General features: G+C 68.2%; 212 protein-coding genes and 7 pseudogenes (1 of these 219 running past the window's edge). 95 read left to right on the plus strand and 124 right to left on the minus strand.

The annotated features are described in order from the left end of the window. Window positions 1-104: 104 nt before the first annotated feature. Entirely contained in the window at window positions 105-1,166 is a 1,062-nt protein-coding gene (locus E6C70_RS07755; protein WP_136423984.1) for a hypothetical protein, read from the minus strand. Between E6C70_RS07755 and E6C70_RS07760 the strand changes: the two genes are divergently transcribed. The 3 genes from E6C70_RS07760 (at window position 1,152) to E6C70_RS07770 (ending at window position 4,463) form a co-directional block, all read left to right on the plus strand. Next, on the plus strand, window positions 1,152-2,126 hold the full coding sequence (locus E6C70_RS07760) for a hypothetical protein (protein ID WP_136423985.1): 975 nt from the start codon (window positions 1,152-1,154) through the stop codon (window positions 2,124-2,126). The genes E6C70_RS07755 and E6C70_RS07760 overlap by 15 nt on opposite strands. Then, on the plus strand, window positions 2,110-3,114 hold the full coding sequence (locus E6C70_RS07765; RefSeq protein WP_136423986.1) for an HAD-IIA family hydrolase: 1,005 nt from the start codon (window positions 2,110-2,112) through the stop codon (window positions 3,112-3,114). Before E6C70_RS07760 ends, E6C70_RS07765 begins: the two co-directional genes overlap by 17 nt. Window positions 3,115-3,179: 65 nt before the next feature. After that, entirely contained in the window at window positions 3,180-4,463 is a 1,284-nt protein-coding gene (locus tag E6C70_RS07770) for a mechanosensitive ion channel family protein (protein ID WP_235833342.1), read from the plus strand. 39 nt (window positions 4,464-4,502) lie between these two features. Here the strand turns inward: E6C70_RS07770 and E6C70_RS07775 are convergent, their stop codons facing one another. The 3 genes from E6C70_RS07775 to purS all read right to left on the minus strand — a co-directional run bounded on the left by E6C70_RS07775 (window position 4,503) and on the right by purS (window position 7,162). After that, complete coding sequence (locus E6C70_RS07775) at window positions 4,503-6,083, minus strand: AMP-binding protein (RefSeq protein ID WP_136423987.1); 1,581 nt, start codon at window positions 6,081-6,083, stop codon at window positions 4,503-4,505. A gap of 120 nt (window positions 6,084-6,203) precedes the next feature. After that, on the minus strand, window positions 6,204-6,908 hold the full coding sequence (gene purQ, locus E6C70_RS07780; protein ID WP_136423988.1) for a phosphoribosylformylglycinamidine synthase subunit PurQ: 705 nt from the start codon (window positions 6,906-6,908) through the stop codon (window positions 6,204-6,206). Next, a complete protein-coding gene (purS, locus tag E6C70_RS07785) occupies window positions 6,905-7,162 on the minus strand; it encodes a phosphoribosylformylglycinamidine synthase subunit PurS (protein ID WP_136423989.1) in 258 nt (85 codons plus the stop codon). The genes purQ and purS overlap by 4 nt, the downstream gene beginning before the upstream one ends. Window positions 7,163-7,308: 146 nt before the next feature. Here purS and E6C70_RS07790 point away from each other — a divergent pair, with 146 nt between their 5' ends. The 8 genes from E6C70_RS07790 to E6C70_RS07820 all read left to right on the plus strand — a co-directional run bounded on the left by E6C70_RS07790 (window position 7,309) and on the right by E6C70_RS07820 (window position 12,555). After that, window positions 7,309-7,713: a hypothetical protein gene (locus E6C70_RS07790; protein ID WP_136423990.1), complete on the plus strand. Its 405-nt coding sequence runs from the start codon at window positions 7,309-7,311 to the stop codon at window positions 7,711-7,713. A 13-nt stretch (window positions 7,714-7,726) separates the two neighbouring features. Next, entirely contained in the window at window positions 7,727-8,044 is a 318-nt protein-coding gene (locus tag E6C70_RS07795; protein WP_136423991.1) for an SHOCT domain-containing protein, read from the plus strand. 362 nt (window positions 8,045-8,406) lie between these two features. Beyond that, window positions 8,407-8,529, plus strand: coding sequence for a hypothetical protein (locus tag E6C70_RS17150; RefSeq protein ID WP_268895950.1), 123 nt, complete (start codon window positions 8,407-8,409; stop codon window positions 8,527-8,529). A 37-nt stretch (window positions 8,530-8,566) separates the two neighbouring features. Next, the gene (locus tag E6C70_RS07800; RefSeq protein ID WP_136423992.1) at window positions 8,567-9,160 is read left to right on the plus strand and encodes a PadR family transcriptional regulator; all 594 of its coding nucleotides are present in this window, start codon (window positions 8,567-8,569) and stop codon (window positions 9,158-9,160) included. Beyond that, window positions 9,160-10,824 carry a DHA2 family efflux MFS transporter permease subunit gene (locus E6C70_RS07805; protein WP_136423993.1) on the plus strand — a complete coding sequence of 555 codons (1,665 nt, stop codon included), beginning with the start codon at window positions 9,160-9,162 and terminating at the stop codon, window positions 10,822-10,824. Before E6C70_RS07800 ends, E6C70_RS07805 begins: the two co-directional genes overlap by 1 nt. A gap of 73 nt (window positions 10,825-10,897) precedes the next feature. Next, the gene (locus E6C70_RS07810) at window positions 10,898-11,389 is read left to right on the plus strand and encodes a GNAT family N-acetyltransferase (RefSeq protein WP_136423994.1); all 492 of its coding nucleotides are present in this window, start codon (window positions 10,898-10,900) and stop codon (window positions 11,387-11,389) included. Between the two features lie 37 nt (window positions 11,390-11,426). Then, the gene (locus E6C70_RS07815) at window positions 11,427-12,176 is read left to right on the plus strand and encodes an SDR family oxidoreductase (protein WP_136423995.1); all 750 of its coding nucleotides are present in this window, start codon (window positions 11,427-11,429) and stop codon (window positions 12,174-12,176) included. A gap of 34 nt (window positions 12,177-12,210) precedes the next feature. Further along, on the plus strand, window positions 12,211-12,555 hold the full coding sequence (locus tag E6C70_RS07820; protein WP_136423996.1) for a hypothetical protein: 345 nt from the start codon (window positions 12,211-12,213) through the stop codon (window positions 12,553-12,555). A gap of 7 nt (window positions 12,556-12,562) precedes the next feature. Here E6C70_RS07820 and E6C70_RS07825 read toward each other — a convergent pair whose 3' ends face one another. From E6C70_RS07825 to kynA, 3 genes are read right to left on the minus strand one after another with little or no spacing between them, the layout of a single operon-like run. Continuing rightward, window positions 12,563-13,828 carry a kynureninase gene (locus tag E6C70_RS07825; RefSeq protein ID WP_136423997.1) on the minus strand — a complete coding sequence of 422 codons (1,266 nt, stop codon included), beginning with the start codon at window positions 13,826-13,828 and terminating at the stop codon, window positions 12,563-12,565. Continuing rightward, window positions 13,825-14,886 (minus strand): amidohydrolase family protein, encoded by a 1,062-nt coding sequence (locus tag E6C70_RS07830; protein ID WP_136423998.1) that lies wholly within the window; start codon window positions 14,884-14,886, stop codon window positions 13,825-13,827. Before E6C70_RS07830 ends, E6C70_RS07825 begins: the two co-directional genes overlap by 4 nt. 18 nt (window positions 14,887-14,904) lie before the next feature. After that, on the minus strand, window positions 14,905-15,759 hold the full coding sequence (gene kynA, locus E6C70_RS07835) for a tryptophan 2,3-dioxygenase (protein WP_136423999.1): 855 nt from the start codon (window positions 15,757-15,759) through the stop codon (window positions 14,905-14,907). A gap of 90 nt (window positions 15,760-15,849) precedes the next feature. Between kynA and E6C70_RS07840 the strand changes: the two genes are divergently transcribed. Continuing rightward, on the plus strand, window positions 15,850-16,272 hold the full coding sequence (locus E6C70_RS07840) for an organic hydroperoxide resistance protein (RefSeq protein ID WP_136424000.1): 423 nt from the start codon (window positions 15,850-15,852) through the stop codon (window positions 16,270-16,272). A gap of 18 nt (window positions 16,273-16,290) precedes the next feature. On the opposite strand, the gene E6C70_RS07845 is transcribed toward E6C70_RS07840, so the two are convergent. From E6C70_RS07845 to purD, 5 genes are all read right to left on the minus strand, one after another. Then, the gene (locus tag E6C70_RS07845) at window positions 16,291-16,707 is read right to left on the minus strand and encodes a nitroreductase/quinone reductase family protein (protein WP_136424001.1); all 417 of its coding nucleotides are present in this window, start codon (window positions 16,705-16,707) and stop codon (window positions 16,291-16,293) included. A gap of 28 nt (window positions 16,708-16,735) precedes the next feature. Beyond that, window positions 16,736-17,566 (minus strand): VOC family protein, encoded by an 831-nt coding sequence (locus tag E6C70_RS07850; protein WP_136424374.1) that lies wholly within the window; start codon window positions 17,564-17,566, stop codon window positions 16,736-16,738. A gap of 97 nt (window positions 17,567-17,663) precedes the next feature. Next, entirely contained in the window at window positions 17,664-18,041 is a 378-nt protein-coding gene (locus E6C70_RS07855) for a VOC family protein (RefSeq protein WP_136424002.1), read from the minus strand. 81 nt (window positions 18,042-18,122) lie between these two features. Continuing rightward, window positions 18,123-19,049, minus strand: coding sequence for a phosphoribosylaminoimidazolesuccinocarboxamide synthase (locus tag E6C70_RS07860; protein WP_407921025.1), 927 nt, complete (start codon window positions 19,047-19,049; stop codon window positions 18,123-18,125). Window positions 19,050-19,080: 31 nt separating this feature from the next. Beyond that, the gene (gene purD, locus E6C70_RS07865; protein ID WP_136424004.1) at window positions 19,081-20,349 is read right to left on the minus strand and encodes a phosphoribosylamine--glycine ligase; all 1,269 of its coding nucleotides are present in this window, start codon (window positions 20,347-20,349) and stop codon (window positions 19,081-19,083) included. A 96-nt stretch (window positions 20,350-20,445) separates the two neighbouring features. On the opposite strand from purD, the gene E6C70_RS07870 reads away from it, so the two are divergent. Both E6C70_RS07870 and E6C70_RS07875 read left to right on the plus strand, forming a co-directional pair. After that, window positions 20,446-20,811 (plus strand): sterol carrier family protein, encoded by a 366-nt coding sequence (locus E6C70_RS07870; RefSeq protein ID WP_136424005.1) that lies wholly within the window; start codon window positions 20,446-20,448, stop codon window positions 20,809-20,811. Window positions 20,812-20,889: 78 nt separating this feature from the next. Further along, complete coding sequence (locus E6C70_RS07875; RefSeq protein WP_136424006.1) at window positions 20,890-21,270, plus strand: hypothetical protein; 381 nt, start codon at window positions 20,890-20,892, stop codon at window positions 21,268-21,270. Window positions 21,271-21,280: 10 nt separating this feature from the next. On the opposite strand, the gene purF is transcribed toward E6C70_RS07875, so the two are convergent. Continuing rightward, window positions 21,281-22,738 (minus strand): amidophosphoribosyltransferase, encoded by a 1,458-nt coding sequence (gene purF / locus E6C70_RS07880; RefSeq protein ID WP_136424007.1) that lies wholly within the window; start codon window positions 22,736-22,738, stop codon window positions 21,281-21,283. A gap of 105 nt (window positions 22,739-22,843) precedes the next feature. Further along, a complete protein-coding gene (locus tag E6C70_RS07885; protein WP_136424008.1) occupies window positions 22,844-23,335 on the minus strand; it encodes a carboxymuconolactone decarboxylase family protein in 492 nt (163 codons plus the stop codon). 47 nt (window positions 23,336-23,382) lie between these two features. Here E6C70_RS07885 and pdxR point away from each other — a divergent pair, with 47 nt between their 5' ends. Beyond that, window positions 23,383-24,801 carry a MocR-like pyridoxine biosynthesis transcription factor PdxR gene (gene pdxR, locus E6C70_RS07890; RefSeq protein ID WP_136424009.1) on the plus strand — a complete coding sequence of 473 codons (1,419 nt, stop codon included), beginning with the start codon at window positions 23,383-23,385 and terminating at the stop codon, window positions 24,799-24,801. Between the two features lie 36 nt (window positions 24,802-24,837). Here the strand turns inward: pdxR and E6C70_RS07895 are convergent, their stop codons facing one another. Next, entirely contained in the window at window positions 24,838-25,452 is a 615-nt protein-coding gene (locus tag E6C70_RS07895; RefSeq protein ID WP_136424010.1) for a zinc-binding alcohol dehydrogenase, read from the minus strand. Between the two features lie 312 nt (window positions 25,453-25,764). Between E6C70_RS07895 and purM the strand changes: the two genes are divergently transcribed. Then, the gene (gene purM, locus E6C70_RS07900) at window positions 25,765-26,871 is read left to right on the plus strand and encodes a phosphoribosylformylglycinamidine cyclo-ligase (protein ID WP_136424011.1); all 1,107 of its coding nucleotides are present in this window, start codon (window positions 25,765-25,767) and stop codon (window positions 26,869-26,871) included. Window positions 26,872-27,160: 289 nt separating this feature from the next. After that, a complete protein-coding gene (locus E6C70_RS07905) occupies window positions 27,161-29,248 on the plus strand; it encodes a potassium transporter Kup (RefSeq protein ID WP_235833343.1) in 2,088 nt (695 codons plus the stop codon). Window positions 29,249-29,266: 18 nt separating this feature from the next. On the opposite strand, the gene E6C70_RS07910 is transcribed toward E6C70_RS07905, so the two are convergent. Next, a complete protein-coding gene (locus tag E6C70_RS07910; protein ID WP_136424012.1) occupies window positions 29,267-29,485 on the minus strand; it encodes a DUF3073 domain-containing protein in 219 nt (72 codons plus the stop codon). A 146-nt stretch (window positions 29,486-29,631) separates the two neighbouring features. Between E6C70_RS07910 and E6C70_RS07915 the strand changes: the two genes are divergently transcribed. Further along, a complete protein-coding gene (locus E6C70_RS07915; protein ID WP_136424013.1) occupies window positions 29,632-30,699 on the plus strand; it encodes an NAD(P)-binding domain-containing protein in 1,068 nt (355 codons plus the stop codon). A 15-nt stretch (window positions 30,700-30,714) separates the two neighbouring features. On the opposite strand, the gene crcB is transcribed toward E6C70_RS07915, so the two are convergent. The 6 genes from crcB to E6C70_RS07945 all read right to left on the minus strand — a co-directional run bounded on the left by crcB (window position 30,715) and on the right by E6C70_RS07945 (window position 36,029). Continuing rightward, window positions 30,715-31,083: a fluoride efflux transporter CrcB gene (gene crcB / locus E6C70_RS07920; RefSeq protein WP_136424014.1), complete on the minus strand. Its 369-nt coding sequence runs from the start codon at window positions 31,081-31,083 to the stop codon at window positions 30,715-30,717. Then, entirely contained in the window at window positions 31,080-31,541 is a 462-nt protein-coding gene (locus E6C70_RS07925; protein WP_136424015.1) for a fluoride efflux transporter FluC, read from the minus strand. The genes crcB and E6C70_RS07925 overlap by 4 nt, the downstream gene beginning before the upstream one ends. Before the next feature lie 17 nt (window positions 31,542-31,558). After that, window positions 31,559-33,619, minus strand: a complete 2,061-nt coding sequence (locus E6C70_RS07930) for an APC family permease (RefSeq protein ID WP_407921028.1) — start codon at window positions 33,617-33,619, stop codon at window positions 31,559-31,561. Window positions 33,620-33,812: 193 nt separating this feature from the next. After that, on the minus strand, window positions 33,813-34,310 hold the full coding sequence (locus tag E6C70_RS07935; protein ID WP_136424017.1) for a GNAT family N-acetyltransferase: 498 nt from the start codon (window positions 34,308-34,310) through the stop codon (window positions 33,813-33,815). Window positions 34,311-34,374: 64 nt separating this feature from the next. Continuing rightward, on the minus strand, window positions 34,375-34,989 hold the full coding sequence (locus E6C70_RS07940) for a PadR family transcriptional regulator (protein ID WP_136424018.1): 615 nt from the start codon (window positions 34,987-34,989) through the stop codon (window positions 34,375-34,377). Beyond that, the gene (locus E6C70_RS07945) at window positions 34,986-36,029 is read right to left on the minus strand and encodes a hypothetical protein (RefSeq protein ID WP_235833345.1); all 1,044 of its coding nucleotides are present in this window, start codon (window positions 36,027-36,029) and stop codon (window positions 34,986-34,988) included. The genes E6C70_RS07940 and E6C70_RS07945 overlap by 4 nt, the downstream gene beginning before the upstream one ends. A gap of 190 nt (window positions 36,030-36,219) precedes the next feature. Between E6C70_RS07945 and E6C70_RS07950 the strand changes: the two genes are divergently transcribed. After that, a complete protein-coding gene (locus E6C70_RS07950; protein WP_136424019.1) occupies window positions 36,220-36,978 on the plus strand; it encodes a MerR family transcriptional regulator in 759 nt (252 codons plus the stop codon). A 54-nt stretch (window positions 36,979-37,032) separates the two neighbouring features. Here the strand turns inward: E6C70_RS07950 and yczE are convergent, their stop codons facing one another. Then, the gene (gene yczE, locus E6C70_RS07955; protein ID WP_136424020.1) at window positions 37,033-37,740 is read right to left on the minus strand and encodes a membrane protein YczE; all 708 of its coding nucleotides are present in this window, start codon (window positions 37,738-37,740) and stop codon (window positions 37,033-37,035) included. A gap of 61 nt (window positions 37,741-37,801) precedes the next feature. Between yczE and yczR the strand changes: the two genes are divergently transcribed. After that, a complete protein-coding gene (gene yczR / locus E6C70_RS07960) occupies window positions 37,802-39,226 on the plus strand; it encodes a MocR-like transcription factor YczR (RefSeq protein WP_136424021.1) in 1,425 nt (474 codons plus the stop codon). Window positions 39,227-39,239: 13 nt separating this feature from the next. Here the strand turns inward: yczR and E6C70_RS07965 are convergent, their stop codons facing one another. Continuing rightward, window positions 39,240-39,806, minus strand: a complete 567-nt coding sequence (locus E6C70_RS07965; RefSeq protein ID WP_136424022.1) for an HhH-GPD-type base excision DNA repair protein — start codon at window positions 39,804-39,806, stop codon at window positions 39,240-39,242. 162 nt (window positions 39,807-39,968) lie between these two features. Between E6C70_RS07965 and E6C70_RS07970 the strand changes: the two genes are divergently transcribed. Both E6C70_RS07970 and E6C70_RS07975 read left to right on the plus strand, forming a co-directional pair. Then, window positions 39,969-43,349, plus strand: a complete 3,381-nt coding sequence (locus E6C70_RS07970; RefSeq protein WP_136424023.1) for an efflux RND transporter permease subunit — start codon at window positions 39,969-39,971, stop codon at window positions 43,347-43,349. A gap of 27 nt (window positions 43,350-43,376) precedes the next feature. Then, window positions 43,377-43,847 carry an NUDIX hydrolase gene (locus E6C70_RS07975; protein WP_136424024.1) on the plus strand — a complete coding sequence of 157 codons (471 nt, stop codon included), beginning with the start codon at window positions 43,377-43,379 and terminating at the stop codon, window positions 43,845-43,847. A gap of 112 nt (window positions 43,848-43,959) precedes the next feature. On the opposite strand, the gene E6C70_RS07980 is transcribed toward E6C70_RS07975, so the two are convergent. Beyond that, window positions 43,960-45,843: an MGH1-like glycoside hydrolase domain-containing protein gene (locus tag E6C70_RS07980; protein WP_136424025.1), complete on the minus strand. Its 1,884-nt coding sequence runs from the start codon at window positions 45,841-45,843 to the stop codon at window positions 43,960-43,962. Between the two features lie 168 nt (window positions 45,844-46,011). On the opposite strand from E6C70_RS07980, the gene E6C70_RS07985 reads away from it, so the two are divergent. The 6 genes from E6C70_RS07985 to E6C70_RS08010 all read left to right on the plus strand — a co-directional run bounded on the left by E6C70_RS07985 (window position 46,012) and on the right by E6C70_RS08010 (window position 52,381). Continuing rightward, complete coding sequence (locus E6C70_RS07985; RefSeq protein ID WP_136424026.1) at window positions 46,012-47,106, plus strand: LacI family DNA-binding transcriptional regulator; 1,095 nt, start codon at window positions 46,012-46,014, stop codon at window positions 47,104-47,106. A gap of 2 nt (window positions 47,107-47,108) precedes the next feature. Then, entirely contained in the window at window positions 47,109-48,341 is a 1,233-nt protein-coding gene (locus E6C70_RS07990; RefSeq protein WP_235833346.1) for a sugar ABC transporter substrate-binding protein, read from the plus strand. Between the two features lie 96 nt (window positions 48,342-48,437). Next, window positions 48,438-49,565 (plus strand): carbohydrate ABC transporter permease, encoded by a 1,128-nt coding sequence (locus E6C70_RS07995; RefSeq protein WP_136424028.1) that lies wholly within the window; start codon window positions 48,438-48,440, stop codon window positions 49,563-49,565. Continuing rightward, window positions 49,562-50,470, plus strand: a complete 909-nt coding sequence (locus tag E6C70_RS08000; protein WP_136424029.1) for a carbohydrate ABC transporter permease — start codon at window positions 49,562-49,564, stop codon at window positions 50,468-50,470. Before E6C70_RS07995 ends, E6C70_RS08000 begins: the two co-directional genes overlap by 4 nt. A gap of 118 nt (window positions 50,471-50,588) precedes the next feature. After that, window positions 50,589-51,533 (plus strand): arginase family protein, encoded by a 945-nt coding sequence (locus E6C70_RS08005; protein ID WP_136424030.1) that lies wholly within the window; start codon window positions 50,589-50,591, stop codon window positions 51,531-51,533. A gap of 80 nt (window positions 51,534-51,613) precedes the next feature. Beyond that, window positions 51,614-52,381 carry a VOC family protein gene (locus E6C70_RS08010; protein WP_136424031.1) on the plus strand — a complete coding sequence of 256 codons (768 nt, stop codon included), beginning with the start codon at window positions 51,614-51,616 and terminating at the stop codon, window positions 52,379-52,381. Window positions 52,382-52,511: 130 nt separating this feature from the next. Here the strand turns inward: E6C70_RS08010 and E6C70_RS08015 are convergent, their stop codons facing one another. Then, complete coding sequence (locus E6C70_RS08015) at window positions 52,512-54,455, minus strand: fibronectin type III domain-containing protein (protein WP_136424032.1); 1,944 nt, start codon at window positions 54,453-54,455, stop codon at window positions 52,512-52,514. Between the two features lie 291 nt (window positions 54,456-54,746). After that, window positions 54,747-55,553, minus strand: a complete 807-nt coding sequence (locus E6C70_RS08020; protein ID WP_136424033.1) for a dienelactone hydrolase family protein — start codon at window positions 55,551-55,553, stop codon at window positions 54,747-54,749. Window positions 55,554-55,730: 177 nt separating this feature from the next. Between E6C70_RS08020 and E6C70_RS08025 the strand changes: the two genes are divergently transcribed. Beyond that, window positions 55,731-56,213, plus strand: a complete 483-nt coding sequence (locus tag E6C70_RS08025) for a SixA phosphatase family protein (RefSeq protein ID WP_136424034.1) — start codon at window positions 55,731-55,733, stop codon at window positions 56,211-56,213. Between the two features lie 207 nt (window positions 56,214-56,420). Here E6C70_RS08025 and hutI read toward each other — a convergent pair whose 3' ends face one another. The 4 genes from hutI to hutH form a co-directional block, all read right to left on the minus strand. Further along, the gene (gene hutI, locus E6C70_RS08030; RefSeq protein WP_235833347.1) at window positions 56,421-57,698 is read right to left on the minus strand and encodes an imidazolonepropionase; all 1,278 of its coding nucleotides are present in this window, start codon (window positions 57,696-57,698) and stop codon (window positions 56,421-56,423) included. Window positions 57,699-57,883: 185 nt separating this feature from the next. Then, a complete protein-coding gene (hutU, locus tag E6C70_RS08035) occupies window positions 57,884-59,575 on the minus strand; it encodes a urocanate hydratase (protein ID WP_136424036.1) in 1,692 nt (563 codons plus the stop codon). Between the two features lie 251 nt (window positions 59,576-59,826). Next, window positions 59,827-61,314, minus strand: a complete 1,488-nt coding sequence (locus tag E6C70_RS08040) for a M23 family metallopeptidase (RefSeq protein ID WP_136424037.1) — start codon at window positions 61,312-61,314, stop codon at window positions 59,827-59,829. Window positions 61,315-61,435: 121 nt separating this feature from the next. Continuing rightward, window positions 61,436-62,974, minus strand: a complete 1,539-nt coding sequence (gene hutH / locus E6C70_RS08045; RefSeq protein ID WP_136424038.1) for a histidine ammonia-lyase — start codon at window positions 62,972-62,974, stop codon at window positions 61,436-61,438. A gap of 220 nt (window positions 62,975-63,194) precedes the next feature. Between hutH and E6C70_RS08050 the strand changes: the two genes are divergently transcribed. Then, window positions 63,195-63,971 carry an IclR family transcriptional regulator gene (locus E6C70_RS08050; RefSeq protein ID WP_136424039.1) on the plus strand — a complete coding sequence of 259 codons (777 nt, stop codon included), beginning with the start codon at window positions 63,195-63,197 and terminating at the stop codon, window positions 63,969-63,971. A 23-nt stretch (window positions 63,972-63,994) separates the two neighbouring features. Here the strand turns inward: E6C70_RS08050 and E6C70_RS08055 are convergent, their stop codons facing one another. Then, complete coding sequence (locus E6C70_RS08055; RefSeq protein ID WP_168770882.1) at window positions 63,995-65,044, minus strand: alpha/beta hydrolase; 1,050 nt, start codon at window positions 65,042-65,044, stop codon at window positions 63,995-63,997. A 151-nt stretch (window positions 65,045-65,195) separates the two neighbouring features. On the opposite strand from E6C70_RS08055, the gene E6C70_RS08060 reads away from it, so the two are divergent. Further along, on the plus strand, window positions 65,196-65,393 hold the full coding sequence (locus tag E6C70_RS08060) for a hypothetical protein (protein ID WP_136424041.1): 198 nt from the start codon (window positions 65,196-65,198) through the stop codon (window positions 65,391-65,393). Between the two features lie 7 nt (window positions 65,394-65,400). On the opposite strand, the pseudogene E6C70_RS17015 reads toward E6C70_RS08060, so the two are convergent. Next, a pseudogene (locus E6C70_RS17015) lies at window positions 65,401-65,712 on the minus strand (GNAT family N-acetyltransferase); the annotation flags it as partial. Window positions 65,713-66,165: 453 nt separating this feature from the next. Here E6C70_RS17015 and E6C70_RS08070 point away from each other — a divergent pair. From E6C70_RS08070 to E6C70_RS08085, 4 genes and pseudogenes are all read left to right on the plus strand, one after another. After that, on the plus strand, window positions 66,166-68,394 hold the full coding sequence (locus E6C70_RS08070; RefSeq protein ID WP_136424042.1) for a DEAD/DEAH box helicase: 2,229 nt from the start codon (window positions 66,166-66,168) through the stop codon (window positions 68,392-68,394). Between the two features lie 152 nt (window positions 68,395-68,546). Then, a complete protein-coding gene (locus tag E6C70_RS08075; RefSeq protein WP_136424043.1) occupies window positions 68,547-71,894 on the plus strand; it encodes a DUF7507 domain-containing protein in 3,348 nt (1,115 codons plus the stop codon). Window positions 71,895-71,909: 15 nt separating this feature from the next. Beyond that, a pseudogene (locus E6C70_RS17295) lies at window positions 71,910-73,103 on the plus strand (DUF11 domain-containing protein); the annotation flags it as partial. Between the two features lie 86 nt (window positions 73,104-73,189). Continuing rightward, complete coding sequence (locus E6C70_RS08085) at window positions 73,190-73,831, plus strand: DUF4232 domain-containing protein (protein WP_136424045.1); 642 nt, start codon at window positions 73,190-73,192, stop codon at window positions 73,829-73,831. Between the two features lie 21 nt (window positions 73,832-73,852). On the opposite strand, the gene E6C70_RS08090 is transcribed toward E6C70_RS08085, so the two are convergent. Further along, window positions 73,853-74,941, minus strand: a complete 1,089-nt coding sequence (locus tag E6C70_RS08090) for an LLM class flavin-dependent oxidoreductase (protein WP_136424046.1) — start codon at window positions 74,939-74,941, stop codon at window positions 73,853-73,855. 111 nt (window positions 74,942-75,052) lie between these two features. On the opposite strand from E6C70_RS08090, the gene E6C70_RS08095 reads away from it, so the two are divergent. Then, entirely contained in the window at window positions 75,053-75,490 is a 438-nt protein-coding gene (locus E6C70_RS08095; protein WP_136424047.1) for a YdeI/OmpD-associated family protein, read from the plus strand. 26 nt (window positions 75,491-75,516) lie between these two features. Here the strand turns inward: E6C70_RS08095 and E6C70_RS08100 are convergent, their stop codons facing one another. Both E6C70_RS08100 and E6C70_RS08105 read right to left on the minus strand, forming a co-directional pair. Next, window positions 75,517-75,777: a glutaredoxin family protein gene (locus E6C70_RS08100; protein ID WP_136424048.1), complete on the minus strand. Its 261-nt coding sequence runs from the start codon at window positions 75,775-75,777 to the stop codon at window positions 75,517-75,519. Window positions 75,778-75,918: 141 nt separating this feature from the next. Beyond that, a complete protein-coding gene (locus E6C70_RS08105) occupies window positions 75,919-79,431 on the minus strand; it encodes a TM0106 family RecB-like putative nuclease (RefSeq protein WP_136424376.1) in 3,513 nt (1,170 codons plus the stop codon). Between the two features lie 113 nt (window positions 79,432-79,544). On the opposite strand from E6C70_RS08105, the gene E6C70_RS08110 reads away from it, so the two are divergent. Continuing rightward, complete coding sequence (locus tag E6C70_RS08110; RefSeq protein ID WP_136424049.1) at window positions 79,545-80,165, plus strand: asparagine synthase; 621 nt, start codon at window positions 79,545-79,547, stop codon at window positions 80,163-80,165. Between the two features lie 51 nt (window positions 80,166-80,216). Here E6C70_RS08110 and E6C70_RS08115 read toward each other — a convergent pair whose 3' ends face one another. Both E6C70_RS08115 and E6C70_RS08120 read right to left on the minus strand, forming a co-directional pair. Then, entirely contained in the window at window positions 80,217-81,668 is a 1,452-nt protein-coding gene (locus E6C70_RS08115; protein WP_136424050.1) for an MFS transporter, read from the minus strand. A gap of 49 nt (window positions 81,669-81,717) precedes the next feature. Further along, entirely contained in the window at window positions 81,718-83,061 is a 1,344-nt protein-coding gene (locus E6C70_RS08120; RefSeq protein ID WP_136424051.1) for a M20/M25/M40 family metallo-hydrolase, read from the minus strand. Between the two features lie 102 nt (window positions 83,062-83,163). Between E6C70_RS08120 and E6C70_RS08125 the strand changes: the two genes are divergently transcribed. After that, a complete protein-coding gene (locus tag E6C70_RS08125) occupies window positions 83,164-83,397 on the plus strand; it encodes a hypothetical protein (protein WP_136424052.1) in 234 nt (77 codons plus the stop codon). Between the two features lie 31 nt (window positions 83,398-83,428). Here E6C70_RS08125 and E6C70_RS08130 read toward each other — a convergent pair whose 3' ends face one another. Next, entirely contained in the window at window positions 83,429-84,253 is an 825-nt protein-coding gene (locus E6C70_RS08130) for a TspO-related membrane protein (RefSeq protein ID WP_136424053.1), read from the minus strand. A 120-nt stretch (window positions 84,254-84,373) separates the two neighbouring features. On the opposite strand from E6C70_RS08130, the gene E6C70_RS08135 reads away from it, so the two are divergent. Next, window positions 84,374-85,858, plus strand: a complete 1,485-nt coding sequence (locus E6C70_RS08135) for an MFS transporter (protein ID WP_136424054.1) — start codon at window positions 84,374-84,376, stop codon at window positions 85,856-85,858. A gap of 39 nt (window positions 85,859-85,897) precedes the next feature. On the opposite strand, the gene E6C70_RS08140 is transcribed toward E6C70_RS08135, so the two are convergent. Continuing rightward, window positions 85,898-86,518 (minus strand): TetR family transcriptional regulator C-terminal domain-containing protein, encoded by a 621-nt coding sequence (locus E6C70_RS08140; protein WP_136424055.1) that lies wholly within the window; start codon window positions 86,516-86,518, stop codon window positions 85,898-85,900. A 73-nt stretch (window positions 86,519-86,591) separates the two neighbouring features. Here E6C70_RS08140 and E6C70_RS08145 point away from each other — a divergent pair, with 73 nt between their 5' ends. The 3 genes and pseudogenes from E6C70_RS08145 to E6C70_RS08155 form a co-directional block, all read left to right on the plus strand. Then, window positions 86,592-88,112 carry a purine-cytosine permease family protein gene (locus E6C70_RS08145; RefSeq protein WP_136424056.1) on the plus strand — a complete coding sequence of 507 codons (1,521 nt, stop codon included), beginning with the start codon at window positions 86,592-86,594 and terminating at the stop codon, window positions 88,110-88,112. After that, on the plus strand, window positions 88,109-89,185 hold the full coding sequence (locus tag E6C70_RS16840) for an agmatine deiminase family protein (protein ID WP_136424057.1): 1,077 nt from the start codon (window positions 88,109-88,111) through the stop codon (window positions 89,183-89,185). The genes E6C70_RS08145 and E6C70_RS16840 overlap by 4 nt, the downstream gene beginning before the upstream one ends. Window positions 89,186-89,220: 35 nt before the next feature. Beyond that, window positions 89,221-90,867, plus strand: a pseudogene (locus E6C70_RS08155) (amidase); the annotation flags it as partial. Between the two features lie 381 nt (window positions 90,868-91,248). On the opposite strand, the gene E6C70_RS08160 reads toward E6C70_RS08155, so the two are convergent. Continuing rightward, window positions 91,249-91,989, minus strand: a complete 741-nt coding sequence (locus E6C70_RS08160; protein ID WP_136424059.1) for a GAF and ANTAR domain-containing protein — start codon at window positions 91,987-91,989, stop codon at window positions 91,249-91,251. Between the two features lie 122 nt (window positions 91,990-92,111). Between E6C70_RS08160 and E6C70_RS08165 the strand changes: the two genes are divergently transcribed. Then, on the plus strand, window positions 92,112-92,429 hold the full coding sequence (locus tag E6C70_RS08165) for a DUF7882 family protein (protein ID WP_136424060.1): 318 nt from the start codon (window positions 92,112-92,114) through the stop codon (window positions 92,427-92,429). Window positions 92,430-92,458: 29 nt separating this feature from the next. Here the strand turns inward: E6C70_RS08165 and E6C70_RS08170 are convergent, their stop codons facing one another. Continuing rightward, the gene (locus tag E6C70_RS08170) at window positions 92,459-92,734 is read right to left on the minus strand and encodes a hypothetical protein (protein WP_136424061.1); all 276 of its coding nucleotides are present in this window, start codon (window positions 92,732-92,734) and stop codon (window positions 92,459-92,461) included. A 145-nt stretch (window positions 92,735-92,879) separates the two neighbouring features. Between E6C70_RS08170 and E6C70_RS08175 the strand changes: the two genes are divergently transcribed. From E6C70_RS08175 to E6C70_RS08205, 7 genes are all read left to right on the plus strand, one after another. Next, entirely contained in the window at window positions 92,880-93,338 is a 459-nt protein-coding gene (locus E6C70_RS08175) for a MarR family winged helix-turn-helix transcriptional regulator (protein WP_168770885.1), read from the plus strand. 53 nt (window positions 93,339-93,391) lie between these two features. Then, window positions 93,392-93,952 carry an isochorismatase family protein gene (locus E6C70_RS08180; RefSeq protein WP_136424063.1) on the plus strand — a complete coding sequence of 187 codons (561 nt, stop codon included), beginning with the start codon at window positions 93,392-93,394 and terminating at the stop codon, window positions 93,950-93,952. A gap of 17 nt (window positions 93,953-93,969) precedes the next feature. Beyond that, window positions 93,970-95,370 carry an MFS transporter gene (locus E6C70_RS08185; RefSeq protein WP_207670065.1) on the plus strand — a complete coding sequence of 467 codons (1,401 nt, stop codon included), beginning with the start codon at window positions 93,970-93,972 and terminating at the stop codon, window positions 95,368-95,370. Window positions 95,371-95,474: 104 nt separating this feature from the next. Beyond that, complete coding sequence (locus E6C70_RS08190; protein WP_136424064.1) at window positions 95,475-96,014, plus strand: GNAT family N-acetyltransferase; 540 nt, start codon at window positions 95,475-95,477, stop codon at window positions 96,012-96,014. Window positions 96,015-96,083: 69 nt separating this feature from the next. Next, entirely contained in the window at window positions 96,084-97,895 is a 1,812-nt protein-coding gene (locus E6C70_RS08195; RefSeq protein ID WP_136424065.1) for a DUF2207 domain-containing protein, read from the plus strand. Between the two features lie 137 nt (window positions 97,896-98,032). Further along, on the plus strand, window positions 98,033-99,154 hold the full coding sequence (locus E6C70_RS08200) for a fatty acid desaturase family protein (protein WP_136424066.1): 1,122 nt from the start codon (window positions 98,033-98,035) through the stop codon (window positions 99,152-99,154). A 107-nt stretch (window positions 99,155-99,261) separates the two neighbouring features. Continuing rightward, window positions 99,262-99,468, plus strand: coding sequence for a cold-shock protein (locus E6C70_RS08205; RefSeq protein WP_136424067.1), 207 nt, complete (start codon window positions 99,262-99,264; stop codon window positions 99,466-99,468). A gap of 177 nt (window positions 99,469-99,645) precedes the next feature. On the opposite strand, the gene E6C70_RS08210 is transcribed toward E6C70_RS08205, so the two are convergent. The 6 genes from E6C70_RS08210 to E6C70_RS08235 all read right to left on the minus strand — a co-directional run bounded on the left by E6C70_RS08210 (window position 99,646) and on the right by E6C70_RS08235 (window position 110,176). Then, the gene (locus E6C70_RS08210) at window positions 99,646-101,529 is read right to left on the minus strand and encodes a S9 family peptidase (RefSeq protein WP_235833349.1); all 1,884 of its coding nucleotides are present in this window, start codon (window positions 101,527-101,529) and stop codon (window positions 99,646-99,648) included. Further along, a complete protein-coding gene (locus tag E6C70_RS08215; protein ID WP_136424068.1) occupies window positions 101,526-103,310 on the minus strand; it encodes an N-acetylglutaminylglutamine amidotransferase in 1,785 nt (594 codons plus the stop codon). Before E6C70_RS08215 ends, E6C70_RS08210 begins: the two co-directional genes overlap by 4 nt. Beyond that, on the minus strand, window positions 103,310-105,838 hold the full coding sequence (locus E6C70_RS08220; RefSeq protein ID WP_136424069.1) for a carboxylate--amine ligase/circularly permuted type 2 ATP-grasp protein: 2,529 nt from the start codon (window positions 105,836-105,838) through the stop codon (window positions 103,310-103,312). The genes E6C70_RS08215 and E6C70_RS08220 overlap by 1 nt, the downstream gene beginning before the upstream one ends. 101 nt (window positions 105,839-105,939) lie before the next feature. After that, complete coding sequence (locus E6C70_RS08225; protein WP_136424070.1) at window positions 105,940-108,033, minus strand: ABC transporter ATP-binding protein; 2,094 nt, start codon at window positions 108,031-108,033, stop codon at window positions 105,940-105,942. Continuing rightward, window positions 108,033-109,760: an ABC transporter ATP-binding protein gene (locus E6C70_RS08230; protein WP_136424071.1), complete on the minus strand. Its 1,728-nt coding sequence runs from the start codon at window positions 109,758-109,760 to the stop codon at window positions 108,033-108,035. Before E6C70_RS08230 ends, E6C70_RS08225 begins: the two co-directional genes overlap by 1 nt. Window positions 109,761-109,984: 224 nt before the next feature. Next, complete coding sequence (locus tag E6C70_RS08235) at window positions 109,985-110,176, minus strand: hypothetical protein (protein ID WP_136424072.1); 192 nt, start codon at window positions 110,174-110,176, stop codon at window positions 109,985-109,987. Between the two features lie 173 nt (window positions 110,177-110,349). Between E6C70_RS08235 and metH the strand changes: the two genes are divergently transcribed. Next, complete coding sequence (metH, locus tag E6C70_RS08240; RefSeq protein WP_136424379.1) at window positions 110,350-113,997, plus strand: methionine synthase; 3,648 nt, start codon at window positions 110,350-110,352, stop codon at window positions 113,995-113,997. A 95-nt stretch (window positions 113,998-114,092) separates the two neighbouring features. Here the strand turns inward: metH and E6C70_RS08245 are convergent, their stop codons facing one another. The 4 genes from E6C70_RS08245 to E6C70_RS08260 form a co-directional block, all read right to left on the minus strand. Then, window positions 114,093-115,055, minus strand: coding sequence for an ECF transporter S component (locus E6C70_RS08245; protein WP_235833350.1), 963 nt, complete (start codon window positions 115,053-115,055; stop codon window positions 114,093-114,095). After that, entirely contained in the window at window positions 115,052-117,427 is a 2,376-nt protein-coding gene (locus E6C70_RS08250) for an ATP-binding cassette domain-containing protein (protein ID WP_168770886.1), read from the minus strand. The genes E6C70_RS08245 and E6C70_RS08250 overlap by 4 nt, the downstream gene beginning before the upstream one ends. Beyond that, window positions 117,427-117,975, minus strand: a complete 549-nt coding sequence (locus E6C70_RS08255; protein ID WP_136424074.1) for a hypothetical protein — start codon at window positions 117,973-117,975, stop codon at window positions 117,427-117,429. The genes E6C70_RS08250 and E6C70_RS08255 overlap by 1 nt, the downstream gene beginning before the upstream one ends. A 389-nt stretch (window positions 117,976-118,364) precedes the next feature. Further along, window positions 118,365-119,219 carry an SDR family oxidoreductase gene (locus E6C70_RS08260; protein ID WP_136424075.1) on the minus strand — a complete coding sequence of 285 codons (855 nt, stop codon included), beginning with the start codon at window positions 119,217-119,219 and terminating at the stop codon, window positions 118,365-118,367. A 133-nt stretch (window positions 119,220-119,352) separates the two neighbouring features. On the opposite strand from E6C70_RS08260, the gene E6C70_RS08265 reads away from it, so the two are divergent. Further along, window positions 119,353-119,859 (plus strand): methylated-DNA--[protein]-cysteine S-methyltransferase, encoded by a 507-nt coding sequence (locus E6C70_RS08265; RefSeq protein ID WP_136424076.1) that lies wholly within the window; start codon window positions 119,353-119,355, stop codon window positions 119,857-119,859. A 13-nt stretch (window positions 119,860-119,872) separates the two neighbouring features. Here E6C70_RS08265 and E6C70_RS08270 read toward each other — a convergent pair whose 3' ends face one another. Together E6C70_RS08270 and E6C70_RS08275 are read right to left on the minus strand one after the other, a co-directional pair. Further along, on the minus strand, window positions 119,873-120,076 hold the full coding sequence (locus E6C70_RS08270) for a hypothetical protein (RefSeq protein ID WP_136424077.1): 204 nt from the start codon (window positions 120,074-120,076) through the stop codon (window positions 119,873-119,875). 159 nt (window positions 120,077-120,235) lie between these two features. After that, window positions 120,236-121,081 carry an alpha/beta fold hydrolase gene (locus E6C70_RS08275; RefSeq protein WP_136424078.1) on the minus strand — a complete coding sequence of 282 codons (846 nt, stop codon included), beginning with the start codon at window positions 121,079-121,081 and terminating at the stop codon, window positions 120,236-120,238. 97 nt (window positions 121,082-121,178) lie between these two features. Here E6C70_RS08275 and E6C70_RS08280 point away from each other — a divergent pair, with 97 nt between their 5' ends. Beyond that, a complete protein-coding gene (locus E6C70_RS08280; RefSeq protein ID WP_136424079.1) occupies window positions 121,179-121,754 on the plus strand; it encodes a TetR/AcrR family transcriptional regulator in 576 nt (191 codons plus the stop codon). Between the two features lie 48 nt (window positions 121,755-121,802). Here E6C70_RS08280 and E6C70_RS08285 read toward each other — a convergent pair whose 3' ends face one another. From E6C70_RS08285 to E6C70_RS08315, 7 genes are all read right to left on the minus strand, one after another. After that, window positions 121,803-122,747: an NADP-dependent oxidoreductase gene (locus E6C70_RS08285; RefSeq protein WP_136424080.1), complete on the minus strand. Its 945-nt coding sequence runs from the start codon at window positions 122,745-122,747 to the stop codon at window positions 121,803-121,805. 90 nt (window positions 122,748-122,837) lie between these two features. Beyond that, window positions 122,838-124,145 (minus strand): MFS transporter, encoded by a 1,308-nt coding sequence (locus tag E6C70_RS08290; protein WP_235833351.1) that lies wholly within the window; start codon window positions 124,143-124,145, stop codon window positions 122,838-122,840. 37 nt (window positions 124,146-124,182) lie between these two features. Next, window positions 124,183-124,503, minus strand: a complete 321-nt coding sequence (locus E6C70_RS08295) for a TetR-like C-terminal domain-containing protein (protein WP_136424082.1) — start codon at window positions 124,501-124,503, stop codon at window positions 124,183-124,185. 274 nt (window positions 124,504-124,777) lie between these two features. Continuing rightward, the gene (locus tag E6C70_RS08300) at window positions 124,778-126,301 is read right to left on the minus strand and encodes a GntT/GntP/DsdX family permease (RefSeq protein WP_136424083.1); all 1,524 of its coding nucleotides are present in this window, start codon (window positions 126,299-126,301) and stop codon (window positions 124,778-124,780) included. 36 nt (window positions 126,302-126,337) lie between these two features. Next, the gene (locus E6C70_RS08305) at window positions 126,338-127,066 is read right to left on the minus strand and encodes a gluconokinase (protein ID WP_328590823.1); all 729 of its coding nucleotides are present in this window, start codon (window positions 127,064-127,066) and stop codon (window positions 126,338-126,340) included. Window positions 127,067-127,403: 337 nt separating this feature from the next. Next, complete coding sequence (locus E6C70_RS08310; protein ID WP_136424084.1) at window positions 127,404-128,849, minus strand: HNH endonuclease signature motif containing protein; 1,446 nt, start codon at window positions 128,847-128,849, stop codon at window positions 127,404-127,406. A 371-nt stretch (window positions 128,850-129,220) separates the two neighbouring features. Then, window positions 129,221-129,799, minus strand: a complete 579-nt coding sequence (locus tag E6C70_RS08315) for a dihydrofolate reductase family protein (RefSeq protein ID WP_136424085.1) — start codon at window positions 129,797-129,799, stop codon at window positions 129,221-129,223. A gap of 110 nt (window positions 129,800-129,909) precedes the next feature. Between E6C70_RS08315 and E6C70_RS08320 the strand changes: the two are divergent. From E6C70_RS08320 to E6C70_RS08335, 4 genes and pseudogenes are all read left to right on the plus strand, one after another. Then, window positions 129,910-130,296, plus strand: a pseudogene (locus E6C70_RS08320) (ChaB family protein); the annotation flags it as partial. 90 nt (window positions 130,297-130,386) lie between these two features. Beyond that, the gene (locus tag E6C70_RS08325; protein ID WP_136424087.1) at window positions 130,387-131,136 is read left to right on the plus strand and encodes a nucleoside/nucleotide kinase family protein; all 750 of its coding nucleotides are present in this window, start codon (window positions 130,387-130,389) and stop codon (window positions 131,134-131,136) included. Window positions 131,137-131,241: 105 nt separating this feature from the next. Continuing rightward, entirely contained in the window at window positions 131,242-131,544 is a 303-nt protein-coding gene (locus E6C70_RS08330) for a DUF427 domain-containing protein (protein WP_136424088.1), read from the plus strand. 184 nt (window positions 131,545-131,728) lie between these two features. Beyond that, entirely contained in the window at window positions 131,729-131,911 is a 183-nt protein-coding gene (locus tag E6C70_RS08335; RefSeq protein ID WP_136424089.1) for an antitoxin, read from the plus strand. Between the two features lie 44 nt (window positions 131,912-131,955). Here E6C70_RS08335 and E6C70_RS08340 read toward each other — a convergent pair whose 3' ends face one another. The 7 genes from E6C70_RS08340 to E6C70_RS08370 form a co-directional block, all read right to left on the minus strand. Next, entirely contained in the window at window positions 131,956-132,273 is a 318-nt protein-coding gene (locus tag E6C70_RS08340; RefSeq protein ID WP_136424090.1) for an NAD-dependent epimerase/dehydratase family protein, read from the minus strand. Window positions 132,274-132,404: 131 nt separating this feature from the next. Then, window positions 132,405-133,286 carry an aldo/keto reductase gene (locus tag E6C70_RS08345; RefSeq protein ID WP_136424091.1) on the minus strand — a complete coding sequence of 294 codons (882 nt, stop codon included), beginning with the start codon at window positions 133,284-133,286 and terminating at the stop codon, window positions 132,405-132,407. Between the two features lie 116 nt (window positions 133,287-133,402). After that, window positions 133,403-134,761, minus strand: coding sequence for a flavin monoamine oxidase family protein (locus tag E6C70_RS08350; RefSeq protein ID WP_136424092.1), 1,359 nt, complete (start codon window positions 134,759-134,761; stop codon window positions 133,403-133,405). Continuing rightward, window positions 134,758-135,642: a glycerophosphodiester phosphodiesterase gene (locus E6C70_RS08355; protein ID WP_136424093.1), complete on the minus strand. Its 885-nt coding sequence runs from the start codon at window positions 135,640-135,642 to the stop codon at window positions 134,758-134,760. The genes E6C70_RS08350 and E6C70_RS08355 overlap by 4 nt, the downstream gene beginning before the upstream one ends. Continuing rightward, on the minus strand, window positions 135,639-137,546 hold the full coding sequence (locus E6C70_RS08360; RefSeq protein ID WP_136424094.1) for a glycoside hydrolase family 125 protein: 1,908 nt from the start codon (window positions 137,544-137,546) through the stop codon (window positions 135,639-135,641). Before E6C70_RS08360 ends, E6C70_RS08355 begins: the two co-directional genes overlap by 4 nt. Further along, entirely contained in the window at window positions 137,543-138,511 is a 969-nt protein-coding gene (locus E6C70_RS08365; RefSeq protein WP_168770887.1) for an amidohydrolase family protein, read from the minus strand. Before E6C70_RS08365 ends, E6C70_RS08360 begins: the two co-directional genes overlap by 4 nt. Next, a complete protein-coding gene (locus E6C70_RS08370; RefSeq protein ID WP_136424096.1) occupies window positions 138,508-139,989 on the minus strand; it encodes a hypothetical protein in 1,482 nt (493 codons plus the stop codon). Before E6C70_RS08370 ends, E6C70_RS08365 begins: the two co-directional genes overlap by 4 nt. A gap of 141 nt (window positions 139,990-140,130) precedes the next feature. Between E6C70_RS08370 and E6C70_RS08375 the strand changes: the two genes are divergently transcribed. Together E6C70_RS08375 and E6C70_RS08380 are read left to right on the plus strand one after the other, a co-directional pair. Then, window positions 140,131-141,540, plus strand: a complete 1,410-nt coding sequence (locus E6C70_RS08375) for an MFS transporter (protein ID WP_136424097.1) — start codon at window positions 140,131-140,133, stop codon at window positions 141,538-141,540. 5 nt (window positions 141,541-141,545) lie between these two features. Further along, the gene (locus E6C70_RS08380) at window positions 141,546-142,697 is read left to right on the plus strand and encodes an ROK family transcriptional regulator (protein WP_136424098.1); all 1,152 of its coding nucleotides are present in this window, start codon (window positions 141,546-141,548) and stop codon (window positions 142,695-142,697) included. A gap of 15 nt (window positions 142,698-142,712) precedes the next feature. Here the strand turns inward: E6C70_RS08380 and E6C70_RS08385 are convergent, their stop codons facing one another. The 4 genes from E6C70_RS08385 to E6C70_RS08400 form a co-directional block, all read right to left on the minus strand. Then, a complete protein-coding gene (locus tag E6C70_RS08385) occupies window positions 142,713-143,426 on the minus strand; it encodes an SGNH/GDSL hydrolase family protein (RefSeq protein ID WP_168770888.1) in 714 nt (237 codons plus the stop codon). Window positions 143,427-143,502: 76 nt separating this feature from the next. Continuing rightward, a complete protein-coding gene (locus E6C70_RS08390; RefSeq protein WP_207670066.1) occupies window positions 143,503-144,564 on the minus strand; it encodes a zinc-dependent alcohol dehydrogenase in 1,062 nt (353 codons plus the stop codon). Then, complete coding sequence (locus tag E6C70_RS08395; RefSeq protein WP_136424100.1) at window positions 144,561-146,381, minus strand: glycoside hydrolase family 3 protein; 1,821 nt, start codon at window positions 146,379-146,381, stop codon at window positions 144,561-144,563. Before E6C70_RS08395 ends, E6C70_RS08390 begins: the two co-directional genes overlap by 4 nt. Before the next feature lie 64 nt (window positions 146,382-146,445). Then, the gene (locus E6C70_RS08400) at window positions 146,446-147,804 is read right to left on the minus strand and encodes an MFS transporter (RefSeq protein ID WP_235833352.1); all 1,359 of its coding nucleotides are present in this window, start codon (window positions 147,802-147,804) and stop codon (window positions 146,446-146,448) included. 165 nt (window positions 147,805-147,969) lie between these two features. Here E6C70_RS08400 and E6C70_RS08405 point away from each other — a divergent pair, with 165 nt between their 5' ends. Further along, window positions 147,970-148,599 carry a TetR/AcrR family transcriptional regulator gene (locus E6C70_RS08405; RefSeq protein WP_136424101.1) on the plus strand — a complete coding sequence of 210 codons (630 nt, stop codon included), beginning with the start codon at window positions 147,970-147,972 and terminating at the stop codon, window positions 148,597-148,599. Between the two features lie 133 nt (window positions 148,600-148,732). Here the strand turns inward: E6C70_RS08405 and E6C70_RS17300 are convergent, their stop codons facing one another. Together E6C70_RS17300 and E6C70_RS08410 are read right to left on the minus strand one after the other, a co-directional pair. Next, on the minus strand, window positions 148,733-148,900 hold the full coding sequence (locus E6C70_RS17300; RefSeq protein WP_407921029.1) for an alpha/beta fold hydrolase: 168 nt from the start codon (window positions 148,898-148,900) through the stop codon (window positions 148,733-148,735). After that, a pseudogene (locus tag E6C70_RS08410) lies at window positions 148,891-149,508 on the minus strand (alpha/beta fold hydrolase); the annotation flags it as partial. The pseudogene E6C70_RS08410 and the gene E6C70_RS17300, both read right to left, overlap by 10 nt. A 61-nt stretch (window positions 149,509-149,569) precedes the next feature. On the opposite strand from E6C70_RS08410, the gene E6C70_RS08415 reads away from it, so the two are divergent. Further along, window positions 149,570-149,980 (plus strand): MarR family winged helix-turn-helix transcriptional regulator, encoded by a 411-nt coding sequence (locus tag E6C70_RS08415; protein WP_136424102.1) that lies wholly within the window; start codon window positions 149,570-149,572, stop codon window positions 149,978-149,980. Between the two features lie 24 nt (window positions 149,981-150,004). On the opposite strand, the gene E6C70_RS08420 is transcribed toward E6C70_RS08415, so the two are convergent. Continuing rightward, window positions 150,005-151,690, minus strand: coding sequence for a CocE/NonD family hydrolase (locus E6C70_RS08420; RefSeq protein WP_207670068.1), 1,686 nt, complete (start codon window positions 151,688-151,690; stop codon window positions 150,005-150,007). Between the two features lie 83 nt (window positions 151,691-151,773). On the opposite strand from E6C70_RS08420, the gene E6C70_RS08425 reads away from it, so the two are divergent. Continuing rightward, on the plus strand, window positions 151,774-152,415 hold the full coding sequence (locus E6C70_RS08425; RefSeq protein ID WP_136424103.1) for a TetR/AcrR family transcriptional regulator: 642 nt from the start codon (window positions 151,774-151,776) through the stop codon (window positions 152,413-152,415). A 153-nt stretch (window positions 152,416-152,568) separates the two neighbouring features. Here E6C70_RS08425 and E6C70_RS08430 read toward each other — a convergent pair whose 3' ends face one another. Continuing rightward, window positions 152,569-152,946, minus strand: a complete 378-nt coding sequence (locus E6C70_RS08430; protein ID WP_136424104.1) for a hypothetical protein — start codon at window positions 152,944-152,946, stop codon at window positions 152,569-152,571. Between the two features lie 35 nt (window positions 152,947-152,981). Between E6C70_RS08430 and E6C70_RS08435 the strand changes: the two genes are divergently transcribed. After that, window positions 152,982-153,644, plus strand: a complete 663-nt coding sequence (locus tag E6C70_RS08435) for a TMEM175 family protein (protein WP_136424105.1) — start codon at window positions 152,982-152,984, stop codon at window positions 153,642-153,644. Between the two features lie 16 nt (window positions 153,645-153,660). Here E6C70_RS08435 and E6C70_RS08440 read toward each other — a convergent pair whose 3' ends face one another. Together E6C70_RS08440 and E6C70_RS08445 are read right to left on the minus strand one after the other, a co-directional pair. Beyond that, window positions 153,661-153,858: a hypothetical protein gene (locus tag E6C70_RS08440; RefSeq protein ID WP_136424106.1), complete on the minus strand. Its 198-nt coding sequence runs from the start codon at window positions 153,856-153,858 to the stop codon at window positions 153,661-153,663. Window positions 153,859-153,888: 30 nt separating this feature from the next. Then, a complete protein-coding gene (locus E6C70_RS08445; RefSeq protein WP_136424107.1) occupies window positions 153,889-154,752 on the minus strand; it encodes a helix-turn-helix domain-containing protein in 864 nt (287 codons plus the stop codon). A 133-nt stretch (window positions 154,753-154,885) separates the two neighbouring features. Here E6C70_RS08445 and E6C70_RS08450 point away from each other — a divergent pair, with 133 nt between their 5' ends. The 3 genes from E6C70_RS08450 (at window position 154,886) to E6C70_RS08460 (ending at window position 157,971) form a co-directional block, all read left to right on the plus strand. After that, a complete protein-coding gene (locus E6C70_RS08450; protein WP_136424108.1) occupies window positions 154,886-155,914 on the plus strand; it encodes an NAD-dependent epimerase/dehydratase family protein in 1,029 nt (342 codons plus the stop codon). 283 nt (window positions 155,915-156,197) lie between these two features. Further along, a complete protein-coding gene (locus E6C70_RS08455) occupies window positions 156,198-156,893 on the plus strand; it encodes a response regulator transcription factor (protein WP_136424109.1) in 696 nt (231 codons plus the stop codon). Then, complete coding sequence (locus tag E6C70_RS08460) at window positions 156,886-157,971, plus strand: sensor histidine kinase (protein WP_136424110.1); 1,086 nt, start codon at window positions 156,886-156,888, stop codon at window positions 157,969-157,971. The genes E6C70_RS08455 and E6C70_RS08460 overlap by 8 nt, the downstream gene beginning before the upstream one ends. Here the strand turns inward: E6C70_RS08460 and vanX are convergent. The 12 genes from vanX to E6C70_RS08520 all read right to left on the minus strand — a co-directional run bounded on the left by vanX (window position 157,964) and on the right by E6C70_RS08520 (window position 169,114). Then, window positions 157,964-158,572, minus strand: a complete 609-nt coding sequence (vanX, locus tag E6C70_RS08465) for a D-Ala-D-Ala dipeptidase VanX (protein ID WP_136424111.1) — start codon at window positions 158,570-158,572, stop codon at window positions 157,964-157,966. The genes E6C70_RS08460 and vanX overlap by 8 nt on opposite strands. Continuing rightward, window positions 158,569-159,603 (minus strand): D-alanine--(R)-lactate ligase, encoded by a 1,035-nt coding sequence (vanA, locus tag E6C70_RS08470; RefSeq protein WP_136424112.1) that lies wholly within the window; start codon window positions 159,601-159,603, stop codon window positions 158,569-158,571. Before vanA ends, vanX begins: the two co-directional genes overlap by 4 nt. After that, complete coding sequence (locus E6C70_RS08475) at window positions 159,596-160,510, minus strand: NAD(P)-dependent oxidoreductase (RefSeq protein WP_235833382.1); 915 nt, start codon at window positions 160,508-160,510, stop codon at window positions 159,596-159,598. The genes vanA and E6C70_RS08475 overlap by 8 nt, the downstream gene beginning before the upstream one ends. A gap of 608 nt (window positions 160,511-161,118) precedes the next feature. Beyond that, complete coding sequence (locus E6C70_RS08480) at window positions 161,119-162,117, minus strand: amidohydrolase family protein (protein WP_136424114.1); 999 nt, start codon at window positions 162,115-162,117, stop codon at window positions 161,119-161,121. Between the two features lie 141 nt (window positions 162,118-162,258). Further along, window positions 162,259-162,567, minus strand: coding sequence for a PIN domain-containing protein (locus E6C70_RS08485; RefSeq protein WP_207670069.1), 309 nt, complete (start codon window positions 162,565-162,567; stop codon window positions 162,259-162,261). A 401-nt stretch (window positions 162,568-162,968) separates the two neighbouring features. Beyond that, the gene (locus tag E6C70_RS08490; protein WP_136424115.1) at window positions 162,969-163,859 is read right to left on the minus strand and encodes a hypothetical protein; all 891 of its coding nucleotides are present in this window, start codon (window positions 163,857-163,859) and stop codon (window positions 162,969-162,971) included. A gap of 267 nt (window positions 163,860-164,126) precedes the next feature. Beyond that, window positions 164,127-164,498, minus strand: coding sequence for a MarR family winged helix-turn-helix transcriptional regulator (locus E6C70_RS08495; protein ID WP_136424116.1), 372 nt, complete (start codon window positions 164,496-164,498; stop codon window positions 164,127-164,129). Further along, a complete protein-coding gene (locus tag E6C70_RS08500; protein ID WP_136424117.1) occupies window positions 164,468-164,863 on the minus strand; it encodes a ribonuclease HepT family protein in 396 nt (131 codons plus the stop codon). The genes E6C70_RS08495 and E6C70_RS08500 overlap by 31 nt, the downstream gene beginning before the upstream one ends. Window positions 164,864-164,890: 27 nt before the next feature. Beyond that, complete coding sequence (locus E6C70_RS17165; RefSeq protein WP_136424118.1) at window positions 164,891-165,388, minus strand: helix-turn-helix domain-containing protein; 498 nt, start codon at window positions 165,386-165,388, stop codon at window positions 164,891-164,893. A gap of 58 nt (window positions 165,389-165,446) precedes the next feature. Then, on the minus strand, window positions 165,447-166,190 hold the full coding sequence (locus E6C70_RS08510; protein ID WP_235833354.1) for a response regulator: 744 nt from the start codon (window positions 166,188-166,190) through the stop codon (window positions 165,447-165,449). Beyond that, window positions 166,177-167,463 (minus strand): sensor histidine kinase, encoded by a 1,287-nt coding sequence (locus tag E6C70_RS17030; RefSeq protein ID WP_136424119.1) that lies wholly within the window; start codon window positions 167,461-167,463, stop codon window positions 166,177-166,179. Before E6C70_RS17030 ends, E6C70_RS08510 begins: the two co-directional genes overlap by 14 nt. Before the next feature lie 1,273 nt (window positions 167,464-168,736). Then, window positions 168,737-169,114, minus strand: a complete 378-nt coding sequence (locus E6C70_RS08520; protein ID WP_136424120.1) for a RidA family protein — start codon at window positions 169,112-169,114, stop codon at window positions 168,737-168,739. A 10-nt stretch (window positions 169,115-169,124) separates the two neighbouring features. Here E6C70_RS08520 and E6C70_RS08525 point away from each other — a divergent pair, with 10 nt between their 5' ends. Next, window positions 169,125-169,862 carry an AAA family ATPase gene (locus tag E6C70_RS08525; protein WP_168770889.1) on the plus strand — a complete coding sequence of 246 codons (738 nt, stop codon included), beginning with the start codon at window positions 169,125-169,127 and terminating at the stop codon, window positions 169,860-169,862. Here the strand turns inward: E6C70_RS08525 and E6C70_RS08530 are convergent. The 5 genes from E6C70_RS08530 to E6C70_RS08545 form a co-directional block, all read right to left on the minus strand. After that, on the minus strand, window positions 169,855-170,397 hold the full coding sequence (locus tag E6C70_RS08530; protein WP_136424122.1) for a hypothetical protein: 543 nt from the start codon (window positions 170,395-170,397) through the stop codon (window positions 169,855-169,857). The genes E6C70_RS08525 and E6C70_RS08530 overlap by 8 nt on opposite strands. A gap of 43 nt (window positions 170,398-170,440) precedes the next feature. Beyond that, window positions 170,441-170,596 (minus strand): hypothetical protein, encoded by a 156-nt coding sequence (locus E6C70_RS16645; protein ID WP_168770890.1) that lies wholly within the window; start codon window positions 170,594-170,596, stop codon window positions 170,441-170,443. 132 nt (window positions 170,597-170,728) lie between these two features. Further along, window positions 170,729-171,100, minus strand: coding sequence for a type II toxin-antitoxin system VapC family toxin (locus tag E6C70_RS08535; protein ID WP_136424123.1), 372 nt, complete (start codon window positions 171,098-171,100; stop codon window positions 170,729-170,731). Further along, window positions 171,097-171,333: a type II toxin-antitoxin system Phd/YefM family antitoxin gene (locus E6C70_RS08540; RefSeq protein ID WP_136424124.1), complete on the minus strand. Its 237-nt coding sequence runs from the start codon at window positions 171,331-171,333 to the stop codon at window positions 171,097-171,099. Before E6C70_RS08540 ends, E6C70_RS08535 begins: the two co-directional genes overlap by 4 nt. Window positions 171,334-171,351: 18 nt before the next feature. Beyond that, window positions 171,352-171,900 (minus strand): hypothetical protein, encoded by a 549-nt coding sequence (locus E6C70_RS08545; RefSeq protein ID WP_136424125.1) that lies wholly within the window; start codon window positions 171,898-171,900, stop codon window positions 171,352-171,354. A gap of 215 nt (window positions 171,901-172,115) precedes the next feature. Between E6C70_RS08545 and E6C70_RS16845 the strand changes: the two genes are divergently transcribed. Then, complete coding sequence (locus E6C70_RS16845) at window positions 172,116-172,322, plus strand: hypothetical protein (RefSeq protein WP_207670070.1); 207 nt, start codon at window positions 172,116-172,118, stop codon at window positions 172,320-172,322. 181 nt (window positions 172,323-172,503) lie between these two features. Then, window positions 172,504-172,722 carry a type II toxin-antitoxin system RelE/ParE family toxin gene (locus E6C70_RS08550; RefSeq protein WP_407921026.1) on the plus strand — a complete coding sequence of 73 codons (219 nt, stop codon included), beginning with the start codon at window positions 172,504-172,506 and terminating at the stop codon, window positions 172,720-172,722. Here E6C70_RS08550 and E6C70_RS08555 read toward each other — a convergent pair. Beyond that, the gene (locus tag E6C70_RS08555) at window positions 172,676-173,200 is read right to left on the minus strand and encodes a hypothetical protein (protein WP_136424126.1); all 525 of its coding nucleotides are present in this window, start codon (window positions 173,198-173,200) and stop codon (window positions 172,676-172,678) included. The two genes, E6C70_RS08550 and E6C70_RS08555, sit on opposite strands and share 47 nt — an antisense overlap. 120 nt (window positions 173,201-173,320) lie before the next feature. On the opposite strand from E6C70_RS08555, the gene E6C70_RS08560 reads away from it, so the two are divergent. Beyond that, the gene (locus tag E6C70_RS08560) at window positions 173,321-173,665 is read left to right on the plus strand and encodes a hypothetical protein (RefSeq protein ID WP_136424127.1); all 345 of its coding nucleotides are present in this window, start codon (window positions 173,321-173,323) and stop codon (window positions 173,663-173,665) included. A gap of 976 nt (window positions 173,666-174,641) precedes the next feature. Here the strand turns inward: E6C70_RS08560 and E6C70_RS08570 are convergent. Together E6C70_RS08570 and E6C70_RS08575 are read right to left on the minus strand one after the other, a co-directional pair. Further along, on the minus strand, window positions 174,642-174,953 hold the full coding sequence (locus tag E6C70_RS08570) for a HepT-like ribonuclease domain-containing protein (RefSeq protein ID WP_235833355.1): 312 nt from the start codon (window positions 174,951-174,953) through the stop codon (window positions 174,642-174,644). 20 nt (window positions 174,954-174,973) lie between these two features. Further along, window positions 174,974-175,468 (minus strand): helix-turn-helix domain-containing protein, encoded by a 495-nt coding sequence (locus E6C70_RS08575; RefSeq protein WP_207670071.1) that lies wholly within the window; start codon window positions 175,466-175,468, stop codon window positions 174,974-174,976. Window positions 175,469-175,700: 232 nt separating this feature from the next. On the opposite strand from E6C70_RS08575, the gene E6C70_RS17035 reads away from it, so the two are divergent. After that, window positions 175,701-175,802: a Wadjet anti-phage system protein JetD domain-containing protein gene (locus tag E6C70_RS17035; RefSeq protein ID WP_235833356.1), complete on the plus strand. Its 102-nt coding sequence runs from the start codon at window positions 175,701-175,703 to the stop codon at window positions 175,800-175,802. 103 nt (window positions 175,803-175,905) lie between these two features. Here the strand turns inward: E6C70_RS17035 and E6C70_RS08585 are convergent, their stop codons facing one another. Continuing rightward, a complete protein-coding gene (locus E6C70_RS08585) occupies window positions 175,906-176,304 on the minus strand; it encodes a hypothetical protein (protein ID WP_136424129.1) in 399 nt (132 codons plus the stop codon). A gap of 17 nt (window positions 176,305-176,321) precedes the next feature. Continuing rightward, window positions 176,322-176,945 (minus strand): nucleotidyltransferase domain-containing protein, encoded by a 624-nt coding sequence (locus E6C70_RS08590; RefSeq protein WP_136424130.1) that lies wholly within the window; start codon window positions 176,943-176,945, stop codon window positions 176,322-176,324. 520 nt (window positions 176,946-177,465) lie between these two features. Here E6C70_RS08590 and E6C70_RS08595 point away from each other — a divergent pair. From E6C70_RS08595 to E6C70_RS08605, 3 genes are all read left to right on the plus strand, one after another. Then, window positions 177,466-178,536 carry a DUF1996 domain-containing protein gene (locus tag E6C70_RS08595; protein WP_136424131.1) on the plus strand — a complete coding sequence of 357 codons (1,071 nt, stop codon included), beginning with the start codon at window positions 177,466-177,468 and terminating at the stop codon, window positions 178,534-178,536. A 134-nt stretch (window positions 178,537-178,670) separates the two neighbouring features. Then, complete coding sequence (locus E6C70_RS08600) at window positions 178,671-179,138, plus strand: hypothetical protein (RefSeq protein ID WP_136424132.1); 468 nt, start codon at window positions 178,671-178,673, stop codon at window positions 179,136-179,138. A 442-nt stretch (window positions 179,139-179,580) separates the two neighbouring features. Next, window positions 179,581-180,045, plus strand: a complete 465-nt coding sequence (locus tag E6C70_RS08605; RefSeq protein ID WP_136424133.1) for a hypothetical protein — start codon at window positions 179,581-179,583, stop codon at window positions 180,043-180,045. Between the two features lie 302 nt (window positions 180,046-180,347). On the opposite strand, the gene E6C70_RS08610 is transcribed toward E6C70_RS08605, so the two are convergent. The 7 genes from E6C70_RS08610 to dcm form a co-directional block, all read right to left on the minus strand. Further along, complete coding sequence (locus tag E6C70_RS08610) at window positions 180,348-180,659, minus strand: HepT-like ribonuclease domain-containing protein (protein ID WP_235833357.1); 312 nt, start codon at window positions 180,657-180,659, stop codon at window positions 180,348-180,350. 20 nt (window positions 180,660-180,679) lie between these two features. Next, the gene (locus E6C70_RS08615; protein WP_136424135.1) at window positions 180,680-181,174 is read right to left on the minus strand and encodes a helix-turn-helix domain-containing protein; all 495 of its coding nucleotides are present in this window, start codon (window positions 181,172-181,174) and stop codon (window positions 180,680-180,682) included. Between the two features lie 272 nt (window positions 181,175-181,446). Continuing rightward, the gene (locus E6C70_RS08620) at window positions 181,447-182,268 is read right to left on the minus strand and encodes an HNH endonuclease (protein ID WP_136424136.1); all 822 of its coding nucleotides are present in this window, start codon (window positions 182,266-182,268) and stop codon (window positions 181,447-181,449) included. Window positions 182,269-182,271: 3 nt separating this feature from the next. Beyond that, complete coding sequence (locus E6C70_RS08625) at window positions 182,272-183,864, minus strand: ATP-binding protein (protein ID WP_136424137.1); 1,593 nt, start codon at window positions 183,862-183,864, stop codon at window positions 182,272-182,274. Continuing rightward, window positions 183,861-184,322, minus strand: coding sequence for an EcoRII N-terminal effector-binding domain-containing protein (locus E6C70_RS08630; protein ID WP_136424138.1), 462 nt, complete (start codon window positions 184,320-184,322; stop codon window positions 183,861-183,863). The genes E6C70_RS08625 and E6C70_RS08630 overlap by 4 nt, the downstream gene beginning before the upstream one ends. Further along, on the minus strand, window positions 184,322-186,097 hold the full coding sequence (locus E6C70_RS08635; RefSeq protein WP_136424139.1) for a DEAD/DEAH box helicase: 1,776 nt from the start codon (window positions 186,095-186,097) through the stop codon (window positions 184,322-184,324). Before E6C70_RS08635 ends, E6C70_RS08630 begins: the two co-directional genes overlap by 1 nt. A gap of 99 nt (window positions 186,098-186,196) precedes the next feature. Further along, the gene (gene dcm / locus E6C70_RS08640) at window positions 186,197-187,426 is read right to left on the minus strand and encodes a DNA (cytosine-5-)-methyltransferase (protein WP_328590825.1); all 1,230 of its coding nucleotides are present in this window, start codon (window positions 187,424-187,426) and stop codon (window positions 186,197-186,199) included. Window positions 187,427-187,511: 85 nt separating this feature from the next. Here dcm and E6C70_RS08645 point away from each other — a divergent pair, with 85 nt between their 5' ends. The 5 genes and pseudogenes from E6C70_RS08645 (at window position 187,512) to E6C70_RS08665 (ending at window position 194,067) form a co-directional block, all read left to right on the plus strand. Continuing rightward, window positions 187,512-189,695 carry a sigma factor-like helix-turn-helix DNA-binding protein gene (locus E6C70_RS08645; protein ID WP_168770891.1) on the plus strand — a complete coding sequence of 728 codons (2,184 nt, stop codon included), beginning with the start codon at window positions 187,512-187,514 and terminating at the stop codon, window positions 189,693-189,695. A gap of 3 nt (window positions 189,696-189,698) precedes the next feature. Then, window positions 189,699-190,154 carry a very short patch repair endonuclease gene (locus E6C70_RS08650; protein ID WP_136424141.1) on the plus strand — a complete coding sequence of 152 codons (456 nt, stop codon included), beginning with the start codon at window positions 189,699-189,701 and terminating at the stop codon, window positions 190,152-190,154. A gap of 559 nt (window positions 190,155-190,713) precedes the next feature. Further along, window positions 190,714-191,214: pseudogene (locus E6C70_RS08655) on the plus strand (alpha/beta fold hydrolase); the annotation flags it as partial. A gap of 539 nt (window positions 191,215-191,753) precedes the next feature. Continuing rightward, window positions 191,754-192,146 (plus strand): hypothetical protein, encoded by a 393-nt coding sequence (locus tag E6C70_RS08660; RefSeq protein WP_136424143.1) that lies wholly within the window; start codon window positions 191,754-191,756, stop codon window positions 192,144-192,146. Window positions 192,147-192,345: 199 nt separating this feature from the next. Further along, the gene (locus E6C70_RS08665) at window positions 192,346-194,067 is read left to right on the plus strand and encodes an HNH endonuclease signature motif containing protein (protein WP_136424144.1); all 1,722 of its coding nucleotides are present in this window, start codon (window positions 192,346-192,348) and stop codon (window positions 194,065-194,067) included. Between the two features lie 144 nt (window positions 194,068-194,211). Here E6C70_RS08665 and E6C70_RS16650 read toward each other — a convergent pair whose 3' ends face one another. Next, window positions 194,212-194,577 carry a type II toxin-antitoxin system death-on-curing family toxin gene (locus E6C70_RS16650; RefSeq protein ID WP_168770892.1) on the minus strand — a complete coding sequence of 122 codons (366 nt, stop codon included), beginning with the start codon at window positions 194,575-194,577 and terminating at the stop codon, window positions 194,212-194,214. Next, on the minus strand, window positions 194,574-194,777 hold the full coding sequence (locus E6C70_RS08670; protein WP_136424145.1) for a ribbon-helix-helix protein, CopG family: 204 nt from the start codon (window positions 194,775-194,777) through the stop codon (window positions 194,574-194,576). Before E6C70_RS08670 ends, E6C70_RS16650 begins: the two co-directional genes overlap by 4 nt. Before the next feature lie 128 nt (window positions 194,778-194,905). Here E6C70_RS08670 and E6C70_RS08675 point away from each other — a divergent pair, with 128 nt between their 5' ends. After that, window positions 194,906-195,166, plus strand: a complete 261-nt coding sequence (locus E6C70_RS08675; RefSeq protein WP_235833358.1) for an anaerobic C4-dicarboxylate transporter family protein — start codon at window positions 194,906-194,908, stop codon at window positions 195,164-195,166. A gap of 147 nt (window positions 195,167-195,313) precedes the next feature. Here the strand turns inward: E6C70_RS08675 and E6C70_RS08680 are convergent, their stop codons facing one another. The 3 genes from E6C70_RS08680 to E6C70_RS17225 all read right to left on the minus strand — a co-directional run bounded on the left by E6C70_RS08680 (window position 195,314) and on the right by E6C70_RS17225 (window position 197,178). Further along, window positions 195,314-196,240, minus strand: a complete 927-nt coding sequence (locus tag E6C70_RS08680) for an NAD-dependent epimerase/dehydratase family protein (RefSeq protein ID WP_136424146.1) — start codon at window positions 196,238-196,240, stop codon at window positions 195,314-195,316. Continuing rightward, complete coding sequence (locus E6C70_RS08685) at window positions 196,237-196,830, minus strand: TetR/AcrR family transcriptional regulator (protein WP_136424388.1); 594 nt, start codon at window positions 196,828-196,830, stop codon at window positions 196,237-196,239. The genes E6C70_RS08680 and E6C70_RS08685 overlap by 4 nt, the downstream gene beginning before the upstream one ends. Window positions 196,831-197,046: 216 nt before the next feature. Beyond that, window positions 197,047-197,178 carry an ATP-binding cassette domain-containing protein gene (locus E6C70_RS17225; protein WP_207670073.1) on the minus strand — a complete coding sequence of 44 codons (132 nt, stop codon included), beginning with the start codon at window positions 197,176-197,178 and terminating at the stop codon, window positions 197,047-197,049. Window positions 197,179-197,260: 82 nt separating this feature from the next. On the opposite strand from E6C70_RS17225, the gene E6C70_RS16655 reads away from it, so the two are divergent. Continuing rightward, window positions 197,261-197,758: an NINE protein gene (locus tag E6C70_RS16655; RefSeq protein ID WP_168770893.1), complete on the plus strand. Its 498-nt coding sequence runs from the start codon at window positions 197,261-197,263 to the stop codon at window positions 197,756-197,758. 107 nt (window positions 197,759-197,865) lie between these two features. Here E6C70_RS16655 and E6C70_RS17305 read toward each other — a convergent pair whose 3' ends face one another. From E6C70_RS17305 to E6C70_RS08720, 5 genes are all read right to left on the minus strand, one after another. Further along, entirely contained in the window at window positions 197,866-197,964 is a 99-nt protein-coding gene (locus tag E6C70_RS17305; protein WP_207670074.1) for a PfkB family carbohydrate kinase, read from the minus strand. A gap of 15 nt (window positions 197,965-197,979) precedes the next feature. Next, a complete protein-coding gene (locus E6C70_RS08705; protein WP_136424147.1) occupies window positions 197,980-198,381 on the minus strand; it encodes a carboxymuconolactone decarboxylase family protein in 402 nt (133 codons plus the stop codon). Beyond that, window positions 198,378-198,905, minus strand: a complete 528-nt coding sequence (locus tag E6C70_RS08710; RefSeq protein WP_207670075.1) for a MarR family winged helix-turn-helix transcriptional regulator — start codon at window positions 198,903-198,905, stop codon at window positions 198,378-198,380. The genes E6C70_RS08705 and E6C70_RS08710 overlap by 4 nt, the downstream gene beginning before the upstream one ends. Further along, entirely contained in the window at window positions 198,902-199,762 is an 861-nt protein-coding gene (locus tag E6C70_RS08715; protein ID WP_136424148.1) for an MBL fold metallo-hydrolase, read from the minus strand. The genes E6C70_RS08710 and E6C70_RS08715 overlap by 4 nt, the downstream gene beginning before the upstream one ends. Before the next feature lie 67 nt (window positions 199,763-199,829). Further along, window positions 199,830-200,417: a TetR/AcrR family transcriptional regulator gene (locus E6C70_RS08720; protein WP_207670076.1), complete on the minus strand. Its 588-nt coding sequence runs from the start codon at window positions 200,415-200,417 to the stop codon at window positions 199,830-199,832. Between the two features lie 49 nt (window positions 200,418-200,466). Here E6C70_RS08720 and E6C70_RS08725 point away from each other — a divergent pair, with 49 nt between their 5' ends. After that, on the plus strand, window positions 200,467-201,342 hold the full coding sequence (locus E6C70_RS08725) for an SDR family oxidoreductase (protein WP_136424149.1): 876 nt from the start codon (window positions 200,467-200,469) through the stop codon (window positions 201,340-201,342). A gap of 160 nt (window positions 201,343-201,502) precedes the next feature. On the opposite strand, the gene E6C70_RS08730 is transcribed toward E6C70_RS08725, so the two are convergent. Next, entirely contained in the window at window positions 201,503-207,364 is a 5,862-nt protein-coding gene (locus E6C70_RS08730; protein WP_136424150.1) for a GH92 family glycosyl hydrolase, read from the minus strand. Window positions 207,365-207,595: 231 nt separating this feature from the next. Between E6C70_RS08730 and E6C70_RS08735 the strand changes: the two genes are divergently transcribed. After that, on the plus strand, window positions 207,596-208,633 hold the full coding sequence (locus E6C70_RS08735) for a LacI family DNA-binding transcriptional regulator (protein ID WP_207670077.1): 1,038 nt from the start codon (window positions 207,596-207,598) through the stop codon (window positions 208,631-208,633). 458 nt (window positions 208,634-209,091) lie between these two features. Here E6C70_RS08735 and E6C70_RS08740 read toward each other — a convergent pair whose 3' ends face one another. Both E6C70_RS08740 and E6C70_RS08745 read right to left on the minus strand, forming a co-directional pair. Beyond that, complete coding sequence (locus tag E6C70_RS08740) at window positions 209,092-209,955, minus strand: MBL fold metallo-hydrolase (RefSeq protein ID WP_136424151.1); 864 nt, start codon at window positions 209,953-209,955, stop codon at window positions 209,092-209,094. Window positions 209,956-210,030: 75 nt separating this feature from the next. Beyond that, window positions 210,031-210,585: a peroxiredoxin-like family protein gene (locus E6C70_RS08745; RefSeq protein WP_168770894.1), complete on the minus strand. Its 555-nt coding sequence runs from the start codon at window positions 210,583-210,585 to the stop codon at window positions 210,031-210,033. A 163-nt stretch (window positions 210,586-210,748) separates the two neighbouring features. On the opposite strand from E6C70_RS08745, the gene E6C70_RS08750 reads away from it, so the two are divergent. From E6C70_RS08750 to E6C70_RS17235, 4 genes are all read left to right on the plus strand, one after another. Further along, a complete protein-coding gene (locus E6C70_RS08750; protein WP_207670078.1) occupies window positions 210,749-211,159 on the plus strand; it encodes an SgcJ/EcaC family oxidoreductase in 411 nt (136 codons plus the stop codon). Window positions 211,160-211,248: 89 nt separating this feature from the next. Further along, window positions 211,249-211,587 (plus strand): YciI family protein, encoded by a 339-nt coding sequence (locus E6C70_RS08755; RefSeq protein ID WP_136424153.1) that lies wholly within the window; start codon window positions 211,249-211,251, stop codon window positions 211,585-211,587. Continuing rightward, on the plus strand, window positions 211,587-212,309 hold the full coding sequence (locus tag E6C70_RS17230; RefSeq protein WP_328590828.1) for an RNA polymerase sigma factor: 723 nt from the start codon (window positions 211,587-211,589) through the stop codon (window positions 212,307-212,309). The genes E6C70_RS08755 and E6C70_RS17230 overlap by 1 nt, the downstream gene beginning before the upstream one ends. Continuing rightward, complete coding sequence (locus tag E6C70_RS17235; protein ID WP_328590829.1) at window positions 212,261-212,848, plus strand: DUF6596 domain-containing protein; 588 nt, start codon at window positions 212,261-212,263, stop codon at window positions 212,846-212,848. Before E6C70_RS17230 ends, E6C70_RS17235 begins: the two co-directional genes overlap by 49 nt. Window positions 212,849-212,902: 54 nt before the next feature. Here E6C70_RS17235 and E6C70_RS17170 read toward each other — a convergent pair whose 3' ends face one another. Next, window positions 212,903-213,367 carry a MarR family winged helix-turn-helix transcriptional regulator gene (locus E6C70_RS17170; RefSeq protein WP_136424154.1) on the minus strand — a complete coding sequence of 155 codons (465 nt, stop codon included), beginning with the start codon at window positions 213,365-213,367 and terminating at the stop codon, window positions 212,903-212,905. Between the two features lie 59 nt (window positions 213,368-213,426). On the opposite strand from E6C70_RS17170, the gene E6C70_RS08770 reads away from it, so the two are divergent. Continuing rightward, window positions 213,427-214,617, plus strand: coding sequence for an FAD-dependent monooxygenase (locus E6C70_RS08770; protein WP_136424155.1), 1,191 nt, complete (start codon window positions 213,427-213,429; stop codon window positions 214,615-214,617). 43 nt (window positions 214,618-214,660) lie between these two features. On the opposite strand, the gene E6C70_RS08775 is transcribed toward E6C70_RS08770, so the two are convergent. Continuing rightward, window positions 214,661-215,017 carry a nuclear transport factor 2 family protein gene (locus E6C70_RS08775; RefSeq protein ID WP_136424156.1) on the minus strand — a complete coding sequence of 119 codons (357 nt, stop codon included), beginning with the start codon at window positions 215,015-215,017 and terminating at the stop codon, window positions 214,661-214,663. A 180-nt stretch (window positions 215,018-215,197) separates the two neighbouring features. On the opposite strand from E6C70_RS08775, the gene E6C70_RS08780 reads away from it, so the two are divergent. From E6C70_RS08780 to E6C70_RS08805, 5 genes are all read left to right on the plus strand, one after another. Next, on the plus strand, window positions 215,198-215,800 hold the full coding sequence (locus E6C70_RS08780; protein WP_136424157.1) for a hypothetical protein: 603 nt from the start codon (window positions 215,198-215,200) through the stop codon (window positions 215,798-215,800). Between the two features lie 274 nt (window positions 215,801-216,074). After that, window positions 216,075-219,446, plus strand: a complete 3,372-nt coding sequence (locus tag E6C70_RS08790) for an ABC transporter permease (protein WP_168770895.1) — start codon at window positions 216,075-216,077, stop codon at window positions 219,444-219,446. Window positions 219,447-219,457: 11 nt separating this feature from the next. Next, entirely contained in the window at window positions 219,458-222,214 is a 2,757-nt protein-coding gene (locus tag E6C70_RS08795) for an FtsX-like permease family protein (RefSeq protein WP_136424160.1), read from the plus strand. Next, window positions 222,211-223,173, plus strand: a complete 963-nt coding sequence (locus E6C70_RS08800) for an ATP-binding cassette domain-containing protein (RefSeq protein ID WP_136424161.1) — start codon at window positions 222,211-222,213, stop codon at window positions 223,171-223,173. Before E6C70_RS08795 ends, E6C70_RS08800 begins: the two co-directional genes overlap by 4 nt. After that, on the plus strand, window positions 223,170-223,883 hold the full coding sequence (locus E6C70_RS08805; protein ID WP_136424162.1) for an ABC transporter ATP-binding protein: 714 nt from the start codon (window positions 223,170-223,172) through the stop codon (window positions 223,881-223,883). The genes E6C70_RS08800 and E6C70_RS08805 overlap by 4 nt, the downstream gene beginning before the upstream one ends. 7 nt (window positions 223,884-223,890) lie before the next feature. On the opposite strand, the pseudogene E6C70_RS08810 reads toward E6C70_RS08805, so the two are convergent. Then, window positions 223,891-224,959 (minus strand): annotated as a pseudogene (locus tag E6C70_RS08810) (magnesium and cobalt transport protein CorA). Next, window positions 224,956-225,918: a TetR/AcrR family transcriptional regulator gene (locus tag E6C70_RS08815; RefSeq protein ID WP_136424163.1), complete on the minus strand. Its 963-nt coding sequence runs from the start codon at window positions 225,916-225,918 to the stop codon at window positions 224,956-224,958. Before E6C70_RS08815 ends, E6C70_RS08810 begins: the two are co-directional and overlap by 4 nt. Before the next feature lie 106 nt (window positions 225,919-226,024). On the opposite strand from E6C70_RS08815, the gene E6C70_RS08820 reads away from it, so the two are divergent. Together E6C70_RS08820 and E6C70_RS08825 are read left to right on the plus strand one after the other, a co-directional pair. Further along, window positions 226,025-226,387: a cupin domain-containing protein gene (locus tag E6C70_RS08820; protein ID WP_136424164.1), complete on the plus strand. Its 363-nt coding sequence runs from the start codon at window positions 226,025-226,027 to the stop codon at window positions 226,385-226,387. Window positions 226,388-226,531: 144 nt separating this feature from the next. Next, on the plus strand, window positions 226,532-227,645 hold the 5' portion of the coding sequence (locus E6C70_RS08825) for a DUF222 domain-containing protein (RefSeq protein WP_136424165.1). Its footprint extends 464 nt past the window's final position; the window shows 1,114 of its 1,578 coding nt (coding positions 1-1,114); it begins with the start codon at window positions 226,532-226,534; its stop codon lies beyond the right edge, outside the window.

A 227,645-nucleotide genomic window follows, 5' to 3' on the forward strand; every position in this document is an offset into this window, starting at 1 on the left:
TGACAGCGCCGATGGTACTGCAGGGGAGACCCTGTGGGAGAGTAGGACACCGCCGAACACAACCATACGAAATGGCCACCCGACACCGGGTGGCCATTTCGCATTTAACGCATCTGCGTTCCAGACAACACAACAGCGCTTCCCCCAGCAGGGAGATAATGACGGGTGGCGACCGCCGAGACGAGAAGGTGCACACCGTGAGCGATTTCTCCGCGACAGGTCCCCGAGAGGGCGACGACCGAAAGCCCTGGGAGAAGCGAACCGACGCCGGCCGGTCGAGCGAACCGCGCGGGCAGCGGCCCGAGCGCAAGCCCTACGAGAAGCGCGACTCCGGTTCTCCTCGCAGCGGCGGCGCGCCGCGTCGCGATGGTGAGCGGAAGCCGTGGGAGAAGCGCGATGGGGCGTCCTCTGGTGCGCCGCGCCGCGATGGCGACCGCAAGCCCTACGAACGTCGTGATGGTGGTGGGCCTCGTCCCGATGGTGAGCGGAAGCCATGGGAGAAGCGGGATGGTGCCGCCTCGTCGGGTGCGCCGCGCCGTGACGGTGACCGTAAGCCGTATGAGCGTCGGGATGGCGCCGCACCCCGTCGTGATGGTGGGGAGCGGAAGCCGTGGGAGAAGCGTGATGGTGCCGCTTCGTCGGGTGCGCCTCGTCGTGATGGCGACCGTAAGCCTTATGAGCGTCGTGATGGGGCTGCGCCCCGTCGGGACGGTGGCGAGCGGAAGCCGTGGGAGAAGCGCGATGGCGCCTCCTCTGGTGCGCCCCGTCGTGATGGTGGTGAGCGGAAGCCGTGGGAGAAGCGCGATGGCGCGTCCTCGAGTGCGCCGCGCCGTGATGGCGACCGTAAGCCGTACGAGCGTCGGGATGGCGCGGCTCCTCGTCGGGATGGTGAGCGGAAGCCGTGGGAGAAGCGTGATGGCGCGTCCTCTGGTGCGCCGCGCCGTGATGGTGACCGGAAGCCGTATGAGCGTCGTGATGGGGCTGCGCCTCGCCGGGATGGTGGCGAGCGGAAGCCGTGGGAGAAGCGCGACGATCGTGGTGGAGAAAGGCTGTGGACGCGCGCTGGCGCCCCGGCGCGCGGCGATCGTGACGCCCACTACGAGGAGCAGGAACTCACCGAGGAGCAGCGTCGTCAGCACGAGTTGCGTTCGGTGCGTCCGCGCCACGACGACCCCGACCTGCCGTTCGACGTCCAGGCCGATGAGCTCGACCGCGTCGCCCGCAATGAGTTGAAGACCCTCACCAAGGACAACGCCGAGTGGGTGGCCAAGCACCTCGTCATGGCCGTTCGACTCATCGACGAGGATCCCGAGCTCGCGCACCGGCACGTGCTCTCGGCGGCGCGTCGAGCCGGACGCATCGCTATCGTGCGCGAGACCCTCGCGATCACGGCCTACGCAACGGGCGACTTCGCCCTGGCCCTCCGCGAGCTGCGCACCTTCCGCCGCATCTCGGGCAAGGACGACCAACTTCCACTCATGGTCGACAGCGAGCGCGGCGTCGGTCGCCCTGATCGTGCGCTCGAGCTCGGCCGATCCGTCGACCGCTCGACCCTCGCCCCCGGAGTCCAGGTGGCCCTGGCCATCGCGATGTCGGGTGCGCGCCTCGATCTCGGGCAGACGGATGCCGCGCTCGGCGAGCTCGAGATCGCCCAGCTCGACCCGAACACGGCGTTCTCCTACAGCCCCGAGTTGTTCGACGCCTACGGAGACGTGCTCGAAGATCTCGGCCGCGACGAGGATGCTGCGCTCTGGCACGGCCGAGCAGAACGAGCCGCCGAGGCCATCGCCCGCCGGGACGGCGAGGACGACGAGATGATCGAGGTCATCGAGGAGGACCTCGGCGACGACGAGACGCTGGGCCAGGAGCAGGGCATACCGCTCGAAACGACGTCGGACGAACACGCCGAAGACGTCGAGGACGACGCCGAGCACGACGTTGACGCGGCGCCCCTTGACGAGGCCGACGACATCGAGCCGGTCGAGATCGATTCGGCCGACGCCGATTCGGACGACGCAGATTCAGTCGACACTGCCGAGGACGACGAGTCCCCCTCGGCCGTCGCCGACGAAACCGACGCCGACGCCGACCGAGACGACACCGAGCGCGATGCGCCGCAGGGCTGACGCGGCGACGCCGCTCGACGGCGTGGATGTGGTCCTGGCCGATCTCGACGGAGTCGTCTACGCCGGTGCGCACGCCATCCCGCACGCGGTCGAGTCGCTGAACGCGGCAGCGGCATCCGTTCGGGTCGGCTACATCACCAACAACGCCTCTCGCACCGATGCCATGGTCGCCGAGCACCTCCGGGAGCTCGGTCTGCGTGCCCAGCCGACGGACGTCGTGACGTCACCGCAGGCCGCCATGACCGTCCTCAACGGGCTGGTGCCGCCGGGTTCGACGGTCCTCGTCGTCGGCGGCGACGGTCTGGTCGACGAGCTGCAGAAGGCCGGGTTCGCCGTCACGCGGTCGGCCGACGACGCGCCGGCGGCCGTCATCCAAGGGTTCGCGCCCGAGGTGGGCTGGGCCCAGTTGGCCGAGGCCTCCTACGCCCTCGCAGACAACGCGCTGCCGTGGGTGGCGACCAACACCGACTGGACCATTCCCCAGGCCCGCGGGATCGCCCCGGGCAACGGGACGCTGGTCTCGGCGGTGCACACCGCGGTCGGGCGGCTGCCGGTCGTCGCGGGAAAGCCCGAGGTGCCCATCTTCACCGAGGCGGTGACACGCTTCGGCGCGCGGCATCCGCTGTTCATCGGCGATCGACTCGACACGGACATCCTCGGCTCGACCCGGGCCGGCATCGCGTCCGTGCTCGTGCTTACGGGCATCGACCGGGCGAAGCAACTGCTCGCCGCCGTGACCGACCAGCGTCCGACGTTCATCCTCGACGACCTCCGCGGGCTGAGCGCTCCCTACCCGCCGACGGAGCTGACGGATGACGGCCGCTCCGCGACCGTGGGCCGCGCCCGCGTCGTGCTCGACGGCGACGACGTCGTCATCCGACGCGGCGGCGACGGTGGCATCGACCTGCTGCGCGCGGCGTGCGCCGTGATCTGGAACTCGGGTCGGGCGATCTACGGCCTGAACGTGCCGGAGTCCCTCTACCGCTGAGGCGACTCCCAGACTGAGCGCGAGCCTCGCCGTAGGGTGGATGATTCATCGAAACGGGAGGTGGGATGAACATGGATGTCGCGTGGAATGCGTGGTGGGGATTGGCCGTGGGCGTGGTGGCCGCGATCGTGGCGGCCTTCGTGGTCGTCGCGATCGCTCGGCAGATCGCCCGGGCGGCCGGACGCCGCAAGGAGTGGCCGGGCATCCTGGTGCGCCGGGCGCGGTGGCCGTTCCGGTTGCTCCTCGTCGTGGTGGGCGTCTGGATAGCCATCGTCGTGACGATGCCCGCGACCCCGATGCGCGGCAGCATCGAGCACGTGTTCCTCATCGCGACCATCGCGATCGGATCGTGGTTCGCCTGCGAGCTCGTCCTGTTCGCGATGGATCTCAGCACGTCGCGCTATCGCATCGACGTGGCAGACAACCGCGTGGCCCGGCGCATCCGCACGCAGATCGCGATCCTGCGCCGACTGGTCGTCGTCATCACGGTGATCGTGGCCACCGGCGGCATCCTCCTCAGCTTCCCCGAGGTGCGCGTCGTGGGGGCGAGCGTGCTGGCATCCGCTGGGCTGGTCTCCGTGGTCGCCGGCCTCGCCGCGCAGTCCACGCTCGCCAACCTGTTCGCGGGCATCCAGTTGGCCTTCAGTGAGGCGATCCGCGTCGACGACGTGGTCGTGGTCGAGGGTGAGTGGGGCCGCATCGGCGAGATCACCCTCAGCTACGTCGTGGTCAACCTGTGGGACGAGCGCACCCTCGTGCTGCCGTGCACCTACTTCACCACCAAGCCGTTCCAGAACTGGACCAGGCAGGGCAGCGCGCTCATGGGCGCCGTCGAGATGGACCTCGACTGGCGCATTGCGCCGCAGCGGATGCGCGAGCACCTGGCCGATGTGCTCGCGCGCACCGATCTGTGGGACAAGCGGGCGTCGGTGCTGCAGGTGACGGATGCGATCGGCGGCTATGTGCGCGTGCGCATCCTCGTGACCGCCGTGGACGCGCCCACCCTGTTCGACCTGCGCTGCCAGGTGCGCGAGGAGATGGTCGACTGGATCCGCGAGCAGACCCCCTCCGCGATTCCTCATCAACGCGTGCGCGTGGAGGGCGTCGACGAGAGGGACCCCGAGGCTCCCGTGCGCGTCGCGCCTCAGCGTCGCAGCGCCTCGGTCTTCGAGCAGTTCCCCGTGCGGCAGGAACCGGCGACGGTCACGGGTGAGCAGGCCCGGCTGTTCTCGGGCTCGCCGGAAGCCGAGGAGCGCGCGAGCCTCTTCACGTCGGCGATGCCGGTCGTCGACCAGGCGAAGCTCGAGGAATCGGAGGCGGCCCGCGACGGGCGCGCCGCCTCCGATTGATGCCGGCTCGAGACCGGCGCACTCCCGACTGATGCCGGCTCAGTTGGCCCGCGCGCGCAGGTCCTTGCGGAGGATCTTGCCCGCCGTCGACTTCGGCACGAGGTCGATGAACTCGACGGCCCGCACCTTCTCGTAGGGAGCGACTCGCTCGGCGACGTAAGCCTTGACGGCCTCCTCGTCGAGGTCGGCATCGGGCTGCACGACCACGAACGCCTTCGGGATCTCCTGCCCGTCCGCGTCGAGCACGCCGACGACCGCGGCATCCGCGATCTGAGGGTGCGTGAGGAGCACTGCTTCCAGCACGGCGGGTGCGACCTGGTAGCCCTTGTACTTGATGAGCTCCTTCAGCCGGTCGACGATGTAGAACGAGCCGTTGGCCGTCACGGTGGCGATGTCGCCCGTGTGCAGCCAGCCATCGGTATCGAGCGTGCGCCCGGTCGCCTCGTCGTTGCCGAGGTAGCCCTGCATCACCTGCGGTCCGCGCACCCACAGCTCGCCCGCCGGGCTCTGTCCCTCATCGGGGATCTCGACATCCGCTCCGCTCTCGACGTCGACGATGCGGCCCTCTGTGCCGGGGAGCAGGATGCCGATGCTCGAGCGATCGATATCCGTGCGGTCGACGGGGATCGAGTGCGACACGGGGCTGAGCTCGGTCATGCCGTAGCCCTGGCACACGATGCAGTCCAGCCGGTCGGCGACGGCCTTCGCGAGGGCACCGTCGAGCGGGGCCGCTCCCGAGAAGATCACCTTGACGCTGGAGAGGTCGAACTCGGCGACCAGCGGGTGCTTGGCGAGTGCCACCGCGATGGGAGGGGCGATGAAGATCCAGGTGCAGCGCGTGTCCCGCACGATGCGCAGGAACTCCGGCAGGTCGAACTTGGGCATCGTCACGAGGGCCGCGCGCTGCTTGATCGCGAAGTTCAGCAGCACCGTCATCCCGTAGATGTGGAAGAACGGGAGCACCGCGAGCACGCGATCGCCCTCGACGAGGCCGATCGACGAGCTGGACTGGCAGACGTTGGCGATGAGGTTTCGGTGACTGAGGCGCACACCCTTCGGGTGGCCGGTGGTGCCCGACGAGTACGGGAGAACGGCCGTGTGGGTCGCCGGGTCGAATGACACCTCGGGCGCCGGACGGCCCTCGCCGAGGAGGTCACGGAGGGACGGATGTCCGTCGGCGCCGTCGAGCACGATCACGTGGTCATCCGGGATGCCCCGGGCGGCCGCCGCCTGCGCGGCGCCGGGCAGGAGCGGCGACACGGTGAACAGCCAGTGCGCGTCGGCGTCCGTGAGCTGGCGGCCGATCTCCTCGGGCGTGTAGAGGGAGTTGATGGTGGTGGCGGTGGCACCGGACCGGAGGATGCCGTGGAAGACCGTGGCGAACGCCGGGACGTTGGGGCACAGCAGGGCGACGACGTCGCCCACGCCGATTCCGCGAGCCGCGAGGGCGCCGGCGAGCAGGTTGATCTGTCCGACGAGCGAGCGATAGGTGGTCTCAGCCCCCGAGGGCCCGTCGATGAGGGCGATGGAGTCGAGCTCGTGCTCGGTCAGGTCACCGAACAGGTACTCGTAGATCGAGACCGCGGGGATCTCGACGTCGGGAAGAGGGCTGTGCACCATGGGATCTCCTTTGATCGTGTGGTTCCATCATCACCCGGATCGCCGGTCGATGCATACGCACGGAGCGTCGAGACCCCCACCTGTTCGGGGGTGTCCTTCGCGTCGCAGGGCGAACGCGGGTCAGGCGGAGGCGAGGGTGCGCTGGATCGCGCTGGTGAAGAACGCCAGACCGTCGACGCCCGATCGCATGGCGAGAGCCGTGTCGGGTCCGAAGCCCGGCTCGGTCGCGTGCTCGGGGTGCGGCATGAGTCCAACGACGTTGCCGCGCTCGTTGCAGATGCCGGCGATGTCGCGGAGGGATCCGTTGGGATTCACGTCGACGTAGCGGAACACCACGCGCCCCTCCCCCTCCAGGCGGTCGAGCACGTCGTCGCTCGCGACGAACCCGCCTTCTCCGTTCTTGAGCGGGATGGTGATCTCCTGCTCCCCGGTGAAGTCGGTGGTCCAGGCGGTGTCGGTGTTCTCGACCCGGAGCACCTGGTCACGGCAGATGAACGAGCCGTGGTCATTGCGGATCAGGCCGCCCTCGAGCAGGTGGGCCTCGGTGAGCATCTGGAAGCCGTTGCAGATGCCGAGCACGGGCATGCCCGCGTTCGCCGCGTCGATGACCTCGGTCATGATGGGCGACAGGCTCGCGATGGCTCCGCAGCGTAGGTAGTCGCCGTAGCTGAAGCCGCCGGGCAGGACGAGGGCGTCGACGCCCTCGAGGTCGTGGGAGCCGTGCCAGAGCGCGACGGGCTCGGCGCCGGCGAGGCGGACGGCGCGCTGCGCATCCCGATCGTCCAGCGAGCCGGGAAACGTGATGACGCCGATGCGGGTGCTCATCCGCGGTCCTCGACCACGTGGATGCCGACGACGTCCTCGATGACGCCGTTCGAGAGGATGTCCTCCGCGACCTGCCGTACCTCGGCGAGGGTGGCTTCATCCGCCGCGCCGTCGACCGTGATCTCGAAGCGCTTGCCGATACGGACGCCCGTGAAGGTGCTCCGCCCGAGTCGAGCGAGTGCCCCGGCCACCGCCTTCCCCTGCGGATCGAGCAGTTCGGCCTTGGGCATGACGTCGACGACGATCGTGGGCACCGGGTATCTCCGTCCGGAGTCGAGAAGGGGGTACGTCGATTCTACCGGTCGGCCTCGTGGCCGCGGACGGTGCTGCGAGCCGACTCTGGCGGGTCTCCGTCGCGGACGGTAATGTCGCCAGCAACCAGCCAGATGAAGGAGTCGCCATGCCGATCGGACCCGTGGAAGTGATGGTCCTCACGTTCACCGACGCCGCGGGACCCGCTCAGATCGCCGGTGAACTCGAGAAACTCGTCGACGGCGGCAAGATCGCCGTCATCGACGCCGTCATCGTGACCCGGGGCGCCGACGGCACCGTCGAGGCCCACGACCTCGAAGAGGACGAGGTGCCCGGTTTCGAGCGCATCGCCCCCGACCCGCGGGACCTGCTCAGCGACTCGGACGCCGAGATCGTCGGCGAGGCGCTGGAGCCCGGATCGGTGGCCCTCGTGCTGGCCATCGAGCATCGCTGGGCGTTCGGCTTCTACGAGAAGCTGCGCGAAGCGGGCGGCGAGATCGCGTTGCACGTGCAGATCGATCACGAGGACGCCGTCGCGGCGCTCGTGGACTAGGGAGGGACGAGACATGCTCATCGGACGCCGCTTCGGCCGCCCAGGACTCATCGGCACCGTCGCTCGGACGGCGGTGATCACGGGAACCGCCGCCATGACCGCTGGCGCCATCTCCCACCACCAGCAGCAGAAGTACGCGACGCAGCAGGAGGCCGCCGCCTACGAGCAGGCCGAAGCGGCTCAGCCGGCCGCGGCACCCGCTCCGTCGGCGCCCGCCGCATCCGGAGACCCGCTGATGGACAAGCTCACCCAGCTGGCGTCCCTGCACGCGAGCGGCGTGCTGACAGATGCCGAGTTCAGCGAGGCGAAGGCGAAGCTGCTGGCGAGCTGATCGCTCTCGTCTGACGCGCTCGGCTACGCGGCCCTGGGCGCCGGTCGTCGTGGCCAGGTGGCGGCCCGCGTCGCGTCGTCGCAGCGCGCCCAGTGGCCCGAGCGGATGCGCGTTATTGCACGGCGGCGTGTCGGGATGCGCGTTATCGCACCGAACTGGCTCAGCGCTGTTTCACGCAGTCGGTCGCTTCTCAACGGATGCGTTATTGCACGGCGGTGCGTCGGGATGCGCGTTATTGCACCGAACTGTCCGAGCGCTGTTCACGCCAGTCGGTCGCTTCTCAACGGATGCGCGTTATTGCACGGCGGTGCGTCGGGATGCGCGTTATCGCACTGAATTGCGCCCGCAGGAGTCCGCGTCGGATGCCCGCAGCGCGAGCGGATGCGCGTTATGGCACGGTGGCGCGAGCGGATGCGCGTTATGGCACCGCGGCCGCGCCACGATCGGCCTACGTCGTCTTGACAACGACCGAGTTCCGCGCGTAATATTCCAGCTGGAATAATCGACGCGGAAGACATCACCATGGCCGAACTCACCCCTCTGGGGCTTGCAGCGCTTGCGCTGCTCGCTGAGCGACCCATGCATCCGTACGAGATGTACCAGACCCTCGTGCATCGGCGTGAGGACCGCAACGTCAAGGTGCGCCCCGGCTCGCTCTATCACGCCGTCGATCGACTCTCCCGGACCGGGCTCGTCGATGCGGTCGGGGTCGACCGCGGGGGCAACCGTCCCGAGCGCACCAGCTACGCCATCACGGATGCGGGGCGCGCCGCGCTTCACGCTCGTGTCGCGTTCATGCTCGCGACCCCGGCCGAGGAGTTCCCCGAGTTCCGGCACGCCATCGCCGAGGCCCACAACCTCCCGATCGACGAGGTCGCGGCTCTCATCCGCTCGCGGCTGTCCGTGATGCACGACCACCTGCACGACCTCGAGGTCGCCCGCAGCGTCGTCGCAAGCAAGGGCATCCCCCACCGTTTCTGGCTCGACCTGAGCTACCAGATCTCCCTCCTGCACGCAGACATCGCGTGGCTCGAGGAGCACATCACCCGAATCGAAGCCGGCGACATCTCGTGGACCGACTCGATTCCCGAACACCTCACAGAAAAGAATCACTGATGGAGAACATCACCAAGCCATGGCCGGCCCTCTGGGCCCTCGTCATCGGCTTCTTCATGATCCTGGTCGACTCGACCATCGTGTCGATCGCCAACCCCACCATCCTGCGCGAGCTGCACACCGACATCACGGCCGTGCTGTGGGTCACCAGTGCCTACCTGCTCGCCTACGCGGTTCCGCTGCTCATCACCGGTCGCCTCGGCGATCGCTTCGGCCCGAAGCGCATCTACCTCATCGGCCTCGTGATCTTCACGCTCGCCTCGCTGTGGTGCGGGCTTTCGGGTGACATCGGAACGCTCATCGCCGCTCGTGTCGTTCAGGGCCTCGGCGCCGCGCTCATGACGCCTCAGACGATGGCCGTCATCACCCGCATCTTCCCGCCCGCCAAGCGCGGAGCCGCGATGGGTCTGTGGGGTGCCGTCGCCGGTATCGCAACCCTCGTCGGCCCGATCCTCGGCGGCGTGCTCGTCGACTCGCTCGGCTGGGAGTGGATCTTCTTCGTGAACGTCCCCGTCGGCGTCATCGCGTTCATCCTGGCCTGGCGCCTGGTGCCGAACCTCACGACGCACGCTCACAGCTTCGACTGGCTGGGCGTCGCGCTCAGCGCCGTCGGCATGTTCCTCGTCATCTTCGGCATCCAGGAGGGCGAGACCTACGACTGGGGCACCATCACCGGCCCGATCACCGTCTGGGGACTGATCATCGTCGGCGTCGTCGTGCTCGTGGCCTTCGTGGTCTGGCAGCGCTTCAACAAGAAGGAGCCGCTGCTTCCGCTCGATCTCTTCAAGGACCGCAACTTCGCGCTGTCCAACGCGGCGATCACCGTGGTCGGCCTCGCGATCGTCGCCATGCCGCTCCCGTTGGCGTTCTACTACCAGGTGGCCCGCGGACTCGAGCCCACCCAGGCCGCCCTCATGCTGGTGCCGATGGCCGTCGTCTCCGGCGTCATGGCCCCCTTCATCGGCCGCCTCACCGACAAGGTCAACCCCAAGTGGATCGCCTTCGCTGGCTTCGTCATCGTCGCGCTGGCGCTGTCCTGGTACGCGCTCATCATCACGCCCGACATCGAGCTGTGGATCCTGCTCATCCCCTCCGCCGTCCTCGGGCTCGGCATGTCGGGCATCTGGGCACCGCTCGCCTCGACCGCGACCCGCAACCTGCCTCCACGCCAGGCTGGAGCGGGCTCCGGCGTCTACAACATGACTCGCCAGGTGGGCTCCGTGTTCGGAAGCGCGGCGATCGCAGCGCTGCTGAACGCTCGTCTCGCGGCGAACCTCCCCGGCTTCAGCACGGGCGGGGCCGAGCAGGCGGGCGGCAGCGGCAAGGCTCTCCCCGCTCAGATCGCCGGCGGATTCACGGATGCGATGAGCCAGTCGATGTGGCTGCCGGTCATCGGGTTCGCGGTCGGCGCCGTCCTCGTGCTCTTCTTCGCCAAGCCCAAGCAGACCGTGGCATGGGGCAAGCCCGCGACGGGCGCCGTTCCCGCGCAGGATGCGCCGGTCGTCGATCCGGCCGAGGCTCCGGTCGGAGCGCACGCTGCGGCATCCGTCGCCCCTGACGCTCCTGCCTCGGGACACGTTGCCGGGCACCACGGGGCGCATGCCGCCCCGGTTGCCGCGGCCGGCGAGCACCGCGGCGCGCACGTCGCTGCCCCGGTCGAGTAACCGGTCGACACCCGCGAGAGCCCGTCCCGATGATTCGGGCGGGCTCTCGCTCGTTCGCGGGTAGCCTCGGCGCATGGACTACACGGTTCGCACGACAACGGAGGACGACTGGGCGGCGTACCGCGCCACCCGGCTCGAGATGCTCGCGGACTCGCCGAGCGCCTTCGGAACCACGCTGGCCGAGGCCCTGGTACAGGATGAGGCGTTCTGGCGCCGACGCGCGAGTGGGGCCACCTCCTTCACGGTCGTCGCCATCGCGGAGGACGGACGCTGGCTCGGCTCCATGTCCGGCGTCGTCGACCTCGAGCGGGCGACGCCGGTCCCGCTTCTCGTGGCGGTCTACGTGACTCCGGATGTGCGCGGCTCGGGTGTCGCCGACGACCTGCTCGAGGCCGTCGAAGCGTGGGCTGCCGAGCGCGGCGAGGCTCTGTTCCTCGATGTGCACGACGCCAACGCGCGGGCGATGCGCTTCTACGCGCGCCACGGCTACGAGCGCACCGGCCACGCGTATCCGCATCCGCGGGATCCCGGCCTGGAGGTCGAGATGAGACGGATGCTGGTGTAGCGCCGTCCGCTCGATGAGCGCATGGCAGAGTGGGCGGATGAGCTCGCGTACCGTCTGCATCACGGGGGTCGGCCGTCGTAACGGAATCGCACGGGGCATCGCCCTTCGCCTCGCGGCGGACGGGTGGGATGTCGCGTTCAACTACTGGGGCGCCTACGACTCCCGGATGGCGCTCGGCGGTGATCCCGAAGACCCCGACGACATCGCGGACGAGCTGCAAGCGCTCGGTCGGCGGGTCGTCGCGGTCGAGGCCGACCTGGCCGATCCGGCGGCACCGGACGCGTTCATCGCCGAGGCGGAGCGCCTTCTCGGCCCCGTCTCCGCCCTGGTGATGGCGCACTCGGAGTCGGTCGACTCCGGCATTCTCGACACGTCGGTCGAGGCGTTCGATCGGCATTTCGCCGTCAACACCCGGGCGGCGTGGCTCCTGATCGCCGCGTTCGCGCGCCGGATCCCGACGGATGGCGGGTCGATCGTCGCGCTGACGAGCGACCACACCGTCTTCAACCTCCCCTACGGAGCGAGCAAGGGCGCGCTCGACCGCATCGTCATCGCCGCCGGGCGTGAGCTCGGACACCTCGGCATCTCGTCCAACGCGCTGAACCCGGGCCCGATCGACACCGGGTGGATGTCGGACGAGATTCGGGCCTCCGCCCTCGCCCGCCAGCCGACGGGCCGTCTCGGGACGCCCGACGACATCGCGAACACGGTGGCGTTCCTCGTCTCGCCCGAGGGGCGGTGGGTGACGGGCCAGCTCCTGAAGAGCGACGGCGGCTTCTCGATCTGAGGTGTCGCCCAACGCAGACCGTATCGTGTCTCTCGTGAGCGATCCGTTCGGTCTCGGCAAGATGCTTCCGCGTGCGGCGGGACGCGTGGTCGTCAATGTCCCCGTCTCAGCCGTTCCCGAGTTCGTCGACCACGCGGTTCACACCATCCCCCATCTCGTGGTGACCGAACTGGACGATGACGCAGCCGCAGTGGTTCGTCGAACGACCCTGGCGATGCGCGCACTGAGGATCGAGTTGACGTTCACCGACCTGGGCGACGGGATGACCGCTGTCGACGCCCTCGCGAACTGGTCGAGCTCATTCGATCCGCTGGCAGCTCCGGATGCGACGGTGCGGGCCATCCTCGCCGCGATCACAGTCGCGGCATCCGCCCGGTGATCCGTCGTCAGCCGAGGCCGACCTCTTCGCGCAGCACCGCGAGCAGCACGTCCCGGGTCGCGGCCATCCCGTCGTAGGTCTCCTCGAAGCTCGTCGACAGCGGAGAGAGGCCGATGCGCAGGCCGCCCGGATCGCGGTAATCGGGAATGACGTCCTGCTCCCAGAGCGCGGCGGTGACCCGGCGCATCGCGGGGTGCGACAGGGTGACGTGGCCACCCCGTCGAGCGGCATCGCGTGGTGAGGCCACGCTCACGCCGAGCGGCGCCAGCCATTCGTCCGCCAGCGTGATGGCGAACTCGGTGAGCGCCACCGACTTCTCACGCACCGCGGCGATGCCGCATCCGGCGATCATGTCGATGGTGTCGCGCATCGCGATCATCGCGAGCACAGGCGGTGTGCCGCTGAGGAACCGACGCAGGCCGCTCGACGGCAGGTATTCGGGCCCCATCGAGAACACGTCCGCGGCTCCCATCCACCCTTGGATCGGCTGGCTGAGGACGGCCTGCAGGTCGGCGCGCACATAGCTGAATGCGGGCGACCCCGGGCCGCCGTTGAGGTACTTGTACGTGCAGCCCACGGCCAGGTCGACCCCCCAGGTGTCGAGCTCGATGGGGACCGATCCGGCGGAGTGGCACAGGTCCCACAAAACGAGCGCGCCGGCGTCGTGTGCGACGCGCGTGATGCCGCCGACGTCGGCCAGGAACCCCGAGCGGTACGCCACCTGACTCACCACCACGAGTGCGGTCTGTGGTCCGACCACGGATGCCACCTGCTCGACCGACACCCCGCCGGTGGGGTCGGAGACGATCCACCGCAGCGTCATGCCCCGCTCGGCAGCGATGCCCTCGAGCACGTAGCGGTCGGTCGGGAAGTTGTCGGTGTCGAGGACGATCTCAGTGCGGGCGCCGTCTCCGGCGAGGCGGGCGTCCGACGCAGCACGTGCCAGCTTGTACAGCAGCACGGTCGTCGAGTCGCCGATGAAGGTCTGGCCGGGCGCTGCCCCCAGACACGCGAACGCGAGGGCGTCACCGGTGTTGAACGGCAGCTCCATCCACGATTCGTCCCAGCCGCGGATGAGGCGTCCGCCCCACTGGTCGGCGATGAAAGCCTGAATGCTCTCCGCGCTCCCGACGGTCGGTCGCCCGAGAGAGTTGCCGTCGAGGTAGGCGACGAGCCCGTCGCTCGCGATGAAGTTGCGACGCAGGTGCGCGAGCGGGTCGGCGCGATCCATGCGCCGGGCGAACGCGAGGCGCTCGTCGTGGCCTTCCGTCATGGCAGGGTCTCCTCGAGGTAGTCGATGGTCGTGCCGCGGGCGCCGGCCAGCCAGGAGGCGGTCTCCTCGGCCGTTTCGGGTGGGACTCCGGGGATCCACGCCAGCCGTGGGCCGATCGCCGGCGGATTCCACACGCCCGCGATGCTCGCGACGAGGGCATCCCGGTCGATGCCGGCTGCCGCCATCGCAGCCAACTCCCGGGTGTTGACGCCGATGGGCAGCGCTCCGTTTCCGAGGTCTGTCCCGTAGCGGATTCGGGCCCCGGCGGCAGCGACGCGGCGCAGGTTGTCCTGAGCGGTCTCGAAGGCGGAATCGGGCTCCCCCCAGCCGTGGATGTCGAGGGTCGAGATGACGGCGGTGCCCGCGCGGGACATCCGTTCGATGACGTCGTCGTCGAGTCGTTCCGTGAACGGGGTGTGGGCGAAGACGTTCACCCCCGCGTCCAGGGCCAGGCGAGCCGTCCCCGCTCCCTGCGTGTGCGCAGCCACCGGCACGCCGTGTGCCCGCGCCGCCGAGACGATCGCGGCGAGCAACTCGGCACTCGGCACGGGGCCGGCGTCGCTGTTGACGGTGACCTTGATGACGGATGCGCCCAGCCCGATCTGCGCGCGAACCGCCGCCTCCGCGTCGGCAGGGGATGCGAGCTGGACGGTTGCACCGGGCGGAGCCCATTCGCTGCGGGACGGGTAGCCGCCGACGCACGTGAGCAGGGCGCCCGCTATGCGGATCTCGGGCAGCGTCGACCCGGGGAAGCTGCTCTCGGTGTGCCAGGTCGACGCTGCCTGCGGCTCCCAGCCGAGGTCGACGACGCTGGTGATGCCCGCCGGCAGCAGTGCATCGGCGTCGATCAGGCCGAGGTGCACGTGGTGATCGCTGAGTCGCGGGAAGAGGGTGCCGGGCACCTCGATGTCGGCGGGCTCCTCGCTGCCGAGCGGGTGCAGCAGGCCGTCGTGCAGTCGGAACGAGCAGCGGCCCCGCCATCCGCCCGCCCAGTACTGCCGAGCGCCGATCACGGAGCCCTCGACGATCATCGAGGCGGGCCCATCCGGAGTCGGCACGTCACTGAGGCCGCCCGGTCACTGGCCGATCGCGGTGCGCACCGCGTACAGCTCCGGGAAGAAGGTCAGCTCGAGGGCCTTCTGCAGGAAGCTCGCTCCCGTCGATCCGCCCGTTCCGGTCTTCATGCCGATGGTGCGTTCGACGGTCTTCAGGTGTCGGAAGCGCCAGAGCTGGAAGTTGTCCTCCAGGTCGACGAACTCCTCGCAGGCCTCGTAGGCGGCCCAGTTCTCGCGTGCATCCTCGTAGATGCCGGTGAACACGGGCACGAGCTCGGGGTGGAAGACCCAGGCCTCCGTGACGTCGCGATCGAGCACGGCCTGCGGGATGTCGTAGCCCGCGCGCGCGAGGTATCGCAGGAACTCGTCGTAGATGCTCGGCTCGTCCAACAGGCGCGCGAGCAGCTCGTGGGCTGCGGCATCCGACTCGAAGACGCTCAGCATGCGGCGGTTCTTGTTGCCGAGGACGAACTCCACGGCGCGGTACTGCCACGACTGGAATCCGCTCGAGTTGCCGAGGAAGCCGCGGAACTCGCCGTACTCCGTCGGCGTGAGCGTCGCCAGCACCGACCACTGCTCGGTCAGCGTGCGCTGGATGTGCTTGACACGCGCGATGCGCTTGAGCGCCTGAGGCAGCTCGTCGGCGCGCAGCAGGTCGCGGGCGCTCGCGAGCTCGTGCAGGACGAGCTTGAGCCAGAGTTCGGTGGTCTGATGCTGCACGATGAACAGCAGCTCGTCGTGGTGCTCGGGCTCGCTGACCGGATGCTGTGCGGCGAGCAGCGTGTCGAGGTCGAGGTAGCCGCCGTAGCTCATGCGGTCGCGGAAGTCGGTGACGATGCCCGCGTCGAACTCGCGGGTGTTCCTGTCGACGGCCACGGATGCCTCCTCAAGCTCCCGCATCAGCCTACGCGTGCCCGATCGGACCCGGCGTGGAATGCGCGCGATCGACTCCGGGTTGCTCCCACCATGGACACTCTCTACACAGCTGAAGCACTCTCCACCGGCGAAGGACGCAATGGTCACGTTCGCTCGACCGACGGGCGGGTCGACCTCGACATGGCGGTCCCCCGCGAGATGGGCGGATCGGGTGAGGGTGCCAACCCCGAGCTGCTGTTCGCCGCCGGCTATGCGGCCTGTTTCCACTCCGCGTTGAATGCCGTCGCGCGGTCGAAGAAGGTGTCGATCCAGGAGTCGACCGTCGGCGGCCGCGTCGAGATCGGGCCCAATGGTGAGGGTGGCTTCCAGCTCGCCGTTCTGCTGGAGGTGTCGATCCCCTCGCTCGATCACGCTCAGGCTCAGGAGCTGGCGGATGCCGCGCACCAGGTCTGCCCGTACTCGAACGCCACACGCGGCAACATCGACGTCACGATCGTCGTCACCGACGACTGAGCGCGGCTGCGGGAGCTCTCAGGCCGAGCGGCGGGTCAGCTTCACCACGGGGATGACCCGGGTGGTCTTCTCCTGATACGCCGCGAAGCCGGGGTTGACGCTGAACTGCTCCCAGGCGGCGTCCCGGTCGCCGCCGGTCAGCACGTCGGCGGTGACCGGAACGGTGGTCACGCCTCCGGACGACCCCGCCTCGATCTCGACCTGCGGGTTCGCCCTCAAGTTGGCCAGCCACGCCGGATTCGTGTCGGCGCCCTGCTTGGACGCTGCGACGTGCCACGAGCCGTCGGGCTGCCCGATGGCCATCACCGGATTCAGCCGCAGCTCGCCCGAGCGTGCGCCGACGGTGTGCAGGATCACCAGCGAGTCGCCGAACCGCTGGGTAGTGCCGCCGTTGCGGCGGAACTCGTCGATGATCTGTGCGTTCCAGTCGGACATGCGTGCCTGCTTTCGTCGGGCTTCGGGGTCAGTCCGCGGTGCGGACGTGGATGAGGTTGTCCCACGGGTCGTCGAACGCGAGGGATCGGCCGTCGTCGCGGGTCTGGAGTCCGTGGTGCCGCATCCGCTCGCCGAGAGCCCCGAGATCGTCGAGGCGCGGAACGATGATGTCGACCCGGCCGAGGCCGAGCGCCGGGCCACGCCTGCCGGCGCCGCGGCTGTTCCACGTGTTCATCGCCATGTGGTGGTGGTAGCCGCCGGCCGAGACGAAGAGCGCCTGGTCGCCCATGCTCGCGGTGGTCTCGAAGCCCAGGCGGTCCACGTAGAACTCGCGGGCGCTCGGGATGTCGCCGACGGAGAGGTGGACGTGCCCGACGACGGCTGCTCCGATGCGCGGGTCGGCGATGGTCTCGTCGGTGAGGTGTGCTCGCAGGTACTCGTTCGGATCCAGGAACAGCGTGCCCATCTCGATACTGCCGTGCGCCCAGCTCCATCCGCTGCGGTCGCGGTCCCAGTAGAGTTCGACGCCGTTGCCCTCGGGGTCGGTGAAGTAGAAGGCCTCGCTGACGAGGTGGTCGGCACTGCCCGCGAAGGTGCCCGGATGGAGCGTCGCTACGGAGTACACGGCGGCGGCGAGGGCGGCCTGAGAATCGAACACGATAGCGGTGTGGAACAGGCCGGCACTGCGCGGCTCTGCGGAACGGAGCTCGGGTGCGTGCTCGAGGATGACGACCGGTGTCGTGCCTCGCCCGAGGACAGCTGTGGAGCCGTCATTCGCGAGAAGATCGAGGGTGACGGCGTCGCGGTAGTAGGCGATCATCCCGTCGAGGTCGCCGACGCGCAGGGTCACGGCGCCCATCCCGGTGTCGGGGGCGAGGAGGTCGGTGGTCGATCGGGTCACGGCTCGTACAACGGATGCCGCCGCGCCGCTATTCCGGCGAGGTCCGAGCGCGTCGTCAGTCCTGGTGCAGCTGCACGAGGTTGCCGCATCCGTCGTCGAAGATCGCCGACGTGCCCCATTCGGTGTTGACGGGTTCGCCGCGGAACACGATGCCCTCCGCCACGAGTCGCTCGTGCTCGGCGAACACGTCGGGCACCCCGAACACGATCGCGGGGATCTCCGCCGCGTGGAGTCCCTCGCGGTAGGCGCGTGCGATGGGGTTGTCGCTGGGTTCGAGCAGCAGGCCTACCCCGTCGACGTCGCCCGGCGCGCGCACGATGTAGAGGTGATGATCGGGCATCGCGAGGAGCTCCTCGAAGCCGAGAGTCTCGGTGTAGACCGAGAAGGCCGCCGCGGGATCGAGCACGTGGATGCTGCACATCTTCACTCGCATGACGCCACGGTAACCCGTTCGGGGGGCGACGAGCCGGGGCGCGCCGATCTCAGCCGAGCGCGGCCACGGGATGCTCGGAGGTCAGCCGACCGCGTCGCCCGTGAGGCGTTCGAGCAGCTCGCGATACCGCGCCGCAGTGCGTTCGACGATCTCGCCGGGCAGGGTGGGCGGCGGCGTCACGCCATCGTCCTCCCAGTTGGCGGCGAGCCAGTCGCGCACGATCTGCTTGTCGAAGCTCGCCATCCGCTGCTCGGGAGTCTGGCCGGACTCCCACGCGAAGGCGTCCCAGTAGCGGCTCGAGTCGCTGGTCAGCACCTCGTCGCCGAGTGTCGTCGCGCCGGTATCAGGGTCGCGGCCGAACTCGAACTTGGTGTCCGCGAGGATCACGCCACGGGCCTCCGCCACGGCGGACGCCTCGGCGAAGATCGCGAGCGAGAGGTCGCGCAGCTCGGCGGCGATCTGGGGTCCGACCAACTCCACGGTGCGATCGAAGTCGATGTTCTCGTCGTGCTCGCCGAGCGGCGCCTTGTACGCCGGGGTGTAGATCGGCTCGGGCAGGCGATCGCCGTTCTCGAGGCCGTCGGGCAGGCGGATGCCGCAGACGGTCTGAGTCGCCTGGTACTCCTTCCAGCCGGAACCGGTGAGGTAGCCGCGCACGACGCACTCGATCGGATACATGTCGAGCTTCTTCACGAGCATCGAACGCCCGGCCACCTCGGCGGGGATGACACTGCTGCCGTCGAGCCGATGGTCGGGCACCAGGTGATTGGGAACGGCGAGCCGGTCGAACCACCAGAGGCTGAGGGTCGTGAGCAGTTCGCCCTTGCCCGGGAAGCCGGGCTCGAGCACGTGGTCGAACGCGCTCACCCGGTCGCTGGCGACGACGAGGAGAAGGTCATCGTCCGGGTCGCCGGCGGAGCTCTCGGTTGTGGCCGGGGTGTAGAGATCGCGCACCTTGCCGGAGTAGATGCGGGTGAATCCGGGCAGGTCGTCGGAGGGCGCGTTCACGCGTGACAGTCTACGGAGGCGACCGGCCCGCTCACTCGATGCCTGCGGCGATGTCGGTGCGGTACTGACCGCCCTCGAGGTCGATGCGACCCAGCGCGTCGTAGGCCCGGGCGCGGGCGTCGGCGAAGTCCGCGCCGACAGCGACGACGCTCAGCACCCGCCCTCCCGATGCCAGCGGTGTGCCGTCCCCGCCATCCGTCGTCGCGGCGTGTGCCACGTGCACGCCGTTGACTCCTGCTGCGTCCTGGAGGCCGTGGATCGGCCTGCCCGTCACCGGGGTCTCGGGGTAGTTCTCGCTCGCGAGCACGACAGCGACGGCCACCTGGCGAGAGAACAGCGGCCGCTCGCGGTCGCCGAGCGCACCGGTCGCCGCGTCGTACAGCAGGTCGCTCAGCGGCGTCTCGAGTCGGGGGAGCACCACCTGCGTCTCCGGGTCGCCGAACCGGGCGTTGAACTCGATGACGCGGATGCCGCGATTCGTGAGGATCAGCCCGCAGTAGAGCAGGCCGACGAAGGGCGTGCCCTCGTCGGCGAGGTGGCGGATGGTCGGCAGCGCGATGGTCTCGATCACCTCGTCGACGAAGCGGCGTTCGCTGCCGAACTCGTCGGCCAGCCACGGCAGGGGGGAGTAGGAGCCCATGCCGCCGGTGTTGGGGCCTGCGTCGCCGTCGCCGAGCCGCTTGAAGTCCTGGGCGGGCGAAAGGGGCAGAACGTGCTCGCCGTCACTCAGCAGGAAGAGCGAGACCTCCTGGCCGTCGAGGAACTCCTCGACCAGCACGCCGCCCCGCGGAGCCCACTCGCGCGCGTGACCGATCGCCGCATCACGGTCGTCGGTGACGAGCACCCCCTTGCCCGCGGCAAGTCCGTCGGCCTTGATCACGTATGGCGCACCGACATCGTCGATCGCCGCGATGGCCTCGTCAACCGTCACCGCGCGCACGGCGCGCCCGGTGGGCACCCGGGCGGCATCCATTACGCGCTTGGCGTAGGCCTTGGACCCCTCGAGCTGCGCGGCGGCCTGACTCGGCCCGAAGACGGGGATGCCGGCCGCGCGTACGGCGTCGGCGACTCCCGCGACTAACGGAGCCTCCGGTCCAATGACGACGAGGTCGAACGCGCCATCCAGCGCCAGCGTCGCAACGGCGAGCGGGTCGTTCGCGTCGATGGGGACCGTCGGGACGTCCGCTGCGATGCCGGCGTTTCCGGGCGCTGAGACGATCTCGTGGCCGGCGTTCTCGGCGAGGAGGGCGAGGATGATGGCGTGCTCGCGCGCGCCCGGGCCGAGGACGAGGATCTTCACGGGCTCAAGGGTATCCGCTGGGCGGGCGGGCGCAGATGCGCGTCAGCACCGCGGCTCTGCGGCGCCCGCCCTTCTCGCACGCGACAGAATGGACGTATGGCACGGGCACGCATCGGTGACGCGGAGGGGGCGGCGGCTGTCCGCGCCTGGCGCGCCGATCCCGATGCGGCCTCCCGCGACATCCGGGCGCTCGCGGTGCGTTATTCGCTGCAAGCCCTCGCCGACAAGGTGCCGGGCAACACCGTCGAGGTGCGCGTGCCGCCGTTCGGCGCCGTCCAATGCATCGAGGGGCCTCGGCACACCCGGGGCACGCCTCCGAACGTCATCGAGACGGATGCCGCAACCTGGCTGGCCCTCGCCACCGGCGGCCAGACGTGGGCACAGGCTCTCGCCTCGGGTCGGGTGCACGCCTCGGGTCAGCGAGCCCAGCTCGACGGCCTGCTGCCGCTCGGCTTCGGCTGAACGCTCGATCAGCGCCGACGCGCGGGTCGGCGTCGCCGGATGGCAAGTGCGGGTCGGCGCGGGTGGGAGAATTGCCGGGTGAGCACCGAGCAACCGACCCCGCGTCCTGAGGACGACGAAGCGACGCGCGACGGGGAGTTCGTGGTGCACGGCGACGTCTCCGACGATGGTCCGATCGAGGTCGATCGCGAGGACGCCGTGCTGCGGCGCGCCCCGAAGTACCCGCGCTTCATGATCGCCGGGGCGATCGCCGGAGTGCTCGTGGCCCTCATCCTCACCGTGGCTTTCCCGGCGAACGCGCAATTCAGCCCCGCCCAGGTGTTCGGATTCCTGCTGCTGTTCTTCGCCGTGATCGGCGCGGCGGTGGGCGCGGTGGTCGCGATCCTCGTCGACCGGTCGATGCTGAAGCGGTCGCAGAAGGCGGTCGTCGAGCGTCGATCGACGCATCCGCCCGCCTAGTCGCGCTCGCTCAGCTGAGCTGCGTACGCTCGACCCAGTCGAGGTACTCGGGCGTGACCGTTCCGGTGACGTACTCGCCGGTGAAGCACGACAGGTCGAGTTCGGTGACGCCGCTGCCCTGCATGATCGCCGAGCTGAGGTCGGCGACCTCCTGGTAGATCATGCTGTCGGCTCCGAGCTCCGCCGAGATCTCGGGGATCTTGCGTCCGTGCGCGATGAGTTCCGTCCGCGAGGGCATGTTGATGCCGTACACGTGCGGAAAGCGTACGGGCGGCGCCGCAGACGTGAACGTGACCTTGTTGGCGCCAGCCGCCCGCGCCATCTCGACGATCTCCTTGGACGTCGTGCCGCGCACGATGGAGTCGTCGACGATGAGCACGTTCTTGCCCTTGAACTCAGTTCCCATGGCGTTGAGCTTCTGGCGCACGCTCTTCTTGCGCTGCGCCTGCCCCGGCATGATGAACGTGCGGCCGATGTAGCGGTTCTTGTAGAAGCCCTCGCGGTACTCGATGCCGAGCTTCTGCGCGACCTGCATCGCCGCGGGGCGTGACGAGTCCGGAATGGGCATGACGACATCGATGTCGCCCTTGTCCATGTGGGTCTCCACCGTGTCGGCGAGCCGGTCGCCCATGCGCAGGCGGGCCTCGTAGACGGAGATGCCGTTCATGATCGAGTCGGGCCTGGCCAGGTAGACGTACTCGAACGAGCACGGGATGAGCCGCGGGTTCCTGGCGCACTGGCGCGAGTAGAGCTCACCGTCGATGGTGATGAAGACCGCCTCGCCGGGGGCGACGTCGCGCACGATCTCGTAGTCGCCGTTCTCCAGCACGAGGGACTCGGACGCGACGATCCACTCTTCCTTGCCTGCATCCGTCACGCGTCGTCCGAGAATGAGGGGACGGATGCCGAACGGGTCACGGAAGGCGAGCAGCCCATAGCCGGCGATGACCGAGATGACCGCGTACGAGCCCTCGACACGCTCGTGCACCTGGCTGACGGCCTGGAAGATCTGGTCGGGGTCGAGCTCGAGGCCCTTGATCTGCCCTTGGAGCTCGGTCGCGAGCACGTTGAGGAGCATCTCGGTGTCGCTCGCGCTGTTGACGTGCCTGCGGTCGATGCGGAACAGGTCGTCGCTGAGCTCGCGCGTGTTCGTGAGGTTGCCGTTGTGGACGAGGATGATGCCGTACGGCGCGTTCACGTAGAACGGCTGGGCCTCCTCCTCGCGCTCGGCAGCACCCTTGGTGGCGTAGCGCACGTGGCCGAGCCCCATGTTGCCGAGCAGTGAGCGCATGTCACGCGTGCGGAACGCCTCGCGCACCTGCCCCTTGGCCTTGACCATGTGCAGCGTGGGGCCATCCGCCGTGGCGATGCCCGTCGAATCCTGCCCGCGGTGCTGCAGCAGGAGGAGGCTGTCGTAGATCTGCTGGTTGGCCGCCTGCTGGGAGACGAGGCCGACGATGCCGCACATGCGTGAGCGTGGCTCCTGGGTTGGGTTCTCGGCCCGAGTCGGGCCGCGCCCAGTCTCCCACAATCGCGCCTGCACATTCGCTGGGCGATCGACGATATGGAGCTGTCAGGAGCGGCTGCGGCGAGGTCTCCAACACCGGGTGGTGACTCCGATCGTGTTCCACGTGTTGATGGTCACGATCGCCACGACGATCGCTGCCAGCTCGTCGTCGCTGAACACCGCGCGGGCGTCGTCGAACACGGCGTCGGGGACGTGGGTCTCGGACAGGCGCGTCATCGATTCGGCGAGTGCGAGAGCCGCCCGCTCCTGGGCGGTGAAGAACGAGGACTCGCGCCAGATGGCTACAGCGTGCAGGCGCTGTTCGGTCTCGCCGGCTGCGCGGGCCGCGTTGCTGTGCAGGTCGACGCAGTAGGCGCAGCCGTTCAGCTGCGAGGCGCGGAGGCGGATGATCTCCCGCAGTCGGGAGTCGATGCCCGCACGGTCGAGCTCGGCGGTGGCCGCGTCGTCGAGCGCGGTGACCGCACGCGAGTACTCGGGGACGATGGCGTCGAAGTCGAGGCGAACGGGAATGCGGATGGGGTCTTCCGTGATGGTCATGTCGCTCACGGTACGCCCGTATTGGAACCCGAGTAGAGTCCACTTCCGTGACGGAAACACGGGCCAATAGTGGACTCGACCTGCACCTCGAGGTCTCGCGGACGCGTCCGGCCGCTTCGCTCGAGTCGGCGCTGCGCTCGGCCATCCGTTCCGGTCGTCTGGCTCCCGGGCAGCGGCTGCCCGCCTCGAGGTCCCTCGCCCTCGACCTCGGTGTCGCTCGCAACAGCGTCGCCGAGGCGTACGGACGGCTCGTCGCCGAGGGGTGGCTCGAGGCACGCGTCGGCGCCGGCACCTGGGTGGGCGATCGCGAACACGCCCCCGAGCAGCAGCCGGCGGTGCGGCCTGACTCCGCCGCCCTGCTCGACCTGAGGGGCGGCATCCCCGACGCGACGACGTTCCCGCGATCGGCTTGGGCGGCGGCCGCGCGACAAGCGCTGACGCGAGCGCCGTCCGAGGCGTTCGGCTACGGCGCGGGTCAGGGCGCCCCAAGCCTGCGCAGCACGATCGCCGACTACGTCTCGCGCGCCCGCGGCGTGTTCGCCGAACCCGACGACGTCATCGTCACGCACGGGTTCGGCGAGCTGCTCGCCCTCACGGCGCGAGCTCTGGTCGGTCGTGGCGCGCGCCGCATCGCCGTTGAGGAGTACGGCCACGAGTCGCACCGTGCCATCCTCCGCGCGAGTGGACTGCGGCTCATCGGCATCCCGGTCGACCGCGACGGCGCCGCCATCGACGCGCTCGAGACCAGCGGTGCGGATGCGGTGCTGCTCACTCCGGCGCACCAGTTCCCCACCGGCGTGCCGCTCTCGCCGGCGAGGCGGGTGGACGTGGTGCGCTGGGCCGAGCGGACGGGCGGGCTGATCGTGGAGGACGACTACGACGGCGAGTTCCGCTACGACCGGCGCAGCATCGGGGCGCTCCAGGCGCTCGCTCCGCAGCACGTGCTCTACGCGGGGACGGCGAGCAAGGGCCTCGCACCCGCGGTGGGCCTCGCGTGGGGCGTCGTGCCCCACACGCTGCTGCCGGCGGTCCTCGATCAACAAGCGCTCGCCGGGGGTGCCCCCGCGACACTCACGCAGCTCACGTTGGCCGAGTTCATCGACCGTCATCGCTACGACCGCCACCTGCGCTCGCTCCGTGCGCGTTATCGGGCGCGGAGGGAGGAGCTCGAGCTGGCCGTGGGCGCCGGGCTCCCGGAGGCTCGCGTGTCGGGTATGGCCGCCGGCCTGCACTGCCTGGTCGAGCTCCCGCCGGGAACGGATGAGGCGGCCGTCACCCGGCGAGCGCTCTCCCTCGGCCTGCAGCTCGACGGTCTGAGCACATTCCACGTCGGCGGGCAGTCGCCTGGTCGAGGGCCGGCCATGGTGCTCGGCATCGGCGGGCCGGCCGACCACGTCTACTCCGAGGCGGTGGCCGCTGCCCTCGAGGCGATGCAGGTCGCGATGCACGACGCCGCCGAGGCATGACCCTGCGGACCCATGACACCCGAGGAGCGCGGAGCCTCAGGCGATCTCGGCGATGATCGGGTGGATGGCCCGATCGAACGCGGCCGGGTCGCTGCGGAGGGCATCCGTCACCGCGATGGTGAGCGACCCGATCCACCACACCCCGCGCTCGGCGAGCGGCAGCACCTCGACGTTCAGCTCGAACGAGTGAGCACGGCGCCCGACCTCTCGTTCATGCTCGGCGATGGTGCCGGCGTAAGCGCGATAGGAGTCGGCGGGCCGGGCGGTCGATGCGGACTCATAGGTGTTGCGCGCCCAGTCGGTCCACGCCATCGCGCTCTGCCGCAGGGGTCGGATGGCGGCGGCCAGCTCGTCCGCACCTGTCACGGGCAGCGCGACCCAGAGGCCGTACTCGTCGATCAACTGCAAAGGGACGAGAGAGGGATGCGCCTCCGGCTCCACGGTCATCGCCCACCAGTCGCGCCATTGGCGCTCGAGGAGGTCGTGTCCGTCGACGTCCCGGACGGCTTCGCTCGGACCCGGAACCCCACGCAGGCGCGGCAGTTCGGTGGGAGAGGCGATGCCGAGCGTCTGGCGCAGCCACAGAGCGAGGAGCACGGGGACGCGGGCGTCCTCGCGAATCATCCAGGATGGCACTCCGCCCGCGGGCATACCTGATTCTATGGCCGAGCGACTCGTCGACCGTCCTTCTACGGATGGCTTCGTCCAGCGTGATTTCCCGTCGGGCGCCTCGTCGAGTTGACGAGAACTGTCGGTTTGCACGCCGCTGAGCGACAGTTTTCGTCAACTCGGAGGAGGTGGGGGCCGATTGAAGTGGGCAGAGTCAGGATGGGGGCTGTGGAGAGGGCGGGATGGGGGCTGTGGAGAGGGCGGGATGGGGGCTGCAGGGAAGCCGAGATGGGGCGGGATGGGCCGGGATGAGAGCGGAGAGGCCCGGATGCCGGCTGCCGGTACTCTTGACGGGTGAGCGCGAACACCTCCTATGCCGCCGCGGGCGTCGACACGGCAGCCGGCGATCGGGCCGTCGAACTGATGAAGGCGGCCGTCGCAGCGACGCACGGACCCAACGTCTTGGGGGGCGTCGGCGGCTTCGCCGGCCTGTTCGACGTGTCATTCCTCACCTCGTACAAGCAGCCCTTGCTGGCCACGTCCACGGACGGCGTCGGCACCAAAGTGGCTATCGCGCAGGCCATCGACAAGCACGACACCATCGGCCAGGACCTCGTGGGCATGGTCGTCGACGACATCATCGTCGTCGGTGCGACTCCCCTGTTCATGACGGACTACATCGCCTGCGGGCGGGTCGTGCCCGAGCGCATCGCCGCCATCGTCGGGGGCATCGCCCGGGCGTGCTCCGCGACGGGCACTGCACTCGTCGGCGGGGAGACGGCCGAGCACCCCGGGCTCATGGGTCCCGACGATTACGACGTTGCCGGCGCAGCCGTCGGTGTCGTCGAGGCGGATGCCGCCCTCGGCGCCGACCGCGTGCAGGACGGCGACGTGGTCGTGGCGATGGCGTCATCGGGCCTGCACTCCAACGGCTTCTCCCTCGTGCGGCACATCCTGTCTCAGCGTGGCATCGGCTATCGGGACGCCCTGCCCGAGTTCGGCGGCGGGGTGGGCGAGGCGCTTCTCGAGCCGACACGGCTCTACACCGGTCCGCTCGTTCGCGTCCTGGGCGACCCGGGACTCGCCGGTGCCGTGCACGCTCTCAGTCACGTCACCGGCGGCGGAATCGCCGCGAACCTCGCTCGCGTGCTGCCCGTGGGTTTCTGGGTGGAGCTCGATCGCTCGAGCTGGTCGCCCCCATCGGTCTTCCGCGTGCTGAGCGAGATGGCCGGCAGCTCGCTCGAGAGCTCGGAAGGCACGTGGAACCTCGGCATCGGCATGTTCGCGGTGGTGGCGGGGGATGCCTCATCCGGCGTCATCTCAGCGCTCGAGGCGGAGGGCATCCCGTCGTGGGTGGCCGGTCGCGTCTCGACGAAGCCTCACGACGTGAGCGGATTCGTCCAGGGTGAGAAGGGCGTCAACGGAGGAGCAGTGCGACTCGTCGGCTCGTACTCGGACTGATGGGCCGCTGCTCGGACGGCCGCAGCAGCACGGTCGAGATTCGGGATGACTTCGCTGATGTCGGCCCGCATGGCTTCCGTTCGCCTGAGCTGGCCTGGAGCGCTGATGCTCGTGCGCGGAGGGGTAGTGTTGCCGCAATGCGAGGTAGATCGTTGCTCAGCCCGCGGGTGCGCCGGTATCCATGACCGAGCCCGCACCCTCTCGGCCGGGTGACCCGGGCGCCGAGCCTGACGGCGCGCATCCCCGCGTGGACGACTCGCATTCCCGAGGGGACGATACGGCATCCCGCGTGGACGCCACGACTGTCTCGCCCGATGCCGTACCTGTCTCGCCGGAGCCGGAGCCAGAGCCAGAGCCAGAGCCAGAGCCGGGGCAGGCCCCGCAAGCCGGCGACGACGCACTCCCACCGGCCGGTACGGAGCCCGACGGGGAGGCGACACCCAACGCGCGGCGCGGCGCACCTCGGGATGGCGGGCACGGCGCAGGGCGCGGCACGCGGGCGATCGTGCTGGGAGCCGTAGCCGCGCTGGGTGTCGTCTTCGGTGACATCGGAACGAGTCCGCTGTACGCGCTGAAGACCGTGTTCCTCCTCGACGGCGGCGCCGTGCGAGCGAACGAGGAGGACGTCTTCGGTGTCGTCTCGCTGATGTTCTGGAGCATCACCATCATCGTCTCGATCAAGTACCTCGGCATCCTCATGCGCGCCGACAACGACGGCGAAGGCGGGGTGATGGCGTTGGCGGCCCTCGCTCAGCGCCTGTATGCGAAGCGTGCGCGCCGAGCGGGCGTGCTCCTGATCATCGGCATCGTCGGCGTCGCGTTGTTCTACGGCGACTCCATCATCACGCCGGCCATCAGCGTGCTCTCGGCGGTGGAGGGCCTGCACGTCACGGTGCCGGCCATCTCGCACCTCGTCATTCCGATCGCCGCCGTCATCCTGATCGGCCTCTTCGCCGTGCAGCGCTTCGGGACCACGCGTGTCGGGGTGCTGTTCGGGCCGGTCATGGTGCTGTGGTTCGTGGTGCTGGCCGTGGCAGGGCTCGCCATGGTCATCCGCTACCCGGCCGTGCTTCTCGGTCTCTCACCGACCTACGCGGTCGCCTTCATCGTCGCGCATCCCGCGATCTCGTTCATCGCCCTCGGCGCGGTGGTGCTGGTGATCACCGGCGCGGAGGCCCTCTACGCCGACATGGGACACTTCGGACGCGCGCCGATCCGGCGCGCGTGGTTCTTCCTGGTCTTCCCGGCGCTCACGATCAACTACCTGGGTCAAGCGGCGCTCATCCTGAACCATCCCGCGGCGAAGGCCAATCCGTTCTTCCTGCTGATTCCGGACTGGGGACGACTGCCCGTCGTGATCCTCGCGACCGCGGCCACCGTGATCGCGAGTCAGGCCGTCATCTCGGGAACGTTCTCGCTCTCGCGGCAGGCCGTGCAGCTCGGCGTTCTTCCACCGCTCACCATTCGGCAGACGTCCAAACGAGAGGGCGGCCAGATCTACCTGCCCGCCCTCAACGCCCTGCTGTTCATCGGCGTGATGGCCGTCATGCTCGCGTTCGGCTCGTCGGACCGACTGTCGACCGCGTACGGAATTTCCGTCACCGGCGCGCTCGTCGTCGACACCCTCCTCCTGCTGCTCGTGGCGGTGCCCCTGTGGCACTGGGCTCCGTGGAAGATCGCCATCGCTGCGGTGGCGTTCGGCGGGCTGGAACTCGCATTCCTCGCCGGCAATCTCTCCAAGATCGTCAACGGCGGGTGGGTCCCCCTGCTCATCGCCGCGGCGATCATCACCGTCATGACGACATGGAAGAGGGGACGGCAGCTCGTTCAGATCGACCGGAGGAAGAAGGAGGGCTCTCTCGCCGAGTTCATCGAGGACGTTCGCGTTCAGCAGCTGCCGCGCGTTCCCGGCATCGCCGTCTTCCCGCACCCCAATAAAGACAGCACCCCGCTCGCGCTGAAGGCGAACGTCAAGCACAATCGCGTCCTCCACGAGCATGTCATCATCGTGTCGGTCAGCACGGCTCAGGTGCCGCACGTGCCGACGTCGGATGCGTTCGAGTACGACGATCTCGGCTACACCGACGACGGCATCGAGCACCTGTCGATCCGCTTCGGGTTCTCCGACGAGCAGGACATCCCGCTCGCGCTTCGAACCGCGGCGTCCACCGGGATCCTCTCGGTCGACGCCGACGAGTTTCGACGGGCGTCCTACTTCATCTCCCGCGGGGCGATTCGAACCACGCGGGCGACGGATATGGTGCGCTGGCGGCGATCGCTGTTCATCGCGCTCGCCCACAATGCGGCCGATCCCGCGGCCCGCTTCGGCCTACCCGCCCTGCGCACAGTCACAATGGGCAGCGACGTCGAGATCTGACCCCGACAGGCCGCCCGCTCAGGCGCGCTTCTGCTCGTCTTCCGTCGCGTAGTGGTCGACGTATTCGTCATCGGCCTCGGGGGCGTCGTACTCGGGCCACTTGGCGAGGTCCTCGTCGAGTTGGCTGTCGTGGTGGCCCAACTCACGCTCCAGGGCACCGTAATTGGTGTCCGGGCTGAAATACTTGAGCTCGCGAGCCACTTTCGTGTGCTTCGCCTTCTGACGGCCGCGCCCCATGCGAGACCCCCTCACGATGCCTGGCCGGTGGCGTACTCGCCCCCCGGCGTGTGAACCGGTAATGAAAACTTCGGGCTAGTTTAGCATGTGCGATCGGGGCAGACCGGGGCCATGCTCACAGCGCGACATGGTGAAGTGGGAGTGTTATGGCAATCGAGCGGACCAAGGTCGTCGTCATCGGCGCCGGTCAAGCCGGTCTGTCGGTGGCCTACTTCCTGCGGCGCTTCGACCTGCAGCCCGGCGAGGACTTCATCGTGTACGACCGCGGGCCCGGACCGGGCGGTGCATGGCAGCATCGGTGGGAGGCGCTCAAGCTCGGCACCGCCCATCGCGTGAACGACCTCCCCGGCATGGCCGAGATGGGGTTGAGCTTCGACACCGCCGATCGCGCATGGCCGGCACGCGAGATCGTGGGCGCGTACTACGGCAGCTACGAGCAGTACTACGGATTCAAGGTGCAGCGCCCGGTCAGCGTGTCGGGTGTCGAGAATCGCGGGGCCGACCTGATGGTGCGGCACTCGCGCGGGAGCACGGCGACGCAGTTCCTGGTCAACGCCACGGGCACGTGGGGCTCCCCCTTCGTCCCCTACTACCCGGGTGTGAGGGAGTTCGAGGGGCGACACGTGCACACGGCCGACTACGTCTCGGCAGAGGAGTTCCGCGGCCAGAACGTGGTGGTCGTGGGCGGTGGGACATCCGCCATCGGCTTCCTGCTCGAGCTCGAAGGCATCGCGGCCAGCACGACGTGGGTGTCACGGCGGCCCATCGACTGGCTCGAGGGCGAGGGGCTGGACCTCGAGGGAGCATCGGCGGCGGTCGCCATGCAGGACGAGGCAGCGCGCTCGGGCCGTGCGCTGCCGAGCATCGTCAGCGGCACCGGCGTGCACAAGTCGCGCCGCATCGCAGCGGGCATCGAGCGCGGCCTACTGGATGCGCGTCCGCTGTTCGACCGGGTCGATGCCCATTCGGTCAGCTGGAACGACGGGACCTCGGTGCCGGCCGACGCCATCATCTGGGCGACGGGCTTCCGCCCCGAATTGCGCCACCTCGCGCCGCTGAAGCTCCGCGAGAAGGCCGGAGGCGTCAGCGTGCAGGCGGGAGCGTCTTGGACCGATCCCCGTATCTTCCTCGCCGGCTACGGGCCGCAGGCCTCCACGATCGGAGCGCAGCGGGCCGGTCGCATGATCGCCCGTCAGATCATCGCGATGCTCTGACGGGCCAGGGAACGGTCAGCGGCAGAGCAGATAGGCGCCCAGAGCCACCCCGAAACCGAGCACGAGCGAGACCAGCACGTTGAGCACGGCCGCGCGCCAGCGGCCGCCGTCGACGAGCTCGATGGTCTCCACCGTCCATGTGCTGAAGGTCGTGAGCCCGCCGCACACGCCGCTCACCACGATGTACTGCCACTCGGAGGAGACGGCGGTGCGTTCCACGAGCCCGAGCAGTGCGCCGCCGATCGCCGAGCCCAGCACGTTGACGATCAGCACTCCGCGCGGCAGATGGCCCCGCACGACCGGCAGGCGATGCGAGACGAGGAATCGGATGACGGCGCCCGCCGAGCCTCCGACGATCGCCGCCGCGACGACCAGTGCGCTCACAGCGTCTCGCCCTGATCGGAGATTCCGCGCGGCATCCGTCGGTGAGCCTCGAGGGTGCCGAGCCTCAACCCCAGCGTGGCGGCGCCGAGGCCGAGGACGACCGAGAGCAGCAGGTAGACCAGGGTCTCGCCGATCACGCCCGACGTGCTCATGCCGACGAGCGACACCATCACCGCCGAGAACGTCGTGAACGAGCCGAGCACGCCCGCACCGACGCCGGCGCGCACCCAGCGCGGCATGCCGGGCACCTTCCACAGGCCGCCCACCAGCCATCCCAGAACCAGCGCGCCCAGGAGATTGATGAGGAAGGTCGACCACGGGAATGCGTGGCCCGCATGCGGCAGGGCGGCATCGATGGCCAGGCGGCATCCGGTGCCGATGAGTCCACCGATGGCGACGGCGAGCACCTCCCGCTTGGCGGGCCCGCGGTAGACGGGCTTCGCGGGTGTTGGCGGCATGCCCGCCATCGTAAGCGCTACTTACGCTTGCGACGTCGTGCGGCGGAGGGCCTCGACACGCCGCGCATGGCGGCGGGCGGCGTGATCGTCGTCGTGGTGATGGCTCCGGCGGGCGGCATCGGCTTGCGCGGGACGGGCCGCACGGGTTCGCCGCGTCGATCCTGACCGGGCAACGGACGCGAGCGCCGGCCGTACAGCATGTCGGAGGAGTCCAGTAACCACGGCACCAGGGCGATCGTCACGCCGTGCACCAGCATGAGCTTCTGCCGGATGCGCCGGGCCTTGTGGTTGTGCAGCAGGTTCTCCCACCAGTGCCCCACGATGTACTGCGGCATGTAGATGGTGGTCACCTCCGAGCCGTGCTCGGCCCGGCGCTCCTTGATGTGCAGGATGACGGGGTAGGTGAGGTCGCGATAGGGGGACTGGATGACGTGCAGCGGCATCTGGATGTTCATGCGCATCCAGTCCTTCTTCAGCTGCTTCGTCGAGTCGTCGTCGATCGAGACGTGGATCGCCTCGATGCTCTCGTGGCGTGCGGCGATCGCGTAGTCGAGCGCCTTGAGGACCGGCTTCTGCATCCGCCCGACGAGGACGATCGCGTGGTCTCCAGTGGCACCGAAGGTCGTGGTCGGGTCGACCTCCACCTCCTTGGCCACGTCGCGGTAGTAGCGGTTCACGCCCAGCATGAGGATGAACAGGATGGGCATCATCACGAACACGATCCACGCGCCGTGAGTGAACTTGGTGATCGTCACGACGACGAGAACGACGAACGTCATGACGGCGCCGAGCCCGTTGATGGAGAGGCTCTTGATGATGGAGCCGCGCGCCGCACCCGGCCGCTTCAGCTCCCTCACCCAGTGCCGCACCATGCCTGTCTGACCCAGGGTGAACGAGACGAACACTCCGATGATGTAGAGCTGGATGAGCACCGTCAGGTTGGCTTGGAAGACCATCAGGATGAGGACCGCGAACAGAGCCAGGAGCAGGACGCCGTTGGAGTAGATCAGGCGATCGCCGCGGGTTGAGAGCGACTTCGGTGCGTAGCCGTCCTTGGCCAGCACCGAGCCGAGCAGGGGGAACCCGTTGAACGCCGTATTGGCGGCGAGCAACAGGACGAGGGCGGTGGTGGCCTGAACCACGAAGAACAGGAAGGTGTTGTTGCCGAACACGGCGGCCGCCACCTGGGCCATCAGCGACCGTTGCGGCTCGGATGCGCACTGCGTCCAGCCGATGAGATGGCAGGGCTCCTCGGCGTAGTGCACCTGCGACAGCAGCGCGACCGTCGTCAGGCCGGCGAACAGAAGGATGGCGGTTCCGCCCATGAGCAGCAGGGTGCGTTGCGCGTTCTTGACCTTGGGCTTGCGGAAGGCGGGCACGCCGTTCGCGATGGCCTCGACGCCGGTGAGGGCCGAGCATCCGCTGGCGAAGGATCGCAGCAGCAGCAGGATGACGGCCCCCTGCGCCAGCTGCTCGCCCTGCACGCCGTAACCCGCCGACTCCGCCACCGGCACGTCTCCGAAGATGGCGCGCACGAGGCCGGTGACGATCATGATGGCGACCGACCCGATGAACAGGTACGTCGGGATGGCGAAGGCTTTGCTCGACTCGCTCACTCCGCGCAGGTTCACGGCGGCGAGGAGGATGACGAAGACGACCGCGAGTTCGACCCGGAAAGGCGCGAGCCCGGGTAGCGCCGAGATGATGTTGTCGACACCCGACGCGACCGAGACGACGACGGTCATGACGTAGTCGACCAGAAGGGCTGATGCGACGACGAGGCCGGCCTTCTCGCCGAGGTTCTTGTGCGCGACCTCGTAGTCGCCGCCACCCGACGGGTAGGCCTTGACGAGCTGGCGGTAGCTCATGACCACCGTGATGAGCAGGACGACGACCGCCGCGGCCACCCAGGGCGCGAAGGCGAGGAACGAGAGCCCGCCCACGAGCAGGATCATCATGAGCTCCTGCGGCGCGTACGCGACCGACGAGAGCGGGTCGCTCGCGAAGATCGGGAGCGCGAGGTGCTTGGGGAGGAGCTGGCCTTCGAGGTGCTCGTTGGGGAGCGGGTCGCCGATGATCCAGTTCTTCGGCGATTTCAGCTCGGGAGGGGGAACGGGTGCCCCGTCATTCGTCACGGGTGACCAACCTACTCGACGCGCGAACACTGTCAAATCGGGTTCTATTCCCGCCTCGTGCATTCACCTCTACATTGTGCGCGCAGCTCGCCGCATCATCGGGAAGGACGCGAGATATTCTCGGGGTCGCGAGCGCTCACAGCTCGAAGACCCAGTCGTGGCAACGGATGGGGTTGCCCGGCGGGTACTCGTACCCGATCTCACCGCGATTGGTGAACCCGGCCTTGCGGCAGATGGCGTTGGAGGCGAGGTTGTCGGTGCGCGGATAGGCGTGCAGTTCGCGCCGACCGCGCACGACGCGCGCGTGCTCGATGATCTCGAGGAGGGCGGCGGTCGCGATGCCCTGTCCTTGATAGGCGGACTCGACGCTCCATCCCGTCTCGTACGAGGGGACGCCGTCGTGGTCGTGGAACCAGTATCCGATGACGCCAACCCCCTCCGGGTGCTCCGCGGTCACGATGCGGAACATATGGGCGGTCCCCTCGCGGTTGAGCCGGAGGTAACGGTCGTTCCGCTCGACGAGCTTGTCGTCGGTCTCCGGACCGCCGAGGTAGGTCATCATCTCGGGAGCATTGCTGCGCCTGAGGGTCTCGAGGTCGTCAGCGCCCCAACGCTGCAGTTGCACGGTCGGCATGACCCCAGTCAAGCAGTGACCGCCGACGGTGAGGCGTCGGCGGTCACGTCCTGAGGGGCTGCGGTCACTTTCCGCCGAGGGAGGCGAGGATGTCCTCGCGCACCTGTGCGAGCCGTTGCCGCAGCAGGTCGACGCTCTCGGGCGCGATGAGGCCTCGCGCTGCCCTGAGGCGCAGGTCGGTGCGCAGCTGCTGCCGGAACTGGTTGATCACCAGGTCGGCATCGTGCAGTGCCCGGACCGAGCCCTGGTGCTCGTTGATGTTCGCACTCGTCGTGGTCGTCGCCGTGTTGCGAGCCTCGCGTTTGGCGCTGGCCAGTTCGGCGCGGAGGCTCTTCATGGCCTCGTTCACTCCGGAACGGACTTCGTCGGCCAAGCGCCGCACCGAGTCGGTGAGCTCATCCTCGATGGCGTCGAGCTCCGGCTGGCGGTCGGCGAGTTCGGCCCGGCCGGCATCCGTGATCTCGTAGACGGTCTTGCGACCGTCGGAGGTCTTGGTGACCAGGCCCTCCTCCTCGAGCTTGGCCAGGCGCGGGTAGATGGTTCCGGCGCTCGGGCTGTAGGTTCCGCCGAAGCGGTCGGAGAGCGCGGTGATGAGTTCGTAGCCGTGCCGCGGCTGCTCGGCGAGCAGGCTCAGCAGGTAGAGGCGCAGGTTGCCATGCGCGAAGACGGGGGGAGTCATTCCCGACCCTCCGTTCCGGTGTCGGTCGCCGCGTCGACGGGAGAGTCGGATGCGGGAGCGTCGGTGGGTGCGGAGGAGTCGGATGCGGGAGCGTCGGTGGGTGCGGAGGAGTCGGATGCGGGAGCGTCGGTGGGTGCGGAGTCGGATGCGGGGGCGTCGCTGGATGCGGGTGCATCCGTCGGCGTGGGTGCGTCGGCGGACGCTGATCCGTCGCCCGAGACCGGCTGCTCGCCCTCGGTGCGGCGTGCCACCACGGCGATGTCGCCCGAGACCGAGTTGGCCTGCAGATCGAGCCAGGTGCCGTCGAGCGTGCCGACGTGGCGTTCGAAGCCCTTGCCGAGGGTGCCCTTGACCGTCACGTCGTCGAGCTGGATGGCTCCCGAGACGGTGTTGATGCGGTACTTCGCCCCGTTGCCCATGAGCACGCGGGCCGTCAGGTTGCCGGTGACGGTGTTCGTGACGATCTCGTAGGGCGTGGTGGTCGAATCGACGACCATGCTGCCCGAGACGCCGTCGGCACGGAACTTGGTGATGGATCCGCTCGCGGTGATGGCGCCCGAGACGGTGTTGGCCGTGATGCGACCGGTGTGGTTTCCCGCGCTCAGCTCGCCGCTGACGGTGTTGAGGTCGAGGTCGCCCGTAACGCCATCGACGATGATGTCGCCCGACACCGCGTTCAACCGTGCGTCGCTGGTGAACCCCGAGACCAGCGCGTCGGCGCTGACGACGCCGAGCTTGATCGCGACATCCCGCGGGGCGAGGATGCTGACCTCGGCCTTCGCGCTGCCGCGGAAGCCGGAGAACATGTCGATCCAGTTGTCCCAGCGGATCTGCGGGTGGTCGACGATGAGCTTGTCGCCGTCGATCTCGATCTTGAGGTCCTTGCCGGTGACGGAGGTCACCTCCACACGGGCACCGGGTTCGTCGTGGGCGATCACGTTGACGCGGCCGCCGATGAGGCCGATCTTGAGCGACCGCACGAGCTCGAGGTCGATGACCTTGGTCTGTCCGGGGGTGATGAGCCACTTCTCGATGGCCATGGGTACTCCTTGCTCGGGCATCCGGGTGGATACGAAATCATAAACGCGATATATCGCGTCGCGGATGATTCACGATATATCGCGACAGGCGGATGCGCAACCCGTCGGCGGGAAATGGTGTGAGACGCGGCTTGACCTTGACGCAACGTCAACTTGTACAGTCGAATCATCGACGCGAGGAGGTGGACAGATGGACTGGTCGATTCAGGAGATCGCCCGGCTGACCGGCACGACGAGTCGCACCCTGCGCCACTACGGCGACGTGGGGCTGCTGGAGCCGAGCCGTATCGGCTCGAACGGCTACCGGTACTACGACGAGGCGTCGCTCGTGCGGTTGCAGCGGGTGCTGCTGCTGCGCGACCTCGGACTCGGGTTGCCCGCCATCGGCGAGGTTCTCTCGGGGGAGATGGATGCGCCCGCGGCGTTGGGCGCGCACCTCGAGTGGCTGCGTCGGGAACAGAGCAGGCTGTCGCGGCAGATCGCGTCGGTCGAGAACACCGTGAGAAGCATGAAGGGAGGTGAACAACTGATGGCAGAGAACATGTTCGACGGCTTCGACCACACCGAGTACAAGGAGGAGGTCGAGAGCCGCTGGGGAGCCGACGCATATGCGAGCAGCGACGCCTGGTGGCGCGCCATGTCGGCCGACGAGAAGCAGCAGTGGCGGCAGCGCCAGGAGGCTCTCGCGGGCGACTGGCGGGATGCGGCCGCACGTGGCGTCACGGCGGACGGCGACGAGGCTCAGGCTTTGGCCGCTCGTCAGGTGGAGTGGCTGGGGTCGATCCCCGGTACTCCCCGTGGCGGCGACGGGCGGCTCGCGAAGGCCTACGTCATCGGCCTCGGCGAGGTGCACGTGGCGGATGATCGCTTCGCCGCCCACTACGGCGGAGCGGATGGCGCGGCCTTCGTGCGCGATGCGCTGACGGTCTACGCCGACCGCGAGCTGTGACTCGCACCCGTTCGCCCGCGTCCCGGAACCTTGGGGGCGCGGGCGAACGGCGCATCAGCCGGCGGGAGAGTCGATGGTCGGCTCCGACGGATCGACCGACCCCTCCAGCTCGGGACCGACGGGGGTGCCGGCATCCGTCCCCTCCGTGGCTCGAGGCGGCATCCGCACCGACAATCGCGGAATGAAGAACTGGCAGCGCGGACCGATCGCGAGTGCGAAGACCAGCGTGCCCAAGCCCACGTTGCCGCCGAGGAGCCAGCCGGCGATGACGACGACGACCTCGATGGCCGTGCGGGCGATCCAGATGCGCACGCCGAAGCGACGGTGGATGCCCGTCATCAGACCGTCGCGCGGACCGGGCCCCAGGTGGCCGCCGATGTACAGCCCGGTAGCGACCGCCAGCAGGACGAGGCCGGCGACGAACAGCCCGATCCGGGCCGCGAGCGGGAGGTCGGCGGGGATGAGCGTGAGACCGAGGTCCGCCGAGGGGCCGACGAGCAGGGCGTTGAGCACGGTTCCCACGCCGGGCCACTGCTTCAGGGGAATCCAGAGCAACAGCACGACGCCGCTCGTGATGACGGTGATGAGTCCGAAGGACAGTCCGGTGTGCAGCGCGATGCCCTGCGTGAGGACGTCCCACGGCGCCGCGCCGATGCCGCCTCGAACGATGAGGGCGATGGCGATGCCGTAGAGGAACAGGCCCACGAGCAGCTGAAGGCTGCGGCGGATGAGTCGGCGATCGACCGGACGGTTCTGGGGCATGGCTCCATCCAATCTCGCAATTGGCCTGTTCGAAAAGAGCCAATCTTTCTAGACTGGCCTGATGGTTGCGTCATCTCTCTCAGCGAGGGCACTCGGCGGACTGCTGGGCGAGTGGCGCGATGCATCCGTTCCCGCCTACCAGGCGCTCGCGGATCGGGTGCGACTGCTGATCCTCGACGGTCGCATCCCGCTCGATCGCCGTCTGCCCGCCGAACGAGAGACCGCCGACCGACTCGGCCTCAGCCGCACCACCGTGACAGCGGCGTACCGGCGCCTGCGCGAGCTCGGCTTCGCGTCGAGTCGGCAGGGGTCCGGTACCGTCGCCTGCCTTCCGGGCAGCGGGATGGCGAACCTGCAGATCATCGGCGACGGACTGCTCGACTTCAGCAAGGCCGCCCTGCCACCCACGCCTCAGCTCGCCGACGCCGCGCGCTCGGCGGCGGAGCAGCTCCCGAACTGGTTCGGCCACAGCGGGTTCGATCCGATCGGAATCCCGCCCCTCCGCGAGGCGATCGCCGACTGGTACCGATCGCGGGGGCTGCCGACCGACCCCGAGCAGGTGATGGTGACGATCGGGGCGCAGCACGCCATCGCGCTGCTCGCCCGCGTGCTCGTCGATCGCGGCGACCGGGTGTTGATGGAGGCCCCCAGCTATCCCCACGCCTACGAGGCGATGCTGCAGGCCGGCGCGCGCATCGTTCCGGTCAGCGTGAGCAATGAGGAGGGATGGGATGACGCCCAGCTACAGCAGGCCGTGCGTGCCAGCAACCCGGCGCTGGCCTATCTCATGCCCGACTTCCACAACCCGACGGGGCGCACGATGCCGCCCGAGCAACGCGAGCGGTTTCTCGTCGCGGCGCAGCGGCAGGGAACCGTGGTGGTCGCGGACGAAACCACCGCCGAGCTCGACATCGACCGGCCCGAGACCCCGCTGCCGTTGGCCGCGTACGGACCGGCCGTGCTGGTCGGGTCGGTCGGGAAGACGGTGTGGGGCGGCGTGCGGGTCGGGTGGATCCGCGCCGAGCGGCCGCTCATCCGCAAGCTCGTGGCTGCACGGGCGTCGGGCGACCTCGGCACGCCGATTCTCGAGCAACTCATCGTCGCTGAGTTGCTGCGCGAGAAGTGGAAAGCTGTGATCGACGGTCAGACGGCCGTGCTGCGGGCTGGGCGCCGACACCTCGAGAAGGCCCTGGCGCAGCGGATGCCGGACTGGACTGTTCCGCACGTCGATGGCGGACTCTCGGTGTGGGTGGGCTTGGGGGCTCCGCTCAGCTCGCAGCTGACTCTCGCGGCCAGAACTCAGGGTCTGCTGGTGGCCGCGGGTCCGCGGTTCGGTGTGGACGGGGCGTTCGAGCGCTTCCTCCGTGTGCCCATCGGCTACACCGCCGATGAGACCGATCGCGCCGTCGACGCTCTCGCGCGAGCCTGGTCCGGCCTCTCGCGGGCGCCCATGCCGGAAACGGGATACCTCGCTGCCGTCGTGTGAGGCCGATCCGCCGCTACTTCTTCGCGGCGGCCTTCGCGGCACGTTTGGTCTCGCGCACCTTCGTGAGCGACTCGGCGTCGACGATGTCGGCCACGGAGCGGAACGCGCCCTCCTCGCCGTAGGCGCCAGCGGCGTCGCGCCATCCGTCGCCCGCGAAGCCGTACTGCTTGCCCAGCAGCGCGACGAAGATCTTCGCCTTCTGCTCCCCGAAGCCCGGCAGCGCCTCGAGGCGCTTGCGCACCTCTGAACCGTCCGGCTCACCACGCGTCCAGATGGCGGATGCGTCGCCGTCCCAGTCGTCGACGATCGCGGCGCACAATGCCTGCACGCGTCCGGCCATGGACCCGGGGAACCGGTGGACGGCCGGCGTCTGCTTGAACACCGCCAGCAGGTCGTCCTCGGGCATGGCGGCCAGCCGGGCCGCATCGAGCGAACCCACCCGCGACCGGATCTTCTCCGGTCCGGCGAACGCCGTCTCCATGGGCACCTGCTGGTCGAGCAGCATGCCGACGAGCAGGGCCAGTGGGTCCTCGCTCAGCAGGCGGTCGGCGTCGTCGTCTCCGGTGATGTGCAGGCTCATGCGTCCATCGTGGCACGCAAGGCCGGCCCGAGGGACGGCGGTTCCCAGCCTTCTGTCGACAATGTGCAGTCACTGCAATGCGATACTGGGAGCACCGCCGTCGACGTCGGCCCGTGCGCCGCGACCGCGGTGGGCGGTCGACTCCTTCCGTAGGGATCCCCTGTGCATTTCCTCGCCGTTCTGAGCATGAAGAACCGTGCCCTCATCGCGTTGATCACCATCGTCGCGGCCGTCTTCGGATTCATCGCCCTGAACTCCCTCAAGCAGGAGCTTGCGCCATCCATCCAGTTCCCGCAGCTGGCGATCGTGTCGAGTTACCCGGGGGCGTCGCCCGAGGTCGTGAACAACGATGTGTCCACCCCGGTGGAGACCGCCATCCAGGGCGTGCCGGGCCTCGACAGCACATCGGCGGTGAGCAATACCAACCAGTCCGTCATCACGGCCAAGTTCACCTACGGCACCAACCTCGCGACCGCCGAGCAGAAGCTCGACCAGGCGATCAACCGCATCGCGTCGACGCTGCCCGACGGCGTCGAGCCGCAGGTGCTCAGCGGGAGCTTCGACGACCTGCCGGTCGTGCAGCTCGCAGTGACGAGCGATGAGGACCAGAAGACCCTCGCGGCCGACATCACCAAGCTCGCGATCCCCGACGTCAAGGACCTGCAGGGCGTCAATGACGCGGCGCTCGTCGGCGCGACCGGCCAGCGCATCACCATCACGCCCGACGTCACGAAGCTCGCAGCGGCCGGACTCACACGGCAGTCGATCACCGATGCGCTGCAGCAGAACGGCGTACTGATTCCGGGCGGCTCCGTCACCGAGGGCGACAAGACCCTCAGCGTGCAGTCGGGCGCGCAGCTCGGATCGGTCGATGACATCTCCGCCCTCCCGCTCGTGCCCAAGAGCGCTCAGGGCTTCGCGGGCGGCGTCAAGACCATCGGAGATGTCGCATCCGTCGCCGAGGGGGACGACCCGGCGAGCTCGATCTCACGGGTGGACGGCAAGCCGGCGCTCACGATCGCCGTGACCAAGCTGCCGTCCGCCAACACGGTCGACGTCTCGAAGTCGGTGAACGCCCAGATCCCCGACATCGAGGACAAGCTCGGGTCGGGTGCCAAGGTCACGGTCGTCTTCGACCAGGCTCCTTTCATCCAGCAGTCGATCTCGTCGCTGGCCGAGGAGGGCGGCCTCGGCCTCGTCTTCGCGGTGCTCGTGATCCTGGTGTTCCTGCTCTCGATCCGCTCGACCCTCGTGACCGTCATCTCCATCCCGACGAGCGTGCTCATCACCTTCATCGGCATGCAGGCCAGCGGCTACACCCTCAACATCATCACGCTCGGCGCCCTGACGATCGCGATCGGACGCGTCGTCGACGACTCCATCGTGGTCATCGAGAACATCAAGCGGCAACTGGTCGCCGGGGTCGATCGCGCCGAGACGATCGTCCGCGCCGTTCGCGAGGTGGCCGGCGCCATCACGGCTTCCACCATCACCACCGTCGCGGTGTTCCTGCCGATCGCCTTCGTCGGCGACGTGACCGGCGAGCTGTTCCGTCCGTTCGCGCTGACGGTGACCATCGCTCTGCTCTCCTCGCTCCTCGTCGCGCTGACGATCGTGCCCGTGCTGGCGTACTGGTTCCTGCGGCCCCCGAAGGCCAAGAAGCACGAGGCCGGGGCGACGGATGCCGCCGACGCGGCCGCGCACGAGCCGGTCGACGCCACCGAGCCCGGTGCGCCCGACGCGCCTGTTGCCGACGAGCTCGAGCATCCGTCCCGCCTGCAGAAGGGCTACCTGCCGATCATCCACTGGACGCTCCGGCACTCGGTCGCGACGATCATGATCGCCGTGCTCGTGCTCATCGGCACCGTCTTCCTGTTCCCCTTGATGAAGACGAACTTCCTCGGATCGACGGGGCAGAACACGTTGACCGTGTCGCAGAAGCTCGACCCGGGCACGAGCCTGCAGGCCAAGGACGACGCCTCCAAGCCGGTCGAGAAGAAGCTGCTCGACACCGACGGCGTCAAGACGGTGCAGCTCTCCATCGGCTCGACCGGCAGCGCCCTGCGCGACGCCTTCAGCGGAGGAGGCGGCGCGACGACGTTCTCGGTCACGACCGATCCGAACGCCGATCAGGATGCGCTCAAGGCGACGATCGAGAAGGAGATGAAGGCCATCGACGGCGCGGGGACGATCACCCTGTCGCAGTCGAGCGGGTTCGGCGCATCGAGCGACATCGAGCTCGACGTCACCGCATCCACCGACGCCGACCTGCAGAAGGCCACCGACTCGCTCGTGAGCGCGTTGCAGAAGACCGACTCGTTCACGCAGGTCACCAGCAACCTCGCCGCATCGCTCCCCTACGTCGCCGTGACCGTCGACCGTTCGAAGGCCGCAGCTGTCGGATTGAGTGAGGTCGCCGTCGGCGGTCTCGTGTCGCAGGCCGTGCAGCCGACGGCGGCGGGCAGTGTCGCGCTCGACAACAAGACGCTCAAGATCTATATCGCCACCGACAACCCCCCGACGTCGATCGACACGCTGTCGGCGCTCGAGGTGCCGACCCCCGCCGGACCGGTGCGACTCGACTCGATCGCCACCGTCGCGCAGACGGACGGCCCCGTCACGGTCACCACGGTCAAGGGACTGCGCTCGGCGACGATCACGGCGACGCCGGGCGGCGACAACCTCGCCACGGCCAACGCCTCGGTCAGCACCGCTCTCGCCGACACGAAGCTCCCGCAAGGGGCGTCGGCGAAGATCGGCGGCGTGACCGCGAGCCAGGGTGACGCGTTCAGCCAGTTGGGTCTGGCGCTGCTCGCCGCCATCCTCATCGTCTACATCGTGATGGTCGCGACGTTCCGCTCGCTCCGGCAACCGCTGCTGCTGCTCGTGTCGGTGCCGTTCGCGGCGACGGGCGCGATCATCCTGCAGGTGGTCACCGGCATCCCGCTGGGCGTCGCATCGCTCATCGGTGTGCTGATGCTCATCGGCATCGTGGTGACGAACGCCATCGTGCTCGTCGACCTCGTCAACCAGTACCGCAGGAGAGGACTCTCCGTCGACGAGGCCGTCGTGCACGGTGCATCGCGTCGTCTGCGTCCGATCCTCATGACGGCGCTCGCCACGATCTTCGCGCTGCTGCCGCTCGCGATCGGGCTGACCGGGCACGGCGGGTTCATCTCGCAGCCGCTCGCGATCGTCGTGATCGGCGGCTTGGTGTCGTCGACGGTGCTCACGCTGGTCGTGCTGCCGACGCTCTACAACCTCGTGGAGGGGTTCAAGGAACGCAGGCCCCAGCGTGAGGCGAAGCGTGACGCGCGCGCCGGGAGGAGGGCGACCAAGAAGGCGCGGCGGTCGGGCATTACGCCCGATCCGTCGACGCGCGTCGATGACGTTCCGACGCCGGCCGCTGTCGAGGTCGCCGGCCGTTCGTCCGACCCGTCACCCGCGGCCTCCGACGCCGCGGACCGCTCGTCCGATGCGTCGGGGCACTCGTCCCCGGACGACGACGGTCCGTCCCACCGCGCCGATCCGGCCACGTCGTAGCCGCCTTCCACCGGATAGCCTCGGGGAATGCCCACTCCCGACTTCATCATCGACCTCCGCGCCGCGATCGGTACGGCGCCGCTCTGGCTCTCGGGCGTCACGGCTGTCGTGCTGCGCGGTGAGGAGGTGCTGCTCATCCGGCGCTCGGACAACGGCATGCTCGCGCCGGTGTCCGGCATCCTGGAGCCCAGCGAGGAGCCGGCCGTGGGAGCCATCCGCGAGGTGTACGAGGAGGCGGGCATCGTGGCGGAGGTCGAGAGTCTCGCCTGGGTGCACGTCATGGATCCGGTGGTATACGGAAACGGGGATCGCGCCCAGTACCTCGACCTGGTGTTCCGCTGCCGTTACGTGTCGGGCGAGCCGCAGCCACTCGACGGCGAGGCGACCGAGGTCATGTGGCGCCGGCTCGACGACCTGGACGACCTCGAGAGCGACGACCACCGCGAGCGCATCCGCGTCGCCGCCCTGCGCGAGCCGGCGACACGCTTCGAGCGGTGAGGTCGGCCCACAAATGCAGGATCAGACCGCCGATGGCTGCGATATGCGCTCATGACGGTTGTGGTCCTGCGTTCTTCGGGCACCTTGCCGGAAGCAGTGCGACGAGGGTGACTCAGCTGCGGAGTGCGTGCAGGACGACGATGGCGGCTGCGGCCGACCAGGCCTGGGGCCGGCACGCGGCGGGATAAGGCGCCGGCGCGCTGGTGTCCGCCGCGGGGTCGCCGCTGTGCAACTCGGGCATGCGAAAGTCGAACACGACTGCGGCCGTCAGAAGACCTTCCGCGAGCTGAGCGGCCTCGGCGGGGAAGCCCTCTTTGACCAACCCCATGATGGCGATGGCGGTGTCGTGCGCCCATACCGCACCGCCGTGGTAACTCAGCGGCCAGTACCCGGCGGCGTCGGTCGAGAGCGTGCGCAGCCCGAAGCCCGATGAGAGTTCCGGCGAGACCAGACGGTCGGCGATCAGGCGTGCCTGTTCGGGTGAGAGGAGGCCGCTCCCGAGCAGGTGCCCGATGTTGCTCGTGAGGGAGTCGACGGGGCGCTTGGCATTGTCGAGGGCGATCGCCGGGTAGGCACCGCGTCCGTCGTCGACCCAGAACCGCTCATGGAACGCCGCACGCAGCCGCTCGGCCCACTGCCGCCATTCACGCCCGTCCCGGCCGAAGGCGTCGAGGACATCGGCGCCGTGCACGGCCGCCTCGTAGGCGTACCCCTGCACCTCGCACAGCGCGATGGGTCCTTCTGCGAGACGGCCGTCGCGCCACTGCACCGAGTCGCCGCTGTCCTTCCAGCCTTGGTTGGACAGGCCGCGCCCGCTCTCGTCGACGTACTCCAGCAGACCGTCACCGTCGCTGTCGCCGAAGTCGCGCATCCATTCGAGGGCTTCCACGAGGTTCGGCAGGAGGGTGCGAACAGCGTCGTCGGAGAGTCCGGCGCGCCAGGCGTCGTGCAGGAGGCAGATCCACAGGGGGGTCGCGTCGACGGTCCCGTAGTAGAGCGGAGGGAGCTCGATGTGCTCGCTCGGAATGTGGAGAGGCGCGCGCCGCAACTCGTGCATGATCTTTCCCGGCTGCTCGGCCGTGTCGACGTCGACACGGCGGCCCTGCAGTTCGGCCAGCACTCGCAGAGTGCCCTCGGCGATCCGCGTTCCCGTCGGAAGGAGGAAGCGCGCTGCCCAGATCGAGTCGCGCCCGAACAGGGTGAGGAACCACGGCGCGCCGGCCGCGAGGAACGGGGCGTCGGGGATGGCGGGAAGGACGAGCCGGAGGCAGGCGAGATCATCGAGGGCGCGTTCCACCCACGCGCGGAGCCGATGGTCCACGCCGCTCAGATCGGGAGCGACCCACGGCGGCTCGTCGTCTGCTGCCAGCACGACGGCATCGGCGATTGCGGCCTCGATGCTCCACGACACGCCGATTTCTCCCTCAGCGGGGATGACGAGCGACCAGACGACCTCGAGCGTCGAGCCGTTGACGGAAGCCCGCGCCTCGGCGAACTCTGCACGGACACTCACCGCCTCGGCCTCCCAACCTGCTCGGTCGCCGGCGAGTGCGACGTCCAGCTGCATCGGATGCGCGAGGCCGGATTTCAGCACGTCCATCGGCGTGGCATCCGCCCGGAGGGCCACGCGCACCTCGGCCGGCCGATCGACCGTGAGACGTGATCGGAAGCCGAGACGGTAGGTCGCCCCGGAGTCGGTGGCCTGGGCATGCAGGGTCGCGCGCACGTCGGGGTCGGGATCGGGGCCGTCCAGTTGGCGCGCCAGCGCCGTGAAGCGCACCCGCGATGCCGTCGGCGTGACCGTGTTGAGGTGCTCGAGCGGGCGATCGTCCACGGCGATCTGCATTTCGTCCACGACTCGCACGTCGGATACGTAGACGCCGTCGACGGGACTGCCTCCGATGGAGCCATCGGGTGAACACCAGATCTGGGTGGGCGCCTCGAGTACGACCAGACGCTCGTGAAGGAGGGGCTGCAGAGCGGGCGTCTGCGACATGATCCGGCCCCCTCGCGGCATTCGATTCACCGTGGCGATTGACACGGCTAAGCGCAGGGGTAACATAACACTCACCGGTTTGATCGATCAAATAACGAGACGTCTCCTGCCGGTTCGATCGTTCAAACGGTCGCGTGGCGAACAGACGACGATGTCGAGGAGGACCGGATGGCGCAGCTGCCGACGGTCTCCGACGTCGCCCGCCTCGCCGGCGTCTCCCGGCAAACCGTATCCAACGTGCTCAACTCGCCCGCCATCGTCCTTCCCGACACGCGAGGACGAGTCGAGGCTGCCATCGACGAGCTCGGCTACCGTCCGCACGCCTCCGCCCGCCGGCTGCGCACGCGCACCAGTTCGACCATCGGCATCCGCCTCGACCCCGAGACCAATGGCATCTCGGGGACGGTGCTCGACCGCTACCTGCACGCCCTCACCGAGAAGGCGGCGGAGCGCGGACTGCGCATGATGCTCTTCACCGCCCGTGACCACCACGACGAGGTCGACCAGTTCCGGGCGCTCCGCGACGGAGCGGACGTCGACGCCGTCATCCTCACCGCCACCTCGTTCCGCGACGACCGCATCGACTGGCTCGTCGAGCACGACATGCCCTTCGTCACCTTCGGACGCCCGTGGGGCTCCGACTTCAACGATCCCGCCGTTCCGTGGGTGGACGTCGACGGATTCGCGGGGACGAGTCAGGCCACCCGCCACCTGCTCGGTCGGGGACACCGACGCATCGGCTACCTCGGCTGGCCCGATGACTGGGGCATCGGCAAGGAGCGGCGCGACGGTTGGGCGACGGCGATGGCAGAGGCGGGCATCGCCGGCGACGAACTCGCCGACCTGAGCTGGCGAACCGACGACGGGGTCCCGAACGCCCGGCAGATCATCGAGCGGCTGCTGGCCGATGAGGCAGGCGTGGAGGCACTCGTCTGCGTGAGCGACTCGCTCGCCCTCGGCGCGATGATGGCCGTGCGCGAGGCGGGGCATCCGCATTTCCCGGTGATCGGCTTCGACAACAGCGCCGTCGCCCGTGCCGTCGGCCTCTCCAGCGTCGACCAGCGCCTCGATCAGGTGGCCGCGGCGAGCCTGCAGATCCTGTTCGGAGACGGCTCGCGCGTCGTCCCCATCGACGAGGCGGATGCCGCGACGCGGCACAGCCTCATCGAACCCCGTCTTGTCGTTCGCCGGTCGAGTCACCTGGCGCCCGTCGAGGAAGAGGCCGGCAGCACCAGGACCGGCAATCACAATCGAAAGGAATGACCATGAAGACCACGAAGTGGTTGCTGGCGGGAGTGGCGGCCACCGCGGCCATCGCACTCGCCGGCTGTTCCCCGGCATCGGGCGGGGGCGGCTCGACCTCCGGCAGCGGGAAGCTGACGATGCTTATCGGCTCCAGCGGCGACGCTGAGACCAAGGCGGTGCAGGATGCGGCGAGCGCCTGGGGCAAGAAGAACAGCACGACGGTGGACGTCGTCGCGGCCAGTGACCTGAACCAGCAGCTCAGTCAGGGTTTCGCGGGCGATGACGCTCCCGACCTGTTCTACATGGGCTGGGATCAGTTCGACACGTACGCCGCCAACGGCTACCTGCAGCCCTACGCGAAGGATCTCGCGAACAAGGGTGACTTCATCGACACGTTGACGAAGACGTTCACCTACGACAAGACCTTCACGTGCGCGCCCAAGGACTTCTCGACGCTCGGCCTCATCATCAACACCGGCATGTGGCAGGCGGCCGGGTTGACGGATGCCGACGTGCCGAAGGACTGGGACGGTCTCGAGGCGGTGGCGAAGAAGCTCACCACGGGCGGTGCGGTCGGACTGTCCTTCGGGCTCGAGTACGCGCGTGTCGGTGTGTTCATGAACCAGGCCGGGGGCACGATCGTCGACGGCGACAAGGTCAAGGCCGACTCCAAGGAGAACCTCGCCGGACTCGACTACGTCAAGAAGCTCCACGACGAGGGCGTACTGAAGTTCCCCAGCGAGATCGACTCGGGTTGGTCGGGAGAGGCGCTCGGAAAGGGTAAGGCCGCGATGGTCATCGAGGGCCCGTGGATCAAGGGCATCCAGGGTGACTACCCCGACACCAAGTACGCGGCCTACGAACTGCCGAAGGGACCGGACAAGTCCTCGACGTTCTCGTTCACGAACTGCTGGGGGATCCCCAAGGGAGGCGACAACGCCGCGAAGGCGCAGTCGCTCGTCGAGTTCCTCACGAGCGACGATCAGCAGATGGCGTTCGCTGACGCCTTCGGCGTGATCCCGTCGACGACGGCCGCGTCGAAGACCTACGCAGACAAGTACCCCGAGAACGCGTCGTTCGTCGCCTCGGCCGACTACGCCGTCTCGCCGGTCAAGTTCGACGGAGCTGCCACGGTCATCACCGACTTCAACTCGCAACTCGAGGGTCTCGCCACCGGCGCCGATCCTGAGGCGATGCTCAAGTCATTCCAGACCGAGCTGCAGTCGGCGCTCGACGAGGCCAACGGCAAGTAGCTTCTGCGATCGGTGCCCTGTCGCGCATCCGGCGTCTTCGGATGCGCGACGTGGCACCGTCGGCGCGGCGGCGTGTGCGAGAAGCGAGGAGCGATCATGGCGCGAGGTATCCGCGGGCCCGAGGCCCGGTACGGCTGGACGTTCATGGCGCCCGCCGTCATCATCATCGGCGTGTTCGTCGTTCTGCCGATCGCGCTGGCATTGTTCGTCAGCTTCAGCGACTGGAACGGCCTGGGCTCCCCGCTGGGCAACTCCGGTTTCGTCGGCGGTGAGAACTACTCCAAGGTGCTGGTCGAGTCGGGTCTCGCCCAGCGCGACTTCGGCACGGCCATCCGCAACAACCTCTACTACGTGCTTCTCGTGGTGCCGCTGCAGACCGCGCTGGCCATGTTCCTCGCCGTGCAGGTCAATCGGCGGATCCTCCGCGGGAAGGGCTTCTTCCGGACGTCGTTCTACTTTCCCTCGGTCACGAGTTCCATCGCCATTACCACGATCTTCTTGTTCCTGTTCACCTCGTCGGGAGCCGTCAACGCCGTTCTCGGCTGGTTCGGCGTCAACGGCCCGAACTGGTTCTCCGACCCGCGCGGCATCCTGCACCTGATCTTCGGTGCGGCTGGAGTGGACGGAACACCCGATGCATTAGCGGGCACCGGCCCGCTCGGTGTCACCTGGTGGAACTGGCTCAGTGGACCATCCGTCGCCATGTGCGTGCTCATCATCCTGGCGATCTTCACCACGTCCGGCACCTTCATGCTGCTCTTCCTCGCGGCGCTCCAGAATGTGGGAAGCGAGATCGAGGAGGCGGCAACGATGGATGGTGCCGGCGGCATCCGCTCGTTCTTCTCCATCACGCTCCCCCTGCTCAAGCCCACGGTGTTCACCGTCCTCACGCTCGGGCTCATCGGTACGTGGCAGGTGTTCGACCAGATCTATCTCACGGGTGGGGGCGCGCCCGGCAAGACCTTGCTGACGCCCGCCTATCTCGCCTACCAGACATCGTTCGAGGATCTCAAGTGGGGCAGGGGTGCGGCCATCTCGTTCATCCTGTTCGGCATCATCGTGTTCTTCACGCTGCTCCAGCGGTTTGTGTTGCGCGACCGTGACGATGCGCGCGAGAGGCGCGAGCTTCGTCGCCGGCGCCGAGGAGGGCCACCGGCCGACGGTCCGACCGAGGCCCCCGCCGACGTGAAACTCTCCACCGCTGGAAAAGGGGTGACGTCATGACCGCGACGATCGACACCTCCACCGGCCCGTCGACGGATGGCGCAGCCCGGCCGCTACCCCGCCGCCGCCGCATTCCGACGCGCGTCATCACCGGAATCGCCGTCACCTACCTGGTGCTGGTCATCTTGGCGCTCATCTACATCTACCCGTTCCTCATCTCCATCTCGGGCAGCTTCAAGACGGATGCCGACGCCACCCAGAATCCCCTCTCACTTCTGCCGCAGACCTGGTCATTCACCGCGTACCAGCGCCTGTTCACGGAGGTCCCGCTGCCGCTCTGGACGTTCAATTCGGCCTTCGTGACGGTGTGCGTCACCGCGGGCCGGGTGTTCTTCGACTCGCTGGCCGGGTACGCACTGGCTCGGTTGCGCTTTCGCGGTCGGGCCTTCGTGTTCGCATCGCTGATCGCTGTCATGGCGGTGCCCAACGTCGTGCTCCTCATCCCGCGGTTCCTCGTGCTGAAGCAGCTCGGGCTCTACGACAGCTACGCCGGCATGATCATCCCGCTGATCATCGACGCGGCGGGCATCTTCATCATGAAGCAGTTCTTCGAGTCGATCCCCGTGAGCGTAGAGGAGGCAGCGCGCATCGACGGGGCAGGGGTGTTCCGCACGTTCTGGCAGATCGTCCTGCCCATGGCGCGACCAGCTCTCATCACACTGTTCATCCTGAGCTTCCAGGGGTCGTGGAACGAGTTCGCCCACTTCATCATCTCGAGGCAGAGCCAGTCGCTCAACACCCTCACGACCGGCGTGGCGACGCTGACATCCGGGCAGCTCGGATCGGGCAACCAGTATCCGCTGCAGCTGGGCGCTGCCGTGCTCATGTCGATCCCGGTCGCCGTATTGTTCTTCATCTTCCAACGGCGGATCATGTCCACGTCCGAGGGCGGCGACAAGGGCTAGAAGAACGCAGGACCAGGCCGCCGATGGCTGCGATATGCGGCTATGACCGCTGTGGTCCTGCGTTCTCGGCCGCACCCCGGCGTCGCGGCCTGCTGGCGGGAGCGGTAGCGTCGAATGCGTGACCGACGACGCGCTCCCCGATGACCCGCTCTGGCCCAGGGCCGGCGGGTGGCCAGCAGCTGACAGCCTCGAGCCGGGCACGCGCGTCGACGTTGGCATCGTCGGCGTGCCGACCTGGCAGACCTCCCTCTCGCCGACGAAGGCGTACGAGACGCCGGCCGCCATCCGTGCGGCGTTGCGGCGTTACAGTCCATCGCTCGCGCCCGATCGGTCGGCGGAGTCGCGTGCCGCGGCGGGGCAGGAGCTGATCCGCGACCTGGCTCATGCCGACTTCGGTGACGTGCGGGAGCCCGACGGCGACGTCGGCCAGGCGGAGGCGATCGCGGCCGTGGCGGACGCTGCCGACGTCTCCCGCGTGCTCATCGCGCTCGGCGGCGATAACGCGCTGACGTTCCCGACGGCGCTGGGTGTCTGGGGTGAGGGCCTGGGCTCCGCCGGCCTCATCACAGTGGACGCCCACCACGACCTCCGCGACGGCGAGTCGAACGGCTCGCCGGTGCGCCAGCTCATCGAGGCCGGTCTGGCGGGCTCGCGCGTCGTTCAGATCGGCATCCAGGACTTCGCGAACTCGCGCGAGTACGCCCAGCGCGCAGCGGACTTCGGCATCACCGTGGTGCATCGCGACGAACTGCACGGCCGCCCCCTGCGTGACGTGATGGAGGAGGCGCTCGAGGTCGCAGGATCCGCTGGCGGTCCGATTCACGTCGACATCGACATGGACGTCTGCGACCGCGCGGTGGTTCCGGCGTGTCCGGCGTCCGTACCCGGCGGCATCGCCGCGTGGGAGCTCCGCTCGCTCGTGCGGCTCGCCGCGATGGACGACCGGGTTCGCTCGTTCGACATCGCCGAGATCGACGCGACAGCGGACGCCCCCGACGCGCGGACGGTCCGGCTCGCCGCCCTCTGCGTGCTCGAGGTGTGCGCGGGCTACGCGTTGCGGTGAGCGGCTCTTCACGCGAACGCCTTCCGGCCGTCGGACGGGCGGCGTAGGGTCGGAGGCGTCGCCGAGCAGGGGAGATGCGCATGGCTGGAACCGTCTGGGTGCAGGGCCAACCGCGATGGGTTGACCTGTCGAGTTCGGACCTCGATCGGTCGATCGACTTCTATCGCGAGCTGTTCGATTGGGAGGCGACACGTGGCGGCGAGCGGTACGGCGGCTACGTGACGTTCAGCAAGAACGATTTCGCCGTCGCTGGGCTGGCCGGGAAGATGCCGGGGGCGGAGGGGACGCCGGATGCCTGGACCACCTACCTGCACACCGCCGATGCGGCCGCCACCGCGCAGTCGGTGATCGACGCCGGGGGTCGCAACCTGTTCACGCCCATGGACATCCCGGACATGGGGGTGATGGGGGTCGCCGTGGATCCGACCGGCGGCACGATCGGCAGTTGGCAGGGCAGTGGCCACGATGGCTTCGAGGCGCACGGAGAGGTCGGGTCGCCCGTCTGGCACGAGCTGTACGCCGATGACTTCGACGCGGCGCTGTCGTTCTATCGCCGTGCGTTCGGGTGGTCGACCCGACCGTTGAGCGACACGGACGACTTCCGTTACGAACTCCTCGTCGATGGCGATCACGAGCTCGCAGGCATCTTCGACGCCGGTTCACGCACAGATGCGACGCCCTCGCGTTGGCAGGTCTACTTCGGAGTGAAGGACACCGACCGGACCGTCGGTCACGCCCTGGAACTCGGCGGGCGGGTCACCGAGGCGCCATACGATTCCCCGTACGGCCGGATGGCGGCGCTCGTCGATGCCACCGGGGCCGCTTTCATCGTGTCCACCGTCGTCTGAACCGACGCGCAGCATCCGTCCCAGCCGCTCGTGCGGCGCCCCAGCACGGAGTCGACCTGACGCGGGCGGCCGCCCAGCGGCATCCGTCGGGATGTCGCGAGGCGGCCGATGGGCGTTCCCGTCGCGCTCGTCAGGGGAGGGCGTCGAGCTGAGCCGCCACGGCGTTGGCAAACTGGTAGCCGTTGGAGGCGTCCCAGTTGATCGACCACGTCATCGCGCCGCGCAGGTTCGGGTACTTCGCGCTCGGCACGAAGCTGCCGCATCCCACTCCTTGAGCCAGGCAGGTGATGGAGTTGTTCACGACGGTCGTTGAGACGTAGCCGCTGCCGGCCCCTCGAGTCGAGGCCGGGAAGCCGAGCCCCACCTGGCTGGCGTCGAGCCCGCCTTGGAGTTCGGTGCAGGCGAGCGCCGTGGCGAAGTTGACCGAGGCCTGCGCGTAGACGCCGCCGTCGCATCCGTTCATCGAACCGGAGTTGTAGTACTGCGTGTTGACGACCGTGAGGATGTCCTTGATGCCGAGCGCGAGGGCGAAGTAACCCGAGCTCGTCGACAGCATGTCGATCGTCTGCGGCGCCATCGTGATGATGGATCCCGGATGCGCAGCGGACACCGCGCGGAGCGCCTGACCCATGTAGGTCGGGTTGATGCCGTTCTCCAGGTCGATGTCGACGCCGTCGAACCCGTAGGTCGAGATGAGGGCATTGATGCTGTTCGCGAAGTTCGTCGCCGATGCCGAGTTGTTGACCGAGATGGTGCCGTTCTGCCCGCCGACGGAGATGATCACCTTCTGGCCGCGTGCGTGCACGGTGGCCACGTCGGCCGTGAAGTTCGCGTTCGTGTATCCGCCCAGTGCGCTCGAGAGTCCGGAGTCGACGCTGAAGGTGACGGCGCCGGGCGTGGATGCGTCGGCGTCGGCGAACGAGACCGCGATGAGGTCGTACGTCGTCGGGACGTCCGAGATGCGCAGGGTCTTGGCCCCGTTGTCGAAGTTCTGCCAGTAACCGGTGAGGATGTGCTTCGGCAGCTGTGCGGCCGGCCCGGTGCCCCCTCCACCCGTCTTCGCCGTCGTCACGCCGACCGTGGCGCTCGCCGCGGACTCACCGGCGGAGTTGTACGCCTTCACGGTGTAGGAGTAGGCGGTCGAGGCGCTGAGCCCGGTGTCGGTGTAGCTCGTCGATGCGGTCGTGCCGACTTTGCTTCCCCCGCGGTAGACGTTGTAGCCGTTGACCGTTCCCGATGACGCCGTCCAGGCCAGCGAGGCCGACGAGGTGGTCGTCGCGGTCGAGCGAAGGCCACTCGGTGCGCCGGGAACGCTCACGCTGGCGCTCGTCGTCGTTGCGGTAACACCAGCGGATGCCGGAGACTCGCCGGCGGAGTTCGCGGCCTTGACCGTGTAGCTGTACGCGGTCGACGCGCTGAGGCCGGAATCCGTGAAGGTCGTGCCCGACGGGCTGCCCACCTTGGTCCCGCCTCGATAGACGTTGTAGCCCGTCACGGTGCCCGACGGCGCCGTCCAGCTGAGCGAAGCCGTGGACGACGTGGTGCCGGTGACCGTCAGGGACGTCGGAGCGGCCGGAGCCGTGACGGTGCCCGCGGGGCCGGTGAGGGCGATGTCATCGGCGAAGTACGTGCCCTGCCCGTACCAGCCGTGGACGTACACGGTGGCGGTGGTCTGCGACGCCCCGGTGGTGAACGACACCGACAGCGGGCTGTAGGCCGCGGGAGATGCCCACGTGCTGGCCCCGCTGACCGATTCGCCCAGGTAGACGTAGCTGCCGCGCACGAAGCCGGTGAGCGCGTACTTCGTGCTGGGCTTCACGGCGACGGTCTGCGTGCACTGGGCGTTGTCGCCCGAGGTCGCAGCACCCGCGAGAGCGCCGTTGCCAGAATGGACGGGCGTGGACACCGTCGAGCCGGTTCCACCCGAACAGCTCCAGCCGGCGAGCCCGGATTCGAATCCGCCATTCGTGATGACGTTGGCGTCGGCCGCCAGCGCGGCGCCGGGGGCCGAGAGGGCCGCCAGCGCGAGTATGGCCGCTGCGCCCCAGGCAGCGGCGGGTCGAGAAAATCGCATCGTTCTCCCTCGAGATGAGTACTCGGCACGGCCGATCAGCAGCACCGTTGCAGCAGCCCTCGGGCGATCAGCTTGTTTGTAAATATTCCTAACAAACCAAGAGCGTTAGGCATGAGGCTATGACCCTCGGAAGAGGGGCGTCAAGGGAGGAGGGATAGTGGAAATCACCTATTCTTCGCGGTTCGCGGTTCGCGGTTCGCGGTTCGCGGTACGCGGTACGCGGTGCCGGCCGTGTCGCAGCTGGCGAACCTGCGGGCCGCCGCGGGAGCCGCATCGGAGCGGCCGTCCCTCTCAGGCCGACAGCCGCTCCCGCAGGAACGCCGCCACCCGGTCGCGCGCGGCGAATGCCTCGTTCGGCGGATCGTCGCGCACCTCGTCGGTCAACACGGCGTGGGCGCTCTTGGCGAATCCGCCGGGATTACCCGGGGATGAGTCGAGTTGGATCACCTCAAAGGCGTCGCCGAGACGGGCCTTCAGGGTGCGGAAGCGGGAGGCGGATGCGGCGACATCCTCGCTGAATCGCAAGCCGATGGCGCACACGTCGCCCGCCGAGGCGCGTTCGGCGAGCCGATCGAACTCGGCACCGCTCATGCCGGGGTCGGCCGTGCGCCTCGCGCCGACTGGGAAGGGCACCGACGGCTGGCTCGCGACCGCTGCGACAACGCTGTCGTCCACGGCGGCGGTGAGGGCGAACCCTCCCGTGAAGCACATGCCGACGACGCCGACGCCGGAGCCGGGCGTTCGGGCGTTGAGGTCGGCCGCGACCGCGCGGAGGTAGGCCGTGATGGGGCGCCGGGCATCCGTCGCGAATGCCCGGAACTCGCTCGCGACGCAGAGCCGGGTGACGATGCCGAGCGTATAGCCGAGGCTGGATGCACGCCCCGGAGTTCCGAACGGGGACGGGACGACGACCGTGAACCCGTTGTCGACGAGATGCTCGGCGAGCGCCAGGACCTCGGGCGTGATGCCGGGGATCTCGGGGATGAGCACCACCCCCGGCCCGCTGCCCTTCTCGTAGCAGTCGTAGGTGAGCCCGCCGCCGGTGAACGGGTGCTTCACCCATCCGTCGATGCTCGCCGTCGGCGCGCTTCCGGTCATCGTCGCGGCCCAACGGGCGCCGGGGTGCAGCGGCGCAGCTCGGGCCGGTTCGAAGGTGCCGCGAGCGTGAGGGGTGCTGGCGGGACGGAGGCCTGACTCATGGCGCGATGATATGCCCTGTCGAGCGGATGACCGCGGCCGGCGAGGGTCACCCCAGCCCGCGAGTAAGGTGTCAGCGTGAAGACGCTGGTGCTGGTGCGACACGCGAAGTCGAGTTGGCGAGACGACACCCTGAGCGACCACGATCGGCCGCTGGACGATCGCGGGCTGCGCGATGCCCCGCGGATGGGACGGATGCTGCAGCTGCGCGGAATCAGGCCCGACGTGCTGCTGACCAGTTCCGCCGTGCGTGCCCGGACGACGGCTGAGCTCATCGCCCACGAACTCGACGACACGGCGGTCACAGTCGATGAAGACCTTTACGCGTCGACGCCCGAGACCATCCTGGGCCGCGTGGCCGAAGTCGACGGGGGCGCGGAGGTCGTGATGGTGGTCGCGCACGATCCCGGCATGAGTGCTCTCGCGGCGCAATTCTCGGATCTCATCGAGGCGATGCCGACGGCCGCCGTGGCGCAACTGGAGTTCGAGGTCGAGAGCTGGGGCGAGCTCGCCGGAGCGCGTCCCGTGCGCGTGGTGTTCGACACGCCCAAGACGCTCTGAGCCCGCTCTCCGGAGGATACGAGGGTCCGGGAGTGTGCCGCCGCGCTCTCGAGGGACGAGCGGCGGTTGCGAGTGAGCCGCCGCGCTCTGAAGGACACGCGGGCGTTTGCGAGCGAGCCGCCCGCTCTGGACGGGCGCGGCCGTTTGCGAGCGAGTCGCCCGCCCTGGAGGAGGGGCGGAATGTCGCGACTGCGCCGCCAGCCCTCGTCACACGGCTGAGACCGCGCCGTCCTTCCACACCCGCTCGACCAACGGGACACCGGGGCGGTAGGCCAGGTGCGTGTAGCTGGGCGCGCGCAGTTGCACGAGGTCGGCGCGGACACCGGGTGCGACGCGCCCGACATCCGTTCGCCGCAGCGCCGCGGCGCCTCCCGCGGTGGCCGCCCAGACCGCCTCGGCGGGAGTCATGCCCATGTCGCGCACGGCCACGGCGATGCAGAACGGCAGCGAGCTCGTGAAACTCGACCCCGGGTTGCAGTCGCTCGCGAGCGCCACGGTCACGCCCGCGTCGATGAGGCGTCGGGCATCCGGGTAGGGCTGCCGTGTCGAGAACTCGACGCCCGGCAGCAGGGTGGCGACCGTGTTCGATCCGGCCAGCGCGGCGATATCGGCATCGGTGAGGTAGGTGCAGTGGTCGACGGATGCCGCGCCGAGCTCGACGGCCAGTTGAACGCCGGCACCCGGGCCCAGCTGGCTCGCGTGCAGCCGGGGGAGCAGTCCGGCGTCGTGGCCGGCGTTCAGGATGCGACGCGTCTCGTCGAGCGTGAAGGCGCCGGTCTCGCAGAACACGTCGATCCAGCGGGAGTGCGGCGCGCACGCGGTGAGCATGTCGCCGACGACGAGGTCGACGTAGGCGTCGCGGTCATCCGCGAACTCGGCCGGAACCACGTGCGCTCCGAGGAAGGTGACCTCATCGGTGACCTCGCGGGCCAGGCGCACGAGGCGCTCCTCGTCGACGATGCTGAGCCCGTAGCCGCTCTTGATCTCGACCGTCGTCGTGCCCTGCGCGTGCAACTCTCGCATGAAGCCGCTGAGGCGCATCCGCAGTTCGTCATCGGAGGCGGCGCGCGTCGCGGCGACGGTGGAGCGGATGCCGCCGGCCTCGTAGCGGCGACCGGCCATGCGCGCTGCGAACTCGTCGGCGCGGTCGCCGCCGAACACGAGGTGCGAGTGCGAGTCGACGAACCCGGGGATCATCGCCGCGCCGCCGAGATCGAACGTCGAATCCGCAGTTTCTGCGGGTGCAGGCGCCCTCGCACCCGCGAAAGGTGCGGGCTCGATGGAGGATGAGGATGAGGATGAGGATGAGGATGAGGATGAGGAGGGGGAGGCGAGGGGGGCGTGGGCAGATCGTCCGACCCAGGCGATGCGACCGTCGCGGATGAGCACGGAGGCGTCGCGGATGATGCCGAGCGGGCCGCCGTCGCGATCGGGAGCAGGGTCGTTCGTGACGAGCTCGCCGATGCCGGTGATGAGGGTGCTCACGCGCTCAATCCTCTCGCTCGTATCGCGCTTCCGCGCCATCTCGTCGCTCTCCGCGCCCGTTCATGTGGCGCAGAGGCGGACCAACGGGCGCGGAACGGGCGCGGAACGGGTGCGCGAGGCGTGCCGGGGCCGGTGTCGTTCGCTTGCGAGGCCCGACGACGCGGGTTCGCGGCCGATCACGCGGCTCACTCCTGCATCGGGATGCGCAGTCCGCGCTCGCGGGCGACCTCCGCCGCGCGCTCGTAGCCGGCGTCGACGTGACGCATAACGCCGGTGCCTGGGTCGTTCACGAGCACGCGCTCGATCTTCTCGGCGGCGAGGGGGGTGCCATCCGCCACCACGACCTGGCCGGCGTGGATGGAGCGGCCGATGCCCACGCCGCCCCCGTGGTGCAACGACACCCAGGTCGCGCCGGACGCGGTGTTGAGCAGGGCATTGAGCAGGGGCCAGTCGGCGATGGCGTCGGATCCGTCGGCCATCGACTCGGTCTCGCGGTACGGGGAGGCGACGGATCCGGAATCGAGGTGATCGCGACCGATCACCACGGGCGCGCTGAGCTCTCCCGATGCGACCATCTCGTTGAAGCGCAGCCCCGCGACGTGACGCTCCTGATAGCCGAGCCAGCAGATGCGGGCGGGCAGGCCCTCGAAGTGAACCTTCTCCCCCGCCTGTTCGATCCAGCGGCGGAGGTGGGCGTCCTCGGGGAAGAGCTCGAGGATGGCGCGGTCCGTCGCGGCGATGTCGGCCGGGTCGCCCGAGAGCGCGGCCCAGCGGAACGGCCCCTTGCCCTCTGCGAAGAGGGGACGGATGTACGCGGGCACGAAGCCCGGAAAGTCGAACGCGCGGTCGTAGCCACCGAGCTCGGCCTCTCGACGGATCGAGTTGCCGTAGTCGAACACCTCGGCGCCGTCGTCCTGGAAGCCCACCATCGCTGCGACCTGCTTGGCCATCGAGGCGCGAGCCCGCTCCGTGAAGCCGTCGGGGTCGGATGCGGCGAGCTGGTGCCACTCGGACACCGAGACGCCCTCGGGCAGGTAGTTGAGCGGATCGTGGGCGCTCGTCTGGTCGGTCACGATGTCGATGGCGACCCCGCGGGCGAGCAGCTCGGAGAAGACGGTCGCCGCGTTGCCGACGACGCCCACCGAGAGCGCCGTGGAGGAGGCCTTCGCCGCGAGTACCCGCGCCACCGCGTCGTCGAGGTCGGCGGTGTACTCGTCGAGGTAGCCGTGCTCGACGCGGCGGGCGAGGCGGCTCTCGTCGACGTCGACGATGAGCACGACTCCCCCGTTCATCGTCACGGCGAGCGGCTGCGCGCCACCCATGCCTCCGCATCCGCCCGTGAGTGTGAGCGTGCCGGCGAGGGTTGCATTCGCAGGATCCGCGTCCCCGCGCTTGGCGGCGAGGGAGGCTGCGACGGCGCCGAACGTCTCGTACGTTCCCTGCAGGATGCCCTGGGTGCCGATGTAGATCCATGAGCCGGCCGTCATCTGGCCGTACATCGTGAGTCCCAGCGCCTCGAGCCGACGGAACTCGGACCACGTCGCCCAGTCCCCTACGAGGTTCGAGTTGGCGATGAGCACGCGCGGCGCCCACTCGTGGGTGCGGAAGACACCGACGGGCTTGCCCGACTGAACGAGCAGGGTCTCGTCGTCTTCGAGCGACTCGAGCGTGCGCACAATGGCGTCGTAGGCCTCCCAGTTGCGCGCGGCCTTGCCGGTTCCGCCGTACACGATGAGGTCTTCCGGACGCTCGGCGACCTCGGGGTCGAGGTTGTTCATCAGCATGCGCAGCGGCGCTTCGGTCTGCCAGCTCTTCGCGGTGAGCTGGGTGCCGCGGGCGGCTCGAACCGTGCGGCGGATGGCGGGTGCGTCGGTCATGAATCGATCACACCGCACACCGCGTGCCTCGACAACGGACCCGCGGTCGCCGCTGTCTGTCATGCCAGACGCGGACCCCGCGGTTGCGGCACGCGCGCCTGTCGGTAGCTGGAGGAGGCCCGACCGCTGACGGGTGGGACGGACAACCCGTGGGCCGCATGAACGATGCCCGACTGCTGAGCGTGGGACGGGACAACACTTCGGCCGCTTGGACGATGCCCGATCGCCGACGGATGCCGACCGTGGACGCCCTACTGACCCAGCGCGATGCCTCGTGCCGCGAAGAACGGCAGGGGGTCGGCCCGCACGCCGTTGATGTGCACCTCGACGTGCAGGTGGCAGCCCGTCGAGGCGCCGGTCGAACCGACCAGTCCGATGGGCTCGCCGGCATCCACGTGCTCGCCGACCTGGACGGCGGTGCCGCCGTCGGCCAGGTGAGCGTAAGCGGTCTGCACACCCTGCCCGTGGTCGATGACGATCCAATTGCCGAGTGAGCCGTACCACCCGGTCTCGACCACGGTGCCGGATGCGGCGGCCACGATCCAGGTGGAGCACGCCGCGGCGATGTCGTCGCCGTAGTGGAAGGGTCCTGCCCCGGCGGGCTGCGACGGGCGAGGACCGAAGCCGTCTGTTATGTGCCCGGCGACGGGGTTAGCCCAGCCGACATCGCTCAACTGGCCGGAGTCGGGGGCTCCGATCGAGGTGGCGTCGAGGCCGGCGACGCTGGTCGCCTGCAACTGCACCTTCTCGAGCGCGGCGGTGGCGGTTCCCACGGCCTCCGATGCTGAGGCGACGGCGCGTTTGGCCGATTCGACCGCGTCGTCGGAGGCCTGGTTCTCGGCCTTGTCGGCTTGGGCGTGGAGGGTGGTCGCCCGCTTGGCGTCGGTGTTCGCCTGGACGGCCAGCGCCTGCGGATCGTGCGAGATGCGCTGCAGCTGGTGCACCGCTCCCATGGCTCCGAGAAGGTCGCCCTTGTTGTCGAACAGGGCCTCGAGCGACGTGGGCGACGGCAGGCCTGCGCTGGCCCGTGCGTATTGCATGAGCGCAGCCGCCGAGAGCGTCGCGCGCTTGTCGGCCGAGCGGGCGAGGTCGCGCAATTGCGTGGAGACGGCGCGTGCCGCGGCGTTGCTCGCCTCCGCGGAACGGAGTTGGTCGTCGGCCTTCTTCGCCGCCACCTGGGCGAGGGTGAGGCTCGTCTTGGCTCCGACCAGCGTCGATGTGCGTTGCTGAGCGAGATGACTGAGGGAGGGCGACGAGCTCAGGGGAGAGCGGCGCGGCACGATGATGAAACCACCCGCATCATCGGGCTCGCCGGGCTGAATCGTCGGCGTCGGCGTCGGCGTCGGAGTAGAAGTGGGTGTCGGCGTTGGGGTGGGCGTCGGCGTCGGCGTGTCTGTCGGACTCGGACTCGGAGTCGGAGTGGGCGTGCTCGTGGGAGTCGGGGTGGGCGTGTCGGTTGGCACGGGCGTCGCGGTGTCCGTCGGTACCGGCGTCGCGGTGTCGGTGGGGGCGGGCGTCCCGGTCGGCGATGGCGCGGGGGCGGGCGTCCCGGTCGGCGATGGCGTGGGGCAGGACGTGGCCCCGGTCGTGCTTGACCCATCCGTCGCGCAGTCGTCAGCGAACGCGGCCGGCGCTCCGAACAGTCCGATGGCCGTGACCAGAGCGGAGGCCGCGAGAATCGCGACGCGGCGGGTCAGCCCCCGTCGCGTCCGACTCGAAGGAAGTTCGGACGACGTCATCGCAACGCTTTCATCGGCCGGTTCGGGTCGGCCACGACCAGTCTCGCACCGGCACCGCCCGCGCACAATGGACGGACGAGGACCTGTGGACAACTTCCGTGCTGGCTCGGATGAACGTGCGTCAGCGCAGCGCGCCGAGCACGGACTCCGCGGCATCCGCCACGGCTCCGGAACCGACCAGCGCGGCCGCGTCCTCGATCTCCGGGGAGAGGAATCGGTCGGCGCCAGGCCCGGGCACGTGCACGCGCAGCGCGGCGATCACCGCGGCGCTCGGCGCACCGGGCGACAGCGGTGCACGCAGGTCGAGGCCGCGCGCCGCCGTCATCGCCTCGATGCCGAGAACGCGGGTCAGTCCGTCGATCGACCGGCGGAGTTTGCGCGCGGCAGCCCATCCCATCGACACATGGTCTTCCTGCATCGCCGAGGACGGGATCGAGTCGACGGATGCGGGCACTGCGAGCCGCTTGAGCTCGCTCACGATGCCGGCTGCCGTGTACTGGGCGATCATGAGACCGGAGTCCACGCCCACCTCGTGAGCGAGGAAGGGGGGAAGGCCGTTGCTCCGCGCGGGGTCGAGGAAACGATCGATGCGACGCTCGGACATGCTGGCGACATCGGCTACCACGATGGCGAGGAAGTCGAGCACGTACGCGACCGGTGCGCCGTGGAAGTTGCCGTTGGATTCCACCCGACCGTCGGTCGTGAGCACCGGGTTGTCGACGGCGCTCGCCAGCTCTGCGTGAGCCACCGTCGCCGCGTGCGCCACCGTATCGCGGGCGGCCCCGTGCACCTGGGGCGCGCAGCGCAGTGAGTAGGCATCCTGCACACGGGTGCACTCCGGACCCTTATGGCTGGCCACGATGGGGGAGTGCTCGAGCATGGCGAGGAGGTTGGCAGCAGCGGATGCCTGACCCACCTGCGGCCGCATGGCGTGCAGGTCGGCGGCGAATACCGCCTCGGTGCCGAGCAGCCCTTCGACGCTCATCGCCGCGGTGACATCGGCGGACGTGAGCAGGCGGCGGAGGTCGTGGATGGCGAGCGCGAGCATCCCGAGCATGCCGTCCGTTCCGTTGATGAGCGCGAGACCCTCCTTCTCGTTGAGCTGCAGCCGCTCGATGCCGGCCGCTGCGAGCGCCGACGCCGCGTCCATGAGGGTGCCGCTCGCATCCCGCACCTCGCCCTCCCCCATGGCGGCGAGGGCGCAGTGGGCGAGCGGAGCGAGGTCGCCGGAGCAGCCCAGCGAACCGTATTCGCGGACGACGGGCGTGATGCCGGCGTTGAGAACGGCGGCGTAGGTTTCGGCGGTGGAGGGCCGGACGCCGGTGCGACCCGTCATGAGCGTGGAGAGGCGCAGCAGCATCAGGGAGCGCACGACCTCGCGCTCGACCTCCGGGCCGGAGCCCGCGGCGTGCGAGCGGACCAGGCTCGCCTGCAGTTGCGCTCGTCGATCCGCCGCGATGAAGGTCGTCGCGAGCGCGCCGAAGCCCGTCGAGATCCCGTAGTGCGGCTGCGGATCCTCCGCCAGCGACTCGATGATCGACCGGCTGGTCTCGACTCCGGCGAGGGAGGCGGGGTCGAGCACGACGACGGCATCTTCCCGCGCCACGCGGACGACCTCGTCGATGGAGAGGGGGGCGGCGCCGACGATCACTTCGTTCATGGTTCGATCCCACACGTTCGGCCCTCGCGTCAGAAGGGCGCGACCACACGACGCGTCTGTGATGCCAGACTGAGACGGTGGTGTCGAGCGATCGGCGGCGAAAACGCAGGATGGGAACGCTTATGGACGCATATCGCAGAGATGAACGGCCTCATCCTGCGTTTCTCAGCCCACCTGCGGGGTGGCGGCCGGCGGCGGTGCGGCTGCCGGGTGCGCAGCCATGACGGCAGGCGAGAAGTCGCAGGTGCCGGCCGCCGATGCGACCCTCCGCATCCTCAGCCATCTCGCCGCGCAACGGGGGCCGGTGCCGGCGTCGACCATAGCGACAGCACTCGGCATTCCGCGGTCCACGGTCTACCACCTGCTGCGGGTGCTGCAGGAGCGCGGCTTCGTGGTGCACCTGCCCGAGGAGGGGCGCTATGGACTCGGCGTCGCCGCGTTCGAGCTGAGCAGCGGATTCAGTAGGCAGCAGCCACTGACCCGGCTCGGCAGCCGGCTGGTGGAGGCCATGGTCGACCGCCTCGGCGAGAGCGGTCACCTCGCCGTGCTGCACGGACGCGACGTGCTCTACCTCGTCGAGGAGCGCGCACCGCGGCGCCCGTCGCTCGTGTCCGACGTGGGGGTGCGGCTGCCGGCTCACCTGACGGCCACCGGTCGCGCGATGCTGGCGGCGCTTCCCGCGACGCAGCTGCGCGCCCTCTATCCGGATGCCGCCGCCTTCACCTCTCGACGCGCGTCGGAGACCTGGACCTACGCGCGCCTCAAAGCCGTGCTCGCCGAGGTCCGCCGCACGGGCATCGCCGAGGAGGCCGGCGAGGTGACCGGTGACCTGTCGTCGCTGGGCGCCGTGGTGCTCGACCACGTCGGTTGGCCGGCGGCCGCCGTCGCCGTCACCTTCGCGGATGATCGGGTGACGGATGACATCCGCGCCGCCATCGAAGCCGAGGTGCGCGGGGCGGCAGCGGAACTCTCCCGCAGGATCCGCGGGGTCCGCTGAGCGGGTTCGGCCGTCACGTGAGGTCAGGGCGCGGCGGAGACGCTGCCGTCCGCGGGTGAGGCGGGCGCGCCGGGGTGCGCCGGTGCGGCCGGGCCACCGAGCGCGCTGTGGAAGAAGTCCGCCACCTGTGCACGCATCGAGGCGTCCAACGTGCCGATGGAGTGATTGATCCCCGGAACCACGACCAGTTGATGCGGTACGCCGGCCGCTTCGAGCTTCGCGGCGAACTCCTGCGACTCATTCAGAGGAATGAACTCCGACTCGGAGTGCCCGATGAACACGGGCGGGTCGCTCGGGTCGACGAACGTCGTCGCGGACGCCTGCGTGGCCTGCGGGCAGGACGCGAGATCGGTGCATCCGAGGTAGTTCTGCACGATCTGGTGCACGAGCGGCGACGCGCTCGCCAGCCCGTCCGCGGTGATGTCGACGGGCCCGCTGAGCTCGGCGACGGCAGCCACGCGCGACCCGGTGTCGAGCGCACCCGAGCCGCGCATGCCGAGCAGGGCGGCGAGGTTACCGCCGGCCGAGCCGCCGAACGCTCCGATGAGGCCGGGGTCGATGCCGTAGTCGGCCGCGTGCTCGCGCACCCATTCGGCGGCAGCGGTCACGTCGTCGATTCCGGCGGGGAAGAGGGCGGCCGGGGCCAGGCGGTAGTTGACCGAGAAGGCGACGAATCCCTCGGACGCCAGCCACTCGCACACGTCGCGCCAGTCCGTGTTGGCCTTGTCGCCGCGCGCCCAGCTTCCCCCGTGGATCGAGAGGATGCCGCGCCGCAGCTCTCCAGGTGCGGCGGCTGCCTTCGGGGAGCACACGTCGAGGTCGAGGCGTGCGCCGTCATCCGCCGTCCCGTAGGTGACGTCGGAGGTGACCGAGACGTCTGCGGTGGGCGTCCAGGTGCGGATGCCGACGACCTGTGCCGTGGTGAGCTCGCTCGTCTGCTTCGACCCTGGGGGCGTGATCTCGTGGAGGGTCGTGTGGAATCCGGACAGCACGGCTGCCGCGGTGACCGCGACGGCGGCTGCGGCGAGCGCGGCAAGAGCGCGGCGGCGGTTCGCTCGTCGGAACGGATTCACGGGTACTCCGGGATGTACACGGCGGTTCGGGTTGCTCCGCGTGCCGATCCGGTCGACTGAGCGTGAGGCGAGAGTACGTCAGCCCCAGAGGATTTCCTAATCAGCAGCCACAATCCTGTACGGACATTCATAACCGCGATAGCGTCGCGACATGGATTGGACGTTCTGGGTGGCCGTCATCGGCGCGCTCCTGCTGATCGGCCTGTGGGCGTATTTCAAGGACCACCTGCAGCGTCGCGCCCGCCGCGCCGAGTCCGTCGACGTCGACGCGGCCCATGGTCTGCACGAGTCGGCTGATCAGGTCGAGAGGGGTCGCCGCGCGGCCAACCTCGGCTGGCCGACCGAGTAGCACTCGGCTAGCTCAGCTGCTTCGCGAAACAGACGCTGTGGGGCTCCCCGACGTACTGACCGAACTGCGCGATCGGCGAGTAGCCGCAGGTGAAGTAGAGCGCCTGCGCCGCGTCGTGCAGGTCTCCGGTCTCCAGTACGATGCGACGGATGCCGCGAGCGGCGGCATCCTCCTCGATCCTTCGGATGAGGGCGCGAGCCACGCCCCGACCGCGCGCCGCGTCGGACACGAACATGCGCTTGAGCTCGGCGCATCCGTCCTCTCCGTCGACCAGCGCCGCGATGCCGACGGCCTCCGCGTTCTCGTCGCGGGCCACGTAGGTCGCGGGCCACGTAGAAGGAAACGGACGGCGCCTCCAGCGATCCGACGCTCAGGAGGAAGGTGTTCTCCGGAGGGTAGAGAGCCTGCGCGTAGGCGCTACTGGCCGCGAGAAGGCGCGCGACCTCGGGCTGGCGCGGAGGTTCGACGGCGATGGAGACGGGCACCCGTCGATGCTAGGGGCCGAGGGTTTCCGCGAGGTTTCCCAGCTTGATCGGGTAAAGTCAATTCGTCGGCTCTGGACACCGCGCTGTGCGCGGATGGGTTTGTAAGTCTGGTGGGCCGGTTTCGACGGCGACGACGCTGAAGAACATCACACTGTATGTGAAACGGCCCCGGGCTGAGCGACGCGCACGCGCGATCTCGAAGCGCCACTTCCGGGTTCTCAGGAGCGATGCCTCTGACGAGGCACCGCCGTTCTGGCATATACGCGAGAACAACCCAGGAAATGAACATGCCCAAGAACAAGAAGGCCGCCGGCGGACGTCCGGCCAAGAACTTCGACCCCTCGTACTCCCGCGGCGGAAGCAAGGGCGGCCCCAAGGCCGGCTCGCGCAGCCCGGGACATCGCGGTTACAAGCCCGAGCCGGATGCTCCGGCCCGGCGCACCGGCGACAAGGCTCGCTGGAACGCGGATGAGCGTGCCGCTCGGCCCGCCTCGAGCGGTGGCGACCGGCGCGGTCACGGCGATCGCCCGGAGCGTGGCTCCTACGGTGACCGGCCGGCACGTGGCGATCGTCCCTCGTACGGCAACGATCGCCCCGCGCGCGGTGACCGCCCCGCCTACGGTGACCGCCAGCCGCGCGGTGACCGCCCTGCTTATGGTGATCGCCAGCAGCGCGACGACCGCGGCCCGCGCTCCTTCGATCGCGACGACCGTTCGAGCTCGCGCGATCGCGGTCCGCGCGCGAACGCCGACAGTGACCGCCCGTCCTACGGCAACGACCGCCCGGCTCGTGGCGACCGTCCCGCCCACGGCGACCGCCAGCAGCGCGATGACCGTCGTCCGTCCTACGGCAACGACCGTCCCGCTCGCGACCGTCCGTCGTACAACGACGACCGCGGTTCCCGCAACGAACGTCCGGCTCGGGGCGATCGCCGTCCGGCCTATAACAATGATCGCCCGGCCCCCGACGACCGTCCGGCTCGGGGCGATCGCCGTCCGTCGTACAACAACGATCGCCCGGCGTATGGCGACCGCGAGCCTCGCACCGACCGCTCATCCGGCGACCGCTCCTTCAACGATCGCTCGCGTGATGACCGCGCCCCCCGCCGCTACGACCGCGACGAGCGACCTGCGCGCCGCGACGACCGCTCGACGTACTCGAACGATCGCAACGATCGCGGAGGCAGCTACTCGCGCCCCGGCTTCCAGAAGTCCGAGCGCAGCGAGAGCAAGTTCTACCCGGCCAAGGATTCCCGCAAGCCGGCGTATCTGAACAACGACGACGTGGTGCTCGAGCGTCTCGAGGCCGAGGCCATCCAGGCCGCGGATGTCGACGGAGTCACCTTCGCCGACCTCGGACTCGGCACCAACGTGGTGCGGTCCCTGGACGCGCTTGGTGCAGCCACCCCCTTCCCGATCCAGGCGGCGACGATCCCGGATGTCCTCGCGGGACGCGACGTCCTCGGCCGCGGCAAGACCGGCTCCGGCAAGACCATCGCCTTCGGCGCCCCCACGGTGGAGCGCCTCATGGCGATGTGGGCGGATTCCGGCAAGTCCGGCGGCAAGCGTCAGATGGGTCGCAAGCCGCGGGCCCTCATCCTGGCCCCGACGCGCGAACTCGCACTGCAGATCGACCGCACCGTCCAGCCGATCGCGCAGAGCGTCGGGCTGTTCACGACGCAGATCTACGGCGGCGTGCCGCAGCACCGCCAGGTCGGGGCGCTGCAGCGCGGCGTCGACATCGTCATCGGAACCCCCGGACGCATCGAGGACCTCATCGAGCAGGGTCGCCTCGACCTCAGCGAGGTGGCCATCACCGTGCTCGACGAGGCCGACCACATGTGCGATCTCGGATTCCTCGAGCCCGTGCAGCGCATCATCCGGGAGACCAAGGATGGCGGCCAGAAGCTGCTGTTCTCCGCCACCCTCGACAAGGGCGTCGCCGCGCTCGTGGACGAGTTCCTGGTTGATCCGAGCGTGCACGAGGTCGCCGGAGAGGACCAGGCGTCGTCGACCATCGACCACCGCGTGCTCCTCATCGAGCAGCGCGACAAACTCGAGATCATCAAGCAGCTCGCCGATCGCGAGGGCAAGACCCTCGTCTTCGCCCGTACCAGGGCCTTCGCCGAGCAACTCGCCGAAGACCTCGATTACGCCGACATCCCGGCCGTCTCGTTGCACGGCGATCTCAACCAGTCGCGCCGCACCCGCAACCTGCAGCAGCTCACCTCGGGTCGCGTGAGCGTGCTCGTCGCCACCGATGTCGCCGCCCGCGGCATCCACGTCGACGACATCGACCTGGTCATCCAGGCCGACGCTCCTGACGAGTACAAGACATACCTGCACCGCTCGGGCCGCACGGGCCGCGCCGGCAAGCAGGGCACGGTCGTGACGCTCATCACGCGCAGCCGGCAGCGACGGATGGCGGAGCTGCTCGACCGAGCCGAGATCGAGGCGGACTTCGAGCACGTCGCTCCCGGCGACGAGCTCATGGGGCAGCTCACGGCCGGCCTCTAGTCACGCGGACTCACGATGCCCGTTCTCCCGAGCGGAGGACGGGCATCCGTCGTGGTAGGCGCGCGTCCAGCGACGTTCCATCGCGAGTCTTTCCGAGACTTCCTCAGTGTGATTGACTCCACTCACGGCAGCCACACGCGAACGGGGGGCAGATGCCGCCTTCGGAGGTCCACCCCATGCGGGGAAAGCGTCGCGCGCGCGCTGCCATCGCCGCTGTCGTATCGACGTTGTTGGTCGCGTCCGGGCTGGTCGTCGGTCTCGCGGTCCCGGCCAGCGCTGATCCGCCGGCCGGGGGCTCCACGGTGGTCACGGAGACCTTCAGTGGTGCAACGGTTCCGGATCCGGCGTGGAAGGCGCTGGGCGACACGTGCCTCACCGGCACGGCCGCGGGTGCTAGACCGCCCGTCGGCGCTGCCCAGATTCGGAACTGCGACCTCCATCAGATGGGCGCCGTACCGCTACGCGGCACGCTTCCGGGCTACCTACAGTTGACCGACCGAGCCGGCAACCGAGCGGGCGACATCCTCTACAACAAGCCGATCCCTGCTACCGCCGGCGTCTCCCTCTCGTTCGAGCAGTACCAGTACGACGGGAACGGTGCCGACGGCATCGGCTTCTTTCTCGTGGACGGGGCAACCGACCTGACTGACACCGGGGGTCTCGGGGGAAGCCTCGGCTATGCCCAGCGCAATGGGGAGCCCGGAATCACCGGCGGCTACCTGGGCGTCGGCCTCGATGCGTACGGCAACTTCTGGGACGACGGCGAGAACCGAGGCAACGGATGTCCAGCCGATCAAAGGTCTCCGTCGACCAACAACGGACCGATCGCCCCCAATGTCGTCTCCTTGCGAGGACCGGGCTCGGGCGTGGTCGGCTACTGCCTCATCGGTCCGACGGTGGGCGGTCCGACATCTCCCGCCGGAGCCACGACTCCCTACCCCGTCACCAATCCGAACAAGCCCGGCACTACGCTGAACGGCGGGCAGGGAACGCTTCGCGGGGGCACGTTGGCGGCTTCGCAGCGCACGATCAACATCCAGGTGACACCCCTGCCGAACCCGCGGGTCATCGTTCAAATCCAGTACGTCACCGGCGGTCCGTGGATCACAGAGCTCAATGCCGCGGCGCCCCCGAACACGCCGTCCACCTACAAGTTCGGACTGTCGGCGTCGACGGGTGGCTCCAACGACATCCACCTCATCCGCGCGACCCAGGTGCGGACCATCAATCCCCTTCCCGACCTTCAGCTCGAGAAGCAGGTCGACCGAAGTGGCGCTCCGCTTCCCGCGATCATCACGGCGGGCACCGTCATCCCGTATCAGTACACCGTGACAAATGTTGGCGCGCCGGTCGATACCCTCTCCATTACCGACAGCAAGATCGCCACGGCGGCGATCACCTGCGATAGCACCACTCTTACGACGGCGCCGGCGCAGGGCTCCACCACTGTCTGCCGCGGCAAATACACCGTGACAGCCGCCGACGTCTTGGCTCAGCGCGTCGACAACGTCGCCACGGCACACGCGAAGGTCGCACCAGGTGGTCTCGATGTCGCGTCCCCCGAGTCTGCCGTGACCGTGCCCCTCCTGTCGGTGCTGACCATCGCCAAGCAGGTGACGACACCCGCGCCGTACTCGGTCGGAGGCAACATCGCGTACCAGTACACGCTCAGCAACACAGGCGGCTCGATCCTGAGCAACTTCCTCGTGACGGACGACCGCATCCCCTCGTCGGGAATCATCTGCGCGACGGGAACGCTCAATCCCGGCCAGTCGACCACCTGCGTCGGCTCGCACATCATCCAACCGGGGCAGTTGAACGCCGCCGGATATCTCGTCAACACCGCGTCCGCCGCAGCGACCTCGACCATCGGGCAGAAGGTGCAGACGGCCAACGTGTCGGTGTCGGTGCCCGTCGCTGTCGACGTCGGAGTCACCAAGACGGTCGATGTGATCAGTCCCGTCGTCGGCAGTGACGTCACCTTCACCATCACGGCGACCAATTATGGCCCGTCTGCTGCGACCGGGGTCAGGATCACTGACCAGGTGCCGGACGGCGACCCGGTGGGCAGCGTGGTCTACCGCTCATCGTCGACGACGGGTGGCGCCTACACCTCATCGACGGGCGCCTGGGCGATTCCTGCGCTGGCCGTCGGACAGAGCTTCGTCCTGACGATCGTCGCGACCGTCAACACCGGGAATCCGTTCACCAACAGCGCATCTCGAACGCAGACTGACCAGCCCGACACCAACCCGAACAATGACACGGCGTCGGTGACTCTCAACCCCATCACCCCGACGGCCGACCTCGCTGTCACGAAGTCGGTGGATCAGCCGTCCATTCCAGTAGGTGCGACCGCGATCTTCACCGTCACCGTGCAGAACACCGGGCCATTCGCCGCGAACAATGTCGCCATGACCGACCAGATCCCGTCTGCCCTCGGCTACGTCGGCTGTGCCTCCCCCTGTGACGGAACGTATGATCCGGCGGCCGGCATCTGGACCATCGGAGCCCTGGCCGTTGGCGCGATCGCAACCCGCACTTTCGTCGTGACGGGACTCACGACGGGCAACTTCACGAACCTCGCCGCGACCACGGGTGCCTCAACGCCGCCCGACCCCAATCCGTCCAACAACTCAGACTTCGCCACCCTCAACGTTCGCCCTCCGGTGGCAGATCTCGCCGTCGTCAAGACCCCGTTCCCGCAGTCGGCCGTGGTGGGCGACACCATCACCTATCAGCTCACCGCCAGCAACCTCGGGCCGGACGCCGCCCCCGGCGTGTTCGTCACCGACGTGTGGCCAGCTGGAGTGAAAGTGGTTTCAGTCTCACCGGCGGACAAAATAACTGCGGACGGTACGAGCTGGAACGTGGGCCTGCTGAATCCGGGACAGACAGCCAGCGCGACGATCACTGCCCTGTTGACAGATTCCGGAACGCAGGTGAATACAGCGACTATCAGCTCGTCGGTCGTCATCGACCCCAACCCGTCGAACAACTCCTCGAGCGGAACGGTGACCTCTGCCCAGCCCACGCTCGACATCGGCGTGACGAAGAGCGTTCTCGCCGTTCGCGATGGCGTTCCGGTCACGGAGGTGCCCGTCGGCCAGGACGTCGTGTTCACGGTGACCGCGACAAACTTTCCCGACCCGGGTTCGTCGGTGACCGCGACGAATCTCGTGTTCGGCGAACCGCTGCCCACGGAGGGCCTGCAATTCGTGTCGGCCACGACTGGCGGAGCGGGCACCGGCGCGGCCTATGACGCCACGACAGGGCGATGGACGATCGCCTCGCTGGATGCGAATGGCACGGCCACCCTCACCGTCCGGGCGACGGTCATCAAGCGGGGGAATTGGACCAACACGGTCAGCCTCATCAGCCTCACGCAGACGGATCGGGACCCGTCGAACAACAGCGCGAGCGTCGTCGTCATCGGAGTCATCCGCACCGACTTGCAGATCGTGAAGTCGGTGAATCCGACCGTCGGCCAGCCCGGTTAGGACGTCGTCTACTCGGTCGTCGTCACGAACAACGGACCCAACGATGCGACCGGTGTGGAGGCGTTCGACTCGAACCTGATTCCTGCGGATCTGGTCGACGTGACCACATCCCCGGGCACGAGCTTCGACATTGCCACGCGCATCTGGACGATAGGGAACCTCGCGTCCGGCGCCAGCGTGACGCTGCAGGTAACCGTCCTTCTGGACCAGAGGTATGGCTGGTTCCGCAATGTCGTCGTCGTGAACTCGTCCACCCCCGATCCGGACACCACTAACAATGTGTCGTATGCCGACCTGTTCATCCCGGCAGCCGACATCGCCGTCACGAAGGTGGTCGACAAGCCCGCCGTGTTCGTTGGTGACCCGGTGACCTTCACCATCGGCGTGTCGAACCTCGGACCCGACCCAGCCACCGCCGTGAGTGTCAAGGATCTGCTGCCGCCGGAGTTCACTTTCGACAGCGCCACACCGTCCGTGGGCAAATACGACCCGGCAACAGGGGTATGGACGATCGGCGACATTGATCCGGCAACGCTCCCGGCGCCCGCCGCAGGAACGCTGCAGCTGAGCATCGTCGCCACAGCCAACTCGCCGGGCCGCGTGACCAACACGGCGATTTCTGATCGCACCTCTCAATTCCCATTCGATCCGGTGCTGGCGAACAATACTGCTAACGCGGAGGTGCAGGTCGACGCGCTGCCCGCCCAACTCACGATCACGAAGGCCGTGTCGCAGGCATCTGTTCCGGTAGGTGGCGCAGTGACGTACACGATCGTCGTCGGCAACCTCGGGCCGGCAGCCGCAGCGGATGTCGTCCACACCGACTCGTTCCCGTCGGGCGTGCGGCCGACTGCCGTCCGCGGAACAGGATGCGCGATTGCCGGGCGGGACGTGACGTGCGCGATCGGCACGCTCGAGGTGAACGGGACCTCGACGATCGAGGTGGACGCCATCGTCGACGACGTGGGCACCTTCGTCAACACGGCGTCCGTGACCACGAGCACACCTCCGGTCACGCCGGGCGTGGTCGAGGCGTCAGCGACGGTGACAGGCGTGGCCGTGCCCGTACCGCCCGACGCTGGCGGCGGGGGTAGTGGGGGGCTCGCGCACTCGGGCGTCGACCCCAGTCTGCCGGTCGGGTCGGCTCTGGCTCTCGTCCTGCTCGGCCTGGTGTTGATGAGCCTTCGACGGCGACGCCTCGATCCCTGACGCCGCGCAGGCCTCGGGAAGTCCAGGTGACGCGATAGTCGGCCTGCCGCACCGAACACCTGCGGTAGGCCTGCCATCATCGAGGAATGGTCGACTCATCCACAGAACAGCCGCCGCAGCGAGACACCAGCAAGATCGTGCTCGTGGTGGTGGCCATCGTGCTGGCCCTGGCGCTCGTCGGCGTTCTCCTGTTCGTGTTCCTGAGGCCGGCAGGCGGGGTCGCTCCCACCTCATCTCCCACCGCCTCGCCGTCACCGTCTCCGTCCGGGAGGCCGACTCCGACCTCGTCTCCCGCTCCCACGGACGCCCCGGGGGCTCAGACGTGCACGGTCAACGAGCTATCCATCCAGCTCGGTGCGCCGGACAGCGGGGCGGGAACGACGGTGGTGCCGATCATCTTCAAGAACACCGGCGGCCGCACGTGTCAGATCGAGGGCTACCCCGGCGTCTCGTTCGTGGGCGGTGGCAACGGCACCCAGATCGGTGCGCCTGCCAGCCGGGACGCCAGTGTGGCGATCACTTTCCACGAACTCAAACCGGGTGATTCCGTGCAGAGTCCACTCCACATCACTCAGGCGGGCAATTACGACACCTGCGGCACCGAGACGGCCGACGGGTTGCGCATCTACCCACCGCACTCCTACGACGCCGTCTTCGTCGCCACCACCGCGTACAAACCGTGCACGGATGCGTCGGTCGACCTCATGTCGGTGCAGCCGGCGCAGTAGGCTCCGCGCGGGGCTTGAGGATTACGGCCGTGAGGCGCTCAGTTCGCGGCTCGACGCCGAATCGGTGAGCAGAGCGCCAGCCATCAACTCCAAGGTCTGTTCGCGGCCGGGCGTGCTATCGAACGGCTCATCCTCGCGGGACCCCGAGATGGGCGAGATCATCACCTCGTCAACGCCGTAGCGCGTCGACAGGTCCCGGATCGCGTCGGCTGCTGCATCCGGCGAGCCGATCACCCAGCGGCGACGCATCGCCTCGACCAGCCCGGTGACGGCGGTGTCGGTCGGCGCCGACGCGCTCGCATCGACGCTCTCGAGGGCGGTCAGCGGACGGCCGGTGCGCATCCGGGCCATCGCGCGCATCTGCGGCAGCGCACGTGACAGCGCCTCGTCCTCCGTTGGCGCGACCGAGGCGTTGAGGGTCAGGAACGTCTGAGGGGTCGGATGCTGTTCGCTGGGCTGGTAGCCGGTGCGGTAGAGCTCGAGTGCCCGCTCGATTCCGTCGCCCGAGAAGTGGTACGCGAACACGTAGGGCAGTCCGAGCTGGGCGGCGAGCTGCGCCGAGTAGTCGCTCGAGCCCAGCAGCCACAGGGTCGGAACCCCGCCCGCCGAGGGTGTCGCGTGAACGGTGTACTCGTTGCCGCTCGTCATCCGCAGCGCAGCCCCACCCGGATGCAGCAACGCGAGAATGTCGCCGATGTGGTCGGGGAAGCGATCGACGTCGGCGGTGGGTCCGGTGATGCGCAGCAATTGGGTGATGACCGGATCGCTGCCCGGCGCGCGACCGATGCCGAGGTCGATACGGCCGGGTGCCAGGGCCTCGAGGGCGGCGAACTGCTCGGCCACGACGAGGGGTGCGTGGTTCGGGAGCATCACGCCGCCGGAGCCGACGCGGATGCGGTCCGTCTGCGCGGCAACGGATGCGATGAGCACCGGAGGGGTGGTCGAGGCGACCGCCGGCATGTTGTGGTGCTCAGCGAACCAGTAACGCTCGTAGCCGAGGCGATCGGCGAGGCGAGCGAGGGCGACGGACGCCGACATCGCCTGGGCGCTGGACTGGCCCGAGCGCACGGGAATCAGGTCGAGGACGGAGAGGCGGAGCGGAGAAGCCATCACAAGAAAGGAACGTGGCGATAGATCGACCTATTCCGTGCGCGTGTGGCCGCCCCCTCGCGGATGTGGTTCGGGCGTGACACGTCGGTAGCAGGCGGTAAGACTGAGATCATGCATTTCTCAACGACGATGTCGCAGATGGGCAACAACACCGGCATCGAGGTACCTCCCGAGGTGATCGATTCCTTGGGCGGCGGCAAGAGGCCGGCGGTCACCGTCACGGTCAACGGCTACACCTACCGCAGCACGGCGGCAGTAATGGGCGGTCGACACCTCATCCCGTTCAGCTCGGACAAGCGGGCAGATACCGGAATCGCTGGAGGCGACGCCATCGAGGTCGACATCGAACTCGACACCGAACCGCGCACCGTCGAGGTGCCCGACGATCTCGCCGCCGCGCTCGCGGCCGTCCCCGTGGCGCAGGAGGCCTACGATCGCCTGTCACCGAGCGCGAAGAAGGCGCACGTCACCTCGGTCGAGTCGGCCAAGACCGACGAGACTCGTCAGCGACGCGTCGAGGCGGCGGTGGCGAAGCTCGCGGCGTCCTGACGGGCTCGCCGGTCGAGCAGTCGGCGTCAGGCCGCGATGCCCTCGAGCTTGTCGCGCAGCTGCGCATCCGTCGGCTCGACGAAGTGGTCGCCGTCGGGGAAGACCACGACGGGTATCTGCGTCCGTCCACTGATCGCCTTGGCGCGGTCCGCGCCGTCCTCGACCCGCTCCAGGTCGATGTAGTCGTACTCGACGCCCAGGCGTTCGAGCAGCGCCTTGGAGCGGATGCAGTCGCGGCACCAGTCGGCGCCGAACATGGTGATGCGGTCGAAGTTCTCGGCAGTCATCATTCCAGCCTAGGTTCGGTTGTCTGAGCATCCGCCGTATCGGCCGGAGCTCACCGAGCCGTTCGGATCTCGGCCCGCCGGTCGGCGCTCGTCCGGCCGGGAAGCGCTCGTCCGGCCGACGGTCCGCGCTGGGCGGTTCGGTCAGCTCTCGACGAGCCGGATGAAGGCGCTGAGGTCGGCCACCCCGCTCGGGGTGTGGGGGAGGTACTCGGTGAGCTCCGGCGAGTGGACCAGGTAAGCCGCCCACTGGGCCCGTGAGACGGCGACGTTCAGTCGGTTCCTCATGATGAGGAATTCCATGCCGCGCGGAACATCGGATGCCGACGACGCAGCGAGCGAGACGATGGCGATGACGGCCTCGCGCCCCTGGAACTTGTCGACCGTGCCCACGGGGACGTCGCCGAAGCCGGCCCGGGTCAGTTGCTCGTGCACCAGCACCAACTGGGCGTTGTAGGGCGTGACGACGATGATGTCGTTCGGAGCGATGGGGCGAGACTCCCCGTCAGGGGCCTCGCGCCACCGAGTGCCGACCAGCGATCGCACCAGCTCGACCACCGTCGACGCCTCCTCGGGTGAGGCTGTCGAGTTGCCGTTGTGCTGCACCGGCACCGGGTGAAGGCCGGGGGAGACGCCATCCAGGGCGCGTTCGGCCGCGCAGGGGTGCGAGCGGAGCGCACCGGCATACGAGAGGTGCGACACGGGAGCGGCGAGCGCGGGATGCAGCCGTCGACTCTCGGCGAGGAAGTAGCCGAACGTGGGTGGCAGCACGTCGTGTCCGTCGGCGACCCAGCCGAGGGCGGAGTGGTCGATCGGCTCGGGGTGGGTGCCTTGGCTCACCTGGGGGAGCTGTTGGGGATCGCCGAGGAGCAGCAGGTTGCGCGCACTCGCACTGGCGGCGAGGGTGGATGCGAGCGAGAACTGGCCAGCTTCGTCGACGACGAGGAGGTCGAGGCTGCGGCGCGGGAAGCGCGTGGAGTGTGCGAAATCCCAGGCGGTGCCACCGACGACGAAGCCCGTCGCGAGGTGATCGACGGCGAACCGACCGACCGCATCCTTGCCCTGAAGCTGGGTGAAGTTGTGCTGAGCCGTGTCACCGTTCTTGAGCGACTTCCCGACGAGGGCCGGATCGAGGCCGGCATCCGGCAACCGGTCCAGCAGGTTCTCGACGACGGAGTGGGACTGCGCGACGACGCCGATTCTCCAGCGGTGATCATTCACCAGACGGGCCATGACGTGCGAAGCGAGATAGGTCTTGCCGGTTCCCGGCGGCCCCTGCACGGCGATGTAGGAGTCGTCGAGGTCGAGCAAGCTCGCGACCACCGCCGTCTCCATGCTGCTGCCGAGGGGGTCGACGAGTTCGCCGCGTGCGGAGCGAGGCGGACGTCGGCGGAGGATGTCGCTCATCGCATCGGACGGCCAGACGGGCTGTGTTCGAGCGACCCGGTCGCCCCATTCGGCGATGGACGCCTCGAGGGCGGTCGTCTTGGGTGGCGCCCCGGGAACGACGGCGGTCGGGAGAGCCCGGTGAGGCGCGGCACTGCCCGGCAACACCTCGAGGATGCGCACCCCGTCGTCGAGGACCTCCATGATGCGGGCGCCGCGTGCGACGCGATGGCCGGGCTCAGCCCTGCCGTCTTCCACCTCGCCATCCGGTTCGTACAGGAGGAAGACGTCGGAGTTCGCGCTGAGACGGGTGCCCGGCCCGAATCGGCCCCGCAGCGTGATCTCGCGGCGCTCGTTGCGTGAGCCATCCGGTACGTACCAGCGGGTGTCCACCCCGCTGACCGACTCGTCGACCACGAGTACGTCGCGGGTGTCCTCCCACTCACGCACCGGCTGCTCGAGTCGGTAGTAATGCCCCCACCAGAAGCTCTTGCGCTCTCGTTGGTAGTAGTCCACGGCAGCGGATGCCAGAGCCAACGCTGCCTGGTCGGGGCTGCGATGGTCGACCGACGCGTCGCCGGACCCCGCCAGGTGCGCCAGCTCGATCGCGAGCGGCGACTGGGCGTACTCCTGACCGGTACGTGGCGGGCGCGGCGCCGGCTCGAGGCCGGCCTCGGCCGCCAGCGACAGCAGCCAGTCGCGCAGGCGCAGGGTGGAGACGACGTCGTAGCGGTTGTAATCGGCGATGGCATCGAGGATGTCCTGCGCCCCCGCGGCGTCGCCGGTGTCGGCGAGCTCGCGCGAGCGGACGTACTCGATGATCGAGTCGGCCGCATTGGTGACGCCGGAGCGCAGTTCATCGCCCATGTAGAGCGGTTCGAGCTTCTTGATGGAGTACGAGCGACTGCCGACCAGGAGCGCACGCTTCACCACCGGGTACAGGTCGATGAGCACCCCGTCGACGAGCAGCTGATCGACCCGCGCCTCTGCGGCGCCATGGCGGGCGGCGATCGACAGCAGGTGAGTGCGCTCGTAGCTCGCGTAGTGGTAGATGTGCAGGTCGGGATGGGCCGCGCGCCGCTCCTCGACGAAATCGAGGAAGCGCTCGAGCGCGACGCGCTCTTCAGCGAAGCTGTGCGCCCAGAACGTGGTGAACTGGTCGTCGGTGTCGAGTACGCCGAAGAGGTAGTCGAGGCCCCAGCTCACGCCGGCCCCCTCGGTGTAGAGCGGGTCGCCTTCGAAGTCGAAGAACAGGTCGCCGACGTCGGGCGGGGGGATGGCCGTGAGCGCTCGCGCGTCCCGCACCTCGACGGGAGGGGCGAGGTGGACCGAGTCCGGATCCGCTCCGCGTGACGCGGCCTCAGCTCGTGCGGCTTCGGCGTCGTGTTCCGCGGCAACCTGCAGGCGTGCTTGGACGGCGAACGTCTCGGCGGTCGCCCTGGCCATTCCGGGCACGGGGGACTCGCCGCCGGCTGGCAACTGCAGCGAGGCGAGCTGGTCGATCGTGTCGATGCCGGCCCGGTGCAGCGCGTCGCGCTGGAGCACTCGCATGCCGGCCACCAGCAGCACGTCTCGATGGGCGTCGACTTCGGCTGAGCAGGTCTCGCAGCGTCCGCAGACGGTATACCGCGGGTCGCCCCACTCGACCGGGCCGGAGGCCGCTACCCGCTCGTCGACGATGCGCAGCAGTCGCTCCCGGCGCTTCGCGGAGACCGGACGGATGTCATCGACCCGATGCTCGCTCACGCTCCCGTCGCCCAGCAGCAGCTGGACCGTCTCGTCGACCGGCACTCCGATCGCCTCGAGCTGGTCGACGTAAGCGACCACCTGCATGAGCGCGGTGACGCGTGCGCGGCGGGCGAGCTTGGTGTCCTGCACCTGGTAGCGCCCATCCGGCCGCCGCACGATGAAGTCGGCGTAGCCCAGGAACGCGCCGTCGAAGAAGGTGGCCTGGAACACGACGTCGGCGCCGCCTGCGAAGGCGGCCCGCGTCGCCTCGGTGGCGTACCGAAGGTCCTCGACGACGAGCGGGTGCGGACGAGCGATCTCGACCACGCCCGCACCGAACCGCTCGCGATAGTCGGCCAGCACGCGGTCCTCGTGCCGGTCGCCGAGGCGCGCGGTGCGCTCGAGCATCGCATCCGCGGCGTCGGGGACCGCATCGATGCGCCCGAGCTTGGCGTCGAGCCGTCGGAGGAAGGCGAACTCGCACTTCGAGGCCGTCGTGAGGTCACTCGCGCTGGTGACGACGGTGTCGTCGAGCAGGAACATGCCAGCAGCCCTCCCGCCGCATCCGTGGTCGTGCTCAGACACTATCCCCAGCCACCGACATCCCCTCCCGCTACGCTCGATGGTGGTCGTCGATGGTGCTGAAGGGAGGACGGATGGGTCTGTTCCGTAAGCGCGACCCCGAGCGTCGGTCCCGCATGAAGCCGTTCGACCGTAAGGCCCTGTCAACGCCCGAACCCATCCTTGAATCCGACGCCATCGAGGAAGGCATTCTCATGGCGGAATATTCAGCGCGGATGGCGCTGAAGAACCGCATCCTCGTGGCCGTTCTGGGCGAGGGCGACGACTTCGAGGAGGTGGACTTCGTCGACGACGCACGCGACGTGCTCACGACCATCGCCGAGCAGATGACGGCGGGAGCCGACCTGGCCGTCGACGAGCGGCGTGAAGCGGCCGAGAAGGCCGGACGTGGTGACTCGATGCACGACTACCACGAGGCGGACGTCGAGAATCTCGAACTGCGGGAGGCCACCAGTCGCGCGGTGGCGGCCGAACTCGTACGCCGAAGCCGCGACGCCGAGACCCTTCCCGCGTTCATCTCGCAGGCGCGGGAGGACGCCTGGCACGACGTGGCCGCAGAGATCTCGGCCAAGCTCGACCTGCAGCGACCGGCCTCGGCCCTCGACTCCCGCTACCGACGCACCCGCGAGCAGCGCATGCGCATGGTCAAGAACGTCGACCTGTCGCGTCTGGAGCAGGAGCGTCTGAACTACTGACGCACGTCGCCCGCCGTCCTCCCACTCAGACGGCGGCGAGCGGGACCAGCCTCATACGACGATGGGCTCCTCCACGCGGGCGTCCTGGAAGGCAAGCTTCGGCACGAACACCAGGCAGACGGCGGCGACGAGAGCGGTGACGCCGCAGACGATCCACACCGTCATGTAGCCGCTGAGCGAGCCGGCCGTCCCCGTTGAGGAGCCGGCCGCGTCGCCCACCCGCGAGAGCAGCGCGATGCCGAACACGCACGACGCGATCGCGCCGCCCACCGTCTTGACCGAGTTGGTCAGTCCCGTGGCCACACCGGTCTGGTGCGCGGGGGCGGCCGCAGCGGCGGCGGATGGCAGAGCAGCGACCAAGGCGCCGGAGCCGAGACCGGCGATGACCATGTTGGCCAGCACCTGCCCGTACCCGTCGTGCAGCGGGACGAACAGCAGGTAGCCCACGGCCACCAGCAGGCTCGCCCCGATCAGGGCGATGCGGGGTGTCACGAATCGCGTCGCGACGGGGAACAGCAGCGCCCCGACGATGAGCGAGAGCAGGTAGGCGCCGATGAGCACGGATGTCTGCCCGCTCGTCGCCGAGAGCCCGTATCCGTAGGAGGACGCGTCCGTGCGCGCGAACGTCGAGAGCGGAGCCTGCGCGCCGAGCACGCTCACGCCGAACAGGCCCGCGGTGAGGAAGACCGGCCAGAGCGCCGCGGAGCGGAACATGCGCACGTCGATGAGCGGATCGGCCTGCCGCAGCTCGTACCGGCTGAAGGGGATGAACAGCAGCACTCCCACCACGACGACCGCCCACGACAGCACGTCGCCGGGGCCGTTGATGCGCAGGAAGCTCAAGCCGCCCGTGAGTGCCAGCAGCGCGAGCGAGACCAGCACGAGCCCGCCGGTGTCGAAGCGTCCGCCGGCGAGATCGGGCGACTCCTTCACGCCGAACAGCACGACGAACAAGCAGATCGCGACGGCGATGCCGGGCAGGATGAGCACCCACCTCAGGTCCATGCTGTCCACAAGTTGTCCGGCCACCAGCGCGCCGGCGATGGCGCCGATCTCGAGTGCGGCTACGAGCAGCCCGGCGGCACGTCGGGTCACCGCGGCTGGGGCATCCGTCGTGCGCGACCGCGAGAACACCAGCGCGATCTCGAGCGGCAGCCAGACGCTGTAGAAGCCCATCAGCGCCCACGCGATGAGGTACACCCAGAAGCTGTCGGTGAACGGCAGGGCGAGCGCAGCGACGGCGGTGAGTCCCATCGAGACGACGAGCATGCGCTTGTGGCCCACCATGTCGCCGAGCTTGGCGAACGCGGGGATGACGAGCGCCGAGACCATCAGCTGTGCGCCCTCGAACCAGTTGACGTCAGCGTCGTGGATGCCCAGGTGCCGCGCGATGTCGGTGAGGAGGGGCACGTAGTAGCCCTGCAGGATGCCGCTGGTCAGTTCGACGACGGCGAGGAATCCGACGACTCCGGCGACTGGTCCGAGCTTGATGGCGCGGCTCATCCACTCTCCTTGCTTCAGTGCAGGATCACACCATAAGGCACCCGGCGCGTCAGGCCGGTATCGAGCGGATGAGGTGTCGATAGAAGCGCTCGCCGCGCTCGAGGCTGTCGATGGTCACGAACTCGTCCACCCCGTGGATCGCGTCGCGTTGCCGCTGCGTCATGAGCAGCGGGGCGAAGCGATAGGTGGCCGGCGAGAACACGTGGTAGTACCGCGAGTCGGTCGCCGACATCTGTACGTAGGGCACCGTGACGGCCTCGGGGTACGTCTCCGACACGGCGGAGCGGATGAGGGCCCACTGCGCGTTGTCGGTCGCCGATTCGGGCGACGCCTCCGTGCCTTCGACGACGGAGACCGAGACCTGCGGGTCGCGGATGACCCGACGGATGCTCGCCACCGCGTTCGCGATGGAGTCGCCGGGCGCAAGGCGCACGTTGAGGGTGGCCGACGCCTGCGACGGCAGCACGTTCGAGGCCGTCCCTCCGGCGAGCATCGTGACAGCGACGGTGGTGCGCACCATGGCGGCCGGCTCCCCGCCGAGGGCGGCGAGGACGCGCGCGGTGACGGGTGGAACGGCGGCGAGCGCTCGGGTGATGCGCCGCGGCCGACCCTCGGTGTGCTCGGCGAAATGGGAGAACATGGCACGGGCCGACGTCGACAGGCGCGCGGGGAACGGATGCCGCTGCAGCCGCCGGACGGCTCGCGCGATGCGGGTGGTGGCGAGCTCCCTGCCCGGAGCGGAGGCGTGGCCGCCCGCGCCACGGGCATCGAGTCGCAGGGTGAGCACGCCCTTCTCGGCGACGCCGACCATCGCCGCGGGCAGCGGCACGATGGGCAGCGGCGCATCCGTCACCGCTCCGCCCTCGTCGAGCACCAGCCAGGGACGGATGCCGCGCTCGCACACCACGGCTGCCGTCGCCTGCGCGCCTTTGCCGTGGCTCTCCTCGTCGCCGCCCAGGCTGAGGTAGACGTCGCGCTCGGGCTGGAATCCTGCCGCGAGCAGATTCTCCACGGCGTCCAGCAAAACGCACAGCTGCCCCTTGTCGTCGAGCGTTCCGCGACCCCAGACGCTGCCGCCGGCGATGGTGCCGGAGAACGGCGGGTGGGTCCACGGGTCGGTCTCGTCGACCGGCACGACATCCCAGTGCGCCATCAGCATGACGGGCTCGTCGGAGCGCCGGCCCGTCCAACGGAACAACAGCCCGACTTCGGCGAAGACCTCGAGGGTCAGCTCGTCGTGAACACGCGGGTACAGCTCGCGCAACAGGGCTCGGAACTTGTCGAAGGGTTCAACGCCGCGGATGTCGCGCTCGGCCGAGACGGTCGGCACGCGCACCATGCGGGCCAGGCGCTCGGCGATGTCGGGTCGAACGGATGTGCTGGCCTCGATCATGCGTCCACCCTAAGTCGACGGATGCCGTCGGGCCCGCGCCTGCAACACGCCACGCCCGCCGTGGTCCGACCGATGTCGGCGGGTGGTTCTACCGTTTCTCCCATGAGCAGCCACACGATCCAGACACTCTCAGCACCCCTTCCCTACGCGTGCCCCGAGTGCGGTTCAGGCAGCACGGTGCAGGTCATCTACGGTCTGCCCGACGTCGACCTGTTCGACGCGGCGGATGCCGGGTTCGTCATCTTCGGCGGCCACATCTTCGAGGCGGAAGGGCCGACGCGGGAGTGCCGCGGCTGCCACGCCGAGTGGCGCGAGGTCGACGGGTATCCGGTCTGAGTCAGGCGGGAGATGCGACAGGTAGCGGAGGTCAGGCGATAGGAGGTTCCGTGGCGACGTACCGCAGTCGCGCGACGGCTGTCACGACGATGATCGCGACGACGGCCACGATGGCGGCGATCGCGGTGGGTGCCGACTGGGGTTGATCGGCGAGGCGCGCCACCGCGACCCAGGCCAGTCCCCAGCAGAGTGAGAGAGTCGGAGCGATCCGTCCCTCGAAGAACACGGCGAGCAGCACTCCGACCAAGCCGGCCACCGCGATGATGACGACGGCCCACACCTCGGGTGCGATGCCCCATCCGTTGAAGCCGGCCGCCTTCAGCGCCGCCGTGATGTTGGCCGCGGTCGCGACGCATACCCAACCGAGGTAGAGCCCGATGGTCCCATCGGTGATGACGGCATCGACCCGACTCGACGGCTCGGTCGCTCGGGCGCGCACGAACGCCACGATGAGCACGACGAGCAGGGCGACGATGACGGGGACGCTGAGGGCCAACGCGTTGAACTGAACGCTGAGGATCCACGCCGCGTTGAGCAGCAGTGATGCCGCGACCCAGTAGCCGATCGAGCGTTGGCGCTCGGCCGATCGTTGACTGGGAAGGAACTGCCAGACCGCGTAGACCAGCAACCCGAGGTAGATGACCGACCAGATCGAGAACGCCCCGGTGCCGGGCGCGATCAAGGTGGCGTCGGCGGCGAGCGCCCCGCCCGATGCCTCCTGGATGGGCGTGCCGCCCGCGGCGCCCGACCCGATGAACGAGCCGACGACGGCGATCCCGGCGCTGACCGCGACGACGATCTGGCGGGTGACGTCTGACGCGAGCGTCGAGCGAGCCGGTGCTGCAGTGGCGGTCATGATTCCTCCCAATCGCTAACCATGTTAGCTAATTTCGACCCGGGTGGGCACGGTGTTCCAAACGTTCCCGCCCCTGGCAAGGACCCGCTATCGCCCACTGACAGTCATAGTGTGGAAGAGATGACGACCGACGCGCTGGGAACCCGATCGATTCCGATCAGCCATCAGGCGCGCTGGCGGGCGTATTGGGTGTGCGTGGCCGTCGCGGGCCTCACCATCCTCGACCTCTCCAAGGTGAACGTCGCCCTGCCCTCGATCGAGAAGGGCTTCGACGCCACCTCGACGGAGTTGCAGTTCATCGTGTCGGGTTACGTGCTCACCTTCGGACTGGCGCTCGTTCCGTCCGGTCGGCTCGGCGACATCCGTTCGCGCAAGGTGTTCTTCGTCGTCGGCCTCAGCATCTTCACCCTCGCGAGCGTCGCGTGCGCGATCGCGCCGAGCAGCACGGTGCTGCTGATCGCGCGGCTCATCCAGGGCGTCGGCGCCGGCATCCAGATGCCCCAGGTGCTCGGGCTCATCCAGGAGTTGTTCCAAGGCAAGGAACGCGCGAAGGCGTTCGGCCTGTTCGGGGCCATGATCGGCATCGCCACGGCGTTCGGCCCCACCATCGGCGGCCTGCTCATCGCCATCGGCGGAGCGACGGATGGCTGGCGCGCCATCTTCTGGATGAACCTCCCGCTCGGGGTGATCGCCATCGTGCTCTCGGTGTGGCTGATTCCACAGACGCGCACCAAGTCGAAACGGGCGGCGCAGCTCGACGGCGTCGGTGTGCTGATCTTCGCCGTGACGGTCATCGCGCTGATGTGGCCGTTCCTGTTCACGACGGGGTCGGGCTCCGACGATCCGGCGCGCTGGTGGCTGCTGGTCGTCTTCGTTCTCGCGCTTGCCGGATTCATCGCGTGGGAGCGTCGTTACGCGGCGACCGGGCGCGACCCGCTCGTGCCGCTCTCGCTGTTCTCCATCTCGTCGTACCGCAACGGGACGCTGCTCGTCACGGTCTACTTCGCCGCCCTCCCGTCCGCGTTCCTGCTCACCACGCTTTACCTGCAGCAGGGGCTGGGCCTGCCACCGGTCTTCGCCGGCATGGTGACCATCGGGTTCGCGCTCACGAGTGCCTTCTCGTCCTGGCGCGGCGGGGTGCTGGTGCAGCGATACGGCCGCGCTCTGGTGGTGTTCGGCCTGAGCTTCGTGCTCGTCGGTGCTGGTCTCCTCGTGTGCGCTGCGCTGTTGACGCCGCCGGAGTGGACTCCGTGGGCGATGGCGGCGGCGATGTTCGTCGCGGGCATCGGGGGCGGTCTCGTCGTCTCCCCGAACCAGACGCTGACGCTCAACGACATCCCGGTGCGACAGGGAGGCCTCGCCGGGTCGGTCGGCCAGCTCGGTCAGCGCATCGGTACGGCGATCGGCTCCGCCGTAGCACTTTCGCTGTTCTACTCGACGCTCGCCGCGCAACCGAAGAGCGAGAGTCAGCTCGGCCAGTTCCACCACGCATACGGCTACGGGATGCTGTCGGTCGCCCTGTTCCTCGCGATCGCCTTCGTGGTGGCGGTCGTCGACCTGGGCAAGCGCATCCGAGCGCGGAACGAGGACGATCCCGACGATTGAGGTCGTCCGTTGGCCGAGACCCTCGCACCGGCGTGCGCGTCAGCCGAGCGCGCCCGTCGGCAGGCCGAGCTCGTTCTCCATCGCCCGGTAGACCAGCCGCCCGCGGTCGCGCGCGCCACCGTAATGCACGAGCGCGTGCGAGTTCACGCCGTCGATCATGCCGAGGAACTGCCACGCGACCAGTTCGGCGTCCTCGGCCGTGAACTCGCCGGCGTCGCATCCGTCGCGCACGACGTCGACCACGGCCGCCTGCCAGCGGTCCATCACCTCGCGCACCGCCTCCGCGAGGGCGGCATTTCGACGACCCATGCTCCACGCATCCGCCCACACCGCCGTCACGTCGTCGCGCCCATCGTCGAGCAACGTGGCGATGAGCGCCCGGAGCCGGCCCGTTGGGGAGGGTTCGGTCGCGACCAGCGCGAACACCTCGTCGATCTCGTCGAGTGTGATCACCGAGAACGTGCGCGCCACCAGTGCGTCCATACTCGGCTCGTAGTGCGCGACGAGAGCAGGGGCGACACCGGCGCGCGACGCGACCCCGCGCAGGGTGACGGCCGGCAGTCCGCCCTCGAGGGCCACTTCGCGCGCGGTCGCGCGCAGCGTTGCGGAGCGCTCGTCGGGCGAGAGTCGCGCGGCCCGTCTACGGTCGGGTGTTGACATCGTGCCCCCAGTGTATGTAACGTCTCCCCATCTTATTGATCATGTGATCAATAACCCAGAGTCGGGAGAGATCATGAGCGTCGCCGCATCGCAGGCACCCGCCAGTGCCGAGGGGCTGCCGGAGATCCGCACGGATGCCGCCGGCCACGTCGAGGTGCGAGGCACCGATCACATCCCGGCCGACGAGCGCCACGGCAAGCCGCGCGAGCTGTTCTGGGTGTGGCTGTCAGCGAACGTCGTCTACCTCTACTTCGTCATCGGCGGGGTACTCGTTCTGCTCGGCCTGGGCATCTGGGAGGCACTGGCCGTCACCGTCCTGGGCAACCTCTGGTGGATCGCCGTCGGCTGGCTGGCCGTCAGCGGGCCGGCATCCGGGACCCCGAGCGTGACGATCATGCGCGCGATGTTCGGCGTCCGCGGCAACCGGGTGTTCGGGGCCGGCCTCGGTGTGGTGATCGGCATCTTCTTCGAGGTGATCAACATCGCCTTCGCCACCCTCGCCACGATCGCGCTGCTCGCGCACCTCGGCATCGGACTGCCACCGGGTGGCGAGTGGGGCGTGCTCGTCGTGGTCGCTGCCCTGAGCTTCGGCATCAGCGTCTACGGGCACGCGACGATCATCAAGCTCAGTCCCATCTTCACCATCGCGCTCGCCGTCTGCTTCGTGCTGCTCGGCGTCTTCGTCATGCAGGCCGCGCACTTCGACTACACGCCGGCTCCGCTCTCGGGCGGCGATCACTGGGGAGCCCTCATCCTCGGATTCGCCGTCGTCGCCGCGAATCCGCTGTCGTGGGGAACGGGCGCCGACTACGCGCGCTACCTGCCCGCATCCGTGTCGAAGAGGGCCGTGATGGGGTGGACGGCGCTCGGCGGATTCCTGCCCGCCGTGCTCATCGCCGCACTCGGGGTGTTCGCGGGTACAGCCGTCGACATGACCGACCCGCAGCTCTCGCTCGCGCAGATCGTGCCGGCCTGGTTCTACCCGGTGTTCCTGTTCGTCATCGTGCTCGGCAGCATCACCAACAACGTGTTGTGCGCCTATTCGACCGGCCTCTACTTCCAAGCCCTCGGTGGTCGGCTCGGCCGCACCCCGCGGGCGTGGACCGTCGTCATCACGGGCCTCGTCGCCACCGCCATCGCTGCCTACCCGCTCTTCATCGCCCCGAACTTCCTCGACACCTTCAATTCCGCCCTCGAGCTCAGCGTCACGGTCCTCGGTCCGCTCGTCGCCGTCTACGCGGTCGACATCCTGGTGCGCCGCAACCGCTACGACGGGCTCGCCCTCGAGGACCAGAGCCCGACGAGCCCGTTCTGGTACCGCGCGGGCATCTACTGGCCGGGTGTCATGGCCATGGTGATCGCGTCGACGCTGGCCGTGCTGATGGCCAACACGACGCTCTACGAGGGTCCCATCGCACAGGCCCTCTCGGGCGCGGACCTCTCCGCGATCGCCGGACCGGTTGTGGCCGGTGGCGTGTACGCGCTGCTCTGGTTCACCACCAGGCCCTACCGTGAGGTGACGGCCCGACCGACCGCACTGACGGTGGATGCTCCGGCATCCGCCACCACCGACGCAACGGAGGTTGCAGCATGAGCTGGAGTATGCCCGCGGAGTTCGCCCCGCAGGACCGCGTCTGGATGGCCTTTCCGCGCGACGGGTACACCCTCGGGGATGACGCGGAGGACGCCGAGCTCGCCCGCCAGGCCTGGGCGAACGTCGCCAACGTCGCGGCCGAGTTCGAGCCGGTCACGATCGTCGTCGACCCGAGCGCCCGGGCGCACGCCGCGCGGCTGCTTTCGGGCGAGATCGACCAGGTCGAGGCGCCCCTCGACGACTTCTGGATGCGCGACATCGGGCCATCCTTCGTCGTCGACGGTGACACCGGCGCGCTCGGCGCGGTCGACTGGGTGTTCAACGGATGGGGCGCCAACGCCTGGGCGACCTGGGAGAACGACCGCGAGATCGGCACCCTAGTCGGCGAGGCGGCCGGCGCGAGCGTGCTCGGCTCGATGCTCGTCAACGAGGGCGGCGGCATCCACGTGGATGGCGAGGGGACGGTCATCGTCACCGACACCGTGCAGCTCGATCCGTTCCGTAATCCATACGCCACCAAGGCGCTCGTCGAGCGCGAGCTCGCCCGCACCATCGGCGCGACGAAGGTCATCTGGCTCCCCCGCGGCCTCACGCGCGACTACCTCAGCCCGGGCACGCGCGGGCACGTCGACATGGTCGCCGCGTTCGCGGCACCCGGCGTGCTGCTGATGCACGCCCAGAACGACCCGTCTCACCCCGACTACTCCGTCACCCGCCAGCTGCGCGCCGTCGTCGACGAGGCGACGGATGCCGCGGGTCGCCCGTTCGACGTCATCGAACTCCCGGCCCCCGAGACCGTGCGCGACCACGAGGGCTTCGTCGACTGGAACTACGCCAACCACCTCGTGGTCAACGGCGGAGTGCTCGCGTGCGGCTACGGCGAGCCGGCGGCGGACGACCGCGCAGCCGGCATCCTCGCCGATGCCTACGGCCGCTCGGTGGTGACGGTCGACGCGCGACCGATCCTCGCCCGGGGCGGCGGCATCCACTGCATCACCCAGCAGCAGCCCAGCGCCCTCCGCGCCGAGGTCGCCGACGCGCTCGCGCTCGAAGCCGACGAGGTCGTGGCGTGATCGACGTCGTCGAGGCGTCGATCGACGACCTGCGGATGGCGCTCGAAGGGGGCCGCACCACGAGCGTCGAGCTCGTCGCCGCCTATCTGGACCGCATCGCTCGGTACGACCGCAGCGGAATCCGCCTGAACGCACTGGTCGTGCTCAACCCCGAGATGTTCGCCGAGGCGCGCGCGAGCGATGAGCGCCGCGCCGGAGGCCGTGCGCTCGGCCCGCTCGACGGCATCCCGTACACCGCGAAGGACAGCTACCAGGTGCGCGGACTGACCGTCGCGTCGGGCTCCCCCGCCTTCGCCGACCTGGTCGCCCAGGATGACGCGTTCACCGTCGGGCGGCTGCGCGCCTGCGGCGCGGTGTGCATCGGGTTGACCAACATGCCCCCGATGGCCAACGGCGGCATGCAGCGCGGCCTCTACGGCCGGGCCGAGAGCCCGTACAACGCGGAGTTCCTGACGGCGGCATTCGGCTCGGGATCCTCCAACGGCTCGGGCACGGCGACCGCTGCGAGCTTCGCCGCCTTCGGACTCGGGGAGGAGACCTGGTCGAGCGGGCGTGCTCCGGCATCCAATAACGCGCTCGTCGCGTATACGCCGTCCCGCGGCGTCATCTCGGTGCGCGGCAACTGGCCGCTCGTTCCCACGATGGATGTCGTCGTGCCGCACACCCGGTCGGTCGACGACCTGCTCGCCGTGCTCGACGTCATCGTCGCCGACGACCCCGAGACGCGCGGCGACCTATGGCGTGCCCAGTCGTGGGTTCCCATCCCGGCCGCCTCGACGGTGCGTCCGGAACGGTACACCGCGCTCCGCGATCCCGACGCTCTGCGCGCGCGTCGCCTCGGCGTCCCGCGGATGTACATCAACGCGGATGACGGCGTCGACGGATCGGGGGGCATCGGCGGCCCGACCGGCCAGCCGATCCCGACGCGCGAGTCGGTCATCGCGCTGTGGGAGGCCGCCCGCCGCGACCTCGAGGCGCTCGGAGCCGAGGTGGTCGAGGTCGACTTCCCGGTGGTGTCCAATTACGAGCGCGATCGACCCGGCGCGCAGACCATGGCGGACCGCGGATTCGTTCCCAAGGAGTTCGCGGAGCGCGAGATCGTCGACCTGTCGATGTGGGCGTGGAATGAGTTCCTCGCCGCCAACGGCGACCCGAACCTCCATGCGCTCGCTGACGTCGACGGGACCCGCATCTTCCCGATCCCAGCCGGATCGATCCCTGACCGGTACGGCGACTTCGACTTCGACCTCGGCGAGTACGTCAGCCGCGCTGGGGCGGACGGTGTGAGCTCCTTCGACGCCATCCCCACGATCGCCGAGGGCCTCGCCGGTCTCGAGCGCACCCGTCGCGTCGACCTGGAGGAGTGGATGGACGGCCTCGGCCTCGACGCGGTCGTGTTCCCGGCGGTGGCGGATGTCGGCCCCGCGGACACCGACGTGGACGAGGAGTCGGCCGACCTCACCTGGCGGAACGGCACGTGGGTCGCCAACGGCAATCTCGCCATCCGTCACCTCGGGATCCCCACCGTGACGGTGCCGATGGGGACCATGTCCGACATCGGCATGCCCGTCGGGCTCACCTTCGCCGGACGCGGCTGGGACGACAACGCGTTGATCGCTTACGCCGGCGCCTTCGAGGGATCGGGTCGGCGACGCTCGGCTCCACCGCGCACACCGGCGCTGCCGGACTCCACCGGTGGCGCGGAGGGTGCGGCGACCGACGCGAGGGGTGGTTCCGGGGATTCATCCATCCCGTCGGCCGGCAGCGGCGACCTGGGCGAGGAGCTCGTCCTCGAGGCGACGGTCGCAGCCGACGGAACAGTCGAGATCATGGGGCGGTCCGCCGCGGAGCGCGTGGACGTGCATGTCGACGGTGTTCCCGTCGCGACCGAGCGGGAGGGGGAACGCTTCAGCGCATCCGTCGTGCCCGCCGATGCGCACGACGTGGCCTTCAGCGAGTGGCTGCCGCCGCACGGCCCATTGGTGACCGCCCTGGCGTACCGCCGCGACGGTTCGGTGAGGGGAGTTCTCGTCGAGCTGTGACTCCCGGGGCGCCGGCGGCGGTCAGCCCCGCGCGGCCTCGGTCTCGGCACGCTGCAGCGGCGCAGCCTCGTCCACGATCGCGCGGGCCACATCGCTGAGCGCCGTCTTCGTGCTGCGAGCGCGGTTGCGGATGTAAGCGAACGCCGCCTCCATGTCGACGCCGTGGGTCGAGGCGATGATGCCCTTGGCCTGCTCGATGACGATGCGACTGGCGAGGGCGGTCTCGAGCTGCTCGCGCACGACGGCGGCCTCGGTCAGGGAGCGCTGCTGGAGGATGGTGATGGTCGCCACCTCGGTGAACGCGCGCGCGACCGCGGCATCCGCCGGGTCGACCGGACCGGTCGTCATCCGGAACATGTTGAGGGACCCGATCGTGGTGTCGCGCAGGCGCATCGGCATCGCATACACCGACCGGAAGCCCAGCGACTTGGCGGCCGCCGCGAACTTCGGCCACTGGTCGGCGATGTCCTGGATGTCCTCGATGAGCACCACATTCCCGGAGTGGTAGGCCTCGATGCACGGCCCCTGATCGAAGGCGAGCTGCATGATCTCGAGCAGCTCGCTCCTGTGGCCGCTGGCCGCGACCACCTCGAGCGAGCCGCGCGCGTTCTCGATGAGCATTCCGACACCAGTCGCCTCCAGAAGAGCGGCGCACCGCTCTGCCAGGGTGTCGAGGACGTCGACGACGTCGAAGTGTTCGGTCAGGCTGTCGGCCAGCGACAGGAAGGTGTCCACCAGCTGCTGTTCGCGATTGTCGGGCATGAGTTCTGTCCTGTGAATTCTCGTAGCAAGTTCGTCGTGATCGGGGGACGATATAGCTCGTCCCCGTCATATGATGATGTCACTAGGGCCCAGACCTTGCCCCTACGCAGTGGGAAGAAATCATGGGAACCCTCACCTATGGCGCCGAGGGCGCTTCGATCAGGTTCGATGACCGAGTGCTCGCGCATCTGCAGATCGTGGTCGTCGGCAAGCTCCGTCGCGGCGAGAACTTCGCCCTCACGGTCGTCGACGGTGATGGCGACGCCCGTAACGTCCTCTGGATGAATCAGTCGATTCCGTTGCGCTTCGCCTTCGACACTTCTGGCGCACCACTCATCGATCGGCAATGGCTGGAGAGCTTGGCGCTGCATTCGAACTCGGCGAACGGTCTCGAGGTCGTCGCCGACCGGATGCCGGCCGAGTTGACCGCCACGGTCTGAGGTCGGCGAGGCGCACCTCGCGAGCCTCGTTACGAGAGGGCGGACTCGTCGCTGAAGCCGACACCGGTCCACACGAACGCCTCGCCGTCCCAGTCGCTGTACTCGTCGCGCGGCAGCGACTCGAGTCGGACAGCCGTCTTGGGCGTGATGAGCAGCACCGTGTCGGGCTGGTTCAGGGCACGCACGTGCACGAAGTCCCCGCCCGTCCGCACGGCGTCGACCAGCTCGTCCTTGAGGGCGTCGACGTCGACGTCGTCCTCCAGCCGGTACCGATCGCGTTCAACGAGGAGAGTCGTGACCGTCATCGCGGTCTCCTTCCCCTGATCGATTCTCACCCACCCAATCCCGTTCGACGACGCCGGGAAAGGGGTTGACGCGAGCCCGGGTCACGCAACAGTTCCTCAGCCACCCTGCATGAATACAGTCCAACTGTACAGGTTGACTGTGTATATGAGCTACGATCGAGCCGTGGCCACCCCGTCTGTCGACCTTCAGGATCTGTCCTCCGCCCTCAGCTCTGTAGTTTCCCGGCTGAATCGCCGCCTGCGAACCGAAGCGGGCACCGAGTCGATCACGCCTTCGCAGGCGGCCGTCATCCGTCACCTCCTTTCGGCCGGGCCAGCCACCACCTCCGAGCTCGCTCGAGCGCACGAGGTGAGGCCGCAGTCGATGAGCGCCACCGTCGCGAGTCTCGAGGCGATGGGGTACATCGATCGCAGCGCGGCCCCTGACGACGGTCGCGCCATGGTGGTCGCCATGACGGATACCGGTCGAAAGGCCATCGAGACCGGTCGGGTGGCCAAGCGCGACTGGTTGGCCCACGCCCTGGACGAGCGACTGACCGACGGCGAGCTCCGCCAGCTGGATGCGGCCGTCGCCTTGCTCCAGCGGCTGCTCGAACCGTCCTGATCGCGGACGCTCCGACCGTCCCTCATCCCGAATCCGTTGAACCGAGGACCCGCATGACCATCACGACCCTCGACCCGCGCACGGCGCTCGTCATCATCGACCTGCAGGCTGGTGTCCTCGCCCTGCCGACGGTCCATCCCGCGGGCGACGTGCTCGCGCGTGCCCTCGACCTCGTCGATGCCTTCGAGCGACGTGACCTGCCCGTCGTGACCGTAACAGTCTCAGGCGGTGCGCCCGGCCGCACCGAGCATCCTCCGCGCACGGCGCCGCGTCCTGCCGGCTGGGACGCGCTCGCGCCCGAGCTCCAGGGTCGGGGCATGGTCGTCGTGAAGCGCACGTGGGGCGCGTTCACCGGCACCGACCTCGACGAGACGCTCAGGGCGCTCGGCGTGACGCAGGTCGTTCTGGCCGGCATCTCCACGAGCAAGGGTGTCGAATCGACGGCGCGGTCCGCCCACGAACTCGGCTACAACGTCGCGCTCGCCACCGACGCGATGACCGACAGCAACCCCGACGCCCACGACAACAGCGTTCTCCGCATCTTCCCCGCGCTCGGCCAGACCGGCTCGACTGCGGAGATCGTCGCGCTGCTCGGGGCGCGCGCCCCCCGCTGATCGCGGTGGACTCGTCGGTGACGCCAGTGCCTCCGCGGGGTGACGGGAGACGCGCCTTCCCCGTGCGCTTCGTCGCGCCGTTGATGTGGGGAGCAGCACTCAACCCGGTCAACTCGTCCATCATCGCCACGTCGCTGGTCGCGATCGCACACGCCTTCGGAGTCACCGCGGCGCAGACGGCGACCCTCGTCGTGGCGGTCTACGTGGCCAGCGCGGTTGCACAGCCGACCATGGGCAAGCTCGCCGTATCCTTCGGGGCTCGCCGCATCTTCCTCATCGGAATGGGCATCGTGACGGTCGCGGGAGTGGTCGGCACGCTCGCACCGAGCTTCGAGTGGCTGATCGTCTCGCGGGTGCTCATCGGCATCGGCACCTCCGCGGGCTATCCGACGGCGATGTCGCTCATCCGCCACCGCGCTGACCGGTTGGGCACCGGCATCCCGGGCGCCGTGCTGGGGACGATGTCCATCGCCGCCCAGGTCACCTCGGCACTCGGACTCCCGCTCGGCGGCGTCCTGGTGGGCGTGTGGGACTGGCGTGCCGTGTTCGCGGTCAACATCCCGCTCGGCCTCGCCGGCATCGTCATGACGCTGCTGTGGATACCGAAGGACGTCATGGTTCCGTCCGACCGGGTCGGGGCGCAGCGTGCGAGGGAGCTCACGAGCGCGATCGATCCGCTGGGGGTCGTGCTGTTCGCGGCCACGGTCGTGGCGCTCATCCTCTTCCTGCAGGATCTGCGCTCGCCGACCTGGTGGCTGCTCGGTGTGATCGCGCTCGCGGCCGCCCTGATGGTCGCGTGGGAACTGCGGGCGCGGCATCCGTTCATCGATGTCCGATCGCTCGCGCGCAACGGGCCGCTGCTGCGCACGTACGCGCGGGCCATGCTGACGCAGACCGTCTCGTACGCGGTCCTCTACGGCTACGTGCAGTGGCTGGAGGAGGGGCGGGGGTTGAGCGCGAGCGTCAGCGGGTTGGTGATGCTGCCCATGACGGTGCTCGGGGCGATCGGGGCTGCCCTGGTGTCGCGGCGTGCGCTCGTGCGCGGTCCGCTCATCGCCAGTGCGATCGCCGTCACGTTCGGCGGTGGCGCGCTCACGTTCGTGACCGGGCAGACCAACGTGCTGCTGCTCATCGGGCTCAGCCTCGTCTTCGGCGTCGTGCTCGGCATGACCTCGGTCAGCAATCAGGCCGCGCTCTACGACCAGACGACGGCGGGGGAGATCGGGGTGGCATCCGGTCTTCTCAGGACGTCGAGCTACCTCGGCGCCATCCTCGCCTCTGCACTCATCGCGTTCTCGTTCCCTCAGCGTGCCACCGATGCGGGGCTGCACTCGATGGCGTGGATCACCGTCGGTCTCGGCATCATCGTGCTGCTGTTCGTGCTGCTCGACCGATCCATCCCGCGCCGCGCCCGCTGAATGCGGTCGATCGCCGTGCGAACGCAGGATGAGACCGCTCATGGCTGCGATATGCGGCCATCGCCGATCTCATCCTGCGTTTCGCGGCTGGCTAGGCTCGTCGGGTGAGACCTGCTGCCCTGCGTGATGGACTCGAACTGCGCCCCGTCGTGATGGCGGACGCCGCTGCCATGGTGGCCGCTTACGCGCTCAACCGAGAGCATCTGGCTCCGTGGGAGCCGGTGCGCACCCCGGAGTTCTACACCGAGGGCTGGTGGAGACAGGAACTCGCGCGCTACGAGGCCGGCTATGAAGCAGGGTCCATGCTGCCGCTCGCGGTGTTCGACGGGGACGAGGTGGTCGGCCGATTCACCCTGAGCGCGATCGAGCACGGGGTGTTCCAGAACGCGCGGCTGGGCTACTGGGTCGACCACCGCCTCGAGGGCTCGGGCGTTGCGACCGGAGCCGTCGCCGTCATCGTAGCCCACGCCCGCGACGATCTCGGCCTGCACCGCGTCGAGGCCAGCACCCTGCTGCACAACGTCGCATCGCAGCGGGTGCTCGAGCGCAACGGCTTCGAACGCACGGGAATGGCGCCTCGCTACCTGCGCATCGCCGGGTGGTGGCAGGACCACTACCTCTTCCAGCGCATCCTCGACCACTAGCGCCGCCACCGTCCGGGCGCTCATCCTCGGCATGGGCGGATACCGCTGGCCGCCTCGTAGGCTGAGGGCGTGCGACGACTCATCGCGGCCGCGTTCGCCGCCCTCACCATCGGTGGTCTCACGCTCGCTGCGCTCGGCGGCGGGTCGCCTGCGCACGCCGACGTGAACGACTTCAGCTTCGCGAGCTTCGACGGGGACTATCGTCTCGGCACCGACGCTGACGGACGTTCCACCCTCACCGTCGTCGAGACGCTCGTGGCCGAGTTTCCGCAGTCGGACCAGAATCGCGGAATCCGCCGTGAACTCGTCGACACCTACGACGGCCACCCGACCGACCTGCGCGTGAGCTCCGTCACCGACGAGAATGGAACTCCGCGTCATTACGAATCCGACAGCGACGACGACGTCGAGTCGCTGACCATCGCCGGCGACGCCTACGTGCACGGTCGTCAGACCTACGTCATCACCTACACGCAGCACAACGTCACCCGGTACTTCGGCGACACCGATGACGACGAGTTCTATTGGGACGTCAACGGAACCGGGTGGGCGCAGTCGTTCGCCCGCGTGAGTGCGACGGTGCACCTAGCCTCCGGCCTGCGAGACGCCCTCACGGGCAAGGTCGACGCGGTGTCGGGTTCGGCCGGGTCGAGCACTCCGGCATCCGTCATGCAGACCGACGACGGGTTCGCATTCGAGGCGACGGATCTCGGCGCCGGTGAGAACCTGACGTTCGCCATCGGTTTCTCGCCGCACACCTTCACGCCCCGCGCCGACGGGTCCTGGGCGACGCCGTGGCCGCCGCTCTCCGCGCTCATGGTGCTCCTCGGCGTCCTCACGGCGGCCGCCGCGTTCGTGCTGCGGTTCACGCGGCTGAGGGATGCGCCGGGACGCGGAACGATCGTGCCGGAGTACCTTCCGCCACCGGATGCCGGCATCGCGCTCTCGGCACTGGTCTCCGGCACCACCGCGCGATCGGTGCCAGCCCAGGTGCTCGCGCTCGCCGTCTCGGGTCGCATCAACGTGCGCGAGGCTCCGTCCACGGGGCTGTTCGGCAAGCCGACCTACGATCTCGAATTCGTCGGAACCAACGCGACCGGGCGGCAGGCGTTCCGAGCGCCTGAACCCACGGCCGACGAGCTCGAGTTCCTGCACGCCCTGTTCGGCGACACTCTCACCCCCGGCGAGACCCGGTCGCTCGCGAAGCAGGATTCAGCGGCGGTCAAGCGGCTGAGCGCCTTCAGCACGAGGGTGCGCAAAGACGCCGTCGTCAACGGATATCGCCGGAGCCTGCCCGTCGGACTCCTGGTGGGTGTCGTCCTCGCGGCGGTGGCGACGAGCGCTCTCGCGCTCCTGTTCGCATTCGTCGCCCTCGACCGAGCCGTGGGCGGATTCTGGCCCGGCGTGTTCATCGCGGTGGGTCTCGTGGCCGGTGTGCTGAGCATCATCGCCATCGCGCGGTGGCCGCTCGCCGCACGCGGCGTCGAACTCCGCGATCATCTGCGCGGTCTCGACCTGTACATCGGCCTCGCCGAGGCGGACCGCATCCGCTACCTCCAGTCCCCGCAGGGGGCGCTGCGCACACCCGTGGCGGCGGACGATCCGGCCCAGGTGCTCGAGCTCAACGAACGACTGCTGCCGTGGGCGGTGCTGTTCAAGCACGAGAAGAAGTGGCTCGCCGAACTCGGTCGGGCGTACGAGCAGCAGGGTGGGGCGCCGACCTGGTACTACGGCACGTCGGCGTTCAACGCCGCAGCCTTCGCGAGCGGAGTCAGCGGCGTGACGGCGAGCACCACCTCCACGTTCTCCGCATCGAGCGGCGGCTCAGGCGGCGCCAGTTCGGGCGGCGGAGGGGGCGGCGGCGGAGGCGGCGGAGTGTGATGTATGCCGGCTGACGCATATAACCGAGCGTCTTTCGCGTTTCACAGCACAATGCCAGTCCGTGCCCACTACGGTTGAGTATCGACTAGCGGGCGGTTGTCCGTGTCACATCGGCTGGGAAGCCTCTAACGGCTTGGATACCCACCATCGCTGACACCTCCTCCGCCGGGGTCTCGACTCTCGGCACCGTTCGCTCGACGTCTCCCCGTACCGCTGGGGCCCCTAATCTCACCCAGAGCTACACCGCACTGTCGCGGGTGGTCCGCGAGACCGGGCTGCTGCAGCGGGCGCGCTGGTTCTACCTGACCGTCGTCGCCATCCTCGTTCTCGCCCTCGGCGGAGCGGTCACCGGCTTCGTCCTCCTCGGGGACAGCTGGTTCCAGCTCCTCATCGCGGGGTCGCTCGGCCTCATCTTCACGCAGTTCGCCTTCCTCGCCCACGAGGCGTCGCACCGCCAGGTGCTCGAGTCCGGCCCGGCGAACGACCGCGTGGGCCGCATCATCGCGACCGCCGTCGTGGGCATCAGCTACCAGTGGTGGATGACCAAGCACAGCAGGCACCACGCGAACCCGAACAAGATGGGCAAGGACCCCGACATCGAGTTCGACACCATCTCGTTCACTGAGGACTCGGCCGCCAAGCAGCGCGGCATCATGGCCTGGGTCACCCGGCGGCAGGGCTACCTGTTCTTCCCGCTCCTCACGTTCGAGGGCATCAACCTGCACTACACGTCGATCCGGTCGCTGTTCAGCCGGGGTGTCGTGAAGGGGCGCGCGCTCGAGCTCTCGATCATCGCCGCGCGGCTCGTGATCTACATCGGCATCATCTTCTGGGTTCTGCCGCTCGGCATGGCATTCGCGTTCCTCGGCGTGCAGTTGGCCGTCTTCGGCGTCTACATGGGCGCGTCGTTCGCCCCCAACCACAAGGGCATGCCGATCATCCCCGAGGGTGCCAAGCTCGACTTCTTCAGCAAGCAGGTGCTCACCTCGCGCAACATCTCGGGCGGATGGTGGGCGTCCATCCTCATGGGCGGCCTGAACTACCAGGTCGAGCACCACCTGTTCCCCAACATGCCCCGCCCGCACCTCGCCCGCGCACGCGAGATCGTGCGCGACCATTGCGCAACCGTCGACGTGCCATACACTGAGACGACGTTGGTGCGTTCGTATGGCATCGTCATCCGTTACCTCAACCGCGTCGGGCTCTCAGCCCGTGACCCGTTCGACTGCCCGATGGTTGCGCAGTTCAGGCGGGTCTGACCCCCCATATTTCCCCGAGCACCACGCTCGAGGAGACGCCGACATCCTCGGATGACGGCATCGGCCCGCACAGAGTGGGCCGAATGAATACAAGAAGGAATAACAACATGGCAACCGGAACCGTCAAGTGGTTCAACGCTGACAAGGGCTTCGGCTTCATCTCCCCCGACGACGGCTCAGCCGACGTCTTCGCGCACTTCAGCGCCATCAACTCGGGCGGCTACCGTTCGCTCGAGGAGAACCAGAAGGTCGAATTCGAGACCACCCAGGGCCAGAAGGGTCTGCAGGCGGAGAACATCCGCGTGCTCTCCTAGAAAGCAGCACCGCGCGGTCGTCCGACCGCCCGATAATCGGAACCCCCGTCATCTCCGGATGGCGGGGGTTCCGTCGTCCCCGGGCCTGTCGATCGCAGGGGCCGGTTGACCGTTGGGCATCAGTTGCGCTCTCCGGGCCCCGATTGGGACAACAAATGCCCAACGGATGGGGCGGGGTCAGGGGGTGAGGGCGGCGGCCAGGAACTCGACCGTGCGGCGCAGCAGCGTCACGCGGGAGTCGAGCCGGCGATACTCGTGCCCCTCGCCGGCGAGCTCGAGGTACTCGACCGGCCGACCGAGCTTGCGGAGCGCATCCACCACCTGATGCGCCTCGCCGATGGGAACGTTGGTGTCGAGCTCACCATGCACCACGAGCAGCGGCGCCGTGATCGAACGCACCGACCGCAGCGGGGAGAGCGTCTTCAGCAGCGCACGGTCGCGCCGCGGGTGCCCGTACTTCGAGTACGCCGCGGCAGCGATCCACGGCTCGGTGTCGCGGTAGAAGGTGTGCAGGTCGCTCATCCCGCAGACGTCGACGCCCGCCGCGAACACCCCCGGCGAGAACGCCAGCCCGGCGAGCGTGAGGTACCCGCCGTAGGAGCGGCCGGTGATCGCGATGCGCTCCGCGTCGGCGACCCCGATGTCCACGAGCAGCCGCGCGGAGGCCACGACATCCTCGAACGCGTCCTGCCGCTTCTCGCGTTCGTCGGCGTGCACGAACGCGCGGCCGAATCCCGATGATCCTCGGACGTTGGGGGCGAACACGGCGATTCCCGCGGCCAGCATCGCCTGGTGCTGGGGAGAGAAGGTGGGTCGCTCCTGCGCCTCCGGCCCGCCGTGCAGCCAGAGCATCGCCGGCCCGGGCCGTGCGGCGCCCGGCACGCGATAGAGCCACCCCGTGAGTTCCAGGCCGTCGGCACCCCGGTAGCATTCGAGGGTCGGATGTACCAGCGTCGCGTCGGCCAACGGCGGGATCGCGCTCACCACGCTCCAACTGTGCGTCGGCACGTCGAGGCGCCAGATGGCCCGCGGATGGTCGGGGCTCTCGATGGCGAGCAGCACGCTGAGTCCGTCACGGCTGAGCACCACTCCGGAGGCGACCGTTCCCGGCAGGCCTCGAACCGGGTTGCGTTCACCGGTCGCGGGGTCGAGCAGCTCCAGCTCGCTCGCACCGGCGACGTTCCACACCAGCAGCAGCAGGCGCCCGGCGTCGTCGGCGTCGACCTCCTCCAGTTCGGCGTCGTCGCGGGATGCCACGAGTCGCATCTCGCCCGTCGTCTCATGGGGGCCTAGAGGTGTGGCGACGAGCTGTTTGCGCTCGAGCCCGACATCCGTCACCAGGTAGGCGATGAGGGGAGCGTCCATGCCCTCGGGAGCGGGACGCAGGATGGCGGACTCGGTGGTGCCGGTGGCCGAACGCGGCGTGAGCGGACGGTCGACGTCGGCGAGACGGTCGACCATCACGCAGAAGTGGCGGCCACGCATGCCGTCACGGAGTACGACGAGGCGCTCCTCCACAGAGAGGTCGAGCACCGAGATGAGCTCGCCCGTCGCCAGCGGATGCAGCTCGCCGGTGGCCGGATCGGCGAGGTAGGAGTAGGTCGCGTCACCCGGTTGCACCGGCGGGATGGTGACCACCACGCGGTGTCCGCTGCGGGTCCACGGGCCCATCTCGGCGTGCACCTGCGCGGATCCGGCCAGCCGCCGGGCATCGCTCCCGTCGGGGCGGACGACCCACACCTGGGTGCGCACTCCGCCGTCGGTCGCGACGACGCACGAGAGCCACGCACTGTCGGCGGACCAGCTCACGCTCACCACGGGGTCGGGTCCGAGGTCGATGCGCTGAGCCGGACCTGCGCCGTGGACATCGCCGACCCACACCGCCGGGGTTCCGCCGCGGTCGCTGATGAAGGCGACGCGGGCTGCATCCGGCGTCATCGTGGGCCCCCAACTGCCCCAGGCGTGCACGAGTCGCTCGCCGAGGGCGACGGCGGCGGTCACGGGTGCGGACGACGCGTCGGTGTCGGTCGGGGTCGCGGTCTCGGTCGTGCCCTCGCTCACCGCACCCCCTGCTCCTGCAGCCACATCTCGAGCAGCGCTAATTGCCACAGGGCGTTGGAACCGAGCGTCGTGCGGGCGGTGTTGGGGTCGGCGAGGAGGCGTTGGACCGTGGCGGGCAGGAACAGGCCGCGCTCGCGGGCGGCCGGGTCGGTGAGCGCGTCGCGCACGCGATTCAGATACGGCCCCTCGAGCTGACGGATGGCGGGCACCGGGAAGTACCCCTTCGTCCGGTCGATCACCTCGTCGGGCACGATGCCGCGCGCGGCCCGCTTGAGCACGCCCTTGCCGCCGTCGGAGAGCTTCAGCTCCGGCGGGATGCGACCGACCAGTTCGACGAACTCGTGGTCGAGGAAGGGCACCCGAGCCTCGAGTCCCCACGCCATCGTCATGTTGTCGACGCGTTTCACCGGGTCGTCCACCAACATCACCATGGTGTCGTTGCGGAGCGCGGCATCGACCGCCGACTCGGCGCCCGCCGCGCCGAAACCCTCGGTGATGAAGGCCGTCGGCGCATCCGTGTCGGACAGCCACTCGCGAGAGAGCACGCTCGGCATGTCCGCCCACCGCCGGTCGAAGAACACTCTCGAGTACGCCTCGACCGCGTCGGAGCGATCGACGCCGGCCAGCGGCGGGTACCAGTCGTAGCCGCCGAGCACCTCGTCGGCGCCCTGGCCGGACTGCACCACCTTGACGGATGCCGACACGTCCTGGCTGAGCAGGTAGAAGGCGACGCAGTCGTGGCTGACCATCGGCTCGCTCATCGCGGCGACGGTCGCGTCGATGGCCGGCAGGAGGCGAGCGCTGTCGATGGGGATGCGGTGGTGGTCGGTTGCGAAGCGCTCGGCGACGAGCGAGGAGTACTCGAACTCGTCGCCCGACTCGCCACCCGCCGACTCGAAGCCGATGCTGAAGGTCTTCAGATCGGTCTGCCCGGCCTCGGCCAAGAGGGCGACGACGAGGCTCGAGTCGATGCCACCCGAGAGCAGCACTCCCACCGGAACGTCGGCGACCATGCGGCGATCTACCGCCGTGCGCAGGCTCTGGATGACGGCGTCCTGCCAGTCCTGGTCCGACCAGTCCGCGCGAGCCGGATCGCGAGTGAAGTCAGGTGTCCAGTAGACGTGCTCGCGGCTGGTGCCGTCGCGCTCGACGACGCGCATGGTTGCGGGCGGGAGCTTTCGCACTCCGCGCAGGATGGTGAGCGGGGCCGGCACGACCGAGTGGAAGCTCATGTAGTACGCCAGCGCGGTGCGGTCGATGCCGGTGTCGACACCACCGCCGGCGAGGAGCGCGGGCAGCGTCGAGGCGAACCGCAGGCGTTCGCCCGTCTCGGTGAGGTAGAGCGGCTTGATGCCGAGGCGGTCGCGCGCGAGCACCAGCCGCCCGCTGGCGTGCTCGACGATCGCTATCGCGAACATGCCGATGAGGTGGTCGACAAAATCCGTGCCCCACTGCGCGTACGCCTTGCCGATGACCTCCGTGTCGCTCGTGGAGAAGAATCGGTGCCCTGTCGACTCGAGTTCAGCGCGCAGCTGCTGGTAGTTGTAGATGCAGCCGTTGAAGGCGACGGTGAGCCCGATCGCGGTGTCGACCATGGGCTGCGACCCGGCCGCGCTCAGGTCGATGATGGACAGCCGACGGTGGCCGAGCGCCGCGGGTCCGTGCGCCCACAGGCCGTCGCCATCCGGTCCGCGATGCACCATGCACGCGGTCATGAGCGCGAGGTCGCCGACATCCGCGCTGCGCCCGTCGAATCGGATTTCGCCAGCCAAGCCGCACATCAGCTGTCCTCCTTCGTCGCCCGCCGGATCCAGGTGTCCTTCGCGCCTCCGCCCGCGGAGGAGTTGACCACCATGCTGCCTTCGCGCGCCACCCGGGTGAGGGCGACATCCGCCACCCGCACGTCGTCGGGCCCGGTGCCCGTGACGAAGGCGAACACACGCAGGTCGACATGTCGCGGCTGCAGGTGGTCGTCGGCCCAGGTCGGGTGCGATGAGAGCCGCACGAGCTCCTGAGCCACCCACGCCGACGGCGATTCGAGGATGGCGGCCCGCCGTTCGGCGACCGCGGCGGCGCTCGCGTACGGGCCGATCATCACCCCGGCGCCGCCCTGCCCGTCGACGGGCTTGGTCACCAGCTCGCCCAGTCGTCCGAGCACGATGGCCCGCTCCACCTCGTCGCTCGTGCGATAGGTGGGCACCGCCTCGAGCAGCGGGCGCTCGTCGAGGTAGAACCCGATGAACTCGGGCACGTAGCAGTACATGGCCTTGTCGTCGGCGACGCCGTTGCCCGGAGCGTTGGCCAGCACGACCCCGCCGGATGCCGCAACATCGAGCAGCTGTTCGCCGAGCGGGTCGCCGGATGCCGTCTTCAGCAGCGCGAGCTCGTCGTCGAGGCGGAGGTAGAGGGCGCCCACGCGCTCGTCACCGGCGTACACGACGTCGTCGGCCACGCGCACGTCCTCCGCGGTGAGCAGTAGCAGACCGGCCTCCTGGGCCAGTCGACGATGCTCGTACCAGGCCGAGCTGCTCGGGCCGCTGGAGAGCAGCGCCGCCCGGCTGCCCTCGGGTGCCGCGACCAGCAGGGTGTCGCGGAGGTCGGCGAAGACGCGCGTGGGATCGATCACGTCGGCCGGGCGCGGCGCATCCGACATGACGCCGTCCATGATCTCGCGGGCGGCCACCGCGAATGCCAGCCCGCTCGGGGAGCGCACGTTGTCTTCCAGCACGCGCCATCCGCCGACCTCGTTGCGCACCAGGTCGAAGCCCATGACGGGCGCGTGGACGGAGCCCACCGGCAGCCGCAGTGCCTCGGAGCGCCAGGCTCCGGTTCCGCTGACGGCGTCGCGCGGCACGATGCCGGCGGTGAGGATGCGCTGGTCGGCGTAGACGTCTCGGAGGAAGTGCTCGATGGCGCGGGCGCGCTGCGTGACGCCCGCCCGGATGGCTGCCCACTCGTGATCGGAGATGACCCGGGGCATGAGGTCGACGTGGAAGTCACCGGCATCCTCTCCGGTGCCGAAGGTGAGGCCCGCCTCGCTGACCCACTGGTCTCGCTCGAGCTCCCGGCCGGCGCGGTCGTCGGCGGTGAGTGACTGGTGGTGGGAGATGAGGTCGTGGTAGACGCCGCGGGGGCGGGACGCCAGCCCGATTGCCTCGTCGCCGGCCCGGGCGCGGTAGCCCCTCAGGATGGCGGATGCGGGCAGCGGGCCGGATGCCGGGCCCGACGTCTCCGCCAACACGAGGTCGACGACATCCTCCATCGACCCGCGCTCCGCGAAGGCGGCGCGCTGGCGGTCGGCCGAATTGCCTCGGGCGAGCACGCGCCGGGCCAGCTCGCTGACCTCGTCGTAGTCGCCGAGCTCCTCGAGGTCGGGCCGCAGGCGTTCGACGAGGGCGAGCACCGCCTGGGATGCGGGCACGGGGCGCGGATGCGGGCTGTGGTCGAGCAGATCATCGCTGAGCCCGGATCGCGCCGCCTGCCACATGGCTGCTCGGTGCATCGGCGACCGCAGGGGAGTCCACGGCTCGCCCGCTTCGATGGCGCGTGCGGCCGCCGCGACCGTGCCGCGGAACAGCCCGGCGATCAGGACGGCGTCGTCGATGATGGGGCAGGCGTCGCACACGCGCAGCTCGAGGGTGGGAACGTGGGAGGACGGCCGCACGTCGAAATAAGCCATCTTCGAGTCGGCGATGACGCCGCTGCGGATGAGGTCCTCGAGCAGCGCGTCGTACTCGGCCGCGGAACCCAGTGTGCCGGTGGCACCGGCACTCGGCCAGCGCTGCCAGATGATGGAACGAATGCTCGCGTAGCCGGTGTCGTTGCCGCTCCAATACGGCGAGCTCGCCGACAGGGCCGTGAGCACGGGCAGATCCTGGGCGACCCGTTGCATGATCTGCACGGCGAGGTCGCGGTCGGAGACGCCCACGTGGATCTGCAGGCCGCAGATGAGTTGCTCGTCGACGAGCATCCGATACTGCTCCTGCATACGGCCGTAGCGTCCGCTGCTGGTCAGTTCGAAGTCCGCGAAGTCCGACAGCGGAGCGGTGGCGACGGATGCGGGTGCCAACCCCTCGCTGGCCGCTGCCTTCGCGAGCGTGCCGCGCAGGCGGGCGAGTTCGCGTCGGAGCCCGTCGAGGGTGGCGACCGGCTCAGTGGTCATCTCGACGGTGGTCCGCTGGATCTCCGCGGTGAAGCTCTCGGGTGGCAGTTGCGAGAGGATCTGCGGCGCGCGAGCGGACAGGCGCCTGGTTTCCAGGTCGATCAGGTGCAGCTCTTCTTCCGCACCCAGCGTCAGCTCGAGGCTCATCGGTTCAGACTAGGGGGCGGGCTCCCGTCGTGGCACGATCGGCGTCTCGGTTGACATGATCTTCACACGCCCGCAACGCGCGCCGGTGGGTGGGCGTTGCATCACACCCGAGCGGAGTCCGCTGCGTCCTCCTCGACGGCACCCACCGAGCCCGTCACGGCGGCGAGCTCGGCGTCGATGTCGGTCGCGCCCTCGAACTGCGAGTTGTACAGGCGGTAGTACGCGCCCTCGCGTCGGATCAGCTCCTCGTGCGTGCCCTGCTCGACGATGTCGCCGTGCTCCATCACGAGGATGAGGTCGGCGTCCCGGATCGTCGAGAGGCGGTGCGCGATGACGAACGACGTGCGACCCTCGCGGAGCGCGGCCATGGCCTGCTGCAGCAGCAGCTCGGTGCGGGTGTCGACGGACGAGGTGGCCTCGTCGAGGATCAGCACCGACGGGTCGGCCACGAAGGCACGTGCGATCGTGATGAGCTGCTTCTCGCCCGCGGAGACATTCGACGCGTCCTCGTCGAGCACCGTATCGTAGCCATCCGGCAGCGAGTGAACGAACCGGTCGACGTAGGTGGTGCGAGCGGCGTCGAGGATCTCCTCATCCGTTGCGGACTGGCGGCCATAGCGGATGTTCTCGCGGATCGTTCCCGCGAACAGCCACGGGTCCTGCAGCACCATGCCCGTGCGGGCGCGCACGTCGCGGCGACGCAGGTCGGCGATCTCCTGGCCGTCGAGCAGGATGCGACCGCCGCCCAGCTCGTAGAACCGCATGATGAGGTTGACGAGGGTCGTCTTGCCTGCGCCGGTCGGGCCGACGATCGCGACCGTCTGACCGGGGCGCACGCTGAACGACAGGTCGCGGATGAGCGGGCGGTCGGGCGTATACGCGAACGCGACGTTCTCGAACACGATGGTTCCGTCTCCGTTGGCCGGCGCCGGAGCGTCGACGTCGTCGGGCTCCTGCTCGTCAGCGTCGAGCAGTTCGAACACGCGCTCGGCGGATGCCGTTCCCGACTGCACGACCGCAGCCATGCCGCCCAGTTCGCTCAACGGCTGGGTGAACTGCTGGGAGTACTGGATGAACGCCTGCACGTCGCCGAGGCGCAGCTGTCCGCTGGCGACCATCAGGCCGCCGAGGACCGCGATGCCGACGTAGGTCAGGTTTCCGACGAACATCATCGCGGGCATCATGATGTTCGACAGGAACTGAGCCTTGAACGCGGCCTGGTAGAGCTCCTCGTTCTCGGCCTGGAACTTGTCGCGCGAATCCTGTTCGCGACCGAACACGCGAACGAGGGCGTGGCCGGAGAACGACTCCTCGACGCGGGCGTTGAGCCGGCCCATCTTCTTCCACTGGATGCCGAACTGCTTCTGCGACTTCGGGCCGATGACACCGAAGATCACGCCCATGAACGGGAGTGCGACCAAGGCGACGATGGCCAGCTGCCACGAGATCGAGAACATCAGCACGAGCACGCCGATGACCGTCAGCACGGAGGTGAGCGCCTGGGACAACGACTGCTGCAACGTTTGGGTGATGTTGTCGATGTCGTTGGTGACCCGGGAGAGCAGTTCACCGCGCTGCACCTTGTCGAAGTACGACAGAGGGAGCCGCGAGATCTTCGCCTCGACGTCCTCACGCAGCTGCCACGTCGCGCGCATCATGATGCGGTTGATCACGTAGCCCTGGATCCACATCAGCACCGAGGAGCCGACGTACAGCAGGATCACGATCATCAGGATCTGGCTCAGCCGAACGAAGTCGACGCCGCCGCCGATCTCGAAGCCCTTCATCGCGGCGACGATATTGGCGAAGTCGCCCTGACCCGCCTGTCGCAGCGCAGCGACGACCTGGCTCTGGCTGGTGCCGGCGGGGAAGGACTGGGAGAGCTGCTTGGAGACGACGCCCTCGAAGATGAGGTTGGTGGCCTCGCCGAGCACCTTCGGTGCGGTGACCGTCAGCACGACGCCGAGGGCTCCGAGCAGTGACGCGATGCCGAACGCGAGGGCGTGCGGCTTCAGCAGCCCGAGGAGCCGGCCGAAGCTCTGGCGGAAGTTCTTCGCCTTGCCCGGCGCGACCGAGTCCCAGTCGCCGGAATTGATGCGGGCCTGCTCGGCCAGTTCGAGCTCGAGGGCCTCGTCGGCGGTGAGCACGGGCTCCTCGACGGGGGCGATCTCTGCGTTCTTGCTGTTGCGCGCCATCACTTGGCCTCCACTCCGAGCTGCGACTGGACGATCTCCCGGTAGGTCTGCGAGCTCTCGAGGAGCTCATCGTGGGTTCCGATGCCGACGGCGCGGCCATCGTCCAGAACCACGATGCGATCGGCCTCCACGATCGTGGAGATGCGCTGGGCGACCACGATCTTGGTCACCTCGGGCAACTCCCGCCAGAGCGCCTGCCGTAGTCGGGCATCGGTGGTGAGGTCGAGTGCCGAGAACGAGTCGTCGAACACGAGCACCCGCGGGTTGTGCACGATGGCCCGCGCGATCGCGAGCCGCTGCCGCTGTCCGCCGGAGACATTGGTGCCGCCCTGCGCGACGCGCGCGTCCAGCCGGCCTTCCATCTCCTCCACGAAGTCGCGACCCTGGGCGATCTCGAGGGCGCGCCACAACTCGTCGTCCGTTGCGTCCTCGCGGCCGAAGCGCAGGTTCGACGCGATGGTTCCGGTGAACAGGAACGGGCGCTGCGGCACGAGGCCGATGCTCTTCCAGAGGCCGTCGGCGTCGGCCTCGCGCACGTCGACGCCGCCCACGAGCACCTGGCCGCCGGTCACATCGAACAGGCGCGGAATGAGGCTGATGAGGGTGGTCTTGCCAGCGCCGGTCGATCCGACGACCGCGACGGTCTCACCCGGCTCGGCGCGGAACGAGATGCCCTCGACCACCGGATGCTCCGCGCCCGGGTAGGCGAAGGTCGCGTCGCGGAACTCGACGGTCCCGGGCGCGGTCTGGACGAGTCCGTCGACGGGGCGCTCGAGGTCGGCATCCGTCGCCAGCACGTCGCTGATGCGCTCGGCGCTCACTGCGGCCCGCGGAATCATGATGGCCATGAAGCTCGCCATCAGCACGCCGAAGAACACCTGCATGACGTAGGCCATGAAGGCGAACAGGCTGCCGATCTGCATGTCGCCGTTGTCGACCCGGATGCCGCCGAACCAGATCACCCCGACCACCGTGATGTTCACGAGCAGCATCGCGAGCGGGAACAGCAGGATGAACAGCTCTCCGACCTTGCGGCCGACGATCATGATGTCGGTGTTCGCCTCGCGGAAGCGCTCCGCCTCGATGTCCTCCCGGACGAACGCGCGCACCACGCGAACGCCGGTGAGCTGCTCGCGCAGGATGCGGTTGACCGCGTCGAGCTTGCTCTGCCAGGAACGGAACAGCGGGACCATGCGGCTGACGATGAAGCCGATGACGACCAGCAGGATCGGTGCGGCGACCGCGATGATCCAGCTGAGGCCGATGTCCTCGTTGATCGCGAAGAAGATTCCTCCGACGGCCAGCAACGGTGCCGTGATGAGCATGGTCGCGCCCATCATCGCCAGCATCTGCACCTGCTGAACGTCGTTGGTGTTGCGGGTGATCAGTGAGCCGGCGCCGAAACGGCTGACCTCGCGCTCCGAGAACCCGCTGACCTTGTCGAAGACGTCGAGTCGGATGTCGCGGCCGGCGCTCATCGCTGCTCGCGCGGCGAAGTAGGTGGCGACGACCGATGCGACGATCTGGCCGAGGGAGACCAGCAGCATGAAGACGCCGTGGCTCCAGATGTAGCCGGTGTCGGCCTTGGCCACGCCGTTGTTGATGATCTCCGCGTTCAGGCGGGGAAGCCAGAGCGAACCGCCGACGGCGAGGATCTGGAAGAGCAGCACGCCGAGCAACAGCCAGCGGTACGGCATCAGGTAGCGGATGAGGAGCTTGCCGAGCATTTGGTTTCTCCGGGGTCTGGGGAGGCGCGCCCGACGAGATCGGGCTGGGGTGCTGTGTGATGTTGGGGCGGCGCCGTCAGACTAGGGCAGCCCACCGACACTCGATGGTGCTCGAGCGTGAAGGGGGTCGACGCCGCACCCCCAAGTGCGTTCTGCGCAGCTTTCGAGCATCCCACTCGCCGAGGTTGCGGTCAAGTCGCCCGGGCAGGAGGAATGCGGAGGGCCTACCGGCGGCGCTGATGGAAGATGACGGCTATGCCGATGTTGAATACGCCGCACGCGATGACCACCCAGTCCAGCAACGCGCTTCCGCCGACCGTCAGCAGGTCGATGAGGCCGGCGACGACCATCACGACGCCCACGCCGATGAAGAGCCAGGTGTAGAGGCGCACGCGTTGACCCTGTTCGTCGACCATGGCCCGAGCGTAGCGCGCACGAAGCTCTCGCGTTTACAGGACGAGAGCGTCGCCAGGGTCGTCGGGGGAGGTCGGTGGGCTCTCATCCTGTAAACGGAGAGGAGAACTCACGCTCGCCGGGTGATGTGGGCGGCTGACCATAGGATCGGCGTGTGACAACGCCGAGCGGCACCATGCCGCGCTTCGCCATCGACATCGACGGCGTGCCGCGTCCCGAGCGCGCGCAGGCGCTGCTCGACGCGGTGCAGAGCCGCGTGGTCATGGCCGACGGCGCCATGGGCACCATGCTGCAGGAGCACGATCCGTCGCTCGAGGACTACCAGCAGCTCGAGGGCTGCAACGAGATCCTCAATGTCAGCCGCCCCGACATCATCGCGGCGATCCACGACGCCTACCTGGCCACCGGCATCGACGCCGTCGAGACCAACACCTTCGGCGCCAACTGGTCCAACCTCTCCGACTACGGCATCGACGACCGCATCCGCGAACTCGCTGCGGCCGGCGCGCGCATCGCCCGCGAGCGCGTCGAGGCGGCCGAGGCGACGGATGGGCGCACGCGCTGGGTTCTGGGTTCCATGGGCCCCGGCACGAAGCTGCCCACCCTCGGCCACACCACCTATGCGCACCTCAAGGAGACCTTCGCCGAGCAGGCGATCGGACTCATCGACGGCGGGGCGGACGCGTTCCTCATCGAGACGAGCCAGGACCTGCTGCAGACCAAGTCAGCCGTGAACGGATGCAAGCAGGCCATCGTGGCCACCGGCATCCGTCTGCCCATCTTCGTCGAGATCACGGTCGAGACCACCGGCACCATGCTCATGGGCAGTGAGGTGGGCGCGGCCCTCACCGCACTCGAGCCGCTCGGCGTCGACGCGATCGGCCTCAACTGCGCCACCGGCCCCGACCTCATGAGCGAGCACCTCCGCCACCTCTCGCGGCACTCGGGCGTTCCCGTCGTGTGCATGCCCAACGCCGGCCTGCCCGTGCTCGGCGCGAACGGCGCCAGTTATCCGCTCACCCCCGACGAGCTCGCCATCGCTCACGAACAGTTCGTGCGCGAGTTCGGTCTCGGCCTCATCGGCGGATGCTGCGGCACCACTCCCGACCACCTCCGCGCGGTCGTGGAACGGCTCCGCGGCGACCAGCCCGCGGAGCGGCATCCGCAGCCCGAACCGGGCGTTGCCAGCCTGTACCAGCACGTCAGCTTCGACCAGGACGCCTCCTACCTGGCCATCGGCGAGCGCACCAACGCCAACGGATCCAAGGCGTTCCGCGAGGCGATGCTCGAGGGGCGCTGGGACGACTGCGTCGAGATCGCGCGCAACCAGATCCGCGTCGGCGCTCACCTGCTCGACGTCTGCGTCGACTACGTCGGGCGCGACGGCGTCGCCGACATGCGTGAGGTGGTGTCGCGGTTCGCCACCTCGTCGACGCTGCCGCTCGTGATCGACTCCACCGAGCCCGCCGTCATCCGTGCCGGTATGGAGCTGATCGGTGGTCGACCGGTGGTCAACTCGGTCAACTTCGAGGACGGTGACGGACCGGACTCGCGCTTCGGCCGCATCATGCCGCTCGTGAAAGAGCACGGTGCCGCCGTCATCGCCCTCGTGATCGACGAGCAGGGTCAGGCCCGCACGACCGCCGACAAGATGCGCATCGCATCCCGCCTCGTCGACACGCTCGTCGACGAGTGGGGGCTCAAGGTCGAGGACATCATCGTCGACATGCTCACCTTCCCGATCGCCACCGGTCAGGAGGAGACCCGCCGCGACGCCATCGAGACGATCGAGGCGATCCGTGCGGTGAACGCGAAGTACCCGGGCATCCACACCACCCTCGGGGTCTCCAACGTGTCGTTCGGGCTCAACCCCGCTGCGCGCAGTGTGCTCAACTCGGTGTTCCTGCACGAGGCCGTCGAGGCGGGGCTCGATTCCGGCATCATCGACGCCGCCAAGATCGTGCCGCTGGCATCCGTTCCCGACGACCGCCGCAAGGTCGCCCTCGACCTGGTCTGGGACCGCCGAGAGTACGACGCCGACGGCAACACCACCTACGACCCGCTCGCGAGCATGCTCGACCTCTTCGCGGGCGTCGACACAGCGGCGCTGCGGGATGCCCGAGCCGCCGAGCTCGCTGCCCTCCCGGTGGGCGAGCGTCTCGAACGGCGCATCATCGACGGCGAGGCCAAGGGGCTGGATGACGACCTGCAGCTCGCGATGGCCGACGGGATGAGTGCGCTCGACATCATCAACGAGCACCTGCTCGCGGGCATGAAGGTCGTCGGCGAGCGCTTCGGAAGCGGCGAGATGCAGCTGCCGTTTGTGCTGCAGTCGGCCGAGGTGATGAAGTCGGCCGTCGCGCTGCTCGAGCCGCACATGGAGAAGACCGACCAGGCCGGCAAGGGGCGGATGGTGCTCGCGACCGTGCGCGGCGACGTGCATGACATCGGCAAGAACCTCGTCGACATCATCCTGACGAACAACGGCTACGAGGTGATCAACCTCGGCATCAAGCAGCCCATCGCCGACATCATCGCCGCCGCCGAGGAGCACAACGCCGACGTGATCGGCCTGAGCGGACTGCTGGTGAAGTCCACCGTCGTCATGAAGGACAACCTGCTCGAGCTGAACTCCCGCGGCCTCGCCGGTCGCTGGCCGGTGCTGCTCGGCGGGGCGGCGCTCACCCGCAGTTACGTCGAGGACGACCTCGCCGACCTCTTCGACGGCACGGTCCGCTACGCGCGCGACGCCTTCGAGGGCCTCGCCCTCATGGAGCCGCTGGTAGCGATCGCCCGCGGGGCGGCCCCCGAGAGTGTGGGTCTGCCGGCTCTCAAGAAGCGCATCCATCGACCTGGCCTGCTCACCCTCACCGAGCCCGAGGCGATGCCCGCGCGGTCGCAGGTGGCCACCGACGTGCCGGTGCCGCGCCCGCCGTTCTGGGGCACCCGCATCGTGCGCGGAATCGCCCTCGCCGACTTCGCCGCCTTCCTCGACGAGCGCGCGACCTTCATGGGGCAGTGGGGGCTCAAGCCCGGGCGGGCGGATGACGCGCTCAGCTACGACCAGCTCGTGCAGACGGAGGGGCGTCCGCGGCTGCGCATGTGGCTCGACCGCATCCTCTCCGAGGGGATGCTCGACGCATCCGTCGCCTACGGGTACTTCCCGGTGGTGTCGGAGGGCGACGACGTGGTGGTGCTGAACCACGGCGACGATCCGGATGGGGTGCTGGGCTTCCCGGGCTTGCTCGCGCCGGATGGCGGGTCGCTCGGCTTGGGCGGCGCATCAGGCGCCCGGCAAGACGGACGTCGCGCCACCCTCGGATCCGACCGGCTGCGCTTCTCCTTCCCTCGTCAGCGTCGCGACCGGCACCTGTGCCTGGCCGACTTCGTGCACTCGCGCGAGTCCGGTGTCGTCGACGTGCTGCCGGTCCAACTCGTCACCGCCGGTTCGCGCGTCGACGCGGTGACCGCGCGCCTGTTCGCCGAGAACAAGTACCGCGATTACCTGGAGCTGAATGGTCTGGTGATGCAGCTGACGGAGGCGCTCGCCGAGTACTGGCACGCCCGCATCCGTTCCGAGCTGGGCCTCGCCGAGCAGGATCCGCGCGACATCGCCGGCATGTTCAAGCTCGAGTATCGCGGCGCTCGCTTCTCGCTCGGGTATCCCGCCTGCCCCGATATGGAGGATCGGCGAAAGGTCGTCGAGCTGCTACGGCCCGAGCGCATGGGCGTCGAGCTCAGCGAGGAGCTGCAGCTGCACCCGGAGCAGTCCACGGATGCGTTCGTGTTCCACCACCCCGAGGCGAAGTACTTCTCGGTGTAGCTGCTCGGGGACTCGAGGGCCGAGGCTCGGGGTCGGGGCTAGATGCCGCGCGGGGTGGCCCGTCGGGACTTCCGCCTGGGCTCCTTCTGCGCAATTCAGGAGTGCAGGTGTGTCGCCGGGTCTCCGGCCGCTGGCTCGGGCGCGACACGCTCTCCGCTCCTGAATTGTGCGGCGGGCGTTCGGCCACCGAGCCGCCGTCCCGGGCGCGACAGCTTCGCCCGACGGAGCGCCGCAAGGGCGGCGGGGCCGGCCACGAGGATGCCGACGACCGTCGTGATCGCGCGCAACGTGTCCCACGTGAGCGTCGACGTGACCAACGTGTACAGGCCGAACGATGCGAGGTTCTGGCCCAGCGGCGCACCCGGTGCGTACGAGATGTCGGTTCCGGTTCCGACGGCGAACGGCCAGAACCACAGGTTCATGATGAGCCCGAAGGCGTAGGACGCGAGGGCGCCGTAGAGCGCGAGGATGCCGGCTTCGCGCATCCGTCGCCCTCGGCTCGGCGAGACGGATGCCGTCCGCGCGCCCGGAATCAACGCCGCACCGGCGCCTACCCACCCGCAGGCGAACATCTGGAACGGGGTCCACGGGCCGAAGCCGCCGAACACCGTCGACGACAGGGCGATCGTGAGCATGCCGAGGAGAAACCCGAAGCGGGCGCCGTATGCGCGGCCGGCGAGGATGAGCAGGACGAACACCAACTCGACGCCGCCGACGCCCGCTCCGGCGACGCGGGTGGCGGTTCCGATGGCCGTGAGCGTGCCGAGCAGCGCAAGTGTCTTGGCCGATCGCACCCGGCCGTCGAGGGCGAGGCCGAGCGCGACGGCGGCGAAGGGGATGACGGCCAGCGCGGCGATCGGTGCGGCGTCTCGGGCCTGCTGCGGGAGTGCGGGGACCACGAGGGGCCAGCAGAACGCCGCGGCCGCGATCACGTTGCCGGTGACGAGGAGCCAGGTCGACCAGCCCGGCCGACGCGTGCTGCTTGATCGTCTCGGCTTGGCCAGCGGGGCGTTCGGCTCTCCATTCGTCTCGGGCCCGGTCATGTGCTGGGCGGTCACGTCACCACCGCCTCGGAGGTCGCCAACCGGCCATCCTGCATGCGGATGCGGCGATCCGCCACGGCAACGGCGAACTCCGCGTCGTGGGTGGCGATGACGACCGCGGCTCCGACATCCGCTGCCCGGCGCAGGGCGGATGCGACGAGGGAGGTCGCCACCGGGTCGAGGCCGCGGGTGGGCTCGTCGACGAGCAGCACCGCGGGTGCGGCCGCGAGCTGGATGGCGAGCACGAGGCACCGTCGCTGACCGACCGAGAGGTCGCGCGGATGGCGGTCGCGTACCCACGCGGAAAGTCGGGGCGCCGTGCGGGAGCCGGAGAGCGATGCATGGGTAGGGGTGGAGGAGGTGCGGGAGGCAGGGGTAAGGGGGGTGGGGGCGGCAGGGGTTGGAGAGGTGCGGGCGGCGAGGGTGCGGATCGTGATGCGCGTGGTGCGGGTGGCGAGGGTGCGGATCGGGATGCGCGTGGTGCGGGTGGCGAGGGTGCGGATCGGGATGCGCGTGGTGAGGGTGGCGAGGGCTTCGGACCGGGCGGGTGCGTCGGCGAGGTCGGGCAGGAGGGTGGCGAGGGCCTCGGACCGGGCGGGTGCGTCGGCGAGGTCGGGCAGGAGGGTGGCGAGGGCCTCGGACCGGGCGGGTGCGGCCGCGAGATCCGGAAGGAGGGTGGCGAGGACTCCGGCCGTCGTACCGCGCGGTAGGCGACTGGTGCGATCGTTCCGCCGGCACTCCTCGTCGACAGTGAGGCAGAAGAGCAGGTCGTCCGAGTCATCCGGCACGAGGGCGACCCGGGCGCGCAGAGTATGGCGGCTGAGTCCAGCCGCATCCGTTCCCCCCACGATGACCTGCCCGCCTCGACGCGGTCGGGCGATCGCCTCGAGCAGGCTGCTCTTGCCGGCACCGTTCGGGCCGTGGATCGCGACGATCTCGCCAGCGTCCACCGCGAGTTCGGCATCCGTCACCGGGACGGACGTTCCGTGAGCGACGCTCAGTCCCACTACCTCGAGCGAGGGGGCGCGGCGGGCCAGTTCGCGGAGATCGGATGCGACACGCCGCGCGGGCACGGCGCGCATCGGCGGGTCGGCGCCCGCATCCGCCGACTCGTCACGGGCCGCGCCCACCGGCCGAAGCGTCCCATCCGTGATCGCGAGCACCTCGTCGGCCACGGAAGTGAACTCGGCCGCGCGGTGCTCGACGACGATGACGCAGACGCCGGCCTCGTGCGCCAGCCGGTCGAGCAGGGCGACCACACGTGTGCGCGCCGCGGAATCCAGGTCGGCGAGCGGCTCGTCGACGAGCAGCAGACTCGGCCGCTGGACGACCGCGCTCGCCACCGCGACCAGGCTCGCCTCGCCGGCCGACAGCGCGCGCAGGCTCCGGCCGAGCAGATGACGGATGCCAACCTGCTCGGCCACCCCCGCCACGCGGGCAGCGACGATCGTGGGCGACACCCCACGCACATCGAGTGCGAACGCGATCTCGTCGTCGACGGACTCCGTCGCGAATCCCATCGCAGGCCGCTGCATCACGACGCCGACGAAGCCGGACGTGTCCCGTGGCGGTACGGCGATGCGATCGAGCCCGCCGACCCGGATCGGGCCCGTCGCCCAACCGTCGTCGACGTGGGTGTGCAGTCCGCTGAGCGAGTGCAGCAGCGTGGACTTGCCGCTGCCCGTCGGCCCGACCACGAGAGTCAGCGTGCCCGGCATCCGTTCGAGATCGACGTCGCGCAGAATGACATCCGGTGCGCCGGGGTACCGCGATTCTTCATCCGGTTCGGCGACGCCCGCTCCGCCGCCGCCCTCGAACCCGATCGACACGTCCCGGAGCACCACCGGCCTCTCGCATGCGCCCTCCCGAGGATGACCGGCGGCGAACCCGCGCACCTCCATGGCGGCGGCCACCGCGACGGCGCGTTCGATGGTCCGCTCGAACACGGGAACCACGAGAGATGCCACGCCGCGCTCGCCGCGGAGGGCGCGCGCGGTGCGGACCGAGCGCACGGCATCCGTCAACTGCGGAAGCGTCGACCAGGCGATCACGAGCGCCCGCGCCAGACCGCTCAGCGGACCTCCCCGCGCGCCGCGCGCGAACACCCGGGACATGTCGATGACGGATGCGACGACGCCAAACGCCAGGATCGCCGCCGCGATGGGCACTGCACTGAGCGCGGCCGAGCCCAGGCCGCCGAGGGTGATCGGTCCGAGCAGCGTGACGTGCGCGAACGGGGGCGGGAGGTACAGCAGCGGAAGGTCGATCAGCACGACATCCCCGCCGCCGACGCCGCCGAACAGCACGCGGTAGACCACGCGCAACACGATGAACCCGACCGCGAGAGCGGCGGCCGTGCGCAGCGGGCCAGCGCGGAAGCGGAACATCAGGGGGAGGGCGTCGCCGGTTGCTCGTTGATCTGGAACAGCAGCTCGAGCTGCTCGCCCGGCTTCAGCTGCAGGGTGCTGAGGCCCTCGGTGGCGTAGGCCCATTCGCCGCCGGACGGCTTCGTCCAGATCGACCAGTATGCGAACGCCGCGGGCATAGCGCCGCACGTCTCGCGGTAGTCGGTGCCATCGGGCGCGGGGATGACGGTGTCGGCGGATGGCTCACCGTTCACCCGGCAGACCACCTCGTCGGGATACTGATCGGTCCCCTTCGTCGTGATGCCCGCCTTCGAGAGGGCGTCGGCTGCGCCGATAGCGCTCTTCGTGTCGACGCACGTGGACGTCGCGAGATCCGTCTTGCCGGTGTCGAGAGTACCGGCGTCGATGACGATTCCGACGCCGGAACAGTCGCTCGCGTCGGCGGTCGCGGATGCCGGGGCCGAGGAGGGCGCTTCCGAGTTTCCGGCGGGGGAGCCGCTGGCGCATCCCGAGAGTGCGAGCAGCCCCGCTGCGGCGACGAGCAGGAGGTGGGCTGTTCTGGGACGCATGTGCCCAGCGTAAGGGGAAAGTCGAGGCCGTTACGCCCGAGGCAGGCCGCGGCCCGGGACGGACGGGTCAGCTCGACGCTTTCGGGTCGGGACCAGTCAGCGGAGATCGGATGCGACACGCCGCCCCGGTGCGGCGTTCCACGGCGAGTCGGCGCCGGCATCCGCGGACCGTGTCGAATCTGACCAAGCCGGACCGGACCGGGCGAGGGGGCCGCGAGCGCGCGAGACGGACCGGTCAGCGGAGATCGGATGGGACACGCCGCCTCCACCCACGCGTCTGACGGCGAGTCGGCGCCCGCATCCGCCGATTGGACCGACCCTGACCGAGCCCATTAACCCCGGGCGCCGGCCTCCCCAGCGACCGCATCCGCAGCGGTCGGTCCGCCGCGTCAGCGAATCGCGCGCAACGCCTCGGCGAGCGGCGTCGTCGGCCGGCCGATCAGGCGGGAGAGGGTCGGGTCGGCATCCGCGAGCACGCCGTCACGGATGCCGGTGTCGATCGCGGCGACGAATCCCGCGGTGCCCGCGTCGAGTCCGGCCGCCTCGAGTATCGCGACATGCTGTGCGGTGTCCAAGTGGGTGTAGCTCACCTCGCGACCGACGATCTCGCCGATGGTGGCGGCGAGCTCGTCGAACGTCCAGCTGTGATCGCCGGAGAACTCGTAGACCTCGCCGATGTGACCGTCTTCCAGCAGCACGGCGGCGATGCCGTCGGCGTAGTCGGCACGGGTCGCGCTCGCCACACGACCGCCGCCGGTGCTACCGGCGAGCTGCCCGGTCTCGGCGCCGCGGGCGAGGTCGGCGGCGTAGTTCTCGGTGTACCAGTTGTTCCGCACGATCACTGCGGGAACCCGGGACGCGGCGATGAGCTCCTCCGTCTCGTTGTGCTCCGGTGCGAGCACGAAGTCGGCGGTCGTCGCGTGCGGCGCGCTCGTGTAGACGAGCTTGGCGACGCGTGCAGACGCCGCCGCGTCGATGACGTTTTGGTGCAGCGCCACACGGCTGCCCGCGACGGGCATCGAGATCAGCAGCACGTTCCGCACACCCTCGAGGGCAGCGGCGATGGACTCGGGCTCCTCGAAGTCGACATGGGCGATACGGGTGCCGCGAGCCTCGAGGTCTGCGACCTTCGACGGGTCGCGTACGCCGGCGATGATCTCGCTGGGCTCCTCGCCGCGGGCGAGCAGTGAGTCGATGACGAGGCGGCCGAGGTGGCCGCCGGCTGCGGTGACGAGCGTGGTCATGGGGATCCTTTCAACGGGTTCGTTGGTGCCAACCGCTGCGGTGTCCACTTACTTCCCGCGACGGTGCCAGGCGGCGTCCGCCATGTCCGATTCCCGCCACGGGTCTCGGACGCCGCGGGGTCAAGATGGGTTCATGATCATCCGCCACACGACCATCGTGACCGCCATCGGTGAGCTCACCCTCGTCGCCGACGGCGATGCCCTCACGGGCGTCTACTTTCCCGGCCACTGGCATCCGCCCGTCGCGGACACGATCGGACCAGTCGTCGAGGCCGACACCGATCCGCTCTTCGTCGCCGTCCGTACGGAGCTCGCCGAGTACCTCGACGGCGACCGCACGACATTCGACGTTCCGGTCCGCACGGCGGGCGATGCCTTCCAGGAGCAGGTCTGGGCGATGCTTCGTGAGCTTCCGTTCGGCGAGACCACGACGTACGGTGAGCTCGCCGAGCGCCTCGGCGACCGCACCCTCGCGCGACGAGTCGGTCAGGCCGTAGGGCGTAATCCGGTGAGCATCCTCATCGGATGTCACCGCGTGGTCGGCAAGGACGGCGCACTCACCGGCTACGCGGGCGGGCTGGAGCGCAAATGGCGGCTGCTCGAACTCGAGGGTGCGCTCGTCGAGCGCACGTTGTTCTGAGTGGCTGCAGCGCTCAGTGCCCGGTGAGCAGCAGGGCGGCGGCCCCGACGACGGCGAGCAGCGCGGGCACCGCTCGGAGCACGGTTCGCTCGCGGTGAGCGATGCGAGCGAGGTCCAGGCCGGGCGGTAGGAGTTCCGCGATCGAGCGTTGGGGAACGCGGACGGCCTCATCGTCGAGGACGACGGCATCCGGTGAGAGGGCGGGTAGGGTCCGCATGGGCTCCATCGTGGCAGCGGAGTTCGGCTGTCCGCAGCCCCCATTACGAGCGTCGTGGGGCGGGGCTTGCGCAGGTGTTCATCGGCGTCCGTCGGCGCGACGTCGGGACCCCGCGTGGCAGGGCCGGGCGACCGTCTACGCCCGGCACCGCCGATGCCGTCAGCCGTTGATGAAGTCCAGCAGGATCTTGCTGGCCTCATCCGCGTGGGTCGTGAGGAATCCGTGCGGTGCTCCCTCGATCTCGACGTAGGTCGCATTCGGCACCAGCTTGGAGAACGGACGACCGGTCGCGTCGATCGGCAGGACGTTGTCGGCGGTGCCATGGGCGATGAGGACGGGGATGCCGGCATCCGCGACGGCTGCGACATCGGCTCGGAAGTCGGTCGCCCACGTCGGCACGGCGGCGAACGCCGCATACGAGCCGCCCGCACCGGCGACCACCATGTCGTGGTCGACGTGCTCCTGGCTGATGCGCGATCCGAGGTTCTCGTCCAGGTTGTAGAAGTTCTTGTAGAACGCAGCGAACCAGGCGTAGCGATCCTTCTGGGCCGTCGCGACGGTGTCGTCGATGAAGGCTTGGTCGATCGCGCCGTCGGGGTTGTCATCCGTCTTGAGCAGGAACGGTTCGAGGGAGGCGAGGAACGCGACCTTCGCGACGCGCCCGATGCCGTATCGGCTCACGTAGCGAGCCACCTCGCCGGTGCCCATCGAGAACCCGACGAGCACGGCATCCGTCACGTCGACCTCGTCGAGCACGGCGTTCAGGTCGGAGGCGAACGTGTCGTAGGCGAAGCCCACCGTGGTCTGCGTCGAACGGCCGAATCCACGCCGGTCGTAGGTGATGACACGGTAGCCGGCCTCGAGGAGGGCGAGTTCCTGTGCCTCCCACGAGTGTCCGTCGAGCGGGTAGCCGTGGATGAGCACGACGGGCTGCCCCGACCCCTTGTCCTCGTAGAACAGCTCGACGCTGTTGCTGTTCTCGGTGCCGACGGTGACGTAGCCCATGGGTCTCACTCCTTCGCGATGTGCAGGAGAACGATCGTTCTCCGGCTTTCCTCCACCCTAGAGAACGATCGTTCTCATCGTCAAGTACACTGGGCGCATGGACTCGATCGTCGCGACGAACCCCATCCTCAGGATGCACGTCGTCGACGTCGCCGAGCGGCTATACAACGCTCGTGGGTTCCAGGCGGTGTCGATGGACGAATTGCGGGCCGAGGCCGGGGTGTCACTGAAGAAGTTGTATGCCCTGTTCCCGTCGAAGGACGCCATCATCGTCGCGGTGCTCGAGACGCGTCACGCGGAGTGGGTGGAGGGCGTGACGGATGCTGTCGCTGCGGCGGCCGATCCGCGCGCCAAGATGCTCGCGGTCTACGACTGGCTGTCGACCTGGTTCTGCGAGGACGACTTCCGTGGCTGTGCTTTCATCAACGCGTTCGCGGAACTCGGCGGGATGTCGCCAGCGCTCGCCGATATCGCGCGCGAGCACAAACTCGACTTCCAGACCTACGTGGCCACGCTCGTGAGGGCGGCGGATGGACCCGACTATCTCGCTCCGCAGTTGGCCATCCTCGCCGAGGGTGCTCAGACCACAGCGGCGATCGCCGGCACGCCGGAGGCCGCCGATCAGGCGCGGGCTGCGGCGTCGGTGCTGATCGACGCAGCGCTGGCCGCCTGAGCGCTGGCCCCCGACGTCTGCTGGGCTAGTGCCCGCAGGGCGAACGCGTCACCCCGCCGCACCCCCATCGGACACCTCCAGCACCACCTTCCCGAGCCCGCTGCGCTTCTCCACCTCGCGGTAGGCATCCGCGACGCTGTCGAGCGGATAGTGTGCCTTGATCGGCAGTTCCAGTTCCCCGCGGGCCAGCTGCTCGGCGAGTGTCGACACCACAGCCGCCGGGTCATCGACGGTCGCCATCCCGTCTCGGTGTGCACCGACGCGTCCGCCGCCCTCGAAGTCGATGATGGTGTCGATCCGGTCGGGGTCGACGCCGAGCGCGACTGCCAGGTCGACGTAACCGTCGCCGTGGGTGTCGAGCATCGCGTCGACGCCGTCGGGCGCCAGTTCGCGGATGCGTTCCTCGAGCCCGTCGCCGTATTCCACCGGCTCGGCGCCCCATCCGCGCAGCACAGCGTGGTTCGCCTCGCTGGCGACCGCGATCACGCGCGCTCCCGTCTGGACCGCGAGCTGGGTCACGAGGGTGCCGACGCCTCCGGCCGCGCCGCTCACCACGACGGTCTCGCCGGCATCCGGATGCACCGAGCGCATCATCGCGACCGCCGTCGTGCCCACGACGAACAGCGATCCGGCCACCGCCCAGTCGAGCGCCTCGGGCTTGGGAACCACGCGATCGGCGGGCAGCAGCGCGTAGTCAGCCTGAGCGTTGCGCGCGTCGGAGAGGCCGATCACCTCGTCGCCGACCGCGACATCCGTCACCGAATCTCCGACAGACGCGATGACGCCAGCGAGGTCGCTGCCCTGCCCCTCGGGAAAGTGAGCCGGGAACCGATCCTTGCCGGCACCGGAACGGATGGGGACCTCCCCCGGATTCGTGCCCGCCGCCACCACGCGCACGACCACCTCGTCCGCCTTCGGGCTCGGTTCGTCGACCTCCACCACCTTCAGCACGTCGACGTCACCGTATTCGTCGAACTTCACCGCTCTGGGCATCCTGGCTCCTCTCGCCATGCCTCCATCTCAATCCCGGAGGGGCGCGAATGCACGGGGTTGACGGCGCTCGACACGGCACCGAGGTGATCGTCACCGGGCCCGGTCGAGCCCGATGTGCACCCGTGTACGGCGCCGTTCGAAGACGATGAAGAACGCACCGAGCGCCCACAACGGAACCTGCGTCAGGAACGCGATGCGAAACGCTCCGAGGCTGTATGTGTCCGGCGTGCCGGCGCCCTGCAGGTCCATCGCGATGCCGATGAGCAGGATGGCGAGAAGTGCGGCGAGGAACCCGCCGACGTTCACGATTGCCGTCGCGGTGCTCAACCGGTGGCTCGGGTTGAAGGTACGAGCGACGTCGAATCCGATCATCGATCCCGGTCCGCCGGTGCTCATCGCGATCGCCAGGAGGATGAGCAACCAGACCGGAGAGGGACCGGGCCACGCGATGACGGCCAGCCACGCCACCACCTGCACGCCGATGATCGGCAGCACCAGAAGCCGCGATCGCCGATTCGGATGTCGGCTCGAGAGTGCGCCGATGACAGGTCCGGCGAGCATGCCGCAGATGACATATACGGTGAAGACGAAGGATGCAGTCACCGGCGACAGCCCCTCGCCGACGGTCAGAAACGGGAATCCCCAGAGCAGCACGAAGGCAGTACCGGCGAACGGGGTGGTGAAGTGCGTCCAGAACGCAAGTCGGGTCGCCGGATGCCGCCATGACTCCCCGATGCCCTGACGCAGGTCGGCGGCTGACGTCACCACTCGGATGGCGCCGGTCTCGGTGTCGACGGAGACATCCGCCTCGCGACCGGGAGGGCGGTTGCGGATGACGGCGAACGTGAGCACGGTGAAGAGCAGTCCGAGCCCGGCGAGGCTGCCGAACGCGATGCTCCAGCTGGTCGCGTGCAGCAGGGCGGCGAGCGGCAGGATGGCCAGCAGCTGTCCGGCCTGCCCGACGATGCCGGTGAGCTGCACGAGGAGCGGTGCCTGGCGAGCGGGGAACCATACCGCCACCACACGCAGCACGCTCGGGAACACCGCGGCATCACCGGCGCCGACGAGGACGCGAGCGAGGATGGCGATGCCCACATTGGGTGCGAACGCCATCACGAGCTGCCCGGCGGCCATGACGATCATGCCGAGCGTGATGATGGGTCGGGCGCCGAACCGGTCGAGCAGGAGCCCAACCGGAATCTGCATCGACGCGTAGACGAAGAGCTGGATGACGGCGAACAACGACAGGGTCGACGCATCGGCGTGGAACCGCACGGCGGCATCGACGCCGACGGCCGAGAGCGAGCTGCGGTTGGTGACCGAGAGCACGTAGGCGCCCACGCCGACCGCCCACACCAGCCAGAGCCGCCAGGGTGCGATGGAGAGGGAACGGGGCACGGAATCCTTCAGGGAGACGGATGCCGCGCCGATTGTTTCAGCGCGGCTCGACGAGCGGCAGGAAGATCTCGTCGACGAACTCTTCGATCGTCTCATCCGGAACCGCCTGCAGCGTCATCAGCAGCTCGTGACGGAACAGGTCGAACGGCAGCGACGAGATGCGAGGGGTGATCCGCGCGGGATCGATCTCGCCGCGCTCTACCCCGCGGGCGAGGATGACGTCCATGTCACTGCTCGGACGATCGCCGAGGACGTCCCTCCGCAGATCGGCGAACGTGGTTCCCGCGTTGGCGAAATACGCGCCGCGACTCAGGCCGACGAGGGGGATGAGGGGAACGCGCTGCCGATCTCGCGGCATCTCGGGAGCCGCTCCGCAGAGCGTGACCGACCTCCGTGTCACGCCGCGCGACGCGGGCGAAGGGTGTTGAACGTAAGGAACGGTGCGGGGATGCGGTAGAGCCCGACCTCGAGCCCAGCGAATCCGGCATCGCGCACGACCTGCTCGAGGTCCCGCTCACGAGCAGCCTCGCGGGTCGACCTCCTGATGCTGCACCAGCCGGGGCCCGACTGCTTCGACGAGCCATCGTCGCCTCTCAGGCGCTGGTGCACTGATCGCTCCGCCGTCGGCGCCGCTACACCCCGCCGAACAGGAACGACAGGCCCAGCACGCAGACGAAGCCGACCACCGAGATGATCGTCTCCATCACCGACCAAGTCTTGATGGTCTGCCCGACCGTGAGGCCGAAGTACTCCTTGACGAGCCAGAATCCGGCGTCGTTCACGTGCGAGAAGATGAGCGAACCGGCGCCGATCGCGAGCACCAGGAGCGAGAGCTGCACCGGCGGAATGCCGCCGGCGAGTGGTACCACGATGCCGGCTGCCGTCACCGTCGCGACGGTCGCCGATCCGGTCGCCAGACGGATGAGCACCGCGACGATCCAGCCGAGCACGATCACGGAGATGTTCAGGGCGACCGCGATCTTCGCGATGGCGGTTCCTGCTCCTCCGTCGACGAGAACCTGCTTGAAGCCGCCGCCGGCCCCGACGATGAAGACGACGCCGACGATGGGGATCAGGCTCTGACCGATCTTCTTCGTGAGCGTCGCGGCGTTGAATCCGACGGTCGTACCGAAGGTGACCATCGCCACGAGCACCGCGAGAAGCAGCGCGACCACGGGGTCGCCGAGAAACTGCAGAGGCAGGTAGAGCCAGAACTTCGGGTCCATCCAGATGTCGGACGCCGAGCGGATGAGCATCAGCGCGACCGGGAGCAGGATGGTGAACAGCGTCAGACCGAAGCTCGGTGTGCGGGTGGCATCGGGATCCTGAGCCTTGCCGGTCTCGTCGTCCGTCTCGGCGAGGCTGACGGTGCTGCTGCCGCCCCCTCGGGTCTCGCTGCTCCTGCCGCCGCCCTGCGCGCTGCGGCTGCCACTGCTGCCGCTCGTGACGGCGAGGGCGGCGCCGGATGCCTCTACCGGCACCCAGCGGGCGGCGACCCGGGCGAACAGCGGCCCCGCGATGACGACGCACGGGATGGCCACCAGCAGGCCGAGGGCGAGGGTGGTGCCGACATCCGCTTTGAGCACGCCGATCGCCGCGAGCGGGCCGGGGTGCGGCGGAACGAATCCGTGCAGCACCGAGAGACCGGCCAAGGCGGGGATGCCGAGAAGCATCGCCTTCGTCTTGGCCCGGCGTACCGCGAGCATCACCACGGGAATGAGGAGCACGAGGCCGATCTCGAAGAACAGTGGAATGCCGATGATCGCGGCGATGAGTGCCATCTTCCAAGGCAGGGTGGCCGGCTTTCCACGCAACAGGGTCTCGACGACGCGGTCGGCGCCGCCGGAGTCGGCGAGCAGCTTGCCGAGCATCGCGCCGAGGGCGATCAGCACGCCCACGTAACCGAGAACGCCGCCGACCCCGGTCTGGTAAGAGGCAGAGACCTTGGCGAGGTCGATTCCGGATGCCACGCCCACAAACAGCGCGCCGATCGTCAGGGCGAGGAAGGCGTGCAGCTTGAGCCAGACGATGAGCACGACGACGATCGCGATGCCGATCGCCGCAACGATCAGGACCACGGTGTCGTGGCCGTTCCACGGCTTGTTGACGTCGTCGGCGGTGTGGACGAGAGCTGCCAGGGCGGATTGTGCGAGCATGCCGTCTTCCCCTTTCTTCGATGCCGCCGCACGACTCTACGCGACGAGCAGGCCTAGTTTCGTGACGATCTCGCGGGCGATCGCTCGCGGAGCTGGTCCGACGTCGACTGTGATGACTCCCTCGTCGGGAGTCGGCACCTCGAGCGTCTCGAACTGGCTGTGCATGAGGGATGCCGGCATGAAGTGGCCCTGGCGGGCGGTCTGGCGTTCGGTGATGACGCCCTCGGCTCCGCGCAGGTAGACGATGCGCACGTTGCCGTTGCCGTTGCCGTTGCCGCTGCCGCTGCCGGTGCCGGTGCCGGTGCCGCTGCCGGTGTCTGTGTCTCTGCCGGTGTCTGTGTCTGCGCCTGTGGTGGTGTCTGTGCCAGGGATGCTGCCGCTTCCGTTGCTGTTGCCGCCGCTGGTCCCGGCTCGGCGCAGCACGTCGCGGTAGGAGCGTTTCAGCGCTGAGCAGGTGATGATGCCGCTGCGGCCTTCGGCCAGCTGGTGCGCCATCCACTGCTCGACGATGTCGAGCCACGGCCAGCGGTCGGCATCCGTCAGCGGCTCTCCCGCGGCCATCTTCTTGACGTTCGCCTCGGGGTGCAGGGCGTCGCCCTCCTCGAAATCCCAGTGCAGCATCTCGGAGAGGATTGCGGCGACCGTCGTCTTACCGCTGCCCGAGACGCCCATGAGCACGACGACGACGGGATTAGCTTGTGAGCGCTCGTCGTCGACGGTCATGCCGTACAGCGTGGCACCTCGATGCTGGCCTGTCTTCCTCATGGACGGGAAGCTCCGTCGAGGGCTACACTCCGCCGAAGCTCAGGGGGTGGGCCGTCTGTCGCCGTCGTCCGCCCGCGCCGCTCGGTCCGCTGCGTCGATCCGGTCCGCCGTGCCGCTCGGTCCGCTGCGCCGCCCGATCCACTGCGCGCCCGATCCACTGCGCCGCCCGATCCGCCGCGCCGCCCGTCATCCGCCGTGTCGATCCGACCCGCGGCGTCCACCTGGGCGGCTGCGTCGATTCGTGCGTCGTCGTCGCGGTCGCGGTCACGGTCTCCTTCACCGTCCGTGAGCCTCACCCGGTCGCGCGGCGATGGTGCGAGCGGCCGGCGCATCCGTTTCATCCGGTGCGAGCGAGGGTGGGCATCCCGAACCGAACTCGACCGCCGAGCCGCGGTCTTCGGTCGGGGTCGACGTGGGGCGGGGGAATGAACCAGACGCCGTTCATGGTGGCCCGGATGCCCCAGCCTTCACGGTGGATCCTGTGGTGGCAGAAGCTGCAGAGCATCACGCCGTTGGCGATGTCGGTGGGGCCGGCGTCTCGTTGCCACCAGCGGATGTGGTGCGCGTGGACGTAGGCGATGTTCTGGCCGCAGCTCGCGCATCCGCCATCGCGTTCGGTCAGGGCGATGCGCTGGCTTCGGCTGAAGCGCCTGGCGCGCCGACCGACGTCGAGGGGAACGCTCTCGGTTCCGAGCACGGCGGGGATGAGGTCGGCGGCGCCCGCTGCACGCCGGAGCGCTCCGGCGGAGAGCGGCTGATCGATGCCGTCGACGGTTCCTCCGCCGAGGCCGGAGCGCAGTGTCTCGAGGTCGACGCGAACGACGGCCGTGACCGACGCGAGCGGCGGCAGGGTCTCTGCGCAGCCGAGCGCATGCTTCGCGATCTCGGTCAGGGCGTCGGCCTGGCGCTGGGGGATGGTTCGGTTGTCGTCGACGACCGTTCCGGAATCGTCGCTGGCAGCGCCGCCGTCGGGGCATCGACCCGACGCCGACGTCTCGGCATCCCTGCACGCCTGCTTCGCTCGCAGACCATCGGAAACGAGAGCCTCGATCGCTGCCTTGAGCGGAGCCGCCGATTCGGGATCGAGTCGGGCGACGACGTGGATCATGCCATTGCCGTCTTCGCGGATGATGACGGATCGATCGAGCCAGCGCTCCTCGTCGCGAGGTTCTGCTCCGTCTTGATCGAGTTGGGCCTCGGCGTGCTTGATCGCTCGCTTGACCAGGTGCAGGGGGAGTTCGGCCGCGCGGATGGCGAGAATCTCTTCAACGTCGTCGGCCACCACCGGATCCGCGCGAGGAGCGACCCGGTCGAGCATGGCCGTGATGGCCGCAGCGGCCTCTACACTGATGGCACCGGATTGCAAGCCCGCGGCCACGTGAGGATGAATGGCGGGCCGTGGGGTGCCGCTGAAGTCCTGCCGCGTCATCGTGGCTCTGCCCACGGCGAGAAGCCGGTCGACCTCCGCGGCGCTACCCCCCGTGGCTGCCGCGAGAAGCTTGGTGGCGTTGTGGAATCCGTTGCTCTTCGCCAGCCCCTCAGTGCCGAACTCGGCGCCGGAACGGCGGCCGACTTCGGCCGCGAGACCGGCCAGAAGGGCGTCGGCATGGCGGCGGAGTTGGCAGGCGGCATGCGTCACGCCGATGAGGCCGTAACCGACCATGCTCTCGATGTCGGACTGCGCGCTCGTGGGGCCTCCGGTGGAGGGTACGGCGCCCGACCACGCGCCGCCCAGCGCTGCGAGGTCTTCCTGCAGCGGGGCCAATGCGGTCGGCGTGTTCATGCCTTGAGTCTTGCAGCACCCACCGACATTGATGGTTGGGTCAGTTTACCGATCTGATCGGGAGATACTTATCCACAGGGGCCGTACCGGAAAGTCAGCCTGTGGAGGAGACACACGCCGACGACCACCTCGAAGGCCCGACCCAAATGAAGCCGACACACGGGCTCGACGCGAAGCCGACGATGATCGGAGGCCCGACCCAAATGAAGCGGACACATGGGCTAGGCGCGACGACGACGTTGGGAGACCCGACCCAACCGAAGCCGATACATGGGCTAGACGCGACGACGACGACGTCGGAGGCCCGACCCCAACCGAAGCCGATACACGAGCTCGACACGCCGCCGCCGCCGCCGACGACATCGCACACCTCACCGAACAGAAGGACGGTACACGAGCTCGACGCTGCGCCCATCGAACGTGCGACTCTCGAGCAACTCGAGGTCGAAATCATCCGCCCCGCGCAGAATCGGGCTGGTGCCGGTTCGTCCCGAGATGACCGGGAAGATCGTCACCTGCAGGCGATCGACCAGCCCGGCCTTCATCAGGGCCCAGTTGAGCGACAAGCTGGCCTGGGATCTCAGCGGAACGTCCGACTCCTCCTTCAGCCGCGTGACGATGTCGATGGCATCGCCGCGCTCGATCGTCGCGTCGGGCCAGCCGAGGGTGTCGTGCAGCGTCGAGGAGATCACGGTGGCCGGCATGCGCATGAGCCGCTGGTTCCACTCGTCCAACGAGTTCGGGTCGAGCCCCGACAGCATGATCTCGGTGACCTCGCGTAAGGTCGTGGCTCCGTAGATCATCCGCTGCTCGGGTTCGAAGACGGATGCCCGGTGCTCGAGCAGCTCGGGCCCCTGCTTGCTCCAGTAGCCGCCCCAATCACCGTCTTCGCTGTACGAGCCGTAGCCGTCGAGCGTCGAGAACACATCCCAGGTGTAGAGCGCGGTCATCTCAGACTCCATTCTTTCCCTGAATCCATCATGGCGACTCGTCGCCGAAAGCGCATCGGTAGAGCCTGCTCGGCCGGCGGCGTACCGTGAGAGGCATCGAAGGAGGACCCATGCCCGCTCGCGATGAGCTGCCGTCGACGATCGCCCGGTCGCCGAAGCACGCGCAGGACATCTGGATCGAGACGCTCGACTCCGCGGTGAAGACATATGGGGAGGGCGAGCGCGCACGTCGCACCGCATTCGCGGCGCTGAAGCACCAGTACGAGAAGGTCGGCGATCACTGGGAGGCGAAGGCCGAGTGGGGTCCGAGCGACAAGGGCGCGACCGATCGCAGCGGTGACACGGCCGGCGGCGTCGACGCGAACGCGTCGAAGAGCCATCTCTACGACCTCGCCAAGCGCCTCGACATCGACGGGCGCTCGCGCATGTCGAAGGACGAGCTCGTCGAGGCGATCGAGAGGGTCAACGAGCGCGAGACCCGCCACGCCCGCGAGAGGGAGAACAAGCGCGAGACCCGGCCCGCCCGTGGGACGAAGAACGAGCGCGAGACCCGGCCCGCCCGTGAGACGAAGAACTCACGATGAGCGATGCCGCGACACGACAGCGATAGCGAGGCGCCGGATGCGCTCGGAGATAGCGAGCGGCCGGATGCGCTCAGCTATAGCGAGGCGCCGGATGCGCTCGTCGATCGCGTGCGGGCGCTCGCGGCAGCGGCATCCGTCCCCCGCATCCTGATCGGCATCACCGGCAGTCCCGGAAGCGGAAAGACCACCCTCGCGACAGAACTGGTGCACCGATTGGTGGTCAGCGGAACGGAGGCAGCGCACCTGCCGATGGACGGATTCCACCTCGCCAACTCCACGCTGGATCGGCTGGGTATCCGCGATCGCAAGGGTGCCATCGACACGTTCGACGGATGGGGCTTCCTCGCCCTCCTCGACCGCGTGCGCGCCGAGACGGGCCACACGGTCTACGCGCCGAGCTTCGACCGCGCCGTCGATGAGCCCGTGGCCGGAGAGATCGCCATCGAGCCGACCGTGCGCGTCGTCGTCGTCGAGGGCAACTACCTGCTCGCCGACGCCGAGCCGTGGCACCGCCTGCGACGGCGGCTCGACGAGGTCTGGTTCTGCGCGACGGCGGAAGACGAGCGGATGCGCCGACTCATCGATCGGCACATCCGTCAGGGGCGCTCACCCGCGGCGGCGAGGGCATGGGCGACGGATGTCGACGGCGCGAACGCCCTCCTGATCGAACCGACACGCGAGCGCGCCGACCTCGTGGTGTCGTACGCGCTGCCGGTCGGTGAGGCGGGGAGCGAAGCTGCAGCCGGATCGTGACCGTAAGGCGCCCCGAGCGCAACCCCGTCGACACGCTCCGCGGTGAGGAGCAGGCTGCAGAAGGGCCGGTCAACCGATCGGCATCGATCGAGGAGATGTTTCTTCATGAAGGCAGTGCTCAACGGAACCGTTCTCGCCGAAGCGGACAAGGACGACCTCATCCAGATCGAGGGCAACTGGTACTTCCCGCCGTCGAGCGTCGACACCAGCAAGCTCGAGAAGAGCCCCACGGAGTACACCTGCCCATGGAAGGGCGAGGCTCAGTACTTCAACGTCGTCGACGGCGGCACCACCGTTCAGGACCAGGCGTGGTCGTACCCGCACCCGAAGGAGGGCTCTCCCGAGCGCGTCGGGCAGGACTTCGCCGACTACGTCGCGTTCTGGAAGGACGTCTCCGTCGAGGAGTGACCCCTGAACATTCGATCCGTGCGCCAGGGCTCGCCCGTCGGCGATGACGTGCGCGCGCGAATCGGATGCGTGAGCAGGCCCACCCACACGGGCGATGCGGATGCAACCCCTCGGCCGGTCGCCCGGGGCGGCGCAGACTGACGACAGGTCGTCGACCGGCGGCCGACGAAAGATGGAGAAGCTCATGGCAGACCTCGGGAACCTCGGCGATAAGGCGAAGGATTTCGCGAACAGCGACAAGGGCGAGCAGGCCAGCGACGCGGCGCTCGACAAGGCTGGCGACGCCGCCGATTCGGCGACGGGCGGAAAGTTCAGCGACAAGATCGACGCCGGGCAGAAGGCAGCCGACGACAGGATCGGCGAGTAGACCCGGGCCCGGGAGCGCCCAGCCGATCAGCGACTCCCGGGCCCCTAACGGGTGGATGCGACGCGGAGGGATGGGCAGCGCCCCTGGAGGGCTACTCCATCGCCTCGCCGAGCGTAGACGTTTCCGAGCGCCTCGAGTGCCGCCTTGGACACGCCGTGATAGGTGTCGGGCCGGGCGACGAGCACCTGATCGGCGGACAGTCGGCCGTACGGCACGAACCCGACGGCGTTCACCGAGCTGGCGAGCAGAACCCGCCGCACTCCCGCCCGCCGCGCCGCCGCGAGGACCTTCTGCGTGCCATCGATGTTGAGGGCGAGGATGTCGCTCCATGGTCGCTCGGCTCGGTGCGCCGCGAGATGGATAAGCGTCGACTTGCGTCAGACCCGGCGATCGAGGTGACACTTTCTGTCGGTTCGGATGCCGCTGAACCAACAGAAATTGTCACGTGGAGCGGTGCTCGCCGATGGGCTCCGTTCCGAGCGCGGTGGCACGCTCAGGACTCGGGAATGACCATGTCGAACCGCTCCGGGCGAGCCACGTCGGGGTCCGGCCCGCTGCGGATGCCGGTGTCGAGCGCGTCGATGCTCGCGAGCTCGTCGGTGCTGAGCTCGAAGTCGAACACGTCGAAGTTCGCCGCGATGCGCTCCGGGTTGACCGACTTCGGAATGGCCGAGCGACCGTTCTGCAGGTGCCACCGCAGCATGACCTGTGCCGACGACTTCTCGTGGGTTTGCCCGATCGCGGCGATCGTCGGGTCGTCCATGACGCTCTTGCGCTCATCGCCGAAGCCCGGGTAGAAGGTGATGCCGCCGATCGGCGACCACGCCTGGGTGAGGATGCCACTGGCCGCATCCGCCCGCTGCACGTCGGGCTGGCTGAAGTAGGGGTGCAGTTCGATCTGGTTGACGGCGGGCACGACATCCGTCTCCGCGATCAGCCGCTCGAGGTGGTGAGGCAGAAAATTGCTCACACCGATAGCGCGCACCCTGCTATCGGCGAGGAGGGCCTCGAGGGCGCGGTAGGCGGCGAGAGTCTTCTCGAACCGATCGGTCGCCGGCTGGTGCAGGATGAGCAGGTCGAGCGTGTCGACGCCGAGCTTGCCCACCGACTTCTCCCACGCGTGCAGCGTTTCGTCGTAGCCGTAGTCGCTCACCCACACCTTGGTCTCGATGAACACGTCGGAGCGGTCGAGGCCTGAGCGACGGATGCCCTCGCCCACCTCCTTCTCGTTGCCGTAGCCGGCCGCCGTGTCGATGAGACGGTATCCGGCGGAGAGGGCGGCCTCGACGGCAGCGGTGGTTTCGTCGGGTGCGGATTGGAAGACGCCGAGCCCGAGAGCGGGCATGGTGACGCCGTTGTTGAGGGTGAGTTCCATGCGTTTCACGTTACGCCCCTCGTGTCGGCGTCTCACTGCTTCTCGCCCGCCGTCGATGAAGATCGCCTCGACGTGCCACTGCCTGAGACCAGCAGGACTGAGAAAGCCGTACCGGACTAACCCCCCGCGAGCACCTCCGCGGCCGTCGCCTCCCCCGAGCGCACGGCGCCCTCCATATAGCCGTTCCAGATCGGGGAGTACTCGGTGCCCGCCCAGTGGATGCGTCCGACCGGGTCGCGCAACGCCTGCCCGTACGCGGTCCACACGCCGGGCGTGAAGTGCGCTCCGTAGCAGCCGCGGCTGAACTCCTCCGCCATCCAGTCCTGCTCGATGTACTCGAGCGGATGCCGCGCCTCTTCGCCGAAGTACTCGGCGAGGTTGTCGATGAACGCCTGCTTGCGCTCGTCGGGCGTTCGCCGCGCCCACTCGCGGCCGTCGTTGCCCTCCATGAAGCCGAGCATGATGCCCTTCTCATACCCGGGAGGCGAGTTGTCGAAGGTCACCTTGACCGGCCCGGTGTCCGAGCCGACCTGCCCGTTCAGGCCCTGCCTCCGCCAGAACGGGGTCTCGTAGACCAGGTAGAGCTTGAGCACCGACCCGGACGGCACCCGCTGGGTGAGCTGGTCGCGCCAGCCGGGCAGGGGAGGCGAGTACTCCAGGCGCCCCGCGAGCGTGGGTGGGAGAGTGACGATGACACAGTCGGCTTCGAAGAGCTCTCCGCTCCGTGTGAACACCCGCACCCCGGCGTCGTCGTGCTCGATGCGGCGAACGGCGGCGCCCAGCACGACGGCGTCACCGAGCGGCTGCGCCATCCGTTCGCTCACGAGTACGGATCCGCCATCGACGCGATCTTGCTGGGCGCCTCGATCGACGGCCATGAGCGTCTCGAGGTCGACGCCCGATTTCATGTAGAAGGCCGCGTGCAGCAGTGAGATGTCGCTGGGATCGGCCGAGAACAGCGCCTCGCACGAGATCTGGAAGTACGCGCGCCCGGCCGCGGTGCGCAGGTTGCGCCGAATCCAGCTGCGATAGGTCTGCCCGTCGAGCATCGGCGCGTTCGGCGTGAGCCACGGACGGTCGAGGTCGACCTTCTTGGAGAGCGCCGTGAAGCGCGCGAGCCCCTGGCCGAGGTCGGCGAGGGCGATGGGACTGAGCCGGGGGATGGCGCCCTTCTTCTCTCCCATGAGGCTCTTCTTGCCGCCGAGCTTCACGAGCGTCTTGCCGGTGTTGTAGGTGGGCACGGTCTGCAGCCCGAGCTCGGAGACGAGCTCGTACATGCGGTCCTGCGTCGGCCCGATCCACTGGCCGCCGAGCTCGACCCACTGGCCGTCGGCGGTCGAGCCGCCCTTCGTGCGCCCGCCCACCCGGTCGCGGGCCTCGAGCACGCGCACGCTTCGGCCCGCTGCTGCGAGGGCACGGGCGGCGGCGAGGCCGGCGAGGCCCGCTCCGATCACGAGAACGTCGGTGCGGTTCATGGGTGCTCCTGTTCGGGGTCGTCTGGGAAACGGATGCTGGAGCGCGCGGCGAACTCGTCGAGAGCGGCGCGGGCGCGGGCCGGGGCATCCGTCGTTATCTCGCTCACCCCGAGCGCGACGCACAGCTCGATGTCGGCAGCATCATCGACGGTCCATACCCGCACGGTGCGCCCGGCGCCGAGCCACCCGCGCACGAGCTCGGGGTCGGCGCGGACGAGCTCGATGTCCGGACCGACCTGGCCGACCGCGCCGGCGTCGACGAGTGACCGCCCGACCCGGAGAGCCTCGGCGAGCTGCGCGGCGAGGGCGGCGCGTTCGGCTGCGGGCAGCTCGTTCGGCAGCTCGCCCGCCACGTCGTCGAGCACGAGATCCCCCGTGAGCACCATGAGGTGTTCCGCCGGCACGACGGTGGCGAGCACCTCGATGGACTCGGGGTTGAAGCTCATGAGGCTGACCCTCACATTCTCGATCCGGGAGGCTCGCGCGTCCCAGCCGGCGCGATCGAGCACCTCGAGCACGGCCGCCTCGATCGCCGTGCCGAAGGGATTCGGATGCTTCAGCTCGATCGCCAGCACGAGCGGTCGCCGGGCGCCCCGCGCGAGGCCGAGAAGCTCCTCGAGCGTGAGCAGCGTTCCGGGTCGTCCGCGGGCGCCGTAGTCGAACGCACGCAGCTCATCGAGGGTGAGCTCGTGAACGGCGCCGGTACCGGTGGAGGTGCGGTCGAGCGTGCCGTCGTGCAGGCACACGACCACGCCGTCTGCCGTGAGGCGCACGTCGCACTCCACGCCGTCGGCGCCCTGCGCGATCGCCGCCGCATAGGCCTCGCGGGTCTGCTCCGGCTCGTCGGCACTCGCGCCGCGATGCGCGATGACGAGCGTCATGGGCGGCTCCCGTCGGCACCGGGCAGCGGAAACGGGTCGTCCCACTGACGGTGGCCGACGGCATCCGCCCACGCGGTCCACGCGACGAAGCCGGCGACGCTCGCCATCGCCGCACCCGTCACAGCGATGCCGGTGTCGGGATGCCACGACTCGCACGCGATGCCCGTGTCCATCGGGGTGGCGACGAAGGCGGCGACGGGGTCGCCGAGGTCGGCGTTGCCCGTCAGCATCCGGTTGCCCAGGTCGAATGCGGAGGGCGACGCGAAGTGCGGGGCGCCCGCTCCCGGGAAAGGGCCGTCGTAGTGGTAGGCGTAGTCGGTCACCAGCCAGCGCAGTGTCGTGGCGAACGCGGCATCCGTCTCGTCGACGACCCCCCAGTAGGCGAGGGTGCGAAGACTCAGGGGAGGCTCCTCGCGCCACTCCGGCTCGCCGTCTGCGTCGATCGCCCACGCCCAGCGGTGCTCGCCGCTGCCCGGTGCGGACGTCGTTCCCTCGGTCGGCGCCTCGTGCACGAAGGCTTCGGCCAGCCGCTCCGCGAGCGCCTCCCCGCGGGCGACGAGGTCGGCATCGCCCGTGAGGCGGCCGACGATGCGCAGCGCCACGGCCACGAGCGCGTTGTTCGTCGCCGTGAAGGGATGGTCGGTCGGGTCATCCGTGGGCAGCAGCATGGTGCCGTACAGGCCGAGTTCGGCGTCGAACACCTCCGCGAGCTCGCGCTCGAACGTGCCGAACAGCCGCTGCACGGCCGGTTCCGAGACGACGCCGCGGTCGCCGGTCGCGTCGACGTAGCGCCAGAGGGCGAGCAGGGGGATGCACAGTTCGTCGAGCTCGAAGCCCGGATAGAGGCGCCCGCCGGTGATGTAGAGAGCGTGCTGCGCGATGTCCTCGCCGGCGTTCTCGATCGAGGCGACGAGAACGCGGCGGGCGCGGGTCGCATCCGTCAGCAGCACCGCGGGAAACGCCCACCAGTACACGTCGCGGCTCCAGAACGCGCCGCTCACGTAGTAGCGGGGGCTCCGCGAGGTGAGCGCGACGGTGCGGCCGGTGTCGAGGCAATCGGCCTGCCCGTAGAAGAAGCAGAAGAACAGGTTGAGCCGTGCCCGAGCGGTCAGTTCGGGGGAGTCGAAGCGGGGGCCGTGAGCACTCAGCCATGCGCGGGTGTCGGCGCGCAGGGCATCGAATCCTCGGCGGCGCAGGTGCAGGGCGGTCGCGCCCGACCCGTCGGGCTCGGGCGCGACTCCCACGTACACGTCCAGGTCGAGCGTCTCGCCCGGGGCGACGGATGCGCTTCGCGTCACCGCCCACCCGTTCGCCGGCGCGTTCTCGTCGTGGGCGGCACCGGCTCCGGGTCGCCACGACACCGCGAGCAGCAGTCGCTCGGCGCCGGCGTACACCGCGCGGGCGCCCGTCCACGGGTCGTCGCGGGTCGCGAGCGTGACCGCGAGCTGCTTGGCGCGGAAGTGGTGCACGACCGTCGACGCCCACTGCCCGCTCCAGCGCAGGTCGACGTGCTGCGGGGCATCCGTCTCGTTGCGATAGCTCAGCCGGGCGACGACGCCGGCATCGCTCGTGCCGCCGCGGCTGAGAGGCGCGACCCACTCGGCCGTGACAATGCCACCGGTGACGGATGCCTCCGCGTGCGGCACCCAGTCGGCCACGCGGGTCCATGTGAACGAGGGCGTCACGGCCGAACCGTCGACCGTCACGGATGGCGCGAGCACACCCTGCTCGCCGCCGACCGCCGCGAGCACTCCGCGCTCCGCCTCGCTCACGATGCCGATCGACCGGCACACGCCGTGCTCGTCGAGCTCGGGCAGTGAAACGAGCAGGTTTCCGGTGGGATGCAGCGTCTCTGGCGCGTCGATGACCGGGGCGAACGTCGTGAGCGACTCGGTAGACGTCATGAGAGCCCCAGCAGTCGTGCCGCGTTGCCGGAGAAGACGAGGTGGCGGTCGGCATCCGTCATGCCCATCTCACGCACGATGCGCACCTGCTCGTCGTAGTAGCGCCGGGCGAGCCCGCGCGGAAACGACGCCGAGTCGCTGCCGAACACTATGCGGCTCGGCCCGACGGTCTCGAAGAACGTGCGAAAGTAGTCGGCCAGAGTGAAACGGTCGGGCATCCAGCGAATCCACTCGTTGTTGCCCGAGGTGTCGACATGCACGTTTCGGCATGCCCACATGAGGTGCAGCAGTTCGCGCGGGTAGCCGCAGCCGAAGTGCGGAATGACGAAGGCCGTGTCGGTGAAGGCCTTGGCCACCTCGTGCAGGCGCAGCGGGTCGATGTTCTGGTGCCAGCCGGTTCCGCCGCCGCCGTTGTTGGGTCCGAAGTGGATGAGCACGGGGATGCCGAGGTCCTCCGCCGTCTGCCACACGGGGTAGAGCTCGCGCGAGTCGATGGGTCCGGGCAGCGTCGGGGCGATCACCTTGTAGCCGCGCAGTCCACGCTCGGTCACCGCCCGGTGAAGCTCGGCCGCGGCATTCGGGGCGAACGGATCGTGGTGCGCGAAGCCCAGCAGGCGCGGGTCGTCGGCGATCGCGTCGGCGAGGGCGTCGTTGCCGCCGCCCGTCATGAAGACCACGGCGTCGAGCTGGGCGTCCTCGACCTCGGCGGTCCATCGCCTGGCCTGGACGGATGCCGCAGGCTCCACGTCTTCGGGAAACGGGAAGCCGTAGTTGGTCCACCACTGCTCCTGGTACCAGCGCCAGTCAGCCTCGAGCTTGTCGGCCTTGGCGTCGCCGAACTCCGCGCGGTAGGCGGCCTCGGCTGGGTCGGGATGCTCGTCGGGCACGGGGAAGTGGCAGTGGAAGTCGATGATGGGAAAGCCCCACGCGCTGTCGCGGCCGGTGAGGGGCGAGGGCTCCGTCATCGGTCGGCGTCTCCCGTGCTCGCCGCCGCTGAGCCGCATGCGGCTGCCGTGATCGCCGCCGTCGCGTTCGCTGCCGCCAAAGCGTCGACATCCGCTCGCCGCAGGTCGGCGTAGATGGCCGTCTCGACGAAGCCGTTCTCGATCGGCGACCCCGAGCCGGGCGCGAGGGCGCCGGTTATCGCCAGCAACTGCTCGCGCGACGCATCCGTCACGAGCCACGGCGACACCGCGAGGAACTCCGCCTTCTCGCCCCCGTACACGTCGTACTCCGCGGGGTCGAGCTCGCCCTTCTCGAGGGTGCCGACGAAGTGCGCGCCCTCGCCGGCGTGCCCGCGCGCGGTGATGGATGACTGCCCGTCGAACATGAGGTCGAGCAGGTTGCCGGTCATCATGGGCGTCACGTTGTAGCGGAACCGCACCGACGGGTCGGCCACCGCGCGCCAGGTCGAGCCCATCCACTCGAGCGGCTGCCAGGCGCCGGAGGCCACCGGCGCCGCCCACGGGCCCGGGTTGGCGTCGGCCTGGATCATCACGTCGACCCCGAGCGCGTCTTGCACGGCGGCATACGACGAGCGGATGTCGGCGAACGGGTCGAATCCCTCCGGCCGATCGCCGAACGGGTAGCCGTACATGAAGGCGGGCAGGCTGGTTGCGAAGCCCACCTTGAATCCGGCGACATCGACCCAGCCGGCGTTGGCGCGTGCCGCCTCACCGTCGACCGGCCCCTCGGCGAGACCGAGCAGTTCGAGCTCCATCTCGGTCAGGGGCGCCTTCTCGTTGCGAGCGAGCAGGTTGCGCTCGCCGGTCGCCGCCTCGGGATGCACGTCGTCCGGGCCCCAGAGGAAGGTGGCGTTCGTCACGGCCGGCGTCGTCGCGACGAACACCTCCTTCTCGCCCGGTGTGCCGAACGCGGCGATCTCGCCGGCATCGCTCGACTCCCGGTAGGGCGTCTGGTAGTTGCCGGCGACCACCCACACGCCGTAGTCGCGGGCGATGTCGCTGAAGGTCTGCGAGAACGCGCGGGCGGCGGTGTCGGTCGCGGCGAGGTAGAGCGCGGTGCGCGGGTCGAAGCCGCCGAACAGCTGCCCATAGGCGGCGATGCGGTCGGCGGATGCCTCGGCGAGCGCGCCCATTGCCGCCATGAGCGCGGCCGGCAGCTCGCTCACCGGCTCGAGCGGTTCATCCGCCAGGGCGCGGAAGCCGGCGCCGCGCTCGCCGAGCGCGACGACGGGCAGCCCGACCGCCTCGGGGTAGACGACGAGCGTCGGTCGCCCGGGCACGAGGTGCGGCACGACGAGGTCGTCCATGAGGGTACGCATCGCCGAGCGATAGGTCTCGATGGACTCGGCGTGGGCGAGGTCGATGCGGTACTGCACCGCGAAAACGCGCAGGTCGCCGTCGGGGTCGTCGTGCCCGGTGACGGGACGGCGCCCGGTCTGCACGCCGGCGAAGGCATCCGCGCTCGCGTCTTTCGCCATGAATCCTCCTCGATTCCTCCACCGCCTGCCCACGCGCGGGCCATTGGTGCCGCCGCGGCATCCGTGCTAGAACAGTCTCCACGGAGTAGACCATGAAGTGTCCTACTCGACACTATACGTGCGTCGCTCGAAGGAGAGTTCGTGTCCCGATCACCGGTCAACACCCCGTCGGTGTACAGCCTGGGTTACTTCGCCATCATGCTCCTCTCGACGGCGTTCTCGCTGTTCTACAGCTTCTACTACATCGACACCCTCGGTCTCGGCGTGGGCATGTACGCGCTCGCTCGCACGATCTATGTCGTGTGGGACGCGGCGGTGCAGCCCGCCGCCGGTTACGCCTCCGATCGCACCCGCACCCGCTGGGGCCGTCGCAAGCCCTGGATTCTCTCCTCGCTGCCCTTCTACGCGGTGTTCTTCGTGCTGCTCTACAGTGTTCCCGATGCAGTGGAGGGCTGGGGGCTGTTCGTTTGGTTCCTTGCCTTCCAGCTGCTCTTCGAGACGTCGATGGCGATCATCTCGGTGAACTACCTCGCGCTGTTCCCCGAGCTCTACCCCGACCCCAAGCGCCGTGCGCGCGTGAGCGTTCTGCAGCAGGCGTTCTACATCGTGGCGCTCATCGTGGGCACCGCGCTCACGCCCATCCTCTACGACGCCATCGGGTTCTCGGGCATGGCGCTCAGCTACGCCGTGGCGTTCGCCGTGCTCATGGTCATCTCGACGCTGCTGACCAGGGAGAATCCGGCCGCGAGCGTCGAGGAGCCGCTGCGCATCCGCGAGGCGCTCCGCATCACGCTGTCGAACCGCCCGTTCTGGGTCTTCAACGTGTCGTACCTGCTCGCGGCATCCGTTCTCGGCCTCACCTCCTCGACCATCGCCTTCTATGCCAAGTACGTGCTCGGGCTTCAGGGCGCCGAGGTGTCGATCCTGCTCGTGACGACGTTCGCCTCGGTCATCCCCCTCGCCATCGGCTGGTACTTCGTGGTGCGTCGGCTCGGTGCGCTGCTCTCGTTCAAGGTGTCGATCGTCGTGTTCGCGCTCTCGGTCATCCCGCTGTTCTTCGCGCACGACCTCGTGAGCGGGCTGCTCGCGGGCGTCAGCCTCGCGGTCGGCCTCGCGGGCCACTTCGTCATCCCGTTCCTCGTGCAGGCGCTCATCATCGACGTCGACGCCGCCGAGACCGGCCGCCGCCGTGAGGGCATGTACCTCTCGGTCGGCAACGTGCTGACGCGGGCCTCCGCTCTCGTGACGGCGCTCGCATTCTGGATCGTCGGCACAGCCTACGGATACGTCAGCGGCGACAAGCCGGGCCCCGACCCCGCCGGAACGTTCATCTTCCTCACCACCACCGTTCCGCTCGTGCTGCTCGTGGTCTCGTTCGCCATCGCGCTGTTCCTGCGCCAGAGCGACGTCACGGTGCCCGAGGGCGCCGACATCGGCCTCGGCGATCTCGCTGCGTCTTCGGCAGGGTCTTCGGCAACGGATGCCGACGCGCTCGCCGAGCAGGCGCGCGAGGCCGAGATCGCGGCGGCGGCGCGCAAGCCGCTCGCTTGAGCGGCATGACCGAGATCACGGCCGGGCCGCCCGCGCTGCTGCGCTCCCTCAACGCGCGAGCCGTGCTCGAGGTGGTCGACCGGCAGGGCCCGATCGGTCGACCCGAACTGCGCGACGCGACCGGGTTGTCCAAGACGGCGATCGCCCAGACGCTCACCGAGCTCGAACGACGCGGTGCCGTGGAACGCGCCGGATTCGACGTGTCACGCCGCGGACCCGTCGCCACGCTCTACGGGCTCCGCGAGCGGGCATCCGTCGGCGCGGCGGTCGACATCGGTCATCATCGGGTGCGCGTGATCATCACCGGCCTCGGCCGGCAGCCACTCGCCCGCGCGAGCGCCGACGCCGACCACTCGAGCGCCCCGGAGACGGCGGCTCTCGTGCACCGCCTGCTCGCACAGGCGTGCAGCGACGCCGACGTCGATCTCGACGACCTGCAGGTGTGCGTGATCGGGGTGCCGGCCGTCGTGGGCGAGGGCGGAGAGTTGCGCCTGGCATCCGGCTTGGCCGCCGGGGGAGTGGGGCTCGCGAGCGCGCTCGCCGATGCCCTGCCCTGCCCCGCGTCGCTCGAGAACGACACCAACCTCGCCGCGATCGCCGAGCAGGTCGGGGGCAGCGCTCGCGGACTGTCCTCCTTCGTGCTGCTCAGCGTGGGAGCCAGCGTCGGTGCCGGGGTCGTGATCGACGGAGAACTGCGACGGGGAAGTACGGGCGCCGCCGGCGAGATCGCCTACCTCCCTGGCCCGGGCGACGAGATCGACGACTCCCTGGGCGCGCAGAGCGTGACGACGGATGCCGAAGCCGAAGGCATGGCACCTCCACCGTCGGCCCGAGCCGTCTTCGACGCGGCGCGCGCGGGAGATGCCGCGGCCCTTCGAGCCGTCGAGCGCACCGCCCGACGCATCGCGCGGGTGTCGGCATCGCTCGCCCTCGTGCTCGACCCCGAGCTGATCATCCTCGGCGGCTCCATCGGCTCCAACGGTGACCTGCTGGTCGAACCGGTCAGCCGCATTCTGCGCGATGCATTTCCGCAGGCCGCGGCGCGCGTCGCGGCCGCGACGGCGGGGGAGCACGCCGTGCTCGATGGAGCGGTGCGGCTGTGCGGCGACCGGCTTCGCGAGGTCGTGTTCGATCGCGCCACTGCTCCGCTCCGGTGAGATGGCGCGGGCCGGTCACTGCCCGTGCCCCTGACTGAGCCGCTCCACGAAGACCGAGACCGCTTTCGCAATGACGGCTCCGGCCCTGTCGTTCAGGTGCACCTGGTCCGTCAGCACCTCGAGGCCGTTGCGACTGGAGATGTCGTTCCACGACCGCCGGAGAATTCCATGGGCCAATGAGGCTTTGACGATCAAGGAGATGTCGGCCGTATACGGGGGCGGCGTGCGGCCCGACGTGAGAAGCCGCTCCAGCCCCGCCCGAATGGGCAGCACGTCGTCGCCGCGCTCCTCCGCAAGCGCTCGCAGCACGACGTTGTATGCGTCGACCTTCTCGTTCATCGGACTGCCGAGGTCCTCGCCGATCATCGGTATCTCGATCACAGCGATGCGAGCGGAGGTGCGACGGTGCACGATCTCGAGGATCTCCGAGACGGCACTCCGATAGCTCGCGAGAGTCGGAGGAGACCGAAGGCCGTTCTGCCGTCGGAACATCCGCTCCATCCTCTCGCTGTAGGTCGCTTGAACGTCGTTGGTGCCGATCAACAGCGTCACGGCATCCGGCCGGCACTCCACCACCTCGTCGAGCCGGGCCGCGACGTTGAACGCGAGGTCGCCATTGACTCCGGCGTTGACGAAGTCGATGGGGCGGTGACCGTGACGCCGGGCCACGGCCTCGATCCAGTTCGAACTCACCACTCCGCGCGTGATGCTGTCACCGACGAACACCACCGTCCGGCGAGAATCGGCTCTTCCTGTGCGACGAGACCTCAGAAAGGCCGCGGGTGATCGATGCACGACCGCCGCATCAGGGGCCAAATGTGATCACCACCTTGTCGGTGGCGCCCGGAGTGCCCGCCAGCTCGATCGCGCTCTCGACATCGCCGAAGTCGATGCGGTGGCTGACCAGTTTCGCGAATCGCTCCTGATGCGCGATCAGGTCGGCGGTCACCTCGAAGATCTCGGTGGGGTAGCCCATCGACGAGGAGAAGGTGAGCTCCGCGATCATCATCTGGCCCGTGTCGATCAGCTCGGGCTGCTTGTGCACGCCCGCCATCACGAGGCGGGCTCCCCACTTCGCGGAGGCGATGGCGGTTTGGAGCACCGACGGGGCGCCGGCGGCGTCCAGGTACAGGTCGGTGGCCGGGCGCGGCATGCCGATCGCGTTGGCCGCCTCGCCGTGAAGCTCCATCAGCCGTGCCGCGACGTCCTCGTTCGAAGAGTCGATCACCGCATCCGCCCCGACGTCGATCGCCTTGTCCAGCCGTGCACGCACGACGTCCACCACGACCACATGGGACACTCCGGCCAGCTTCAGCCAGATCGCCGCTCCGAGCCCGATCGGCCCGGCCCCGAACACGACGGCACTCTCGGAGGAGAGGGGCGCGCCTCGATTCACCAGGTGTTTGGCGACCGCCATCGGCTCGTTGAGTGCTGCCAACCAGAACGGAAGAGACTCGGGGATGATCGCCAGATCACGGCCGACGCGCGCGTTCTCGATGACGAGCAGCTCTCGAAGGGCACCCAGCGCGCCACCGTTGCCGATGATGCCGCTCGGGGCTGACATCGGGTTGACGACGACGTGGTCTCCTACGGAGATGTCGGTTACGCGTGCGCCGACGTCGACGACCTCGCCGGCCGGCTCATGTCCGAGCGCGATCGGCTGGCCGAGGTAGGGCATGCCGCCCGCCGCCACGAAACCGAGGTCGGTGCCGCAGATGCCGCACGCGCGCATCCGCACCAGAACGTCCTCCGGCCCCACCGTGGGAGTCGGCACCTCCCGCACCTCGACAGCGCCCGGGGCCGCCGTGTAGACGGCTTTCATCGTCGACACGGGCTTCTCCTGCATCGAGGGGGTCGAATTACTCATGATCCACCTTCCCCGTCGGGGGCGCTCGGCAGGTCGAGACCATCACCGAAGCGGAAGAGCGGGTCCGCCGTATCGAACGGCACGTCGGGACGCTGGGCTGCCACGGCTTCCTGAGAACGTGGAATGTCGAACGGCAGCCGTCCTTCCGGCGCCGCGGCACCGAAGAGCACATCGAGTACTGCGTCATCCGAGGCGCCGTAGTCCACGATCAGCGCCGCTGCGAGCTCGGCCACCGGGGCGAGGAGCGCCGGCCGGTCGAGGTAGACGTCCACGATGACGGGAATTCGCTCCGCGAGCTCTCGGAGCCGCGAGACGTCGTGCTCCGTGAACTCCAGGCTGCCGGCGCGGAAGTACGGCGCGACTCCTCCGGTGCGCGGTTCGAAGGGTGCCTGCAGACGGATGATGGCGACGTCGGCCTCCTCCGGGTTGGCGGCCACCTCCCCGCGCGTCGCGACGGCCGTCGCCGCGACGCCCTCGGCGTATACCCGTAGGCCGCTCGCGAGCGGCAGGATGGGACGGGTCGCGTTGCTCGCATCCGTCGGCACGGCGTTCTTCAGCACCGTGACCGACGCGCGCTGCGCCACCCGCCCTGCCGAGCGGAACTCCTCGTTGCCGATGACGATCTCCGCCTGGTCTTCGTCGACGTAGGGGTCGTCGAAGAGGCCGAGAGTGAGCTTCTCGCGCAGCAGTCGCGCCACCGACACATCGATGCGGTCCTCGGACACCCGGCCCGAGTGCACGAGCTCGATGAGCAGCTCCGTGCAGTGCTCCCCGCCCAACTGATCGGCGCCGGCATGCAGCACCTTTTCGAGGCGGTCGATGGGGGCGAGATGCTCGACTCCCCAGGCACGGGCTTCGATGAGCTCGCCCTGCACGCTCGAGTCGGTCACGATGCTCCAGTCGGTGCACACGATGCCGTCGAAGCCGAGCTCCTGGCGCAGCAGGCCCGTGATGACTGATTTGTTGAAACCGAATCCCACCTCTTCGTACTCCGTGCCGACCGGCATGCCGTAGTACGGCATCATCTGCGACGTGCCGGCCTCGATCGCGGCGAGGAAGGGCCGCAGATGGTAGGCGAAGCCATCACCCGGATACACCTGCTCTCGGCCATAGGGGAAGTGCGGGTCTTCGCCATCCTTCTGCGGTCCACCACCGGGGAAGTGCTTCGTCATCGTGGACACCGAATCGGCGCCGAGCATGTCGCCCTGGAACCCGCGGATGTACGCCGCACCCAGTCGGGAGGTGAGGTCGGCGTCCTCACCGAACGTACCCACGATGCGGGACCAGCGCGGTTCCGTCGCGAGGTCGATCTGCGGATGCAGCGCGAGCCGGATTCCGGCGGCGAGGTACTCCTTCCGAGCGATGTCTGCGAATTGCTGCACGAGCTCCTCGGAGCCGATCGCTGCCAATCCGAGAGTCTCCGGCCATTGAGAGAAGGGTCCGGCCGCCATCGCCGCAGCGGGATTGTCGCTGAAGGAGTGCCGCGGATCGGTGGAGAACGTTATCGGTATTCCCCAGCCCGTACGCGAGGCGATGCGCTGAACGGAATTCGTCCAGGCGGCGAACTCGCGCCCGGCCCCGGGCGAGCCGACAAGATTGAAGTGCGTCATCCGGCGGTCGCGGATCATGGACTCGAGCGATGGCATTCCCATCACTTCGAGATCCGTGGAGGGGTCCACCATCAGAGCGATCGTGTGGAAGAGAAGGCCGGCTTTGTCTTCGAGCGACAAGCGGGAAACCAGGTCGGCGACCCGCTGCTCGACAGGGAGCTGGGGATCTTGATAGGGATGCTCGGGTGCGGTTCGAAGCTCGCTCATGCGGAATGTGTCCTTCTGATGGTGGATGAACGGGGGAGGCCGGTCGAATGCGCAGGCGGCGCACTCATCGAGAGCCGCTGACTTTCAGGTAGATGATGAGGCCGCCGGCGACCGTGCAGCCGGCGGCGAGCAGGAACAGGAGTCCGTAGTTCTGCTGGCCCGCCGTCGCGCCGACGAGCAGGAGGGCTGGCGCCGTGAGCGGGGCCACGGATTGGCCGATCTGCAGGGCCAGTTGGTTGATCCCCACGAAGCGGCCCGCATGAGCTTCGCGCTCTGGCAGGATGTCGAGGACTATCGCCTGGTCCACCGAGCTGAAGATTCCCGTGCCGAGGTTGACGACCACGAACCCGATGATCACGATTGTCATTCCTGGCGCGAATGCCAAGATGACGGCCCCGCAGGCGAAGACGACACAGGCGACCAGCACGAAGATACGGCGGCGGCGCAGGCGATCCGAGAGGATCCCGCCTCCGAGCGCTCCGAGCGCTGCGGCGCCGATACCGGCGATGGAGGCGATGGCGAACAGCCCGGCGATCTCGGCGACCGTCGTGCCCGCCTTCTCGGCGAAGTAGAACGACGTGAACGTCGTACTGAGGCTCAGTGCGAAGTACACCAGGAATCGACCGAGCCAGTTCCAGCCGAATGCCGGGTACTGACGCGGATTGAAGACGTACTTGGGCAACAGGGTGTTCCATCGCAGCCGTTCGGCCGGGGGGAGAGCGCGGGAATCATCTCCTCGCGCGAAGACGACGAACACCAACCCGAGCAGTACGCCGACCAGCCCGGGAACGAGGAACAGCAGATAATTGTTGCTGACGAACCCGGCTGCGAGACCGACTCCCGCGACGGGGGCGACGAGCTGGACGAAGCCGGTGAGGCCCGAGACGCGCCCGCGCTGGGACTCGGGAAGGCGATCAGCGGTGACGTTGACCAGTCCGGTGAGAGCATTGCCGAATCCGAGTTGGGCGAGCGCCCAGCCGACGCCGAGCGTGGCGATGCTCGGCGCCGACGCCATCACGATGAGCGCGGCGAAACCCACCAGGCTGCCGATGAGGATGAACGGCCTGCGGCGCCCGAGTCGCGATCGGGTGCCGTCGCTGATCACACCGACCAACGGAATCGAGAGCAGGGCGACGATCGAGCCGGCACCGGTTATGTAGCCGAGATATTCGGGATGCGCAGGAGCCAGCTGTTGCACTCGGACCGCCAGCGAAATGCCGACGGGGGCGATGAACGCGAGATACAGACCGAACGTGCTCGAGACGAGCAGCCAGATGAATGACGCGCTCACCTTCGGTGGTTCGGATGCGTCGAGCACGACGCTCCCCTGAGCGAGCCCGGGAACCGCTGCCACCGAGAGCGCATTCTCTGCAACGGGGTCAGGCGACATCGTGTGGTCGGGCGACTGTTCCGCATCCGCCATGTGTCCTCCTCGACTCGCGACGATCGCTCGATCACGTACGCGGAGCGAATCTAGCACGAAAATCGCGCTGTGATGGTAATTTCAAGTCGGCCCCCAAGCTGACAATGGACGGCGATAGCGTTGGTCGTGTTCGAACGGGCGCGCGGGACGGATCGGGGGGATTTCATGTCGGATGTCACACGTGTACGCGGGGCCTACGCGAAATCCGCCGCGGTGCGGGAGCGCATCGTGCACGCGGCGACCGAGGAGTTCGCCGAGTCGGGATTCCGGGCGGGGACGATGAAGAAGATCGCCGAGCGTGCCGGAATCAGCCAGCGCGGCTTGGTGCACCATTTCGCCAGCAAGGAGGAACTCCTCCTCGAGGTGCTCGAGGCGCGTTCTGTCGAGAGCGCGCAGCTCATGCGCGACGGCGAACCGCTGCAGGTGCTCCGGAGTGTCGTCGACGTCATGCTGGACAACGCGCGCCGACCCGGGCTGGTCGAGCTGCACACCGTGCTGTTCGCTGAGGCGACCTCCTCCGAGCATCCGGCGCACGCTCACCATGCCGAACGGCTGCGGATCTGGCGCGACTACCTCACGGGCATCTTCGCGGCGCTCGCCTCAGATGGGGCGCTCGCTCCGGGCCTCGATCCGCGGGTCGTTGCGACCACGTTGGTCGCGGTGCAGGACGGTGCGCAACTCCAGTGGCTCTACGATCCTGGAATGATCGACATGGCCGGCGTCGTGCACGATTACCTGGCGAGCGTCGTGCCCGGCTGGACCCTGCATCCGCAGCCGGCCGCCCAGCGGTCGTGACACGCATCCTCGCTCTCGAGCAGCGAGGCGTGGACGCCGGCCTCATCGGTCGGCGTGCGGTGAGATGGTCGGGCCGGTCCGCGTGATGACTGCGGGCGCACCGTGGCTGGCGAGCGCGTCGGCGGCCCTTCGGCTAAACCGAGATGAATGGACGGATCGCGGCCAGAAGCACGTCAGGCGTCTCCATCTGCGGCACGTGCCCGGTCTTCTCGAGCAGCTGGAACCGTGATGCGGGAATCGCGGCGGCGAACGCGCGCCCGTAGTCCGGGTCGACCACGCGGTCGGCCTCGCCCCAGAGCACGAGGGCGGGGACACGGATGTCTGAGAGCCGACCGAGCAGGGTCGCGTCGGTCTGGCCTGTCCGTAGAGCGCGAGCGCGGCTTGGTTGCCAGCCAGCACCCGCGCCATCTCGGGCGACAGCTTCGCCGGGTCGAGGCGGGGAGCTTTCGAGGGGTCGTACCAGCTGTACTCGGCGAGCTGGGAGGGCGGGAGCGACGCGGCCACCGGATGGCCGGGCACGTCGATGCCGACGGAATCGACCAGGATGATGCGGCCGAGCCGGTCGGGATGACGCAGCGCCAACTCGGCGGTTATCCATCCGCCCATCGAGTTGCCGATCACGACGACGTCGGTGAGGTCGAGCGTCTCGAGAAGGCCGGCGTACAGCTCGGCGAGTTCTGCGATGCTCGAGAGCTCGGCCGGTCGAGGCGTTCCACCGAATCCGGGATGGGTCGGCACGATCACCCGCGTGCCGGTGGCCTCGGCGAGCAGATCGGCGAAGCCGGTCACCGACATGGGCCCGGCGCCGCCGTGGAGGATGACCACCGGTCGGCCGGTGCCGCGTTCATCCGCGGTGAGAGAAACATCACCGAACGTCGTCGAGATGGAAACAGAAAGAGGAACGCTCATGGGTCAACTCTATATACGCATATTTATATAAGCAAGTTTCAAACGTTGTTAGAGTGAAGCGGTGGACACATCACTGGCAGCGTTGGGACTCGCGGTGAAGCGAGTGCAGGTCAAGCATCATCGTGCTGCGACGGAGGCGCTCCGCCCCGTGGGTGTCACCCTCGTGCAGTGGGACGCGCTGCGGCACCTGCATGAGAACCCAGGCGTCTCGCAGCACGACCTCGCCGTGCTGACCTTTCAAACCGACCAGGCCTTCGGCACCCTCGCCACACGCCTCGAATCCCGAGGGCTGATCCGCCGAACCGCCGTCGCCGGACGGTCCATTCGCCCCGAGCTCACGCCCGAGGGCGAGCGGGTCTTCGCCGCCGGACGAGAACTGACCGAACAGGTCGTGCGCGAATCGTTCGCTCCTCTCGACGCCGACGAGCGGGCCGTCCTCGGCGACATGCTCCGGCGGCTGCTCGAGCACTGAGCTTCCCTCGAACTCCGTCGAGCCTCATCGGGGAATGACCGGAACCTCGAGCGCTGAGGGTCGCCCCGGCGACCAGGTGATCCTCGCCTTTCCCGAACCGGTGCGCTGGTACGAGGTGGGAAAGTGCCCGAAGAGTGGGTTGCGGGGTTGCAGGTAGCGTCCGGCGACGAGGAGACGAAGGCCGTCGCCTGCGCGAAAAAGGGTGGCGGACGAGCTGAGCGGAATCAGGACTTCCATCTCGTCGTCGTCGACGACGGGCTGGAGCGTTCGAAAGGTGTGCTCGGGTTGATGCGGGGCGCTCAGGAGCGGGTCGAGTTCTCGGAGCGCGAGGCGCAACCGGCCCTGCGCGACGCGGTCACGTCCATATCCGTAGGAGCCCTCGAAAGCAACGGGCGCGCCGCGCGACCACTTCTCCACTCCGACGAACAGGCGCGGGTCGGCTGCTCCGGTTGTAGACACCTGAAGACGCAGGGTCATCGGACCGCTGAGTTCGGTGTCCTCTTCGAAGGAGTACCCGAATGCCGCCGCGTCGCGCCGCAGATCGAAGGTGACGCTACCGCTGCCGGTCGCATGTGCAGCGCTGAGCGTGCCGCCATCACCGAGGTACAACTGGCGCCAATCGGTGCGAGCAAGTGGCCATTCCTGTTCGTTGCGCACTTCGACGACGCCGTCCCGGCGGTCGCGGATCTCCAGCCGCAGTCGAGGCACCTCGGCGACGTCCGCCTCTCGGAGATGGCGGTCGAAGAAGGTGAGCTGATGCTGGCGGGCTTCCTGCCCGTAGAAGGTCGCCCACTTCGGTCCCCGGTGCGTATAGGCGTGTCGCTCGCGGGAGCCGACATTCTGAAACGCCCGCATCGACCCGACGCTGTGGAGGTTGTCGTCGGAGAAGCTCGTGCACTCCAATATCGGGACGGTCATCTTCGACAGGTCGGGCGTGAGCGCATCCCACCAGGCGTCTCGCAGCGGATGCTTCCGCCGTTCGGCAGCCAGGTCGGTCCTCAACCGGGCTACCCGCTTGGTGAGGAACAGCCAAACCGTCGCGAAGCCGTTCTCGACGACTCCGCCCGGGGTGAAGAAGTCGCGGTAGGCATCCGTGAACCCCTCCCAGGGGCAGATCGCTTGGAGATCCGGAGGGCGCAGGGCGGCGACCTTGTACTGGGAGAGCGCGAGATAGGACACCCCGAGCATTCCGACTCGGCCGTTGGACCACGGCTGAGCGGCGGCCCAGGCGATGACGTCGGCGATGTCGTCGGCCTCCTGATCGGAGAGGAGGTTCCCGCGGCCTTCGGAGTGCCCTCCGCCACGAGTGTCCAGATTGATGACCGCATAGCCCTGCTGGGCCCACCAGACCGGGTCGGGTGCCTCCCAACTGGTCTGGTTCGAGATGCGCAACGGTGCCGACTGGTTCATGATGCGGAACTGCGGGCTGATCGACCACCTGCCGCGCTTGAGCTTCGGCACCGCGTCCTTGCCGTAGGGGTGCGCCGAGAGCAGCACCGGTAACGAGCTCTGCGTGTCAGCGGGCCGGAACAGATTGAGGCGCAGCGTCACGCCATCCTCCATTCGCACCGGCACATCCTCGTCTTTTCGGACATCGGCAGACATGGGGTAGACGGTGACAGGCGGGTGCAGGAGAGCGTTCAACCGCGTGCGCGCGTATGCGGCACGACCGGGGCGGCGCCAGGGCTTGTCGAGAGCGGATGTCTTCACGGTGGTGATCCTCTCAGATGCTTTAGAGCGACGTTCTAGTCGTACTAGAGCGCCACTCTAAAGCATCCGCTAGACTGTTGTCCATGAGCGGGGAGAATGCTCTCGGGAGCGACCACCGGACTCGGCAGGCCCGAGTGGGCGATGAGCTGCGGCGGGACACACGCGACCGCCTGCTGAAGGCTGCCGAGCAGGAGTTCGCGGCGCACGGCTACGCGGCTGCCACGGTCACCCGGCTCGCTGCAGCCGCACGAGTATCAGTCCAAACGCTCTACTCGGCGTGGGGCAGCAAACGCGCTCTTCTGCGTGGCTACATGGAGAGGGCCCTCCCCGGGGGGTTGAGTTCACCGGAGGAGGCCTCCGAACGTTTCACCGCCGAAATGGCGCCCGCGCAGAGGCTCGTGGAACTCGCCGACCTCGTCGCCGAAGTGGCCGGGCGTGCTTCGCTGGGCTGGCGGCTCTATCGTGACGCCGCAGCCGTCGACCCTCGGATCGCCGAGGACTGGAACGAACTGCAACTGCTTCGCCACCGGCTCATCGACCAGATCATCAGCGCCATTCCCGAGGGCGCGCTCACAGCAGGACTCACCAGGAAAGCCGCCATCGACACGGCTTGGGCGATCGCCAGCCCGGAGAGCTACGAACTCCTGGTCAGTCGTCTCGGTTACACCCTCGACGAGTTCCGCGGTTGGCTGCGCCAGGCACTTCTCCGAGCACTTCTCGCCTGAAGCGGCCCGTGCGGCACAACGGAACATACGTGCTGAACGGATGCCCTCGCGTTGGACCTGGACGGAACGCTCTTCTGCCTCGGCTGCCTCGGCTGCCTCGGGCCCATCACCATTTCCACCATCGACCTCCTCGTCGGCCGGAAGCGACTCGCATCAGCCGGAAGCGGCGGACACCATTACACCCAGGATCTGCTCGACTTCTGCGGCGAACACAACATCGTCGCCGACATCGAGATCATTGCGCCCCGGGAGCGTCGAGGACGCCCTCGACGCCCTCGAAGAAGCGACGTGCGCCATCGCTTCGTCCTCGACCTGAGCACGTTCGGCGACGACACTCTCGTGAGCTGACCCCGCCAGCAGTAGGGAGGCCACCGACGACTCCACGCCTACGCCGGATCCGGGCGAGGGGTGAGCATCGACGACCTCAGTCGTCTCGCCACGAGGGGCCGGGCACCTGTGCACGGGTTTCAGGAGAACTGCACAGAGGGGTACGGTTTTACCACTGAGGTGCCGACCGTCGGTGTACTGCACCCTCCGAGGATGATCGACGAGACGAGTGCATCGCCATGGCAGTGCGTGAACGGGTCACCAGTCGAGGGCGCGTCGAAACCTTCAGTGACGGCGTCTTCGCCATCGCGATCACCCTGCTCGTGCTCGATCTGCGCGCGCCAGAAGACTCGGCCACGTTTTTGGCCGACCTCGCCGCGCAGTGGCCGTCTTACCTGGCCTTCGTCGCCGCGTTCGCGGTGCTCGGCCTCATCTGGCTCAGCCATCACGCGCTGTTCACCCGACTGAAGGCCGTGAACGCCTCCCTCCTGTTGCGCAACCTCCTCTTGCTCTTCCTCGCGGCGGTGTTCTCGTTTCCCACCGGTGTGCTGGCCGCGTCCTTTCGGGACGAGTCAGCAAAGACGAACCAACTGGTCGCCATCGGTATATTCGAGCTCACCGCCATCGCGATCACCCTGGCGTGGGTGTGGCTGTGTCGCATCCTCGTCGTCTCGCAGCATCTCGCCAAGGATCCCGCGGAAGCCGCGGCCTACGTTCGACAGCAGACGCTCTTCGGGGGCATCGCATGTGCGCTGCTGGCCATCGCGTTCGCCGCGGGCTTTTTCTCCACTCTCGCCTCCATCCTGCTGACAGCGCTCCTCCCGCTCATCAACATCGCCTTCTACCGTCGCTCCCAGCGCTTCGCAGGCGACGGCGCTTCGGACCGACTCACCGAGGGGTGAAGGATCGACGAGATGTTCAGCCGGAAGTCGCGTCGGTCTTGTCTTGGAAAAGGCGGACGACCAGCAGCCATGCGCCGGTGATCATGTAGCAGGCGTTCAGAGTCATGGCAGCACAGGCGATGTACAGGCCGACCGTGGAGCCCGAGATGAAGACGACAGCACCGGCGATCTCCGCGGCATACAGCGTTTCGAGCGGCGCGGTGCGCTCGACCAACGCTCAGGCGAGTGACGGATGCCGAGCCGTTCAGCGGGAGTCGTGTTTCGCCCGGTCGTGCTCGGGGGACGCTGAGGGCGACGCAGCCGCCATCGAGCCGAGCAGCGCGAGGCGCTCCGCCGACTCCGTGCCCGGCTGGGCGTGGTAGACGACGACCATGATGCCGTCGGTGCCGCTGACGGCGAGCTTCTCGCGATCCAGGCGGAGGCGGCCGACCACCGGATGATCGAGCGTGACGCTCGCTCCCGTGCGTTCGGCGATGTCGTGCCGCGCCCACAACTGACGGAAGGTCGGGCTCACGAGCGAGAGCTCACCGATGAGCTCCACGACGCGAGGGTCGTCGACACTGCTGCCGACCGTCCGGCGGAAGCCGGCGAGCAGCGCCGCCGCCGCCCTCTCCCAGTCCTCGAAGAGGTCTTGTTCGGCCTCGTCGAGGAACACGTCGCGAAGCCGGTTGCCTCCCTTGGCCAGTCGCGGGGAGACGGCTGCGGCAAGCGGGTTGGCGGCGAGCACGTCGAGGTGCCTGCCTTCCGCGAACGCCGGGAATGGCAACTCGTCGATGAACCGGGCCGTGCTCGTGGGCAGAATCTCCCGGCGCGGCTTGCGGCGCTGCCGGCTGGGCCGATGTTCGGCGAGGCTCAGGAGGTATCGGTCGTCCTCGAGTTGCAGCACGCGGGCGATCGCCTCGAGTATCTGCGCCGACGGCCGGCGGTCGCGCCCCTGCTCCAAGCGCACGTAGTACTCGGCGCTGATGCCCGAGAGCATCGCCACCTCTTCGCGGCGAAGCCCCGGAACACGGCGCGTGCCGAGCACGGGAATGCCCACCTGCTCGGGTGTGATCAGCTCGCGTCTGGCTCGAAGGTATTCGCCCAGCACGTTCGGCTCGTCGTTCATGATCCACAACGCTAACCGCCGGCTGTCCGTCGGTGGGTGTCCTTGTCGCTACCAGTGTCAGCAGGGCACTGGGCCGAGGCGGCCGCACCGGGCAGACTCGACTCGATCCACCTCGCACCGAAAGGCACCCAGCATGTCCAACGTTCTCGTCACCGGCGGCTCCGGCTTCATCGCCGGCCATGTCATCACGCAGCTCCTCGACCAGGGCCACTCCGTCCGTGCCACCCTCCGGTCGCTGCGCACGGAGAACGTCGTCCGCTCCGTGCTCCGCGAAGCCGGCGTCACGCGAGACGAAGCCCTCACGTTCGTCGAGGCCGACCTCATGAGTGATTCCGGATGGGCGGCAGCCGTCGCGGGCATGGATCACGTCATCCACCTGGCGTCTCCGATCCACACCGGCAAGGTCAAGGACGAGAACGACGTGATAGCCCCGGCCCGCGAGGGCGCCCTCCGGGTTCTCCGTGCCGCGCGCGACGCGGGCATCGGGCGGGTCGTTCTCACCTCGGCATTCCACGCCGTCGGCTTCGGCCACGGCAAGATCGACCACGTCTTCACCGAAGACGACTGGTCGCCGCTGAACGGCCCCGGCGTCGACGCCTACGGTCGCAGCAAGATCCTCGCCGAGCGGGCCGCGTGGGACTTCGTCAAGCGTGAAGGGCGCGGCATGGAATTGACCACCATCCTTCCCGTCGCCGTCATGGGGCCGATCATGGGCAGCGAGGTGTCGGGGGCGAACCACATCGTCCAGCGCAGCCTGAACGGGCAGATGCCGGGCTACCCGAACATGTTCGTGCCCGTCGTGGATGTGCGCGACGTCGCCGCGGCACACATCGCCGCCCTGACCGCCGAGGGCGCAGCGGGTCAGCGCATCCTGATCGACAACGGCGAGCCCGCCATCGCGATGAAGCAGATCGGGGTGATCTTGAGGGAGGAGCTCGGCGCTGACGCCTCCAAGGTTCCGACTCGCTCGATTCCGGATTTCGTCGTTCGCATCGCTTCCTTGTTCTCGGACGAGTTCAAGCCCGTCGCCGCCGATCTCGGCTACGTCAAGCGGGTCTCAGACGCGAAGCTGCGCGACCTCCTCGGCATCCGTCCGCGTCCGTCTCGCGAGGCGATCGTCGCTGCGGGCCGGAGCATGGTCGCCAGCGGCCTCGCCCAGTAGCCGGGGCCGCCCCGCGAGCGGGTCAGCCGACCGCCCGAGTGCAGGGTTGACGCTGTTGAAAAGCGGCATACATATGTCGACATGGTGACAGGCGGTCGCTCCGCTTTCACGCGCGGTGCGAAATCGACCTGACAGTTTTTGTCGGTGTGGATGGCTGCTGGCCGACGGTGAGCGTCATCTCGACGCATCATCTGCCAGGCGCGCCCTTCCGTCGCGGCGTGTCGCCGCCCGAGAGGTGAGAACGCTACGCCAACGATATGTTCCCGCTCGTAGCATCGGAACTATGCGTGTGCTGGTTGTCGAGGATGAGCCCCTGATGGCGCAGGCCATCCGTGACGGGTTGAGGCTGGAAGCGATCGCGGCCGACATCGCCGGCGACGGGGATGCCGCTCTGGAATTGCTGAGCATCAACACCTACGACATCGCGGTGCTCGACCGTGATATTCCGGGACCATCGGGTGACGAGATCGCGCAGGGCATCGTGGCCTCGCGCAGCGGCATGCCGATCCTCATGCTCACCGCCGCCGATCGGTTGGATGACAAGACGTCGGGTTTCGGCATCGGCGCAGACGACTACCTCACCAAGCCGTTCGAGTTTCACGAGCTCGTTCTCCGCCTGAGAGCCTTGGATCGGCGGCGGGTGCACAATAGGCCGCCGGTGCGCGAGGTCGCCGGACTGCGTGTGGATCCCTTCCGCCGGGAGGTGTATCGAGACAGCGTATACGTGGCGCTGACCCGCAAGCAGTTCGCGGTGCTGGAGGTTCTCGTCGCGGCCGACGGCGGCGTCGTCAGTGCCGAGGATCTGCTCGAGCGCGCGTGGGATGAGAACGCCGACCCGTTCACGAACGCGGTCCGCATCACGATCTCCGCCCTGCGCAAGCGCCTCGGCAGACCCTGGGTGATCGCCACGGTGCCCGGCGTCGGCTACCGCATCGAGACGGAGCTGAACGCCGACGATGAGCGGGGTGATCGTGAATAGAACTCCTGGCCTCAGCGTCCGCCTGAAGTTCACCCTCAGTTACGCCGGGTTCCTGCTCGTCGCCGGTGCCGTGCTTCTCGCGGTGGTGTGGGTGTTCCTCCTGCGGTATGTGCCCAACCAAGACGGTCAGGACGCTCTGACGCCGTTCGGTCCCAGCCGGGACGACCTCCTGCGCGCGTTCGTGCCCGCGGCCGCCTGGGCTTCTCTGGTCCTGCTCGCATTCATGGTGTTCGGCGGATGGTTACTGGCCGGCCGCATGCTGGCGCCGCTCGACCGCATCACGAGGGCGACGCGGCGGGCGGCGACCGGATCGCTCTCGCATCGCATCGAGCTGGAGGGTCGTCGGGACGAGTTTCGGGAGCTCGCCGACAGCTTCGACGTCATGCTCGCCCGGCTCGAGGCGCAGGTCGCCGAACAGCAGCGGTTCGCCGCCAACGCGTCCCATGAGCTGCGCACCCCGTTGGCGATAACGCAGACCCTGCTCGACGTCGCCCGCAACGATCCGCGTGGCGAGAGCGCAGAGCTGATCGAGCGTCTGCGGACCGTCAACCTCCGCGCCATCAATCTGACGGAGGCACTGCTGCTGCTCAGCCGCACGGGCCAGGGAACTTTCGAGAGGGAGGCCGTCGACGTGTCGCTGGCCTCGGAGGAGGCCGTCGAAGCACTGCTTCCACTCGCGGAGAAACGCGGCGTGACCATCGAGATCTCGGGAGCGATCACCGTCACGGATGGCTCGCACACCCTGCTTCTGCAGTTGGTCACCAATCTCGTGCACAACGCCATCGTCCACAACCTCGCGCACGAGGGCTCGGTGTGGGTGAAGACGGAGACGGATGCGCAGCACGCGGTGCTCATCGTCGAGAACACGGGTGCCCAGCTCAGCCCCCACCTGGTGGCAACGCTGACCGAACCGTTCCAACGCGGCAGCGCTCGCACCCGCACCGACGATTCCGGTGTCGGCTTGGGCTTGGCGATCGTGGAGAGCATCAGCCGGGCCCATGACGGTTCGCTCGCCATCGAGCCTCGACCGGGTGGTGGCCTGCGGGCCGTAGTGAGGTTGCCCGCGCTGCTCAGGTGAGGGGAAAGTCGAAGAAGGTGTCGGGGTAGGGCTCGTCGATCATCGTGTAGTGCCACCACTCGGTTTCGTAGGCCCTGAACCCCGACGCTTCCATGATCGAGCGAAGGTGGAGCCGGCTTGCGGCCTGAGCGCCCGAGATTCCGGGGGCGCCGTGGGAGGAGACCGGATCCATGAGGTCATGGTCCCCTCCCATCCCGGCGAGTTCGCCATCGGCGAGGTGGAACAGCGTGAGGTCGAGAGTGCCGCCTCGGCTGTGTCCGGACTCTGCGGCGACGTATCCCTGCTCGACCATCTCAGACCTGGCGATGTTCGGGTAGTGCCGCCGCTTCGTGCGGCCGTCCTCCGGTTGTCTGGACCAGCTCAGAAACGCGTCGACCGCGCGTTGCGGGCGATATCCGTCCCAGAGGAGCAGACCGAAACCTCTCGCCGCCGCCTCGGCGCGGGCCCGGTCGACAGCGGCGCAGAGAGCCGTCGTGCCGGCGATGCGATTGGTCAGGTAGCCGTCGACGGGTTTGCCCGTGAAGTTGTCCCAGGTGGCGTACTTGGCATCCCATCGAATGCCCGGTACGAGCTCGTCGATGTAGACGAAGTCGCTTCTCATCGCTTCGACCCGGTCATCGCCAGTGCCACCAGGCGGTCGATCACGTCTGAGAGCGGCATTCCCGCGGCTGCCATCATCCGTGGGTAACGGCTGTACGACGTCAGCCCCGGCAGCGTGTTGACCTCGTTCAGGATGACGGTTCCCGCGGGGGTGAGGAACATGTCGACGCGGGCGAGCCCTCGGCATCCGAGCGCGGTGTAGACGCCTCTCGCCGTCCGCTGCGCGAGTGCACGAGCCTCAGCAGAGATGTCGGCCGGAACGATCGGTACGGAGTTGTCGGAGCCGTGCTCCGGCGCCCTCTCCTGATGGATTCTGAAGAAGCCGTGCGTCAAGGCGATGCGGTCGACCTCCCCGACGATCAGGTCCGCGTCGTTCCCGAGCACCGCGCAGCCGACCTCGCTGCCGAGGACGGTCTGCTCGATGAGCACCTTCGAGTCGAATCGCCGCGCCACCTGCAACGCGCTGGCCAGGTCCTGCCTGTACTCCACCTTGGTGACGCCGAAAGAGGAACCCGACCGGGCGGGTTTGACGAAGACGGGGTAGTCGAGCGAGTCGGGGTCGACTTCTTCAGAGGAGGTGAGCGTTCGAAACGGCGGGGTCGGGATGCCAGCGCTGCGCGCGACGATGTAGGCGAGCGACTTGTCCATGCACAGGGCCGAACTCGCGACCCCGCAACCCACGTAGGGGATTCCCGACAACTCCAACAGGCCCTGCACGGCGCCGTCTTCGCCGGTCTTGCCGTGCAGCACCGGGAACACGACGTCGAGACGGAGCGCCTCGACGTTCCCGTCCTGACCGACGAGGAGCCCGTGCACACTGCGATCGGGTGAGAGCATGCCTGGCCGAGAGCGGCCCTCATTCAGCTCGGGGCCGTCGCACAGTGACCAAACACCCTCGGGCGAAATGCCTATCCAAAAGGGTTCGTAGGCGTTTTCGTCGAGGTTCTTCGCGACTTCGCGGGCGGACTTGAGGGAGATGGCGTGTTCTTCAGAACGACCACCAAAGATGATGCCGAGTCTCAACTTAGCCACGGGAACTCTCGCTTTCGAAGTTCGAACAATTGATGAGGCCGTTCACGACGGTGTCGCGCAGGGCTTGGTCGGTGTAGTACGCCGAGTGGGGACTGATGACCACGTTCGGATGCCGCTGCAGTCGCAGCAGCGCTCGGTCGGCGAGCTGTCGCCCCCGATGGTCGGCGTAGAAGATCGCGTCTTCGCCTTCCACGACGTCGAGCCCCGCGCCGCCCAGCCGGCCGCTCTCCAGGGCCGCGAGGAGAGCTGCGGTGTCGATGAGCGCGCCGCGTGCCGTGTTGACCACGAAGGCGCCGGTCTTCATGCGGCCGAGGCGTTCGGCATTCAGGAGGTGGCGGGTGTCGGCGTTCAGCGGTGCATGCAAAGTGACGATGTCGCTGCGCTGCAGCAACTCGTCGAGCGGAATGTACTCGGCCGGGATCTTCCGGCCGCTGTCGCAAGCGATCACCGGTGAGCCGAAACCGCGGAGCCTCTCGATGACCGCAGCGCCGATGCGGCCGGTGCCGACGACGCCGACGGTGAGGTCGCGCAACTCCTTTCCCCGCAGTTCGGGCAGCCGAAAGTCGTGGGCATCCGTTCTGCGAAGCATCGACGTGGCGCGCCGCACCAGCATGAGCATGAGCATGAGCGCGTAGTCCGCGACGCTGTCGGGGGAATAGGCGACGTTCTCCACCGTGATGCCGAGGCTGTTCGCGTACGACACATCGATGTGGTCGTAGCCGATGCTTCGCGTGGAAAGGTAGGCGACGCCCATCCGGTGCAGGGCGAGGAGATCTGCATTCTTCACCGGCGTCTTGTGCCCGACGCTGACGCACCGGCTCCCCCACGCCAAGTCGACATTCGAGGCCGATAGCGCGCTCGCCGTGATCGTGGGCAGAACCCGCAGACCCGGTGCGAGTTCTCGCATCAAGTCGGCCTCATCGGGCTCGGCACCGTAGACCGTCACGCCGGTCAGGCGCGGTTGCGGCGCTGATGGAACGGATCGAGCCGGTGTTCCAGCGGTCGTCGGGTTGGGCATGCTTTCAGCCAAGCGGGACGGGTGTTGCGCACACGTATGCTCATTTCGATATGCGAACGATACGTTGGTGGCCCGGTGGGTTCGGCCCGCGGTCCTTCTCTCCCCAATCGGCGCCGCGTCACGTTCTGGCTCGGCGTAGGAGTCGACTTGACGCTTCTGTCGATTCACCGGCATCCGGAGCGGTGAGGTGACACCACCTGTCGGTTCACCGGCATCCGGAGCGACAGAAAGTGTCAACTCGCTTTCCACACCGACCGAACCTGGTGTGGCGTATAGCGAGACGGCGGTATCCGTCGGGCGAGTTGACGCACTCTGTCGGTTCACCGGCATCTGCGGCGAGTTGACACTTTCTGTCGATTCATCAACGTTCGCAACGGTGAGTTGACACCACCTGTCGGTTCACCAGCATCCGGGGCGACAGAAAGTGTCAACTCGATTGCGCACCGAGCTAGAACCGGGTGCGGCGCGCGGCCAGCGGAGCGGCATCCGTCGTCGCCTCAGTGGTTCGCGCCGGCGTCCAGGTCGATGCCGAAGAGTCGCCGGGCGTTGCCCTCGGTGAACCGGGCTCGGTCGTCGTCAGAGTCGAACGCGGCCAGGAATTCCTCGATCTCCGCACGGGTGGGCCGCTGAAAGGGGTAGTCGGTCGAGAACAGCAGCCGGTCGATCGTGGTCGCCGTCAGCGTGTGCTCGAGCAGCGCCGAGTTGAACATGCCCGAGCTCGTGATGAACACGTTCGACCGCACGTACTCGGATACGGTGCGCTCCAGGCCCGCAGTTCGGGCGATGCTGTTCACCCGGTCCTGCCAGAAGAGGAGCAGTTCGCCCCAGTGCCCGAGGATGATCTGCAGGTCGGGGTGGCGGTCGAAGGTGCCTCGGGCGATGAGCCGCAGCGCCGCCGTGGCGGCCTCGAGGTGCCACCCCCACCCGAACGTCGACAGCGCGAGCTCGGTCAGCTCGTTGAATCCCGAATAGGCGGATCGGCGGATGGCGCGCGCCGGAATCTGAGGGTGGATGAAGATCGGCTGGCCGAGGGCTGCGGCGGTGGCGAACAGGTCGTCGTAGTGCGGGGCGTCGAGGGGGATGTCATCCGTTCGTCCGTAGACCATCGCGCCGACGAAGCCGGCCTTCGCGGTGCGTTCCAGCTCGCCGGCGACGGCACTGGGTTCGGCCATAGGAAGCGTCGCCATGGCACGGAAGCGCGCCGGATTTCTGCGGACAGCGTCGGCGGCGATGTCGTTCAGGTCGCGGCTGAGGGCTACCGCGTCGGCAGGGTCGAGCGGTCCCGTCGCGGGTGGTGCCACCGACAGGATCTGCATGTCGATGCCCTGCTCGTCCATCGTCGCGATGCGCTGGGCATCGAGGTCTTCGAGCCGCTCGAGGTTGTCACCCATCTCATTGAGCACCAGGCTGTCGTCTCGGTGCGAGGCGGGCAGCCTCTTCAGCGCTGCCGTCAGCTCGGGCGTCGTCCAATGCTCTTCGATGCCGATGACCGTCATAAGATTCCCCTCGACGAGCCGGAGAAGGCGTGAACACCAGCGATCCCGTGACGCGAATCTAGCAAGCTCCGGCCGAACCCGTCGCCGAGTCCGGATGCGACCATTTCCGACGGTACGCCTAGGGAAGTGGCGACTCGACCTTCACGCTCGGGCATCGTCGCGATCGAAGGTGACGAACCGTGCACCCGTCTCGACGGCGGATGCGGCGTGCGCGGCGTCGACGACGAGGTTGCCCCGCGCGTCGCCCTCTCGACAGCATCGGTCGAAGGCGTCCCAGTAGCCGGCCCCGGAGGCGATCACGATCACCCCGCTCGCGCTTCGCAGAGCGGATGCCTGTTCGAGTGCGGTCGTCGTCGGCGTCGGGTCGACGAAGATGCGCGGATGCGTCACGACCCGAACGAAGCCGGCGAGCACGGCATCCGTCACGCCGAGAGGCTCAGCATCCGCCACGCCTCCTCGAGCCACTCGGCGAGTTCGGCGTGGTGCTCGACATTCGTGCGGAAGGCACCGACGAGGACGTTGACATCGATGAGCAGCATGTCAATCGCTCATGCGAGCGAGAAGGTCCACCGAGTCGCTGAGATTCACGCCGGGCAGGACGCCGCTGCCCCGGTACGGCTCGACCCGAAAGCTCCTCGCTGGCGGTTCCTCGCCAGCTCCTCACGGAGTGCCTGCTCGATGAGCGAGGTCACGGTGCGCCCCTGGTGATGTGCGCGCTGCTTTGCGGCGACATAGGCCATTCGCCGCCGTCGAAAGGACTCTGATTCCGATGCCGGAGCTTGCAGGCAGACACCGCCGAAGCGACGGCTGCGACCTGCCGACGAGTGCGGCGAATGCACGGTGCTGGTCGGCTAACCCGCGACGTTGGTGAAGATCGCCTCGTCGTACGCGAACGTGCTCGGCGTGACCTCCACCTGCAGGCTATTCGGGTCGGCGATCGAGTAGGCGGCGGTCCAGGTCAACGACTGGCCGGGTAGAACCGTCGAGGTGGGCGGTGCTGGCGTGAGCGCCGCGTTGTCGGAATCGAACACATCGGATGCCGCGACGCCGGCACTGGTGACCGTCGGGAAGGCGAGCACGTCGAGGTTCTTGGTTGAGCCGTTGACGATGGTGAAGGTGAGGGCGACGTTGCTCGCTTGGTCGGCGCCATAGGCGTACTCGCCCGGCGTGAACGGAGTCGGTGCCGAAACCGAGATGGTCACGCCGTCCTTGTAGGCGAACGTGTCGCCGAAGTTCGGGTTGACGACCTTCGTGTCCGCAGCATCGGAGTCCGATTCGGCCGCGTCCGTCGCAGCCGGGGCCGGCTTGCCATCGGTGGTGTCCAAAGCGCTGCTGATCGAGGTGGACACGACCGCGAAGAAGACGACGAATCCGACGATCGTGCCGACGACCGACAGGACGAGTGCCGTGATCGTGGCCCACTTGCTGCCATTGAGGAAGAAGCCGACGATGGAGAGCACGAAGCCGACCGGGAGGAGGATCCAGCCGACGATGAGGGCGCCGGGCACGCAGGCGAAGATGAACCCCACGGCTGCGACGACGAGGGCGATGATGCTCAGAACGTGCGGCTTGCGCTTCTCGGCGAGCGGCGCCGGCGTCGGGGCCGGTACAGCGGGCGCGGCGGGGATGTAGTCGTCCCCAGCTGCTGGTGCTCCGTTTTCGACGGGATGCCAGACGTTGTCGGTGCCGAGGTAGTGGCCGTTGACGACGTCCCCTGGCTTGTAAGCGGTGTCTTCACTCATATGCTGTGTTCCTTTCGATGTGCATGCATCGGTCGTCGTGCCGGTGCAGGTCGCATCCGTTCGCCGCTCGATTGTCGGGCGGCGCGAGTCGGCGACGAGGGTTGGCCCAGACTGACCAGAAGGCGCGACCTTCCCCGATTCGGCGGCGACTCGTCCATCGTGCCCGAATCGCGAGCGTGGCTTCTAGACCTCTTTCGGGGGCGGTGCCAAGGTTTCGGAGGCGGTGCGATGCGCGCATCGACCCGCTGTTCAACCCGACCAACCGAATCAGCGGCACGCGCTGCGAGAGCCCGCGGTTGGGGCCAACCGTGCGCTGCAGCTGAGGGAACCGCGTCGGAAGCCGCCCGCAGCCGTGATCCGCAGGGTGGAGGCGGCTCCCGCGAGAGCCGTCGAGTCCTCGACGAGCCCCGCCCGGCGCAATCCCTCGACCGCCGTGTGCGTGCTCTGCACGGTGATGCGGGAGCGCCGGGCGAGTTCGCTGAACGAGATTCCCGGCGCCGAGCGGAGGTGCCCCATCAGGGCGTACCCGCGGATCGAGAGCTCGAGAGTGCTCAGCAGCCCCGCCAGCTCCGCTTCGTGCGCGCGCGCGATCGCCAGCAGAGCGATCGTCAGGCTGAACGGCGGCGGCGCGTCGGGCATGCCCAGATTCTGAGCTTCGGGATGCCTGCGTTTCGGCCCTCGGTTCGAACCGACGACCGTGCGGCGGACCGTGCGCCGATAGTCGTCGCCTCCTTCAGCTGAGCAGTGACTGCCGGCGAACTGCGTGCGTGGTCGTGAGCGATGAAGGTGCGGGTGGCGCGGATGCCCGGCCAGTCGACCGACGCATGGCTGTCCCGAAAGCTCGCCGGCAGGCGATCCGCCGCCGTCGACAGATCCATGACGACCGAGCGGGCAATTCGTCGCTGGTCATCATCATCCGGGTCGAGGAAGCGAGCGCGGCCGCGCGAAACCACGCGGGCGGCGGTGACACTGAAGCGGCGGATGTCGTCGAGGATGGCGGCCACCCGTGACGGGATCATCGTGCCTCGCGCTCATAGCGGAATCGACTCGCGCCGGATCCGGTCGATCGCGTCGCCCTCGCCACGGTCGGAGATCACGTCGACGGGGCTGCTCAGCAGCGCCTCGGCCTCCGCCATGAATCCTGCCAGGTCGAACAGTGAGGTTCGGGGTCCCGGTTGGACGAGGAGGTCGACATCCGAATCGGCGTCGGCATCACCGCGGGCGACCGACCCGAACACGCGGAGCTCGGTGAGTCCCCGTCGAGCCGCAGCGCTGAGCAGGGCGGAACGCTGGCCGCGCACGCGCGCCACAGTGGGCACCCGGAGTGCACGGTCCATTCGCTCGAGTGTCTCAGCGTTCGGTTTTCGATGCCCGAGCTCGTACGCCGACACGTTCGGCAGGGGCACTCCCGCCTTTGCGGCGAGTTCGCGCTGAGTCAGGCCGGCGGCGATCTTCGGGCGCGCAGCGTCTCCGCGAGGGTTGGTGAGCTGGGCACGTCGCCGGTATAGCGCGCTATACGGCTCAGCGATCGGGACGGCCCCTGGTCAGGTCTGATTAGAAGCGTTCTATCAGGTCCTGTTCGTGACCTCACGAAGTCGGCGGTTCCTGGCCGAGCACGCCGACGACCCCGGACCGTGCATCGACAGCCCGCCCGCCGGTTCCCGGACCAACCAGCCGATTCTCATATGCCCAAATCAGCACATGTATCCGGTCGGGCACGTCGAGCTTGGCCAGGATCGCCTTGATGTGGGTCTTCACAGTGTTGCCGGTGAGAAACAATCGCCTGCCGATCACCTCGTTCGACGCGCCGGTCGCCAGTGCCAGCAGAACGTCCCGCTCCCGCGGCGTGAAGGGCGCCAACAGCACCTCGGCATCCGCGGTTTCCGCGGTGCGCCTCGCGAAGCTCGTCAGTATCGCGACGGCGTGAGGCGCGAGCACCGAGTCGCCCGCGTGTACAGAGCGGATGCCGGCAGCCAACTGCCCGGCCGACACGTCTTTCAGCAGGAATCCGCTCGCTCCCGCCCTGATCGCCGCCACGACGTACTCGTCGATGTCATAGGTGGTCAGCACGATCACCCGCACTCCCGCGTGAGCGGCAAGCAGCTGCCGCGTGGCGGCGATGCCGTCGAGGTTCGGCATCCGAATGTCCATCAGCACGACGTCGGCTGGGTGGGCGTCGGCTATCGCCAGCAACTCGCGTCCGTCCGAGGCTTCCGCCACCAGAGTGAGGTCGTCGTGAGCCTCGATCATGATGCGGATGGCCGAGCGGATCAACGGCTGGTCATCGGCCACGATCACGCGGATGGGTCGGCCAGGCTCAACCGTAGACACGGGGGCTCCGCGTCGTGGACCGCGAATCAGGGCCGAGCGGGAAGCGAACGCACGTGGTCCACCCGGCTGACCCGTCTTCGCGGGGTCCGCTCCGAAACCCGTCGCCGGCCTGTTCTGCGCGCTCCCGCATGCCGCGGATGCCCCGACCGGCGACTCCCGGTTCCGCGACGTGTCCCCGACCATCATCGCTGACCTCGATGACGAGCAGATCAGGCCCCCACTCCACCCGGACCTCGGTGCGGGTCGGTGGATGCGTGTGTTTCAGGGTGTTGGTGAGCGACTCCTGCACGATGCGCACCGCTGCGGCGTGCACGGCCGCGCTGCACTCGCGCTCCTCGCCGACCTCGACGAGCGAGGCTGTCCGGCCGGGAGACGACGAATTCTCCACGAGTCGCGCCACGTCGGCGAGCCGGGGCCCGGGCTTCAGCGGCGCGGGCTCGCCAGCGTCATCGAAGACCCCCAGCATCCCTCGCATGTCGACCATCGCGCTCCGCCCGACCGCGAGCGCGCTGTCCAGCGACTCGCGGGCCCGGTCGTCATCCCGGCCCAGCAGCACCCGTGTCGCCTCGGCTTGCGCGAGCATCACGGCCAGCGAATGCGCAACGACGTCGTGCACGTCGCGTCCGATCCGCCGTCTCTCCTGCGCGATCCGCTCGCGTTCGCGCTGCATCTCGAGTTCGAGAGCCTGCGCCTGCGCCAGTCGACGTGCGGCGGCGGTGCGCCGGGACTCCCGCTGGTAACGGCCGAGTACCCACGCTGCGCCCACCGAGGCGAGCACGAATCCCGTGAGCACGACGAGCGGCTGCGGGTCTGCGACGCCGCGCAGCAGACCGATGACGGCGATCAGGCAGGCACCGACAAGTCCCACGACGACCGCTGCGAGATCGAGCACGCGGTCACCGCCGGCGGACGCCGTGTAGAGGATCACCAGGTACACCGCACTGCTCGGCAGCAGCACCGCGAAGCTCGGCAACCCCGGCAGGCTAGCGGTCGCCAGAGCCAGCATCACGACGGATGCCACCACGAACGCCGTGCGGGCATACGTCCGCCGCGCCGCGACGCTGCCATGCAGCACAAGGAACGCGACAACGACGACCGCAGACCACCACGGCCACCGGGCGGCGGACCCGAACACCTCGAAGAACGTGAGCGGAGCAAGCGCGACGGCGTAGACGAGTGCGAGTGCGGCATCCGCCGTCGACGGTCGCCACCGGCGGGTGCGGCGCCATCCGCTCCTCGCCGCTTCCGGCTGCTCCACGCCCCAGTCGACCATGTCGTCGTCCACGCTACTGAAGCCGGCGGTGCCCCGAAAGCTCTCTCACCCGCACGGGTGAGGCGGGCCGGCGGATGCGCTCCTACAGTCGGCGCCATGAGTACTCCAGCGCAGGCATCCGTCCCCTCCTCCGTCCACGAGGACGCGCCCCGAGCGTCGGCCGTTGTGACGGGCATCGCTGCGGCGGCATCCGTTCTGCTCGTCGTGATCGGCGTGATCTGGCTGGTGGTTCCGCGCCTCAACGCCTTCAGCCCGGAGTTCGCCACGTCGAACACGTCCTTGATCAGCGGACTGATCGGACCGTACGCGACAGCGATTCTGGCGACCATGCTCGGCGTGTGCGGCCTGGGGCTGGTCGTCGCGCTGCGGCTCGCGCCGTCCCGACCGCCGGGCTGGCTGGTGAGCGGATGGGCGGCCCTCGTCGCCTGTGGAACCGCCCTCGCGTTCGGATCGCTGGGGCTGATCGCGATCACGGGATACCTCTTCGGCATGGCGATGGTGGTGGCCGCGGTCTTCGTCGCTGCGCTCATGGTGCGCCGGTCCTCGCGCGCCGGGCTGGTGCTGATCGCGGTCATCGTGGTCGTGGTGGGAGCCTGCGTGCTTTTCGGCGTGCAGTGGACGGATGTCGCGACGCTCCTGTGGGGCATCGGCTCGGCGCTGTGGGCGCGCATCGGTGAGATCGGCGCCGATGTCGTCGCGGTCGCGGCGATCGCTGGATTCGCCGCGATCGCGATGGGCGCGTTCCGTTCGGGCGCGACGGGTCGCCGCTTCGAAGCCTGGTTGGTGCGGCATCGTCGGCTGCTCACGATCCTCGCCGCGGCCGGGCCGCTGCCCTACGCGATCGTGCGGGCGACCTGGCTGACGCCGTGGCCGCTGTTCGGACCTTCCGGCGCAGAGATGGCCGAGTTGCCCGAGATCCGGGTGACCGGCCTCATGCTCGGTTCGGGTGCGGTGGCGGCGAGCATCCTGACTCTCGGGCTGATCCTGCCGTGGGGCACTGTCTTCCCGAAATGGATGCCGGGCGTCGGCGGCCGGCGCGTGCCCCCGGCGGTTGCGATCGCGCCGGGGCTGGTCGCCGCTCTCATCCTCTGCGTGTCCGCCGTTCCGATGCTGCTCACCGGCGCCCCCGCTGAGGGGCACGATCTCGCGACGACGCTTCTCGTCGCGTTGGTGCTCCCGTTGTGGTTCTGGGGTCCGGCGCTCGCGCTCGCCGTCTGGGCGTACGCGGCCTGGCGGCGCGCAGAGCCCGGGTACGGCGAGGGGCCGGGTGACTTCAGCCGAGGAACGCCGTCATACGGATCGACACGAGTACTCCTGGAATCACCGCTCCCAGCTTCGCGGCGTACCGGGTCGGCGGATCCTGGGGAAACCAGCGGCCGTACTCCTCGTTCATCCCGGCGAAATCTTCGGGATCGCTGAGCAGCACGCCGACCTCCACCACGTCGTCGAGGGTCGCGCCTGCTGCGTGCAACACCGCTTCGCAATTGGTCAGCGATTGTCTGACCTGGTCGCCGATGGTCGGGCCCGCCAGCTGCCCCGTTGCAACGTCGATTCCGGTTGTGCCCGAGACGTAGACGAACGGACCGGCCTTGACGCCTTGGCTGTACATCGGCGACGTCGGAGCTTGGCTGGTGACTATGACCTCACGCATATTGCAGAGGATGGCCTCGTCGGAGCGGCGTGTCTATAGAGGGCCCTACATCCGGCGCGACGAGGGTCGCCACTGCGCCACCGGCACGACGACCCTGGCCACCGCTCTCGTCGACCACTACCGCCGCGCTGCCGGGTTCGAATCGATCGTGTTCGTGCCCGAGTACGGCCGCCAGTTCATCTACGAGCTGCACGCCGAGACCGAGGCCGCTCTCGGCCGGCCCGTCGGGCCGGCCGACCTGGTCTGGCTGCCCGAGCACTTCGCCCGCATCGCCCGGCAGCAGAACGCCCTCGAGAACGCGGCGGCCCTGGCCTGCCCGCTCGTCATCGCCGACACGGATGCGCTCGCGACCGAGCTATGGGAGCGCCGCTACCTCGGCAGCACGTCGCCCGAGACGGCCCTCTTCGGAACGACCGAGCTGCCGCGCCGAGACGTCTACCTCGTCACCGACCACGCCGGCGTCGCCTTCGAGAAAGACGGCTGGCGCGACGGCGATCACATCCGTGCCCAGATGACCGGGTGGTTCATCGAAGAGCTGACGCGCCGCGGCCACTCCTGGGTGCTTCTGAGCGGCTCCCACGACGAACGGATGCGCTACGCGGTGCGCCTCATCGACGCGCTGTGGGCGCGAGGCTCGACGTTCGCCTCGCCCGACTGGGCCGACCGCACGCGCCTGCCCGAGAACACGGAGGTTTCCCGGAGCACGAGGCGAGCGGTCGTTCCGCCGGCGACGGATCTGCTCAGCTGAAGAAGCGCTGCAGCCAGCCGGCGACCGGGCGCTGCTGCTCGCCCTGCTGTGCGGCAAGAACGATGAGCACGACCGTGACCGCGGGCGTTACCCACTGCGCCACCCGCTGTTTCGTCTGAGCGGATGCCAGTTCTTTCGAGGTTCCGCTGCCGGGTTCGGTAGCCCCTTCAGCGTCTTCGTCGGCGTGCTCGGCGATCGTTCGGCCCAGGATGGCGGAGTAGAGCGTTGCGCCGCCGGCTACTCCCGTGAGGATCAGCTTGACCACCGTGTTCGTGCGCGTGCCGGTGTCGGCGGCGATCCTGGCCTTGTTGCCCACGATCAGGCCCACGCCTCCGACGCCGTGCGCTGCGAGTGCGGCGAGTTGCACGGGAGCCCATCTGGCCCACCCGGTGGAAGAGATCTTGAGCTTCTGGCTGGCCGGCTCGGCCTTTGCGGCGGCGCCGTTGAGGCCGACCGCGCCCATGAGCGAGCCGCCGAACCACGCCGCGAGGCCGATGTCATGGAGGGAACGGATGAGGGTGTTGCGTTGCGACATGGTGTCTCCGATCAGGGGTTGGTCAGGTGAAGCTCGGTCGGTGTCATCCGCCGGACGGGTTGTCGACGGGAGCGTCGTTCGCGTCGGTGGTGTCGGGGTTGCCCCCCGAAGCGGTGTCCGCTGACTCGTCGTCGCCGGGAGTGCCGTGCGTGTTCTTCGCGTCTGCGTCGGAGTCGTTGAGTGCACCGTCGTTGCTCATGGCCGAACTCCCTTCGTCGTGCGCGCGTCTCGCGTCTGCTCTGCTCAGGCTACGTTCGGCCCGTTGCGGCATCCACCGGGCTTGACAGACCCGTCGTCGCCTGTTCGCGCGTGGCGTCTACGGACGACCCGGCTACCTCGCGGCGATGTCGTAGGCAGCCAACTGACTGTCAGACGAGAGCAAGGGAATGCCCTCGACGGATGCCTGCGCGATGAGCATCCGGTCGAAGGGATCCCGGTGATGCCAGGGGAGATCGCGCAGCAACTCGGCATGCGTGCCCGTGAACGCGAGCGATAAGAACCCACAGGCGTCGAGGGTGTCAAGCAGATCACCCGGGGCGTCGAGCTTGCCGAGCGATGCCTTGATGGAGATCTCGGCGATCGTCACGGCCGAGATGAGCACCTCATTGTCGGGATTCCTGATGATCTGCCGATGCGCGTCCGCCAGACTCGGGTGGTCGGCAAGCCACCACAGCAGTACATGGGTGTCGAGCAGGACCCTCACGCGCCATACCAGTCGTGCTCGTCGTCTGCGGTGAAGCTGTCGAAGTCGTCGGCGATGACGACGCGGTCGCGCCAAGCGCCTGGCATCCGCTCTCTGCGATCGGGGACAGCCGGAATCAGCCGCGCGACCGCTCGTCCGTTGCGGCTGATGGTTATCGTCTCGCCGGCCTCGGCGCGCGCCACGAGGCGGGAGAAACCTGTTTTCGCGTCGTAAATGTTCACGGATTCCGCCATACGCCTACTTTAGTCTGGTCAGGCCTGATCAGAGAGCTCTTCCAGAAGGCCCTGCTCCCGATCTCGACTCGCTCGGCGGGAAGTGCCCCAACCGCCGCTCGCGCTGCGCCAATCAGAGAAGCGTTCAGGACGCGTGATGGTGATCGCGGGGAGGTCTGCGGACATCCCATAGTCCTTGAACGAATGCATCGGGCCGGTGCTGTTCCAATGGACAGGGTCGATGAAGACATGGCCGATCATGAACAGTCCACGATCGAGGGCTCGCTCCTTAAGATTCTCCGACGGCGGGCGCCACTCGCCCGCGCTATTGATGAACGAATTGTGCTCGGGGATCACGGCGCACTGCTCCACCACAGCGAAATAGCGGATGAAGTCGTCGTCGATGACGTGGAGGATCTCATCGGCGATCGCATCCATGTCGCCGTCGTATCGGGCGGTGATCTCAAGCGTGCCGTAGTAGCCGAGGTCGTCGCTCATGAGTATGGCGAGGAGCCGGCGTGAACCGTCGCCCCAATGCAACTGGTCCTGGGCGAGCAGCACGAAGTCCCAGCCGGAGTCGATGATCATGTCGTCCAGTGAATCGGAGTAGGCCGACTGCCGACGGCTGATCCCGGGATCTGTGGAGAGCATGCCCGCGGCGGGTCTGGTCAGGCGACACAGCACGCCTTCACGTGCGACTGAAGGTACGACGACGAAGGGAGAAGGCTCGGGCTCGAGCGGCTCAGCCCCGAGCGTTGAGCTGCGCCTCGAAGTCCGCCGCCGACTCCATGATCTCGTCCTGGGTGATCATCCCCCTCGCGGAGGTAGGGTCGGTTCGTTTCGACGCCGTTGCTGCAGAGAATGTCATCGTGCCAGTCGTCGTTGATCGTCGGGTCGTAGGAGCAGGTCCAGTGGAGCGGGGCGTCCGGCTGGGGGATTGCGACATCCGATGGTTCGTCGTCGACGACCGCATCTTGGACTGTCTGCTCGTCATCGCTCCCGCCCGATGACAAGGACGAGCATCCTGTCAATCCGAGGCTCAGACCGACCGCGACCACGGATGCCACGATCATGAGCCGGGACCTGATGCGGGAGGACACCAGGTCAGGCTAGCCAGAGGATCGGCCGTCGATCACTCCCACTTCGGGGCGATCACGGCGGGTCGGAGACGGCGTAGCCCGCGATCGACGGATGCTGAAGCGCATTAACACGGTGATCGTGGACGTCCTCCGAGAGCCCGGTGAGGGAATAGGCAAGCCCGAGCCCTGTGAGCGGCTTGGAAGGGACGTGGTCGAGTCGAATCTGGCAAGAGCACCGCCTCGTCTGCCCCGCCACCGACGTGCACATCACGATCGTCAAGGCATCACTGCTGAGTTGCGCCGTCCGCCGGTTCGAGTAGACCACTATTGACCCGCCGCCACTTCGACCCAGCGGCGTCTCGGAACTCGAGGTTCAGGATGCCGATCTTCGCCGACTTCGTGACGGGCCGGATCTCCTCACTGAACGACTGCACTTCCGCAGCGAACGCCCAGTCCTTGCCGGCTTGGGCGACGTAGAAGGACCCAGGGGGCAGGATCTGCAGGTGCAGGTTGCTCACATCCCGATCGAACTTGTCGCTGACCTTCACGTCGATGTCGTAGACGACGTCCTCAGATGCGTTGCGAACGACGACGCCATAACTGATCGGTTTCGGATCCGTGATCTGCGCGGCAACCCAAGCCGCGACGGATTCCGCCTGCGACCGCGATCGACGCTCCTCTACCGCGTGATCTCGTCCCCGCTCGATGTCGAACAGGCGCTTGGCTTGCCGTCCGGCGCCGATGGCTGCGAAGAGCGCGCCGAGCGCGGCAGCAGCCGCTATCCAATCGGGAAGAGTCCCCATAGTCACGTCCCCCTCGTGTCGAGCCTCATCGTCTCGTGGAGAGGGAGAGATGACAAGTCTCGATCTCAATGTCTGCGGGCCGGAATAGCCTCGGCGGTTCGAGGCTCACAATCGAGGGGAACGCCGATGCCTATCACGCTTGACCAGAACGATCTACGCGTCCGGAAGCAGCTCGTGAAGCTGCTTTCTGCGCCGCGCTGGAGTATGCGACTTCCCACGCGCGTCAACGCCGACCGCTTCATCTCTGCGACTCGTGAAGACCGCGAGCTGCGTCTCATGGTGCTGAATGATCTCCGCATTCGAAGCGCGCCACGGGCGCCGATGATGGGTTATGCAGCCATAGCCGTAGCGCTTGTCTCGTCCCCCGTGGCGGCTGCATTTGCATTCTCGCTCAACGCTCGCGTCATCGACGCTCTGGGCTTTCGAGTGCTCATCGACCTCTGTCCTATGCTCAGATCGCCGTGGCAGTAATCCTCCTGATCATTGGCGCTTTCACTCTCTGGGTGTCGGGCTCGGGAAGATACGCAGTCTGGCTCAGTGCCTACGAAGACGCCATCGAGGAGCAGAAAGCAGTCACTGTCTCGCGGGGTGTGGGAACCGCGGCGTGCAACGTTCCCGCCGACGTGGACTCTCGCAATGAACCCGCCGGCCGTAGAACCGGGGACTGATAATGCAGCTCTACCACCTTTGGGGAGTGACCTCGACCTGTTCGTCGACTCGCGTATGCGCTCGCACCGCTTCTCGGTCCCTTGGCCGCGCCTGATGCCGTTCGGAACCGGCGCCGTGAATAAGGCGGTCTCGACTTCTACTACCGCCTCGTCGAGGCTGCGCACGAGGTGCCTCCCGGAGAATGAAGTTCCCGTCTGGCGGTTGGCCGACGAAGCCAGAAGGCTGCTCTTCCAGAAGGGCACGGTGACGCAGACTGCGTCGACCTCCTCCCACCGCGCCTTCTCGGATCCAGTAGTCACACCCGTCCTTCCACAGCATGGCTCTGCGGCCGCCTAGTTCAGCGTATGGGGCTGAAGCCTTGCCGGGCAATCTCCAACCCGGGGCAGCGCAGCAGCGTGTGGGATGTCGGCGGGTCCACCTACCGTCATGCCTTCTCACTGACTAGGAGGAAGCCACTATGAACCCCTCGAACGACACCCCCACCTTCCTGCGGAGCGGCCGCTACGGCTTCAACGTCGTCTTCGCCTACCGCCCGGCGACGGATGCCGACGTGGAGACAACCGATCTGCTCGAGTCAGAGGTCGCCTGTGTCCTCCTCGACGCCGGCGATGGGCTCTACCGCTATGTCTCCGGACTGACCGGATGCGCTGAGCCCGCTCAGCACCGATTCTCCACCGCGGAGCGAGCCCCTGCCCAGCCGTGGGAACATGAAGAAGTTGAGCTCGACCCGGCAGCGGCCTCAGTGGTACCCGTCTTTTTCGCGCATTCTGGAGGGGTGTCACTCCTCGTTGCTGAGCGCTGCCATCAGCCGAGACGCCGCACCGTGCACCAGCGGTACATCGCGTCTCGCCGTGATCATCACGATCGAGTGCGAGGAAACGAAGTACCGGTGCGCCAGCAGGTCGCGCATCTGGGCGATGTCAGCCCACGGGATGGTTGGTTCCTTTGCGAGGGTTTCGGCGTCGAGATCCTTCACGGCCTCGCCGATCTCGACGAGGCGGATGCGAATGGCATCGAACACCAGACCCGCATCCGCTGCGCTCGCCAGGTGGCTCGCGATTGCATTGCATGCGGCCGCGATGTCGGTCAATCGTTGTTCCGTGGAGCGACTCACACAGGTGTCGCCTCCGCCAGCACTCGAGCGGCGACGTCGGGCTTCAGGCTCGACGCAGGCACGACATCGACGTCACTTCCCAGGATGCTCGATGCGGTGCTCCGCATCCCCGCCAGTTGGAAGATGCCTACGTCACCATCCAGGTCGACGAGCAGATCGATGTCACTGGCTGCCGTCTCCTCACCGCGGGCGACTGATCCGAAGACGCGCACGTTGGATGCTCCGAGCTCGCCGAGTGCATCGATGACAGCTGATCGGTGGTCGGTCAGCCGATCCCGCAAGGGATGCGCAGAGGCATCCGCCAGCTCGATCACCAGCCGCGCACCCGAAGCGTCGACGAGCTTGGTGAGCATCGTGAACGAGGGATCCCGGCGCCCGGATTCGTAGGCGCTGATCACGCTCTGGGTCACCTTCGCGCGGATCGCGAGTTCCGTCTGGCTCAGGCCGGATGCCGCGCGCGCGTTCCTGATGATGGCTGCTGCGGAGTGCATATCGTCATTATAGCGGATCGTCACTGTTCGAGCAGCCGAACTGATCGCCGCCCACGAGTCGGCACGCACGGTTACTTGTCGAGGAAACAAGATCGCGCAGCACCCCTCGCTTAGCGGCTGGCGAAGAAGTGGTGGATCGACCTGCCGCACCCCGACCTTGGGCCGACGAAGACATCGCATCGGCTGAGCGGCGGTTCGCCGTGCGGTTGGTCCTCTCGCGGCGATCCCGTGGGTGCGCACCAGCCGCGTTGTCTACTGGGGCGACCTCGACTCGGACGGCTTCGCCATTCTGCACAGCGCGCAAGTGGAGTCAACGCCACCTCACCGCGAGTGAGAAAGTTTCTCTGGCCCGCATCCACTCTGAGGGCAATGTGCGCCTTGAGCAGGAGCGGATTCCGTGGGAGGTGGCGCTGGGTGTGGTGCGCGCGGCAATTGGTTCAGCTCACGGAGCGGAGTACCTCATCCATCCCGTTCACAAGCCGCGTGGCTGATGTGACGAGTTCGGCGGTACGTCCATCCGCAAGAATTCCGGACGAATACTGAGTTTCGTTCTTCGATTCGATCAAGCGTCGGAGGGAAGGCGCGAGAGCTTTTCCGGGCTTCGTCGAACTCAGAAGTGAGACCGCCTCGCCGTGATCTTGACCGGCCGAACGTGCCCCGAGCACTGCCCCGCAGATGGCATCGGCGGCGGCGATGCCGGCGAGAACTGCAAGAGAACCGATGACGTTTCCTGTGGTCGCGACGCCTGCGTCTTCGCCCAATTCGTCGACCAGGGCTGCCGCGTTCAAGAAGGCGTGAGCGTGCTGTGCGCGCACTTTCGCTTCCGATAGCGTCATCGGTCTCGTCCGCGACGTCATGCTCGTCCGCTCTTTAGCAACCGCTTGAGCTCGATGCCCGTCAGTCGCCGGGCGTCAGTGCGTAGCGACTCAATGAGAGGCGCATCATTCTCGATCAGGCGATTCAGTTCTGCAGGTGACACGGCGAACAGTTGAGTCTCATTGCCAGTGAGCCGTCGGATGGCTTCCGCAGCGGCGTGCAATGTGTCCTCCTTTTGGCCTGCGGCGACGTGGTCATTCCACACGACCAGAATGTCGACGTCAGAATCCTCTCGGGCATCTCCGCGGGCGAATGACCCGTACAGGGCAGTGCTGGTGGTCTTGTCACCGAGCGTCTCGGTCAAGATCTCTGCCATCTGCTGTTCCGCGAGTGAGGGCACCGCAAGCACTTGCTCGACCGGACCCCAGAGAACGTGGTCACGGTTGGCCTGATATGCGAATGCAGAACCCAAACGCTGCACCTCCACCATGCCTGTTCTCACCAGCTCATCGAGGATGCGCTGCGTCGTGCGAAGCGACGTGACGCCGCTCAGCTGGTGGATGCGACGCCCGGAGGCCGGCTCGGCAAGAACGAAAAGCCGACGGAGAATCCGGGCGCGGTCTTCGCCCAGCACGGCATATTCCGGGTGGGAGAGATCCACGCTCGGCTCCTTTCGACTAGACAAGTCAAGTGACTACATAGTACTTCACGTGACTACAAAATGCTTCACCTGACTACATTGTTCATCGAATCATGCGCGTGTGCACCGGAAGTGGATCAACTGCCACCACAACTTCACCGAGAGCGAGGAGCACTTCGGCATGCGGTGTGGGTGTCACGGAAGGGCGCGATCCAGGCGGATGTCGGCCGGCCGGGCCTCGCTCGTGACGGTGCGGCACGCGCTGCACCAAATCGTCAACGTGAAGGGCTACTGAAACGGATGCCGCGACCCGCGCGAAGTGCGCGGTCCGCGGTGTCGCGGGTGGTGTCGTGCATCTGGAGGACCATGTATCCGTGGTGATCGTGTTCGAGCACGACTCCGCGCCTCGGGCTCGCGAACTCCTGCGTCTCGAGAGTGCGTCTCTCGCCTGAGCCACCGCATCCACGATTCATGAAATTCGCTTACCGAACTCTTACAACCTCGTGGTGATATTCGAACAGCACAGGAGTTCCCTCAGAACATGACCGAACAGCAGGCTGGGAACGACAGCACTGACAAGCCGCCGGCCCCACGGGGGAGGCGTCCTCTGGCCCTCTGGATCGCTGCACTCGCTGCGGCGGTCCTCGCGGTCGGCGGTGGTGTCGCGGCGGCCGTCGCCAATCAGCAGACGGGTGCGTCTGTGCCTACGGCATCCGCAACACCCCAGGTCAACACAGCGGGCTTTCCGCAGGGCGGAAGCAATCCCGGCATCTTCACCGACCGTTGCGCGACGACGGTGACGGCAGCGGATGACCCGATCATGATGCCCGGGATGACCGGCATGTCCATGCAGCACGACTTCTTCGGCAACACGAAGCCGTCGGCGTCATCCGAACCAGCGAACCTCGTCGGCGGCTCGACCTCCTGCTCCACCTCGGCGGATGCGTCCGCCTACTGGCTCCCCGTCGTCTACCAGAACGGCGCCGCGCTGAAGCCGTCTTCGGCACTCATCTACTGGCGGGCGCCGGCGGCCTCCGCCGCATCCGTCGCCACCATGCCCGCTGGCATCAGCATGATTGCCGGTGACGAGGGCGCAATAGCGCCGCAGAGCGCGCGGGTCGTCGACTGGACGTGCACGCCCGGAGCGTCGAAGCTCATGCAGAAGGCGGCGAACGCCCCCCACGACTGCCCAGCTGGCCACGACCTGCGGCTGGTGATCACGTTCCCCAACTGCTGGGATGGCCACACCCTCGACGGCCGGAGCCGTGAGAACGTCGCCTACGCGGGTTCGGATGGAAAGTGCCCGTCATCGCATCCGGTGCAGATTCCGCAGATCATCTTCCACGCCGCCTACCCCACCACGAGCGGATCGGGAATCACCCTCTCGACCGGTCCGAGCACGCAGGGTGCGCCCGTCACCGGCCACGCCGACTTCATGAACGGATGGGCGCAAGCCCGCATGGACGCGAACGTCGCCGCCTGCATCGACACGCAGACCCGCTGCGGCCCGACCTCCGGCACCGACGCCACTCCGAAGGGCGGAAGGGACCGGCCGATGAAGGCAGGCACGGGCGGGAAGACGAAGCACGCCACGCGCACTTCCGGCTCGTGACTCTCGAACCGCGAGGACTCCCCGATCCGAGCGGCCATGCGGCAGATCGCCGAGGAGGGGCGCGTATCCGCGCGCAAGGCGCTTGTGCGCGGCGATCCGGAGCCGCGATCGCTCCAGCACGCCATACTCGGGGGATGACACGACGCCGGTACGACCGAGTGACGCACGGCATGACGTCCGTGCCCATCCGGCCGAGCCCCGTGCGAGCCAACGCGGCAGGAGCGCGGCAGGGCAAGCCGCTCGCGAGCGGGCAGCGGATCTTCTGGGCATACACCCTGCACGTGCTCGGCGCCATTCTCGGCGCCTGCGCCGGCGGCCTGGCTCTCTGGCTCGTTCCGCGGGACATCGCTTCCCGCGACTGGCTGATCGACGCTGGCGATGACTACGGCGCAACCGTCAGTATGGCGTGGGACGCGGGCGGGTTGATCGTACTCGTGATGGCGTCGGCGATCGGAGTCTTGATTGCGGCCCTCGGCCTGCCGGTTCTCCGTGGGCACCACCGCAACCCGCTGGGGTACGTACTCATCGGCCTGGCTCTTGTGGGGCTGATGGCGGCCGTCGCCGGCTATTGCGTTATGGAGAACGAGCGCGGCTGGACGTGATCCCGTCCTTCGGACAGTCCGGCATCCGCACCAGAGACGGAGATGAAGCAGGTCGGGCGAGCATCCGTCAGGCGGCTGAACCCGCCACCGTCTCGGTCGACGCCGTGTCGATGCGGCCGATCACGGCGAGAAAGCTGGATCTGGTGCGTGCCCGTCGATCCGAGTCAGACCGGCGGTCAAATTCGAGGTGACACTTCCTGTCGGTTCGGATGCGGATGAACCGACAGACGGTGTCAACTCGACCGCGCCATCGTTCGCGCCGCACCCTTCACACGCATGCCTGGCACGATCGCGAACCACTCGTAGGCGTCGTCGGACCGCTGCCGCGTACCGCGTGCTCGGAGCCGTGACGTGGAGCAGCGGCAAGGAGCGCAGCGCGGAGCGCCCGTAATGTCGGCGGGTCCCCCTACCGTCATGCCTCCATCGAGTGAAGGAAGCCACCATGAACCCCACGAACGACACCCTCACCTTCCTGCGGAGCGCCCGCTACGGCTTCAACGTCGTCTTCGCCTATCGCCCGGCGACGGATGCCGACGTGGAGACAACGGACCTGCTCGAGTCGGAGCTCGCCTGCGTCCTCCTCGACGCCGGCGATGGGCTCTACCGCTACGTCTCCGGACTGACCGGATGCGCTGAGCCCGCTCAGCACCGCTTCTCCAACGCGGAGCGCGCCGACTTCGAGTCGACGATTCGTTCCATCGCCGGCGATCCGGCGGCCGCTGCGGCACTGCTGGCCGACCCGTGGGGAGTTCTGCCGGAGCGCGCCGAGCACGTCGTGGCCGAGCTCTCCGCCTTCATCCGCCGCGGCGCCGACCACAACGACCGCGTCCTCGTCATGCGCATCCTGGCGGCGCCCGGCCTGCCGGAGAATGTGAGGCAGCTGCTCGAGCGGCACCGTGTGCTCTGAGCGGGCCGGCCTCTACAGCGGCTTTCTGGCTCTCTGCATCTACGGGCTCATCGGGGCAAGGGCGCTCGCCGATGCCGCTTGCCGCCTCAGCGCTCTTACTCACTTCGAGACGGATGCCGGCGGCTCCTGTGTCATCTGGTCGCTGGCGGTCCGGCACGCCATCCGCACCGGGTTTGGTCGTGCCCAGACTCGGAAGACGTCGTCGTCGAGCCCCTGCCCAACCGTGGGAACACGAAGAAGTTGAGCTCGACCCGGCAGCGGCCTCAGTGGAACCCGTCTTTTTCACGCATTCTGGAGGGGTGTCACTCCTCGTTGCTGAGCGCTGCCATCAGCCGAGACGCCGCACCGTGCACCAGCGGTACATCGCGTCTCGCTGTGGTCATCACGATCGAGTGCGAGGAATCGAAGTACCGGTGCGCCAGCAGGTCGCGCATCTGGGCGATGTCAGCCCACGGGATGGTTGGTTCCTTTGCGAGGGTCTCGGCGTCGAGATCCTTCACGGCCTCGCCCATCTCGACGAGGCGGATGCGAATGGCATCGAAGATCAGACCCGCATCCGCTGCGCTCGCCAGGTGGCTCGCGATTGCATTGCATGCCGCCGCGATGTCGGTCAATCGTTGTTCCGTGGAGCGACTCACACAGGTGTCGCCTCCGCCAGCACTCGAGCGGCGACGTCGGGCTTCAGGCTCGACGCAGGCACGACATCGACGTCACTGCCCAGGATGCTCGCTGCGGCGCTCCGCATCCCCGCCAGTTGGAAGATGCCCACGTCACCGTCCAGGTCGACGAGCAGATCGATGTCACTGGCTGCCGTCTCCTCACCGCGGGCGACCGATCCGAAGACGCGCACATTGGATGCTCCGAGCTCGCCGAGTGCATCGATGACAGCTGTTCGGTGGTGGGTAAGCCGATCCCGCAACGGATGCGCAGAGGCATCCGCCAGCTCGATCACCAGCCGCGCACCCGAAGCGTCGACGAGCTTGCTCAGCATCGTGAACGAGGGATCCCGGCGCCCGGATTCGTAGGCGCTGATCACGCTCTGGGTCACCTCGGCGCGGATTGCGAGTTCCGTCTGGCTCAGGCCGGATGCCGCGCGCGCGTTCCTGATTATGCCTGCTGCCGAGTGCATATTGTCACTATAGCGGATCGTCACTACCAGAGTAGCCCGCACGGACCGCGCTACACCGCCCCTAGCCGGGGCAACTCGGCCCGGGGAGCAGAATGTCGCTGTCGGCCTCGCCCAAGCGAGTGTTGGGTTGCGCCGCGGTAGCTATTTGACTAGGTCAGACATTGATTGGGTACGTCAGCAATTCAATGGCGATCCAAAGGCCGGAATCGAATAGCTATCGCTAGAGATTTAGATTGCCGGCATGCCGATGCGCGGACTGGCGGAAAGGGCGCTCAGTTCCCGCGGCGCCGGACTGCTACAAGCTGGGCCAACTCATCAACAGCGGTGATTGGATCGGTGCGGTGAACTACCCGATGGCAATTTGCACATAGGGGTACGAGCTCGGTGTGAGGGTCGACGGGTCGCCGCTCACCCATCAGATGAACTGGCGTCCGGTGGTGGACCTCGATGTATCCCCTGCCGAGCGATCCGTATGTTGAGCCGAAATCGAAGTCGCAAGCAGCGCATCGCATTCCGTGGACGAGGATCGCGATCGTTCGGTTTGCTCTGCTCCGCTCGTATCGGTTGTAGGTACCGTGAATCACTCCTCCTTCCAAGGCGTATTCAACCGGCTCGGTAGACGACTCATCGGATGCAGCATGCGTTGGTGGGAGGAGGATCAGCACCATTGATATCACCGCTGCCGCTACGCTGGCGGAAGCCATCGACGGGTTGTTCTCCCATTCGATGATCGAGCGCGCGTTGATGGTCAGATCTATCAGCCTTCCCACGGCCTCCGGAGGTGCTGTCGGGGAGACCTCTACGCGCACACCGGCTTTCAAGAGCTTTTCCTGCGCCTCGCGGAGGCTTGACCACTGATCTTCGGTGGCGCCGCCCGCCAAGTTCAAAAGGGAGCCTGCGAGGGAATCCAGTTCAAGCTGCGCGGTCGCGACAGCCAGACCCTGCTTGGTCCGTACGGCAAATCCGTGCGGGCGCTCGACTCCTACGACCCTGAGGAGGACGTCACCCACGCCCGGCTGGGGCGCGGCCGATACGGCCAGGTTCAGTAGCTCGCTGACCTGCTCACCAACAATCGACGCTTGGACGTTGGCCAATCGCTAGTCCTCGTCTTCGGGATCCGGAAGGTCCTCGACGAGTCGCCGGAGTGCCTTCGAGACGTCGATTCGAATGTCCTCGAAAATGTCGCGGGTCGCCGTTTGGGCGCTCCTGAACTCTGCGCTTGCGAGGGCCCAGAGCAGGGAGTCCAACGCTTGGATCGTGTTCCCTGAACTGCGGTTGGGGAGATACACCTTCTCGTAGTACGGGTGTCCCTTGTTGAGGCGCACGCCTGGGTTGGTCCCTATGTACGCCGGTTCGTAGAGCACTCCATCGCGAAGGGAGTCGACAGGTTCGACGAACACCTTCTGTCCACCGGTTTCCACATACTTGACGGTAACTGGCCCGTACTCGTTCGAGATGGTGGCTTGGCCGTGAGCCTTGTCGACCTTCTCCAGATGAGCCGAAGGTATCGACGTCGCCGCGTCCGCGATCGCCGCATTTGATGACGCGTGCATGGAGGGCTGTGCAAGTGTGGCTGTGTCGGCCCGTCGCCCTTCGCGGTATCTGTTCTCCGCTTCGCGCCGTGGCGGCGTAAGAGCTTCGGTGATGACAGCGACGAGTGCGGTGTCCAGATCGATTCGGGATTTCTTGATGTCGACTTGGAAAGCGTCGTCGAGCTTGTGGTCGAAGGACAACTCTGCCCGACAGAGGGTGAAGTGCGGTTCTTGCAACCAGATTCCGAGCCAGTCGGGCCCATGGATCATCCGGTCTTCGCGGTACACATAGATGCCCTGAGACTTATTGTTGAGGCGAGCATCCTTGGGACCATCCTCTCCAAGGGCTGATTGGAGCTCGGCCTTTCGCGGCAGAATGAACGCGCGGAGCGTCATAATGGCGTAATCCTCTGGACCAACTTGGACGCTGATGTCTTTGCTGTAGAGCTCTGACGAGCCGAAGGCAAACGGATTCCAGAATGCGATGGGCTTCTTGTTCAAGCTGATCTCAACCGTCTGCGCCCGGTCGTCATCAGGATCCAAGAACCGTTGGAACACCATTGCCAAGTGTTCGCGCAATGCCGCTTCGTACTTCTGTATCGCTTTCACAGCGTGGATTCCGGTTGGGGCCGAGTAGTCGCGCAGAATACGGTCGACCTTGCCCCATCGCACGACGGTTCCAGTAGCTCCGGTCGAAATCTCGTCCAGGAGACGGGTATCCAGTTCATCGGCGGTGTCCAATACGGCCACCGTCCAGCCGTGCTCACCGACTTCGTCCAGGTCCCAAGCCGCGGTGACCGGCCCCCCTTCGGTGGAACTACGAGACGTCACCATGAGGCGGCGAGCGAAAGAAGTGGATGCCGTCTTCAGCCCGAGGCCGAACTTGCCGAGGCTCGAGGGATTGTCGCGATGTGCAGAGCCATACTTCAGCGCGTTCACAAGGCCGTCAGTATCCATGCCGAGCCCGTTGTCCGCGACGCTGAATCTCACCCGCCCGCGGGCGTCCAAGGTGAACTCGACCCATACTTTCGTCGCTTGGGCGGCAATTGAGTTGTCCACGATGTCCGCGATCGCGGTGTTCAGGACATAGCCGGTGTCACGGAGCGACTCGGTAATGCGTTCGGGGCTTGGGGTGACATCGTGTCGTGTCTCACTCAACGGCGGATACCTCTCTTTGTGGATCGCCAAGTCCCGGACAGGACGACGATGCCGTCGCTGGGTTTCGGTTGAATTGCGTCTGTAACGACGGCTTCTTTCGGCTCGAGTGACAGGTAGTAGACGCCGTCGTCATCCTTGGTGAAGACGAGCGAATCTCCCGCCTTCGCGTGCGCTTCGCGTAGATAACGTGACAAACCGGTCAATCGGTACTCGTTGCGAGTGGAGCTGCCAGAGAGTCTGCCGTTGTAGTAGATGTAGTTCAGGGCCAGTTGATTGCCCGTGCTCGTGTCGACAACACGAAGTGACGTTCTCGGATTGAATTCGTCGGGGTTCAGACCGGGAAAGAAGGCGAGTGCGGACTCAACTCGCGGAACGACGATTCCGGCTTGGTGGCCGCCGGTTTCGCCTACGTCATTGCGACTGAGCTCTTTGATCAGAGTCTCGTAGTAGTCGATCATCAATGGAAACTTCCGCTTGGGGAAATGGCAAGGGCCGCAATCAGGTCCGATTGGCCGGGTTCGTCGGAAGCAGACGAAAGCCCCGCGGTCTGCAACCTCCGTTTGATGTCGAGTCGGCTCATCATTACATCCTCGACGGTGTCAACGTAGTACAGGTAGTACACGAAGACGGGCTTGTGTTGGCCGCGGCGGTGTGATCGGGCGCTCGCTTGCGCAACGATCGCTGGGTTCCACTCCGGGGTGAAGTGAATCACATAGTTGGCGGCTTGGATGTTGAGGCCAACTCCAGCGGCCCTCGGGTTGAGCACCAAGACACTGGCCCCGACATGGGCCGAGAAGTCATCAATGATCGCCTGACGCTCGGCCGGTGAGCTGCGGCCGTCGACCGTGGCGACGAACATGTTCGGGAAGAGTTCCCGAACCGAATGGGCAAGCGCGTCAATTGAGTCAATGAACGAGCTGAAGATCAGCGCTTTCGACCCGTCACTCCCCAACCCCTCAAGGATTTCGCGAAGTCGGGCAAATTTAGGGGAGGCGACGAGGAGGTCATCATCGGCACCCGCCGAACCTGCGCAGATCTGTCGGAGCTTGGTCAGAAGCGCAAGTGGAGCAGTGTGGCCCGTCGTTCGTGCGTCCTCGTATGATCTGGCGATCTGCGCATCGACATAAATCGGCGTCACGATGTCGACGCGCTCGGGAAGATCAGTCGCAACCGAGGCCACAGATCGACGGATCACGAGGGGTGCAACGCGGCGGGAAAGCTGCTCGGCGGCCATTTCGTTGTCCGGAAAGCGACTCTGGAACTCGGTCAGCGAGCCCAGGTGGTCGGGAGCCAAGAACTCGAAGATCGACCAGAGGTCGGTGAGTGAATTCTCGATCGGCGTTCCGGTGATAGCGATTGCTGCCTGTGTACGGAGTTGCTTGACCGCTGCACTGCGGCGCGAGTCGCGGTTCTTGATGGATTGAGCCTCGTCAAGGATGACGACGCTCCAGTCGATCATCTGAAGCATCGTCTGGTCGCGGGTCGCCGTTTCGTAAGTTGTCAGGACGACATTGAACCTAGACAGCGCACGGTGATCGCCCGTCCGCCGAGAGCCGACATGAGACGTCACGGTCAGGTCACGTGCGAACTTGGCGAATTCCCGCTCCCAGTTCGCGAGCGTGCTGGCTGGTACCACAATGAGCGCCGTGGATTTGGAGGCGCGGGCCAACTGACTGACGACGTAGAGCGCCTGCATCGTCTTTCCCAAGCCCATCTCGTCCGCGAGAAGCGCGCCTAACCCCTGTTCGACAATGGAGGTCAGGTAGGTTGCACCACTGACCTGGTACGGGTAGAGGGTTGCGCTGAGAAGGCCTGCGTCGAACTCGCGCGTGCGGCTCGAAACGTTTGAATTCCCGGAGATCTGGGACAAGACGGAGGCGTCGACATCGACGTAATCGTGCCAGACGAGCCAGAGGAGTTGGTTCATTGCGAGAGGAACGCCGAGTTGGATGCTCTCGCCTTCAAGAGCGGCACGAACTTCGCGGAGTGTTGGCTCGTCGATTGCCCACCAAGTGGCTTCAATCACCACGTGGTCGACAGTAGGCCATTCGACTATCGGAGCGCTGTGTGAATCAGCGGATGCCAATCCCAGACACAGCTCGCCGTCGGTCATGGTGAGTGCCAGATCAAGAACGAGGAGCCCCGGCTCGAAGTCGATCTCCAACTGATCGCTGGGACGGGAGACTGTGATCTCGCCGATTCTGCGTAGGCCTTCGAACTGAGCGTCGAACACGTCGAGCGCCCGCAGCGGCAAGGGATCGCCGCCCTGTCTGACCAGGACCGCAGATTGTGGTTCCCCTCGAAGCGCCCAACGCCATGCACTCAAGGCGCTTTACCGTGCCCCGCGGCGAATCGCCGCGCCAAGCTCTTCTGCCACTGACGCCATCACTGGAACTACCACCGAATTTCCGAACTGGCGATATGCCTGTGTATCGCTAACCGGAATATCAAAGTCATCAGGAAATCCCATCAAACGGGCGCACTCCCTGGGTGTGAGTCGGCGAGGGTTCAACCCCTCCCCCCGCCAGACGAGGATCTCCGACCCATCTTTGTGATATCGGGCCGACAGTGTTCGGGACGTGGAAGTGCGAGTGACCGTCCCATAGCCGAACCCATTGCCGGCGGCCTTGTGCTTGGCCGCGTATGCCTGAAGGTAGGCCCATAGTCGATCACTGAGAACGTACCTCTCTGCGACTCTTCCGGTTTCACCGTCAATGAAAGGTGCCAAGGCAGTCTCGCTGCCGTCTTCTACGTGAAGCACTGAATCCATCGTCGGTGGAAGCGTTGCCGAGGGCCTGACTCGGGACCAGTCGAATGATCCGCCGTCACGCAGGCCGATCATGATGATGCGCTCGCGATGCTGGGGAACGAATCCGTTGGCATCGATGACCTTCCAATGGAGCGCATATCCGAGGTCATCCTCGAGAACTCCACGGATGATCTGGAACGTTCGCCCTCGATCGTGACTGATGAGATTCTTGACATTCTCAAGTAAGAAGGCTTTAGGTCGTTTCTCCGCGAGCACTGCGGCGACATTGAAGAACAACGTGCCCTGAGTCTTGTCTAGGAATCCGTGGTCTCGTCCCAAGGACGCCTTCTTGGACACGCCAGCCAAGGAGAAGGGTTGGCAGGGAAATCCCGCGGCCAAGATGTCGTGGTCAGGGATACTGGAGGGATCAATGACCGTGATGTCACCGGCCACGGCGTGTGTCGGCGCATGGTTCGCCGTATACGTTCTGACCGCATACTTGTCCCATTCGCTGGTGAAGACGCACTCCGCCCCAGCTGACTCAAGCCCCAGGCGTATGCCACCGATGCCAGCGAACAGGTCGATGAAGGTCGGACTATCCGTCGAAGTCGAACGAGTATGCGCGGGTGGCCCGAAGAGCTGGTCCAAAGCGGGCGACAAGTGACTGGGTGCCGACACATCGGCGCGTGCCCAGCGTTCGATTGTGCGCGTCGAAGTTCCCAACCGCGATGCTACCTCGATCGGCCCGTAGAGTTTTGCGAGCGCGCCGATGCGTGCCGATACGTCTGACTTTGATTCAATTGCGGAGGTCACGTGTTTAGTTTGGGACGACCCAACGACATTCTGTCGGATTGTTGTCCCTCCGGCGTGGCGGGCAGATGAATCTAGGAGGTTCGGGATGGCGCACCATATAGAAGAAGTGCGCTGGCTTGACGTGCTCCCCTGGCTCGATCGTGAGGGCGGAACCGAGTGGCTTCGAGCACTACCGTCAGCAGCTGCAGGAGTCCCGGCCAATCTTCTGGCTTCGGCGGCCGACTTCGCGATAACACGCCATTCGGCGTGGCGCCTCTCTCACCTCTTTCCATCCTTGGCGGCGGATCTACGTCTCGACACCCTCGGGCTCTCTGTGCGTGCGAGCAATATCTTCGTCAGGGAAGGAATCGCGAAGTTCGGGGAGCTCGGTCCCCTCAGCATTCGCGACCTCTTCCTCTTGCGAAGCTCAGGGGCCTTGACAGTTCAAGGCGTCGTGGAGCGGCTGATATCCGTCGCCGTCCGGCCAACCTCGGAAAAGCGCCGGTCGGATATGGCCGAACCCGCCCTGAGTACTTTCGCTGAGGTTGAGCAGCGGGTGTGGACCACGGCCGAAGCCACTTCCGTCGGCGAGGCGCTCCATGCAGTCGCCATCTGGAACAGCGCACTCGGTCTGTGGGACGCGCCACTGGTCACCGCTTCCCCTCCTGGGTTGACACTTCCTCCCTCGGTCGAAGCGGCACAGTCCGTGCTTTCGAATCTCACGGCTGGTGCTTGGTTCGTGGCGCGGGATGCGCCGCCGGCGCTCTCTGACGTCCTCGCCAGGCACCTCGCCCTGTTGAGCGAGAAGGAGCTCGTCATCGTACGCGGACGAGTCTTGGCCAAGAGCCCCCAGACGCTAGACCAGATCGGAAAAACACTGGGGGTCACGCGGGAGCGCATCCGGCAGATCGAATCCAAGGTCATGACGAGAATCGCCTCGTGGGTGGACGATGCCTCGGACTTGGGACTGTTCTCGCTCGCTATTCGAGCAAAGGTGCACCGCCTCTCCCGGTTGGCGTCCATGTTGGAGGAGATGCCTCAACTCACCCACGGCATCGTAGGTCTGGACCAGCCTGCATGGTTCGTCTTGGACCGTTTCGACGATTCGTTCGAATCCGACGGGACGTGGATCGCCGAACCATCGATCGACGAACTTCGCGCTGAAACCGCACTTCGCTTCCAAGCGGCCGAGATCGGGCCGGGGCTCGCTCCGATGGTATCTCTGCGTGAGTCGACGATGGACTGGACGGCATTGAATGACGGTGATCTCGAAGACTGGCTGGAAGATTGTGGCTATCGGCCATTGGAAGGGCACTTCCTGGCACCGTCGGTCAAGTCGGTTCCCGACCTGGCGGCGTCGCTTCTGCAGATCCGGGGTGTTGCTTGTTCGCTGGACGACATTCACTCCGCGGTAGTCGCCGATCGGTCAATCGGAACCTTACAGAACGCGCTAAACGTGGACCCTCGGTTTGTGCGACTTGACCGATCAGATTGGGGGCTATCGGAATGGGGAGCCCGAGAGTACACCGGTATCCGGGATGCCATCGAGCTCATCGTGCAGGAGAGAGGCTCTATCACGATCGATGAACTCATCTCAGACCTGACTTCGTCGTTCACCGTGTCGCCGCGGAGCATCCTTGCGTACGCGTCAGCGTGGCCATTCGCCCTCACCGACGGAGTGGTCCAAATGGCGGCCGCGCCGAAGGTGGTCCAGAAGTCGCTCAGCCAAACGAGAAACGTCTATCGGGTTGGTCCAGATGCGTGGGCGCTGCGTATCGAGGTCTCGGGCGAGCATCTTCGAGGAAGCGGGTCGCCGTTGCCGTCCAGTCTGGCGGCGGCCTTGGGAATGATGCCGGGCGACCGAATGTCAGTCGAATCACCTCATGGTCCTGTAACTCTGAGCTGGATGACGCTGCAACCCTCGCTTGGCAGTATCCGAACGAACCTCCTCGAGGCCGATCCTGAGATTGGCTCGGAGGTCCTGATGACAATCAGTAAGACGGCAATCAGCTTCTCGGCTCCTTCTGTCGATGGTGACAGAATCCGCCGCGCGCGATCGCTGATGGGGCTTCCTGACTCGCCGGAGTTGATTGCAAGCGACGTCGCCGTAGCTGTCGGGCTCTCGAGTGCAGCGCCTTGGTCAACAGTCGTTCACGTGCTTCGCGACAGGGGAGAAAGTGATCTGGCGAGTCTTCTCGTGGAGATCGTTGGACACAACCCCGCTTACGACCTGCCATCGAAATTAGTAGCCAAGTCCAAGTACTCCATCGTGTCGATCGAGGACCACTGACCCATGACATCTAGGCGATCTGATGAAGGGTCGTCGTGGGCGTCCAGTTTCAATGCGCGTCAAACGATGCGAGCAAACAAAGGTCGAGACACCAAACCCGAGCTGGATGTGCGTCGCCTTCTCCATGCACATGGCTATCGGTACAGAGTGAACCACCGCCCCGATCCATCGCTGAGGAGGACGGCAGACATCGTCTTCACGCGGGCTCGGGTTGCCGTGTTCATCGACGGCTGCTACTGGCACGGCTGCCCTGAGCATTTTGTTTTGCCGACCGCAAATCGAAACTTCTGGGAAGCGAAAATAGTTGCGAACCGCATTCGGGATGCCGAGACAAGCCGCCAACTTGTTGAACGTCAGTGGACAGTCCTTCGATTCTGGGAGCACGACACGGGGCCGAGTCTGAGAGCGGTCGTTTCAGAAATTGAAGCGGCGGTCGACGCGGCATTTCGGCGACGATGACGAATGCAGGGCTCCGAGCCCTCGAAGTGCCGAATACGAAGCATCGAATCGAAGCCCATCCTCGTCCTCCGACTGGCATTTCAATGATTCAGGATTGGCGATGGAGAATTCGGGCATTGGCTCTTTTCTATGGCGCAAGCAAACCGTCAACCAGCCTCTCCAACTGAAAGTTGGCGCCGCGACAGGCTTCGATTCTCGGCGCTATGAGGATGATCGTCCGTCGAGGCGACCGTGTCTGCAGTCGTTCCCAGTCGCCCGGTGCGTCGACGGCCGCTCGCGAAGGTCGTTGTCTTGGGAATCAGCCCGAGTCAGTGCTCTCGAGTGCCCGACAACTGCGATGTTCGAGCGGAGTCGCACCGCAAAGGTGTTTGGCGCCGATCCAGCGGGGAAGCCTAATGCGATCTATTCGGTAGCAGTTCCCTAACGCGTTGCGCCGCAACGTCCCAGTTGTCGAGCAATGAAGCTGCGTCGGACATCCGCGCTACCCCCCTAACGATGTGGTTCGCGGGCGCTCGAAGGATCTTCGTCATCGCACCGAGGTCCTTGACTCGAGACCCTCGACCTGAGCGATGTCGTCCTCGTCGGCAATTCGATCGGCGGATGGATCGCCGCCGAGGTGGCGCTGCGTCATCCGGACCGGCTCGGCCGCGTCGTCCTGGTCGATTCGGTCGGCATCGACGTGGAGGGACACCCCGTCGCGTCCTCGCTGGCGCCCGCCCAGCTCGCCCAGTACAGCTGGTACGACCCCTCGAAGGCGCCCAGCATGGACCCGGCGACGATGCCACCCGCCCTCGCGCAGATGCGCGTCGCCAATCAAGCCGCCCTCGCCGTCTACGGCGGCACCATGAGCGACCCGACGCTGCTGGGCCGCCTCGACGGCATCGACGTTCCCGTCCTGGTGCTGTGGGGCGAAGCCGATCGTGTCGTCGACCCCGACTACGGGCGCGCGTTCGCCGCCGCGATCCCCGGTGCCCGGTTCGAACTCCTGGCGAAGACCGGCCACGTACCGCAGATGGAGACGCCCGAAACGCTTCTCGACGCCATCCGGCCGTTCATCTGAGCGGTTCGTGGGTGACGCTCGGACGGCATCCGCGAAACACCCCCGATCCGGGGGGCGCGCGGCGCGGCATCGCTTGGATAGCGTTCCTTGACTGAGGGGGACCGGATGCCGCGCACGCTGCTATCGACGGCCGCCGCGCTCGCGGCCGTCGTCGCGCTGATGGTCGGCTCGGCGGCTCCCGCTTTCGCCGAAGATGGAACTCCTCCGCCATCCGTGCCCGTCGAGGATCCCTCGCCTCCAGCGGATCCTCCGCCCCTCCTTCCGGACAAGAGCGACGCGCCGATATCGACCCCGCCTGAGACGCCCGTCATCGGCGACTTCTCGGATCCGCCCTTCGACAACCTCGGGAGTGCGCCCGCGCCGGTCGTCTATCCTCCGGTGACCTACGTCACACAAGCGGAGCTGCAGGCGGAGGGATCGCGGCGTTCCTCTGAGGGATTCGCGTGGCTGCGCGACGCGACCGCCGCCTACACTGCTGCCGGAATGTCGTTCGCTGACGCAGAGACGGCGGCGCTGGCGCCGATCTCAACGCCATCACGATGCGACCCGACTTCGACCTGCATCCCTATCTGCCCGCATTCCGGATGCGCGGTCCGGGCGAGGCGGCGTCCGCCATGCCCAGCACCACTCTTTCGCGCGGAACCATCGAGTCGGCCGGGGTCTCGATCGAGGTTCCGGTCGCGGCGACCATCGCGTTGAGGCTGCACAATCTCGCGGGCAAGCCGGCCCTCGTGACGCTCGGCCAGGACGGCGAGGAGGTCGTCAGCCGGGCGGTCGGGCCCAATCGCACGGCACTCGTCCGGGTTCACCTGGACGCGGGCGCCGATGTCACCCTGTCGATCGCCGGCGCGAACGACATCGATTCCGGCGTCACGGCGCGCTTCGTCCCGCTGCCCGTCGATGGGTGGGAGCACGTGTTGACCGGGCGCTGATCGCGTTCGCTCGATCGCCTCTCGGCGGTGCTGGGCCAGCGACTCTCGGTGGTGCTGGGGCCAGCGAGCGAGCCACTGAGTGGCATCGGAGGCGGCCGCTATCGGCTCACGAAGCCGTTCGGTAGTCAGACACTCCTGAGTTATCCACAATAGAACAGATATACGAGTGAATGTCAGTGGGTCGCGCCATGATTGAGTCATGGGAAACCCGCTCGAGGCCTTCGACCGCAGCGTCAGCGCGGTACATGAGGCGTACGCGGGCTCCGTCCCGGCATTCGGGATGCAGCCGCGCGGGCTGGACGAGGCGTTGGAGTCGATGGCGGATGCCGGACTCTGCCGCATGCTGAACGTTCTGGCCCTCGTTTCGAAGGTGGCTGACGGGCTGATGGCATCCGTTGCCGATCATGTCGCTCGCCGTTCCCGACCGGAGTTGGGCCAGGAGGGCCTTGCGAAGCAACGCTCCTTCGCGTCTCCCCAGGGGTTGATCGCGTCGGCGACGGGTGGTTCGATGCGTGAGGCGTCCAAGCTCATCGGAGTGGGTGAGGCGACGGCGACACGACTAACGTTCAGCGGTGAACGGCGCGAGCCCAAGTACCCGTCGATCGCAACAGGTCTGGCCTCAGGCCGGGTCAGCCTGGATGCCGCTGACGCGATCACAGGCATGCTCGATCGGGTCGCTCCGCGGGCGGATGCCGCGATGATGTTCACCGCCGAGCAGTCTTTGGCGGCCAACGCACCCGAGAACAGCCTGGAGTTCGTGCGCAAGCTGGTCAAGGCGTGGGAGGCGCGGCTCGATCCCGACGGCGTCCAGCCGCGCGAGGACGAACTGCGGCGTGGGCGGTTCGTATCCATCACCGAGGATGCCGACGGATCAGTGGTACTCAAGGGCCGGTTCGATCCCGTCAACGGTGCGGCCATCAAGACTGCAGTCGAAGCGATCGTCAATGCCGAGTTGCGCAAGGCGCGGGATGCGTACGGGTCCGGACAGGTTCGGTCGGTCTGCGAGCACGTGAGCATCGACGTCGACGGGCGGCCGGTGCCGGCAGCGGATGCCGCGGCAGTCGAGGCATCATGCAGCTGCACCGACCCTGACCTGCAGGAGACCCGCACCATCGGCCAGTTGCGCGCCGACGCACTGGCGGATCTGTGCCGGCATACGCTGGGGTGCGCCGAGTCGGGAGTCGCTGCCTCCACGACCGTGGTCGTGCGCACCGATCTCGACACGCTCACGGGCCAGCTCGGCGCGGCGAGAATCGACGGCATCGACCAGCCGATCTCGGCCGAAACGGTCCGCGAACTGGCGGCCTCGGCCGGCATCATCCCGGTTGTCATGGGTTCGGGTGGCGAAGTTCTCGATCTCGGCCGCGAAGAGCGCCTGTTCACGCGCGCGCAGAAGATCGCCTTGGCAGAACGCGACGGTGGCTGTGCCGCTCCGGGCTGCGGCAGGCCGCCGCAGCTGACGGAAGCCCATCACGTGGACTGGTGGGACCGAGATCGCGGTCGCACCGACCTGAACAACGGCGTTCTGCTCTGCAGCTTCCACCACCATTCGCTGCATCGGGCGGAATGGACGATCCGCGTGATCGACAACCGGGTCTGGTTCATCCCGCCGGTGCACGTCGACCCCGACCGGAGGCCCAGACCGGGCAACAACCTCGCACGCACCTGGGCCGTGCCGCCGCCGGGATCACCACCGGTCTCGGTATCGGTATCGGCATCGCCATCACCGGAGCGATCGCCATCTCCATCACCAGAGCGATCTCCATCACCAGAGCGATCGCCATCATCCTTGCCAGAGCCAGAGCCAGAGCCAGAGCCAGAGCCAGAGCCAGAGCCAGAGCCAGAGCCAGAGCCAGAGCCAGAGCCAGAGCCAGAGCCATCGCTATCGCACTCAACGTCCCCGCGTTACATCGCGGCCTGACGGCGGGGCCCCGAGCGGGAACCTCCTCGGTGCGACGGAGTCCTCGCTCCTCGCGCACCGGCTCGTCCTGGCGTGCTGCGGGAGTCGCCTCCGCGTTGGAGACCGACGTCGATCGACATGGCGGTGTTGTCGGTGGCCTCGTCCCTACGCGAGCGGACTCAGGTGCTCTGCGATCCACGCGGCGGCATCCGCTCGACCGATTCCCGCCGCGACCGAGCGCGCGAACCGATCGATCTCGACCTGCGGGGCCACCAAGTCGAAGCCGTTCAGCTCGCTGAAGGCGGCGGCCACGAGCCAGGAGAGACGCTTGTTGCCGTCGAGGAGCGGATGGTCGCGATTGATCGCCGACAGTAGTGCGGCCGCCTTCTCGGGCAGTGTCGGGTGAACTTCTTCTCCGAACACCGGCATCGGCGCCGCGAGTGCGCTCAACAGCAAGCCGCGGTCGCGCAGGTGCCAGTCGAGGCGATCGATCAGCAGTTCGACGTCGGCAGGGTCGAGGTATTCGGTCACTGCGAGAGCAGGTCGAGAGCCTCGGCGTCGCGCTCGAGCACGCGGTCGAAGGCCGCACGGCTGCGCTGCGAGCGGTCGAGGCGGACGGCTCGCTCCTCGATCGCGATCGCTACGATCTCGTTCTTCGAGCGGTTCTCGCGCGCGGCCATCTCGGTCAGCTGCGCGTCCTGCCCGGCCGTCAATCGAAGGGTGAGTGCCATGGGTTCCTCCTCGGTATCACGACGATACCATTGACCTCCCGTTGCGCCCGCCACCGACGCCGCGGCTACTGGTGCCGCACGACGACGCGACAGTAGGCTCGCAAACGCCGGCGAGTCGAGGGGACGCGATGGAGACAGTGTTCGTCATCCTGCAGGCCGTCGTCGTCATCGGAGCTATCGTGCTCGGTGTTCGCACCGGCGGCATCGGCCTGGGGCTGTGGGGCGTTGTGGGCACGCTCGTGCTGGTGTTCGTGTTCCGGCTGCCACCCGGGTCGCCTCCCGTCGACGCGTTCTTCATCATCATCGCGGTCATCACGGCGTCGGCGGTGATGCAGGCGGCCTTCGGCGTGGACCCTGACGTAGATGCCACCCCCCTCGTATCGCAATGACGCGATCGGGTCCTGCCGGGCTGCTCGCAGAGCGGCGCGGGTCCAGCGAGGAACGCGATGGCCATCACGAGCACGACGATGCCGAGGATCGACTGCGGGTCGAACTGCCGTCAAGCCTCGGCACCCGCTCGACAGGCTTCTGAAGCGTCACAAGAGCGAGCGCGACTGACGAAGCCCGTCGTCGACGGTGCCGTAGCGCGGCTCCCATCCGAGCTCGTCGCGCGCCTGCTGCGCGGAAACCTGCAGGTCGATGCGCGTCATGAACTCGCCCGCGTAGGGGGCTGCGGCGCGCAACACGCCGACGGGCGCGCGGAGGGGCGCCGGCAGTTCCAGCACGCGCGAGGCGGTCTGGACGTACTCGCGCCAGCTGACCCGCTGTTCCGAGGCGACGTTGTATGCGGTGCCCGGCCGACCACGATCCAAGGCGGCGACTGCGGCGGAGGCGGCGTCGGCGTGGTGCACGAAGGGGATCGCGCCGTTCCACGACGTGACGGGCAGCATCCGTCGCCGTAGCCCCGCGGCGACGGTGCGCACGTCTTCGCCGTACAAGATGCCGTAGCGCAGCGCGATTCCGTCGATGCCTTGAGCGGTGAAGACCTGCTGCTCGGCGGAGACCAGCGCCGCGAAGGTCGGGTCGGCACCGGTGCCCTCGAGCTCGCCGAAGGGAGCGCTTTCGTCGACCGGTGCGGGATGCTGCCGGCGGAATCCGTAGCCGAGCACGATCGACTGGGTGACCATCCGGGTGGCGCCGACGAGATGAGCGACCTCGACGAGGTGCGCCGTGCCGCCCTCGCGGAGCACGTTCGTCGCCGTCATCGAACCGTAGAACAGGGGCGGCTTGCTCAGCGCCGTGAGCTGATGCATGACGGTGTCCGCCCGTTCGCCCGTGAGGCTCGCGAGCAGGGCGTCGCGGTCGAGCACGTCGGCGACGACGGCATCCGCCCCGATACTGCGCAGCCGGTCGGCTGACTCAGGACTGCGCGTGATGCCGAGCACCTCGTGTCCTGCGGCAAGCAGTTGCGGCACGAGCTGTCGGCCCAGGGCGCCGGATGCTCCGGCGAGCAGCACTCTCATGATGATCCTCTCGCAATGGCGGCATCGGCGGCGTCGGCCACCGCGTCGAGAAAGGCATTGCGGTCGATGCCCAGTGGGTGGCTTCCGCCGTAGATGTCGGCGAGCAGCCAGAAGTGCGAGACGGCGCCGATGAAGACCGCCGAGAGGGCGGCGCGTGCGCGATCGGGAAGCGACGGCTCGAGCTGTACGACGCCCGCGGAGAGTGCATCCGCGAGGCGCTGCAGCTCGGCGGTGCGGAAGAGTTCGAGCAGGTCGGGAAACGGGGCGAGGTCGCGCACGAGGATGCGGTTGAGGTCGCGCTCGGAGTCGAGGCGCGCGAGGGCGGCGGCCGCTATTGCACGAAGGGAGGCTCGGCGGTCGGGAGCGGCTTGGACCGCGGCAATGAGGGGGAGCAGATCGTCGGATGACTCGATGCGCGAACGGATGCCGGCGTCCAGCACGGCCTTCTTCGAGCGGAAGTGCTTGTAGAGGCCGCCCGAGCCTGGCGCGAGTCCGGCCTCCTGCTCGATGAGCGCGACGGACGTGGCGGCATACCCGCGCTCGCCGAACAGCCGCATCGCCGCATCCGTGATGCGGTCCTTGGTGGTCATGACATTAAAGTAAGTGCTTGCTTGCCTTCGCGCAAGCGCGGTTTGCTGGGTGCCCGGTTCGTCGGCGAAGATGATGCGCGGGTCGTTCACGAGCGCTCGGGCGATGACGGTGCGCTGCTTCTGCCCGCCCGGTGAGGAGAACTGCCGGAAGACGAATCCGAAGGTCTTGTTGCGCGCGGCATTCAGCGCTCGGCCGTGCAGGCTCGCCGCATCCGGTCAGGAAAGCTCGATGGTGCCGCTCGTGGGCACATCGAGTAGCGCCGTGACGTGCATGAGGGTGGACTTGCCCAAGCTGCTCTTGCCGACGATGGCGAGCGACTGATTCGCCGTCGAGGTGTACTCACTCACTGCGCCGTTGGCGGGTCCGACCTTCCTGGCCGCACGAGACCTACGAGCTGGTCGTGGGAGCGGGGATCGATAGATTGAGTCGGTGAGCGATCTCGAGCCGATGCCCCAACGCCAACCCCAGCCACCAGCCCTGCCGGCGATGGAGCAGCCGAACCAGCCGGCGGCACCGGCTGGTTGGTATCCCGACAACACGGGCCAGCTGCGCTGGTGGGACGGCAGCCAGTGGGGTTTCTACGCGCCAGCACACGCTCCGAGCTATCAGGCGGCCCCATCGTCTGCCGTCCACGTTCCTTCCGCCGTCGGCTATCTGCCGGTTGCTCCTGTCGTCCTCGTGCGTGCTACCAAGACGGTCGGCACAGCTGTCGTCCTGTTACTGTTCCTCGGCGGATTCGGTGCTCACCACTTCTACCTGCGTCAGTATCCGCAAGCCGTCATCATGATCGCCGCATGGTGGCTCGGATGGATGACGAGCCTTCTCGGCATCGGCTTGCTGCTCCTCCTGGGTGTACTGATCTGGTGGATTGTGGATCTGTGCACGATGCGCTCACAAGTCGACGCTGCCAACGCGCGCCCGTACTGACGCGACGGCGCATCGGGTCAAGGCGTCCTGAGCGGCTCGAGCTGCGACGGCGTTGCGGAGGAGTCGATCGTTCCAACGCTGCGCCGAGTACGCGCCCGCGACGACAGCTACGCGTGTCGCGTCGACGAGCCCGGCGCCGCAGCCAATGAGGCTACAAGGGCGCCAACGAAGGCGTCGCCGGCACCGGTGGTGTCTATGCGGTCCAAACCGTGACGGAGGACTCACCCGCCGTCGACAGCTCCGGCCTGCGGTGCGGTGGTGAGGATGGTCGCCATGGCGAGGGAGGGTGCTGGCTGACCGAGGTAGGCGGTGAGGAGCACCATGAGGTCGGCGAGTCCCCGTTCGGTGACTCCGGCGGAGCGGGCGGCGTGGAGGTAGGTCACTAGACGCTCATCGGTGACGTGCTGGCCGACGAGGGCGGCGATAACGGCGATGTTCCGATCGCGGTCGGTCAGGTCGTCGCCGTGCCATCCCGGGCCGCCGGCGGCGAGGAAGGCTTCGCGGGTGTATTGCTCTCCGGCCCGCTCGGACAACAGGGCTTCGGCCTGATTCTCAGTGACGCCGATGTTGCGGGCGTACACCGCGCGGCCGGCGGCGCGGCGGTCTTCACCGGAACTGCTCATATGCACGATCCCGGGTCGTCGGCGTCGCCGATGATGCCGTAGAGGGCGCTGCGGAGGAACGCCGACTGAGCGGCATCGAGGGCGCGCACGGCTGCTCTCTCCGCAGCGTGTGCGCCATCCGCGATCTTCGCCCGTGCTTCGTCGCCCTTCTCGGTGATGGCGGGAATGCGGGCGCGCCGGTCGCGAGGGTCGACGCGTCGTTCGACGAGGCTGGCCTTTCCGAGCCGGTCGAGCTCTGCCGTGAGGGTGGTCTTGTCCATCCCGAGCGCCTGGCCGAGTTCGATCTGGGTCAGGTCCGTCGTCTTGTGAAGCGCGCTGAGAACGATGTGGTCTCGGAGCGTCAGCCCGTGCCGCTCGGCCTCTGCCCCCACGACGGCGTGCATCCGTTGCGCCGCTCGGTGAAGCAGCCAGGTCAGCTCCGAGTCCGGTCCCGGGCCCAGAGCGACGCGCGACGGTTCGATCGGTGTCCCTGCCGGCTTCCCGGCGGCAGCGACGCGCTCCGTGTCCTTGGTCTCGGTCGTCATCGGCCGGGGTTCGGAAAGGGCGACGGCAGGGCCGGGATGGCACCGTAGGCCCCGACATCGTGAGCGGGGACGATCTGCATGAGCCGGCTGAGAGCGATGCTGCGCCCGAGACCCGTCCGCACGGTCTCAGCATCGACGTCGGCGACCCGGCGCAGCAACCACGGCCGCTCGGCGCCTCGTGTGATGCCGTCCATCTGCCAGGTGAGGTCGCCGATGAAGGCATACCGATCGCCGGACGGCAGGGTGACGAACACAACGACGGACCCGTCCGTGTGCCCTCCGGCGAGGGCGACGACGACGGAACCGTCCCCGTGCACGTCGTAGCTCGCGGGGAAGCCGAGGTACGGAGGACCGTCGAGAGCGTACTCGTGTACCTGCAATCCCTTCGACACGGCCCGGAACACGGCGCCGTGCGAGTCGTCGGCCGCGTATCGCCGTTCGCGGTCGTTGATCCAGACCGGAACGCGCAACGAGTCCAGGCCGCTGACGTGATCCCAGTGCACGTGCGTCACCAGCACGCCGAGAAGTCGGGACCGGTCATAGCCGGCAGCGTCGAGTTGCTGAGCAACGGTCTCGCCCTGCTCGTGCGGGGCGCGCTCGATGCGGGCCAGCATCGCCATGTGTTCGCCCACGTGTTCGCCGAACCCTGCGTCGATCAGCAGATCGCCGGCAGGGTGGGTGATCAGCACGGCAGTGGCGGCGAATCGTCGCTTATCGCGGAACGAGCCTCCCGTGACGGCGAACGCGGCTCGAGTGGAGTACGTGCCCGTCGGTAACTGATACATGGCCATACCGGCGGGCGGAGAGGCGTCAGGCAATGGGCCCTGCCAGAAGGTGGGCGGCTGAGAGGAGGTCATGCATAAATAGTATGAGCTCGGATTATCCGAGTCAAGAGCAATCGGGTTGAACCACCGCAGACGACGATCATCCCCTCGACCGCCGCGACCCGGCCGAGGCGGCGACGAGGGTGTCGACCAGTTCCTCCGCCGTGGTGTGCCACTTGTCGGCCGAGAGATGTCCGCTCAGCTCCATGCCGGCGATGCCGTGAGCGCTCGTGAGAAGGAGCGCCCCAAAACGCCGTGCGTCATCCGACCCGACCAGTTCGCTGACGATTGCGAGAAACTCGTCCTGAGCGAGCGAAGCCGCTCGGACTGCTGTGTCGGGATCGCCTCTCGGCGTGCTGAACATCAGACGGTAGAGGTGCGGTTGCGTTCTGCCGACGCGGATGAGGGACAGCAGGGCGGTTCGCACGTGGTCCTCCGGCGCGCCGCCGCGGTCGCGGACCCCGTGGAGGTCGGATGCGAGCCACTCCCACTTCTCGGCTGCCACCACGGTGAGCAGACTCTCCTTATCAGCGAAGTGCCGGTATGCGGCTCCCCGGGAGACCCCGGCCCGCGCCCCGACGTCGCGCAACGTCACGGCTTCCGGACCTCCGGCGTCCAGCAGTCCGGCAGCCGCGTCGACGAGCGCACGGCGCGTCGCTGCGGCGGACTCGCTTCGCGAAACCATCATCCGTCCACTCTACAGTTGACATTGTCATCTGCGGTGTTACGGTAGCCAGATGACAACGTCAACATCAATGTCCCCCCTCGCCGTCGTGTCGGGAGCTTCGACGGGGATGGGAGCCGCGGCCGCCCATGAACTTGCTCAGCGCGGGTATCACGTCATCGCCGGCGTCCGCCGCGACCGCGACGGCGACGCCATCCGTCAGCAGGGCATCGAACCGGTGATCCTGGACATCACCGAACCCGACCATGTCGCCTCCCTGCGAGACCGCATCGCCACCGATCCACACGGGCGCCCGCTGAGAGCGCTGGTGAACAACGCCGGCATCGCCATCAACGCCCCGGTTGAGGCTCTCCCGCTCGACGAGTGGCGCCACCAGTTCGAGGTGAACCTGTTCGGCCACATCGCCGTCACGCAAGCGCTCCTGCCCGCCTTGATCGAGTCGACTGGGCGCGTCGTCAACATCAGCTCGGTCGGCGGAAAGATCGCCATGGCCACGTATGGTGCCTACGCGGGAGCGAAGTTCGCGTTAGAAGCGGTCAGCGACTCGCTGCGACGCGAGCTCGGCCCTTTCGGGGTGCACGTCATCATCGTCGAGCCTGGCGCGGTTCGAACCGAGATGTCGGCGAGGGGCATCGCGACAGCCAACCAGCTCGCCGCCGGGATGACCGAGCAGCAGAGCGGACGGTACGCCGCGCTCGTGCAGGCCGTCACGGCGCAAGCCGCCGCGTTCGGCGAGGCCGGCCTCCCTGCAGAGAAGGCGGCTCGAGTGATCGTGCGGGCGGTGATGGACCGGCGCCCCCGCACCCGCTACACCATCGGTCGTGACGCGGCCGTGCTCACTCGGATGGCCCGCTTGCTCCCCGATCGTGCCCTCGACCGCCTGCTCGCCGCCAACCTGCGACCGCACCTGCCTGCAACGGCCGTTTGACGTCGGGCCTATCCCCGAGGCCCCGGCCGGTCTCACCGCAGCAGGGACAGCCGATCCCGCGGCGATGGGTAGCGGCTCAACGCGGCAAGCTCGAGAGCCGGCGCCGACTCCCAGGAGGGTCGGCACCGGCTCAACGGGTGTAGCGGCTACCAGTGCCGGGTCACGAGTCCGTTCCCGTCGTCACGTCGACCTTGCCGCCGCGGCGACGGCGGAGGAAGAGCATGACGCCGCCGAAGAGGATTCCCAGCACCGCCACCCCGCCGAGCGTGGTGAGCAGCGGGCCATCCACGCCGGTGTGGCCGAGCGCCTTCACCGAGGCATCGGTCGCGCCGGTCGTGCCGGTGCTACCGTCTCCAGGAATAGCCGCCGCGAGCACCCGGAACGGGATAGATGCGGGAACCGCTGAGACGTCACCCGTCGCGACGATCTCGTGGGCGCCGACCGGAACGTCCGGCAGCGCGAACGTGAGGCTGAAGGCACCCTGGCGGGAAGCCGTCGCCGTGCCCACGACCACGGGGTCGGAGTGCACCTCGACGGTGACCTTCTCGCCCGGAGCGTAGCCTTCACCCAGCACCGTCACCGCATCACCCGCGCGGGCGGAGCTCGCATCGGAGTGCAGTTGCGGCGTGTAGACCGGCTCGACCGGCTTGGGCACGACGTTCACGGTCACGGTTGCCGGCATCTTCGAGGAGCCACCCGTCGCGATGATCGGGTAGATGCCCGGGTCGAGATCGCCCGGCACCGTGATGGTGAGAGCGACGTGGCCCTTCGCGTCGGCCTCGACCGTCTTCGAGACCGGCGTCGGCGTCTGGAGCACGACCGTCACCGACTCGCCGGGCTTGAACCCGTCGCCCGTCACCGACACATCGGAGCCCGCGAGCACGTCGTCGGCGGGATCCACCTCGAGCGTGGTCTGGTACACCGGCGCCGCGGCGATCACAGCCTTGAGCGAAAGCTGCGTCGTCTTCGCAGGCGTCGCGACCGTCACCGAGACGGTGTAGCTGCCAGCGACCGCGTAGGTGTGACCACCGGTGGCGGCGAGGCCGTCTCCGGATGCCGCCACATCGGCGTCTTCCGTAACGGTGCCGTCACCCCACTGAACGCGAACGATCGGAGCATCCGCCGCCGCATCAGTCTGGGTGATGCTCGCGAGGGTGGCCTCGACGGGCTCGCCCGCGGTTCCGGTGATGTCGGCACCAACCTTCGCGTCGAAGCCGGCGTCGGGCTGCGTGCCGTTCGACGCGATCGCGAAGACGTGCACGCGACCGGTCACTCCCGGCTCACCCGGTTGTACGGGCATCGTGATGCTCGCGACCGTCTTGCCGTCGGGAATCACGTACGGCACCGTCGAGAAGAAGTACGACGCGGTGTTCGCCGGCGAGGCGCCGACCAGCCGGTACGCCGACTTCACCACCTCGAGGTTGCCGTACGGTGCCGTTGCGCCGGCGTTGCCGCCCTTCGTCCAGTCGCTGAACTGCAGCGGGGTGGTCGCCGAGGTGCCGTCGGTGAAGTTCACCGTCACCGCCGTGTCCTGATTCTTCTCCGTCGCTGCTCCGATGAACGAGAGCTTCGTCGCGCCGTCGCCGAGGTCGACCGCGATGGTCTGACCGGCACCGGTTGCGTTGTCGGGAGCTCCCGCGGGAACGACCGGCAACGTGAAGTGCAGGTCGGTCCCCGGCACGTCGTGCGAGACCCCGGCGGTCAGACCGCCATCCGCCAGTCCCTTGCGGGGGTAGGAGATGCCCTTCGCGTCGCAGTTGCCTCCCACGCCGTCGTCGGCGATGCACACGCTGTCGAAGGCGGCTTGCAGGCCACCCGGCTCGACATACGCGACGGTGATGGGAACGGATGCCGAGAAGCTCGACGATCCGTCGGTCGCGGTGACCTTCGCCTGGTACACACCCGGCTGCGCATAGGTGTGGCGTGCCGAGACCGGGTAGTTGCCGAGCTTGGCGGCCTCGATGGTCGCGGCATCCGCTGGGCTGCCGTCACCCCAGTCGACGCTCGCCGCGTATCCGCTCGCCGTGCCACCCGAGAGGATGCCGAGAGCGAAGTCGCTCTCGACGCTCGAGGTCGCGGTGAGACCCGCGCTCGGGCTGAACGTGAGCGCGTTCGCCTCCGCTCCGCTGCCGTCGGTGAGCAGCTCGATCTCCGCGAGCGAGACCGTGGCGCCGCCCGCGGTCACCCGGAGGCGGAACTGCTGGAAAGCACCCGGATTCGCGATCTTGAACGGAACCGTCTGGTTGCGGTTGGCGAAGGTGCGGCCCGAACGCGCGTCGACCTCGGTCCAGGTGGCGCCGTCGTTGCTGCCCTCGAGCGTCCACGCCGAGGCGTCGGCATCCGCCGTCGCTCCCGAGGTGATCGTGTAGAAGGTCGGCTTCTGCTTGGCGCCCTTGTAGGCGACCGTCACCGCGGGTGTGGCGTTCGCGAAGGTCACCTGGGTGCGCGAGTCGTTGTCGGCGAGCGCCGCGACGTTCTCGCCGCCCGCGCTCGTGACCGAGGCGAGGGAAGCATCCGTCGAGTCGACCAGCGGGGTGGCTACCTTGTCGTCCGTGGTGAGCGAGGGCAGACCGCGATCCTTCCCGGTGCCCCACGCACTCGGCTGCGACCCCATGGTGAAGTCGAGCGTGCCGCCTGCGGTGAGGATGCGCGAGTCGATCGAGGGCGACGGGTGGTCTTCGCCGTTGACCCGCACGGACTGAACGTAGATGTTCTTCGTGCTGGTCTCGGGCGCGTTGATGACGAGCGACTTTCCGTCCTCGAGCTTGACGGTCGCCTTCGTGAACAGCGGGGAGCCGAGCACGAGATTGGTCGAACCGGTCTGCATCGGGTAGAAGCCGAGCGCGTTGAAGATGTACCACGCGCTCATCTCGCCGTTGTCCTCGTCGCCGGCGTAGCCCTGGCCGATGCCGCCACCGGCCCACGAGCGCTGGAGCGCCTCGCGCACGACGGCCTGAGCCTTGGCGGGTGCGCCTGCTTCGTTGTACATGAACGGAATGTGGTGGCTCACCTGGTTGCTGACGCCCCACTGCCCGTAGCGTCCGTCCCGGGCTTCGGCCTCCTCGTGGATGCTGCCGAGCGAGGTCTCCGGGGTGGAGAAGAACGCGTCGAGCTTGTCCTCCAGAGCCTTGTCACCGCCGTAGAGGTTGGCGAGGCCGTGCGGGTCCTGCGGCGCGTGGAAGGCGAAGTTCCAGCCGTTGGTCTCGGTGTACGGTCCCCACCACGACTTCGGGTTGTACTGCGCCGCCGGGGTGGCGAAGCTGCCGTCGGCGTTCCGGGCCTGGAAGAACGAGATCGACGGGTCGAACATGTTCACGTAGCCGGTGGCCCGGTTGAGGTAGTACTCGCTCTCCTCGCTCAGTTGAGCCGCGCGGTCGGCGGGAACAGTCGGGTCGGCCGCGAGCTTCGCGGCCATGTTGCCGATGCCGAAGTCGTTGATGTAACCCTCGGCGCCCCACGACACGCTCTCGCCCTGCGAGGCCGGTGTGTAGCCGAGGAACAGTGACGTCGCCAGGCCCTTGCGGCCCACACTGTCGTTGCTCGACGGTGTGGTGGCGTTCTTGACGGCCGCGTCATAGGTGGAGAGCCGGTCGGGCAGGTCGACGCCGCGCAGGTACGCGTCGGCGAAGGCGACGTCGGAGCTCGTGCCGGTCATGATGTTGGCGTAGCCGGGCGAGGACCAGCGGGCGATCCAGCCGCCATCGCGGTACTGCTGCGTGAAGCCGTCGACGAGCTGGGCTGCGACCTTCGGGTAGAGCATCGAGTAGGCCGGCCACACCGTGCGGTAGGTGTCCCAGAAGCCGTTGTTGACGTACATCGTGCCGTCCACGATCTTCGCCCCGGTCTGGGTCGCGGTGCTCGCGCGGGTCTGCGCCGACACCGGGCTGGCGTATTTGTAGACGGGAGCGGCGGAGGTTCCGGTGTTCTCGAACTGCGAGTTGGGGTACACGTTCAGCCGGTAGAGGTTGCTGTACAGCGTCCGCAGCTCGGTTTCCGATGCGCCCTCGACCGCGATGACGCCGAGGCGATCGTTCCAGGCAGCGCGGGCGGCATCGTGCACCGCGTCGAAGCTCGACGAGCCCACCTCCAACGCGAGGTTCTTGGCGGCCTGGTCCACGCTCAGCAGCGAGGTCGCGAAGCGCAGCTCCACGGTCTTCTTCGCACTCGTGTCGAAGCTCGCGTACTGCGTCATCGCGCGACCGTCGGCAGCCTTGCCGGTCGCGGTGGGCGTGGCGTCGAACCGGCCGGAGACGAACATGCGCGTGCGGCCGGTGTCGCCCGCTGCACCGTTTTCCACCCAGCCGGTGACGGTGCCGTCGGCCGCGATGGAGAAGCTGCCGTTGTCGTTGGGGCCGTCGAGCACGACGCTGTTGGCCGCGCCGGTAAAGGAGAAGCGCATGATCGCGGCGTGATCCGTCGGTGTCATCTCAGCGGTGACGCCGTTGTCGAGACCGACCTTGTAGTAGTCCGGCTGCGCCGTTTCGTTGTCGTGGCCGAAGGTGGCCGCACGCGAGTGCCAGTTGCCGTTCGGTGCCCCTGCTCCGGCGACGGGCATCACCGAGAACAGGTTGCGATCGCCCATCCACGGGCTCGGCTCGTGCGAGATGCCGAGTCCCTCGAAGCGGGTGCGGTTGGCATCCGTATTGTCCTGCTGCCAGGAGTACTCGCGCGAGGTGTTCTGCGCGTTGGTGACCGGTACCAGGAAGTTGAACCCGTTCGGAATCGACGTGATGGCCTCGTTCGAGCCCCGCGAGAACGCGCTCGACGAGTTGGTGCCCCGCCGGGTGTCGACGTAGTGCGTGAGGCTCGATCCGTCGATGGTGGCGGGCGCCGCCACGACGGAGATGTCGTCGATGAAGCCGCCGAACGACGTGGCCGCGGATCCGCCCGGGTTGTCGTAGGAGAACTGCACGGCGGTGATGGTCTTGCCGGCGGCGACGGTGCCGAGGTCGACCTGTACCTGGTTCCACTGGTTCGGGTAGAGCACCTTGCCCGCGCCCTGTCCGCGCGCGGTCGCGTCGATGCCGTAGACGTCGGTGGGCTTCAGGTCGCTGAGCTCGGTGCCGTCGCTGAAGCGCAGATTGACGGCCGAGTAAGTCGACGGGTACTGCAGGTCGTTCGCCGTGAGCTCGGGGAAGATCAGGTACGAGAACCGGGTGCGCTGGCCGACGGAGATGTTCACGTCGAACAGGCGGTTGGTGACGGATGCCGGTCCGTCGCCGGTGTGCTGGCCGCCGAAGCGGAGCGAGTGCGCCCCGGTCCATCCCACGCGGGCCTTCATGTTGTAGCCGGCACTCGGGCCGGTGCCGACCGTCGTCGTGACGGGGGCGGCGGGGGCGTTCGGGTCGTCGGCGGCGACCAGGTCCCAGTCGGAGAGCTGGATGAGGCCGCCGGAGTGGTTCTGGATGCCGTCGAGGCGGTAGTAGCTGTAGCTGCCCGGCGTTTTGATGGTGAACGACTTCTTCACCTTGCGGTCGGCATCCGCCCAGGTCTGGTTCGTCTGCGTGTCCAGTTCCGTCCACGTGGCTCCGTCGTTCGAGCCCGTGAGCACCCAGTTCTTGGGGTCGCGCTCTGCAGCGTCGCCGCCCGAGGTGAGCGTGTAGGTGACGGCGGTCGTCGACGCGGCGAGCTGGTACTGCAGCCAGCCGGTCGGCGTGAACACGAGCCACTTGGTGTTCGGGTCTCCGTCGGCAACCCATACCGCCGCCTCGCCGGGAGGGTTCTCGCCGCTCGCCGTGACCGTGGTGACGCTCGGGAGCAGGCTGCCGCCGCTCGCGCCGTGCACGTTCTGCTGCAGCGGGGCGTCATCGGCCCCGAGCTCGACCTGGTTGGCGAAGGGTGCAACGGCCTCGCCCTGCTCGAACGAGGTGGACCAGTCCGTGTTCTCCGCGGCAGCCGCCGACGAGGCCACGGCGAGCGGAAGGGCCGCTGCCACGAGGGCTCCGGCTACCAGCGGGGCGGTGTATCGGCGCAAGAGGGACTGCACTCGAGAACGGATGGGAAGGATGGTGCGCTCCGGCATGCGGGGGCCTTTCGACACTGAAACGGCAAGGGGAGAAACGCTCGGTCGGCGTTCACCGGTCACGATAATCGCCGTGGGGTCCATATGTCAACGTTGTCCTATACCTTTTACGGGGTGAACGCCGTCCCGCTGGGGGTGATGCGCGACGTAAACCGACGCCGGAGGTCGAAGTCGGCGTGTCCGTTCTGACATCGATGTCTCATTGCTCGGTCGTCCAGCTATCCTGTCCTCATGACCTCGCCTTCTCCGCGCGTCCGTGCGACCATGAGCGATGTCGCCGCCGCGTCGGGGGTCAGCCTCAAGACGGTGTCGCGGGTGGTGAACGGTGACGGATACGTGAGCGCCGAGACTCTCCGATCCGTGCGGGCGGCCATCGACAAACTCGGATTTCGCCGCAATGAGTTCGCCAGACAGCTCAGGCAGGGCACGACCTCGACCATCGGGTTGGTGCTCGAGGATGTCGCCGATCCGTTCTACTCCGTGCTCACCCGTGCCGTCGAGGACGTCGCCCTCGAGCATGACTACCTGCTGTTGTCCGCATCGTCGGCCGAGGATTCGGCTCGCTCTCGCCGCATCATCGAGTCGTTCTCGTCGCGAGGTGCCGACGGCCTCATCGTCGCGCCGGCGCGCGGCACCGATCCCGCGTTCATCCAGGCCGAGCTGGACGCCGGCTGCTCGATGGTGTTCGTCGACCGACCGATGCCGGGCATCCGCGCCGACACGGTCCTCGCCGACAACCGAGGGGGAGCCGCCGTCGGCACCGCGCACTTGATTGCGAACGGTCATCGCCGCATCGCCTTCTTCGGAGACGCGCCCACGGTCTACACCGCCGCCGAGAGGCTCGCGGGTTACCGGGAGGCGCTTATTGCAGCGGGGATCGATCCTGTCGACGACCTCGTCATCATGGACCCGCCCCTTTCCGACAGGAACGCCGAAGCGATCGACGCGGTTCAACGTCTCGATGACCCGCCGACGGCGTTCGTGACGGGAAACAACCGGTGGAGCGTGCGGCTTCTGCGCCACCTGAAGGAACGCGGCATCCGCCCGCTGCCCGCGGTGGTGGGCTTCGACGACTTCGAACTCGGCGACGTGCTCGACCCCGCCATCACCGTGATCGCGCAGGATCCGGCGGCGATGGGTCAGCTGGCCGCCGAGCTGCTGCTGCGGCGGGTCTCCGGAGACGAGCGACCGACGCAGCACGTTCGGCTCGAGACACGGCTCATCGCGCGCGGTTCGGGCGAGATGCCCGGCCCGTTTTCCGGGAGATGAGGTGGGTCCCACCCTCGCCGGGCGGTGAATTGTGCGGCGTCATCGAGCCCCCTCGCTCGTCGCCGCACGATGCGCCTTCCCCGGCTGCACGAGGCCGACGGGCTTCACCGAGGCGCACCACATCGCCTGGTGGGGGCGAGACTGCGGGCCGACCGACATCTCCGACGGAGTGCTGCTGTGCTCGTTCCACCGCCACGTCATCCATCGTGACGAGTGGCGGATTCGGGTCACGGATGGCCGGGTCCAATTCATCCCGCCCCCTCACATCGACACCAGTCGAAGACCGCGGGCCGGCAACAGTACGGCCCGGAAGCTCGCCCTCATCAGACGACGTTCACCGCCGGGAGGAGCCCGACTCATCGCCTGACCGGCCAGGATCGGGCCATCACATGAAGGCGCCGCCGGGTCCGCGTCTGGCTGGCCAGGATCGGAGCATCACGAGGTGACGCCCGCTTGCCTCAGGTCAGGTGATCGAAGTCGCCGCGGGTCCATGCCGCGTGGCGCTCGGCGGATCGCTGAACGATGGCCCGCGCATCGGTGGCGATGACGGTGTCGAAGTTGCCGTAGAGCCGGTCGAACTCGAGCGCGGTCACGCGGCTGGCCACCCGCTCAGCCACGGCGCCTGAGAGCGGAAGTGGGTTCGGAAAACTGCGCATGAAGCTGACGGAGACGCGGTCGGCGTTGGCGAAGATCGAATCGCTGCTGAGCAGCACACCGCGCCCCGAGGCGCCGTGGGCCCAGTGCAGCACGGCGCTGCCCGGAAAGTGGCCGCCCGTCTGCACGAGCGTGACGCCCGGGAGCAGTTCTCGCTCGCCCGACCACGTCGTGATCGCGGGGTCGGTGCGGGCGACCCAGTGCGCATCCGCTTCGGCGACCAGAACAGGTACGCCACCGAGGGCGCGGCTCCACTCCACCTGCACGCCGTACATGTGCGGATGGCTCGCGACGATCGCCACCACCTCGCCGACTGCCCGTACTCGAGCGACGGCGTCGTCGTCGACGTAGCCGATCGGGCCCCAGAGCACGGAGCCGGCATCCGTTCGCACCAGTTTGCTCGTTTGGCCGATGCCGACTCGCGGGTCGGAGGTGATGCCGAACAGGTCGGGCTCGAGCTCGCTCACGCTCACCCGGGTTGCGGATGCGCGCAGTTCGGCCAGGGTGGTCCATCGCTGGCCTTCGCGCGGCACCCACTGGCGTTCGTCGGCGCAGATGGTGCACACGGCCTCACGCTCGGAGTGCTCGACCGCACAGGTGGCGCAGATCCAGAAGTCTGTCGATTCATCGATCGAGTCGTGCTGCCCGGGGTTCTGCTCTGAGCTCATGCGTCCATCGTGCCGCTTCGCCAGTGGGGACGCACCCTGAGCTTCGAGCGGGATCAGAAGGCCGGACAAACTACCTCACAGGGCGTCGACGGCCGCGAGGATCTCCGCGGTCTCCGTTCTGGTGGTGTAGTCGACGTGGACGTCGGCGAATCGGATGGTCTGGTCGCGCTCGATGACGAGCACGGTCGGGAACGGGATGGCGGGCGTGTCGTCGGCGTTGCTGTCCTTCACCGCGAATCTGAGGGCGGCGTGCGCCTGCTGCGCCTCGTGGCTCGGCGCCGTCACGATTCCGAGCGCAGTGGCGAGGCGATTATCGGGATCGGAGAGCACCGTGGAGCCGAGGTCGCCGTTCGCGACCGCCGCGCGCGAGCCGTCGGCGTGCTGCGGGCTGATAGCGATCAGGGCGACGTCGCGCTCGGCGAGGGCGGGAGCGAGGGTCTCGTTGTAGTGGTTGAGAGTCAGGTTGCAGTACGGGCACCAGGCGCCGAGGTAGAAGACCAGCACGGCGGGTCGGCCGGCCGCGACCTCGGCGATCGTGGTCTCGGCATCGTCGATGGTTTCGGAGGGGGACGGATGCCAGTGAGTCGCCGACCCGAACGGTTCCGGCGGGCACTCCGTTCGCCATGGCACGCGGGGCGAACGCTGCCGGAGCGGGGGTTCCCGCATCCTGCCCGGCTCATCGACGAACGCCGCAGACGCTTTCTGTTCGACTGTCGATTCTCGAGGTGCGTGCGCGTCGGGTTAGTGAGTGGTCCGAACGGAGGGCCATGCCCGACCGACAGGAGAAGACGTCATGAACATGAATCGACAGAACGACACCGCAGCCATCACGAAGGTGCTCGCCGACCAGTACGCCGCATGGGCGAACGGCGATGCAGACGCCTTCGTCATCGATTACGCCGAGGGTGCCACCGTCATCATGCCGGGGACGTATCGGCGGAATCGCGAGGAGATCCGCGCGGGCATGGCCGACAGCTTCGCCAGCTATCTCGCGGGATCGACCGTTCGCGACGAGGTTCAGGACATCCGCTTCCTCGATGCGGATAACGCGATCGCCATCAGCCGAGCGGGCGTCCTCTTCGCCGGCGAGATCGAGGTGCCCACAGGTCGGTTCATCAACGCGACCTGGGTGCTCCGGAGGCAGAACGAACGGTGGCTGGTCGAGGCGTACCACAACAGCCCCGTCGCTGCCGGCTCGCTATAGCCGCTGACTCAGCCGTGCCGTCGACATCCTTACCCCACCATGAGTTGAATGGGTCCGACTCGGAAATCGCGCTAATGACAGGGAGTGACATGCCGAAGTATCTAATCTTGGTCTTCCGGGACGAGCAGGTCGAGCAGGCCGGCTTCGGTGAAGCGGTGAGCCCCGACTACCTCGCCTTCATGGACAGGCGGGCGGGCGCTCTTCTCGGTGGGGCCGCGCTCGAACCGACGTCTAGCGCAACATCGGTGCGCGCAGATGGTTCGGGCGGTTTCGTCATCACGGATGGCCCCTTCGCGGAATCCAAGGAGGCTCTAGGGGGCTATTACCTGATCGAAGCGGCCGACCTGGATGAGGCACTCGCGATCGCCAAGGAGGTTCCGGCCCCACGCGGAGGGGTGGAGGTGCGGCCCGTGTGGGCGGTCAGCTGATGCCCGAGATCGCCAGTTCGGAGGTCGCCGCGGCGGTGGCGGATGCCCACCGCCGCGAATGGGCCTTTGTGCTGGCAGCCACTGTCCGGGTGGCGGGCGATCTCGATTCTGCTGAGGAGGCGGTGCAGGATGCCTACGCCAGCGCCCTCGCGACGTGGGGCTCGCGCGGCATCCCCGACAACGTCGGCGCCTGGTTGACGACGACAGCCCGGCGGCGCGCGCTCGACGTGCTCCGGCGCAACGCGACCGCTCGGGGTGCCCTTCCGAAATTGTTCGAGCCGCTTGGCGAGACCGACACCGATGCGCCCGATGTGCCCGACGATCGGCTCCGGCTCATCTTCACCTGCTGTCATCCGGCCCTCTCCCGAGAGGCGCAGGTCGCGCTGACCCTTCGGCTCGTCTGCGGTCTGTCGACGGATGACGTCGCGCGCGCCTTCCTGGTAGCCGAACCGACGATGGCCGCGCGCATCACGCGTGCCAAGCAGAAGATCACGAAGGCGCACATCCCGTACCGGATTCCCTCTGCCACAGAGTTGCCGGAGCGGCTCGATGCCGTGCTGAGCGTCGTGCACCTGGTGTTCACGAGCGGTCACTCGTCGCCGTCCGGCGCAAACCTCATGCGTCGTGACTTGGCGGAGCGCGGCCACGAACTCGCGCGGCTGCTGCGGCGTTGTTGCCCGACTCGAGTGAGGTCGCTGCTCTGCTCGCCCTCATTCTCCTGACGGATGCGCGGCGCGATGCGCGGATCGACGCGACGGGGCGATTGGTGCTCCTCGCCGATCAGGATCGCGCTCGCTGGGACCACGGCGCCATCGGCGAGGGGGTGGCTCTTCTGCGCGACGTTCTGGCCAAGCGCAACCCAAGCCGCTTCGCCCTGATGGCCGCGATCGCCGCCGTGCACGACGAGGCACGCCGCTGGGACGATACCGACTGGCACGAGATCGTGGGCCTTTACGACCTGCTTCTCCAGACCTGGCCCTCACCGGTGGTCGCGATGAACCGGGCGATCGCGGTCGGGTTCGCCGTCGGTCCGAGCGAGGGCCTCGCCGAGCTCGACAGCCTCTCGACCGACCCGCTGCTCGCCCGATACGGCTACTTCGCCGCAGCCAGGGCGGATTTCCTGAGGCGGCTGGGGCGCACCGACGACGCGAGGGTCGCCTACGACGAGGCCATCATCCTCACGGACAACGCCGTCGAACGCGACTTCCTCGTCGAGGCGCGGGATTCCTCGAGACGGAATCGGGCGGCGGCGAGCGGATGACGGTTCGCGCGCTCGCGGTGGGAGCGGAGGGAGCGGTGGGAGCGGCTGCCCGCCTCAGCCCCGCTCGCCCTCCACGCGCTCGCGGTGCCGCTCGGTGATGTCGGTGATCGTCGACAGGTAGTCGCGCATGAACGTCAGCTGCTCCTCGCTCAGTTCGGCGAGGAGGGGAGCTCCGGCTGCGACGAGGGGGCCGTAGTAAGCCCAGGTCTGGCGGCGGCCCTCATCCGTCATCTGCACGAGAACCTGGCGGCGATCGGTGGGCGACGACGTGCGCTCGATGAGTCCTCGGGCGACAAGCCGGTCGACCAGCGCCGTCGTGGCGGCCGGACGCAGGCCGGTGGCGACGCTCAGCTGGCCGGCGGTGAGGGGGCCCTCGGTCAGCCAGTCCAGGCAGCGCAGGTCGGCGGGACCGAGGCCCATGGCTCTGCCGACCTCGTCGTCGAAGGCCTGCACGCTGCGCTGGTAGCGCTGCAGGGCCTGCCCGAGTTCGCCGACGAGCGTTTGACGCGAGGCATCCATCGAGGTATTCTTTCGATAATCGAAATGTTCGGATATTGCAATAAAAGGATGATACGCGAATGAAGGCTCTCATCGTCGGGGGAGGAATCGCCGGTCCCGCCACGGCGCTCGCGCTCGCGAAGGTGGGCGTCGAATCCGTCGTGCTGGAACGCCGAACGGATGCCCAGGCCGACGACGGCTCCTACTTCTCGCTGGCACCGAACGGGGTCGACGCGCTGCGCGTTCTCGACGTCTTCGACCTCGCACGCGACGACGGCTTCCCCACCCGCACCAACCGCATGGTCGGGGCCACGGGTTCCTTCCTCGGCGCGTTGTCACTCGGCCCTTCCCTCGACGACGGATGGGTGGGCCTCACCATGAAGCGTCCGCACCTGGCATCCCGTCTCGCAGCTGAGGCGAGCCGCCGGGGAGTGGATGTTCGCACGGGCGTGAGCGTGACATCCGTCGGCGACCACGGTGACCACGTGAGCGCCACGCTCGACGACGGCACCGTGCTGCGCGGGGACATCCTGATCGGCGCCGACGGCGTGCGCTCGCTGGTGCGCACGGCCATCGACCCGACGGCGCCACCCGCGCGCTACGTGGGGCTGACCAACTTCGGCGGCATCACCCGTGCCACCCCGCTCGCAGCCGACCTCGTGCCCGAGGCGTGGGAGTTCGTCTTCGGGCGTCGGGCGTTCACGGGGGCGCATCCGACTCCGGATGGGGACGTGGTCTGGTTCGTCAACGTGCCCGAGCCAGCAATCGCGCGCTCGGTGAGAGCAGCGACGACCGACGACGAGTGGCGCGCCAAGCTGCTCGAGCTCGTGGCCGATGACGCTGGCCCGATGCGCGAGCTCATCGCCGGGGGAGAGCTCGAGCTCGCGGGCGACAACACCTACGATCTGGGCCACACCCCCGTCTGGTCGCGCGGCCGCATGATCGTGATCGGCGACGCGGCCCACGCGCCGTCGCCGAGCTCGGGCCAGGGCGCATCGCTCGCGCTCGAGGATGCCGTCGTGCTGGCGCAGTCCATCCGCGACACGTCATCGGTTCAGGATGCTTTCGCCGCATTCGAGAAGGCCCGCCGCGAACGGGTGGAGAAGATCGTGGCGGCCGGCGCACGGTCCAGTAGCTCGAAGGTGCCGGGACGCATCGGGCGGGTGTTCCAGGACGCGATCCTGCGGCTCGTGTTCCGCTACGCCGTGACCGAGTCGCGGGTGGCGTGGATCGGCGGCAGCCGCATCGACTGGGATGCTCGCGTGGCGTGATCTGCCCGCTGGTCCGGGCCGGCGGCCGATTCTGGCTGATCGTCTAGTCGACGAGCAGCGTGTACATCTTCGCGAGGACGCCGTTCTCGACGAGGCCGATGTCGATGCCCCGGACGACGGGAGGCTGGCCTTCCGGGCCGAAACTCCATTCGAGGTAGCCGAGGTCCTGGGCCCGACGAACGGGACCACTGGCGGTGAAGAAGAACCCGGGAGCACCGTCGAGGAGCTTCTGGGCCTTGGCGTTCACCGCGTCCCGTCCCACGACGGTTTCCTCCGGATCAGAGAAGACCACGTCGGGCGCGTAGGTGCGAGCGATTGCCTCAGCGCGCCGTTTCTCATCGCGCTCGCCGAAGACCTCGAGGAGGTTGGAATTCATCAGCGTCTCGAGGGGCGTGGTCATGGTCGTTCTCCCGTTCGCTCAGTGATGTCACGACGACGGTATTGCATCGGCCCTCGCTAGCGGCCTCGTCATCGACGAGAATCGCTCACTTTCGTTGCGCGTTTGACGTCTTGCATCCCACCGGCCCGCCGATCGCCGCTAGGTTCCCGGTACCACAATGCCCTTGAGGGGAAGGACACCATGCCCACCATCACGTCGAAGATCCTTGCGTCCGCCACAGTGGCGGCCGCAGCCATAGCGCTCTCAGCGTGCGCCTCCGGCACCGCATCGAGCCCGACGCCGACACCGACACCCACCAGCTCGCCCACCTCGACTCCGACCAGCACCCCGTCGGGCTCAGCGCAGGGCATCGACTGCAACACGCTCCAGCCCGAAGTCGCTTCCGCCATCACCGCGCTGGACTCGACGCTGGCCCTGCAGAACGCGCCCTCGCCGGACGAGGGCACCTACGCCGCCACGATCCTCAACGACGGCGGCGTCTTCTGCCAGTGGTCCGGCTCGGGAGCAGTGAGCACGGTATCCGTGGCGCTGGTGAGCCTCGACCCCTCTGACCTCGCTGCGGCACAAGCGAAGGTCGCGGCATCGTCGACGCCATCCGACGTCCTCGGGGGCGCGACGGATGCGCCTGCCTATGTCGCGAACAGCGGTGGCACTGCCAGCGGCGACATCGAGGTGTTCACTCAAGGCGGCTTCTGGATCTCGACCACGTCGCCGGCCTTCGCCACCCCGAATGCCGCGAAGGACCTGCTGCAGGCGATCCTCCAGGCGTTGCCCTCCGGCTGAGCCCGCGCGCCCTGGCGGCTGCGCTACTCTCGCGCAGCCGCTGGGCGCACCGCCATCCGTCGGCAACCTGATGTCGCGCCTGCCTCGCCGGGCCATCAGCGTCACTCCCATAGCTAGGAGCGCAGCAGCAATCAGCCCGGGAATGGTAAGGGCGGAGGTGTCGCATCCGGAGCGGGCCTGATCGCTAGGATTGCCGGGCGCCCGCCGATACTCGCCGGGGCTGAAGGGAATCAGTGGGCTCCCGGGACCGCTCCGAGGTCGCGTCACCGCGTCGATGAGCGCCGCCTGGCTGCTGCGCACCGCGCTGCGACGGATGCGGGACGACGCTCGCCTGCTGCTCGTGGCGCTCGTGCTCGCCGTGACCGCGACGACCGCCATCACCGCTCTCGTGATGCTGGTCGTGGTGGCGGAGCCGGCCGGCCTGCGCGCGACCTTCGCCGCGGCATCCGCGGACCGGGTGGATGTATCGGTCGACGTCGATCGGCCCGCCGTGCCCGTCGCCGTGGTGACGGATGCGGCCACCTCCGCCGTGGGCGAAGACGTGCTGGGCGGCCTCGACGCCACCGCGAGCACGATCGCACTCACCGGCTTCGCGCGCGTGCCGGCGCTCGATCGCGACACCCCGGCGATCGCCTACCTCGGCCAGTACGACGGCATCGCCGATCATGCTGCTCTCGTGAGCGGCACGCTGCCGGATGCCGGGACCGCGAGTTCCGGGGTAGCGGCGGCCGGTATCGACGTGGCTGTGCCGGAAGCCGCGGCATCCTCCCTCGGGATCGCCGTCGGAGATCGCCTGACGGTGAACCCGTCGGGTGGGCAGCCGGTCGTCGTTCGCGTCGTCGGCGTCTTCCGTGCGATCGACCCGGGCGGCGACTATTGGGCGCGCGACCTGCTCACCGGCGCGGGGGATGTGCCCGGCTTTCCCCAGCCCGGCACGACCGTGTACGTGCCCACCCACGCCTTCGGACCACTCGTGGCCGCGCCCGGAGCGCTCGATGCGGCCGCCGTGCCCGTGCAGCGGATCGACCTGCGCTTCCACCCGAGTTTCGCGGGAGTCACGGCCGCCGACCTGCCCGTTCTGGGTGACCGCGTCTCGGAGCTGTCGCAAGCCGTGACGAGGGGGCTGGGCAACATCGCCGACAGCGTCTCGGCGTCGAGCGACCTCGGCGACATCGTGGCACGAGCCTCGGCGAACCTCGTCGTGACCCGGTCGACGGTCGTGGTGGTCGCCCTGCTGCTGCTCGTGGTCGCCCTCGTCGCGCTGGCCCAGACCGCACTCCTGCTCACGGGCAGTCGCACGACGCAGCAGCGCTTGTTCCGTGCTCGCGGCGGGTCGACGAGGCAACTGCTCGGGATGGCGGTCATCGAGGGCCTCATTCTCGCCGCCGTCACGGTTGCGCTCTCCCCGGTGCTCGCGGGAACGGTGTACGCGGTGGTCGCCGCCCGGCCGGGAATGGTCGCCGCCGGGATGCCGCAGGGTGCCGTGGTACCGGCATCCGCGTGGCTCGCCGCGACGGTGGTGGCGGTCGCATTCGTCGTCGTGCCTGCCGCCCCGGTGTTGCGCGCCGACCCCGAGGCCGATCGATCGAGCCGCGGTCGACCGGGCGGCCTCGTGCGCCTCGGCATCGACCTCGCCGTCGTCGTGCTCGCCGCCGTCGCGTTCGTGCGGCTGCTCTCTTATCGCAGTCCAGTCGATCCGCAGGCGGCGTTCGCGATCGACCCCGTGCTGGTCGCCGCCCCCGCGCTCGTGCTCGTGGCCGGCGCACTCGTCGCGACGCACCTGCTGCCGCTCGTCGCCAGGCCGATCGACGCGTCCGCGTCTCGGTCGCGCCGGGCGGTGCTGCCGCTGGCGACCTGGGAGGTGGCACGCCGCACGCGCAGGGCGAGCGCCGCGGTGCTGCTGCTGACCCTCGCGCTCGGGGCAAGCAGCTTCGGCGCGACCTTCCTCGCGACGTGGCGGCAGGCACAGGTGGACCAGGTGGCGCTCGCCCTCGGCGCGCCCGTCGTCGTCTCAGCGGATGCGACGCATGCAGCCGCGCAGCGTGCCGCGCTAGCCGGTGGGGCTGTGGGCGGCCCGAATCCCATCATCCGTCGATCCGGCCTCCTCGCCCCCGCGGGCGCGGACCTGTCGGGCGGAGACTCCTCGTCGGTGGCATCGGTCAGCGTTCTCGGGCTGCCCGAGGATGCCCTGCCGCTCATCCGTCGGGGACGGCTGGGAACGGAGGGTGGCAACGAGGTCGCCGCGGGCCTCGCCTCGACGCGCTCTGTGCCCGTGCAGGGTATCGACCTCGGGATGAGCGCCCGTGGTCTGGCCGCGACGGCGCGCGTCGGAGACCCGGCCGATCCGGTGCCGGGTGCCACGGCACGGCTGTACGCCGTGCTCGAGGACGAGACCGGGCTCGTGAGCACTCTCGACCTCGGTTCGGCCGGCGTCGACGGGCGGGCGGTGGACCTGCGGGCTGTTCTGCCCGGGTCCACGACGATGAGCGGCTCCCGCATGGTCGGTCTGCAGGTCGACGTCTTCGCGAGCGACCCGAACAGCTTTCGACCCGGCAGTCGGCCCCCCGTCGACGTGCTGATGGGGGATGTCGCCGCCCTGACCGGCACGGGCGACGCCGCCGACTTGACGGCGCGACCCCTCGACCTCGCGCCCGCGAACGGCTGGACGGCCTCGTCCAACGTTGCCTTCGGATCGCAGCCCACGAGCGGGGACCCGCCGGCCGGAGCGCAGGTGCGCCTCACGGTCGCGTTGCCCGACGATCTGGCCTCCGAACCCGCCAGCTACGTGCTCGTGGGCTGGCCGAACGTCGCCGGAATCCCCGCCGTCATGACGACCTCGCTCGTCGAACGGTTGGACCTGAGCAGCGGCACTCCGCTGTCGCTGGTCATCGCCGGGTCGCGGGTGCCCGTCGCGCTGGCCGGCTCGACCCCTCTCGTGCCTGGAGCCGTTAGCGACGGCCTGCGCAGGGGAACGGATGCCGGTGCCACCGGCTCGGACGATGACCCGGGCGGCTCCGTCGTCGTGGTCGACCAGGCGGCGTTGTCTCGAGCCCTCGTGCAGGCCGGCCGCCACGGCGACGAGGTCGACGAATGGTGGATCGACGTTCCCGAGGGAACGGGGGAGGCGTATGCGGCCGGGCATCCGTCGCCGAGCGGACGGCAGCCCACGCTCAGCGCCGAGGGCCTCGCCCGCCAGCTGCAGAGCGGACCGCTGCGCATCCCCGCCCAGACCGCCCTCCTCCTTCTGGTCGGGGCGTCCGCCATGCTCGCCGCGATCGGGTTCGCCGTGCACACGACCGTCACCGTGCGCGCTCGCCGACTCGAGTTCGCGCAGCTGCGGGCGATCGGCCTCACACGACGAGCGCTCACCGGGGTCGTCGCGGCCGAGGCGCTCGTGGTCGGCCTGCTCGGCGTGGTCTTCGGCATCGGCCTGGGGGTCGTGCTCTCGCTCATGACCGGTCCGGTGGTCGCCGTGTCGCCGAGCGGCGCGCCCGCGGTTCCCACGGTGATGGTCGTGATTCCATGGCTGCAGGTCGGAGCCATCGCGGTCGGGCTCGTCACCGTGCTCGCCGTCGTCGTGGCGATCGTCGGCCTGGCCCAGCGCTCGGCCGAGCTGTCGCGTGTCATCCGCGGAGCCGCCGAGTGAGCGGGGCTGGCGTGCGATCGAGTCTCGGCATCCGCTGGCGGCGGCTGGTCACCTTCGGCATCGCCCTGCCCGCGCGGCGCGCGGCTCGCGACGTGGGCGTGCTCGCGTGCTGGACAGTGCTGCTCGCCCTGACCGTCGCCGTGGCGATCGGTGCTCCGCGACTCGCCCTGGGCGTGGTCGACGCCACGGCGGCGGATGCGGTCGCCCAGGCCGGGGCATCCGCCGACCTCCTCGTCGAAGCCCGCGTGGCGGCGACGGGCGGCGCGTTCGACGTACCGGTGATCCCGCCCGAGGATATCGTCGCCGTCGCGAAGAGTGTGGCCGATAATCTGCCGCCGACGCTGGCTGCGGTCCACCGCGACAGCACGCTCTCGGTGCTCACCGGGGCGATCCCGACCGAGCCCGTCGCGGGCTCTCCCGCTACCTCGCTGCGGGTGCAGGTGCGCGCCGGCCTGCTGACGGCTTCCGCATCGCGAGCCCTCACGGTCGTCGACGGACGCCTGCCCGCCGACTCGGCCGGTGTAATCGAGGGGGTGGTCTCCCGGTCGACGGCGGATGCCGCGGGCATCGTGGTCGGGACGCGCCTGGGGCTCTCCTTCGCCGGCGCGGTGGGGGCCCAGGTCGAGATCGTCGGCATCGCCGAGGCGCCCGCCTCCTCTGTCGCCGCGTCTCGCCAGATTCCGAGCTCGTTCCGTGCCCCGACGTCGGGCGCCGGGTCGTCGGTGGGGACGACGGTGCTTGTGACCCCGACCGGACTCACGGCGGCCGTGCAGGCGGGCGGCGAACCTGCGACCGCGACGATGCGGGAGAGGGTTCGTCGGCCGGCGTTCACCGCGGATCGCGTCGATGAGGTCGCGCGCGAGTCGCGGCAACTGGAACTCGATCCGTCGTCGCTGCTGCCGAACTCGCCGTACACGATTCAGGCACGCAGCACCTTCGACGACGTGCAGCTCGCCTTCGCCGCGCGTGAGCGTACCGTGCGCGCGCAGTTCGTGGTGCTCACCGTGGGCGTGCTCGCCATCGCCCTGCTCGTGCTCCTCATCATCGGCGGCGTGCTCGTGCGGAGACGGGCGGCGGATGTCGCGCTCGAGCGTGCGCGTGGATCGTCGCTGTCGGCGGTGGCCTTCCGCGCGGCGGGGGAGGCCGTCGTCGTGGGGGTGATCGGCTGCGGCATGGGGCTCGGGTTGGTCGCTGCGGCCGCATCCGCTTCTCGCGCCGCCGCCGCACCGGGCCTCATCGTCGACCCGTCGTGGCTCGTGGCGGCTCTGCTCATCGCTGTGCTCGCCCTGCCGCTGCAGACCGTGTGGCAGGCCTGGCGCGCCGAGGCTGGACGGCGGACGCCTGCGGACCGGCGCGACCGTGACGCCCTGCGTCGCCGCGCGCGAACGGTCCACGTGATCGTCGACGTCGCCGTCGTGCTGCTCGCGGTGGTCGCCGTGATCTCGCTCCAATCCCGCGGGCTCGGCGGTGGCGCGGGCGGCGTCGACCTCGTGGCCGCGGCGGCTCCCGTGCTGGTCGCGGCCGCCGTGACGGTCCTCGTGGCTCGGGTGTACCGCTGGCCGGTCCGGGCAATCGCCGCCGTGGCCCGTCGGTCGCGGGGGGCGTGGGGCCTGCTCGGGGCTGTGCGTGCGGAGCGATCGCTCGCCGTGCTCCCCCTCCTCGCCCTCACGCTCGCGGTCGCCCTCGTCGCGGCTGATGCCGTGCTGGCCGCGACCGTGCGCGCCGGGCAGGAGGACGCGTCGTGGGCGCGGGTGGGCGCCGACGCGCGTCTCGAGGCCAGGGGGGCAGATCCTATCGATGCGGACGTCGCCGGTCGCGTGCGGGATGCGGATGGCGTGACGGGGGCATCCGCGCAGTTCGTCGGCGACAGTGTCGACATCGACCTCGGAACCGCATCGACGCTCGCGACCGTCGTCGCCGTCGATCGGCACTACCCCGACCTGGTCGCCGCCCTGCCCGCTCTACCGGGAGTCGTGAGCCCCACGGATGCCGGCGCGTTCCGCTCCCTGAAGCCGAGCGGTGACGGCCCGCTTCCCGTGGTGGTCGACCGCACGGTCGCCGAACGGCTCGTGAGCGACGACCTCACCATCACGTTCGGCGACATCGACGTGCCCGCCCGCGTGGTCGCAACGGTCGACGATGGCCCGAGCGGATCCGAGTCGGGTCCGTTCCTGTTCGCAGACCTCGACGCGCTCGCCGCTGCCGCGCCGGATGTCGTAGCGGCCGACACCGTGGTCGCCGTCGGTCCCGGCTCCGCGAGGGCCCTGCGGCTCGCGGACGCCGGCGCTGTCACCACCCGTGCGGCCTGGCTCGCCCGCTGGCGCGCTCAAGCGGATGTCGCCGGAGTGCAGGCCGCGATCGGGCTCGGCACCGGCATGCTCGCCCTGTTCGCCCTCGTCGGCTTCGCCGGCTGGATGGCGGGCGGCAGCCGGGAGCGCACCCGATCCGCCGCGCTGCTGCGAACGGTCGGGATGCCGTCGGCGGTGCGGCTGTTCCTCGCGCTCGCCGACGAACTCGCCCTCGTGATCGCCGCGACGATCGGTGGGGTGGTCGCTGCCATCGCGCTGGTCTGGGCGACGACCTCGGGGCTCGGGCTGGGCGCGCTCACCGGCGGCGTCGTCACGCCCGCGCCCGTGGTGCCCTCGGCAACCGTTCCGGTGGTGATCGCGGGCATGGTCGGGGCCGTCGCGATCGGGCTACTGGTCGACGCGGTCGCGACGAGGCGACATCGATCGATCGATGTGTTGCGAGCAGGGGAGACGATATGAGTGTGACGGCACAGGCGAGGATGGCGGCGGCGAGCACGTCGGCGGTGACCACGGCGGCGGCAGCGACCGCCGAGCCGCTGATCGCGTGCGAGAACCTCGTGCGCATCTACCAGACGGCGGATGTCGAGGTGCAGGCGCTCCAGGGTCTCGACCTGCACGTGGCCGCCGGCACGATGGTCGCGATCGTGGGGGCGTCGGGCTCGGGCAAGTCGACGCTGCTCGGTATCCTCTCGGGGCTGGACGCCCCCACCGCGGGTGCCGCACGGGTCGGCAGCTGGGACCTCGTGAGCATGTCGGCATCCGATCGTCTCGCCTACCGGCGCTCGAGCGTCGGCTTCGTCTGGCAGCAGACGGCGCGAAATCTCGTGCCCTACCTCAGCGCCCAGCGGAACGTGGAGCTGCCGATGGGGCTGAACGGCGCCCGCTCGCGGGTTCGGGCCGACCGGGCACGCGACCTGCTGGCATCGCTCGGCCTCGCCGACAAGGCCGGCCGGCGGCCGGGCGAGCTCTCGGGCGGCGAGCAGCAGCGGGTGGCGATCGGGGTGGCGCTCGCGAACGAGCCCGCGGTCGTCTTCGCCGACGAGCCCACCGGCGAGCTCGACACCGCGACGGGCGACGAGGTGTTCGCTGCCTTCCGCCGGGTCAACGCGGAGCGGGGAACGACCGTCGTGATCGTCACGCACGACGCCGCCGTCTCCGACCAGGTGCAGCGCACGGTCGCCATCCGCGACGGCCGCACGTCGTCGGAGGTGCTGCGCAGCACGAGCGTCGACGAGTTCGGCGAGGCGCAGGTGACCGCTCGCGAGTTCGCCGTGCTCGACCGGGCGGGTCGGCTGCAGTTGCCCGCCGGCTACCGGCAGGCGCTCGGCCTCGAGAAGCGCGTGCGCCTCGAGCTCGAAAGCGACCACGTCGGGGTCTGGCCCGAGGACGACGGCGCGCAGGCGGGAGGCGAGCGATGAGCGACGCCATCGTGGTCGTCGACGACCTCACGCGCACCTACTCGAGCGGCGGCGGTGACGTCGCCGCTCTCGCGGGCGTCACCTTCAGTCTTCCGGCGGGAGCGCTCATCGCCCTCGTCGGTCGCTCGGGGTCGGGCAAGACGACGCTGCTGAACTGCCTCGGCGGGCTCGACACGCCCAGCTCGGGGCGCGTCGTCGTCGACGGGACGAATGTCGGCTCGCTCGACGATCGGGCTCGCACCGAGCTACGACGTGACCGGGTGGCCTACGTGTTCCAGACCTTCGGACTCGTGCCGATGCTCTCCGCCGCCGAGAACGTGGGGCTGCCGTTGCGGATGCGCGGCGTGGACTCCCGTGAGCGGGAGGCGCGCGTGGCCGAACTGCTCGACCGGGTCGGGCTGGCGGATCACGCGCGGCAGCGTCCCGCCGAGCTCTCAGGCGGCCAGCAGCAGCGCGTCGCGATCGCCCGGGCGCTCGCCAACGCGCCGAAGGTGCTCATCGCCGACGAACCGACCGGCCAGCTCGACGCCGAGACCGGCGAGTCGATCATGGCGCTGCTCGAGGACCTTGTGCGCACGCAGGGTATGACGGCGGTCATCGCGACGCACGACCTGCGCATCCGGGAGCGGGCCGACGTGGTGCTCGTACTCTCGGACGGACGGCTCGTCGACGGCGGACGGATGCCGGCGGCCGGACGCCACCGCGGCTGACCGTCCCTCACAGCCACTTCTTGTACTTGAACACCGCCCAGAGCCCGACGCCGGTCGCGATCATGAGCAGGATGGCGAAGGGATAGCCCCACAGCCAGTGCAGCTCCGGCATGTGGTCGAAGTTCATGCCGTAGATCGAGGCGATGAGGGTGGGCGTGAACAGGATCGCCGCCCACGACGAGATCTTCTTGACCTCCTCGCCCTGGGCGATGGTCTCCTTGGCGAGCTGCCGACTCTCCTCGCCCTGCGCGAGGCTGGCACTCGACATCCGTCGCATGGCGTCGTTCTGCTCGAGCGAGACGAGGGTGGAGTGCACCGAGAGGGCGTTCTCGAGGAGGGAGCGGCAGGTGTTGACGCGTTCCGTGATGCGGACGATGTGGTCGAGCACGTTGCGGAGGCGATTCTGCACGTCGTCGCCGGTGCCGTAGCGGTCGGCTCCGCGCAGCAGGCCCTGCACCATGCCGGGCAGCGGTCCGATGGCGCGCTGGAACGAGATGACCTGTTCGATCAAGACGGTAGATGCGCTCCGAGAGGGCGGGGTCGACGTTGCCATCGCTGAACAGGCTGTCCTCGACCTGGTCGATGTCCTCCTCGAGCCCTGAGACGACGGGCGCGTATCCGTCGACGATCTCGTCGAGCAGCGCGGTGAGCATGGCTTCGGGGCCTCTGCTGAGAAACTCCGGCTCGGCTTCGAGCGATCGGCGGGCATCGGCCAGGTCGGGACGGATGCCGCGCCGCAGCGTGATCACGAACCGCGGACCGACGAACAGGTGGATCTCGCCGAATTCCACCCGCTCGGAGGCATCGTCGTAGAAGCCCGGGCGCAGAACCACGAACATGGTGTCGCCGTAGCGCTCGAGCTTGGCGCGCTGGTGACCCTTCTGCGCGTCCTCCACGGCGAGCGGATGAAGGCCGAATCGCGCGGCAGCCTCGTCGATCGAGCCGGGGTCGGGGCTGCTCAAGCCGATCCACGCCACGGCGTCAGCCGAGCGCAGGAGGTCGTCGGCCTCCTCGAGTGTGCGCGGACTGGCGGTGCGGTGGCCGCCGACGTAGACGTGGCCGTCGATCGCGGTCATTCGGGTGCGTCCTCGGGGGTGGTGGGTGTTGCAGCCTGATCGCTAACGATGCCGGCGGCAGGTGCCTCGGTGGTTGCGGTGACTTCGCCCGTTGCGGTGGCACCGTCTCCGGTTGCGGGGCCATCGGTGTCGCTGGGGTCAACGCCGGCAGGTGGCGGTGTGGTGGCAGCCTGATCGGCGGCGATGGCATCCGTGATGTCACCGGCTTGGTATCCGTCGGCACCGGGTGTACTGGCGGTACGGATGCCGGAGGTCGGCACCAGGATCTGCTGGATCGCGGGTGCGAGCGTCGCCACGAGCTCCTCCCGGTCCGCGGCGACGAGCGTCGGTACGCCGATGATGCGCCGGCCCGTGACGACCCCCACCAGCATGGAGGAGGCGAGGCCCGCGCGGAGGGCGGCATCGGCATCCGTTCTCTCGCTTGTCCCCTGCAGCAAGCGGGATTGGATGAACTCGCGCAGCTGGTCGCTGGCTTGGTCGTTGACGATAGCGCCGCGCAGCATGGCCATCAGGGGTTCGGACTCCTCGGGCGGCCCCTCCCACGCGCTGAGAGAGGCGCGGACGACGCGCTCGCCGAGGTGCTCGTCAGGTCCTTCGAAGGCGGTGTCGAAGCGCTCGAGCGCCGAGGGCGGGATGGCCATCACGGCCGCGAAGAGGTCGTCTTTGGACCGGTAGAACTGCATGACCTGTGATGCGTCGACACCGGCATCCGCGGCGACGCGTCGGATGGTCGTTGCGGCGAATCCGTCGGCGGCGAAGCGGGCTCGCGCGGCGTCGAGGACGCCTTGGCGGGTGGTTATCGGGCCAGGGCGGCGCCCTCGGCGGGTGGGTGTCTGCGCGTCGGGGCGGCTTGCTGTCGCGGCGGGATGGGCGCTCGTTGATTCGGGCCGTGTGTCGGTGGCCGGTGTCGTCGGCTGCGTGGGTGGGGCCGTGCGCTCAGAGCTCTGGTCAACCGCCATGGGGACGAATCTACTCTCCCGATGATTTGCTCAACGGAGGGTGAGATGGTCGCTTCGCGACGGGGACGGGGCTGCCGCTCCCGATACCGGGCAGTAGCGTTGCCGCATGAGTGATGACGTGCGCAACATCGCCGCTGCCCTCGACGCGATCGCGGATCCGTGGCAGCCTCACCGGCTCGCGACGGTGAACGACTACGACGTCAAGGTCGTCAGGATCGACGGGGAGTTCGTGTGGCACTCTCATCCGGAGACCGATGAGCTCTTTCTCGTGCGCAGCGGTCACCTGACCATTCAGCTGCGGGACCGGGATGTCGAGCTCGGGCCGGATGACGTGTTCGTCGTCCCTCGCGGCCTCGAGCACTGTCCTCGGTCGGACGGCGAGGTGACCGCGCTGCTTTTCGAGCCGCAGGGAACGGTGAATACCGGGGATGTCGGTGGGTCACGGACGGAAGAATTGCGCGAGCTCTGAGGTCACGGGCGTCTCTAAGCTGGCTCGCGTGTCGGCGCGCCCGAAGTCGAACCGAATTCTTGTTCCTATTTCATCCTGCCACGACTTATCCACAGTCGAAGATAATGTCGAGTAAATGTCAGTGGGTCACGCCATGATGGAGGTATGCAAAGCCCCTTGGACGCCTTCGACCGCAGCGTCGCCGCTGCACGCGAGGCGTTCCTCGGTGCCCTGCCTGCGTGGGGAGTGCGAGATTTTGGAGAGGCATTCGAGGGAATGAGCGATCCCGCGCTCTGCGGGGTGGTCGAATCGCTGTCGCAGGTCGCGCGCGTGACCGAGTCGCTGCTCTCAGGTGCGTCGGGGCAGGTCGCCCAGCGTTCCCGGCCGGAGTTGGGCCAGGACGGATTGGCGAAGAAGAACGCGTTCTCGTCACCGCAGGGCATGATCGCCGCCGCGATGGGCAGGTCGGTTCGCGACGCGTCCAAATACATCGCCGTCGGAGAGGCGACGGCCACACAGAGTACCTTCGGCGGAACTCGACGAGAGCCGAGGTATCCCGCCGTTGCAGATGCATTGAGCGCGGGGCGCCTCAGCGTGGTCGTCGCCTCCGGCATCACATCGATGCTCGATCGCGTCACAAGCCGAGCGGATGTCGACATGTTGACGTCTGCCGAGGTGTCACTTGCCACCAATGCCGTCGGCCAGAGTCTCGAGTTCGTCACGACGCTGATCAAGGAGTGGGAGGGCCGTCTGGACCCCGACGGTATCGAGCCACGCGAGGAGGAGCTGCGGCAGTCGCGCTTCCTCTCCGTGAGGGAGGAACGGGACGGCTCGATCGCGCTGAAAGGTCGGTTCGACCCCGTGAACGGCGCCGCGATCAAGCTCGCGGTCGAAGCCATCGTCAGCTCTGAGCTCCGAAAGGCGCGTGACGCATTCGGTTCCTCGAAGGCACGCGGGTTGTGCGAGCACGTCGAGCTCGATGTGGACGGCCGACCGGTTGCCCGGCCCTATGCCGGCAGTGCCCACGAAACATCGGGTGAATCCGCCGCTGACCCCACCGACTTTGCCACTGACCACGGCGGCGTGGACACCTGCAGCTGCGTCGATCCCGACTTCGAGGAGGCCCGCACCATTGGTCAGATGCGCGCCGATGCACTCGCCGACCTCGCCCGACACATCATCGGTTGCGACAGTTCGCCGGTAGCCGCCTCGACAACCCTTGTGATCCGCACAGACCTCGACACGCTCACGAGCTCACTGGGCGCCGCGACCATCGACG

It is taken from the genome of Orlajensenia flava (assembly GCF_004801905.1).
Lineage (GTDB): Bacteria > Actinomycetota > Actinomycetes > Actinomycetales > Microbacteriaceae > Orlajensenia > Orlajensenia flava.

Coding starts and splice junctions, on each gene's coding strand:
- E6C70_RS07765 (WP_136423986.1), top strand. CDS start 2,110: ATGCGCCGCAGGGCTGACGCGGCGACGCCGCTCGACGGCGTGGATGTG.
- E6C70_RS07770 (WP_235833342.1), top strand. CDS start 3,180: ATGAACATGGATGTCGCGTGGAATGCGTGGTGGGGATTGGCCGTGGGC.
- E6C70_RS07775 (WP_136423987.1), bottom strand. CDS start 6,083: ATGGTGCACAGCCCTCTTCCCGACGTCGAGATCCCCGCGGTCTCGATC.
- purQ (WP_136423988.1), bottom strand. CDS start 6,908: ATGAGCACCCGCATCGGCGTCATCACGTTTCCCGGCTCGCTGGACGAT.
- E6C70_RS07790 (WP_136423990.1), top strand. CDS start 7,309: ATGCCGATCGGACCCGTGGAAGTGATGGTCCTCACGTTCACCGACGCC.
- E6C70_RS07795 (WP_136423991.1), top strand. CDS start 7,727: ATGCTCATCGGACGCCGCTTCGGCCGCCCAGGACTCATCGGCACCGTC.
- E6C70_RS17150 (WP_268895950.1), top strand. CDS start 8,407: ATGCCCGCAGCGCGAGCGGATGCGCGTTATGGCACGGTGGCGCGAGCG.
- E6C70_RS07800 (WP_136423992.1), top strand. CDS start 8,567: ATGGCCGAACTCACCCCTCTGGGGCTTGCAGCGCTTGCGCTGCTCGCT.
- E6C70_RS07805 (WP_136423993.1), top strand. CDS start 9,160: ATGGAGAACATCACCAAGCCATGGCCGGCCCTCTGGGCCCTCGTCATC.
- E6C70_RS07810 (WP_136423994.1), top strand. CDS start 10,898: ATGGACTACACGGTTCGCACGACAACGGAGGACGACTGGGCGGCGTAC.
- E6C70_RS07815 (WP_136423995.1), top strand. CDS start 11,427: ATGAGCTCGCGTACCGTCTGCATCACGGGGGTCGGCCGTCGTAACGGA.
- E6C70_RS07825 (WP_136423997.1), bottom strand. CDS start 13,828: ATGACGGAAGGCCACGACGAGCGCCTCGCGTTCGCCCGGCGCATGGAT.
- E6C70_RS07840 (WP_136424000.1), top strand. CDS start 15,850: ATGGACACTCTCTACACAGCTGAAGCACTCTCCACCGGCGAAGGACGC.
- E6C70_RS07845 (WP_136424001.1), bottom strand. CDS start 16,707: ATGTCCGACTGGAACGCACAGATCATCGACGAGTTCCGCCGCAACGGC.
- E6C70_RS07850 (WP_136424374.1), bottom strand. CDS start 17,566: ATGGGCGCCGTGACCCTGCGCGTCGGCGACCTCGACGGGATGATCGCC.
- E6C70_RS07855 (WP_136424002.1), bottom strand. CDS start 18,041: ATGCGAGTGAAGATGTGCAGCATCCACGTGCTCGATCCCGCGGCGGCC.
- E6C70_RS07870 (WP_136424005.1), top strand. CDS start 20,446: ATGGCACGGGCACGCATCGGTGACGCGGAGGGGGCGGCGGCTGTCCGC.
- purF (WP_136424007.1), bottom strand. CDS start 22,738: ATGTGCGGCATCGTCGGCCTCGTCTCCCAGCAGGCGGCCAACCAGCAG.
- E6C70_RS07885 (WP_136424008.1), bottom strand. CDS start 23,335: ATGACCATCACGGAAGACCCCATCCGCATTCCCGTTCGCCTCGACTTC.
- E6C70_RS07895 (WP_136424010.1), bottom strand. CDS start 25,452: ATGCCCGCGGGCGGAGTGCCATCCTGGATGATTCGCGAGGACGCCCGC.
- E6C70_RS07910 (WP_136424012.1), bottom strand. CDS start 29,485: ATGGGGCGCGGCCGTCAGAAGGCGAAGCACACGAAAGTGGCTCGCGAG.
- E6C70_RS07915 (WP_136424013.1), top strand. CDS start 29,632: ATGGCAATCGAGCGGACCAAGGTCGTCGTCATCGGCGCCGGTCAAGCC.
- E6C70_RS07925 (WP_136424015.1), bottom strand. CDS start 31,541: ATGCCGCCAACACCCGCGAAGCCCGTCTACCGCGGGCCCGCCAAGCGG.
- E6C70_RS07935 (WP_136424017.1), bottom strand. CDS start 34,310: ATGCCGACCGTGCAACTGCAGCGTTGGGGCGCTGACGACCTCGAGACC.
- E6C70_RS07940 (WP_136424018.1), bottom strand. CDS start 34,989: ATGACTCCCCCCGTCTTCGCGCATGGCAACCTGCGCCTCTACCTGCTG.
- E6C70_RS07945 (WP_235833345.1), bottom strand. CDS start 36,029: ATGGCCATCGAGAAGTGGCTCATCACCCCCGGACAGACCAAGGTCATC.
- E6C70_RS07950 (WP_136424019.1), top strand. CDS start 36,220: ATGGACTGGTCGATTCAGGAGATCGCCCGGCTGACCGGCACGACGAGT.
- yczE (WP_136424020.1), bottom strand. CDS start 37,740: ATGCCCCAGAACCGTCCGGTCGATCGCCGACTCATCCGCCGCAGCCTT.
- yczR (WP_136424021.1), top strand. CDS start 37,802: ATGGTTGCGTCATCTCTCTCAGCGAGGGCACTCGGCGGACTGCTGGGC.
- E6C70_RS07965 (WP_136424022.1), bottom strand. CDS start 39,806: ATGAGCCTGCACATCACCGGAGACGACGACGCCGACCGCCTGCTGAGC.
- E6C70_RS07975 (WP_136424024.1), top strand. CDS start 43,377: ATGCCCACTCCCGACTTCATCATCGACCTCCGCGCCGCGATCGGTACG.
- E6C70_RS07980 (WP_136424025.1), bottom strand. CDS start 45,843: ATGTCGCAGACGCCCGCTCTGCAGCCCCTCCTTCACGAGCGTCTGGTC.
- E6C70_RS07985 (WP_136424026.1), top strand. CDS start 46,012: ATGGCGCAGCTGCCGACGGTCTCCGACGTCGCCCGCCTCGCCGGCGTC.
- E6C70_RS07990 (WP_235833346.1), top strand. CDS start 47,109: ATGAAGACCACGAAGTGGTTGCTGGCGGGAGTGGCGGCCACCGCGGCC.
- E6C70_RS07995 (WP_136424028.1), top strand. CDS start 48,438: ATGGCGCGAGGTATCCGCGGGCCCGAGGCCCGGTACGGCTGGACGTTC.
- E6C70_RS08000 (WP_136424029.1), top strand. CDS start 49,562: ATGACCGCGACGATCGACACCTCCACCGGCCCGTCGACGGATGGCGCA.
- E6C70_RS08010 (WP_136424031.1), top strand. CDS start 51,614: ATGGCTGGAACCGTCTGGGTGCAGGGCCAACCGCGATGGGTTGACCTG.
- E6C70_RS08015 (WP_136424032.1), bottom strand. CDS start 54,455: ATGCGATTTTCTCGACCCGCCGCTGCCTGGGGCGCAGCGGCCATACTC.
- E6C70_RS08020 (WP_136424033.1), bottom strand. CDS start 55,553: ATGACCGGAAGCGCGCCGACGGCGAGCATCGACGGATGGGTGAAGCAC.
- hutU (WP_136424036.1), bottom strand. CDS start 59,575: ATGACCGACGCACCCGCCATCCGCCGCACGGTTCGAGCCGCCCGCGGC.
- E6C70_RS08040 (WP_136424037.1), bottom strand. CDS start 61,314: ATGACGTCGTCCGAACTTCCTTCGAGTCGGACGCGACGGGGGCTGACC.
- hutH (WP_136424038.1), bottom strand. CDS start 62,974: ATGAACGAAGTGATCGTCGGCGCCGCCCCCCTCTCCATCGACGAGGTC.
- E6C70_RS08050 (WP_136424039.1), top strand. CDS start 63,195: ATGACGGCAGGCGAGAAGTCGCAGGTGCCGGCCGCCGATGCGACCCTC.
- E6C70_RS08060 (WP_136424041.1), top strand. CDS start 65,196: ATGGATTGGACGTTCTGGGTGGCCGTCATCGGCGCGCTCCTGCTGATC.
- E6C70_RS08070 (WP_136424042.1), top strand. CDS start 66,166: ATGCCCAAGAACAAGAAGGCCGCCGGCGGACGTCCGGCCAAGAACTTC.
- E6C70_RS08075 (WP_136424043.1), top strand. CDS start 68,547: ATGCCGCCTTCGGAGGTCCACCCCATGCGGGGAAAGCGTCGCGCGCGC.
- E6C70_RS08085 (WP_136424045.1), top strand. CDS start 73,190: ATGGTCGACTCATCCACAGAACAGCCGCCGCAGCGAGACACCAGCAAG.
- E6C70_RS08090 (WP_136424046.1), bottom strand. CDS start 74,941: ATGGCTTCTCCGCTCCGCCTCTCCGTCCTCGACCTGATTCCCGTGCGC.
- E6C70_RS08095 (WP_136424047.1), top strand. CDS start 75,053: ATGCATTTCTCAACGACGATGTCGCAGATGGGCAACAACACCGGCATC.
- E6C70_RS08100 (WP_136424048.1), bottom strand. CDS start 75,777: ATGACTGCCGAGAACTTCGACCGCATCACCATGTTCGGCGCCGACTGG.
- E6C70_RS08105 (WP_136424376.1), bottom strand. CDS start 79,431: ATGTTCCTGCTCGACGACACCGTCGTCACCAGCGCGAGTGACCTCACG.
- E6C70_RS08110 (WP_136424049.1), top strand. CDS start 79,545: ATGGGTCTGTTCCGTAAGCGCGACCCCGAGCGTCGGTCCCGCATGAAG.
- E6C70_RS08115 (WP_136424050.1), bottom strand. CDS start 81,668: ATGAGCCGCGCCATCAAGCTCGGACCAGTCGCCGGAGTCGTCGGATTC.
- E6C70_RS08120 (WP_136424051.1), bottom strand. CDS start 83,061: ATGATCGAGGCCAGCACATCCGTTCGACCCGACATCGCCGAGCGCCTG.
- E6C70_RS08125 (WP_136424052.1), top strand. CDS start 83,164: ATGAGCAGCCACACGATCCAGACACTCTCAGCACCCCTTCCCTACGCG.
- E6C70_RS08130 (WP_136424053.1), bottom strand. CDS start 84,253: ATGACCGCCACTGCAGCACCGGCTCGCTCGACGCTCGCGTCAGACGTC.
- E6C70_RS08135 (WP_136424054.1), top strand. CDS start 84,374: ATGACGACCGACGCGCTGGGAACCCGATCGATTCCGATCAGCCATCAG.
- E6C70_RS08140 (WP_136424055.1), bottom strand. CDS start 86,518: ATGTCAACACCCGACCGTAGACGGGCCGCGCGACTCTCGCCCGACGAG.
- E6C70_RS08145 (WP_136424056.1), top strand. CDS start 86,592: ATGAGCGTCGCCGCATCGCAGGCACCCGCCAGTGCCGAGGGGCTGCCG.
- E6C70_RS16840 (WP_136424057.1), top strand. CDS start 88,109: ATGAGCTGGAGTATGCCCGCGGAGTTCGCCCCGCAGGACCGCGTCTGG.
- E6C70_RS08160 (WP_136424059.1), bottom strand. CDS start 91,989: ATGCCCGACAATCGCGAACAGCAGCTGGTGGACACCTTCCTGTCGCTG.
- E6C70_RS08165 (WP_136424060.1), top strand. CDS start 92,112: ATGGGAACCCTCACCTATGGCGCCGAGGGCGCTTCGATCAGGTTCGAT.
- E6C70_RS08170 (WP_136424061.1), bottom strand. CDS start 92,734: ATGACGGTCACGACTCTCCTCGTTGAACGCGATCGGTACCGGCTGGAG.
- E6C70_RS08175 (WP_168770885.1), top strand. CDS start 92,880: ATGAGCTACGATCGAGCCGTGGCCACCCCGTCTGTCGACCTTCAGGAT.
- E6C70_RS08180 (WP_136424063.1), top strand. CDS start 93,392: ATGACCATCACGACCCTCGACCCGCGCACGGCGCTCGTCATCATCGAC.
- E6C70_RS08205 (WP_136424067.1), top strand. CDS start 99,262: ATGGCAACCGGAACCGTCAAGTGGTTCAACGCTGACAAGGGCTTCGGC.
- E6C70_RS08215 (WP_136424068.1), bottom strand. CDS start 103,310: ATGTGCGGCTTGGCTGGCGAAATCCGATTCGACGGGCGCAGCGCGGAT.
- E6C70_RS08220 (WP_136424069.1), bottom strand. CDS start 105,838: ATGAGCCTCGAGCTGACGCTGGGTGCGGAAGAAGAGCTGCACCTGATC.
- E6C70_RS08225 (WP_136424070.1), bottom strand. CDS start 108,033: ATGGCGCGCAACAGCAAGAACGCAGAGATCGCCCCCGTCGAGGAGCCC.
- E6C70_RS08230 (WP_136424071.1), bottom strand. CDS start 109,760: ATGCTCGGCAAGCTCCTCATCCGCTACCTGATGCCGTACCGCTGGCTG.
- E6C70_RS08235 (WP_136424072.1), bottom strand. CDS start 110,176: ATGGTCGACGAACAGGGTCAACGCGTGCGCCTCTACACCTGGCTCTTC.
- metH (WP_136424379.1), top strand. CDS start 110,350: ATGCCGCGCTTCGCCATCGACATCGACGGCGTGCCGCGTCCCGAGCGC.
- E6C70_RS08250 (WP_168770886.1), bottom strand. CDS start 117,427: ATGTTCCGCTTCCGCGCTGGCCCGCTGCGCACGGCCGCCGCTCTCGCG.
- E6C70_RS08255 (WP_136424074.1), bottom strand. CDS start 117,975: ATGCGTCCCAGAACAGCCCACCTCCTGCTCGTCGCCGCAGCGGGGCTG.
- E6C70_RS08260 (WP_136424075.1), bottom strand. CDS start 119,219: ATGACCACGCTCGTCACCGCAGCCGGCGGCCACCTCGGCCGCCTCGTC.
- E6C70_RS08265 (WP_136424076.1), top strand. CDS start 119,353: ATGATCATCCGCCACACGACCATCGTGACCGCCATCGGTGAGCTCACC.
- E6C70_RS08270 (WP_136424077.1), bottom strand. CDS start 120,076: ATGCGGACCCTACCCGCCCTCTCACCGGATGCCGTCGTCCTCGACGAT.
- E6C70_RS08275 (WP_136424078.1), bottom strand. CDS start 121,081: ATGGGCTACGTCACCGTCGGCACCGAGAACAGCAACAGCGTCGAGCTG.
- E6C70_RS08280 (WP_136424079.1), top strand. CDS start 121,179: ATGGACTCGATCGTCGCGACGAACCCCATCCTCAGGATGCACGTCGTC.
- E6C70_RS08285 (WP_136424080.1), bottom strand. CDS start 122,747: ATGCCCAGAGCGGTGAAGTTCGACGAATACGGTGACGTCGACGTGCTG.
- E6C70_RS08295 (WP_136424082.1), bottom strand. CDS start 124,503: ATGCCGCGAGATCGGCAGCGCGTTCCCCTCATCCCCCTCGTCGGCCTG.
- E6C70_RS08300 (WP_136424083.1), bottom strand. CDS start 126,301: ATGCTCGCACAATCCGCCCTGGCAGCTCTCGTCCACACCGCCGACGAC.
- E6C70_RS08305 (WP_328590823.1), bottom strand. CDS start 127,066: ATGAGGAAGACAGGCCAGCATCGAGGTGCCACGCTGTACGGCATGACC.
- E6C70_RS08310 (WP_136424084.1), bottom strand. CDS start 128,849: ATGAACACGCCGACCGCATTGGCCCCGCTGCAGGAAGACCTCGCAGCG.
- E6C70_RS08315 (WP_136424085.1), bottom strand. CDS start 129,799: ATGACCGCGCTCTACACCTGGGATGTGTTCTCGACGCTCGACGGCTAC.
- E6C70_RS08325 (WP_136424087.1), top strand. CDS start 130,387: ATGCCGCGACACGACAGCGATAGCGAGGCGCCGGATGCGCTCGGAGAT.
- E6C70_RS08330 (WP_136424088.1), top strand. CDS start 131,242: ATGAAGGCAGTGCTCAACGGAACCGTTCTCGCCGAAGCGGACAAGGAC.
- E6C70_RS08335 (WP_136424089.1), top strand. CDS start 131,729: ATGGCAGACCTCGGGAACCTCGGCGATAAGGCGAAGGATTTCGCGAAC.
- E6C70_RS08345 (WP_136424091.1), bottom strand. CDS start 133,286: ATGGAACTCACCCTCAACAACGGCGTCACCATGCCCGCTCTCGGGCTC.
- E6C70_RS08350 (WP_136424092.1), bottom strand. CDS start 134,761: ATGAACCGCACCGACGTTCTCGTGATCGGAGCGGGCCTCGCCGGCCTC.
- E6C70_RS08355 (WP_136424093.1), bottom strand. CDS start 135,642: ATGACGCTCGTCATCGCGCATCGCGGCGCGAGTGCCGACGAGCCGGAG.
- E6C70_RS08360 (WP_136424094.1), bottom strand. CDS start 137,546: ATGACGTCTACCGAGTCGCTCACGACGTTCGCCCCGGTCATCGACGCG.
- E6C70_RS08365 (WP_168770887.1), bottom strand. CDS start 138,511: ATGACGGAGCCCTCGCCCCTCACCGGCCGCGACAGCGCGTGGGGCTTT.
- E6C70_RS08370 (WP_136424096.1), bottom strand. CDS start 139,989: ATGGCGAAAGACGCGAGCGCGGATGCCTTCGCCGGCGTGCAGACCGGG.
- E6C70_RS08380 (WP_136424098.1), top strand. CDS start 141,546: ATGACCGAGATCACGGCCGGGCCGCCCGCGCTGCTGCGCTCCCTCAAC.
- E6C70_RS08390 (WP_207670066.1), bottom strand. CDS start 144,564: ATGAGTAATTCGACCCCCTCGATGCAGGAGAAGCCCGTGTCGACGATG.
- E6C70_RS08395 (WP_136424100.1), bottom strand. CDS start 146,381: ATGAGCGAGCTTCGAACCGCACCCGAGCATCCCTATCAAGATCCCCAG.
- E6C70_RS08400 (WP_235833352.1), bottom strand. CDS start 147,804: ATGGCGGATGCGGAACAGTCGCCCGACCACACGATGTCGCCTGACCCC.
- E6C70_RS08405 (WP_136424101.1), top strand. CDS start 147,970: ATGTCGGATGTCACACGTGTACGCGGGGCCTACGCGAAATCCGCCGCG.
- E6C70_RS08425 (WP_136424103.1), top strand. CDS start 151,774: ATGAGCGGGGAGAATGCTCTCGGGAGCGACCACCGGACTCGGCAGGCC.
- E6C70_RS08435 (WP_136424105.1), top strand. CDS start 152,982: ATGGCAGTGCGTGAACGGGTCACCAGTCGAGGGCGCGTCGAAACCTTC.
- E6C70_RS08445 (WP_136424107.1), bottom strand. CDS start 154,752: ATGAACGACGAGCCGAACGTGCTGGGCGAATACCTTCGAGCCAGACGC.
- E6C70_RS08450 (WP_136424108.1), top strand. CDS start 154,886: ATGTCCAACGTTCTCGTCACCGGCGGCTCCGGCTTCATCGCCGGCCAT.
- E6C70_RS08455 (WP_136424109.1), top strand. CDS start 156,198: ATGCGTGTGCTGGTTGTCGAGGATGAGCCCCTGATGGCGCAGGCCATC.
- vanX (WP_136424111.1), bottom strand. CDS start 158,572: ATGAGAAGCGACTTCGTCTACATCGACGAGCTCGTACCGGGCATTCGA.
- E6C70_RS08475 (WP_235833382.1), bottom strand. CDS start 160,510: ATGCGAGAACTCGCACCGGGTCTGCGGGTTCTGCCCACGATCACGGCG.
- E6C70_RS08480 (WP_136424114.1), bottom strand. CDS start 162,117: ATGACGGTCATCGGCATCGAAGAGCATTGGACGACGCCCGAGCTGACG.
- E6C70_RS08490 (WP_136424115.1), bottom strand. CDS start 163,859: ATGAGTGAAGACACCGCTTACAAGCCAGGGGACGTCGTCAACGGCCAC.
- E6C70_RS08495 (WP_136424116.1), bottom strand. CDS start 164,498: ATGCCCGACGCGCCGCCGCCGTTCAGCCTGACGATCGCTCTGCTGGCG.
- E6C70_RS17030 (WP_136424119.1), bottom strand. CDS start 167,463: ATGGTCGACTGGGGCGTGGAGCAGCCGGAAGCGGCGAGGAGCGGATGG.
- E6C70_RS08520 (WP_136424120.1), bottom strand. CDS start 169,114: ATGCGTGAGGTCATAGTCACCAGCCAAGCTCCGACGTCGCCGATGTAC.
- E6C70_RS08525 (WP_168770889.1), top strand. CDS start 169,125: ATGGCCTCGTCGGAGCGGCGTGTCTATAGAGGGCCCTACATCCGGCGC.
- E6C70_RS08530 (WP_136424122.1), bottom strand. CDS start 170,397: ATGTCGCAACGCAACACCCTCATCCGTTCCCTCCATGACATCGGCCTC.
- E6C70_RS16645 (WP_168770890.1), bottom strand. CDS start 170,596: ATGAGCAACGACGGTGCACTCAACGACTCCGACGCAGACGCGAAGAAC.
- E6C70_RS08540 (WP_136424124.1), bottom strand. CDS start 171,333: ATGGCGGAATCCGTGAACATTTACGACGCGAAAACAGGTTTCTCCCGC.
- E6C70_RS08545 (WP_136424125.1), bottom strand. CDS start 171,900: ATGATCATCGACTCCGGCTGGGACTTCGTGCTGCTCGCCCAGGACCAG.
- E6C70_RS08550 (WP_407921026.1), top strand. CDS start 172,504: ATGCTGAAGCGCATTAACACGGTGATCGTGGACGTCCTCCGAGAGCCC.
- E6C70_RS08560 (WP_136424127.1), top strand. CDS start 173,321: ATGCCTATCACGCTTGACCAGAACGATCTACGCGTCCGGAAGCAGCTC.
- E6C70_RS08575 (WP_207670071.1), bottom strand. CDS start 175,468: ATGCACTCCGCAGCAGCCATCATCAGGAACGCGCGCGCGGCATCCGGC.
- E6C70_RS08585 (WP_136424129.1), bottom strand. CDS start 176,304: ATGACGCTATCGGAAGCGAAAGTGCGCGCACAGCACGCTCACGCCTTC.
- E6C70_RS08595 (WP_136424131.1), top strand. CDS start 177,466: ATGACCGAACAGCAGGCTGGGAACGACAGCACTGACAAGCCGCCGGCC.
- E6C70_RS08600 (WP_136424132.1), top strand. CDS start 178,671: ATGACACGACGCCGGTACGACCGAGTGACGCACGGCATGACGTCCGTG.
- E6C70_RS08605 (WP_136424133.1), top strand. CDS start 179,581: ATGAACCCCACGAACGACACCCTCACCTTCCTGCGGAGCGCCCGCTAC.
- E6C70_RS08615 (WP_136424135.1), bottom strand. CDS start 181,174: ATGCACTCGGCAGCAGGCATAATCAGGAACGCGCGCGCGGCATCCGGC.
- E6C70_RS08630 (WP_136424138.1), bottom strand. CDS start 184,322: ATGATCGACTACTACGAGACTCTGATCAAAGAGCTCAGTCGCAATGAC.
- E6C70_RS08645 (WP_168770891.1), top strand. CDS start 187,512: ATGGCGCACCATATAGAAGAAGTGCGCTGGCTTGACGTGCTCCCCTGG.
- E6C70_RS08650 (WP_136424141.1), top strand. CDS start 189,699: ATGACATCTAGGCGATCTGATGAAGGGTCGTCGTGGGCGTCCAGTTTC.
- E6C70_RS08660 (WP_136424143.1), top strand. CDS start 191,754: ATGCGACCCGACTTCGACCTGCATCCCTATCTGCCCGCATTCCGGATG.
- E6C70_RS08665 (WP_136424144.1), top strand. CDS start 192,346: ATGGGAAACCCGCTCGAGGCCTTCGACCGCAGCGTCAGCGCGGTACAT.
- E6C70_RS08670 (WP_136424145.1), bottom strand. CDS start 194,777: ATGGCACTCACCCTTCGATTGACGGCCGGGCAGGACGCGCAGCTGACC.
- E6C70_RS08675 (WP_235833358.1), top strand. CDS start 194,906: ATGGAGACAGTGTTCGTCATCCTGCAGGCCGTCGTCGTCATCGGAGCT.
- E6C70_RS08680 (WP_136424146.1), bottom strand. CDS start 196,240: ATGAGAGTGCTGCTCGCCGGAGCATCCGGCGCCCTGGGCCGACAGCTC.
- E6C70_RS08685 (WP_136424388.1), bottom strand. CDS start 196,830: ATGACCACCAAGGACCGCATCACGGATGCGGCGATGCGGCTGTTCGGC.
- E6C70_RS08705 (WP_136424147.1), bottom strand. CDS start 198,381: ATGAGCAGTTCCGGTGAAGACCGCCGCGCCGCCGGCCGCGCGGTGTAC.
- E6C70_RS08710 (WP_207670075.1), bottom strand. CDS start 198,905: ATGACGACCGAGACCAAGGACACGGAGCGCGTCGCTGCCGCCGGGAAG.
- E6C70_RS08715 (WP_136424148.1), bottom strand. CDS start 199,762: ATGACCTCCTCTCAGCCGCCCACCTTCTGGCAGGGCCCATTGCCTGAC.
- E6C70_RS08720 (WP_207670076.1), bottom strand. CDS start 200,417: ATGATGGTTTCGCGAAGCGAGTCCGCCGCAGCGACGCGCCGTGCGCTC.
- E6C70_RS08725 (WP_136424149.1), top strand. CDS start 200,467: ATGACAACGTCAACATCAATGTCCCCCCTCGCCGTCGTGTCGGGAGCT.
- E6C70_RS08730 (WP_136424150.1), bottom strand. CDS start 207,364: ATGCCGGAGCGCACCATCCTTCCCATCCGTTCTCGAGTGCAGTCCCTC.
- E6C70_RS08735 (WP_207670077.1), top strand. CDS start 207,596: ATGACCTCGCCTTCTCCGCGCGTCCGTGCGACCATGAGCGATGTCGCC.
- E6C70_RS08740 (WP_136424151.1), bottom strand. CDS start 209,955: ATGAGCTCAGAGCAGAACCCCGGGCAGCACGACTCGATCGATGAATCG.
- E6C70_RS08750 (WP_207670078.1), top strand. CDS start 210,749: ATGAACATGAATCGACAGAACGACACCGCAGCCATCACGAAGGTGCTC.
- E6C70_RS08755 (WP_136424153.1), top strand. CDS start 211,249: ATGCCGAAGTATCTAATCTTGGTCTTCCGGGACGAGCAGGTCGAGCAG.
- E6C70_RS17230 (WP_328590828.1), top strand. CDS start 211,587: ATGCCCGAGATCGCCAGTTCGGAGGTCGCCGCGGCGGTGGCGGATGCC.
- E6C70_RS17170 (WP_136424154.1), bottom strand. CDS start 213,367: ATGGATGCCTCGCGTCAAACGCTCGTCGGCGAACTCGGGCAGGCCCTG.
- E6C70_RS08770 (WP_136424155.1), top strand. CDS start 213,427: ATGAAGGCTCTCATCGTCGGGGGAGGAATCGCCGGTCCCGCCACGGCG.
- E6C70_RS08775 (WP_136424156.1), bottom strand. CDS start 215,017: ATGACCACGCCCCTCGAGACGCTGATGAATTCCAACCTCCTCGAGGTC.
- E6C70_RS08780 (WP_136424157.1), top strand. CDS start 215,198: ATGCCCACCATCACGTCGAAGATCCTTGCGTCCGCCACAGTGGCGGCC.
- E6C70_RS08790 (WP_168770895.1), top strand. CDS start 216,075: ATGAGCGCCGCCTGGCTGCTGCGCACCGCGCTGCGACGGATGCGGGAC.
- E6C70_RS08800 (WP_136424161.1), top strand. CDS start 222,211: ATGAGTGTGACGGCACAGGCGAGGATGGCGGCGGCGAGCACGTCGGCG.
- E6C70_RS08805 (WP_136424162.1), top strand. CDS start 223,170: ATGAGCGACGCCATCGTGGTCGTCGACGACCTCACGCGCACCTACTCG.
- E6C70_RS08815 (WP_136424163.1), bottom strand. CDS start 225,918: ATGGCGGTTGACCAGAGCTCTGAGCGCACGGCCCCACCCACGCAGCCG.
- E6C70_RS08820 (WP_136424164.1), top strand. CDS start 226,025: ATGAGTGATGACGTGCGCAACATCGCCGCTGCCCTCGACGCGATCGCG.